Annotated in this window: 205 protein-coding genes, 4 tRNA genes and 2 pseudogenes (2 of these 211 running past the window's edge); 51 read left to right on the top strand and 160 right to left on the bottom strand. The window is 43.3% G+C overall.

From position 1 onward, the window contains the following. On the bottom strand, positions 1-1,060 hold the 5' portion of the coding sequence (locus tag BET10_RS09630; protein ID WP_070985335.1) for a TonB-dependent receptor plug domain-containing protein. 1,604 nt of this gene lie to the left of the window's left edge; only the first 1,060 of its 2,664 coding nucleotides appear in the window; its start codon is at positions 1,058-1,060; the stop codon falls past the left edge of the window. 379 nt (positions 1,061-1,439) lie between these two features. Next, a complete protein-coding gene (locus BET10_RS09625) occupies positions 1,440-4,517 on the bottom strand; it encodes an error-prone DNA polymerase (RefSeq protein ID WP_070985333.1) in 3,078 nt (1,025 codons plus the stop codon). Between the two features lie 245 nt (positions 4,518-4,762). Here BET10_RS09625 and BET10_RS09620 point away from each other — a divergent pair, with 245 nt between their 5' ends. From BET10_RS09620 to BET10_RS09605, 5 genes are all read left to right on the top strand, one after another. Further along, on the top strand, positions 4,763-7,291 hold the full coding sequence (locus BET10_RS09620) for a TonB-dependent receptor plug domain-containing protein (RefSeq protein ID WP_070985331.1): 2,529 nt from the start codon (positions 4,763-4,765) through the stop codon (positions 7,289-7,291). A gap of 337 nt (positions 7,292-7,628) precedes the next feature. Further along, positions 7,629-7,790 (top strand): hypothetical protein, encoded by a 162-nt coding sequence (locus BET10_RS21465; protein WP_170829129.1) that lies wholly within the window; start codon positions 7,629-7,631, stop codon positions 7,788-7,790. Between the two features lie 177 nt (positions 7,791-7,967). Next, positions 7,968-8,930: an ATP-grasp domain-containing protein gene (locus tag BET10_RS09615; RefSeq protein ID WP_070985330.1), complete on the top strand. Its 963-nt coding sequence runs from the start codon at positions 7,968-7,970 to the stop codon at positions 8,928-8,930. Positions 8,931-9,054: 124 nt separating this feature from the next. After that, on the top strand, positions 9,055-10,065 hold the full coding sequence (locus tag BET10_RS09610) for a hypothetical protein (RefSeq protein ID WP_070985329.1): 1,011 nt from the start codon (positions 9,055-9,057) through the stop codon (positions 10,063-10,065). Between the two features lie 19 nt (positions 10,066-10,084). Beyond that, positions 10,085-11,251: a hypothetical protein gene (locus BET10_RS09605; RefSeq protein WP_070985328.1), complete on the top strand. Its 1,167-nt coding sequence runs from the start codon at positions 10,085-10,087 to the stop codon at positions 11,249-11,251. Positions 11,252-11,413: 162 nt separating this feature from the next. Here BET10_RS09605 and BET10_RS09600 read toward each other — a convergent pair whose 3' ends face one another. From BET10_RS09600 to BET10_RS09590, 3 genes and pseudogenes are all read right to left on the bottom strand, one after another. Continuing rightward, on the bottom strand, positions 11,414-12,817 hold the full coding sequence (locus BET10_RS09600) for a Y-family DNA polymerase (protein ID WP_070985325.1): 1,404 nt from the start codon (positions 12,815-12,817) through the stop codon (positions 11,414-11,416). After that, positions 12,814-13,497, bottom strand: a complete 684-nt coding sequence (gene imuA / locus BET10_RS09595; RefSeq protein ID WP_070985323.1) for a translesion DNA synthesis-associated protein ImuA — start codon at positions 13,495-13,497, stop codon at positions 12,814-12,816. Before imuA ends, BET10_RS09600 begins: the two co-directional genes overlap by 4 nt. A gap of 241 nt (positions 13,498-13,738) precedes the next feature. Then, positions 13,739-14,095 (bottom strand): annotated as a pseudogene (locus BET10_RS09590) (succinate--CoA ligase subunit alpha); the annotation flags it as partial. A gap of 174 nt (positions 14,096-14,269) precedes the next feature. Here BET10_RS09590 and BET10_RS09585 point away from each other — a divergent pair. After that, the gene (locus BET10_RS09585) at positions 14,270-15,886 is read left to right on the top strand and encodes a hypothetical protein (protein WP_139158550.1); all 1,617 of its coding nucleotides are present in this window, start codon (positions 14,270-14,272) and stop codon (positions 15,884-15,886) included. A gap of 173 nt (positions 15,887-16,059) precedes the next feature. On the opposite strand, the gene sucD is transcribed toward BET10_RS09585, so the two are convergent. From sucD to sdhC, 8 genes are all read right to left on the bottom strand, one after another. Continuing rightward, positions 16,060-16,932: a succinate--CoA ligase subunit alpha gene (gene sucD / locus BET10_RS09580; protein ID WP_070985318.1), complete on the bottom strand. Its 873-nt coding sequence runs from the start codon at positions 16,930-16,932 to the stop codon at positions 16,060-16,062. After that, on the bottom strand, positions 16,932-18,098 hold the full coding sequence (gene sucC / locus BET10_RS09575) for an ADP-forming succinate--CoA ligase subunit beta (protein WP_070985316.1): 1,167 nt from the start codon (positions 18,096-18,098) through the stop codon (positions 16,932-16,934). Before sucC ends, sucD begins: the two co-directional genes overlap by 1 nt. 178 nt (positions 18,099-18,276) lie before the next feature. Next, positions 18,277-19,782: a 2-oxoglutarate dehydrogenase complex dihydrolipoyllysine-residue succinyltransferase gene (odhB, locus tag BET10_RS09570; RefSeq protein ID WP_070985314.1), complete on the bottom strand. Its 1,506-nt coding sequence runs from the start codon at positions 19,780-19,782 to the stop codon at positions 18,277-18,279. Between the two features lie 10 nt (positions 19,783-19,792). Continuing rightward, on the bottom strand, positions 19,793-22,606 hold the full coding sequence (locus tag BET10_RS09565; protein WP_070985311.1) for a 2-oxoglutarate dehydrogenase E1 component: 2,814 nt from the start codon (positions 22,604-22,606) through the stop codon (positions 19,793-19,795). A gap of 85 nt (positions 22,607-22,691) precedes the next feature. Beyond that, on the bottom strand, positions 22,692-23,411 hold the full coding sequence (locus BET10_RS09560; RefSeq protein ID WP_070985309.1) for a succinate dehydrogenase iron-sulfur subunit: 720 nt from the start codon (positions 23,409-23,411) through the stop codon (positions 22,692-22,694). Between the two features lie 10 nt (positions 23,412-23,421). Beyond that, entirely contained in the window at positions 23,422-25,194 is a 1,773-nt protein-coding gene (sdhA, locus tag BET10_RS09555; protein ID WP_070985306.1) for a succinate dehydrogenase flavoprotein subunit, read from the bottom strand. Next, positions 25,195-25,542 (bottom strand): succinate dehydrogenase, hydrophobic membrane anchor protein, encoded by a 348-nt coding sequence (gene sdhD, locus BET10_RS09550; RefSeq protein WP_070985304.1) that lies wholly within the window; start codon positions 25,540-25,542, stop codon positions 25,195-25,197. Further along, the gene (gene sdhC, locus BET10_RS09545; RefSeq protein ID WP_070985301.1) at positions 25,533-25,910 is read right to left on the bottom strand and encodes a succinate dehydrogenase, cytochrome b556 subunit; all 378 of its coding nucleotides are present in this window, start codon (positions 25,908-25,910) and stop codon (positions 25,533-25,535) included. Before sdhC ends, sdhD begins: the two co-directional genes overlap by 10 nt. A gap of 399 nt (positions 25,911-26,309) precedes the next feature. Here sdhC and BET10_RS09540 point away from each other — a divergent pair, with 399 nt between their 5' ends. From BET10_RS09540 to BET10_RS09530, 3 genes are all read left to right on the top strand, one after another. Then, positions 26,310-27,596: a citrate synthase gene (locus BET10_RS09540; RefSeq protein WP_070985300.1), complete on the top strand. Its 1,287-nt coding sequence runs from the start codon at positions 26,310-26,312 to the stop codon at positions 27,594-27,596. Positions 27,597-27,699: 103 nt separating this feature from the next. Then, positions 27,700-28,917 carry an aminotransferase class V-fold PLP-dependent enzyme gene (locus BET10_RS09535; protein WP_070985298.1) on the top strand — a complete coding sequence of 406 codons (1,218 nt, stop codon included), beginning with the start codon at positions 27,700-27,702 and terminating at the stop codon, positions 28,915-28,917. Positions 28,918-28,922: 5 nt separating this feature from the next. Then, the gene (locus BET10_RS09530; protein WP_070985296.1) at positions 28,923-29,330 is read left to right on the top strand and encodes a SufE family protein; all 408 of its coding nucleotides are present in this window, start codon (positions 28,923-28,925) and stop codon (positions 29,328-29,330) included. A gap of 35 nt (positions 29,331-29,365) precedes the next feature. Here BET10_RS09530 and BET10_RS09525 read toward each other — a convergent pair whose 3' ends face one another. The 7 genes from BET10_RS09525 to BET10_RS09495 all read right to left on the bottom strand — a co-directional run bounded on the left by BET10_RS09525 (position 29,366) and on the right by BET10_RS09495 (position 36,995). Continuing rightward, entirely contained in the window at positions 29,366-30,070 is a 705-nt protein-coding gene (locus BET10_RS09525; protein ID WP_217495733.1) for a substrate-binding periplasmic protein, read from the bottom strand. 167 nt (positions 30,071-30,237) lie between these two features. Next, on the bottom strand, positions 30,238-31,038 hold the full coding sequence (gene tcdA / locus BET10_RS09520; RefSeq protein WP_070985293.1) for a tRNA cyclic N6-threonylcarbamoyladenosine(37) synthase TcdA: 801 nt from the start codon (positions 31,036-31,038) through the stop codon (positions 30,238-30,240). 1 nt (position 31,039) lies between these two features. After that, complete coding sequence (locus BET10_RS09515; protein ID WP_070985291.1) at positions 31,040-31,705, bottom strand: TIGR01621 family pseudouridine synthase; 666 nt, start codon at positions 31,703-31,705, stop codon at positions 31,040-31,042. Between the two features lie 45 nt (positions 31,706-31,750). Then, a complete protein-coding gene (locus BET10_RS09510) occupies positions 31,751-31,948 on the bottom strand; it encodes a Trm112 family protein (protein WP_070985289.1) in 198 nt (65 codons plus the stop codon). Continuing rightward, positions 31,938-32,918: a tetraacyldisaccharide 4'-kinase gene (lpxK, locus tag BET10_RS09505; protein ID WP_070985287.1), complete on the bottom strand. Its 981-nt coding sequence runs from the start codon at positions 32,916-32,918 to the stop codon at positions 31,938-31,940. The genes BET10_RS09510 and lpxK overlap by 11 nt, the downstream gene beginning before the upstream one ends. 2 nt (positions 32,919-32,920) lie before the next feature. Then, the gene (gene msbA, locus BET10_RS09500; RefSeq protein WP_070985284.1) at positions 32,921-34,657 is read right to left on the bottom strand and encodes a lipid A export permease/ATP-binding protein MsbA; all 1,737 of its coding nucleotides are present in this window, start codon (positions 34,655-34,657) and stop codon (positions 32,921-32,923) included. 145 nt (positions 34,658-34,802) lie between these two features. Further along, positions 34,803-36,995, bottom strand: a complete 2,193-nt coding sequence (locus BET10_RS09495) for a DNA internalization-related competence protein ComEC/Rec2 (protein ID WP_338053297.1) — start codon at positions 36,993-36,995, stop codon at positions 34,803-34,805. 54 nt (positions 36,996-37,049) lie between these two features. On the opposite strand from BET10_RS09495, the gene BET10_RS09490 reads away from it, so the two are divergent. Next, a complete protein-coding gene (locus BET10_RS09490) occupies positions 37,050-37,556 on the top strand; it encodes a DUF2062 domain-containing protein (RefSeq protein WP_070985280.1) in 507 nt (168 codons plus the stop codon). A gap of 51 nt (positions 37,557-37,607) precedes the next feature. On the opposite strand, the gene BET10_RS09485 is transcribed toward BET10_RS09490, so the two are convergent. The 22 genes from BET10_RS09485 to BET10_RS09385 all read right to left on the bottom strand — a co-directional run bounded on the left by BET10_RS09485 (position 37,608) and on the right by BET10_RS09385 (position 66,591). Further along, positions 37,608-39,353, bottom strand: coding sequence for a DUF3466 family protein (locus tag BET10_RS09485; protein ID WP_070985279.1), 1,746 nt, complete (start codon positions 39,351-39,353; stop codon positions 37,608-37,610). An 11-nt stretch (positions 39,354-39,364) separates the two neighbouring features. Further along, positions 39,365-41,275 carry an ATP-binding cassette ATPase Uup gene (uup, locus tag BET10_RS09480; RefSeq protein WP_070985278.1) on the bottom strand — a complete coding sequence of 637 codons (1,911 nt, stop codon included), beginning with the start codon at positions 41,273-41,275 and terminating at the stop codon, positions 39,365-39,367. Position 41,276: 1 nt separating this feature from the next. Further along, complete coding sequence (locus BET10_RS09475; protein WP_070985276.1) at positions 41,277-41,507, bottom strand: glutaredoxin family protein; 231 nt, start codon at positions 41,505-41,507, stop codon at positions 41,277-41,279. Next, the gene (rlmKL, locus tag BET10_RS09470; RefSeq protein ID WP_070985274.1) at positions 41,500-43,611 is read right to left on the bottom strand and encodes a bifunctional 23S rRNA (guanine(2069)-N(7))-methyltransferase RlmK/23S rRNA (guanine(2445)-N(2))-methyltransferase RlmL; all 2,112 of its coding nucleotides are present in this window, start codon (positions 43,609-43,611) and stop codon (positions 41,500-41,502) included. The genes BET10_RS09475 and rlmKL overlap by 8 nt, the downstream gene beginning before the upstream one ends. Before the next feature lie 59 nt (positions 43,612-43,670). Further along, a complete protein-coding gene (locus BET10_RS09465; RefSeq protein ID WP_070985273.1) occupies positions 43,671-44,201 on the bottom strand; it encodes a cell division protein ZapC domain-containing protein in 531 nt (176 codons plus the stop codon). A gap of 122 nt (positions 44,202-44,323) precedes the next feature. Beyond that, positions 44,324-45,334: a quinone-dependent dihydroorotate dehydrogenase gene (gene pyrD, locus BET10_RS09460; RefSeq protein ID WP_070985272.1), complete on the bottom strand. Its 1,011-nt coding sequence runs from the start codon at positions 45,332-45,334 to the stop codon at positions 44,324-44,326. Between the two features lie 96 nt (positions 45,335-45,430). Continuing rightward, positions 45,431-50,269 carry an NAD-glutamate dehydrogenase gene (locus BET10_RS09455; protein ID WP_070985271.1) on the bottom strand — a complete coding sequence of 1,613 codons (4,839 nt, stop codon included), beginning with the start codon at positions 50,267-50,269 and terminating at the stop codon, positions 45,431-45,433. A gap of 201 nt (positions 50,270-50,470) precedes the next feature. Then, entirely contained in the window at positions 50,471-52,801 is a 2,331-nt protein-coding gene (locus BET10_RS09450; RefSeq protein ID WP_070985269.1) for an efflux RND transporter permease subunit, read from the bottom strand. Then, a complete protein-coding gene (locus tag BET10_RS09445; RefSeq protein WP_070985268.1) occupies positions 52,801-53,799 on the bottom strand; it encodes a WD40/YVTN/BNR-like repeat-containing protein in 999 nt (332 codons plus the stop codon). Before BET10_RS09445 ends, BET10_RS09450 begins: the two co-directional genes overlap by 1 nt. Positions 53,800-53,902: 103 nt before the next feature. Next, positions 53,903-55,270, bottom strand: coding sequence for a DUF1329 domain-containing protein (locus tag BET10_RS09440; protein ID WP_070985266.1), 1,368 nt, complete (start codon positions 55,268-55,270; stop codon positions 53,903-53,905). 11 nt (positions 55,271-55,281) lie between these two features. After that, on the bottom strand, positions 55,282-57,399 hold the full coding sequence (locus BET10_RS09435; protein ID WP_070985264.1) for a DUF1302 domain-containing protein: 2,118 nt from the start codon (positions 57,397-57,399) through the stop codon (positions 55,282-55,284). 237 nt (positions 57,400-57,636) lie between these two features. Next, entirely contained in the window at positions 57,637-57,858 is a 222-nt protein-coding gene (locus BET10_RS21140; protein ID WP_083330491.1) for a DUF2835 domain-containing protein, read from the bottom strand. Positions 57,859-57,866: 8 nt separating this feature from the next. Next, entirely contained in the window at positions 57,867-60,461 is a 2,595-nt protein-coding gene (gene pepN / locus BET10_RS09430) for an aminopeptidase N (protein ID WP_070985261.1), read from the bottom strand. A 44-nt stretch (positions 60,462-60,505) separates the two neighbouring features. Continuing rightward, the gene (nhaC, locus tag BET10_RS09425; RefSeq protein ID WP_070985259.1) at positions 60,506-61,963 is read right to left on the bottom strand and encodes a Na+/H+ antiporter NhaC; all 1,458 of its coding nucleotides are present in this window, start codon (positions 61,961-61,963) and stop codon (positions 60,506-60,508) included. Positions 61,964-62,142: 179 nt separating this feature from the next. Then, a complete protein-coding gene (prc, locus tag BET10_RS09420; RefSeq protein WP_070985257.1) occupies positions 62,143-64,173 on the bottom strand; it encodes a carboxy terminal-processing peptidase in 2,031 nt (676 codons plus the stop codon). A gap of 12 nt (positions 64,174-64,185) precedes the next feature. Beyond that, positions 64,186-64,836, bottom strand: a complete 651-nt coding sequence (gene proQ / locus BET10_RS09415) for an RNA chaperone ProQ (RefSeq protein ID WP_070985255.1) — start codon at positions 64,834-64,836, stop codon at positions 64,186-64,188. Positions 64,837-64,848: 12 nt separating this feature from the next. Then, entirely contained in the window at positions 64,849-65,130 is a 282-nt protein-coding gene (locus tag BET10_RS09410; protein ID WP_070985253.1) for a hypothetical protein, read from the bottom strand. Further along, entirely contained in the window at positions 65,127-65,588 is a 462-nt protein-coding gene (locus tag BET10_RS09405; RefSeq protein WP_070985251.1) for a GAF domain-containing protein, read from the bottom strand. Before BET10_RS09405 ends, BET10_RS09410 begins: the two co-directional genes overlap by 4 nt. A gap of 131 nt (positions 65,589-65,719) precedes the next feature. Continuing rightward, positions 65,720-66,091, bottom strand: a complete 372-nt coding sequence (locus BET10_RS09400) for a hypothetical protein (protein WP_070985249.1) — start codon at positions 66,089-66,091, stop codon at positions 65,720-65,722. A gap of 143 nt (positions 66,092-66,234) precedes the next feature. Next, positions 66,235-66,325, bottom strand: a tRNA-Ser gene (locus BET10_RS09395). A gap of 42 nt (positions 66,326-66,367) precedes the next feature. Beyond that, positions 66,368-66,458 (bottom strand) — tRNA-Ser (locus BET10_RS09390). 42 nt (positions 66,459-66,500) lie between these two features. Then, positions 66,501-66,591 (bottom strand) — tRNA-Ser (locus BET10_RS09385). A 238-nt stretch (positions 66,592-66,829) separates the two neighbouring features. Between BET10_RS09385 and BET10_RS09380 the strand changes: the two genes are divergently transcribed. The 5 genes from BET10_RS09380 to BET10_RS09360 are packed head-to-tail and all read left to right on the top strand — an operon-like array spanning position 66,830 to position 68,860. Continuing rightward, the gene (locus BET10_RS09380; protein WP_070985247.1) at positions 66,830-67,495 is read left to right on the top strand and encodes a Bax inhibitor-1/YccA family protein; all 666 of its coding nucleotides are present in this window, start codon (positions 66,830-66,832) and stop codon (positions 67,493-67,495) included. Between the two features lie 56 nt (positions 67,496-67,551). Further along, a complete protein-coding gene (gene tusD / locus BET10_RS09375) occupies positions 67,552-67,905 on the top strand; it encodes a sulfurtransferase complex subunit TusD (RefSeq protein WP_070985245.1) in 354 nt (117 codons plus the stop codon). After that, positions 67,902-68,258 carry a DsrE family protein gene (locus tag BET10_RS09370; RefSeq protein ID WP_070985244.1) on the top strand — a complete coding sequence of 119 codons (357 nt, stop codon included), beginning with the start codon at positions 67,902-67,904 and terminating at the stop codon, positions 68,256-68,258. Before tusD ends, BET10_RS09370 begins: the two co-directional genes overlap by 4 nt. Further along, positions 68,255-68,527: a hypothetical protein gene (locus BET10_RS09365; RefSeq protein WP_083330490.1), complete on the top strand. Its 273-nt coding sequence runs from the start codon at positions 68,255-68,257 to the stop codon at positions 68,525-68,527. The genes BET10_RS09370 and BET10_RS09365 overlap by 4 nt, the downstream gene beginning before the upstream one ends. Before the next feature lie 3 nt (positions 68,528-68,530). After that, positions 68,531-68,860, top strand: a complete 330-nt coding sequence (locus BET10_RS09360; protein ID WP_070985243.1) for a TusE/DsrC/DsvC family sulfur relay protein — start codon at positions 68,531-68,533, stop codon at positions 68,858-68,860. Positions 68,861-68,926: 66 nt separating this feature from the next. Here the strand turns inward: BET10_RS09360 and BET10_RS09355 are convergent, their stop codons facing one another. The 5 genes from BET10_RS09355 to trhO all read right to left on the bottom strand — a co-directional run bounded on the left by BET10_RS09355 (position 68,927) and on the right by trhO (position 72,949). After that, positions 68,927-69,577 carry a hypothetical protein gene (locus BET10_RS09355; protein ID WP_139158549.1) on the bottom strand — a complete coding sequence of 217 codons (651 nt, stop codon included), beginning with the start codon at positions 69,575-69,577 and terminating at the stop codon, positions 68,927-68,929. Between the two features lie 580 nt (positions 69,578-70,157). Then, complete coding sequence (locus BET10_RS09350; protein WP_070985241.1) at positions 70,158-70,775, bottom strand: BamJ family beta-barrel-assembly machinery protein; 618 nt, start codon at positions 70,773-70,775, stop codon at positions 70,158-70,160. A gap of 73 nt (positions 70,776-70,848) precedes the next feature. After that, positions 70,849-71,220: a hypothetical protein gene (locus tag BET10_RS09345; protein ID WP_070985240.1), complete on the bottom strand. Its 372-nt coding sequence runs from the start codon at positions 71,218-71,220 to the stop codon at positions 70,849-70,851. 52 nt (positions 71,221-71,272) lie between these two features. Continuing rightward, positions 71,273-71,363, bottom strand: a tRNA-Ser gene (locus BET10_RS09340). A gap of 599 nt (positions 71,364-71,962) precedes the next feature. After that, positions 71,963-72,949: an oxygen-dependent tRNA uridine(34) hydroxylase TrhO gene (gene trhO, locus BET10_RS09330; RefSeq protein WP_070985239.1), complete on the bottom strand. Its 987-nt coding sequence runs from the start codon at positions 72,947-72,949 to the stop codon at positions 71,963-71,965. Between the two features lie 222 nt (positions 72,950-73,171). Here trhO and BET10_RS09325 point away from each other — a divergent pair, with 222 nt between their 5' ends. The 3 genes from BET10_RS09325 (at position 73,172) to BET10_RS09315 (ending at position 76,768) form a co-directional block, all read left to right on the top strand. After that, positions 73,172-74,494 (top strand): DEAD/DEAH box helicase, encoded by a 1,323-nt coding sequence (locus BET10_RS09325; RefSeq protein ID WP_070985238.1) that lies wholly within the window; start codon positions 73,172-73,174, stop codon positions 74,492-74,494. Positions 74,495-74,496: 2 nt separating this feature from the next. After that, positions 74,497-75,324: a CvfB family protein gene (locus BET10_RS09320; protein ID WP_070985237.1), complete on the top strand. Its 828-nt coding sequence runs from the start codon at positions 74,497-74,499 to the stop codon at positions 75,322-75,324. Positions 75,325-75,466: 142 nt separating this feature from the next. Further along, positions 75,467-76,768, top strand: coding sequence for a hypothetical protein (locus BET10_RS09315; RefSeq protein WP_070985236.1), 1,302 nt, complete (start codon positions 75,467-75,469; stop codon positions 76,766-76,768). Positions 76,769-76,838: 70 nt separating this feature from the next. Here the strand turns inward: BET10_RS09315 and BET10_RS09310 are convergent, their stop codons facing one another. Further along, positions 76,839-78,791: a TonB-dependent receptor plug domain-containing protein gene (locus BET10_RS09310; protein WP_170829126.1), complete on the bottom strand. Its 1,953-nt coding sequence runs from the start codon at positions 78,789-78,791 to the stop codon at positions 76,839-76,841. A 269-nt stretch (positions 78,792-79,060) separates the two neighbouring features. On the opposite strand from BET10_RS09310, the gene BET10_RS09305 reads away from it, so the two are divergent. Next, complete coding sequence (locus BET10_RS09305; protein WP_070985234.1) at positions 79,061-79,834, top strand: hypothetical protein; 774 nt, start codon at positions 79,061-79,063, stop codon at positions 79,832-79,834. A 42-nt stretch (positions 79,835-79,876) separates the two neighbouring features. Here BET10_RS09305 and BET10_RS21135 read toward each other — a convergent pair whose 3' ends face one another. Continuing rightward, positions 79,877-80,107, bottom strand: coding sequence for a DUF1289 domain-containing protein (locus BET10_RS21135; RefSeq protein ID WP_083330488.1), 231 nt, complete (start codon positions 80,105-80,107; stop codon positions 79,877-79,879). A 349-nt stretch (positions 80,108-80,456) separates the two neighbouring features. Here BET10_RS21135 and BET10_RS09300 point away from each other — a divergent pair, with 349 nt between their 5' ends. Further along, positions 80,457-81,251 (top strand): DUF6973 domain-containing protein, encoded by a 795-nt coding sequence (locus BET10_RS09300; RefSeq protein WP_070985233.1) that lies wholly within the window; start codon positions 80,457-80,459, stop codon positions 81,249-81,251. A 27-nt stretch (positions 81,252-81,278) separates the two neighbouring features. Further along, positions 81,279-81,638, top strand: a complete 360-nt coding sequence (locus tag BET10_RS09295) for a hypothetical protein (protein WP_070985232.1) — start codon at positions 81,279-81,281, stop codon at positions 81,636-81,638. An 86-nt stretch (positions 81,639-81,724) separates the two neighbouring features. Here BET10_RS09295 and BET10_RS09290 read toward each other — a convergent pair whose 3' ends face one another. After that, complete coding sequence (locus tag BET10_RS09290; protein ID WP_070985231.1) at positions 81,725-81,955, bottom strand: DUF1289 domain-containing protein; 231 nt, start codon at positions 81,953-81,955, stop codon at positions 81,725-81,727. 185 nt (positions 81,956-82,140) lie between these two features. Between BET10_RS09290 and BET10_RS09285 the strand changes: the two genes are divergently transcribed. Next, the gene (locus BET10_RS09285) at positions 82,141-82,551 is read left to right on the top strand and encodes a hypothetical protein (protein WP_070985230.1); all 411 of its coding nucleotides are present in this window, start codon (positions 82,141-82,143) and stop codon (positions 82,549-82,551) included. Positions 82,552-82,632: 81 nt separating this feature from the next. Here BET10_RS09285 and serS read toward each other — a convergent pair whose 3' ends face one another. The 6 genes from serS to lrp all read right to left on the bottom strand — a co-directional run bounded on the left by serS (position 82,633) and on the right by lrp (position 89,403). Continuing rightward, a complete protein-coding gene (serS, locus tag BET10_RS09280) occupies positions 82,633-83,934 on the bottom strand; it encodes a serine--tRNA ligase (protein WP_070985229.1) in 1,302 nt (433 codons plus the stop codon). Between the two features lie 9 nt (positions 83,935-83,943). Beyond that, the gene (gene crcB / locus BET10_RS09275; RefSeq protein WP_070985228.1) at positions 83,944-84,324 is read right to left on the bottom strand and encodes a fluoride efflux transporter CrcB; all 381 of its coding nucleotides are present in this window, start codon (positions 84,322-84,324) and stop codon (positions 83,944-83,946) included. Beyond that, positions 84,317-85,657: a replication-associated recombination protein A gene (locus tag BET10_RS09270; RefSeq protein ID WP_070985227.1), complete on the bottom strand. Its 1,341-nt coding sequence runs from the start codon at positions 85,655-85,657 to the stop codon at positions 84,317-84,319. The genes crcB and BET10_RS09270 overlap by 8 nt, the downstream gene beginning before the upstream one ends. A gap of 5 nt (positions 85,658-85,662) precedes the next feature. Further along, positions 85,663-86,298 (bottom strand): outer membrane lipoprotein periplasmic chaperone LolA, encoded by a 636-nt coding sequence (gene lolA / locus BET10_RS09265; protein WP_070985226.1) that lies wholly within the window; start codon positions 86,296-86,298, stop codon positions 85,663-85,665. After that, positions 86,298-88,856, bottom strand: a complete 2,559-nt coding sequence (locus tag BET10_RS09260; RefSeq protein WP_070985225.1) for a DNA translocase FtsK — start codon at positions 88,854-88,856, stop codon at positions 86,298-86,300. Before BET10_RS09260 ends, lolA begins: the two co-directional genes overlap by 1 nt. A gap of 67 nt (positions 88,857-88,923) precedes the next feature. Next, entirely contained in the window at positions 88,924-89,403 is a 480-nt protein-coding gene (lrp, locus tag BET10_RS09255) for a leucine-responsive transcriptional regulator Lrp (protein ID WP_070985224.1), read from the bottom strand. Positions 89,404-89,545: 142 nt separating this feature from the next. Between lrp and ald the strand changes: the two genes are divergently transcribed. Continuing rightward, positions 89,546-90,667: an alanine dehydrogenase gene (gene ald, locus BET10_RS09250; protein ID WP_070985223.1), complete on the top strand. Its 1,122-nt coding sequence runs from the start codon at positions 89,546-89,548 to the stop codon at positions 90,665-90,667. A gap of 240 nt (positions 90,668-90,907) precedes the next feature. After that, a complete protein-coding gene (locus tag BET10_RS09245; protein WP_170829125.1) occupies positions 90,908-91,891 on the top strand; it encodes a Kelch repeat-containing protein in 984 nt (327 codons plus the stop codon). Here BET10_RS09245 and BET10_RS09240 read toward each other — a convergent pair. The 3 genes from BET10_RS09240 to BET10_RS09230 all read right to left on the bottom strand — a co-directional run bounded on the left by BET10_RS09240 (position 91,888) and on the right by BET10_RS09230 (position 97,271). Beyond that, positions 91,888-94,989 carry an efflux RND transporter permease subunit gene (locus BET10_RS09240; protein WP_070985219.1) on the bottom strand — a complete coding sequence of 1,034 codons (3,102 nt, stop codon included), beginning with the start codon at positions 94,987-94,989 and terminating at the stop codon, positions 91,888-91,890. The genes BET10_RS09245 and BET10_RS09240 overlap by 4 nt on opposite strands. Continuing rightward, positions 94,989-96,017, bottom strand: a complete 1,029-nt coding sequence (locus BET10_RS09235; RefSeq protein WP_070985217.1) for an efflux RND transporter periplasmic adaptor subunit — start codon at positions 96,015-96,017, stop codon at positions 94,989-94,991. Before BET10_RS09235 ends, BET10_RS09240 begins: the two co-directional genes overlap by 1 nt. Positions 96,018-96,296: 279 nt before the next feature. Further along, on the bottom strand, positions 96,297-97,271 hold the full coding sequence (locus tag BET10_RS09230; RefSeq protein ID WP_070985215.1) for a DUF4382 domain-containing protein: 975 nt from the start codon (positions 97,269-97,271) through the stop codon (positions 96,297-96,299). Positions 97,272-97,629: 358 nt separating this feature from the next. Between BET10_RS09230 and BET10_RS09225 the strand changes: the two genes are divergently transcribed. Further along, positions 97,630-99,498 (top strand): methyl-accepting chemotaxis protein, encoded by a 1,869-nt coding sequence (locus BET10_RS09225; RefSeq protein WP_070985212.1) that lies wholly within the window; start codon positions 97,630-97,632, stop codon positions 99,496-99,498. A 32-nt stretch (positions 99,499-99,530) separates the two neighbouring features. Here the strand turns inward: BET10_RS09225 and BET10_RS09220 are convergent, their stop codons facing one another. The 6 genes from BET10_RS09220 to BET10_RS09195 all read right to left on the bottom strand — a co-directional run bounded on the left by BET10_RS09220 (position 99,531) and on the right by BET10_RS09195 (position 104,816). Continuing rightward, a complete protein-coding gene (locus BET10_RS09220) occupies positions 99,531-99,899 on the bottom strand; it encodes a hypothetical protein (RefSeq protein WP_070985210.1) in 369 nt (122 codons plus the stop codon). A gap of 5 nt (positions 99,900-99,904) precedes the next feature. Then, entirely contained in the window at positions 99,905-100,753 is an 849-nt protein-coding gene (locus BET10_RS09215) for a PhzF family phenazine biosynthesis protein (protein WP_070985208.1), read from the bottom strand. Positions 100,754-100,796: 43 nt separating this feature from the next. Beyond that, positions 100,797-101,426 (bottom strand): uracil phosphoribosyltransferase, encoded by a 630-nt coding sequence (gene upp / locus BET10_RS09210; protein WP_070985205.1) that lies wholly within the window; start codon positions 101,424-101,426, stop codon positions 100,797-100,799. A 12-nt stretch (positions 101,427-101,438) separates the two neighbouring features. Next, positions 101,439-101,987, bottom strand: coding sequence for an NAD(P)H nitroreductase (locus tag BET10_RS09205; RefSeq protein WP_070985204.1), 549 nt, complete (start codon positions 101,985-101,987; stop codon positions 101,439-101,441). A gap of 85 nt (positions 101,988-102,072) precedes the next feature. After that, positions 102,073-102,771 carry an HvfX family Cu-binding RiPP maturation protein gene (locus BET10_RS09200; protein WP_070985202.1) on the bottom strand — a complete coding sequence of 233 codons (699 nt, stop codon included), beginning with the start codon at positions 102,769-102,771 and terminating at the stop codon, positions 102,073-102,075. 83 nt (positions 102,772-102,854) lie between these two features. Further along, entirely contained in the window at positions 102,855-104,816 is a 1,962-nt protein-coding gene (locus tag BET10_RS09195; protein WP_070985200.1) for an NADPH-dependent 2,4-dienoyl-CoA reductase, read from the bottom strand. A gap of 265 nt (positions 104,817-105,081) precedes the next feature. Between BET10_RS09195 and sppA the strand changes: the two genes are divergently transcribed. After that, positions 105,082-106,950: a signal peptide peptidase SppA gene (gene sppA, locus BET10_RS09190; protein WP_070985600.1), complete on the top strand. Its 1,869-nt coding sequence runs from the start codon at positions 105,082-105,084 to the stop codon at positions 106,948-106,950. 59 nt (positions 106,951-107,009) lie between these two features. Then, positions 107,010-108,020 (top strand): asparaginase, encoded by a 1,011-nt coding sequence (gene ansA, locus BET10_RS09185; RefSeq protein ID WP_070985199.1) that lies wholly within the window; start codon positions 107,010-107,012, stop codon positions 108,018-108,020. A gap of 47 nt (positions 108,021-108,067) precedes the next feature. On the opposite strand, the gene gndA is transcribed toward ansA, so the two are convergent. Continuing rightward, positions 108,068-109,441, bottom strand: coding sequence for an NADP-dependent phosphogluconate dehydrogenase (gndA, locus tag BET10_RS09180; protein WP_070985198.1), 1,374 nt, complete (start codon positions 109,439-109,441; stop codon positions 108,068-108,070). A gap of 463 nt (positions 109,442-109,904) precedes the next feature. On the opposite strand from gndA, the gene pyk reads away from it, so the two are divergent. Beyond that, positions 109,905-111,338, top strand: coding sequence for a pyruvate kinase (pyk, locus tag BET10_RS09175; RefSeq protein ID WP_070985196.1), 1,434 nt, complete (start codon positions 109,905-109,907; stop codon positions 111,336-111,338). Positions 111,339-111,554: 216 nt separating this feature from the next. On the opposite strand, the gene BET10_RS09170 is transcribed toward pyk, so the two are convergent. From BET10_RS09170 to BET10_RS09145, 6 genes are all read right to left on the bottom strand, one after another. Beyond that, positions 111,555-112,379 carry a LytR/AlgR family response regulator transcription factor gene (locus BET10_RS09170; protein ID WP_070985192.1) on the bottom strand — a complete coding sequence of 275 codons (825 nt, stop codon included), beginning with the start codon at positions 112,377-112,379 and terminating at the stop codon, positions 111,555-111,557. After that, positions 112,379-113,449 carry a sensor histidine kinase gene (locus BET10_RS09165; protein WP_070985191.1) on the bottom strand — a complete coding sequence of 357 codons (1,071 nt, stop codon included), beginning with the start codon at positions 113,447-113,449 and terminating at the stop codon, positions 112,379-112,381. Before BET10_RS09165 ends, BET10_RS09170 begins: the two co-directional genes overlap by 1 nt. 145 nt (positions 113,450-113,594) lie before the next feature. After that, positions 113,595-115,151 (bottom strand): SulP family inorganic anion transporter, encoded by a 1,557-nt coding sequence (locus BET10_RS09160; protein WP_070985189.1) that lies wholly within the window; start codon positions 115,149-115,151, stop codon positions 113,595-113,597. 122 nt (positions 115,152-115,273) lie between these two features. Then, positions 115,274-115,732 (bottom strand): Lrp/AsnC family transcriptional regulator, encoded by a 459-nt coding sequence (locus BET10_RS09155; RefSeq protein WP_070985187.1) that lies wholly within the window; start codon positions 115,730-115,732, stop codon positions 115,274-115,276. Between the two features lie 71 nt (positions 115,733-115,803). Continuing rightward, positions 115,804-116,445 carry an MBL fold metallo-hydrolase gene (locus BET10_RS09150; protein ID WP_070985184.1) on the bottom strand — a complete coding sequence of 214 codons (642 nt, stop codon included), beginning with the start codon at positions 116,443-116,445 and terminating at the stop codon, positions 115,804-115,806. A gap of 1 nt (position 116,446) precedes the next feature. Beyond that, entirely contained in the window at positions 116,447-118,237 is a 1,791-nt protein-coding gene (locus BET10_RS09145; RefSeq protein ID WP_070985182.1) for a M14 family metallopeptidase, read from the bottom strand. A 146-nt stretch (positions 118,238-118,383) separates the two neighbouring features. On the opposite strand from BET10_RS09145, the gene BET10_RS09140 reads away from it, so the two are divergent. Continuing rightward, positions 118,384-119,211: an SDR family oxidoreductase gene (locus BET10_RS09140; protein WP_070985180.1), complete on the top strand. Its 828-nt coding sequence runs from the start codon at positions 118,384-118,386 to the stop codon at positions 119,209-119,211. A 54-nt stretch (positions 119,212-119,265) separates the two neighbouring features. Here BET10_RS09140 and rplT read toward each other — a convergent pair whose 3' ends face one another. From rplT to thrS, 4 genes are all read right to left on the bottom strand, one after another. Then, entirely contained in the window at positions 119,266-119,625 is a 360-nt protein-coding gene (rplT, locus tag BET10_RS09135; protein ID WP_070985178.1) for a 50S ribosomal protein L20, read from the bottom strand. Between the two features lie 15 nt (positions 119,626-119,640). Next, a complete protein-coding gene (rpmI, locus tag BET10_RS09130) occupies positions 119,641-119,841 on the bottom strand; it encodes a 50S ribosomal protein L35 (protein ID WP_070985175.1) in 201 nt (66 codons plus the stop codon). A 182-nt stretch (positions 119,842-120,023) separates the two neighbouring features. After that, positions 120,024-120,584 carry a translation initiation factor IF-3 gene (gene infC / locus BET10_RS09125; RefSeq protein ID WP_083330511.1) on the bottom strand — a complete coding sequence of 187 codons (561 nt, stop codon included), beginning with the start codon at positions 120,582-120,584 and terminating at the stop codon, positions 120,024-120,026. A 59-nt stretch (positions 120,585-120,643) separates the two neighbouring features. Further along, complete coding sequence (gene thrS / locus BET10_RS09120; protein ID WP_070985172.1) at positions 120,644-122,554, bottom strand: threonine--tRNA ligase; 1,911 nt, start codon at positions 122,552-122,554, stop codon at positions 120,644-120,646. A gap of 254 nt (positions 122,555-122,808) precedes the next feature. On the opposite strand from thrS, the gene BET10_RS09115 reads away from it, so the two are divergent. Both BET10_RS09115 and BET10_RS09110 read left to right on the top strand, forming a co-directional pair. Beyond that, positions 122,809-123,813, top strand: a complete 1,005-nt coding sequence (locus tag BET10_RS09115) for an endonuclease/exonuclease/phosphatase family protein (protein ID WP_070985170.1) — start codon at positions 122,809-122,811, stop codon at positions 123,811-123,813. Between the two features lie 66 nt (positions 123,814-123,879). Beyond that, entirely contained in the window at positions 123,880-124,326 is a 447-nt protein-coding gene (locus BET10_RS09110) for a DUF3010 family protein (RefSeq protein WP_070985168.1), read from the top strand. 395 nt (positions 124,327-124,721) lie between these two features. Here BET10_RS09110 and BET10_RS21335 read toward each other — a convergent pair whose 3' ends face one another. The 5 genes from BET10_RS21335 to glnS all read right to left on the bottom strand — a co-directional run bounded on the left by BET10_RS21335 (position 124,722) and on the right by glnS (position 129,152). Beyond that, positions 124,722-124,901 (bottom strand): hypothetical protein, encoded by a 180-nt coding sequence (locus BET10_RS21335; protein WP_139158548.1) that lies wholly within the window; start codon positions 124,899-124,901, stop codon positions 124,722-124,724. Between the two features lie 34 nt (positions 124,902-124,935). Continuing rightward, a complete protein-coding gene (locus BET10_RS09100; RefSeq protein ID WP_070985166.1) occupies positions 124,936-125,178 on the bottom strand; it encodes a DUF2164 domain-containing protein in 243 nt (80 codons plus the stop codon). Then, entirely contained in the window at positions 125,168-125,476 is a 309-nt protein-coding gene (locus tag BET10_RS09095; RefSeq protein ID WP_070985164.1) for a hypothetical protein, read from the bottom strand. The genes BET10_RS09100 and BET10_RS09095 overlap by 11 nt, the downstream gene beginning before the upstream one ends. Before the next feature lie 99 nt (positions 125,477-125,575). After that, positions 125,576-127,426 (bottom strand): serine/threonine protein kinase, encoded by a 1,851-nt coding sequence (locus BET10_RS09090; RefSeq protein ID WP_070985161.1) that lies wholly within the window; start codon positions 127,424-127,426, stop codon positions 125,576-125,578. 61 nt (positions 127,427-127,487) lie between these two features. Next, positions 127,488-129,152 (bottom strand): glutamine--tRNA ligase, encoded by a 1,665-nt coding sequence (glnS, locus tag BET10_RS09085; protein ID WP_070985159.1) that lies wholly within the window; start codon positions 129,150-129,152, stop codon positions 127,488-127,490. A gap of 231 nt (positions 129,153-129,383) precedes the next feature. Here glnS and BET10_RS09080 point away from each other — a divergent pair, with 231 nt between their 5' ends. Further along, on the top strand, positions 129,384-130,457 hold the full coding sequence (locus BET10_RS09080; RefSeq protein ID WP_070985157.1) for a DUF3083 family protein: 1,074 nt from the start codon (positions 129,384-129,386) through the stop codon (positions 130,455-130,457). A 4-nt stretch (positions 130,458-130,461) separates the two neighbouring features. Here the strand turns inward: BET10_RS09080 and BET10_RS09075 are convergent, their stop codons facing one another. From BET10_RS09075 to yceD, 15 genes are all read right to left on the bottom strand, one after another. Next, on the bottom strand, positions 130,462-134,115 hold the full coding sequence (locus BET10_RS09075; protein WP_070985155.1) for a two-component regulator propeller domain-containing protein: 3,654 nt from the start codon (positions 134,113-134,115) through the stop codon (positions 130,462-130,464). Positions 134,116-134,216: 101 nt separating this feature from the next. Further along, positions 134,217-136,070 carry a metallophosphoesterase family protein gene (locus BET10_RS09070; RefSeq protein ID WP_070985152.1) on the bottom strand — a complete coding sequence of 618 codons (1,854 nt, stop codon included), beginning with the start codon at positions 136,068-136,070 and terminating at the stop codon, positions 134,217-134,219. Beyond that, a complete protein-coding gene (locus BET10_RS09065; protein ID WP_070985150.1) occupies positions 136,057-136,848 on the bottom strand; it encodes a TatD family hydrolase in 792 nt (263 codons plus the stop codon). The genes BET10_RS09070 and BET10_RS09065 overlap by 14 nt, the downstream gene beginning before the upstream one ends. 8 nt (positions 136,849-136,856) lie before the next feature. Next, complete coding sequence (locus BET10_RS09060; protein ID WP_070985148.1) at positions 136,857-137,183, bottom strand: PilZ domain-containing protein; 327 nt, start codon at positions 137,181-137,183, stop codon at positions 136,857-136,859. Between the two features lie 8 nt (positions 137,184-137,191). Beyond that, positions 137,192-138,091, bottom strand: a complete 900-nt coding sequence (gene holB / locus BET10_RS09055) for a DNA polymerase III subunit delta' (RefSeq protein ID WP_070985145.1) — start codon at positions 138,089-138,091, stop codon at positions 137,192-137,194. Beyond that, complete coding sequence (gene tmk / locus BET10_RS09050) at positions 138,091-138,720, bottom strand: dTMP kinase (RefSeq protein ID WP_070985143.1); 630 nt, start codon at positions 138,718-138,720, stop codon at positions 138,091-138,093. The genes holB and tmk overlap by 1 nt, the downstream gene beginning before the upstream one ends. Further along, positions 138,710-139,699, bottom strand: a complete 990-nt coding sequence (gene mltG, locus BET10_RS09045) for an endolytic transglycosylase MltG (RefSeq protein ID WP_070985141.1) — start codon at positions 139,697-139,699, stop codon at positions 138,710-138,712. The genes tmk and mltG overlap by 11 nt, the downstream gene beginning before the upstream one ends. Further along, positions 139,696-140,481, bottom strand: a complete 786-nt coding sequence (pabC, locus tag BET10_RS09040; protein ID WP_070985139.1) for an aminodeoxychorismate lyase — start codon at positions 140,479-140,481, stop codon at positions 139,696-139,698. The genes mltG and pabC overlap by 4 nt, the downstream gene beginning before the upstream one ends. Before the next feature lie 58 nt (positions 140,482-140,539). Next, positions 140,540-141,778 carry a beta-ketoacyl-ACP synthase II gene (gene fabF, locus BET10_RS09035; protein WP_070985137.1) on the bottom strand — a complete coding sequence of 413 codons (1,239 nt, stop codon included), beginning with the start codon at positions 141,776-141,778 and terminating at the stop codon, positions 140,540-140,542. Positions 141,779-141,862: 84 nt separating this feature from the next. Beyond that, positions 141,863-142,099, bottom strand: coding sequence for an acyl carrier protein (gene acpP / locus BET10_RS09030; RefSeq protein WP_070985135.1), 237 nt, complete (start codon positions 142,097-142,099; stop codon positions 141,863-141,865). 217 nt (positions 142,100-142,316) lie between these two features. After that, on the bottom strand, positions 142,317-143,063 hold the full coding sequence (gene fabG, locus BET10_RS09025) for a 3-oxoacyl-ACP reductase FabG (protein ID WP_070985133.1): 747 nt from the start codon (positions 143,061-143,063) through the stop codon (positions 142,317-142,319). 18 nt (positions 143,064-143,081) lie between these two features. Then, positions 143,082-144,008, bottom strand: a complete 927-nt coding sequence (gene fabD / locus BET10_RS09020) for an ACP S-malonyltransferase (RefSeq protein ID WP_070985132.1) — start codon at positions 144,006-144,008, stop codon at positions 143,082-143,084. A gap of 55 nt (positions 144,009-144,063) precedes the next feature. Continuing rightward, complete coding sequence (gene plsX / locus BET10_RS09015) at positions 144,064-145,116, bottom strand: phosphate acyltransferase PlsX (RefSeq protein WP_070985130.1); 1,053 nt, start codon at positions 145,114-145,116, stop codon at positions 144,064-144,066. 11 nt (positions 145,117-145,127) lie between these two features. After that, positions 145,128-145,298 (bottom strand): 50S ribosomal protein L32, encoded by a 171-nt coding sequence (rpmF, locus tag BET10_RS09010; protein ID WP_070985127.1) that lies wholly within the window; start codon positions 145,296-145,298, stop codon positions 145,128-145,130. Positions 145,299-145,308: 10 nt separating this feature from the next. Beyond that, entirely contained in the window at positions 145,309-145,833 is a 525-nt protein-coding gene (gene yceD / locus BET10_RS09005) for a 23S rRNA accumulation protein YceD (RefSeq protein ID WP_070985125.1), read from the bottom strand. 119 nt (positions 145,834-145,952) lie between these two features. Here yceD and BET10_RS09000 point away from each other — a divergent pair, with 119 nt between their 5' ends. Then, positions 145,953-146,552, top strand: coding sequence for a Maf family protein (locus tag BET10_RS09000; protein WP_070985123.1), 600 nt, complete (start codon positions 145,953-145,955; stop codon positions 146,550-146,552). Here the strand turns inward: BET10_RS09000 and BET10_RS08995 are convergent. Together BET10_RS08995 and rluC are read right to left on the bottom strand one after the other, a co-directional pair. Further along, positions 146,502-147,173, bottom strand: a complete 672-nt coding sequence (locus BET10_RS08995) for an HAD-IA family hydrolase (RefSeq protein WP_070985121.1) — start codon at positions 147,171-147,173, stop codon at positions 146,502-146,504. The genes BET10_RS09000 and BET10_RS08995 overlap by 51 nt on opposite strands. After that, positions 147,174-148,127, bottom strand: a complete 954-nt coding sequence (gene rluC / locus BET10_RS08990; RefSeq protein WP_070985119.1) for a 23S rRNA pseudouridine(955/2504/2580) synthase RluC — start codon at positions 148,125-148,127, stop codon at positions 147,174-147,176. Positions 148,128-148,635: 508 nt separating this feature from the next. On the opposite strand from rluC, the gene rne reads away from it, so the two are divergent. After that, entirely contained in the window at positions 148,636-151,971 is a 3,336-nt protein-coding gene (gene rne, locus BET10_RS08985; protein ID WP_070985117.1) for a ribonuclease E, read from the top strand. 414 nt (positions 151,972-152,385) lie between these two features. Next, the gene (locus tag BET10_RS08980; protein ID WP_070985115.1) at positions 152,386-155,559 is read left to right on the top strand and encodes a sialidase family protein; all 3,174 of its coding nucleotides are present in this window, start codon (positions 152,386-152,388) and stop codon (positions 155,557-155,559) included. An 81-nt stretch (positions 155,560-155,640) separates the two neighbouring features. Here BET10_RS08980 and BET10_RS08975 read toward each other — a convergent pair whose 3' ends face one another. Next, complete coding sequence (locus BET10_RS08975) at positions 155,641-157,002, bottom strand: transglycosylase SLT domain-containing protein (RefSeq protein WP_240503665.1); 1,362 nt, start codon at positions 157,000-157,002, stop codon at positions 155,641-155,643. Positions 157,003-157,089: 87 nt separating this feature from the next. Continuing rightward, complete coding sequence (locus BET10_RS08970; RefSeq protein WP_070985113.1) at positions 157,090-157,668, bottom strand: LPP20 family lipoprotein; 579 nt, start codon at positions 157,666-157,668, stop codon at positions 157,090-157,092. Between the two features lie 185 nt (positions 157,669-157,853). On the opposite strand from BET10_RS08970, the gene BET10_RS08965 reads away from it, so the two are divergent. The 3 genes from BET10_RS08965 to BET10_RS08955 are packed head-to-tail and all read left to right on the top strand — an operon-like array spanning position 157,854 to position 161,155. Then, complete coding sequence (locus BET10_RS08965; protein WP_070985112.1) at positions 157,854-159,563, top strand: COG3014 family protein; 1,710 nt, start codon at positions 157,854-157,856, stop codon at positions 159,561-159,563. A gap of 4 nt (positions 159,564-159,567) precedes the next feature. Beyond that, positions 159,568-160,182 (top strand): penicillin-binding protein activator LpoB, encoded by a 615-nt coding sequence (locus BET10_RS08960; protein WP_070985109.1) that lies wholly within the window; start codon positions 159,568-159,570, stop codon positions 160,180-160,182. Beyond that, the gene (locus BET10_RS08955) at positions 160,172-161,155 is read left to right on the top strand and encodes an LPP20 family lipoprotein (protein WP_070985107.1); all 984 of its coding nucleotides are present in this window, start codon (positions 160,172-160,174) and stop codon (positions 161,153-161,155) included. Before BET10_RS08960 ends, BET10_RS08955 begins: the two co-directional genes overlap by 11 nt. 396 nt (positions 161,156-161,551) lie before the next feature. Here BET10_RS08955 and BET10_RS08950 read toward each other — a convergent pair whose 3' ends face one another. Next, positions 161,552-162,526, bottom strand: coding sequence for a transposase (locus BET10_RS08950; protein ID WP_070985106.1), 975 nt, complete (start codon positions 162,524-162,526; stop codon positions 161,552-161,554). Positions 162,527-162,643: 117 nt separating this feature from the next. On the opposite strand from BET10_RS08950, the pseudogene BET10_RS08945 reads away from it, so the two are divergent. After that, a pseudogene (locus BET10_RS08945) lies at positions 162,644-163,045 on the top strand (DDE-type integrase/transposase/recombinase); the annotation flags it as partial. A gap of 156 nt (positions 163,046-163,201) precedes the next feature. Here the strand turns inward: BET10_RS08945 and yejK are convergent. Beyond that, complete coding sequence (yejK, locus tag BET10_RS08940) at positions 163,202-164,215, bottom strand: nucleoid-associated protein YejK (protein ID WP_070985104.1); 1,014 nt, start codon at positions 164,213-164,215, stop codon at positions 163,202-163,204. Between the two features lie 65 nt (positions 164,216-164,280). Here yejK and BET10_RS08935 point away from each other — a divergent pair, with 65 nt between their 5' ends. From BET10_RS08935 to BET10_RS08915, 5 genes are all read left to right on the top strand, one after another. Beyond that, positions 164,281-164,493, top strand: a complete 213-nt coding sequence (locus BET10_RS08935; protein ID WP_070985102.1) for a YejL family protein — start codon at positions 164,281-164,283, stop codon at positions 164,491-164,493. Between the two features lie 4 nt (positions 164,494-164,497). Next, the gene (locus BET10_RS08930; RefSeq protein ID WP_070985101.1) at positions 164,498-165,994 is read left to right on the top strand and encodes a DUF3413 domain-containing protein; all 1,497 of its coding nucleotides are present in this window, start codon (positions 164,498-164,500) and stop codon (positions 165,992-165,994) included. Positions 165,995-166,055: 61 nt separating this feature from the next. After that, positions 166,056-166,529: a hypothetical protein gene (locus BET10_RS08925; protein WP_070985099.1), complete on the top strand. Its 474-nt coding sequence runs from the start codon at positions 166,056-166,058 to the stop codon at positions 166,527-166,529. A gap of 60 nt (positions 166,530-166,589) precedes the next feature. After that, positions 166,590-168,320 (top strand): bifunctional isocitrate dehydrogenase kinase/phosphatase, encoded by a 1,731-nt coding sequence (gene aceK / locus BET10_RS08920; protein WP_070985094.1) that lies wholly within the window; start codon positions 166,590-166,592, stop codon positions 168,318-168,320. Between the two features lie 21 nt (positions 168,321-168,341). After that, positions 168,342-169,280 carry a LysR family transcriptional regulator gene (locus BET10_RS08915; RefSeq protein ID WP_070985089.1) on the top strand — a complete coding sequence of 313 codons (939 nt, stop codon included), beginning with the start codon at positions 168,342-168,344 and terminating at the stop codon, positions 169,278-169,280. 52 nt (positions 169,281-169,332) lie between these two features. On the opposite strand, the gene BET10_RS08910 is transcribed toward BET10_RS08915, so the two are convergent. Beyond that, on the bottom strand, positions 169,333-170,985 hold the full coding sequence (locus BET10_RS08910) for a hypothetical protein (RefSeq protein WP_070985087.1): 1,653 nt from the start codon (positions 170,983-170,985) through the stop codon (positions 169,333-169,335). A 317-nt stretch (positions 170,986-171,302) separates the two neighbouring features. Between BET10_RS08910 and BET10_RS08905 the strand changes: the two genes are divergently transcribed. Then, positions 171,303-172,748, top strand: coding sequence for a PD40 domain-containing protein (locus tag BET10_RS08905; protein WP_070985084.1), 1,446 nt, complete (start codon positions 171,303-171,305; stop codon positions 172,746-172,748). Positions 172,749-172,936: 188 nt separating this feature from the next. Here BET10_RS08905 and BET10_RS08900 read toward each other — a convergent pair whose 3' ends face one another. The 52 genes from BET10_RS08900 to BET10_RS08645 form a co-directional block, all read right to left on the bottom strand. Further along, positions 172,937-173,944 carry a phage late control D family protein gene (locus BET10_RS08900; protein ID WP_070985082.1) on the bottom strand — a complete coding sequence of 336 codons (1,008 nt, stop codon included), beginning with the start codon at positions 173,942-173,944 and terminating at the stop codon, positions 172,937-172,939. Between the two features lie 10 nt (positions 173,945-173,954). Further along, positions 173,955-174,170 (bottom strand): tail protein X, encoded by a 216-nt coding sequence (locus BET10_RS08895; RefSeq protein ID WP_070985079.1) that lies wholly within the window; start codon positions 174,168-174,170, stop codon positions 173,955-173,957. Between the two features lie 11 nt (positions 174,171-174,181). Further along, a complete protein-coding gene (locus BET10_RS08890; RefSeq protein ID WP_070985077.1) occupies positions 174,182-174,628 on the bottom strand; it encodes a phage tail protein in 447 nt (148 codons plus the stop codon). Further along, positions 174,628-177,891 carry a hypothetical protein gene (locus BET10_RS08885; protein WP_070985072.1) on the bottom strand — a complete coding sequence of 1,088 codons (3,264 nt, stop codon included), beginning with the start codon at positions 177,889-177,891 and terminating at the stop codon, positions 174,628-174,630. Before BET10_RS08885 ends, BET10_RS08890 begins: the two co-directional genes overlap by 1 nt. A gap of 290 nt (positions 177,892-178,181) precedes the next feature. Further along, a complete protein-coding gene (locus BET10_RS08880; protein WP_070985068.1) occupies positions 178,182-178,439 on the bottom strand; it encodes a phage tail assembly protein in 258 nt (85 codons plus the stop codon). 6 nt (positions 178,440-178,445) lie between these two features. Beyond that, complete coding sequence (locus BET10_RS08875; protein ID WP_083330482.1) at positions 178,446-178,955, bottom strand: phage major tail tube protein; 510 nt, start codon at positions 178,953-178,955, stop codon at positions 178,446-178,448. After that, positions 178,955-180,289 carry a phage tail sheath subtilisin-like domain-containing protein gene (locus BET10_RS08870; RefSeq protein WP_070985066.1) on the bottom strand — a complete coding sequence of 445 codons (1,335 nt, stop codon included), beginning with the start codon at positions 180,287-180,289 and terminating at the stop codon, positions 178,955-178,957. The genes BET10_RS08875 and BET10_RS08870 overlap by 1 nt, the downstream gene beginning before the upstream one ends. Positions 180,290-180,378: 89 nt before the next feature. Beyond that, positions 180,379-180,714: a GPW/gp25 family protein gene (locus BET10_RS08865; RefSeq protein WP_070985064.1), complete on the bottom strand. Its 336-nt coding sequence runs from the start codon at positions 180,712-180,714 to the stop codon at positions 180,379-180,381. Between the two features lie 17 nt (positions 180,715-180,731). Then, positions 180,732-181,031, bottom strand: coding sequence for a PAAR domain-containing protein (locus tag BET10_RS08860; RefSeq protein ID WP_070985062.1), 300 nt, complete (start codon positions 181,029-181,031; stop codon positions 180,732-180,734). A 3-nt stretch (positions 181,032-181,034) separates the two neighbouring features. Then, positions 181,035-181,715: a phage baseplate assembly protein V gene (locus BET10_RS08855; protein ID WP_070985061.1), complete on the bottom strand. Its 681-nt coding sequence runs from the start codon at positions 181,713-181,715 to the stop codon at positions 181,035-181,037. After that, positions 181,705-182,313, bottom strand: a complete 609-nt coding sequence (locus BET10_RS08850) for a hypothetical protein (RefSeq protein WP_070985060.1) — start codon at positions 182,311-182,313, stop codon at positions 181,705-181,707. The genes BET10_RS08855 and BET10_RS08850 overlap by 11 nt, the downstream gene beginning before the upstream one ends. A gap of 88 nt (positions 182,314-182,401) precedes the next feature. Then, complete coding sequence (locus BET10_RS08845) at positions 182,402-182,761, bottom strand: hypothetical protein (protein ID WP_070985059.1); 360 nt, start codon at positions 182,759-182,761, stop codon at positions 182,402-182,404. Positions 182,762-182,769: 8 nt separating this feature from the next. Next, complete coding sequence (locus BET10_RS08840) at positions 182,770-183,510, bottom strand: hypothetical protein (RefSeq protein WP_070985057.1); 741 nt, start codon at positions 183,508-183,510, stop codon at positions 182,770-182,772. A 13-nt stretch (positions 183,511-183,523) separates the two neighbouring features. Next, positions 183,524-184,084 (bottom strand): phage tail-collar fiber domain-containing protein, encoded by a 561-nt coding sequence (locus tag BET10_RS08835; RefSeq protein WP_070985056.1) that lies wholly within the window; start codon positions 184,082-184,084, stop codon positions 183,524-183,526. Beyond that, positions 184,084-185,025 carry a phage tail protein I gene (locus tag BET10_RS08830; protein ID WP_070985053.1) on the bottom strand — a complete coding sequence of 314 codons (942 nt, stop codon included), beginning with the start codon at positions 185,023-185,025 and terminating at the stop codon, positions 184,084-184,086. The genes BET10_RS08835 and BET10_RS08830 overlap by 1 nt, the downstream gene beginning before the upstream one ends. Beyond that, entirely contained in the window at positions 185,025-185,915 is an 891-nt protein-coding gene (locus BET10_RS08825) for a baseplate assembly protein (RefSeq protein WP_070985596.1), read from the bottom strand. Before BET10_RS08825 ends, BET10_RS08830 begins: the two co-directional genes overlap by 1 nt. 870 nt (positions 185,916-186,785) lie before the next feature. Beyond that, positions 186,786-187,310: a hypothetical protein gene (locus tag BET10_RS08820; protein WP_070985050.1), complete on the bottom strand. Its 525-nt coding sequence runs from the start codon at positions 187,308-187,310 to the stop codon at positions 186,786-186,788. A gap of 9 nt (positions 187,311-187,319) precedes the next feature. After that, positions 187,320-188,693, bottom strand: coding sequence for a hypothetical protein (locus tag BET10_RS08815; RefSeq protein WP_070985049.1), 1,374 nt, complete (start codon positions 188,691-188,693; stop codon positions 187,320-187,322). A gap of 9 nt (positions 188,694-188,702) precedes the next feature. Beyond that, entirely contained in the window at positions 188,703-189,020 is a 318-nt protein-coding gene (locus BET10_RS08810; RefSeq protein ID WP_070985047.1) for a hypothetical protein, read from the bottom strand. Positions 189,021-189,029: 9 nt separating this feature from the next. Beyond that, positions 189,030-190,268, bottom strand: coding sequence for a hypothetical protein (locus tag BET10_RS08805; protein WP_070985044.1), 1,239 nt, complete (start codon positions 190,266-190,268; stop codon positions 189,030-189,032). Beyond that, complete coding sequence (locus BET10_RS08800) at positions 190,268-192,259, bottom strand: DUF4815 domain-containing protein (RefSeq protein ID WP_070985042.1); 1,992 nt, start codon at positions 192,257-192,259, stop codon at positions 190,268-190,270. The genes BET10_RS08805 and BET10_RS08800 overlap by 1 nt, the downstream gene beginning before the upstream one ends. Positions 192,260-192,268: 9 nt before the next feature. Next, complete coding sequence (locus tag BET10_RS08795; RefSeq protein ID WP_070985039.1) at positions 192,269-192,751, bottom strand: hypothetical protein; 483 nt, start codon at positions 192,749-192,751, stop codon at positions 192,269-192,271. Positions 192,752-192,839: 88 nt separating this feature from the next. Next, on the bottom strand, positions 192,840-193,631 hold the full coding sequence (locus tag BET10_RS08790; RefSeq protein WP_070985037.1) for a DUF4376 domain-containing protein: 792 nt from the start codon (positions 193,629-193,631) through the stop codon (positions 192,840-192,842). A 10-nt stretch (positions 193,632-193,641) separates the two neighbouring features. Then, positions 193,642-197,058, bottom strand: coding sequence for a hypothetical protein (locus BET10_RS08785; RefSeq protein WP_070985035.1), 3,417 nt, complete (start codon positions 197,056-197,058; stop codon positions 193,642-193,644). 295 nt (positions 197,059-197,353) lie between these two features. Then, on the bottom strand, positions 197,354-200,686 hold the full coding sequence (locus BET10_RS08780) for a hypothetical protein (protein WP_070985032.1): 3,333 nt from the start codon (positions 200,684-200,686) through the stop codon (positions 197,354-197,356). Between the two features lie 9 nt (positions 200,687-200,695). Beyond that, complete coding sequence (locus BET10_RS08775; RefSeq protein WP_070985030.1) at positions 200,696-201,244, bottom strand: phage tail-collar fiber domain-containing protein; 549 nt, start codon at positions 201,242-201,244, stop codon at positions 200,696-200,698. Positions 201,245-201,341: 97 nt separating this feature from the next. Further along, positions 201,342-202,277, bottom strand: a complete 936-nt coding sequence (locus BET10_RS08770) for a phage tail protein (RefSeq protein ID WP_070985028.1) — start codon at positions 202,275-202,277, stop codon at positions 201,342-201,344. Between the two features lie 7 nt (positions 202,278-202,284). After that, positions 202,285-203,121, bottom strand: a complete 837-nt coding sequence (locus BET10_RS08765) for a baseplate assembly protein (RefSeq protein ID WP_070985026.1) — start codon at positions 203,119-203,121, stop codon at positions 202,285-202,287. A 43-nt stretch (positions 203,122-203,164) separates the two neighbouring features. Then, complete coding sequence (locus BET10_RS08760) at positions 203,165-203,656, bottom strand: hypothetical protein (protein ID WP_070985024.1); 492 nt, start codon at positions 203,654-203,656, stop codon at positions 203,165-203,167. Beyond that, entirely contained in the window at positions 203,653-204,060 is a 408-nt protein-coding gene (locus tag BET10_RS08755) for a hypothetical protein (RefSeq protein ID WP_070985022.1), read from the bottom strand. Before BET10_RS08755 ends, BET10_RS08760 begins: the two co-directional genes overlap by 4 nt. Continuing rightward, complete coding sequence (locus tag BET10_RS08750) at positions 204,057-204,488, bottom strand: hyaluronate lyase N-terminal domain-containing protein (RefSeq protein ID WP_070985021.1); 432 nt, start codon at positions 204,486-204,488, stop codon at positions 204,057-204,059. Before BET10_RS08750 ends, BET10_RS08755 begins: the two co-directional genes overlap by 4 nt. Next, positions 204,488-205,153: a hyaluronate lyase N-terminal domain-containing protein gene (locus BET10_RS08745; protein WP_070985019.1), complete on the bottom strand. Its 666-nt coding sequence runs from the start codon at positions 205,151-205,153 to the stop codon at positions 204,488-204,490. Before BET10_RS08745 ends, BET10_RS08750 begins: the two co-directional genes overlap by 1 nt. Continuing rightward, positions 205,153-205,698: a phage tail protein gene (locus tag BET10_RS08740; protein ID WP_083330479.1), complete on the bottom strand. Its 546-nt coding sequence runs from the start codon at positions 205,696-205,698 to the stop codon at positions 205,153-205,155. Before BET10_RS08740 ends, BET10_RS08745 begins: the two co-directional genes overlap by 1 nt. Continuing rightward, positions 205,649-206,320, bottom strand: a complete 672-nt coding sequence (locus tag BET10_RS08735) for a phage tail protein I (protein ID WP_070985014.1) — start codon at positions 206,318-206,320, stop codon at positions 205,649-205,651. Before BET10_RS08735 ends, BET10_RS08740 begins: the two co-directional genes overlap by 50 nt. After that, on the bottom strand, positions 206,317-207,222 hold the full coding sequence (locus BET10_RS08730) for a baseplate assembly protein (protein ID WP_070985012.1): 906 nt from the start codon (positions 207,220-207,222) through the stop codon (positions 206,317-206,319). Before BET10_RS08730 ends, BET10_RS08735 begins: the two co-directional genes overlap by 4 nt. Before the next feature lie 367 nt (positions 207,223-207,589). Continuing rightward, positions 207,590-210,550 carry a hypothetical protein gene (locus BET10_RS08725; protein ID WP_070985009.1) on the bottom strand — a complete coding sequence of 987 codons (2,961 nt, stop codon included), beginning with the start codon at positions 210,548-210,550 and terminating at the stop codon, positions 207,590-207,592. Next, positions 210,547-211,089: a phage tail-collar fiber domain-containing protein gene (locus tag BET10_RS08720; RefSeq protein ID WP_070985006.1), complete on the bottom strand. Its 543-nt coding sequence runs from the start codon at positions 211,087-211,089 to the stop codon at positions 210,547-210,549. Before BET10_RS08720 ends, BET10_RS08725 begins: the two co-directional genes overlap by 4 nt. After that, the gene (locus tag BET10_RS08715) at positions 211,086-211,913 is read right to left on the bottom strand and encodes a phage tail protein I (protein WP_070985004.1); all 828 of its coding nucleotides are present in this window, start codon (positions 211,911-211,913) and stop codon (positions 211,086-211,088) included. The genes BET10_RS08720 and BET10_RS08715 overlap by 4 nt, the downstream gene beginning before the upstream one ends. Next, positions 211,906-212,907: a baseplate assembly protein gene (locus BET10_RS08710; RefSeq protein ID WP_070985002.1), complete on the bottom strand. Its 1,002-nt coding sequence runs from the start codon at positions 212,905-212,907 to the stop codon at positions 211,906-211,908. The genes BET10_RS08715 and BET10_RS08710 overlap by 8 nt, the downstream gene beginning before the upstream one ends. A gap of 104 nt (positions 212,908-213,011) precedes the next feature. Then, positions 213,012-213,473 (bottom strand): hypothetical protein, encoded by a 462-nt coding sequence (locus BET10_RS08705; RefSeq protein WP_083330478.1) that lies wholly within the window; start codon positions 213,471-213,473, stop codon positions 213,012-213,014. Between the two features lie 11 nt (positions 213,474-213,484). Beyond that, a complete protein-coding gene (locus tag BET10_RS08700) occupies positions 213,485-214,258 on the bottom strand; it encodes a hypothetical protein (RefSeq protein ID WP_070985000.1) in 774 nt (257 codons plus the stop codon). 99 nt (positions 214,259-214,357) lie between these two features. Beyond that, positions 214,358-214,663, bottom strand: coding sequence for a hypothetical protein (locus BET10_RS08695; RefSeq protein WP_070984998.1), 306 nt, complete (start codon positions 214,661-214,663; stop codon positions 214,358-214,360). Between the two features lie 2 nt (positions 214,664-214,665). Next, positions 214,666-215,544 (bottom strand): hypothetical protein, encoded by an 879-nt coding sequence (locus BET10_RS08690; protein WP_070984996.1) that lies wholly within the window; start codon positions 215,542-215,544, stop codon positions 214,666-214,668. A 79-nt stretch (positions 215,545-215,623) separates the two neighbouring features. Then, complete coding sequence (locus tag BET10_RS08685; RefSeq protein ID WP_070984994.1) at positions 215,624-215,881, bottom strand: hypothetical protein; 258 nt, start codon at positions 215,879-215,881, stop codon at positions 215,624-215,626. A 38-nt stretch (positions 215,882-215,919) separates the two neighbouring features. Next, complete coding sequence (locus BET10_RS08680) at positions 215,920-216,444, bottom strand: phage tail-collar fiber domain-containing protein (protein WP_237124957.1); 525 nt, start codon at positions 216,442-216,444, stop codon at positions 215,920-215,922. A gap of 123 nt (positions 216,445-216,567) precedes the next feature. Beyond that, positions 216,568-217,473, bottom strand: a complete 906-nt coding sequence (locus BET10_RS08675; RefSeq protein WP_070984991.1) for a phage tail protein I — start codon at positions 217,471-217,473, stop codon at positions 216,568-216,570. Positions 217,474-217,482: 9 nt separating this feature from the next. Then, positions 217,483-218,307, bottom strand: a complete 825-nt coding sequence (locus BET10_RS08670) for a baseplate assembly protein (RefSeq protein WP_070984988.1) — start codon at positions 218,305-218,307, stop codon at positions 217,483-217,485. Between the two features lie 104 nt (positions 218,308-218,411). After that, positions 218,412-218,660: a hypothetical protein gene (locus BET10_RS08665; protein WP_070984986.1), complete on the bottom strand. Its 249-nt coding sequence runs from the start codon at positions 218,658-218,660 to the stop codon at positions 218,412-218,414. After that, the gene (locus BET10_RS08660; RefSeq protein WP_070984984.1) at positions 218,657-219,055 is read right to left on the bottom strand and encodes a 3TM-type holin; all 399 of its coding nucleotides are present in this window, start codon (positions 219,053-219,055) and stop codon (positions 218,657-218,659) included. The genes BET10_RS08665 and BET10_RS08660 overlap by 4 nt, the downstream gene beginning before the upstream one ends. Then, complete coding sequence (locus tag BET10_RS08655; RefSeq protein ID WP_070984982.1) at positions 219,055-219,471, bottom strand: glycoside hydrolase family protein; 417 nt, start codon at positions 219,469-219,471, stop codon at positions 219,055-219,057. Before BET10_RS08655 ends, BET10_RS08660 begins: the two co-directional genes overlap by 1 nt. 9 nt (positions 219,472-219,480) lie before the next feature. Beyond that, positions 219,481-219,852, bottom strand: a complete 372-nt coding sequence (locus BET10_RS08650) for a hypothetical protein (protein ID WP_070984980.1) — start codon at positions 219,850-219,852, stop codon at positions 219,481-219,483. Then, positions 219,830-220,105, bottom strand: coding sequence for a helix-turn-helix domain-containing protein (locus BET10_RS08645; RefSeq protein ID WP_070984978.1), 276 nt, complete (start codon positions 220,103-220,105; stop codon positions 219,830-219,832). Before BET10_RS08645 ends, BET10_RS08650 begins: the two co-directional genes overlap by 23 nt. 591 nt (positions 220,106-220,696) lie before the next feature. Between BET10_RS08645 and ettA the strand changes: the two genes are divergently transcribed. The 4 genes from ettA (at position 220,697) to BET10_RS08625 (ending at position 224,411) form a co-directional block, all read left to right on the top strand. Next, positions 220,697-222,361, top strand: a complete 1,665-nt coding sequence (gene ettA, locus BET10_RS08640) for an energy-dependent translational throttle protein EttA (RefSeq protein WP_070984974.1) — start codon at positions 220,697-220,699, stop codon at positions 222,359-222,361. A 97-nt stretch (positions 222,362-222,458) separates the two neighbouring features. Continuing rightward, the gene (locus BET10_RS08635; protein WP_070984972.1) at positions 222,459-222,824 is read left to right on the top strand and encodes a PilZ domain-containing protein; all 366 of its coding nucleotides are present in this window, start codon (positions 222,459-222,461) and stop codon (positions 222,822-222,824) included. 196 nt (positions 222,825-223,020) lie between these two features. Further along, entirely contained in the window at positions 223,021-223,434 is a 414-nt protein-coding gene (locus BET10_RS08630) for a hypothetical protein (protein WP_070984970.1), read from the top strand. A gap of 59 nt (positions 223,435-223,493) precedes the next feature. Next, positions 223,494-224,411 (top strand): M14 family metallopeptidase, encoded by a 918-nt coding sequence (locus BET10_RS08625; RefSeq protein WP_070984968.1) that lies wholly within the window; start codon positions 223,494-223,496, stop codon positions 224,409-224,411. Positions 224,412-224,470: 59 nt separating this feature from the next. Here the strand turns inward: BET10_RS08625 and BET10_RS08620 are convergent, their stop codons facing one another. Further along, a complete protein-coding gene (locus tag BET10_RS08620) occupies positions 224,471-224,884 on the bottom strand; it encodes a CBS domain-containing protein (RefSeq protein ID WP_240503664.1) in 414 nt (137 codons plus the stop codon). After that, complete coding sequence (locus tag BET10_RS21790) at positions 224,885-225,061, bottom strand: hypothetical protein (protein ID WP_240503663.1); 177 nt, start codon at positions 225,059-225,061, stop codon at positions 224,885-224,887. It abuts the gene before it with no gap. A gap of 392 nt (positions 225,062-225,453) precedes the next feature. Between BET10_RS21790 and BET10_RS08615 the strand changes: the two genes are divergently transcribed. Continuing rightward, positions 225,454-226,410 carry an FHA domain-containing protein gene (locus tag BET10_RS08615; protein WP_070984966.1) on the top strand — a complete coding sequence of 319 codons (957 nt, stop codon included), beginning with the start codon at positions 225,454-225,456 and terminating at the stop codon, positions 226,408-226,410. A 31-nt stretch (positions 226,411-226,441) separates the two neighbouring features. Here BET10_RS08615 and BET10_RS08610 read toward each other — a convergent pair whose 3' ends face one another. Further along, positions 226,442-226,951 (bottom strand): Mpo1 family 2-hydroxy fatty acid dioxygenase, encoded by a 510-nt coding sequence (locus BET10_RS08610; RefSeq protein ID WP_070984964.1) that lies wholly within the window; start codon positions 226,949-226,951, stop codon positions 226,442-226,444. A gap of 154 nt (positions 226,952-227,105) precedes the next feature. Between BET10_RS08610 and BET10_RS08605 the strand changes: the two genes are divergently transcribed. Next, the gene (locus tag BET10_RS08605; RefSeq protein ID WP_070984962.1) at positions 227,106-228,395 is read left to right on the top strand and encodes an amidohydrolase; all 1,290 of its coding nucleotides are present in this window, start codon (positions 227,106-227,108) and stop codon (positions 228,393-228,395) included. Between the two features lie 162 nt (positions 228,396-228,557). Here the strand turns inward: BET10_RS08605 and recD are convergent, their stop codons facing one another. Both recD and recB read right to left on the bottom strand, forming a co-directional pair. Further along, complete coding sequence (gene recD / locus BET10_RS08600; RefSeq protein WP_070984960.1) at positions 228,558-230,453, bottom strand: exodeoxyribonuclease V subunit alpha; 1,896 nt, start codon at positions 230,451-230,453, stop codon at positions 228,558-228,560. After that, positions 230,450-230,686, bottom strand: partial view of an exodeoxyribonuclease V subunit beta gene (gene recB / locus BET10_RS08595; RefSeq protein ID WP_070984959.1) — the 3' end only. The gene runs 3,312 nt beyond the window's last position; 237 of the gene's 3,549 nt are visible here — the last part of the coding sequence; its start codon lies off the right edge, out of view — the gene reads right to left on this strand; it ends in the stop codon at positions 230,450-230,452. Before recB ends, recD begins: the two co-directional genes overlap by 4 nt.

Raw genomic sequence — 230,686 nt, 5'->3', positions numbered from 1 at the left:
TGGGGCTGCCCGCACCTTGAATAAATGTAGAAGCATGTTGTGCTGCAAACTCTGCAAAACCTTCAACGCCGTCAGTGAGTTCCTGTACACCGTTATAGCTAAAGCTAACACGCTCCGTAGATGGGATTAGGGTCATGTGCGGTGCATAATCATAGCGGCAAATATCACCGATAATCATTTCTTCAGGACAGGTGTCATTGCCCCACACATCAGCAAAAATAGTTTGGCGAATTGGGGTGCCGTCATCCGCAGTACCAGTCACTGGCAGTCGTGCCCACTGCTCATCAGTCAGCATGCCTCTAACCACTTCTACACTGCCTGGAAAACCTGAAGAACTCAGAGAGTTATTACCGCCTCTAAAGCGCTGATCCGCAGTAGCTGTATAGTCTCTATCACCATAAAACACATCACCACGCTTGAAATAATCCAATGCAAAGTTGTGCTGGCCTTTATCAGTCGATGAGCCCCAAAGTAATGTGAAGTTCTGCTCTTCGCCACCGCCATCAGCGGTGTCTGATACTTTACCGGATAGTTCAAAGCCATCGATGTCATTACGCAAAATAATGTTGATAACCCCAGCTACGGCATCCGAACCATACGTTGCCGATGCACCATCTTTTAGAATATCAATGCGTTTTACGGAAGAGACTGGAATGGTATTTAAGTCAACGAATGATGTTTCGATATCTTTGGCGAATGGGCTCACAGCCACACGGCGACCATTAATTAAAACCAAGGTTGAAGACGCGCCTAAGCCTCTGAGCGCAACACTCGAACCACCGTTTGCTGTATCGTCACTTGAGTTGCCTTGCGTACTAAATGTACCCGCACCTGATACAGGTAACTTTTGTAGCGCACCGATGAGGTCTGTTGAGCCAGTCGCGGCTAGGTCGCCTGCTGAGATTGATTGAATTGGAGATGGACCTTCCATATCCGTACGTTTAATGTGAGAGCCGGTAACTTCGATGCGCTCAACTTTTTCTTCTGCTGCCACTGCCAATTGTGTTTGACCGAGTAACATGGCCGCTGACAATGCACTTAATGTGAATATTGGTTTCATTGTTTGCTTTTCCCTGTTGTAGTGTAAGTTATTGTTTTAATTAACCAGCATTGTTCTATCACATATTTACGCGGTGTACAATTCGACACTTTTCTAACATTTTCCTGCGTATAATTTCCGTTTTCGCAAGCAAAATTAAAAATAAAAATTTAAAATCAACAAGTTATTTACTACACCAAATGCTTTTCTAAATTTTTTTTAGACAGACAAATTAATGACCAATCTCATTTTTTTTACGACCAAAATGTTACATTTGATGTCTGGCACACAAAACTGGGCTAATAGCCACCTCAGCATTGAAAGTACACTGTCAATCATTTGCTCTCGGCAAGTCGTTTATTATTTAGTTTTTAAAAACAATAAAGTGAGACTTTATAGACTAATGAAATTGCCTAGAGTCACTTTTTAAATCCTGTAATAAATCACTGCGGTCAAGCAGCCGACCAGCGATAACATGAATTACTTCGCCACTGCGCTCTAACACCCCTTTTACCTCCAATATCTTGGCGCTCAGATAAGCCTGCTTCTGCGCCCGAGCAGTTGCTGACCACACTATCACGTTGATATTGCCAGTATCATCTTCCAATGTGAAAAATGTAACTCCTGCGGCGGTGCCCGGTGCTTGTTTTCCCGTCACTACGCCTACCACCGTGACAAGCTGTTGATCCGCTATACGGCTAAGTTGCGCCATACGTGTAAATCGCCCTAACCGCCCAGCTTCATCCAATAGTGTAATTGGGTGCTTATGTAGCGTCAGGCCCATTACCGCGTAATCCTCAAGCACATTATCCAGTTCACTTCCCTCACCCTGTGGTGCTAACACAAGCTCTTCGAAATAATCGCTATTGGCAAACAGGGGTAAGTCCATATCTTTATTCATCAACTGCCACCTTGCGCTATAGCGGCCACCAGAAAAACACGCCAGAGCATTGCTTGAAGCCAGTAGTTCCATACTATGTGAGTCCACCCCTGCTTTGCTTAATTGCTGAATATTTTGATAGCCCCCTACAGGGCGGCGCTTTAGCAGTATTGTGATCGCGTCTGTTTTCAACCCTTTTATCATTCTTAGCCCCAAACGAACTGCAAAACTGTGTTCATATTGAAGAACTTCATGATCATGATGAGAGGCATTGACACAAACAGGCAATATAACCACACCATGACGCCGTGCGTCCTGAGATAATTGCGATGCACTATAAAACCCCATTGGCAGGCTATTTAACAGTGCAGTATAGAAAAACGCCGGAAAGTAATATTTCAACCACGCTGAACTATAGGCCAATACAGCAAAAGAAGCCGAGTGACTCTCAGGAAAACCATATTCGCCAAAACCACAGATTTGGGCAAATATTTGCTCAGCATAGCGCTGTGAGTAACCCCTTTGCTGCATACCGCTTAGTAATTTATCTTTAAACTGTAACAGCTCTCCCGTTTTCTTCCATGAGGCCATTGCACGTCGCAACTTATCCGCTTCTCCGCCACTAAACCCTGCCGCAACCATAGCCAATTTAATAACCTGCTCTTGAAAAATAGGCACTCCTAAAGTACGAGATAGAACAGACTTCACATCATCAGAGGGGTAGCTTACAGGTTGCTCCCCTGCGCGGCGTTGCAAAAACGGATGTACCATACCTCCTTGGATTGGACCTGGGCGTACAATCGCAATTTGTATTACTAAATCGTAGTAACAGGCGGGTTTTAACCTCGGTAGCATGCTCATCTGGGCACGGGATTCGATTTGAAAAACGCCTACCGTATCGGCTTTTTGCAACATGCCGTAAACCTGAGGATCATCCCCTAAACGGGTAATATCTGCAATGCTCCAAGCATAGTCAAAGTGCCGCTCAATGGAGTCAAAACACTTTCTTATTGCACTCAACATACCCAGCGCTAAGATATCTACCTTCAATAAAGACAAACTTTCTAGATCGTCTTTATCCCATTGGATCACGGTACGCGCTTCCATGGCTGCATTTTCAACAGGCACCAGTTCATATAAAGGCCCTGATGAAATAACAAAGCCACCCACATGTTGAGAAAGGTGTCTGGGGAATCCCAAAATCTCATTCACCAATTCAATAAAAAGCTGCCCTTGATAAGAGTTTGCATCCAAGCCCAACTCATGCAATTGTGATTGCCAAGATACCAACCTGTCGCGGCGATTTACTTGCTTAATAAAGTAATCCAGCTGTGTGCTATCCATCGCTAAGGCCTTGCCAACGTCTCGCACAGCACTTTTAAACCGATAAGTGATCACCGTTGCAGCCAGTGCCGCCCGCTCCCGACCATATTTTTGATAAATATATTGGATCACTTCTTCACGGCGTTGATGTTCAAAGTCCACATCAATATCGGGTGGTTCGTTACGCTCTTGACTGATAAAACGCTCAAAAAGTACCGAGACCTGACGAGGGTCAACCGCTGTAATTTGCAAGCAGTAACACACCACTGAGTTAGCCGCAGAACCTCGGCCTTGGTATAAAATACCTTGTCGCTTAGCAAACATCACGACATCGTGAATGGTTAAAAAGAAATAGGGATAATTCAGCTGTTCAATCAATGTAAGCTCTTTTTCAATCAACGCTTCAATGTCATCGGGCACACCATCAACAAAGCGCAGCTGTTTACCCTCATTCACCAAGCATCGCAAATAGCTCATTGCAGTATGGCCTTGCGGCACCAACTCACTCGGGTATTCGTATCGCAAACGTCCCAAATCAAAAGTGCACCGTGCAGCAATGTCACACGCAGTATTTAACCACTGAGCGCTAAACAATTTGCTCAGTTTAACTTTGCTGCGCAGCGCTCGCTCGGTGTTTGATAGCAGCTTCTCGCCAAGTTCTTGTACCGCACAGTTGTGCCTAATCGCGGTGAGCGTATGCTGTAGTTTTTGCCGCTCACTAACATGCATCAGTACGCCACCACAGGCTGTTATTGTGATGGCATATTGCTTCGCAAGTTGCTTGCAGTGATTAATATAAGCTTTGTCGTTATGCTTGAGGTGGCGCTGCACACCCAGCCAGACCCGCTCTTGGTGATATTGCTTAAACCACGCCCCCCAGTGAATGTCTTGTTCATCAAAGGTGGGGAGCCAAATGATGAGACACTGCTTTATCGACATAATATCCCACAGGCTCAACTCATAACTTCCTTTATCACAACGCTTTCTCGCATTGCTTATCACGCGACATAACTCAGCATAAGCTTGGCGGTTCGGACTCAGTAGTACAAACTGTAATGATTGATATTGAAAAAAACTCCCAACTATCAGCTTAATAGTGAGCTTATTATCTTTTATAGTTCGATAGGCTCGTACCACTCCTGCCACGGAGCATTCGTCGCAAATAGCCAACGCATCATAGGCCAAAAAGTCGGCTTGCTTGATAAGCTCTTCTGGATGAGAAGCGCCTTGTAAAAACGAAAAGTTACTTTGACAAAATAGTTCGGCATAGCGCATAAACGACAAGAACAAAAAATACTGTACATAAACACAGTATTTAGTATTTAAGCGCAAAGATCAATGATCCTCAAGCACGGTACGATGAGCCTTCTATGGCTAAAATAGCCATGCTTAAAACCACAGAAAAAATTATTAAATATTTCTGATTTAAAAACAAAGTCATTGCACCGCATTTTTTTTTATGACACCGTGCTGTCGCAGCAAATTAATTAAGATAAATAATAATCAACAGAGTAGTAGTTATGACAGGACCTATTAAACTTTCTCCAGTGGCGCTTGCTTTATTTGCAAGCACCTGCGCGATGGCTCAACAAGCCAATGACGAAAACATTGAAACCATTTCCGTACTTGGTTCCAAAGTGTCAAACCGTACCGCCACCGAATCCACCTCCCCAATCGATATTTTAGATACTAAACAGCTCAATAAAGGCGGCTTTACCGAACTGGGCCAAAGCCTACAATCCATTGCGCCATCATTTAACTTTAGCCGAACGCAAGTCTCTGATGGCTCGGATCTATTCCGCCCTGCAACGCTACGCGGTTTACAACCAGATCAAACTTTAGTGTTGATCAACGGTAAACGCAGACACACCCAAGCAATATTTGGCCTGTCAGGCACCGTAGGTGCGGGTGCTGCAGGTACGGATATGAATTCTATCCCATTAATGGCGCTTAAAAATGTTGAAATTTTAAGGGATGGTGCCGCTGCACGTTATGGCTCAGATGCGATTGCGGGTGTTATCAACTTATCACTGAACGATAGCACTGGGGTGACCACTGGCTTCTTCCAAGGCGGTGCAACGGGTGAAGGTGATGGTGACACTTACTCATTCGGCCTAAACCGAGGTTTTGACATTGGTAAAGAAGGCGGATTTGTTAACGTCTCATTAGAATACCGAGACGGCGATGGTACTAACCGAGCACAGCGCGACACGGGCGGTTCATCAACAATCGCACCGGGTGAGTTATCAGATGAGGTGCGTTGGCGTCAGGGTAACTCAGACACCGAGTTTGTGTCTGTATTCTATAACGCCGCACTGCCTGTTGGCAGCAAAGAGCTTTACTCTTTTGCGGGATTCTCGAATCGCACCGCTTTTGGTAACGGCTTTTACCGTGATTTTAACCGCGCTGAAAGAAACGTCCCACAGGTTTACCCAGATGGTTTCTTGCCAAGAATCGACAATGAAGCGCAAGATATTTCTTTTGCCGTGGGTTTCAAAGGCGACATCAATCCTGATTGGACCTTTGATCTATCAAGCGTATATGGTGAAAACCAATACGATTACTCATCGTCAAATACTATTAATGCTTCATACGCTGCCCAATACTTAGCAGACAACCCAAATGCCTCGGCGCAAGATATTGCCGACAACGCGGGGCCTAAGGGTGGTTACTCGGGAGGCTTTAGATTTGACCAATGGACAACCAACTTAGATATCACTGGTATTATTGATAGATCGGGTGCCGAGCCGATTTACCTTTCTATTGGCGCTGAATACCGCAAAGAAAACTACGAAATTGTACCAGGTGAAGTTGCCTCATACGCCTGTGGCCTTGCCAATGCTGACCGCTCATTCCCATCGGTTATCGACCCTGAAGTCTTCGCAGACTGCGGTTTTCAAGCTTATCAAGGGCTTAGACCAGATGCAGCCAATAAAGCAGACCGTTCAAGCTATGCAGTATACGTTGAAGCTGAAACGCTGTTAAATGAAGACTGGTTAGTGAGCGCTGCGCTACGTTATGAAGACGTTTCAAACTCAAATGATGACACGATTTGGAAACTGGCAACTCGCTATGAAGTCACCGAAGACTTTGCTGTACGCGCGGCAGCATCAACAGGTTTCAGAGCCCCTTCGCTACAACAATCAGGTTATACGGCATTTACCACCACCTTAGGTGGCGACGGCTCATTGGCTACCTCTTACACCGCCACTGCAGGTTCAGCATTTCCGGCGGCGCTAGGCGTTGATGGCCTAAAACTTGAGTCATCAGATAACTACAACTTAGGCTTTGCCTGGGATGCCAGTAACGACTTATCTATTACCTTAGATTTTTATCAGATCAAAATCTATGACCGTATAAACCTAGGTAGCTTTATCGGTGTTGACAGCGAAGAGTTACAAAACTTCCCTGCGGCTAATGCGGCATTAGCTGCAACAGGTGCTGTACAGGGTAACTTCTTCTCTAACTCGCTGGATTCAACAACAACTGGGGTTGATTTCATCGCCTCTTACTCCATGGAACTGGCCAGTGGTGATTTAGACATTGCCTTTGCTGCCAACAAGAACAAAACAGATATTGACAAAGTAAACTCGCCTGTGGGGATCCCTGAGGGTATCGCGCTGGATGAACAACGTCGTTCTTTCTTAACTCATGGCCAACCACAAGAGCGCGCCACACTGACGTTCGATTATCAGCAAGATAAGTGGAGTTCATTACTTAGATTCAACTACTTTGGTGAAACTGAGGTGACCTACTTTGCAGGCAAACACATTGCACTGCCCGACTTCCTATCTCCTACTAACGACTGGCGAGATACCAGTGTGGTTGAATCAGCGGTGCTAGTTGATGTGAACATGGGCTACCAGCTCAATGACAACATTAACCTGTCTGTTGGTATCGACAACCTATTTGATGAAACCCCTGATGAGTTAGGCGAAGATGAAGTACTTAACTTTATCACCAATGGCGCGATGCGCTATCCACTTCGCGCATTGCCCTACGGCTTTGATGGCATGACCTACTACGCGAAAGTAAATTTTAGTTTTTAACTAACTACATTAAACGGTGAAGCTCACTTCACTGCTTGATAATAACAACTATCCAAACAGCTAAGCGCTTGCCGTTTAGCTGTTTTTTTATACTCTCCCATTATATTTATCTACTCACAATACCTCTATAACACCAATGTAAAATTAAGATTACTATTTTGTTGACTAAAGGTTAATTTGAGGCTTAAATTGATCTTAAAGCACGGCGCTGCGCTTTCAGACACTATGAACAGATGTATAGTGTTTATCGTTTTCGAACAGATGTTCACTTGTTCTAGCTTTGCAACATGCAAAGAGTGTCATTTCAACCATATTAGTTTTAATAAGGAATATTAAGATGACAGAGAAAACCACGCCTACTACTTTTGAACCCATCGATTCTGAAGAGCTACTCGCTCAAGTATCGGGTGGCAACTTAGCTCCTTCAAATACAGCAACCTTAACAGACAGCTGCGATAAAAGCGTCTGTGATACTGAATGGGATAACGGGCACCTCTAAGTGATTTGTTAACCCTATAAAGAATGGAATTGTATGACCGAGCACCATTTCTAGATTATACCGTTCCATTCTTGTTCTGGGCTTGCTCAGCGTAAAACCTTTAAAAGTAAGCCTACATCCTATGCCAGTAGTATTTATCGTACTGCTTTTTGATACTGATAATGAGCATAACACACTATGATCTTGATTCTTTCTCAGCTTATTGAACCCAATACTTCTGAAATTATAGATATTCTCAATTTTTATAATAAGCCTTGGTTTCGTTTAAATGGTGAAGATATTCCCACTAATATTCATTTTGAATATGATTTAAATAACGGTTCAAAAATAGAAGATGTATCAGGGGTAAACAGTATAAGTGTTGTAGAACTCGATAAAGTCACCTCTGTATGGGCACGCCGTCGAGGTGCAATTACACCTAGCAGCCAGTTACCTGAGAATCAACAAAGATTTATTGTTGATGAATGTTTAACCTTATATAAAGGGTTAGAAAGCCTCACCGAAGCGCAATGGATGAACAATCCATGGAGTGACGACAAGGCAAACAACCCGATTGTTCAATTGAGCACAGCGAAAAAAGTTGGACTAACCATTCCTAGCACCACCATTACACAGAGTAAAACCAGTGCTGATAAGTTCTATAGCGCTTGTAATGGCGATGTTATAACTAAAAGAATTATGAAAGCGCCCATTTCTCATTATGGGTTTTCTATGGTTTTTACCAGTGCTATCACTGATGAACACACTCAGGATTTTACTCACTTAGCGCTTTGCCCAACCCTACTGCAAGCTAGAGTAGATCGCCTGTTGGAACTGAGAATCACTGTGGTAGGCAATAAACTGTTTAGCGCTGCCACTGAAGTTGACTTACACAACCAATATAAAGTCGATATTAGAGAATCTGATTTACAGAAAGTCAATTATTTCCCCTATCAACTTCCAGAGGATATTCAACAAAGAATACTGAGCCTTATGGCCGATTTAGGCCTAGTATTTGGTGCTATCGATATGATATTAACCAGCAAAAATGAGTATGTATTTATTGAATTAAACCCTATTGGACAATGGGGTTGGGTAGAAAGTGCAACGGGCCTGAAAATCACCGAAGCCGTTGCCCATTGGCTGATGCAGGAGGATTAACATGCCATTTATATTATTATTTCAAACAAAGCCTATCTCCCATGTACATCCATTAACCTACTATGATTGTCTGTATGCAGGGAATATAGCGAAGAAACCATTCACATTTTAAAGGGGTATTACAATGAAAATAATAATAAACCCCGCTGTGACATGGTGTAAAGGATATAAAAAAGCCCTTCTGATGCACCTACATGACGAAAAAGTACAATCCGTTCCGCTGAGTGTTATAGAAGTTATTGAATATATCGCCACCTGTAAAAAGACCAACTATCAAGACATACTGATCCGATTTAGTGCACATGCTGATGTCGTAAAAAGTTACTTGGACTTTTTGCGTCATAATAAATGGTTATTAGAAGTCCCGTCCTTCGTGGCATATCAACCCATCAGTATTGAGCCAAGCCCCGTGTTAAAGATCAGGAACTTCTATATCGAAATCAGCGAGAATACTCGTTTAGACTGGTTTGAGAACATTGCTAAGTGGTTAAGAAAGCACAGGGCAACACATAGTTTAATTGTTAGTTTTGCCAACGATAGTAAACAAGCGTATGAAAACGCGTCCGATATATTCAATAGTGCTAAGCGTCACGGCTTTAACCAATGCGGTATTTTGCTTCCGAAACACCTTAAAAATGAAAATGTTTACTTTGGGATTCGCCATAATCTAGACTTCTTTTTAGCCCAGCCAAATAGTGACTACAAAACAGAAATTAATGGCGTTGAAGTTATTACACTTCCAAATGATATTGTTCATAAAGGCAGTCACTTACAATCAAACTTATATAGCTGTAGACATAACAAACTTGGTACCTATCGCGCAGATAATATTTTCATCAATAAAAATAAATATGTTTACCCTCACCCTTTTGATCTATATTTATTTGGTAAGGCAGAAAACAGTTTGGATTTAAGCAACGTTATTAATAGCCCTAAGACAAAATCCTATTTTTCTATGAGTAAAGATAAAATAGATAAATGCCGTATTTGCGAATATCGCCTAAGTTGTACAAACTCTTTGTGGAATAGGCAAGATAAGGATATTTTAAGTTCTGCACCAAACAATTGTACTTATGACCCTACAGAAGGGGTTTGGCACGACACCACTGTTACAAGCACAACTTGCAAATTATAATCATAAGAGAGCAAAAATAATGAACAGAGTCGTTTTACTACTTTTAATATTGTTTACCACCTTAGATGCTAACGCCATTAAGCTGCACCCTGAAGTAGTTGCGATTCAAAAAGATTTAGTTAACTTAGGTATGAAAAAGAACGTTGGTGAGGTGTTCGAACGTCATAAAAGTGTGCTTATTGAAAACGAGCTAGACACGCAATCTCGAGACTTAATTCATCAATTTATTGCTACCTATTTTTCTTTCATTGGCTTACACGAGCATGCTGAGCAACTGTACCAATTCGGTCAGGCTATTTCACAACAGCAGACTTTATATAACTTTACCGCCTACGATGCGCTTGATGAGATCACAACGCTTGCTAAGCAACGCAAATTACTGATGGTCAACGAGGCACATCATATTCCAAAGCACAGATGGCTTACCAAGGAGCTGCTGATACGCCTAAAAAACGAAGGCTATTCATATCTGGCACTTGAGGCTCTGGCTCAAAAAGACGAGCTGCGTATTAATAAACAAGGCTATGCTACCAATCAAAGCGGTATTTATCTGCGTGACCCAGCATTCTCTGAGTTGGTAAGTGTTGCTAAAGAGTTAGGTTATACTCTTGTCAGCTACGATAAGTATATGTATGACAGAGAAAAAGAAGGCGCTGAAAATATCATCAATAAGACGTTTGCGCTTGACCCCTATGCCAAAGTTATTGTTCATTGTGGTTATAGCCATATTGACGAGAAACACAAACTAGCAAGCATCTTGGCAGAGAAGCTAGATATCGACCCACTAACCATTGACCAAACAGCCCTATTATCCACCCACATTGCTGATGTACATCACTGGGCTCCCGTTGTCTTTAAATCTGAACAAGAACAATATTGGCAACCTGCAGAAAGCCACTTTGATATTGCCGTTTACTGGCCTAAGCAAACAAAAATTGCTAATAGACCCGCATGGTATATGGCCAATCATAAAAGCCAAAGGTTAGATGAGAAATGGTGTGACAACACCTTTCCATGCTATGTTGAGGTGGGTAAAAACATCGACAATACCGTCCCATTTGACAGATATTTATGGCTAAATCCTGCCAAGCCTGCGTATGTACGAGTACGCTATGGCGACTCTATTTTTGTTTATGGTAAAACCGGACATCTACTTAAACAAGTAAACACAGCGATTAGCAATTAAGAACATTTATAATCTGAAACTTTTATATAGAAGTGGTAATTATCACCTTTGCCAGTATTCATATATCAGTGATTCCTGCCCATCATTTCAGTCATATCTGAGTGTTAACACACAAAATGAATCATGTTTTAGCGGCTGCGCCCTGCTGTGCAGCCGCATTCACTAGCAGAACACTCCCTGTACAAACCATTGTTGTGATGGTTCTTTGAAAATCCATAACCACTTTCCAAGCTCGCTACGAGCAATATAGTAGTCACGAGTGACCGCTTGATTATCCCACCAGCCAGTACAGATCCGCTCGGGCCCAAAATAGATAGTCACCTTTTCTTGTAATGGAGCAACTTTGGGCAATAACATGCTGGGCCGCTGCAATCCTTTTATGCGCACGGGCTGTGTATGCGCATGTAAGGGCTCCACAAAGTGAAAGGCTCGTTCTGGCCTGTGATCTGAGTCAATTTCAACCCCCTGCACTGAACGTTTACCTAACTTGGCTTGTAGCTTTGCAATTAAAGTGGGCCGTGCTGATTTATCTTGCTGAATTTGAAACAAATCATTATTTACACATTGATTATCCACTAAATACTCAGCAGACAAAGTGATTGCCTGAATAGGCGCATCAAGCGACATATTAGAAAGCTTTAATTCAAGTAAAGAAAGCCATGTATGTGCACGGCTTTCTCCTACGGTAGAGCCAACCTGTATCGATACAGGCTCCGCATCTCGCAATTGCAACATCAATGATACTTGCTGAGCTAGCTTATTACGTTGTTGCAAAAACAATTCTAGTTGTTCAAGTAGTTTTGTAATCGGCTTTGTAAGCCATTGCAGATTTTCAAGCTCAAACAATAAGGTAAGGTGGCGGGAAAACTGCTCCTCTGGTACATAAAATATTAAAGGATATTTTAGTTGCCCTTGTAACTGGCCCACATAGTGTACCAGTTCAATCTCAAAACGTTTTGCCAGCTCACTCACCGGAATACACAATAATTGTGAAAGCTTAGTAATTCTAACTCGCCTTAGCTGCTCACAAATACGCTCAGACAAGTCTGTTTGCGATAAATTAAAATCATTCATACTGCTTTGCAATAAAGAAGCATCATCCGTTATGATGTCTGTTCCCCCCTTTGCAAGCAGCCTTGCGGCTTGCGCCGAATAGCCCGTCGCATAATGATAATCAAGGCCCAAATGTGATAAATGTGTTTGTATATGATGCCAATACGCAGACAACCCCTGATATAACGACAACATATTACTCACCTTAAGCAAAATACCATTCGGTGGAAACAGGCTAATATCGGCTGTAACGAGATACAGCCACTGCGTGACCTCTTGCAAACGCACCTCTTCCGCTTGCTCATCGTAAGCGATAACCTGTAATCGTTCAGATAAACTGGCTGCACTAGCTAAACCCATACCTACCGTGATGCCAGACTGTTTAGCTAATTTGCAAAGCTGTACCACTCTATTGCTATGGCCGTCCACAATCACCACAGGATCGGGGTTATCTGATAATGCCAAGCTATCCAGTTGTAGATGTTTAAAATGTAGGTATAGCCATAAAGTCATTTTGCGTACCGTATAGGCGTTGGGAAAACCGTTACATTACTTGCTTCCCCTTGTTCTGCGACTAACTGTGGCCAATAATCAGCCAAGCTAAGCATAAAGCTTTTCTGAGGCCAACCACCCCTTTGCTTTTTAATTTGCACAGCAATACCGTGTGAATGCCCCGTCAATTGCAAACACAACGCAACAGGTAATGAAAACTGTTGTACACATTTAGGTCTGTATAAAAACAATGTACACCCACCTTGCTCCGATGCGAGTTGTAATCGCTTAGCCTGCGCGATACTTAAAGCACTCTGCCACAATAGCACTACACTACAAGCGCTGCTCTTCAAACACTGTTCAGCAGCCCATAGCGCATCAACCTCTGCGTTGGTATTTATGAACATTAGTTGTTTGTGATCGAACCCTAAGTGATAGAAATGGTGTGCATTGACGCACCCCGGAGGATTGATGAATACAATTAGATGTTGATGCTGTTGTAAATAAGGCAGCCAAATCTGCAATTCACCAATACCGTTATCCGCCTGAACTTCAACCATTCCCCGCTTAGGTAAACCACCTTGCAGCTTAATATCTAACAACGAAATACCGGTGCTAACACGCTCTGGCAGCTGATGAGCCTGACTACTCCCCTGCCATACCCACTGTCGATGCTGTAATAGATCAATGATCTTGCTCATGTCACATAAAACAAATTACACTGTATATATAAACAGTATAATTATTCACAGGTAAACTTCAAGATCAAAATACGCACAGTATTGCGCCTTAAATCTATATCCAGTTTGTGTACAAGTTTTGTGAGTGAGCTTAACGAAAAGGAAGGTCTGCATGGATGATCGAAAGAGCAGAATAGAAAAACAAAAATGCCAGTCATAAAGACTGGCATTTGCTATTCACTTTAAAAAAGCTAGACGGTGATTACCAACCCGCTTTTTCTTTAAGTGCTGAACCGATATCAGCTAGTGAACGAACAGTCTTTACGCCTGCTTCTTCTAGTGCTGCAAACTTCTCGTCAGCAGTACCTTTACCGCCTGCGATGATAGCACCTGCGTGACCCATACGCTTACCTGCAGGTGCAGTTACACCAGCAATGTAAGATACTACAGGCTTAGTTACGTTGTGCTTGATGTACTCAGCAGCTTCTTCTTCAGCTGTACCACCGATCTCACCAATCATTACGATTGCTTCTGTTTGCGGATCGTTTTGGAACATCTCTAGTACGTCGATGAAGTTAGTACCAGGGATTGGGTCACCACCGATACCTACACAAGTAGACTACTTTTAAATCAGCAAACTTCGATAGATGCCCAAACACATCTAATCATGTGGTAACAAGCTCAAAGTTAATACCCAAAATAAAGGGTAAAAATTTACTCTAAAGCAACGATTTAGTATCTACAATTCCCACTTATAGGTATAATTCCTCGTTTAAATAAAATGGGTAATCAAATGAAACATAAAAAAGCTTCTACTATTTTCGCTATAACCATATTGATGGCCGGTTGTGGTGGAAGTGCAAGCAATAGCGATCTAAGCTCATTGGAGACACAAGCAGAGCAACAGACAACCAAAACTAATAAGCCACCCACAGTGAGCGAAGTTCTCGTCGATATAGATGCGGGTAGCAATACCACGATAGAGTTAATTGGCACAGATATCGATAACGAACCTTTGACTTATTCTCTAACCCAAAAATTTGATCACATTGATGCAAGTATAAATGCCAATTTACTTACTCTAAACGTACCATATGGTGTATATGGCGAACAATTAGCGAGCTATGTCGCAAACGATGGTAAAGATGACTCCAATAACGCTTTAATTAAAGTAAATGTATCAACATCACAAACCCAGCCTTTCAGCGTAATACGCGAACACAGTGATATCAGCGCAGTAAAGGCACTAAGCAATGATAAAATTATGGCTGTAGGCACTACAAACACCCATTCCCAGTTCATTGCAATATATAACGGAAATGGTGAACTTGAAAAAGCGCAAGATGCTCAACAGTATCTTTTTGATAAAAGATCCACTATACACGTGATAGAACAAGGCAATGGCTATGCTTTGCTTGCATATGATCGCTTTGAAACTGATGTGGCCATATTTGTACTTCTTGATGAACAACTTAATGAAATTAAAAGAGAAACCCTATCACTACCTTTCGGTTTAAATCGCCTTAATCGCCATTATTCTGTTACAAGCTTTGATAACCTCGGGTTTTATATGCTAGGAGGGGATCAACAGCTTTTATTTATAAGCTCAGAAGGGGAGCTAACCACAGGTAATTCTCCTCTAACTCCCATGGAAAATTATCTAGGTAAATTTACCATTCAGGATGCCAAAATAGTCGATGATAAGGTGCACTTAGTCGGTGCGACTCTGCGCTGTGGTAACGATTTAGCAATTTGTTCGTCTTTACATAAAAGAAATGCTTTTACTGCAACAGCAAACCTTGATGGCTCCGAGCTTAAACTCAGTATGTTGGCTCCAGACACCCCTATTGACTCTGCGTTACTACCTAATGGCGATATTGCGCTATTAAGCGAGATTAACCTGCAGTATTTTGACTCAGATAAAACACCACTTTGGCAACGCCGGATTGATATTGATATGCTGCCCTATATCGGCCAGTTGTCCATTGCAGGAAACGCCGATATAATGCTTTGGGTGTATAGCTCTCACACGAATCAGCATGGTTACTTTAGAGTGTCGAATACAAATGAGCTTCTTTGGGAACTTATTGAATCCGCAGATGTTAAAGAAGGCTTTATCACAGAACAAAATATGCTTGTAGATCAGTACGGAAATATGTTTATTAGTTATGTAGACCTATATCAAGGTAACATCAACTGGCAAGATGGTGATATGCATAATATCTATGTAGATTACAGTGGAAAAAAACAATGGCAGCACCAAGTCTCAGGCCTTACCGTTCACTCAGCTAACGTTGCCGAAACAAACACTGCACTTACTAGTAGCCAGCATTTTGTGACGCTTGGTTCACCAAGGGATATAGGCCTCAACGACTTCATCAGCATTGTAAAGCCTATCCAAGCTAAATAACAATGCGTAAGTCAGTGATACGTTTAAAAAGTGCGGTTGTACAGACGCATACCTAATCACACACTACAACGCTAAACCCAGACTATAAAAGTAGCATTTGACGACAGACGATGAATGCAAGATCAAAAAAGGCTCCCGAAGGAGCCTTTTAAATCAAATTGGTAATTACTAGATTACCAACCCGCTTTTTCTTTAAGTGCTGAACCGATATCAGCTAGTGAACGAACAGTCTTTACGCCTGCTTCTTCTAGTGCTGCAAACTTCTCGTCAGCAGTACCTTTACCGCCTGCGATGATAGCACCTGCGTGACCCATACGCTTACCTGCAGGTGCAGTTACACCAGCAATGTAAGATACTACAGGCTTAGTTACGTTGTGCTTGATGTACTCAGCAGCTTCTTCTTCAGCTGTACCACCGATCTCACCAATCATTACGATTGCTTCTGTTTGCGGATCGTTTTGGAACATCTCTAGTACGTCGATGAAGTTAGTACCAGGAATTGGGTCACCACCAATACCAACACAAGTAGACTGACCGAAACCAGCATCAGTCGTTTGCTTAACCGCTTCGTACGTTAACGTACCAGAGCGAGAAACGATACCTACTTTACCAGGCTTGTGGATGTGACCAGGCATGATACCAATCTTAGTTTCACCCGGAGTGATAACACCTGGGCAGTTAGGACCGATCATACGAACACCAGTTTGGTCTAGCTTAACTTTAACGTCAACCATATCCAGTGTTGGGATGCCTTCAGTGATACAAACGATAAGCTCGATACCAGCATCGATAGCTTCTAAGATCGCATCTTTACAAAAAGGTGCTGGAACGTAGATTACTGATGCAGTTGCGCCAGTTTCTTCTACAGCTTCACGTACTGTGTTGAATACAGGTAGACCTAGGTGAGTTTGACCGCCTTTACCAGGAGATACACCACCAACCATTTGCGTACCGTACTGGATAGCTTGCTCAGAGTGGAAAGTACCTTGACCGCCAGTGAAACCCTGACAGATTACTTTAGTATCTTTATTAATTAATACAGACATTATTTGCCCTCCGCAGCAGCAACAACTTTCTGTGCAGCATCTGTTAGTGATTCTGCAGCGATAATGTCAAGGTCTGAGTTAGCTAGAACTTCACGACCTAGTTCAGCATTAGTACCTTCTAAACGTACAACTACTGGTACTTGTACGCCAACTTCTTTAACTGCACCGATGATACCTTCAGCGATCATGTCACAACGTACGATACCACCGAAGATGTTAACTAGTACTGCTTTAACATTGTCATCAGAAAGGATGATCTTGAATGCTTCAGCTACACGCTCTTTAGTCGCGCCGCCACCTACGTCTAGGAAGTTAGCTGGCTTGCCACCGTGTAGGTTTACGATGTCCATAGTACCCATCGCAAGGCCAGCACCGTTAACCATACAACCTACATTACCGTCTAGAGCAACATAGTTAAGCTCGAAGCTTGCTGCGTGTGCTTCACGTGCATCTTCTTGTGAAGGATCGTGGAATTCACGGATCTTAGGCTGACGGAACAATGCATTACCGTCTACACCGATTTTACCGTCAAGACAGTGAAGGTTGCCTTGATCAGTGATTACTAGAGGGTTGATCTCTAGTAGTGCAAAATCGTGGTCGTTAAACATAGTTGCAAGACCCATGAAGATCTTAACGAACTGTTTAATCTGTGCTGGGTTTAGACCTAGTTTAAAGCCTAACTCACGACCTTGGTATGCCTGAGGGCCAACTAGTGGATCAATTTCAGCTTTATGAATTAGCTCTGGTGTTTCTTCTGCAACAGTTTCGATTTCAACACCACCTTCGGTAGATGCCATGAAAACTACTTTGCGAGTTGCACGGTCTACTACAGCACCTAGGTATAATTCGTTAGCGATGTCTGTGCAGCTTTCAACTAAGATTTTAGCTACTGGCTGACCTTTTTCGTCCGTTTGGTAAGTTACTAAGTTTTTACCTAACCAGTTTTCAGCGAATGCGCGAATTTCTTCTTTGCTGTCAGCAAGCTTTACACCGCCTGCTTTACCACGGCCACCGGCGTGTACTTGACATTTAACTACCCATTTGTCGCCGCCGATTTTAGCAGCTGCTTCTACCGCTTCTTGAGGTGTATCACAAGCGAAACCCTCAGATACTGGCAAACCATAGTCGGCAAATAGTTGTTTTGCCTGATACTCATGCAAATTCATGATGCTTTATCCAATTTCTTATACTAAAAAAGCTGAATATTTATGCAAATAATCAGCTATCCCAAATTGCGCTCCTAGTATAGATCCCAAGGCTTAGGATGAAAACCCTAGTTAGACCAAAGGCGCAAAAAAAAAGCTGTATGAAAGAACATACAGCTTAATATCTAATCAATTATGATTATACGTCTAGTAATAGACGTGTAGGATCTTCTAATAGCTCTTTAATTGTTACTAAGAAGCCTACAGATTCTTTACCATCGATCTGACGGTGGTCATAGCTCAGCGCCAAATACATCATAGGTAAGATTTCTACTTTACCATTAACTGCCATTGGGCGGTCTTGGATTTTGTGCATACCTAAGATTGAAGACTGAGGCAAATTAATGATTGGCGTCGAAAGTAGCGAACCAAATACACCACCGTTAGTGATAGTGAAGTTACCACCTGTCATATCATCAACTGTTAACTTACCATCACGGCCTTTGAGAGCCAGCTCACGAATACCTTTTTCGATTTCAGCAACTGATAGCTTGTCACAGTCACGTAGTACCGGTGTTACAAGACCACGTGGTGTTGATACAGCGATGCTGATATCGAAGTAGTTGTGATAAACAATATCATCACCATCAATTGACGCATTCACTTCAGGGAAACGCTTAAGTGCTTCAGTGACCGCTTTCACGTAGAAAGACATGAAGCCTAAACGAATACCGTGACGCTCTTCGAATACATCTTTGTACTGCTTACGAAGGTCCATGATAGGTTTCATGTTTACTTCGTTGAAAGTGGTCAACATTGCTGTTGAGTTCTTCGCTTCAAGTAGACGATTTGCAATTGTCTTACGCAGGCGAGTCATTGGTACACGTTTTTGTGTACGCTCACCCAATGGTGCAGCTGGTGCAGAAGCTTTTTCAGCAGCAGGTTTTGCCGCTGGCGCTTTTAAGAATGCATCAACATCTTCTTTAGTGATGCGACCACCCTTACCTGAACCTTTGATTTTTGAAGCATCTAAGCCTTTTTCAGCGATAAGACGACGTACTGATGGTGTTAACACATCAGAGTTCTCATCTGAAGAAGCTGGTGCAGACTCTGATTTAGACTCTGTTTTTTCACTTGAAGATGCAGCTGGAGCAGCACCGGCTTTAATCTTACCGATCACTTGCTCTCCAAGTACAGTGTCACCTTCTGCGTGTAGATGTTCACCCATTACACCATCTTCTGGTGCAACAACTTCTAATACTACTTTGTCAGTTTCAATATCAACCAGATTTTGATCGCGGCTTACCGCTTCACCTGGTTGAACATGCCAAGTTGCGATTGTAGCGTCTGCTACTGATTCTGGAAGTACAGGTACTTTAATGTCCACTTCTTTACCTTCTGCTGCTGGCGCCGATGATGACGCTGCTGGTTGTTCATTTGATTGAGCAGGCGCGCTGGCTTTCTCGTCAGCAGCACCTAAAATTGCGATAACTTGCTCACCAAGCACTGTCGCACCGTCTGTTTCCTTGATCTCAGTGACCACACCATCTTCAGGCGCTACAACTTCTAATACAACCTTGTCAGTTTCAATATCTACAAGGTTTTGGTCACGAGTTACTGTATCACCAACGCTAACGTGCCAAGTTGCTACAGTAGCGTCTGCAACTGACTCAGGAAGAACAGGAACCTTAATTTCGGTTGTCATCTCTTATCCCTTATTTCTTAATTGTTAATGCGTCAGCAACTAACGCGTTTTGTTCTTTGGTATGTGTTGACATGTAGCCACACGCTGGTGCTGCCGATGCTTTACGGCCAGCATATGTTAAATTCGCACCTGCTGGGATTGCATCCCAGAAATGGTGTTGCGAACAGTACCAAGCACCTTGGTTTTGTGGCTCTTCTTGACACCAAACAAAATCTTTCACGTGCTGGTAACGAGCCATAATCTCGTCCATCTCCTGATGTGGGAATGGATACAACTGCTCTACACGTACAATCGCAACATTATCCAGTTCTTGCTTACGTCGCTCTTGTAACAGCTCGTAATACACCTTACCACTACAGAACACTACGCGCTTAACATTAGCTGGATCGATATCATCGATTTCATCAATCATGTTATGGAATACACCATCCGCTAATTCTTCTAGTGAAGACACCGCTAACGGGTGGCGCAGTAATGACTTAGGCGTCATAACAATCAAAGGACGACGCAATGGACGAACCGATTGACGACGTAACATCGCATAAACTTGTGCAGGTGTTGAAGGCACACACACTTGCATATTATGGTCTGCACACAGTTGTAAGTAACGCTCTAAACGCGCTGAGCTGTGCTCTGGACCCTGACCTTCATAACCGTGAGGCAATAACATAGTTAGACCACACAAACGACCCCACTTTTGTTCACCTGAACTTAGGAATTGGTCAAACACAACCTGTGCACCGTTGGCGAAATCACCAAACTGTGCTTCCCAAAGTACCAGTGAAGTAGGTTCAGCCGTTGCGTAACCATATTCGAATGCTAATACCGCTTCTTCAGATAGTACTGAATCATAAACTTCGAATGAGCCTTGATTTTCACTCACGTTTTGAAGTGGTAGATAAGTCGACGCATCTTTTTGGTTATGAACTACAGCATGACGGTGGAAGAACGTACCACGACCAGAATCCTGGCCTGTCATACGAATATCTACACCTTCGTCAACTAACGTTGCATAAGCAAGTGTTTCTGCCATACCCCAGTCTAATTGCTTATCGCCTTTGGCCATGGCTTGACGATCGTCATAAATTTTCTTAACGCGAGACTGAGCTTTATGCTCTTCAGGGTAAGTGGAAACTTTTTCTGCTAATTGTGTTAGCTTTTCTACAGACAGTTTCGGATCGTACGCAACATCCCAATCATGGCCAACAAATTTAGACCAGTCAGATGAGTGTTTGGTATCAGGCTTAATTTCTTCAACCACACACACACCTTGATCTAAACCATTGCGATACATGTCGCTTAGTGCTTTTGCGTCATCTGTTGTGATAACGCCTTCAGACACTAATTGGTCTGCGTATAGCTGACGCGGTACAGGATGCTTTTTAATTTTCTGATACATCAACGGCTGTGTTGCATTAGGCTCATCAGCTTCGTTGTGACCGTGGCGGCGATAACACACTAAATCAATAACCACATCACGACGGAACTGGTTACGGAAATCTAGAGCGATTTGCGTCACAAAAGCAACGGCTTCAGGGTCATCAGAATTGACATGGAAGATAGGTGCCTGAACCATTTTAGCAATGTCTGTACAGTAATCTGTAGAACGCACATCTTCTTGTTTTGATGTAGTAAAGCCAACTTGGTTGTTTACTACGATACGAACTGTACCACCTACACCAAATGCTCGGGTTTGCGACAAGTTAAATGTTTCTTGTACAACACCTTGTCCTGCTATCGCAGAGTCACCGTGAATGGTGATTGGTAGTGCTTTAGAACCAGTCTTACACCCTAAGCGGTCAAGGCGTGCTCTCACTGAGCCCATAACTACTGGGTTAACGATCTCTAGGTGAGATGGGTTGAATGCCAACGCCATGTGGACGTCACCACCCTGCGTTGCAAAGTCAGACGAATAACCCATGTGATATTTTACATCACCAGAGCCTGCTAATTCGCCGTACTTACCAGCAAACTCGTCGAACAGTACCTGAGGATTTTTACCCAATACGTTAACTAGTACATTGAGACGACCACGGTGGGCCATACCAATAACGGCTTCTTGCTGACCACTTTCACCTGCACGATGAATTAGCTCTTTAAGCATAGGCACTAGCGCATCACCACCTTCGAGTGAGAAACGCTTAGCACCAGGGAATTTTGCCCCTAGGTACTTTTCTAAGCCATCTGCCGCTGTAAGGCCTTTCAAAATACGAAGCTTAGTTTCTTTGCTAAATTTAGGCTTTGAGAAGGTTGATTCTAGGCGCTGCTGTAACCAACGTTTTTCTTCTGTAGAAGTGATGTGCATATACTCAGCACCCACTGAACCACAATAGGTGGTTTTCAATGCTGAATATAAGTCTTTAAGCTTCATCGTCTCTTTGCCACAGGCGAAAGAGCCAACGTTGTATTCTTTTTCTAAATCCGCATCGGTTAACTCGTGGTAGTCAAGTTCTAAGTCACGAACTCGCTCACGTTTCCACAAACCAAGTGGGTCTAGATTAGCGTTTTGGTGGCCTCTAAACCTAAATGCGTTAATTAGTTGCAGTACGCGTACTTGTTTAGCATCACTTGTGCTGTCCGCTGCAACCACTACTTCTCTGTGTTTATTTTTTGCAAGATCAGCAAATTGCTGCCTTACTTGTGAATGCTTTACATCGACATCCACACCGTCAACTTTTGGAAGTTGATCAAACACTTCTCGCCACTCTTCTGGCACTGAAGTCGCATCATCAAGATACGCTTCATAAAGCTCTTCTACATAAGCTACGTTTCCGCCGTACAAATGCGAAGATTCTAGCCATGCCTTCATCACACCTTCGTGCATTTATTAGCCCTTTTCTTTAGCGCAGAAATTTAATTAATAACAAGATGGCATGCGTATGCATGCCATCTAAGGATTTAAATATGTATTAAACCGAACGATTTAACAACATAGATTTAATCTGACCAATGGCTTTAGTTGGATTCAAGCCCTTTGGACATACGCTAACACAGTTCATGATACCGTGACAGCGGAATACGCTGAACGCATCGTCAAGGTCAGCCAAACGCTCTTCAGTCGCTGTATCGCGGCTATCAGCCAAGAAACGATAGGCGTGTAGAAGACCGGCAGGACCGATGAACTTGTCTGGGTTCCACCAGAACGAAGGACATGACGTTGAACAACACGCACATAAAATACACTCGTACAAACCATCTAGCTCTTCACGTTCTTCAATTGTTTGAAGACGCTCTTCGCCACCCGTTGGCTTGTCATTGATAAGATAAGGTTTAACCTTCTCATACTGAGTGTAAAACTGGCTCATATCAATCACTAAGTCACGAATTACTGGAAGACCTGGTAATGGACGTAAAATGATTTTACCTTTGCCATTTTTCTGTAGTGCTGAAATTGGAGTAATACATGCTAAGCCATTTTTGCCATTCATGTTTACACCGTCAGAACCACATACACCTTCACGACACGAACGACGGAAAGATAAAGTTGGATCTTGCTCTTTAAGAAGTAAAAGCGCGTCCAACACCATCATGTCACGACCTTCTTCTACTTCAAGCTTGTAGTCCTGCATACGTGGCGCATTGTCCACATCAGGATTATAACGATAAACAGATAATTCTAAAGTTGCCATCGCTGTGCTCCTAGTAAGTACGTGCTTTAGGTGGGAATGCTTCACGAGTCTTAGGCGCGTAGTTAACTTCACGCTTGCTCATGCTTTCCGTTACTGGGTTATAAACCGTGTGGCATAACCAGTTTTCATCATCACGATCTGGGTAATCAAAACGTGAATGAGCGCCACGACTTTCCGTACGGAAGTTAGCTGCGACAGCTGTTGAATACGCAGTTTCCATGAGGTTATCAAGCTCTAGGCATTCGATACGCTGAGTGTTGAACTCAGTAGACTTATCATCAAGACGCGCATGCTGTAGACGCTCACGGATCTCTTTAAGCTGCTGTAGACCTTCTGCCATTGAGTCACCTTCACGGAATACCGAGAAGTTAAGCTGCATACACTGTTGTAGATCTTTTTTGATCTGAACAGGATCTTCACCCTGACCTTTTGCTGAAGTTTCCCAGCGATTGAAGCGTGCAAACGCGGCATCAACATCGTCACTAGACGCTTGCTTAGAAATTTGCGCATCAGCAAGGTATTGACCCAAGAAGTTACCAGCAGCACGACCGAATACAACTAAGTCTAGCAATGAGTTACCACCTAAGCGGTTTGCACCGTGTACAGATACACATGCAATCTCACCTACTGCGAATAAACCTTCTACCAGCTTGCCGTTACCATTTTCATCTACGCTCAATACTTGACCGTTAACGTTAGTTGGTACACCACCCATCATGTAGTGACAGGTTGGGATAACTGGAATTGGCTCTTTTGCAGGGTCAACGTGTGCAAATGTCTTAGACAGATCACAAACACCAGGCAGACGTAGATTCAACGTTTCTTCACCTAGGTGATCAAGCTTCAGCTTAATATGTGGACCCCAAGGACCGTCACAACCACGTCCTTCGCGGATTTCAGTCATCATTGAACGAGCAACAACGTCGCGTGATGCTAAATCTTTAGCATTTGGAGCATAACGTTCCATAAAGCGTTCGCCGTCTTTATTTAGAAGGTAACCACCCTCACCACGACAACCTTCAGTAACCAGCGTACCAGCACCAGCAATACCTGTTGGGTGGAACTGCCACATTTCCATATCTTGCATCGCAATGCCTGCGCGAGTCGCCATACCAACACCGTCACCAGTGTTAATGTGAGCGTTCGTCGTAGATGCGAAGATACGACCTGCACCACCCGTTGCTAATACAACAGCTTTAGATTTGAAGTAAGTTACTTCACCTGATTCGATATCAATGGCTGTACAACCAACTACATCACCATTGTCATTTTTTACCAAATCCAATGCATACCATTCAGAGAATACGTTAGTTTTGTTTTTAACGTTCTGCTGGTATAAGCAGTGAAGCAATGCATGACCTGTACGGTCCGCCGCAGCTGCTGTACGCGCCGCTTGTTCACCACCAAAATTCTTTGATTGACCACCGAAAGGACGCTGATAAACGCGACCGTTCTCGAAACGAGAAAATGGTAGACCCATATTTTCTAATTCGGTGATTGCTTCAGGACCAGTTTGACACATGTATTCGATGGCATCTTGGTCTCCGATAAAGTCAGAACCTTTTACCGTATCGTACATGTGCCATTCCCAGTTATCCTCGTGCGAGTTACCGAGCGCTACGGTAATACCACCTTGCGCTGATACTGTGTGAGAACGAGTTGGGAAAACCTTTGAAATCAAAGCACAAGTTTTACCAGATTCAGAAATCGCAAGCGCTGCACGCATACCAGCACCACCGGCACCGATTACTACAGCATCAAATTCACGAGTATTATATTTCACTTAAACACCCCACAGAACAAACAGACCAATTGCTACGTAAGCAAGAGCCATTAGGTTTAATACGAAGCCAAGTACTGAACGCATTGTTGAGCACTTCACATAGTCTGTTAATACCTGCCATAAGCCGATATGAGTGTGTACCATAATGCACACTAAAGTAACGATTGTCGCAGCTTTAACAGCTAGATTTGAAAACAAACCTTGCCACGCTTCAAATGTAAGTTCTGGTGTTAGAAGTAAATAACCAACAATAAATACTGCATATGCTGCAATTACTAATGCGGTTGTACGTAATGAAACGTAATCTTGTACGCCGTCACGCTTGAGAGTTGCTTGATTTAAGACCATATCCACACTCCTGCTAGAATTGCTACAACCACAGAAAGTGCAATTGCAATTTTAGCGCTGCTATTGCCCGACTCTAATTCTTCCCAATGACCCATGTCTTGGATCATATGACGAATACCACCAATAAGGTGATACGCCAATACGCTGACGGTGCCCCATGCAATGAACTTTGCAATAAAGCCACTAAATAGGCCCTTTACAAATTCAAACCCTTCAGGAGAAGAAAGAGACTCAGACCAAGCCCAAATGACAAAAGTCAAAGCGAAGAATAATGCCACACCAGTAACACGGTGTAGAATCGACGCTTTAGCCGTTGCCGGCATAGATATAGTCGTAAGATCTAGATTTACAGGTCTTTGCTTTTTCACAGTTACTTGCCCATCTTGCCCACAAAGGAGCTCATCTACTTGTTTTTATAAAATCCATTTGCGCGACATGCACAAATGGCACACTCTAAATAAACCTGTTTTTCCAAAAGACTCATCCGTTTTTCGTAAAAATAGGTTTACCCACAGACGATACGGTATAAAACCTTTGACAGTATATAAGGCCGTGAGTGCTTTTACAATTCTTGTTTAGATTGAGACGCTTGCGAATTAGCCAATGGTATAATATTTAAACTGGCTAGAATATTTATTATACATATTTGCATAATTCTCAGAAAAATTGACTTTCCACCCCAGTTTTACGTTAAAATGATCAGAATTTGCTTAACATTAGAATCACAACATAACAATCAGAATTGTTATTTCATAGGAGATAAATAGATGGCAGATAAGAAAGCCACAGTACATATTGAAGGTCACGATCCGATCGAGCTACCGATATACTCAGGCACAGCGGGCCAAGATGTAATTGATGTTCGTACCCTAGGTGCTCACGGCCATTTCACATATGATCCAGGTTTTATGTCTACCGGTTCGTGCGAGTCATCTATCACCTACATTGACGGCGGGAAAGGCGTATTGTTACACCGCGGCTACCCCATTGAACAGCTTGCTGACAACTCTAACTACATCGAACTTTGTTATCTTTTACTAAAAGGTGAGTTACCGACAGCTGAACAACACGCTGAATTTGCAGATGAGATCACACGCAACACCATGTTGCATGAGAAAATCGCAGTATTTTTCCAAGGCTTCCGCGTTGACTCGCACCCAATGGCAATGCTTTGTGGTGTAGTTGGTGCCTTGTCATCGTTCTATCACGATGATTTAGATATTTCAGATGCAGATCAACGTCACCGCAGCGCGGTTCGTTTAATTGCTAAGCTTCCGACAATTGCAGCTATGGCGTACAAATACAATGTAGGTCAGCCGTTCGTTTACCCTCGCAACGACCTTAGCTACGCAGAAAACTTCCTACACATGATGTTCTCTGTGCCTGCTGAAAAGTATGAAGTAAACCCAATCCTTGCTAAAGCAATGGACAAAATCTTCATGCTTCATGCTGACCACGAGCAAAACGCATCAACATCAACGGTACGTTTAGCGGGTTCTTCTGGCGCAAACCCATACGCTTGTATCGCTGCGGGTATCGCTTCACTTTGGGGCCCTGCTCACGGTGGTGCAAACGAAGCTTGCTTGAATATGTTAGAAGAAATTGGTTCGGTAGATCGCATCGACGAGTACGTTGCCAAGGCAAAAGACAAAAACGATCCATTCCGTCTAATGGGTTTCGGTCACCGTGTATATAAGAACTTTGACCCTCGTGCAACGGTAATGCGTGAAACTTGTCACGAAGTACTTAAAGAATTAAACATTCAAGACCCACTACTAGATGTTGCAATGAAGCTTGAGCAAATCGCTCTAGAAGACCCATACTTCATCGAGAAGAAGCTTTACCCTAACGTAGACTTCTATTCAGGCATCATCTTGAAAGCGATTGGTATTCCTACCAGCATGTTCACAGTTATTTTCGCGATGTCGCGCACTGTAGGTTGGATCTCTCACTGGGATGAAATGCTATCTCAGCCAGGGCACAAAATTGGTCGTCCTCGTCAGCTATACACTGGCTACACGAAGCGTGATTACACGCCTACATCAAAAAGATAATTCTGTAATTATCGGATTAAGGCCGCCATGTGCGGCCTTTTTTATTGGCATTAAATACAAAATCTATTTAAAATCGCCGCTCGATTTAGCTAAGGACCTTTGCATGAGTGATATCGCACAGCTGAGAAAAAACTTCCCAACTCTAACGCAGACCATCGAGGGTCATCCTTTAGTTTACTTAGACTCGGGCGCCACCAGCCAAAAGCCTCAGGCGGTGATCGACGCGATTAACCTATTTTATACTAAAAATAATGCGAACGTACACAGAGGTTTACACACACTCAGTGAAACCGCTACAACACAATACGAAAACGTAAGGGAAAAATTGGCGGACTTTCTTGATGTCAATGCAACAGAGTGTGTTTGGACCAGTGGTGCAACGCATGGTATTAATCTGGTAGCAGCAGGATTGACCTCACAACTAACCTCAAATGACGTCATTTTGATTAGTGCGCTTGAGCATCACGCAAACATCGTCCCATGGCAACAACTAGCAATACGTACAGGGGCAAGATTAGAAGTTATTCCAGTTGATGCACAAGGGGTCATAGACACAAATGTAGCAATCACTACAATACAAAAATGGCAGCCTAAAGTTTTTGCTTGTTCACATGCTTCTAATACCCTTGGCAATATTCAAGATGTAAAGCTTCTTGTTGCCAAAGCAAAGCAGGTAGGCGCGATTACCTTAGTAGACGGTGCACAAGCATTCCTCCATTTGCGTCCGAACTTACGCCAGTTAGATTGTGATTTTTATGTACTTTCTGCGCACAAAGCGCTAGGCCCAACGGGACTTGGGGTCTTATACGGCAAATATGAGCTGTTAAATGCATTACCTGTTTACCAAACAGGTGGCGAAATGATAGACACCGTTAGCTTTGCCAACACCACTTTTCGCCAAGCTCCCGCAAAGTTTGAGCCTGGTACACCTAACATTTCTGCGGTTTTAGGCTTCGGTGCAGCATTAGATTATTTGAATGCCATCGATTTTCAACAGATGCATCAATATGAACAAGCATTATTCGTATATTTAGTCGAACAATTATCCTCGATTGAAGGCGTTAGGCTATATGGCGACTTGGTTAATAACATTGGTACTGTGAGTTTTTCATACAAATCAGAGCATCACTATGATCTGGCGATGTTGCTTAACAGTTATGGCGTTGCCGTGAGAAGTGGCCATCATTGCACGCAACCACTTATGCAAGTACTCAACTTAGATGGCACCATACGGGTCAGTTTAGCTTTTTACAATAACAAAGACGATATTGATTGTTTTATCAGTGCATTACAAAATAGTATTGAACTGATCGAAGGATAAAATTTGTGACTTATCAAGAAATATATAACACACTCTCTAACACATCAGGCTGGCAACAAAGCTATCGTGAAATCATGTTGCTTGGTAAACAGCTTCCTGCTTTGCCTGAAGTTCTGAAAACAGAGCAAGCCAAAGTCACTGGCTGTGAAAGTAACGTGTGGTTACACATTGAATTGGACGAGCAGCAGCAAAACCTATTGTTAGTTGGCGATTCCGACACGCGTATTGTTAAGGGACTGCTTGCTATTGTACTGGCTATGTACAATGGAAAAACGCCTACAGAAGCGAAACAGATTGACGCTTATCAAGAGTTTGAGTCTCTGGGATTAATTAAACACCTCAGTCCATCCAGAGGCAATGGTATTAAAGCAATTGTAGACAAAATTCAGAAGCAAATTACGCAATTGACCTGAAGCGGCGCGTGTCAAACGCGCGTTTATTTTTAAATTTAAGGTGACCTTGCATACCAGTCTCTTTTTATACGACGCAGTGCTCCTGTGCTATCCAGTTGTTGAAATGCCTCTTTGTATCGCTGGATGAGCAAAGGATTGGATTTTTTATTAAAGGCAATCCCTATACTCACATTCAATTCTGTCAACTCTACGACTTTAACTAACGAAGCAGGATCTACGCTTTCGTTTTGTGCATGATTTCGTATCGAGTGTTCTGTGCCCATGATAAGCGCTACCCGTTCTCGTACTAACAACTTTAAGAGTTGTTCTTCATAACTGACAGGGACAAGATGTTTAAAGTAATGTGACTGTAGATATTGCGCAGTATTCGAGCCTCTGATCACCGCAGTTTCAAAGTACTTAAATGAATGAAGTGAACTGAGTGAATTACGTTCTTCGGGAAAGTGACTTTTAAGCCCCCATAGAAAAATAGTATCTCTAGGCACTTCACCAATCCATTCAAAATGCTGATCACGCGCCCTAGTATGCACAATTGAATAAATTAAAACGTTTGGCTCATGTAAAGCCGTTTCATAGGCCCTCGCCCAAGGCATAACTTCGATGTTGTAACTATCACCAGTCAAGGAAAACATCGCCTTGATGATCTCAGTCATGAAACCGCCTAATTCTCCGTTCTTTTTCTGCACCTGATAGGGTTCCAAATGTTCTGTCACTACTCTGATGTGCTCGGCTCTTGCCATCGACACAACCAGCATAGAATATACAATGAACAACATGAAGAAATATGGCATTTGCTTAGCGATGCAACATTGAAGAAAATAAGATCATAGCACACCGCTCATTGTTGTGTTTATTTGTGCAATTACCCCACCAAAAAATTAAAATCGACCTAGTGATTCCAACTTAATCACTCACAGGTTTGCTTCACTTTTTTGTCCAAATACTTACGGATAGCCCTTGATGCAGCGAAAAAACCAAATGTGCCTGTAACCATAGTCGCAGAGCCAAATCCGGTGGCACAGTCCATATTCTTGCTTCCATCGGCCTGCTGTTTAGCCATACAAACTTCACCGCTTTCAGTTGGGTAAACTAGTTGCTCTGTCGAGTACACACAATCAACACCAAACTTACGTTTTGGATTAGTAGAATAATTGTAGTTTTTTCTAAGTAGATATCTGACTTTAGCCAACAAGGGATCTTGAGTCGTCTTAGCCACATCGCCAAACTGGATCTGACTTGGGTCAGTTTGGCCCCCCGCACCACCTGTAGTGATGATGGGGAGCTTGCGGCGTTTACAGTGGGCGATGAGCGCGGCCTTTTCCTTTACCGCATCAATACAGTCAATAACATAATCAAAACCTACAATATGCTCAAAGATGTTATCTAGGGTGATAAAGTCATCAATCAATGAGACTTCACATGCGGGATTGATTTGCTTGAGCCGCTCGGCCATCGCCTCTATCTTTTGCTCACCTATCGTTGACGATAATGCATGAATTTGACGATTAACATTGGTCACGCAGATATCGTCGAGATCAACTAAGCAAATTTTACCAACTCCCGTTCGTGCCAGCGCTTCAGCGACCCAACTACCTACACCTCCTATGCCGACAACACAAAAGTTTGCCTGCGCCAGCCACTCACATTGTTGCTCTCCATATAAACGTTGGATACCGCCAAAACGCAACTGGGTCTGTTGATCAGTCATATTACCACTCTAACTGCCAAGGATTTTGCCATTTAGCAAAATCCACATGATTAATTAATTTTGAAAACTGCCCCATAGGTTGAGGCAATGCATAATAAGTTTTACTGTCACCTTGCCACATAAAACGTAAGGCATAAGCATGAAGGTACACCCTATCGCTCGGCATTGCACCATAAAGCTCATCACCCAAGATGGGGGCTGACAAGCTTTTTAGGGCGACTCTGAGCTGGTGTGTTTTACCTGTAAATGGCTTCAAAACACAAGCCCTTAAGCCACTTTCTAAGCTCATGCTATAAAAACGTGTCACAGCTGGGTTATCTGTAGATTTTAACAACTTATAAGCACCGCGTCTGGATTTGCTCATATCACCTTTAATCCAGCCTTGCTTTTTCTTTGGTTTATCAGTTATTAACGCCAGATAAGCCTTATCAACCGCCCTAGTTGCAAACAGCTCACTCAGTTTATTCGCTGCAGCACTTGATTTCGCTAAGATCAGTAAGCCAGATGTTACTTTATCCAAACGATGCACTGCATAGAGCTTAACATCAAGCTGTTGCTCAAGCTGAGCAACAAAGCCAATTCCACTCTCACTGTGAAAACTAACACCTGCTGCCTTAATTGCAACAACGTACTCAGGCTCATCAGCCAATAACTGAATGTCACACATAGCCATGTTAACGAAAGACAAAGTTAAGTTTTAAATAGAAAGTAATTATGAGTGCCACTTTTCAACTTCATCTGAACTCAATTCTCGCGCTTCGTTTTCAAGCAATACTGGGATGTCCTCTCGAATTGGATACGCAAGTTTAGCAGCGGTGCTGATCAGCTCGTTATTTTCTTTATCGTACTGTAGCTTTCCTTTGCAAACTGGGCAGGCAAGGATCTCTAAAAGTTTTCTGTCAAACGCCATGATAAATCTCTTTTTGTATTAGCAGTTGTTTTAATCTTGATTGCAATGCTTCGCTTGGCTTAGCATCTACCCGTAAATAGTACCAATTGTCTTTGCAAAAAGCCTGACATTTCACGGCATCTTTCTCGGTCATAAAAATGGTGCTGTCAGCATATTTGCTAAAATCTTCAAAACTGTACGCATGGTGGTCCCTAAAATGTACGCAGTCATTTAGCTCAATGCCGTATGCCTGCAAACTCGATTCAAAACGTTGAGGGTTACCAATTGCACTCACAGCAACCCCGCTATTTTGAAAGTCATCACACGGTTGCTTATTTTTTACGCTGTAGATACCTGAATTGTGTAACTGATAACTAAGCTTAGTCTGTCCGCCATTTTCTATCACAAGATCTACCTCAGATAAACGGCTCGGTAATTCTCTGAGCGGCCCTGCTGGTAACAAGCAACCATTTCCGAAACGACGCTGCGAATCAACAATACACAGCTCTAAGTCTCGGTGCATGCTATAGTGCTGTAAACCATCGTCCGAAACTATGACATCTACATCACAGTTTTGTTTAATATAGTCACAACTGGCTTGTCTATTTGCGCCAATTACAACTGGACAATGCAAGCGAGATGCGAGCAAAAAAGGTTCATCACCGGCCTCTTTCACCGTGCTTGCGTGACTAACCAAATACGGGTACTCGGATGCACAAGAACCATACCCTCGGCTGATCACCGCGACTTTTAAGCCCAGTTCTTGTAGGTAAGGTACCAACCATAACACAAATGGTGTTTTGCCATTGCCACCAATACCTATATTACCAACAATAATGATGGGAACATGAGCCCTAAATACCTGACTACGCCCAGACTTGAAGCGCCAACGACGATATGAGCTAATCAGCCAAAACAAGGCGCTCAAAGGCAATAAAAGATAGGTAAGCAGGCTTTTGGGTTTGTACCAACTACGTTCAATAACGTTCACATTTAAGCCCCGTGTTGCATTTTGCAAAGTGCTGCATAAATACCTTCAGACGCGAGCAATTGCTGATGCGTACCTTGTTCAACTATCTGGCCCTGTTCAAGCACATAGATGCGATCTGATTTCTCAATGGTAGATAGACGATGTGCAATCACAATTGAAGTTTTTCCCACCATCAACGAGTCCAATGCGTCTTGAATAAGACGTTCAGACTCTGTATCCAATGCAGAAGTGGCTTCATCTAAGATAAGAATAGGTGCATTTTTCACAATCGCGCGGGCAATAGCAATTCGCTGGCGCTGCCCGCCTGAAAGCATAACGCCATTTTCACCCACTAGCGTATTAAGTCCCTCTGGCAAAGACTCCACAAACTCCCAAACATGAGCCTGCTTGGCTACTTCGATTAACTGCGGCTCTGATAGTGGCGTATCTAAACCATATGTGATGTTATTGGCGATAGTATCGTTAAACAAAACAACCTGTTGAGATACCAAAGAGAACTGACGGCGTAACGCTTTGAGTGTATAGTCCTGAATCGGGCGCCCATCGAGTAAAATACTGCCCATTTCTATGTCGTAAAATCTTGGCAATAAGTTAGACAATGTTGATTTACCAGAGCCTGAGCGCCCAACTAAAGCTACTCGCTCACCAGGCTTGATATGCAAAGATAAGCCTCTGATAACTGGCTCTTTTTTTGTTGGATAGCAAAAAGTTACACCCTCAACCACAATTTCGCCTGTGCACGAGGGCAGATCTAGCGTGCCAGTATCTTTCTCAAGCTGTGTATCTAAGATTTCAAATATACTTTGCGCGGCCGCGATACCACGTTGTAATTCACCGTTCACATTTGCCAACTGCTTCAAGGGTCTTAGCATCATCATCATAGAAGAAAGCAACGCCACAAACGTACCCGATGTGATTGTATCTATCATCGATGGCATAGCTATAATTGCAAGGATCAATGCCATTGCACTGGCGGCGAGTATTTGAATGACAGAGACACTAAGTGCTCTGGTTGCGTCCATCTTAACGCGTTGCTGGCGATTGTGATTATTAACCTGAGCAAAACGCTCTATCTCTTTATTATGCCCCTCAAAACCGTGGATAACTTTATGCCCTGCAAGCATTTGCTCCGAGCCCCGAGTTACTTCTCCCATTGCATCTTGAATGTTCTTAGATATCTTACGAAAACGCTTTGAAACAACATTCACGATAAGTGCAACAATCGGAATAATAATTAAGAAAATAGAAGATAACTGCCAGCTAGCATCAAACATAACTACGAGTAAAAAGACGACAAACGCCCCTTCTCTTATCATCACTTGTAACGCACGAGTTATTGCTTGTTGAACCTGCTCGGTATCAAAAGTGATTTTTGAGATCATGTCACCATTGGAGTGTTGGTCATGAAATGACACAGGCAAAAACAACATATGTTCAAACAATTGCTGCCTAAGTTTTCTCACAACTTGAGAACCGACATAACTCAAACAGTATGACGCCATATAGTTGAAGATACCCCGCCCAAGCACCAAAGCGATTACCACCAGCGGTGCCCATGTGAGTACTTCAGTATTGCGCTGCGTCAGTCCGTCATCAATAAAAGGCTGCATCAATTTGATAAACAGAGCATCCATGGCGGCGTAGCCCAACATCCCTACGATGGAAAGTATAGCGACCGCTTTATAATCGAAGGTATACTTAAGTAGCCGTTTGTAGATCTGCTTGGCACTTTGCTGCATATGAACTCTCTGATATAAAAAAACCCGCCCATTGTACTTGCGCACCGTACAAAAACAAAATGGTATGTGGCTAAAATCAATTGTTTGACTTCAAAAGCATAGCCTTGTCGCTGTTTTGGTCAACATTCATCCGATTTACCGTGTGTTAGAGAAACCAATAAGGGTGTAATGTTCTCGCCGACTCTAAGTACAGGTTGGAATGACTAATTTGTACTCGAATATGTCCCTCAGTTGCAGTGTCTATCAGTTTAATCTTCTGCTTGTTATATCGCTCAACGACGGAAGCATGTGGGAGGTGCCACATGGAATAAAAACTTCTAGATAAAATCGCGATATTGGGCGAAACAGCCTGAATTAAGGCCCAACTTGAAGATGTTTTACTACCGTGATGCGGCACCAATAAAATGTCACTACGTAATTTTTCTCCATAGTGCTCTACTAGAGCGCGCTCAGCTGCGTGTTCAATATCACCGGGTAACAACACAGAAAATCGTCCATCTGTAATCCTTAGCACACACGAGTTGTTGTTATCACTATTCATTGTTTGCACGGGCCACAAAGATTCTATCGTCAGCTTATTGAACGTGATTGACTTAATATTGCAGTGCGAATGAGGGTCTAAATTATGAAATGCTTCCAAAGGCGCGTAGCCACTGTAGTCAATAAGCTCCTTAAGACCACCAATATGGTCTTGATCCGAATGACTCAAAATTACATGAGAAAGCCGTAGCTGGTGTTTTTGCAAATAAGGTTTTACAACACGTTCAAACAAGGAGAAACTATTAAAATATTTTGCACCTAAATCATATAACACTCCCTGACCGTGGTGTGACACCAAGACTGAGGTTCCGTGCCCCACGTCAAAAACATCTATTTGCCAAACAATATCAGGTTTCAGGGCACAGCTTAGGGCTCCTACAAGCACTGGGATAGCCCCAAGCCAGCGCCACAACACAAAGTGTACGCCCAATAACATAGACAGATAAAACGTAATTAAAAATGGCCAAGTAAAAGGTACAGTCTCCAACCAACCTGAATTGGCAAATAAATTTATGCATTGGGCCAGTAGCCAGTCAACCGTTAGATCAAAAAAGTGATACCAGGATATGTCGAGGTTAAGCCACAGAATAACAAGAACAAGTAACAGTGCAGGCAACATCAGAAAAGTCAGTAATGGAATAAAGATTAAATTGGTTAGTATTGCCCCCAAACTGACACCATAAAAATAAAAGCTACTTAATGGCGTAAGAATAACGCCAAGAAGCAACTGCAAAACCAGTAGCTTAAAAACAAAGCCACGAGACTTTAAGTGGTCATCAGTACTAGAATTGGCTATTACGAAAATCGCGTACACTGCGATAAATGAAAAATACAAGCCAGGATTTAATAATGAAAAAGGGTTCACAAATAGCACAATACAAAGCGCAAAAAGCAAACTTCGATAATTTGCCACACGCCAGGCATACACATAAGCGGCCACCAACACCGCCAACATTGTAAAAGCTCGCAATGCTGAGACACCAAAACCACTTAACAGCACATAGCAGCCTGCTCCAAACAAACCTGTTAGAGCATGAATACCATTAATATCCCATTGTTGTTTATTTACTTTGAAACAAAAGCCAACCGAAAAAACCAACAACTTGCTAGAGTAGAAAAATAGACCATATACGATCCCCACATGTAGCCCTGATATGGCTAACATGTGGCTCAACCCTAAGCGCTGCATAGTTTGCTTATCTTCATAAGAAATATGAGATTTGTCTCCACTGAGTAAGGTGTAATAAAGCCATCCTAGTTTAAAATGGCTAATTTTTTGCCATAGCCACCTTCGATATACCTCTGTGAAACCGAGTGAAGTTGCTTCACTTAACACTACCTCCGAGAGTCTCCCTTTAAACTGAACGTGACGAGTAAAGGCATACAACTCATTATTAAAGTTATCGAAGTTGCTGCGGCTTCTATATGGCTTTAACTTGGCGGAAGCGGAAAAAGACGCACCAATGAGCGAAGAGTGATGAGGCGAAGGTATAGAAACATTAGCTCTTACAATACGAAACTTAGCGATTCGATGATTTGAAATTTGAGTCAACTGCACTTGAAAGTAATCACGGCCGAGTTGTTTTTCGACAAAACCTCTTACATTAACTAACTGAGAATCTGTGGCTTTTACATCAATCTGTTTATAAAACAAACTGTAATGTACCTGAACTGCAAAAATAGCGAAAATAAACCCTAACAAAACTAACCAAAACGGCTTAAAATAACGGGCAACGAGCAAAAGAAACAAAACGCTGCAAAAAAACTGCCACCGTCCATAAAAAAATACGGTAAGCAAGCAGCCGGATGTAAACCCATACCCCAAGAGAACTGAAGTATATGGTTGCAAACTATGGCTAAGAAAACGATCCAACGCTTTTTACCTGATCACAATAAGATCAAACAGCAAAAGTCATTGAAAATTTTTGGTCGTTTATTACATGACGCCAATTTATGGCACTTAAATCGCCGCTCAGCTCGGGGGGCATTCTCCGTGGGGTTATTCTTTGCGTTCATCCCTGTTCCTTTTCAAATGGTTCTTGCGGCTGCATTCGCGATTCCATTTCGCGTAAATTTACCGCTTTCTGTGGCTTTGGTTTGGCTAACCAATCCATTAACGATGCCACCTATTTTCTATTGCTCTTATCTAGTTGGTGTACTCGCATTAGGCCAAGAAACCCAGCCTTTCCATTTCGAAGCAAGTTGGGAATGGCTATCACAAAGCCTATCTACCATTGGGCCTGCATTTATCGTTGGCTCTTTGATTTGCGCGAGCATCGCCTCTGTTATTGGCTATTTTGGTATTGATTATTTGTGGCGCCGCTCAGTTAACAGAGCCTGGTCATCAAGGCGCTCTTAACAACAAAGCATAGACAATAAAAAAGCCCTTTCGGGCTTTTTTATTGTGAGATTAAGATGAAGCTCTAGTCAGAGTCAGCTTACGTCGCCTTAACCATATAAGCGGTAACGCGAACAAACTTAAAGCCGACCAACTACCAGACTTACGCTCATAAGTTTCGGCCTCAGGAGGTGCACACTCCTCAACTTGCCCATCTGGATTTGGCGTCAATAGTACCGGCAGCGTCACTGTCTCATACTCAATTTCACCGTTGCTGTCTTTGGTGACGTTACCTAGCCTATCTCTTCGCTCTACCGTCTTAGTGGCAATCGCATAGATGTGGTTAGATTCAGTAATTTTTATCGCCTCGGCTATCGTATACGGATAGTTTTCGCCATTACTATCTTTACAGGGTAATAGGTCGTTTATATTGGTGACTTTTTCGTCACCTATTTTATAAATGAAGCCTTCTCTACGGCGGTTGCTACTATTCTTCTCTATTTCCGCTTGCCCGATGATGTAGCCCGCGTCGTTGATATCAGTCGCTACAGTTTTTGAACCTTTGAAAAAGTAAGGTAACTGCACATATTTGCTCTCATTTAAATCGTAGTAAAATGCATACTGGTCAAGGATAGAGCCCCGCACATTCTCTGCCATGTAACCAACAGCAATATTATTGTTGTTGATATCTGTTGCTTTACCTAATTCATACCAATTTTCTAATGTCTTAAATGGTTTGAACTCACCACCCTCAAAGTAGCCTGCTACACCATACGGATAGAGATCATCGCCCTCACGATATGGAGAGTAACCTACTGCCACACCTGATTTATTAACAGCCAAAGCAGCACTAACAAAAGCATCATTTTCATCATCTTTGGGTGTTAAGCCTAAACCTAAGTCTGTGGTACTTAATACTGAAAAGTTCTCATCTAACTTCCACTGAAATGCTCTTAGGTCATAAAATTGGCTAGACAATTGTCTCTGCCAAGCGCATACCGCGATTGGCTCGTCTTTTCCATCACAACTGTCATCGTAGTTTGTTTGGCGGTTCTCAGGAATGCCAACACTACTTTGACCCACAACTAAATAGCCACCGTCATCTAACTTTTTAATATCGGTCGCCATGCTGAACCCACCGTGCTCAGAAAACTCTGGCGCCAAGGTGATTTTTTCACCTTGTGTGGTGATCACAATACCTCTCGATGCCCAATCACGCACAAAGAATGTCTCAGCGTCAGACTCTCCCTCAGGCGTAAATGTTTCTTTAGAAAAAGGTGCAGAGCCCCATCCAACAATCACACCATCTTCACTAATTGCTGTTAAGTAGTTTGATACTGAGCGAGTTAAACCGTTGGTCGCTTGAGTTTCCACATCAAACAAAACTTGTTCTTGTGCAGACACAGCATCGATATGTAATGCTACACGGTCCTGAATTTTCTGATATTTTGCATTGTTGGTACGAGCGCTTAAAAAGTTCAACATGAAAGCGTTTGCATCTGCATTTGTTGCCGCAGCACCATTTTTAATATCATCTAGTGTAAAAGAAATCTCTTCATCAATCGCTTCAAAGCTTTCTTTTGTATTGTCATAGGCATTTTTGAGATCAACGTCTTCAAAGTCAATATACGATATATCAATCGGTAGGTTAAAATTACTCGATGCCGCACCGATGATTTCACCTTTATTGTTCACATCTGAAATAAATGTGTACTTCGCTCCCTCATAGCGAGGAAGCTCAGATAATGTATATGTTGCTCCAAGGGCTTGACCACTTAGGCCAGCTAAAATGCTTGCAGCTAAAACTGTGTGCTTCATTTTTATCCTTACTACTGATTCTGTAATGCTTCTAATTCTTCCCAACGCTCAAACGCGGCCTCAAGCTTCGACTCAAGCTCCGCCAATTCGTTCAACGCACCTTGTGTAGTTTGTGAGTCTTGTTTAAAAAAGTCCGGCGCATTGACAACTTCTTGCTGTTTTTCCAATGCTTGTTCGAGTTCTTCTACTTTACTTGGCAGCTGTTCCAATTCAAGTTTTAATTTGTAACTCAACTTAGTTGTTTTGTTACTGGCTTTTGTCTGCTTGACTTGTTTTTCAGCTTCTTGCTTATGCTGCTTTTCAAGCTCTTTGGCTTGCGCCTGACGGTGCTCAAGATACTGCTCGTAATCCGTATAGCCGCCCACAATATCAGTAATTTGCCCGCTGCCTTCAAAGGCCCACACTGAGTTACAGGTGTTATCAATAAATTCCCTATCATGGCTGACAATTAATATTGTGCCTTGATACTGATTGATAATATCTTCCAGCAGCTCCAATGTTTCGATATCTAAATCATTTGTTGGCTCATCCAAAACCAAAACATTTGATGGCTTTAAAAATAACTTAGCTAACAATAAACGGTTCTTCTCGCCCCCTGATAGCGCCTTTACTGGTGTTCTCGCTCTTGCTGGCGGGAATAAAAAGTCCTGTAAATAGCCTAATACGTGACGACTGCGGCCACCCATCATGACCTCTTGCTTACCCTCAGCAACGTTATCTTGTACGGTCGCTTCTTCATCAAGTTTTTCGCGGTATTGATCAAAGTATGCCACTTCAAGATTAACGCCCTGCTTAATTTTTCCTTGGTCTGCAGCTAACTGACCAAACAGTAACTTAAGCAAAGTTGTTTTACCAACACCGTTAGGGCCGACCAAACCGACCCTGTCACCGCGCATCACCAACGTAGAAAAGTCCTTTGCAATAACTTTGTCTTTAAAGGCATGATGAACATGCTGTGCTTCAAATACCAGTTTGCCTGAGCGTTCTGCAGTTTCGATGTTAAAGTCAGTTTTACCAACTTGTTCAACTCGTTGCTTGCGCTCGTTTCGTAATGCTTTCAGGGCTCTAACACGCCCTTCATTGCGGGTTCTGCGAGCTTTGATTCCTTGTCTGATCCAAGCTTCTTCTTCGGCGAGCTTTTTATCAAATAAGGCATTTTGTGTTTCTTCGACTTTTAAATCGTGTGCCTTTTGCTCTAAGTACTTTGCATAATTTCCTGGGTAGGAAACTAACTTGCCACGATCTAGATCTAGAATGCGTGTGGCCACAGCGCGTATAAATGCCCTATCATGCGATATAAATACAATCCCGCCTTTGAACTCTTTTAAAAACTGTTCAAGCCAGATAACACTGTTCATGTCTAAGTGGTTAGTAGGCTCATCAAGTAGCAGCAAATCCGGCTCACTGACTAACGCTTTGGCCAGAGCGACTTTTCGTAACCACCCACCAGATAACTTTTCAAGACGCATGTTTGGTGTCAATTCCAATTGACTCAAAACTAATTTAATACGGCTTTCAAAACGCCACGCATCGGCCGCTTCAATCTTGTTAGATAGCCTCTCTAACTTATTCAAAAGCGATGGAGATTGATCCGTTTGTAGTGCGTCACTTACGTGGTTAAACTCGATAAGAAGCTCAGCAATATCTGGTAGTCCATTCGCCACATAATCAAACACGGAGCCTTCAGCCCCTTTTGGTGGGTCTTGCTCTAAGCGCGACACCTTCAACTCACCGACGCGGTTAATTTCACCATCATCTAACAGCACTGCGCCGTCTAGTACCTTGAGTAAAGTTGATTTTCCCGCACCATTACGGCCAACAATACACACCCTTTCCCCGGCTTCGATGACGGCATCTGCATCATCTAGCAATGGGTGTGTGCCAAACGCTAATTGCGCTTTTGATATTCTGATTAAATCCATATTATTCTGCGAGTTGTTGAATTTGTTCAAGTTCGAACGGCCAATAAAGAGTCTGACCGTCACGTGTTCTTTTTATTACTGGGATTGAAGTTTGATAAGCTTCCATTAGCACAGTGTCATCAACGATATCAACGTGCTCAATATCACTTTCGTTTAAAATTTGTATTGCTAACTCATGGGCTTGTTCACATAAATGGCAGCCTTGCGTAAAATACAGAATATATTTAGCCATGAGTTATCAACCAACTGTTGTGTATTTGCTTATTTCTCTTAAAATCAGGTGATAGGGTCTGCTGTGAAATATTCTCCGCCTTTAAGCCCAACCCCATCAAGCCAACTTCATCCATTTTAAAACCACGTTTATTATTGGAAAAAATAAGGGTGCCTTTTGGACTTAAGATCTTTTTAACCCAAGTTAGTAGCTGAATGTGATCTCTTTGCACATCAAATACTTCTTTCATTCTCTTAGAGTTTGAAAAGGTAGGAGGATCTAAAAATATTAGATCGTACTGGCCCTGAGCGTGCTCTAACCATTTTAAACAATCGGCCTGTTCAAAACGGTAACGCGGATTTTTTAAATTATTCAAGGCAAAGTTTTCTTCAGCCCACTTTAAATACGTTTTCGACATATCTACAGTCGTAACTGATTTTGCACCACCTAAAGCAGCGTGTACTGATGCAGAGCCTGTATAAGAAAACAAGTTTAAGAAGCGCTTGTCTTTGGCATGTTGCTGGATATAGCGACGCGCGAGGCGATGATCCAAAAACAATCCAGTATCTAGATAGTCAAACAAGTTAATCTTAAATTTGGCTCCAAACTCTTCAACCGTGTCATAGCGATGTTGCTTATCCATCGCTGTATATTGAGACTCACCTTTTTGCTTTTTACGTACCTTTACCGCTATATCTTCTGGTGCAATACTCAGTTGCTCTGCCGTTAGGGTAATCACGTCTTGTAGGCGCTTTTGTGCAACCGCATCGTCTATTTCTTTAGGTGCAGCATATTCGAAGATCACCGCAGAATTATTGTATACATCTACAGCGACATTGTATTCAGGAATGTCTGCATCATAAACACGATACGCATTGATCTGCTCTTTTTTAAGCCAGCTCTTCAGTGCTTGTCTGTTCTTCTTTAAACGGTTAGCAAAGGCTTGAGAACCTTCGAAGTTGAGCCCTGTTTTTTGTTCATTTTGCGAGACTTGGCGTTCGTTCAATTCGTATAAATTTAACTCTACATCGATCGGACCATTTTTGAACTTGTAGCGCTTATCTCGTGACAGTTTAAGTAGTTTGAATAGACTGTCGTCAGTACCGAGTAAAGCCAAGCGCCAATCTTGGAAGTGCTTCTTAAAAGCAATTCCCATATTTCGGTATAAATTAACCAATTCCGCCATCGAACCTAAACGTTCCCCGTATGGCAAGTTGCTCAATATCACACCCGGACGCTTTGCAACCTTATTTAAGGCATTGGCATCCTTTACAGAAAATTTAATATACTCACCAACACCGGCGCGTTGCGCATTTTGCTGTGCAATATTGATGACTTTATCATCTAGATCTGATCCGATGATCCAAAGCGTGTTGTCTACTTCAGAAGCTTTTACCTGCGCCTTAATCTCATCGAACTTAGCTTTTCTAAAGCTTGGTAAGCGCTTAAAAGCAAACTCTCTATTGATGTTAGGATAGATATTATTCGCCATACAAGCCGCTTCAATTAGCAATGTACCTGAGCCACAGCATGGATCAAATAATGGCCGAGACGCATCATCTAACCAACCACTTCGTTTTACCAGCGCAGCGGCTAAATGTTCTCTAATCGGCGCTTTACCTTGGCGAGTACGATAACCTCTATCTGATAAGCGCGGACCTGAATAATCTATATACAGTGAACAACTTTGCCTGTTGAGTTTGGCAATAACACGAATGTTAGGCTCTGTTTTGTCGACATTTGGACGCTGTTCATATAAGTCATTAAAATAGTCTACGATACCATCTTTAATCACAAGACCCGAAAACTGCGTGTTTTTAAGTTCGTTATTGGTGCCATTAAATTCGATAGCAAAAGTCTGAGTGGGACCAAACCAATCTTGCCAAGCTTGAAATCGTGCAAACTTATACAACGCTGCTTTGTCTTTGATATCTTCACTTTCGTCGATCAATAACATCACGCGTGTGGCAAAACGCGTTGTTAAACAAAACTTTTGAGCTGCTAGATTATCAGCATTGAATCGAACTGAACCAACACTTTGCTTACCCAATTCAAGGCCTGCTTGTTGAATTTCTTCTGCTAAGAGATGTTCGATACCAATAGATGTGAGCGCGATAAATTGCAATGTACTAACCCTTTATATTCAATTACCCGCGAGTATAACATAGGTTAGAGATAGCTTGATCACGCCATTTGGGAAATTTTATTGCAACTTATCAATGGGTGGATGCGATTATTTAGAACTTTAATAGCTTGGAATTGTTCAAGCTCTAGGTTTTCATCTAAAGCAAACTGTGGACTCAAGCTGATGCACAAACAGGCCCCGTCTACTTGTTCAACAATGAAAAAGTCACCTTCTTGTTGAGTTGAGCGTAAACGCACAATGGCTTCGGTACAAGGCTGGTCACCTGTATATGACTCAAAAAACCAACTCTTTGCCTGTACTGGCAATAAATAAAATTTGGCAGCTGTGGCGTTTAAAGCAATTTGGCAACATTGCGGTTCGGACCAAATATTAAAGCTACGTAAGTAAGTAAAAACGTTTTGGTAATATGCAGCTTCGTTGATACTTAGATGTGGGTCTGAATAGGCGTCTTGAGTTAACTGACGCAAGCGAAAAGGGGTGCAGAGAATTAACTCTTCACCTAAATCTACAAGCAAACGATTTCTCTGGCGACAACTAACCCATTGCCACTCTTTAGATGCTTGCAAAATTGACCTCCTGCCTACTATTTGCTTTTATTGAATAGTACGCAGGAGTATAACGAAAAATTACAAACTGTAAAAATATTTATAAGAACAATTTGTTTACGATCATTTGGTTATATAACGGATCCTTATAACCCGTTAATGATCCTTTTTACCAATGCAGGGCCTTCATAAATAAAGCCTGTATAGACTTGCAGAAGTGAGGCACCTGCGTCAAGTTTTTCCTTCGCCGACTCGGCTGAATCTATCCCGCCCACACCAATAATAGGTAGCTTTCCTTCAGTGATACGCTTTAGTTCACTCACTACAAATGTTGATTTTTCTCTCACGGGACGCCCTGATAAACCACCCGCTTCTTGAGCATGCTGCTGACCTTGCACAGCCTCACGCTCTAGCGTAGTGTTGGTTGCAATGACCCCGTCTATACGGTTTTTTACTAAAGATTCAGCAATTTGCGCCACTTGAACAGCATCGATATCAGGCGCAATTTTCACAAGCATGGGGACAGATTTACTATGCTTGGCAATGAGATCCATTTGCTCGTTCTTCAAGCTTTGTAGTAAATCGTCCAACGCATCACCATATTGTAAATCGCGAAGCCCTGGAGTGTTTGGCGAAGAAATATTTACGGTAATATAAGAAGCATGTTCAAATACTTTACGCATACAGTGGATATAGTCATCCTTGCCCTGCTCATTTGGCGTATCTTTATTTTTACCAATATTGATCCCTAAGATCCCATCATATTTAGCCGCTTTTACATTAGCCACTAAATTATCAACACCTTTATTATTGAAACCCATGCGGTTAATTATGGCATGAGCTTGTGGCAATCTAAAAATTCGAGGTTTATCATTACCGGCTTGTGGTCGTGGGGTTACCGTACCAACTTCAATAAAGCCAAAGCCCATTTGCGAAAATGCATCTATACATTCAGCATTTTTATCTAAGCCAGCCGCAAGGCCAACTGGATTTTTAAATTCTAAACCAAGGAAGTTTACTGGTTTATCAGCAACAGATTGCGACCACGCCATACTAAGCGGTGTGTGTGCAAAACGGCGCAAATTATCTAATGCAAATTCGTGCGCCCACTCGGCATCACGGCTAAACATATAGCGACGCGCAATATCATAAAACATGAAAACTCCTTAAAGATCCTAAGTAACATACATCTGCAACAACAGGCAGATAAAAAAATACCCCAGCAAGGCCGGGGTATTTTAACGATTTAAAAATTATTTGGTAGTGTCACAGTTGTGGCTTAGTAACATCAGCTCACGTAGTGCCACCGAGAACTTAGCAAAGTCATGACTCTGTGAGGTCTTGAACTCCTGCAGCATTTGCTGCCAACGATGTAACAGTGCAGACTGGGATTCCATCCATTGTTCAATAAGTGCATTAACATCGTTTTGTTCGCCATCAAAGCTGTTCAACACAACCTCTGACAATGAACGCTGTTGCCAATCCAACTCCTCACGATATGATGCACGAGCAAGCGCTTGCCAGTGGTTAGACACAGGTTGTGCAGTAATTTGATCCAAGAACCAATGTAGGCCCATACTTGCACCAAGTTTAAAGTAGGTATGTGACACAACATCCACTTTGCGACCTGAATTATGTGCTACTTCTGCCAAATCCATCACTGAGAATAGGCTTGAAAGTGACACGATGCGCATTGCGATATCACTTGGTACGCCCTGCTCCTCAAGCTTCTTAGCATTATCAAGAATCGCAGCACTTTCGCTCTCAACCATGTAACTATGCAAGTTTTTGCTAACATCTTTGAACACTGGCGCAAAGAACTCGATAGTCTGTTCAATTGTCAGTGCTTTATTGCGATGGCGTAAGAACCAACGTGTCGCACGACGAACCGTGCGACGCAGCTGATACAACATTTCCGTTTGGACAGATGCTGGGATCTTGTTATCCAGTGCTGCAATCGCGCCCCAAGTGCTCTTCATTTCGAAGATTGCGCTGGCAATTGAGTAACATAATGCAATTTCACTATCAGTTGCACCTGTTTCTTCATTCATGCGAACCATGAAATTCAGACCCATATCGTTAACAATGTTGTTTGCTAACTTAGTGGCGATAATCTCTTTTCTTAGAGGGTGATTATCCATCGCTGCGTTAAACTTCTCACGCAGTGGTACTGGGAATGAATTCACCAATAATTGACGGTAGTAAGGGTTTTCCGAAACATCATCAACCACTAACGATTCTTTCAATACCATTTTCGAGTATGAAACAAGCACTGAAAGCTCAGGACGCGTAAGATCTTTACCTGCTGCCGCACGCTCTGCTAACTCTTCATCCGTAGGTAAGAACTCGATGGTACGGTCTAACTTGCCTTCTTTTTCTAGGGCATGAATAAAGCGAACTTTTTCTTTAAGTGTTGCAGGGCCCTTTGACTTAGTAATAGACAGAGTATGAGTTTGACGATAACAATCCGCCAATACCAGCTCTGACACTTCATCGGTCATTGAATAAAGTAATTCATTACGCTGCTTCTTGGTTAAGTCGCCCTCTGCAACCAAGCCATTTAGCAAGATCTTGATGTTAACTTCGTTATCTGAACAAGCCACACCACCCACGTTATCAATAAAGTCAGTATTGATACGGCCGCCTTTACTAGCAAACTCAATACGGCCAAGTTGTGTCGCACCTAAGTTACCACCTTCACCGAATATTTTCGCACCCAATTCAGCGCCATTGATACGTAACGCGTCGTTTGCGCGGTCGCCAACATCAGCATTGGTCTCTTTAGAGTGTTTAATGTAAGTACCGATACCACCGTTCCAAAGTAAATCAGATGGCATCATCAATACCGCTTTAATAAGTTCATTCGGGGTCATGCTGGCTTTTTTAGTGCCAAGCATTTTCTTCATCTCTGGCGTTAAAGTGATCGACTTCGCCGCTCGAGAGAAAATACCACCGCCCTCTGAAATTAAAGACTTATCGTAGTCTTCCCAAGATGAACGTGGCAACGCGAATAAACGCTCGCGCTCTTTGTAAGAGCTTGCTGCATCTGGATTTGGGTCGATGAAAATATGTAAGTGGTTAAACGCAGCCTGTAAACGAATATGTTTTGACAACAGCATACCGTTACCAAATACGTCACCGGCCATATCGCCAATACCAACAGCAGTGAAATCAGTAGTTTGGCAATCAATATCCATTTCACGGAAATGGCGTTTTACAGACTCCCAAGCACCTTTTGCGGTGATACCCATTTTCTTATGGTCGTAACCAATAGAGCCGCCTGAAGCAAATGCATCACCTAACCAGAAGTTATAATCTTCAGCAATACCGTTAGCAATATCAGAGAACGTTGCTGTCCCTTTGTCTGCTGCCACTACTAGATACGGGTCATCTTCATCATGGCGAACAACATTTAACGGTGGCACGATATCGCCGTGAACAATATTATCAGTGATATCTAATAAACCGCGAATAAAGATCTTGTAACATTCCTGACCTTCTTTGAAGAACGCTTCACGGTCTGTAGGTAGTTGTTTACATACAAAACCACCCTTCGAGCCAACTGGCACGATAACGGTGTTTTTAACTTGCTGTGCTTTAACTAAACCCAGTACCTCGGTACGGAAATCTTCACGTCTGTCTGACCAACGTAAGCCACCACGTGCAACTTTACCACCACGTAGGTGAACACCTTCAACGCGCGGTGAATAAACAAAGATTTCAAAGGCCGGTAGCGGCAATGGCATATCTGGAATGCCACTTGATTTGATCTTAAATGATACGTATGACTTGTTGCTGCCATCTTGCTCTTTTTGGAAGAAGTTGGTGCGCAGCGTTGCATTGATCATATCAACGTATAAACGAATGATTCGGTCATCATCTAGGTTTGCTACGTTTTCAAGCTCTGCGTAAATATCAGCAATCGTTTTATCGATTGTTTTTTGAGCTGCTGGCTTAGTTGGTGAAAACTTCTTAACGAATAAATCAACTATTTGAGCCGCGATGTGCGGATAATGGTCAAATGTACTTTCTATATAACTTTGTGAGAAAGTCACACCTATCTGACGCATGTATTTAGCATATGCTCTTAGAATTGACGCTTCACGACCAGTTAAACCACCTAGTAGTACCAAGCGATTAAAGCCGTCGTTTTCAAGGCGGTTATGCCACACGTTAGTCAAGGCAGCACGAAAACGTGCAGATACTTTGTTAAAGTCTGAAATACCTTTGCTATCTAACAGCATTGAGAAGTCCATGATCCAGTTAACTTGACCATCACTCGACTTAACCGCATAAGGCGTTTCACCAATTACGCGTAAGCCAAAGTTTTCAAGCATAGGCATAACATCAGATAAATGAATTGGTACATCTTTGTGGAACAAGCTCAGACGTACAATTTGTGAGTTTGCTTCTTCTTGAGGACGGTAGAACAACATGTCTAATTTGTTGTCCTCATCAAGCTGCTCTAGTTTTTCAATATCGACTACTGAAGCGCTTGGTAAAACTACATCTTTGTAGGCACCTGGGAATGCTGTTGAGTACTTCCTAAACAGCTCGTTACCACGCGCTTCGCCTGCGCTTTCAAGTAACGCATCATGCAATTTATCTTCCCACGTACGAGCGGCTTCAACTAAGTTATTTTCGATATCTTTCACGTTATATTCAATATTGTTGTCAGCTACGCGCACTGTGTAATGCGTACGTGCAAGCGTAGACTCAGAGAAATAAGTAGTGAATTCAACTTTTTCTTTTGATTGGAACGCATTGGCCAACAATTGTTGAGTTTCACGTCTAAGTGCTGTGTTGTAACGCTCTCTTGGAACGTAAACCATACAAGAGAAGAAACGACCATAAGTGTCTTTGCGCACAAATAAACGACACATGTTTCGTTCTTGAACTTGCAGTACACCAGTAGCCACTTCTAAAAGCTCAGACTCTCGAGCTTGTACAAGTTCGTCTCGTGGATAAGTTTCTAGAATATTAAGCACAGCTTTGTAGGCATGCGTTCCTTGTGCAAAATCACACATTTGCATGATTCGATCAATTTTGGTTCTTAATACAGGCACGTCTGCCGCGCTGTTATTGTAGAAGCTCGATGAGAATAAACCGATAAAGCGGTCTTCACCTACCACATTGCCTTTATCATCAAAGCGCTTAATGCCAACATAGTCAACATACGCTGGGCGATGTACACGAGAGAGCGAGTTTGTTTTTGTAAGGATAAGCAAATTATTGCTACGTGCTTCTTTACGTGCAACTTCAGGAAGTTCTGACAATAGTCGACCGTGATCATCAGATGACTTTTTCATCAAACCTAGACTCGTATCAGCAACATGCTTGAGTTCATAGTCACCCTGAACTGGACACAAATCATATTGGCGATAACCCATAAATGTAAAGTTATCTTGTGTCAGCCATTCTAAGAATTCTAGTGTTTCGGTTACTTCACTTTCTTCACATTGGAAATGACGCGTTGGAAGTTCTTTTATCACTGACTTTAACTTGTCACGAATAGGCAACCAGTCTTCAACCGCTAACGACACGTCTTGTAGAACAGATTCAAGCTCTTTGGTAAAAGACTCAATATCTTTTTTATCTGTTTGACGGTCTATTTCAATAAAGAACACAGTTTTTGTCGAACTCGACTCCTGTTCAGCCTTTAGGTTAGAAATAGCAGTGATTTTTCCGGCATCATCACGTTGGATCTTCAATGGGCAATGTAACAATAAGTGTGAAACGATATTTTCACGATTCATTGCCATGCGTACGGAGTCAACCAAGAAAGGCATATCTTTGGCAATGATCTCTACGATTGTGTGAGATGACTGCCAGCCATCTTTTGCAACTTCAGGGTTGAATACACGGATAACCGCATCATCTGAGTTGTTCTTCTCGAGAGAGTTCCAAAGACTAAGTGCAGCACCATACAGGTCACTATCGTTACGTTTAGCCAAGTCCTCTTTAGACATATTGCTGTACAAGGCTTTGGCAAATGTTTCAACGAGTGACACGTTCTCTGCATGAACTTTCTTGTGGATCAACTTACATACGTTATCTAGGATAACTGATGCTGGACCTTCATTTTGTGTCATATGTGTTCCTTAATCTATACCACCTTTGAACGGTAGATTATTTGTACAGCTGTTTATTAGCGTGGAGTCAGTTGAATTTTAACCTTTCTGACGCTAATAAACAGCCTTTTCGATGAAAACATTTTAAGCTTTTCAGCTATTTGCTCATCTATTCACAAAATATAGATATAAATGACCATTCATGGTGATTTAGGAGCACATTTATTCACGATTTTTTTTCTGGTCGGTCCAGAGTAAAGTGCCAATCGCGGGTAATAACAGTACTGCGCCGAGCATATTTACCAAAAACATGAACGTTAGCAGGATACCCATGTCAACTTGGAACTTAAGCGCGGAGAAGATCCAGGTACTCACACCTATGGCCAAAGTGATACCGGTGAACAAAACTGCGCTACCGCGTTCCGCTAATGCGTTACGATAAGCAATCGCCAGTGGTATACCTTGCTTCAACTGCCCCATCATTGATGACAAAATATAAATGCCGTAGTCAACACCAATACCCACACCAAGCGCTATCACAGGTAATGTAGATACCGTCAGGCCTATTTCCAATTTAACCATCAATGCCTGCGCCAACGTTGACACGATGTACAATGGCAAGACCACGGCAATCGTGGCTTTTACACTTCTAAAGCTTAACAAGCATAAAATAATGACTGCACCGTACACATAAATCATCATAGGCAATTGCGCCGCAGAGACAGATTCATTGGTTGCAGCCATCACGCCAATTGGCCCTGATGCCAGTTTGAATTTTACATTGTCTGTGTTTTCTTCTGTTGCAAATAACTTAATGTTAGAGATTACATGATCTATCGTTTCGGCTTTGTGATCATCCATAAAGATGATAATCGGCATGACAGAGCAGTCACCATTGAGTAATCCAGTGCTGGTCTCAACACGCGACGTTGCTTGCACCAAAGAGGCACTATTTCTAGGTAACATTTGCCACTTTTGGTTACCTTCGTTGTAACCCGCATTGACAGCTTGAGCAACTGAACTTAGCGATACTGCCGATTGCACGCCTGACAAGTTTTCCACGCGCCACTGAAAACGACTGATGCGCTCCATCGTGTCATGCTCGGTACATGCCGCTGGATAGGCCTCGACAATCACTTTTAATATATCTGACGAAATTGCGTAACGATCCGAGATCAAAAAGGTATCTTGGTTATAGCGCGCATCCTGATGTAACGCTGGCGCTCCAGCATGTAAATCACCTATACGCATATTTTGCGAATACCAATAACCAACCGCAAACAGCACAGCAGAGACCAGTAATATCACACGTGCCCACTTTTTGTCTGTTGTACACACCAGCGCTTCTCGTAACTTCGTAAATACCGCGTGAGAAGTAGAGTTGCCATCATCTAAGCGCTTGATTTTGCTAGAGCTCACGTAAGAGGCCAAAATTGGTAATAGCAATAAGTTAGTGAAGATAATCACCGCCACACCTAAACTGGCAGTAATTGCAAGCTCTCTGATAATGCCAATATCTATGGCGAGCAGCGTTAAAAAGCCGACTGTGTCAGACAGCAAGGCAATACCACCTGGGATCAACAGCGCTTTGAAACTTGCTTCAGCCGCAACTTTGCTTGAAACGCCCTCTGCGACTTTCTTACCAATGGAGTTGATCATCTGCACGCCATGGCTCACACCAATCGCAAACACCAAAAATGGCACCAAAATCGACATTGGATCGAGCCCAAAGCCAAGACTAGCAAGTAAACCCATCTGCCAGACAACTGCAATAATAGAACAAACTATTGGCAATAATGTCAGCTTGAAGCTCTTACAAAATAGCCAAACCATCACAAATGTGAACGCTATCGCTAGTGCAAAAAACAGCACTACACCTTTGGCACCATCTGCGATATCACCTGCCATTTTTGCAAAGCCGATGATATGAATACTGACTTTATCAGTGCTAAGCGGTTCGCGGATCTGCGACTCTAACTTTTTTGCAAACGCCAATGTGTCGAGCTTTTCTTGAGTTTGAGGGTCTATTTCCATAAGCTGCGCACTGACCATAGCACAGCTATAGTCGCTGGCTATCATGCGCCCTACTACATTGGCTTTCTCGATATTTTGTTTTACAACTGCAAGGCCTTGCTCTGTTGCTGAAAAATTAGCAGGAATGATTGGGCCACCAGCAAATCCATCCTCAACCACTTCGACAAACCTAGCGCTGGGTGAGAAAATCGAGTTAACCAACGGGCGATTAACACCGGGAATAAAATACAATTGATCATGCACAGCTTTCAATTGTGTGAAAAAGTCTGGGTTGAAAATATCTCCATCTTTGTCACAGACAGAGATTAAAATGCTATTAGCGCCACCAAATTGCTTTTCATGTTTTAGATACAACTGCATATATTCATGCTGCAGTGGAATATTTTTATTAAAAGACGCATCTAGCTGGATCTGAGTCGCTTTATACCCTAACAGTCCCGTCAGAATAGTAAACAGAAAAACAACGGCCAGACGATGACGGAACACTACATATTCCAATTTATTTAAAACGGCTTTCATTACTTCTTAGCCTCCCAAATTTTTAGCCCTTTCTCGGTGGCTAAAACTAACTTATTCTTAAATGTAACGGCTGATAGAATGGCATGTCCGCTGCTTAACTGTGATCGTTTGACCTGCCCGTTGTCATAGCTAAACAAGAAGCCGCTATTAGCAAGTAGATACAAGCTACCATTGAAGTTTACGATTGAATTAATTGTGGCTTTGACTGGCACGTCTATTTGACTAAATTCTAATTCTTCACTGTTGGCAATGAAAGCATTACCCCGTAAGCCCGCCACGACGACTTGCTCATTACCATACGGAGCCACTGAGAAAAATGATCCTGGGTAAAATTCATCTAATCTTTGCCAGCTTTTGCCCATATCTTCGCTATATGCCACCAACCCCATTTCACCAGCTAGATATAGGTGTCCTTCATGAATTAGTAAACGGTTAAAATGCGGTAGGATAAACTTGGTTTCTTCTTCGTAAGCTTGAGGGTCATCCTCTTTAAGGCCTTGTAAATACTCTTTATCATCAGGGTGAACAAAATCATCGATGAAACGCTTTTTCCAGCTCTGGCCACCATCGTTGGTTTGATAAAACATGCCATACGCACCAATTGCAAACCCCGTGTTTGCATCAACAAACTCTATATCTAAACAAGGTTTTTGTTGCTGTGGTAAATATTGTTGGATTTGCCAAGTTTGGCCATGATCACTGCTAAACAAAATACTGCTATCGTGGCCACATGCCCAAGATTTATCACTTCCTAACGATGTAACAGCTGTTAGCAGTGATTGCACAGGTACTTTAGCCTGCTGCCAAGTTTCGCCATCAGTACTGGTTACCACAGTACCGTGCTTACCTACAGCGATTAATGTTCCCTCGCTGTTCACAATATCAGTGAACAATGTACTTTGTGGATGTTGAACTTGTAGTGCTGGCTGAGGGGCGATTTGTGCATTGGCAACGCCACCAAACAGTATTAGCGCACTCGCTATCGTTGTTTTTAACATGCTGAAACTACTCAAATAAAGGTGACTGGTGACGAGAACTCGTCGGAAATACAGAATTGCTAGCGATCCAAAGACCGCTAGCAATAGTTGGCTGAGAACCAGATTAGCGTTTACCCTCACGGCGCAGCGCACTTTGTGTAAACTCGTTATCTTGGAATGACTGACTGAAATCGTACATCTGCTCTTCATTATCTAAACCAATCGCTAGGTAGCGACGTGAATTTAGATCGTAATATACGTCTAATGTACTCCAGTGCGTAGGTACTTCGTAATAATTAAGCCCATGCGCCATCGCTACACGATACATTTGATCACGGTTGTCATATAGGTCCGCAATGTGGATTTGCCAGCTATCTTCATCAATGTAGAAAACACGTTTTTTATAAATATGACGCGTTCCTTCTTTGAGGTTAGCCTCAACAACCCATACACGGTGTTTTTCGTATCTAACATGTTCCGGGTTTATGTGGCCTGGCTTTAAAATATCATCATACTTTAGCTTGTCACTGTGCAGCTTATAGCTGTTGTATGGAATATATAGTTCTTTCTTGCCTTTTAAAGTCCAGTCATAACGGTTTGGCGAACCATTAAACATATCGAAATCATCGGTAGTACGTAGGCTATCTGATGCAGTTCCTGGTGCATCGTATGCTACATTTGGTGCTCGACGAACTCGACGCTGTCCAGTGTTGTAAGTCCAAGCTTGGCGCGGAGTCAGGATTTGGTCCATTGTCTCATGAACAAGCAATGCAGTACCCGCTAATCGTGCAGGTTCTGTTACTTTTTGCTTGAACTTAAACAGTACGTTCGACTCTTTAAGTTCTTCAGGTGTCGCGTCTGTCGCTGAGTACTTAACCAATAACTTCTCATCAAAGCCTATCAAGTTATATGCACCAGATTCAGTTGGCATTGCTTGGCCACCAAAGCGCGCGATAGACAGGCCGCGATAGCGCAGCAAGTGGTTCCAGATAGCTTCTAAACCGTCTTTTGGAACCGGAAACGGAATACCAATCGCGGTATTTTTGATTCCGTTACCACCTTCAATAAGCTCCGCTGTAGAAGCGTACTTTTTAGTTGCGTCATAAACAAACTGAGGATACGAGGCACTACGGCGAGTTGGGTAGATGTTCATCTTGAACGTATCTGGATACGCTTCAAACATCGCAACTTGCCCTGGGCTCAAAAACTCTTTGTATTTATCTACATTTGACTTATCAATTGTAAAAAGAATTTTATCATCCGCGAACGGATCTGGATGGTGCATACCCGGCTTGTAGTTCGCTGGCGGCTTTGTAATACCACCGTCCCATGCTGGGATTGAACCATCTTTATTACCTGCTTTTTCAGCACCAATTGGCGTTAAATCAACACCTAAGCGTGCTACTTGTTCAGCCGACATTTTCGCCATCGCGCCTGTTGCCGATAGCATTGTTATCATTGTTGCGGCAATGAGTGTAGGTTTTCTAAACATACTGAAAGCCCTTAAATTGAATACTTGATGTTAAAAGAGACAAAATCACGGTCTGCGAATGTATTAGTGGCACCGCCACCCCAGAACGTGTTGTAGCCTACGTCAAACGACCACGCATTTTGATAGTTGAAATTCAAAGTCACACCTAACGATTTACGATCCTCGATAAATAGGAACATAGGATCAGGTGTAATACCGTTTACATCGTGCGAGAAAACAACTCTCGGTGAGAAGTTAACACCCGAAAACAGGTTGTTGTACTCTGCTTTAGCGATTAGTCGATAGCCCCACGCCGATGAAGTTGGGAATGGATTGACCTCAGGCCCGTTTGATACAGCTTGGTGCAATAAATCATAATCCTTGCCGGAAATACCTTCTATCGTACCGCTTCGACCCGTACCTGAGACGTTTAAACGAAGCTGATCATAAGTAGGCATCTCTTTGATGGTTACAGCACCCACTTCACCAACAACTGCCCAGCTATCTGCACCTAGTGATGGACCAAATAGGTGAGTTGCAGTAAATTGGCCCTGTAAGGTATCTCTTAAAATATACCCTTGCGCCACTTCACCTGGACCGACATACGCTACTGTATCGCCTTCACTCAGCTGAGATAAACCAGCAAAGTCGTCACGGCGTCCCGCTGCAGCTAGCTGTTCCACCATACCAGCATAAAGCAACTCTACGTCATCGATTTGAAGAGGCTCATCTTTACGAAATGCAAATTCGCCAGAAAATGCCGTTTCGCCTATCGCGGTATTGAAGCTTAAACCATAAAGTTTGATGTCTTCTGGATAAACAATTTGTGCTTGCGTGAAGGCGTTCAGATTGGTGATGTTATCTTCAGTAATTGTATTAGATGCAATATAAGCCAGATCTTGAGCAACACCTGCATTGGTAAAATCTGAGGCCTTACCAGAGATAAGTGGTCTGCGGCTATGATAATTGATGTAATACAATGCGAATTCAGTATCGTTTAGTTCCGGAGAGTAGATACCTAAGCGCAAGCCGTACTGTCCGCCGTCTTCTGGCTCAGTTATACCTGCGTTTCCTTTCCCCTTGAGGGCTACTTTTGTAGGATACGCCAAATACATCTGTGCTAGTAGCTTTTGTGCTGATTGACTAGTCGTCACACCTTCTTGAGTCACATCTAGACCCTGTGCAGTCAATGCGCCTAACCAAGTTGTTTGTAAGGCGTTAAGAGAGTCTGTTAAATGCTGCAAGTCAATATCAGGGTTAGACGTAAAACCTAACTGAACGTTTTGAGAAAATCCGTTCGCAGATGCAAAATCGTTGGTAGAAAAATAGCTTCCCGTCGCAGGCAGCCGTGTTTCATGCCAATCGTACTGGTAAAAACCTTCCAACGTAATATTTTCTGTTATGCCCAATGAGGCCCAAAGCATACCCACAGGGATAAATGCTTCTTTAACTTCTGAACCTGGCGCTTTTAAGCGATCGATATCCACTGGGTTTACGTTGATACCATGACTAATTAAGGTACTTTCACCCCAGTTTACTACCTGCTGACCCAAACGAACTGATAAGGGGTTTTTACCATCATTTAGATCAAAGTCAGCCCATACAAACGCATCTAATAGACGGAAGTCTGAACAAACTTGCTCTTTCGTTTCATCAAAAGCACATGGGTCAACTTTTGAACCTGACACAGGGTTGCTGTACGCAAAATCGCCGTCTTCCATCGCAAAGTCATAGAAATACATGAAGCGCGAGAAGAAACCATAGTTATCTTTACTAATCGCTAAGTCGTGTGTTCCTTTAACAAGTTGCGAAAAGGTCTCGCCTGAATCAAAATTTAAATTACCTGCGTCACCATTATTTGAATAAGCACCAGGGTTAGCCCAAACTTCACTTGAGCTATAGATGGTGTTCCCAGTCAAAGCGTTATAGCCAGACCAATCAAATCGAGGATGATTGCTCTTACCTATGTATTGAAAATCTCTATCTTCTACACGAATACTCTGTCCGTAAGAAAATGTTGAATCAAACGTGATGTCAAAATCACCGACTTGAAAGCTTGCAGCAAGTAAAGGTGCACTGCTCATCGACAAAGCAGCTGCACTAAGACCGAGCATGATTTTGTTTTTCACAAAAAGCGATCTTTTTATCATTATTTCTCCCCCTTCTGGCGGGTATTTTTTAATCAAGTTGTTGTTTTTTGTTGTCGTAACGATAGAAGCGAATTATAAAAATTACAAATGGAACGCGTTCAATCGGTGCTTATTTAGCGTTTAGGGCGCTATTTTACTCTTGGTAAGACGTCCTACCAGATAATTTATAACACGTAATTTAAGTTTATAACAAACCCATTTAACAAAAATACAATATGACAGTGTTAAATTTTCGGATTAAGCAATTTTTTCAAGTGAAACAAAGCCATTTTGGCCATCTAGACATAATCTAAACCGTCCTCTAATACCTAACGATGAAACAAACTTACGAATATGGACCGCAGGAAAGCGGATTGTTTTTCCGCCATCCTCGACTACTTGAAGATATTTATAATGCCCTTTGTAATATTCCATACATTCGTCATATGTCAGATACATTGAAAAAAAATACTCTTGCATTTTTAAGTTTAGCTCAACGCTTTCTCTACTTTTTCATATAAGTCATCACTTAAATCACTCATGGCAGCAAGACGTTGCAATTGAGATTTCATTAGTTGCTGACGTTTCGCATCAAATCGCTTCCATGACATAAATGGCGTTATCATACGTGATGCATTTTGCGGATTAATCGCATTGAGCTCTACTAACAGATCTCCCAATAGTTCGTAGCCCTTACCATCTACCCGGTGAAACTGTTCAGGGTTGTTTCTTGCGAAACTACCAACTAAAGCCCTCACCCTATTAGGGTTTCCTTTGTCAAAACATGGATGTGAGTATAAATCATAAATATGCTTAATCGCATCATCACCTTTTTGAGTCGCTTGCAACGCAAACCACTTGTCCATGACTAACAAATCATGCCGCCAATGCGAGTCAAACTCATTCATTGCAGCGGAAGAAGATGCCAACTGTGCACTAAGTGAAGCCTTCAAAGCTCCCAATACCAATGTCATATTGTCTGACGTTCTTTGCGATTCAAGCCATTCATGTACTTGTTCATCCGCACATTTTGCCAGATAGTACAGACAAGTGTTTTTCAAGGCGCGAGCTGATACAGCTTCGTGATCCAGTTCGCCATTTTCTACACATGCTGTGAATGTATCTTTTAACGTACTACGAAGGCCGCTGGCGATAGCCAGTTCAAATTCAGCGATACTCTCATTTAACGCTTCGACTGGCACTTGCTCAAATGCTGTTGCTAAAGTATCAAAGCTAGGTACTCTGATCAGCTCTGCCAAAAGTGCTAAATCGCCCTTACGCTCACGTAATAGCTTATCGAACGTTTCAATTAATGCGTAAGAAAGCCTGATCGGCTGACCTTGTTCAAATTGTGAAACAGCTTCCCTCATTTGCAATGTAAACGCTTGTTGTGCTGCCTCCCACCTAGCATAATCACTGCTTGCGTGTGCAATAATGTGAATGAGCTCTCCAAGTTGGTAATCATAATTGACAATAACGGGTGCAGAGAAGTCTTCAAGCAATACAGCCACTGGGCATTCGTTGATTTGCTCAAAAGTGATCGTTTGTTCCTCTTCAGTTAAATTAATAACCTTCGAGATGCGCTCACCATTGACAATAAGTGGCAATGCTTGCCCTTCTTTGTCCAACAGCTCAATCGCAAAAGGAATATGCAATGGGCTTTGTATCGGATCATGTTTGGCATTTTGCTGAGTGATAGTACACACATATTGGCTAAGTTCTGCGTCAAATGATGTGACAACTTTCAAGCTAGGCGTGCCAACTTGTTCGTACCACAGTTTAAACTGAGTTAAGTCAATTTTGCTGGCATCCTGCATCGCTGCTACAAAGTCATCGCAAGTAACCGCCTGACCGTCATGGCGCTCAAAATAAAGCTGCATACCTTTTTGGAAATTTTGCTCACCTAACAAGGTATGCATCATGCGGATAACTTCCGCACCTTTGTTATACACCGTAACTGTATAAAAGTTATTCATTTCAATAACTTTATTGGGTCTGATTGGGTGCGCCATGGGACCTGCATCTTCTGCAAATTGGTGCATTCTCATTGCCATTACCGCATCGATTCGGTTCAGACCTCGAGACCCAAGATCGCTGCTGAATTCTTGGTCTCTGAATACGGTTAGCCCCTCTTTTAATGAAAGCTGGAACCAATCTCGACAAGTGACACGATTACCTGTCCAGTTATGAAAGTACTCATGGCCAACGATAGACTCTATGGTGTGATAATCTCTGTCAGTGGCCGTTTGCTGATTTGCAAGCACACAAGCGCTGTTGAATACATTTAACCCCTTATTTTCCATCGCTCCCATATTGAAGAAGTCAACTGCGACTATCATATAGATATCAAGGTCATACTCTAGGTTAAAGCGCTCCTCATCCCACTTCATAGCATTTTTTAGCGATGCCATGGCATGAGGTGCCTTTGATAAGTTACCCTTATCCACAAACAGTACCAGCTCAACTTTACGGCCTGAGCGGGTGATGAACTCATCCTTCAGCTCGTCAAAGTCACCAGCTACAAGTGCAAATAAGTAACTAGGTTTTTTGAATGGGTCATGCCAAGTTGTGTAATGACGTCCCCCTTCCAGTGTGCCCTGCGCAACCTTATTGCCATTGGACAATAGTGATGGCATCGCCCGATCACCAATTACGGTCACTGTATATACGGTCAATACATCCGGACGGTCTAGAAAGTAGGTGATTTTGCGAAACCCTTCGGCCTCACATTGCGTGCAATACGCTCCACCAGACAAATAAAGCCCTTCTAAAGCAGTATTGGTCTGGGGTGAGATTTCAGTCACTATTTCTAACTCAAACTCATTTGGCAAACTACTCAGTGTGAGCGTAGTGCTTGTAGATTGATAGTCATCAAATGCTTTGCCATCAACTTTAAGAGAGACTAGCTTTAGATCAACACCATCTAGTGTAAGGCTGTTGTGTGCTTCTAGCGCGAGATATTTCGCCTTCGCCGTTACCATAGTCTGTGTTGGATGTAGGTCAAAGGTAAGCTCTAATTGTTCGACCTGATGGCTAGGTGCTTTGTAGTCTTTTAGATACTTAGCTTGAGGTTTGGTTTGCATAATATGTCCTCAAAAAAAAGCCCCGAGCTAACGGGGCGGCATGATTAAGCGCTCTGCTCTGTTTGTTCTGGCTTTATGCGTAGTATTTTAATACCAAGGTACGCATAAATGACCGCCAGCAAAGGATTTATTAAATTAAAGAATGCATATATTGCATAGTCAAATGGATTGATCAATAAAACACTTTGCATATATGCACCACAGGTATTCCATGGGATCAGCGGGCTTGTGATAGTGCCGCCATCTTCTAAAGTGCGTGATAAGTTAACTGGTTTCAAACCACGTTTTTCATATTCTTCTTTAAACATACGGCCAGGAACAACAATCGCAATGTACTGATCGGCGGCAATGACGTTTGTGCCGATACACGTTGCAACTGTTGAAGCAATCAATGAACCCGTGCTTTTGGCAACTTTTAAAATACTACGGACAAAAATCTCCAGTAGGCCTGTTTTCTCCATAATGGCACCAAACATTAATGCAGTCATAACCAACCAGGTCGTAGTTAACATGCTAGACATACCACCACCACTGAGTAGGTCGTCCATTTTAGTGTCACCTGTCGAGACAGTAAAGCCTTGATAAAATGTTGCCCAAACGAGCTTGAAGTAGCCAACCAACTCGCCTTGCGATGCATCAATTTGGCTTAGAATAAGATCTCCTTGAAATAGCATCGCCCATACCGCACCAACCACTGCTCCGATTGAAATCGCTGGAAATGCAGGCATTTTTTTAAAAGCCAGCCCAAGTAGTACCAGTAGAGGAACTAACATTACTGGGTTAATATTAAAATTGCCTTGTAAAATATCAACTATCTCTTCAATTCGACCTATATCGCTATTTACATCTGCACTGAAGCCCATAAAAGTAAATATGATCAACGCGATAACAAAGCTAGGTACTGTGGTCCAAAGCATGTGTTGGATATGTTCGAATAGATCACTGCCAGCGACCGCTGGGGCAAGGTTAGTTGTTTCAGAGAGTGGACTTAACTTATCACCAAAATACGCACCAGAAATAACAGCCCCTGCTGTTACGACCTGATCAAGTCCTAGACCCGTTGCAACTCCGAGCAATGCTACACCAATGGTTGCAGCTGTGGTCCAAGAACTACCAATGCTCATTGCTACAATGCCACAGATAAGGCAACTAGCGGCATAAAACCAACTTGGGTTGATGATTTGTAAGCCATAGTAGATAAGCGTTGGTACAGTTCCTGATAACAGCCATGTGCCAATCAAGGCACCTACCATAAGCAAGATCAAAATTGCCCCCAATGAAAGCGTGATCCCTTTGATCATCGCCTCTTCGAGGGTTTTCCATGTATAACCATTTTTCAAGCCGATTAGAGCTGCAGTAAAAGTTGCGAATAGTAACGCTATTTGGTTAGGACCAGATGATGAATTGTCACCATACAGATAAACAGCGGCACCAAGTAAACAGACTAAAACTGAAATGGGTAAAAACGCGTCAAAAAATGAGGGTTGTTTAGGTTGCTTCAAACTGAACTCTCCTATGCATGAGACTCATGCTTATTATTATTTTACGCACAACCTTAGGTCGTGATAATTACTATTAGTTGTTATTCATATATTAACTGGCGTGAATCATAGCAAATTCATCAGCGAAGTCGTAACAAAAAAGGCGCCTAAGCGCCTTTTAACTTCATGTTGGACAATACTTATACATCATTCTTAGCTAAACGGCCAAAGGAAATCAGGTCTTGAGTTATCAATGCTGCTTCCTCTAAATAGGGGTCAAGCTCCGAGATCACCTCTGGTAAGTCATCCAGCTTTTCAACCTGCTCTAAACCTAGCCTTTTCAAGCGTTCATTGTTACGGACCAAAGAACGTTGCTCTGCCTCATCTCTCTCTTTTAAACGTTCAGCCTCGACCAAAGAAATCTTCTTTTCTTCTTTTTGCTCGTTATAGCGAGCTATATCATCATAAACATATTTAAACTCAGGCTCACTTTTTACCCGTGCAACGTGTTTAGACTGAATGTACTCAACTACAGGCTGTAAGTTATCCAATGTATTATATCGTGCCTGCTTGATACTGTCCCAAGGTAAAGCATTGTCCTCTTGGCTTTCTCCCCACTCCTCAGGGTCAATCGCTGAAGGTAACAGAATGTCCGGCACTACGCCTTTATTTTGTGTGCTTCCACCATTTATTCGATAAAACTTAGCAATGGTGTAAGTTACACTGCCTAGCGCATTACTGAACAAATCATAATTTTTAGCTAACCCACGATGTTGCTGAACGGTTCCTTTGCCAAAAGTCTGTTCACCGATTACTACACCTCGTCCATAGTCTTGAATAGCCGCAGCAAAAATCTCTGACGCTGAGGCACTGTATCTATCTACCAATACAGTCATAGGGCCGTCGTAAAATGTAATGCCATCTCGGTCTTTTTGTTCCTCAACTCGGTTGTAAGCCGTGTGTATTTGAACAACTGGCCCCTGATCAATAAATAAACCTGTTAACTGAGTTGCTTCATACAATGAACCACCACCATTTTGGCGTAAATCAATGACAATGCCATCTACGTTTTGCTCTTTTAGTTTGGTGAGCTCTACTTTCACATCTTTAGATAGGTTATTGTAAAAGCTTGGAATTTCAATCACACCAATTTTACTGGTCAAGTCTGAGTATTTAGCCTCAAATATCTCTGATTTAGCTGCTCTATCTTCTAGACGAATCTTGTCACGAACTATTTCAACAACTTTAGGTGTACCATGTGTGTCTGAACCTTTAAGGTATTGCAGTCTGACTTTCGTCCCTTTCGGCCCTTTGATAAGGTCAACCACATCATCAAGACGCCAACCAATCACATCAACGAACTCTTCTTGGTCTTGGGCTACACCCACAATACGGTCATCCGGTTTAATTTTTTCAGATTTATCCGCTGGGCCGCCTGGAACTAAGGAACGAATAACTGTGTAATCTTCATCGTAACCAAGTACCGCACCTATTCCTTCAAGTTCAAGATCCATATCCATCTTGAACTGTTCTGCACGGCGTGGAGAAAGGTAAGATGTGTGAGCTTCAACGCTACGCGCGAAGGAATTCATAACCACTTGAAACACATCTTCGCTGTTGGTTTGTACTAATCGTTTCAAGGTATTGTTGTAACGCTTAGTGAGAATTTCTTTAATTTCTTTCCACTCTTTACCCGTCAGTTTTAAGCGTAGCGCATCAGATTTAACGCGTTGACGCCAATACTCGTCGAGTTCTGCTTTAGACTTAGCGAACTCAATATCTTCCCGGTCATAGAAAAATGCATCGGGTTTATCAAACTTCATTTCGCTATCGAGTAAAGAAATGGCAAACTGAAAGCGTTCAAAGCGACGCTTCATGCTCAGGTTAAACAACTCATAAGCAAAATCTAACTTGCCGCCTTTTATTGCGTCATCGAATTGCTTAGCGTATTTTTTAAACTGTTCAATGTCGCTTTGCAGGAATACTGATCGGTTATAATCTAGCGAATCTATATAACGGTCAAATATCTCTTCCGACAAAGCGTCATCAAAACTAAATCGCTTATAATGCTGTCGAGTAAAATAGTTGGTCACCCTTTTGCTTGCCGTTGTATGCTGAACTTCAGGTGCAAGCACCGGAATATCCTTCTCAGTGACGGTATTTGACGCTGCAAATGTAGCTCCAGATAATAACGCGGCGATAACAGAAATGAGACTCAACTTTTTACTCATACGCACAACTCCTTAAACGATGTATAGGCTATCTGCTTTAGTTTTAACTTGCATGCCTGTTACTAATTCAACATGAACTTCATCTTTGTTCACTTCAGTAATAGTTGCATTAACAAGTGCTTGGCCTAACTTAACTTTTACTTTGTTATTAACCTTGACCTCATTAGCTGGCAATGGTTCAACTTTACCTGAACTACGTTTTGCTTGTTGCGGTGCTGGCTTTTTGTTAACTCTAGCGTTTTTGTCACCCGAGCGAGGATGCGCTGGACCTTTCTTTTTGTAAGATTTTGTTTCACCATCCTGACGAGGACGTTGTGGTTTCTTGCGTTTAGCCATTTTAGCACGGCTTTCTTCAAGCGCTTTTTGAGCATGTTCAATATGCTCCTGCTCTACTTTTTCAGCATCGTTTCCATCAAGGTCGATACGAAATTCGTATTTGGTCACGGCTTCGAGATAACGCCAGTTCGAAGTATATTTACGCAGTGCTTGGCGTACCTGAGTTTTGCTCACTTTGTCTGAGCCCTCGATGCGCTCAGCGATATCTTTAAAGATACCAACCTTAAGTGGCTTTATGCCGTCTTTTTGTTTAAAACACTGAGGGAATTCTGAATATAGAAAATCCAGTACCTCATTAATATCTTTTAGCTTGTTTGTGGTTTCCATTTTTGAACCTATTTATGACATCTGTTCATCTAACGATGATTGGATATAGTGTGTTACCCAGTCTGTTAACTCTTCAAACTCAGCTTCTAATAAAGCCAAATCACCACGAAGATGTTCCCATATACCGTTTATCAAATTATCGATGATTTCACATTCGAGATCATCTGGTATTTGTTGCCAAGCAAAATGAATGAGCTCATTCAATGTCTCAGCAACATGTTCCTCTTCACCTTCCCAGTCTCCCACGTCGGCGTTAGAAAATAAGTAATCTTGTACGTTCAGTAGATCTTTCACGATAGCGTCAACTCAAAGCAACGAACCAAAGCTTGTAATCCATCCCTATCCGCTTCATCAAAACGTGCTAAGCTCGGGCTATCAATATCCAAAACGGCGAACACTTCACCGTTTTTGAATACTGGGATGACAATTTCCGAATTTGACGCCGCATCACATGCAATATGGCCATCGAACGCATGCACATCCTCAACCAGTTGAGTCTCTTTGGCATGGGCTGCGGTGCCACAGACACCTTTACCTACAGGAATGCGGATACACGCTGGATTCCCTTGAAATGGGCCTAAAACCAACTCATCAGGACTATCAACGAGGTAAAATCCAGCCCAGTTAATGTCTTCTAATGAAGTAAACAACAAGGCACTAAGATTAGCCATATTCGCGATAACATTTCTTTCACCGCTGATGAGCGCCTGCGCTTGTTTTACGAGTGACTGGTAAAAATCTTGCTTCTGCATTTAATAAATCACGGTTACAACATACAAAAGTCTAAGGTACTCTTTCGGGCAATTAAATGAAACCTTTTCTGGAGAAAAAGTATTAAATATCCGTAAATATAGTGCTACTTGGCTAAATATAGAGCAAGTGATTATGCAAAACGTCTTAGGCCATACAAAAACAGCCCTGCAGCCATAGTTGCCATGACTGAGTTAATGACAAACCCCGCACCATTCTGGGCCGCAAATAGATAGCTACAAATAGCCCCCCCAAGCATTCCCAATGTTAATATTGCACTATAGTGAACCTTGTTAATTCTGTAGAGTAACAAATAACCAGGCACTACAAACAAAGCCATGGATAGCCCAACGACATGAGCGTTTACAATCGCGCCAGTGAGTAAGCTTAAAAAAATGCTAAATCCTCCTTGGTTTGAAATTGTGAAGTACAAGCCCAGCACACAGCCAGTAAACAGTGGCGATAAAAATGAAAGTGCGACACTTTTAGCGAGTTGTTGTTTCATATTGAAGATAGCCTTAAGTCATACATCACATTTGAGCTTGACGCATATGTACATATATACAAGTGGACTTTGGTCTAATTTAGCGAATAGTAAGCAATAAAAAAGCCGCTGACTAATCAGCGGCTTGCTATTCATAAGAATAGTGGCGGAGAGATAGGGATTTGAACCCTAGATACGCTATTAACGTATGCCGGTTTTCAAGACCGGTGCTTTCAACCACTCAGCCATCTCTCCAAAAGCGGATATATAGCAATATTGCTATATAAAAAAATTTAGTGGCGGAGAGATAGGGATTTGAACCCTAGATACGCTATTAACGTATGCCGGTTTTCAAGACCGGTGCTTTCAACCACTCAGCCATCTCTCCAAAAGCGGATATATAGCAATATTGCTATATAAAAAAATTTAGTGGCGGAGAGATAGGGATTTGAACCCTAGATACGCTATTAACGTATGCCGGTTTTCAAGACCGGTGCTTTCAACCGCTCAGCCATCTCTCCGCAGCGGGGCGAATAATAGGGAATACTGTCGCCAATGTGAAGCTTTTTTTTCATAAAAACGTTTAAGTGCTCAAAAAACCTCACATTTGTTCAAATGTAGAACAACTCTATAGTGCAAACGGAACTTTTCTAGATTTCTACACTCTATTTGATCGACAATGTTTGCCGAACCATATAACTCTTGGTAATCTTAATCCAGTTTATTTATTGGAACATTTGTTCATTAAGGAGTTTAACCATGGCGTTCAATCACTCGTACGATACCGCTAAGCCGGTAATGTCGACCATTGAAACTAACAAGGTACTAAAGAACACATATTTTCTGCTTGCAATGACACTAGCATTTAGTGCAGTTACGGCAGGGATATCAATGACAATGGCGTTACCGCGCTTCACAGGGCTTGTTTGTTCTCTAATTGGTCTTGGCTTAATTTTCGTTATTCATAAGAAAGCTAATTCATCATCTGCAATTGGTTTAGTGTTTTTGTTCACCGGTATCATGGGCTTTGGCTTAGGGCCACTACTTAACCACTACGCTGCTATGCCAAACGGTGGAATGTTAATTACACAAGCGTTAGGCTCAACCGCGTTGATCTTCTTTGGCTTATCAGCATACGCTTTAACAACGAAAAAAGACTTTTCATTTATGGGCGGCTTTTTGACGGTTGGTTTAATCGTGGTTGTGATTTCAAGCTTAGTTAACTTGTTTATCGGTAGCAGTGTAGCTTTCATGGCATTAAACGCAGCAATCGTACTATTGATGTCAGGTTTCATTCTTTACGATACAAGCCGTATCGTAAATGGTGGTGAAACCAACTATGTACTTGCTACGGTTGGCTTATACCTAAATATCTACAACCTATTCACTTCACTGCTTGCTCTTTTAGGTGCAAGTGATGACTAACCAGTTAGTTCTGGTAAACTAAGCCCCTATTATGGGGCTTTTTTTATGGGCGTATTTTGAGCAAATTTGTATTATCCCTACATACTAGTGTTGCAGATCAGCATTGTTTGCAAAATCTTTCTCGCTTTGCACACGCCGCTTTGCAAAGTGGCCATCAGATTGACTGTATTTTTTTATATCAAGACGCCGTCAGTCACGCATCTGAACACTTGCAGCTTGCAAGCGATGAACTCGATGTCAAAAGTGTTTGGCAAACATTAGCTGAGCTTGGTATTCCACTAATGCTGTGTGTAACCGCTGCCGAAAAGCGAGCCATTGATATCAATAATACGGGTCTATTTAAAGTCGCAGGTTTGGCAGAGTTTGCCATGCTCAGCGCGAAGGCTGATAAGTGGGTGCAGTTTAAATGAAAAATGTACTCATAATTAGTCATAAAAGTCCTTTTGATGGCCTTTATATCCGTGATGCACTAGATACCACACTGATCTATGCCGCCATTGATCAAAATGTTTCGTGGCTACTCCTCGACAGTGCCCTACTTGCAATAAAAAGCACACAGTCAGCCGCTCATTTAGGGTTAAAAGACTTTTTCAAAACCATAAAAACCTTGGAAATATATGACGTTGAACAGGTGTATGTATGTGAGCTTGCAATGCAAAAGTACCAGCTTGATCAGCAGCAATTGAGCATTCCTGTCACGGTATTGAGTAAGTCACAGCAGCAAGCGTTACTGCAACAACAAGATATGGTCGTCAATTTATGAACATTAATACTGTACACATGCTTTCTAAGCCTTACTCATATTACAGTACAATACAATTAGATAAGCTGATTGCTAGTAATGATGCACTGTTACTCATTGGTGACGCCTGTTATGATCACGCTTCATACATGGGTTTATCAGATAAGTGCTACATGCTGGAAAGCTGTGCGACCGCTCGCGCGATAAGCGTCGATACTGGCATTAACTTAATCAGCGATATTGAGTGGGTAGCGCTTGTCGACAACGCGAAAAAATCAATTACTTGGTAATATATGCTGGAATTTAATAATCAAATCATCGAAACCGATAAGCAAGGCTATTTACTCGACCATACACAATGGTGCACGGAGCTGGCCCCTATCATCGCCGAACAAGAAGGGATCACACTAACGAATGCGCATTGGGAAGTGGTAAACTTTGTTCGAGACTTTTATGAGGAATATAATACCAGCCCTGCAATTCGCATGCTGGTCAAAGCAATGGCTAAAGCACTGGGCGAAGATAAAGGCAATAGCATGTATTTATACAAACTGTTTCCTAAAGGCCCAGCCAAGCAGGCCACCAAAATTGCTGGGTTGCCTAAGCCTGCGAGGTGTATTTAAACAATTGAGCTTCTATACAGCCACTATTTAAAAAGTGGCTGTATATTTATACAAGTCCGAAGTTCACTATTCAGCCGCAACACAACCTTTAGCTGGCTCATTGCTGCATATAACTCGCGTTACGGCCACGTTTCCACCTCTATAGATAGTGTCTCCAATGGTTACTTTCACTCCAGATGCGATCATGTGCTGTAAAATTCTTTGTAGTGCATCATCTGGGCCGCTAGCTCTATACCCTGAATAACTACCTTCTGATAATGTTATACCAGCATCGCGCCCCGTATATGAAACTGGCTCAAATGTTACCGACACTTTTCCATCAGAGCTAATGACTAAGCCTTTAAAAGTAAACTTATAGATAGTCCCGTCACTTGGAAACTTCACAATAATATCCATATTAACAGGTAGAGCCTTACCCACTGTTTCTTTACCAATAAGAACAATTGCGGATGTTACTGATCCCGCAATTGTGTTTGAAAAGTACTCGCTCAAAGCTTCTTTCACGGCATTTTTTTCATAGGGAGACTTTGCTACGGTATGAGCGCTTTTTATGTCTGAATAAGAACCCAAATATGGGCGAAGGTGGTCATAGTTCACTTGACCATTGCCTAAATCCAAAAAAATATTTCTTGCTTCTTTCGCGTGTTCCCATCCAGTCTTAACTGAGTTTTGAACTGCTGTTGGCCAATACATTAACAGACCTTCTTCACGCACCATTTCATACGCTTTAATCTTATTACCAGTAAAATCCAGTACGTGTACTATTCCGCCATTGGGCGCGTACTGTATGGCTTTATTTTGAATTTGCTGGTCTGAGCATGAATTACATACCGCGATTTTATTTGCAGCAGCACTTAATGAACTGAACAATAAGCTTGACGTTGAGAGTAATACGACTATCCCTCACAAAATGAACTTTCTCATAACATTTCCCTATATATAAAACGAAATGTTAATTAATATGCTTTAAAAACATTGCAATTATGTTTTTTTATAAATACTTAATCAAGTTAAAATTAAGCGGTTGTTTTACCTTTACGTACACGAACTCGCCTTGAGCTACAAAAAATAGCAGTACTGTATGTCCTTCTTGAGCTGTATTTTCAATTTAATTAACCTTACGATATCTTGGTAGGTTAAGTAATCGTCATGTAGTTTTTGGGATTATCAATAAACCATGTTTGGTGGTATCGCTAAAAAAGTAACATAAATCACTACCAAACATGCCACATCTAAAAACAAAAAACCCAGCACAGAGCTGGGTTCTAACATTAAACATTAGCTGTTTAGTGTACGATTACAATACGTCTAATAACTCAACATCAAATACAAGTGTTGAGAAAGGCGCGATTGCAGCACCTGCACCACGCTCACCGTATGCTAGCTCATGTGGAACGTATAGACGCCACTTTGAACCTGCAGGCATAAGCTGCAACGCTTCTGTCCAACCTTTAATAACACCGTTTACAGGGAATTCAGCTGGTTGACCACGATCATAAGAGCTGTCAAATACAGTCCCATTGATAAGTGTGCCGTGATAATGAACACGTACCTTTGAATCAGCAGCTGGCTTTGCGCCTTCACCTGTTGCGATAACTTCATACTGAAGACCTGACTCAGTAACCGTGATTTCAGCACGTTTTGCGTTTTCTTCTAAAAATGCAATGCCTTCAGCAGCGAGTACTTTCGCTTCTTCTTCACGACGAGCTTGGATTTCAGCATTGATTTTTTCAAATGCAGCTTGGATCTCTGGGATCTCAACACGGAACGCGTCTCCAGCGTATGCGTCTTTCATTCCCTCAAATACCGAATGCAAGTTAAGGCCTTCGAATGGATTCGCTTTTAGTTGCTCACCCATTTGTAAGCCAATACCATAGCTTGCTTTTTCAGCATCTGTATTAAATAAATCTGACATAAGTTAATTCACTTTTGTTTCTATTAAAAGACGGGGCGCAGTGTAACATAGCCAAGGATGAGTTTAAACGCGATCAAGTCGCATTATCCACATGTCGCTTTTTTACTTGCTGAATAACAAAAGTTGCAAACGGTAAACTCAACGTAAGCCCTATCGCCAACTCAACACTATAATCCACAAGACGATCCGTAAAATAAAACCCAAAGCCCACAACCCCAGTCAGGCTAATAACAATCGCACCTAACATTGGCCATAGCGTTTCATATTTTGTCACCAAGTGAGCGGCCAACAAATTAAATAAAAAGGTAAAGGCAAGAGTTTTTAGTAAGGTTGGATCTTGTTGACCGTCAATAGCCAAACGCAATGCCATCTCTAAACCACTTAGGTAAAAGAAGCCAAATACAATCCACAAACTAGCGTGTTTAACTACTACTGCTGCTGACATAAATGCCCTCCAAACGAAAAAAACCGCCGTTAAGGCGGTTTTGGGAATGAGGTGGCGGAGAGATAGGGATTTGAACCCTAGATACGCTATTAACGTATGCCGGTTTTCAAGACCGGTGCTTTCAACCACTCAGCCATCTCTCCGTTGTTGGCGCGCATATTAGTGGTTTTCGTAGCGACTGTAAAGGGGGAAAGATAATTTTTTGCTTATTTCAATAATATTGTTTAGGTCGTTTTGCTAACCAAGCACAAACTACGCACAAAATAACCAAAAAAACCAACACCAATACAGCTTTAAATGCCGATACCGCGAGTTCATTTAGAGGTAAAAAAATATCGGCCAATGATGGAACGCATGAAATTGCAGCCACCAAGAGTAAAACTTTGAATGCTCGAAAAAACTCAAACCGCTTGCTATAACTCATCCAAACAGTAATAAAAACACTTAATAGACTAGGCACAACAAAGGCTAAGTGTTGCTGCTTGGTCGATACAAGCACGTAGCCACTTAGCACACAGCCTACAACCCCCCATATGCACCAAACCCACCAGCTTTCGCGTTCTTTTAAAAATAAATTGCCCATGACCGCCATCTATTATTGTTGTTTGAGACACAATTAGCCTAACAAACTTTAGTATAAGAGCACAACCATACAAAAACTGAACATTTGCGCGCATAAACAACAAAAAAGCCTCAACATATGTTGAGGCTTTTTTTAGGTTTTGACCTATCCTAAATAACGTTAGGCGGTCTTTGCTCTTTGTGCTTGCTTTTGTGCCTGTTTGGCCTCTTTGCGCTGACGTAATACTTCTTGAGCTTCGTGACCTATGTGACCTTCGCCACGGGCTTGAGCCAGCTGCATTTGTTTTTGACGCTCAGCAAAACGAGCGCGTTGCTCATCCGTCAGTGATTCATGGCAGTGGTGACATGAAACACCTTCCATGTATTCTTCACGTTGCATTTCTTCTTCGGTGATAGGCATGCGACAAGCGTGACATTGCTCATATGAGCCTTTTTGTAAGTCGTGATCTACCGCAACACGATTGTCAAACACAAAGCATTCCCCTTCCCATAATGACTCTTCTTTTGGTACGTCTTCTAGGTACTTTAGGATTCCGCCTTCAAGGTGATATACTTCCTCAAAGCCCTGCTCTTTCATATATGCGGTTGATTTTTCACAGCGGATGCCGCCGGTACAGAACATCGCTACTTTTTTATGTTTGCTTGGGTCTAAGTTTTCCTTTGCCCATTGTGGGAATTCACGGAACGTTTTAGTGTTTGGGTCAATCGCGTGTTTAAATGTACCGATTTCGATTTCGTAATCATTACGCGTATCAACTACCACCACTTCAGGATCAGAGATCAGCTCATTCCACTGTTGAGGCTTAACATAACTACCAACAACCTTCAGAGGGTCAATACCTTGCACACCCATAGTAACAATTTCTTTTTTAAGCTTTACTTTGGTGCGATAGAAAGGGCATGTCTCATCGTATGACTCTTTATACACGATGTTGTCTAAACCCGGCTGCTTATCAAGCCATGCCAATAAAGTATCAATGCTTTCTCGTTTACCAGCAACGGTACCGTTAATACCTTCTGCAGCCAGTAGCAAAGTACCTCGTACTTCATTTTGCTCCATAACATTAAGCAATGGTTGACGAATTTGTTCAAAGTTAGGTAGTGACACGAACTTATACATGGCACAAACCACAAATGGTTTAGACATAGAATTTTCCTAATTTTCAGCTTTTACTTCGCTTCAAGCATTAAGCACAACGCATGAAACACACAAACCGGACCGTAAATCCGGCGCTAGAGCGCGTATTCTACGGATTTTTGTATTAATTGCAAAAACCCTTTACACAAACAACTTTATTGCTATCGGAGCTGTACATAGCTTTGCTATAATGTGCGGCTAATCATTAGTTAAGTTTTGGAGAAAAACGCTTTGCACTTTACCGAATTAGGCATTGAGGCCCGTCTGGAAAAACAACTTGCTCATCAGGGGATCACACAACCGACGACGATCCAAAGTCAAGCGGTACCCACAGCAATTGCTGGGCACGATGTATTTGCACAATCTAAAACGGGTTCAGGTAAAACTCTGGCTTTTTTATTGCCAGCCGTGCATCGCGTGATGAAACAAAAAGCACTGAGTAAACGCGACCCACGTGTTTTGATTATTGCCCCCACGCGAGAGCTGGCAACGCAAGTATTCAGCCAGTGTCGCTTATTGATTGCAGGCACAAGTATCAGCGTGGTCAAAGTACTCGGTGGTGAAAACTTCAATGATCAAATCAAAGCGCTACGAAAAGACCCACAAATCGTTATTGGCACACCTGGGCGTATAGCAGACCATTTGGAACAGCGTTCATTGCAACTAGGTGGCTTAGAGTTGCTAATTTTTGACGAAGCAGACCGCATGTTAGACTTAGGATTTGCAGATCAACTCAATAAAATAAACGATGAAGCGAATCACCGTTTACGTCAAACGCTATTGTTCTCAGCAACACTTGATCATGCGCAGGTCGAAGTAACATCGCGTAATTTGCTGCGCGCACCGAAAAAAATCATCCTAAGTGATGCACATCAACAACATGGTGACATCAAACAAACACTCTATTTTGCCGATCATTTAGATCACAAGGATGCTTTGTTGCAACATTTTGTGGCGCAGCCAGATGTTGGACAATGTATCATTTTCACCGCGACACGTTCAGATACGGTGCGCATTAGTGAACAGCTAAATGCGCAAGGTATTAAAGCCACAGCCTTGGCCGGGGATTTGGCGCAGAATAAACGATTAGACATCATGGACGCTTTCAGCCGTGGCCTGTTTAAAGTACTGGTAACGACCGATGTAGCCTCTCGCGGTCTTGACCTATTGAGCGTCACTCATGTTATTAATTTTGACTTGCCCAAGCTGGCTGAAGAATACGTGCACCGCATAGGCCGTACTGGTCGAGCTGGCTTTAAAGGCACTGCAATCTCTCTAGTGGGCCCGAAAGACTGGAACAGCTTTATTGCCATAAAGAATTATTTAAGCGATGAGCTTGAATTCGACAGCATTACAGGTCTTGAAGCGAAGTTTAAGGGCTTTAAACCTAAGAAGCCTAAAGTGACAAAAACCGTTGCTAAAAAGCCTGCTGCGAAAAGAGCACCTAAAAAAATCACCAAAGCTAAGCCCAAAATTAAAAAAGCCATCCCTGCACCATTTGATGTTGATGGCAACGCACCGCTGCGCCGTAAGCCAAGGCCAACTGAGGAATAATCATGTTAGGAAGTATTAATTCATTAATGATCAGCGAAGTGTGTGCTGAAGGTGCTTATCTCGATGGCAAAGAGTTAGGTGAGGTGTTCTTACCCGCACAAGAGTTAGAAGAACATTTGGAAGCAGGAGACAGCGTTCAAGTATTTATCTTCCAAGACGCACAAGGCCACCCCACTGCTACAACCAAAACACCAATAGCACAAGTGGGTCAATTCGCGCTACTTCGAGTCAAAGCTTTGTCTACAGTCGGTGCTTTTATGGACATAGGTATTGATAAGGACGTATTGGCACCATTTAACGAACAAAAGCCTAAAATGCGTGAGGGCCACAGCTACTTAGTCAGATTGTATTTGGACAATGCCAGCAAGCGTTTGTGTGCTTCGAGCAATTTAAATAAGTTTTTAAATAAAACGGAGCCAAATTACAGTAAGTTTGAGAAAGTTGACTTAATTGTCGCCGCTAAAACCGACCTCGGCTATAAGGTTATTATCAATGAGCAACACTTTGGTGTGGTGTTTTTTAATACCGTATTCAAACGCATGTTTATGGGCCAAAAACTTAAAGGCTACATCAAATCTGTGCGTGAAGACGGTAAAATTGATGTTGTTTTAGAAAAGCCTGGCATGGGTAAAGTAGTTGATTTAGGAGCGCAAATCTTACAGGCCCTAAACGATAATGGTGGATATTTGCCGTTAGGTGATAAATCAGACCCCGAGCAAATCAAAAAAACGTTTGCAACCAGTAAGGCTAATTATAAAAAAGCCATTGGTGGGTTGTTTAAGCAAGGTAAAATTAATATCGAAGCCAAGTCCATTTCATTGAAAAAGTAACAACACTGGGGAGCTAAACACTCCCCAGAAAAACCTTAAACAATTGTATAAAAAAGTTTTTTAATTTAATTCTTGTTCATCTCCAAATGACTATTGTCATTTCTTGTTTATTTGCATAGGATAAAAGGAAAAGGATTATTTTATGCAAAAAACCTCCCTACTACTGTGCCTTTCTTTTGTGTGTGCTTCTTCTCAAGCAGCAACTTTGTATCATCAAAGCAGTGAGTGTACGCACGATGCTAACCAAAAACCTGTCAACGTATATTCACTTTATACAGACATATCGGGTAAACCAGCAAAAACAATCGAGGAAGAAGCTAAGCTGCGTATGCTAGGAAAAATCCAAGCTAAAATGGCAGAAACTGGCAGTGATTATGTGATTAAGCATGTTTCTTTTCGATACGATGAAGATCAGTTTGTAAACTCCTATGTATCGATTCTCCCTGTTAAATCATGTGAGAATGGCATTGTAATCAATGAGAAGTATGCACACCGTTTGCATAGCAGGATTATCAATTTTGAAAGTAACCTGGCACTTGATACGACCACAACTCTTAAGTTTAGAAGCCAGCCACATGCCGTTAGCCCCCTTTCTATCAAAAACACTAACGTGACTCACAACATGCCTTTTGGTATTGCACTCGGTAGTCATTTTGACTCTGCTCAAAAAAACGTTGGTCGCTTTAGTGCATTATGGCCGGTAAATGACACCATCAAGATAGCTTTTCTTGGTAGAGATAACGCATTCATTTTTCAAAATGACAAATTAACTGGGTATCAATACAGCCGCTCTCTATTACCAATCGATTTACGCAACCGAGTTGAACTTATCTCTGAGCAACCCAGCTTTCATTTTGTTCATAACGATCAGAGTCAAACAGTACAAAAGTTTATTGATAGGCAACAGCAAGCTTCACTTGAAAAGTATTTCAATGAGGTTCAAAGCGTCAATATCAAAGTAAGTGATGATCTCATTCGCTCTCAACTTGAAGGACTAACGATTGGTGACAAACTTGAAAAGTCTGTGGTGGTGAATCAAATGCCATGCTTTACAGGGCAAACCAACATCGATGAATTTGTAAGCAAACACCACTCATCTTTATTAAAGCTAATAGGTTTCAATAATAAGGTATCGTATATTACCGGTTGTTCACAAAGTATTGAGCTACACCACTCAGGCAAAGTGAGTTCAATAGAACTATTTGAACCAATCAGCCAAACCAATGGAGCTTTGTATAACCTCAATAGCTTGTTGGCAACCATACAAAATTGGTCTTATTCAGACATTCACTACGGCGACAACCAAAGTGTGTTAAAACAGTTTAAAACTACCACTAAGGGTAATGGTGTCATTGAGGTAGACTCGCAAAACTGGTTTGGTATTTTCAACGTTTATGACCAAACCGTCGCCAGCGCAACTTTATACCCAAAGGCCATACGATAAATCGGGAAGGGACCTCAGTCCCTTCACCTTTCTCTATCAACCTACCTCACAGCCAACTTCTTGTTTTATTTTAAAAGTTATACCTCATTTGTAGGCGAACATTTCTGGGAGCTTGTAGATATTTAACCGGTGAAGTGCCACGAGCATTGCTATGGTAATAGTCTCTATCAAACAGGTTTTCAATATATAGTCCTATCGAATACCGCTGACTTTGCCTGAACACATGTAAATTTACGGTAGTCCAACTAGGTATTTGTTCCACCACTGTACCACCGCCTAAAAGTGCGTTTGCTTGCGTATTCACTTTTGACCAATGGTCGATAAAGCCCGCCACTCGCCAAGTCTTACTTAATCGATAAACCAACCCAACTTTTAATTTATGCGTAGGGATATCTAGAACCTCTGTTGTTTCACCCACTCTTGTCTTGTCAGGCTGTACAAATCGATAACTCACCTGACCTTGCCAATGGTTTGCCTGAAACTTTAGCTGATTTTCAAAGCCTGTTATTGCATGCTCTCCTGTCACCCTTGTTTGCCAAACCCCAAGTTCAGGGTCGAGTATCTTTTCATAAAAGTTTTCTGCTTTCATATGGTAAACAGCCGCAATGTTGGCAAATGTTATATCATTCCAGCTGAAGCTCTTGCTCCAGTTTAACTCACTCATCTTCATGGTTTGAGAGTCCAGTTCATCATCGACCACTAAGTCAAACTCAAAAATTGTTGGTGGCCTGAACGCTTCTCCATACGTGAATTTAAATGCCTCAGAAGAATCAGGCTGATATACAATACTTGCCCTAGGTAAATAGGCTGAGTTGGTAAAGTCTTGTTGGTTATGCCTAAGCCCTGCACTAATTTTTAAACTTTTACTCTGCCAATTAAAGGTTTTCGAATACTGTGCAAATAATGCATGCTTCTCGGATTTTTCTTTATCTTGTGCCCACTCAGGTGGCGTAAACAAAATGGTTTTCTCATCTGTTTTACGATATTTTATTTTTCGTCCTATGTGTGTTCGCCAACCATCGTACCCCACAATCCAGTCCGTTTGCTCATCAATCTGATACTGCCATTGCGTGTTAACCCGCACTCTGTCAGATGGTCCAATATCTTCCCTTTCGTTGTACTGAAATAAGTCTTCATAGGATTGCGCGTCATCAGGGACTTGCGTTGTAAGTCTATCCTTTTCTTTATACTCACGAAAATAGCTCACTTCAAAAAAACCACTGAGTCTTGGGTTTAGTTCGATGCGTTTGCCAAGGTAATAATTCTCATAGCCACGCCTAGAATCATCTCCGGTGACATAATCATAAGTGACCGCTTCAATGCCACTAACATTTTCCGAACGGCTAACATTCGCACCGACATAAAAATCTTGATAGTTCATCCGGCCATCAAGCGTATAGTTTCGTTCATCATTCCTGAAATTATCAGGATTAAGATCACGCAGAGCATCTTTGCTGCTGCGACTAAACTCGGTAGGATTCATCACGAAGGCTCTCAACTGTTCATAGTCCTGAGCGCTTTCAAAGTAACTCGCACTTAACGCCACTGATAGCTGATCATATTGATGATTCAGGAGTAAATGAGCATGCTTAGTATCAGCCTCTGCGGCGATTAGGCTCAGCTCATTTTCGTCTTGTCCCAACCGTGTTATGACATTGATCACTCCCTGAGTTGCATTGCCCCCATAAAGCGTAGAGTTTGGCCCCTGCAATACCTCCACTCGTTCAATCCTGCTCGCGGGAAAGTTGTTCATAATAAACGCTTCATTGGCTAGTAAATTTTGCACTTCTCTACCATCAATTAGCATTAAAGTGCCTGACATATTACCCGTAAATCCTCGCTGCCCTCCAGGTAGCCAACTCCATTGGTAGAAATAATCCATGTTTGGAATACTCGCCAATATTTCTTTTAAATCACGCCAGCCATAGTTCTCAATTTCATTTTTCCCGATAACATACACAGTTCCTGAAGAAGACAACCAGGGTTCACTTTTTCTAGCCGCAACCGTTACCTCTAATTGCAACAACTCTTCCACTGGGAGTGAAAATAAACCTTGCTGTTCATTTTTTTCACTAGCAATGACGGGGCAATGTATGAAGCAAAATATTAACGTAACTGCACATAGATAGTTCATATAACACTGAGCTAAGGAAGTATTGTTCAAAAGTATAGTACAAACCTGTCAACTCAAAAGGCAGCTCAGATATAGAAGCATAAATTAATGTGAGGAATTTTTAATACGCTACATTTAAAGAGCTCTATCAAAGCCATTTGCCATAAAAGGACATAATTATGCTAAAAATTATTGCCATGTGTTTAGGACTTATTTGCACATATACAGTCAACGCTGCAAACACCACAACCCAAGGCTCTCAAAGCAGCTATCAACCATCTCAACCGCTAGTTAAGTGCCCAACCGATGGCAATGCATACAATCGATTTGCACTGTGCGCAACAGCAACATGCTGGACACTAGATAGTGTCGCCTATTGTAAATGCGAGGTGCTAAATGAACAAAGTATCTCTTTATCATTTAATTATCAGGAAAATGGTCAAGATAAAAATGTGTGTGACTTACTACTGCAAGGAAAAGAGGATGAGTTTACTGTGAGTACCTACGCCACCCCAAGACAACTAGAAGCGGACTACAATCCAAAAGAAGAAAAATTGGGCCCACCTATGGGGTTTTATACTTGCTCAGGTCAAACAAGTGATGAAGCATATAGCGCGCAATGTGATGGTGGTATTTGCTTTAATAGCACCCAAGGAGAAAGCTTTCCTGGACTCGGGTACATTAAGGATAATGAGATTGTGTGTGCCTGTCCGCCCAGTCAAAATCCGACAAAGCGATTCCAAATCGCAGGTCCTTGGTCGTGTGAACCCGGTGCAAAAAATGAGAATAATGAGTGTTGTGATCAAGATTACTATAACCAGATGTGCTCGGTCTCTAGCGTATCAACAACTGGCACTAAATTAGCGGTCGGTGCACCTGCTGGCGGTGCAATGGCTTTTTCCAAGTTATTGGATGGCAGTGTTCCTAAACTCAATGCCTGTCGATTCAAATAGCGCTCTTTTTAAACAGTGATGAGATATCGCTTCATCACTGTTTTACCTCTTCACACATCGAGTATTGGTATATATTGGTGCCGCGATATGCTTTTTTCGCCGCTCGCTGCACTCTAATATCTTTAAACGCTGCACTGTATCCGCCTTACCCCACGCGAGAATTTCAGCTAACGTTCTGCCACACCCTAAACATACATCTTTGTCATTCAAACAGCAGCTCCTCACACAAGGCGACTCTACTGGTTGATTTTCACCATATGGATGTTTATTCATAACTTCGCCTCCTATATTAACTATATAAGAGATCGTTTGATTTAAAATCCCTGGCAGGGCTATTTTCCTTAAACTTTAGGCCCATGTCCCTGTAACACTCTATGCAAGTATCCCTACCGACCCGACGGTTAACTTCTAACAGTGAAGTCACTGCATTCGCTACTCATAGACACATCTCTAAGCAAATACAATTGACACTAAGTGCTACAAATCCACTCTCTAATAGTCATAAAAATCATTGGCAAAAACTTAAAGAAACAACAAATTAAAATAATTGACCAAAAACACCCCATTATTATAACATAAAACCCCAATATCGGTACCAAATGGAATATAACAAGGAATGAAAATGAAAAAACTAACAGTAATTACAATGAGTGTTGCACTTTCTCTTGGCGCTAACTACACATTTGCGAATGAAGAAAATTTATCCTCAGGCATCGAGCTGGGCAGTGCACTCCAGCAGAGCGATATAACTTCAATAATGGGTAACGCCAAGTATGCATCACTTCCGCACTCTCAATCTAAGGCGCTATTCTACGAATTTATTGAGCAAACAAAGCAGCAAAACCCACACCTTTCTGTTGAAGACATTGTATCTTTAATCGACAACATGCCAAACGGCTTTCAACAGGGGCAGATGCACGCTTTAAATCAAGGCTCTGTTAGCATTCAAGCTTCTTATGAAGTTATTCGTTCTCAATGGAACAGCTTAAATACCTATGAAAAAGCCTTGGTAGTTGCAAGCCCAGCGAACGCATACATAACCGATATAACAAAAGACAAAGCGTATACTTATACAAATAACGAATATGGCTTCAATGGTCTCGGCGATGAGTCCGATGCATTCAGACACGCTATTTGGAATGCCTTAATGAGCAAATACATCAGTGAGTTTTGGGCCTATCAGTTTGCTACTGCGCACGAGCAAAAGTCACAAGAAGAGCTAAATAAAGTAGCCAGAGATGGAAACTTAGAAAGTGAACACCAAAAAATGGACTTACACAATAACAAAGAAGGACGCGATTGTTGGCATTGGAATGACTCGATTGTATATACTTCAGATGATACATTGATAGAACGCGTACGCGATAAGGTTAAGTCAAATCAGAGAGTTACTGGTCAGCTATATTGGCTTAACTAACTCTCTAAGCAACCCGTGAGGTAAAAAATGAAAGTTACTCATTTAGTCAGTGTATTACTAATTTCTATGTCATTCATGGGTTGCCAACCTTCACCTGTCGGCGTGTCTGTTGTTATAAAAAATAGCACCGAACACAACGAGACTTTGCAGTTCTATACCGTGAACAGTGAGGTATTAGATACATTTTCTGTTGCAGCCAAAAGCACTAAAGAAATTTTTGTACCGGCAAAGCTGATTAACGATGCTATTGCGCAACAGGGCCACGCGGTTGGTGATTTAACTCTGAAATCTAATACATCTCAGTCTAGCCACCTCATATGTGGCTATATAGAGGTGGCTACTAACAAAGTATGTGGAAAAGCAAAGTTTCAGATCAATTTGGATTGAGATGGTAGCGTTCCCAAAACTCAATGCCTGTCGATTCAAATAGCTCTTTTTAAACAGTGGTGAGACATCGGCTTACCACTGTATTATTACCTCTTCACACATCGATTATTGGTGTATATTGGTGCCGCTATATTCTTTTTTCGCCGTTCGCAACGCTCCAATATCTTCAAACGCTGCACTGTATCCGCCTTATCCCATGCGAGGATCTCAGCCAACGTTCTTCCACAACCTAAGCATACATCTTTGTCATTCAAACAGCAGTTCCTAACACAAGGTGACTCTATTGGTTTATCTTCACCAGTTTGACGTTCAATCATGATTCAGCCTCCTATATTAACTATATAAAAGATCGTTTGATTTAAAACCTCTCGCCATGCCCATCACTCAATCCCATTACCAAAAACAAAACATTAACTTCACTTTATTTTTACAAATATGCTATAAAACATAATAGGTACACTATTTTGTACCTAATAATGTTCTAAAAATTTAAGGATAAAAAATGAAAAAGGTATTATTAGCTTCACTGCTCACATGCGGTGTGTTTTCTCTCCCATCATCAGCAAATAATGATGATGGCGTGCTCAAATACTCATACAGTTATGTCTACCTCAAATGCCAGTCAGACTCATGTAATGGAGCTGTAACTCGTTGGTATCCAATGAAAGTGTATTACAAACAGCTTGGTGGTATTCCTCCACACAATGAAGTTCGCGTTTACTGGAATAAGAATGTACCCGCTGATATCGCTGCGGGCCGCGACATCGCTCACACGTTAGGAGACTACTGCCCAGACGGCTCACGTATGACAGCAAAATGGTTTATTGGTAGTAATTTTAAACCTACTTCAGCCATTGCGACCGACTGCTCAGGACAAGAGCATATGTACTCTGTTCACGAGTTCCATTTCTAACAGACTATATTACAAGTCGCATATACAAAAACGCCCGTATGATTAACGGGCGTTTTTATAATTCTTTGATACAAAGTTAGGTTATTTAATAACTTCTAAACCGCCCATGTAAGGACGTAATACACTGGGTACTACAACACTGCCATCTGCTTGTTGGTAGTTCTCTAAGATAGCAACTAAAGTGCGCCCTACAGCCAACCCAGAGCCATTTAGTGTATGTAGTAGTTCAGGTTTTTTCTCACCCTGACGACGGAATCTAGCCTGCATACGACGGGCTTGGAAGTCCCACATATTTGAGCAAGAAGAAATTTCACGATACGTATTTTGAGCCGGTAACCACACCTCAAGGTCGTAAGTTTTTGTCGCGCCGAAGCCCATATCACCCGTACAAAGTACAACCTTGCGATAAGGTAGTTCTAGCGCTTGTAAGATTTGCTCAGCATGGCCTGTTAACTCTTCAAGCGCAGCCATTGAATCTTCTGGTTTAACCAGCTGAACAAGCTCAACTTTATCAAATTGGTGCTGGCGAATAAGTCCACGCGTATCACGACCATAACTGCCCGCTTCGCTTCTAAAACATGGTGTATGCGCGGTCATACGAATTGGTAGCTCTTTCTCATCGAAAATTTCGTCACGTGCACAGTTTGTTAGCGGTACCTCTGCTGTTGGAATTAAGCTAAAGCCGTCTTGCTCAACACCCTCGTCGCTCACCAAACCTTTTGTGTGGAACAAGTCTTCAGCAAACTTTGGTAATTGGCCCGTACCATAAAGACTGTCTTTATTAACCAAATACGGCACATACATTTCTGTATACCCGTTTTTGTCAGTGTGGGTGTCTAACATAAACTGTACAAGGGCACGGTGCATGCGCGCGATACCGCCACGCATCACGGTAAAACGTGAACCACTGAGCTTAACACCTGCTTCAAAGTCGAGTCCTTTGCCCAAAGCTTCTCCCAAATCAACATGATCTTTTACTTCAAAATCATATTGTTTAGGCTCACCCCACTTCAATATTTCAACATTGTCACTTTCATCATTACCTGCTGGCACGTCTTCAGCGGGTAAATTAGGCAAAGCCATTGCGATATCATTTAACTGCTCAAGAATACGGTCTTGTTCAGCTTTTGCTGCACTTAATTGATCGCCTAAGTTGGCAACTGCATCCATTAAAGGTTGAACGTCTTCACCTTTCGCTTTTGCTTGACCAATGGCTTTGGAACGGCTGTTACGCTCGCTTTGTAGTTCTTGAGTTTGAGTTTGTAGTGCTTTGCGCTTTTCTTCTAGCGCGGTAATTGCTTCAACATCCAGATCAAAGCCTCGCTTCGCTAAGCGTGCTGCTGCTTCTGCAATGTCTTGACGTAAGTATTTTGAATCTAACATTTGCTATATTTAACCTTTTTGCATGACCAAGCAAAGGCCCAACCAAGCCATAAAAATACACACAACCACGTTGAGTGTGACATTAAGAGCCATTTTCATAATCTGCCCTTGCTGCAATAGCAGCACTGAGTCCATTGAAAATGTAGAAAAAGTCGTTAATGCGCCTAAAAAGCCAATTCCTATTAAAGTCTTGGCTGGGCTAACGGAAATAATTTGTTTTTCTATTAAACCGAAAAGAACACCCATTAACAATGAACCGAGAATATTAACGGTCAATGTACCAAAAGGGAATCCCTTACCGAACAGTTTTAACATCATATCACTGATGAAGAACCGTAAACAGGCGCCAGCTGCCCCACCAAGTGCAATTGTTAGGTACATTTTAATCATTTTGATATCTTTTCATGTCACTTTGTAGGTTTTGCTGTTGCAGATACTCTAGTTTAGATTTGATTTGCTTTTCAAGACCACGGTCTGTTGGCTGATAATATTGCCTATCTTTTATTTGCTCTGGAAAGTAGTTTTCACCCGCAGCAAACGCGCCGCTTTCGTTATGGGCATAACGGTACTGTTCACCATAACCGAGCTCTTTCATCAAAGATGTTGGTGCATTTCTTAAGTGCAAGGGAACTTCAAAGTCGGGATCACTGGCCGCGTCTTGTTTGGCCTGATTAAACGCCGTATAAACTGCATTACTTTTTGCCGCGCTGGCTAAATAAATTGTGGCTTGAGCAATTGCTCGCTCCCCCTCACTTGGCCCAACTCGTTGGTAGATATCCCAAGCATTAAGGGCTACTTGCATCGCTCGAGGATCTGCGTTGCCTATGTCCTCTGTGGCGATGGCCAGTAGCCGTCTGGCGACATAAAGTGGGTCTCCTCCACCAGCCAATATCCGACAATACCAATACAAAGCGGCGTCTGGGCTGCTACCTCGAACAGACTTATGAAATGCGGAGATTAAATCGTAATAAATATCACCGCCTTTGTCGTATTTGGCCAAATGGCTAGGTAATACATGGGTCAGAACATCAGAATCAATTACCACGCGATTTTCATTTCGTTCAGCCAAATCAACGGCCTGTTCTAACAAATTCAGTGCCTTTCGTGCATCACCTGAGCTGGCTTTGGCTATGGCCACAAGGGCCTTTTCTGGGATATCAATGACAAGCTGTTTAAGCTGCTCATCAAACTCAATTGCCCTTGTGAGTACTTTAACAAGTTCATCTTCTGTTAGCGCTTTTAAGGTGTAGACCCGTGCGCGTGACAAAATAGCGTTATTTAGAGCAAAGCTTGGGTTTTCGGTGGTCGCCCCGATGAAGATAAAGGTGCCATCTTCAATATAAGGTAAAAAGGCATCTTGTTGAGACTTATTAAATCTGTGCACCTCATCAACAAATAACAAGGTTCTACGCCCTTGCGACAAGCGCCCTTTAGCCTCAAGTACGGCTTCACGTATTTCCTTTACACCTGAGGTTACGGCTGACAGTTGAGTTAGCTCGGCGCTGGCGTGATGAGCTATCACTTCAGCAAGTGTAGTTTTCCCAACCCCAGGAGGCCCCCAGACGATCAAACTGTGACAATGACCTGCGGCAATGGCTTTATAGAGTGGCTGCTCAGGGCTGAGAATATGTGACTGTCCAATATATTGCTCAAGACAAGTTGGCCGCATTCTAGCGGCCAAGGGTCTTACATCGGGTGCAAAATTAAAACCTAGGCTCGTCAAAACCGTTACTCGCCCTGAGTTTGATCATCAACCACCACCCCCTGCGGAACAGTGAAGCTAAACAAAGCACCTTCTAACTCCTTATTCAACTGCCCATCATGGAAGCTAAATGTTGAAGTTTGCCCTGACACATCTTTTACACTCACTGAATCTAAGCTCTGCTGATCAGAAAACTGCACTTCGAGCATTTCAACCTGAGACTCAACTCCCTCTCTGGGCTTTATTTGATATCCCACATCTGTGTGATTCACCTGATACTTAGCCCACTGCTCGTCTTCTCGTGTAGTCAAAAGTACAAATGGCGTTGTATCAACCAGTCCGGCAGAGCGCATCACCGTAACTTGCTCAGCAAACATATCGTAGTAATAAGCTTTTGTACCATCTGACACAAAAAGCGTTTCATCTGGCTGGATTTGCTGCCAGCGAATTTTCATTGGGTGAGCAAGTGCAATATTGCCGCTCCCTTGTTGTAATATGTTACCTTGTTCATCCAGTACTTGCTGAGCAAAGGACGCTTGAAAAGTATTGATATAATTCAATTTTTCCTTAAGCTCACTTGCAGCATCAGCCAAAACATTTGCACTAAAAGCTAAACCTAAAACAACTACAGCTGATTTGGTTAGGTACTTACTTAAAATCATTAATTTGCTCCACCTCTAGGTACCAGCACTTCTCGGGCACCGTTATGCCCTGGCGCACTGACAACACCAGATGCTTCCATTTGTTCTACTAAACGTGCAGCTCGGTTATAGCCAACACGTAATTTGCGTTGTACGCTTGATACAGAGACCTTACCGGACTCAATAACAAACCCAACCGCTTCGTCATAAAGTGGGTCCGACTCGTCATCCCCTCCTTCAGGCGCTTCTCCTGGTAGCAGTATGTCTTCTGCCGCATCGCCACACAAAATCTCTTCAATGTAGTTAGGCTTACCACGCGCTTTCCAATCACTCACTACCGCATGTACTTCATGATCATCTACAAACGCGCCATGCACTCGCACAGGAACACTTGTGCCTGGAGGTAAGTACAGCATATCACCCATACCCAATAGGTTTTCTGCGCCTTGTTGATCTAATATCGTTCTTGAGTCGATTTTACTGGATACCTGAAACGCCATACGAGTTGGGATATTGGCCTTGATCAAACCTGTAATAACATCAACCGAAGGACGCTGAGTGGCTAGCACTAAGTGGATACCCGCCGCACGCGCCTTTTGTGCAATACGCGCTATCAGCTCTTCCACTTTTTTGCCCACAATCATCATCATGTCAGCAAACTCGTCTATCACCACAACAATACTCGGTAACTTATCAAGCTCCTCTGGGCCCGTTGCCATGCCATCTGTGTCTTTAAACAACGGATCGAGTATCGGATGACCTGCTGCCTTAGCATCCAGCACTTTTTGATTGTACCCTTTTAGATTACGCACGCCCAGCGCTGACATTAACTTATAGCGACGCTCCATCTCGCCGACACACCAACGCAAAGCGTTCGATGCTTCTTTCATGTCAGTAACAACCTCACACAATAAATGGGGTATGCCTTCATAAACCGACAACTCAAGCATTTTAGGGTCAATCATAATCATTCGCACATCTTCAGGCGGTGACTTGTAGAGCAAGCTTAATATCATCACATTAACGCCCACTGACTTACCCGAGCCAGTTGTACCCGCAACTAATAGGTGTGGCATTTTTGCAAGGTCAGCAACCACCGGCTGGCCTGCAATATCTTTACCCAGCACCATGGTAAGCGGTGACGCGTTTTGTTCAAATTTAGGCGCATTGATAACCTCTGACAAGCGCACTATCTCACGATGTTTGTTTGGCAGCTCAAGACCGACATAGGTTTTACCTGGGATCACTTCAACAACACGAACGCTAACCGCAGACAACGAACGCGCTAAGTCTTTCGCAAGGCCGGTAATTTTCGCCACCTTAATACCTGGCGCTAGATCTAATTCAAAACGGGTAACAACTGGGCCTGGATATACACCCACCACACTTGCCTGAATATTAAAATCGAGTAATTTGACTTCAACTAGACGTGATACTGCGTCCAATTCCTCTTTTGAAATCGGATTTTTTTGCTTATCGGGTCTATCAAGCAAATCCAGTGAAGGTAGAGGGTCCATTGGTGGGCGCTCTTCGAGCAGTGCCTCAAATTTTTCTTTCGCTGTTGGCGGTGGCGTATAGCTAGATTGCGCTTGCTCTGGCTTATTCTGTTTCAGTGGCCTTGCAGGAGAAACGACCGTCGTTTGTTTTGGTTGAGGCTCAGCGGCGGACTCGTCCAGAGCATTCAGTGCAGATGCAGTGTCAAACCCTTCATCATCAATGGCTGAGAAATTAATCTCCTGCTCCAAAATATCATCTAGCTCGTCGAATACGTCTGGGCGTGATTGCGGTTGATTCTGATTCAGCTGTGTATCTGTAGCTGCTTTCTTCGCAAACAGCTTATCTTTTAAACTCAATAGCTTCGTTTTTTGTGCGGGTTCAGGTTGTTCATCCATATGAACATCAAAGTCATTATCTTCAGGTACGTTGTCTATTGCGGCATTAGCAATATTTGTTACATCTGGTTCTTGATGATTTTCACCGGATAAACGCGATTGGCGCTGCGCCAGCTTTCCTGATATCCAACGGAAAAACTGAACCACTTTTGCACCAAGGTAATCAACGAATTCAACCCAAGACACGCCTGTTAGCAATGTTAAACCAGCAAAGAAGAAACACAGGAGTAAAATAGATGTACCCGTAAAATTAAAGGCTGGCATCATAGCCCCAGCTACGACATCACCTACTACACCGCCAGATGAGACGCTAAATATATCATCAAAATTAATACTACTAATTGCACTGGCTGAGGTAACAAATAAGGTTAAGCCAATTACACGTAGCCCCAACGTCGTATAATCGAGCTGTAGAATTTTATGGGGCTTTTTGAACAGCAGATAACCGAGAACTTGAATGCCCGCAGGCACCAAAAAAGCAAGCCAACCTAGACTCACCAACAGAATGTCAGCGACCCAAGCTCCCGCTGAGCCAGTTATATTTTTAACCTGAACATATTCACTGGTTTGCGACCATGCAGGATCAGCTGGGTCAAAGCTAATCAAAGCACACAAAATGAAAATTGCTGTTGCTGTACTGATAATTAACCCAGTTTCAAGGAGGCGTTGTACACCATTTAGACGCATACTGGCGTTTTCCCCTATTTTTGTTCTTTTATTAACAATTTATTGTCACACCTTACCAAGAAATCGCTCATGGTGCATAGGGTTTTATCACCTCACCCTCTTCACCCTTAACTTCTTCCATCACCACATAGGTACGACTCTCACTGACATTGGGTAATTTCAACAGAATTTCTCCGAGTACGCCACGGTACTCAGACATATCTGTAACTCGAGTTTTAAGAAGGAAGTCGAAATTTCCCGAAACAAGATGGCATTCTATTATTTCATCATGCTGGCGCACAGCTTGATTGAAGCGGTCAAATACATCAGGTGAGTTCTTGTTTATGGTAATTTCAACGTAAACTAGCAGTCCTTGTCCAAGCTTAGCAGGATCCACTACCGCTTTATAACCTCGAATATAGCCTTCGCGTTCTAGTTTTTTTACCCGCTCTAAACACGGCGTCGCGCTCAAACCTATGCGCCGCGCGAGTTCTACATTAGAAATCCGACCATCTTTTTGTAATTCGACTAAAATTTTCCTGTCGATTCGATCTAATTGTTGATGCATTTAATATAGTTTTTTCTACTGTTTGGTGAGTTATATTAGTGTATATCACTACTGAAACAATGTAAAAAGGTAGGACACACTGGATATGCATATATATAATAGTCGAAAATTTTATCCCGTTCTATTTTAGAGGCGATTTATTATGATTATCGGTGTACCTAAAGAAATTAAAAACCACGAGTACCGCGTAGGTATGGTTCCTGCGAGTGTTCGTGAACTAATTAACCACGGCCACCAAGTTATCGTTGAAACCAATGCTGGTATCGGCATCGGTTTTACTGATGAAGATTATGTTGAAGTTGGCGCTACTGTATTAAATACAGCTGCAGAAGTATTTGCTCAAGCAGATATGATCGTAAAAGTAAAAGAGCCTCAAGCTGTTGAACGCGCAATGTTACGTGAAGGTCAAATCCTATTTACTTACCTTCACTTAGCACCAGATCTTCCACAAACAGAAGATCTAGTTAAGAGCAAGTCTATCTGTATCGCATACGAAACAGTTACTGATGCTCGTGGTGGTTTACCACTTCTAGCACCAATGTCAGAAGTTGCTGGACGTATGTCTATCCAAGCTGGCGCACAAGCGCTAGAGAAGTCTCGCGAAGGCCGTGGTATGTTGCTAGGTGGCGTGCCAGGTGTTGAACCTGCAAAAGTAGTTGTAATCGGCGGTGGTATGGTTGGCCGTAACGCAGCTCAAATGGCTGTAGGTTTAGGTGCTGACGTAACGATTCTTGACCGTAATATCGATGTTTTACGCTCACTTAACGCACAGTTTGGTAGCCAAGCTAAAGCTGTTTACTCAACAGCTGATGCGCTAGAGAAGCATGTACTAGAGGCTGACCTTGTAATAGGTGGCGTACTTATTCCAGGCGCTGCAGCTCCTAAGCTGGTTACTGCTGAGCACATCAAAGCGATGAAGCCAGGTGCAGCTATCGTTGACGTTGCTATCGACCAAGGTGGTTGTATTGCAACTTCTAAAGCAACTACACATGCTGAGCCAACATACATTGTTGATGACGTTGTTCACTACTGTGTTGCTAACATGCCAGGCGCTGTGCCACGTACTTCAACGTTTGCTTTAAATAATGCAACACTACCGTACATTATTAAGCTTGCAAACAAAGGCTATAAAGCTGCACTACTTGAAGACAAGCACTTTATGGATGGCTTGAACGTACTGAACGGTCAAATCACTTGTAAAGAAGTAGCTGAAGGCTTCAATATGGAATATGTTGACCCACGTACAGCACTTGAAAACGCTTAATTAAATAACGTGAAAAACCCACGCACTGCGTGGGTTTTTTTATGTCAGAAATTCATCCTTTACAAATAACATATCTTTTATTTACTTTCATTTACAAGGATGTGCAAAATTTATTGCCAACCGTCCTATATTTGATATGTTTTATGTGTTTATTTTTAAGGGACAAGCATGGATCGTCGGGCGTTTATTAACAAGTTGGCATGTCTAGGGCTTTTAGCAAGCACATCAATGGCGTCCGCTTTGACAACAAGACAAAAAGCTAATTGGGTGAATAAACCAAGTTTACCGAAGCGCTTACAAGAGATTTATCCCTGTTTGTACGAGAACCATATAGTTGTGGCAGGCGCCCTCGAACAAAGTGCTTCCGAACAAGCTACCATGGGGATTATGAACGCGTCACACAATTGCTACTTATTTGATCTTAGCAAACAAGCTTGGCGTTTAGGCCCTACCTTACCAGTGAAGCGACATCACCTAGGGTTAGTGAGCAGCCAACAAGGTATCATGGCCCTTGGTGGCTTTGCAGCCAGTAAAGCAGACCCCTGGCAAGTAAGAGGTGATACCTTTATCCTTTCTCACTTGGATAATCATTGGCATCAAGCCAAGCCTCTTCCTAACCCTCAGGCGGAGTCAGGATACGCAAATATCTCGGGAAATGTGCATGTGATCTCGGGTCGGGGTATCTCCAGCGGTAATTTAACGGATGTGGCGGACCATGTATTTTTTGATGGAACCCAGTGGCAAAGTGCCGCTCCTCTTCCACTAGCCAGAAACTCCGGCGCCTGTGTTGAGTTAGATAAAGGCTGTATCTTTATCGGCGGACGCATTCAAGATGAGCAACACAAAAATCAATCACGCGTCGACTTCTACGACCACCGAGCCGATAAATGGTTTGAGCTTGCCCCAACACCGAAGCCATGTTCTGGCATTGCAGCAGCTTTAACGGGTCATAAAATTTATGTATTTGGCGGTGAACAGTACCAATATACAATGAACCAATTCGGTAAACCTATGATGCATACCAAAACCTTTAACCATATCTGGCAATATGATTTTGCTCTAGACACATGGCAAACACTGCCACTGTCGATGACTAGCACCCGACACGGTTTAGGTGCTGTAGCCACCAAAGAAGGGATATACTTGGTAGGTGGAGCCGAACGCGCTGGCGGCGAAAATACCACCAACGCAGTTGAATTGCTTAAATTAGAGACTCTTTGTTAAATATCCTGTGCCTGCGCCAATTCATTTTGCAACCGCTTGGTTTCATCCGCTCTTGGTTTAGCAAATCGTGCTAAGCCTAAATAAATGACCGGAGTTAAGAATAAGGTGTAAAACACCGAAATTCCTAGCCCGCCAAATACAACCCAGCCTATCGCATTGCGTGCCTCAGCACCTGCTCCCACTGACAATATAAGTGGTAACGCCCCCAATAACGTTGAAAACAAAGTCATGGTGATCGGTCTAAAACGTACCATAGCTGCGCGCTGAATTGCAGTTCTTACGTCATGACCATGATCTCGTAACTGATCTGCAAACTCCACAAGCAATATCGCATTTTTAGCCAGTAAGCCTATCAACATCACGAGCCCTATTTGAGAGTAGATGTTTAAGCTTGTACCTGATAGTTCCAACGCAAGAATAGCCGCAGCAATGCCAAAGGGTACGGTTATCATAACCACAACTGCACTGTTCACACTTTCAAACTGCGCCGCTAAAACCAATAGCACTATTACAAAAGCAAGAACATAAGTAAGCATCACTTCATAAGCGGTTTCTTCAAAGGTCAATGCTTCTCCTTTGAACGCCAAATCAATCCCAGCTGGCAACTTTTCATGTGCCAATGAGCGCAATATCTCCACCGCCTCACTCATCGTCATCTCTGTCGGTAACTCTAAATCCATCTCAATCGCTCGTCGCTGCGCGAAACGCTCAAGCTCAGCTGCAACGCCTTCCTCACTTAACGTCGCAACACTGGCTAAAGGCACCAGCTTCCCATTACGACTGTTGACATAAAGGTTGGCTAAGTCCGCAGGTGTCTGTACCACGTAATTTTGCGCTTGGAGAATAATCGGTATTGATTGATCTCCCACGTTCAAATCAGCGACATCATCGCCGTTTATCGCCGCACGCAATGTTACTGCTATATCTGCAAGCTCCACCCCCAACTCCTCTGCTCTACGGCGATCGATATTCACTCGTAGTTGAGGTTGTGAAGGTTGATAGGAAATATCCGCTTTACTGAACTGGGGATAAGCACGCTCTAGCTCTGCGCTAAACAGCTCAGCCGCCCTAAAAATTTTCAAGTAATCATCACCTAACAGGGCCAGCTCAATGCCCCCGCCTTGACCACGCAAGTTGAGGCTGTTGGAACCAAACGGACGCGCTGGTGCACCTGGTATTTGACCAAGCGGTCCTCTTATTTTGTTAATGATCTGCTGTTGAGTAAACTCTCGTTCAGACCAGTCTTTAAGTGGTACGGTAATAAACACAATGTTGGGATCCCACTGCCCCACTACTGTGTATATCGACTCAATTTCTTGCTGCTCAACATACGGTAAGAGCACGTCTTCCATTGCTCTAGCCTGACGATCCATAAAGTTGAGTCCAACGCCATCTGGACCTCGCGCAAAAATACGAATATTCCCTCTATCTTCGTCGGGTAATAATTCACTTTCAATTTGAGTGTATAAGAGCCCAGAAGCTAACGCACTCACCATACATATCGATAAAGTTAACCAAGCATGGTTGAGCACCCAACTGATTAGATTGCCATAAATCACCACACACTTTTGTCCAAAACGACTTAGGATATTTGCCCTTTGCGAGCTTTTCCTTGGTAGACGAGAAGTCAACGCCGGCACTAAAGATAGAGCTACAAAGGAGGAAATGATGACCGCACCTGCCAATACTCCACCAAACTCTCTAAACAAACGCCCTGCTGTAGAGGGCAAGAACGCAATTGGCACAAAAACGGCTACCAATACGGCGGTTGTCGCAATCACCGCAAAAAACACCTCGCGCGTTCCCAATACCGCTGCCGCTCGACTCGCCAAACCTTGCGCTTTACGTCTTTGAATGTTTTCACTCACCACGATAGCATCATCCACTATTAATCCAGTAGCGAGTACGAGTGCTAGTAGAGTCAGTATATTTATGGAAAACCCCAGCAACCATATAATTGCCACAGACCCCATTAACGACATAGGAATAGCAATGGCTGGCACTATGGTAGCTCGCCAAGAGCCAATAAAAACCCACAGCGTGATCACCACCAGCATAATCGTAATTAATAAAGACTGAAGTACTTCATCAACTGATCCTCGAATAAACTGAGCATCATCTTGAGTCACTGTAATATTCAACTCTGGAAAGCGTAGCTTTTGCCTTTCGATAAACTTGAGCACTTCGTCAGAAATCTCAATGGTGTTTGAGCGCGCCTGACGAATCACCTCAACTCCTATGACCGGCTTACCATCTAACCTCACCATATTACGTGGATCTGCTGGACCAAAATAAACCGCCGCTACATCACCAATGCGTGTATCACCTTTGATAACCATTGAGCTAACTTGCTCAGCAGTCACAGATGTGGCGTCAGCCCTCACAATAAGTTGCTGATCGACTGACTTTAAACTACCTGCAGGCACGTCAAATGGTGCTTGCCTTAGCACCGATGCAACATCCGCAACAGATAGCCCATAACTGGTCAGTTTGATTGGTTCAAAGGCAACCCGTAATACGCGCTCTCGATCACCATTCAAACGAACATCAGCAACACCAGGAATCGTCAGAAACTGCGGCGCTAAATCACGTTCCACTCTTGCCGTGAGGGATTCCAAGTCGAGGCTATCACTACTGACTGTTAGACTGACTACCGCTTGGGCATTGTTGTCAGCCTTAATGATAGATACTCTTTCCACTTCTTCAGGTAGCTCTCGTTGAATTCGACTAACGGCTTCGCGGGTTTCATTCGCAGCATCTTCGATATTGGTCCCTGGGCGAAACTCCACCACTACTCGGCTAGAGTTTTCTTCACTTTGCGCTCTTATGGATTTAACCCCCGAAACACGCGCTGCGGCACCTTCTAATTTACTGGTTACTTCAGTATCAACTGTTTCAGGCGAGCCCCCAGGAAAAGACGCGGATACCGTTAGTCTAGGTCTATCTACATCTGGTAACTCTCTTACTTCAACACCGCCAAGCGCTGCAATACCCGCGATGATAATCAGTAGGTTCAGAACAACAATTAGAACAGGTCTGCGGATTGCCAACGACGGTAAATCAGAATGTATATTTGCTAAAAGTTGCTTACTCTCCATTAGTTTACCTTCGCCATTTGTGGGTTAACAGACTGCCCCTCGCGTAGTCGTTGAACTCCCTCAACAACTAACATTTGTTGCTCAGTAATGTCCCCATCCACCAATACATGGTTTTTTTGACGTTGAATGACCTGAACGTCAACGCGTTTTGCTATGCCTTGCTCAGCAATCCAAATATATGGTCCTGTGGGGCCCCACATTAATGCGGCTTCCTGTATGGCAGGATATCGTTTACCGATGTTCATTAGAGCAACTTTAAAACTCATACCGGGAATAAATTTATCGCGCGAATTGTCTATTGCAGCCTTGATACGGATGGTACGACTTGCGATGTCTATTCGCGAGTCTACATGGGCTATCTCGGCGTCGAGTTGGCTTTGGCTGTCATACCATGGGGACACGCGTACATGTGTACTCTCTTTAATTAGATCAATAGCCTGTTCTGGTGCATAAAAGTCAATATACAAAGTTGAACGATCATCTAGTGTTGTCAACCTGGTTTGGTTTGTTACCCAATCCCCCGCTTCAATATCTGTCAGTCCGACCACACCTGAAAAAGGTGCGACCACTTTGTGATCTGCTATATCATTTTGCGCTTGTGTTAGCGCAACCTCTGCAAGCGCTACTTTGGTCTGTGCATCATCTAGTGCGCTTTGTGTTGTTGCGCCATTTTTTATGCTGCTTTGCAGTCGAAGTAAATCGCGTTTTGCATTATCCAGCTGAATTTGTGCTTGTTTTGCTTGGGCCTGCTCCTTTCTATCATCAAGCTGAAATAGAATATCTCCCTTACTCACAATAGTGGCACTTTGAAAATTCACTTTTGTAACTCTATCTGCCACAGCAGGAAACAAAATTACAGAGCGATGCGCTTCACTGGTTCCAATCGCTTCAATCGTGTCTTGCGTTGCCACAAACTCGACTGGCGCTGTAATAACAGCGGTAGCAGGTCGTTTCTCATTCGCCTGCAGCGTATTTGACGCCACGACAATATAAAAAAATATAAACGCTAATAATGAGCGAGACTTCATGGTATTCCTTCGTTTAACTTTGCTTAATTGTGTCATTTGGATTTGAGCTTAGACCCATTACGAGGTTTGAACTACAAAGATTAATACGCAATGGCGCAATAACTTAGATCTATCTGCTGAACTTTATAACTGACATGAGATTAGCGTAACAATGATTTTTACACTACTTTACAAGCACTAACAGTAACTGAGTCTAAGAATGAACAAATGTAAAGAAAGCACCCAAAGGATATGATTTCCTTTGGGTTCTATATTGAAGCGAAGGGGTATATTAATTGCTTAAGAGGCGCTGTCGAATGTCACCGTGGTATCGGCATTCACCTCGATAGATTGTTGCTGATAAATTGAGAAGTCTGGGTCGTCAACTTCAGGATCGTCAACATGGCCTAAACAGCTGAATCCAATCTGGTAGTTTGCAGGTGTAATAAACCCAATAGTAAACTCATTGTCCGCGTCCAACGTCGCAGTCGCAATTGGAGAATTTACATCAACTGGGTCAGTCTCGAAAATATCACTCGGTTGTTCAGCTTGTTCGCTGTACAAGTAAACTACATGCTTGTACTCACCTTCAGCTGGCGCAAGTTCAGAATTATCGGCGATACATGCTTGCTTCAACGCCTCAGAAACAGAGCCAGAAACCGTAAACGTGGTCTGTGTATTCTCAAGACGAATTGTCGTTGGCTTTAAATACACCGTGGTACCATTTTGAGGCAGTACTAACGAACGGTTGAGATCAAACTCCAATACAAATGCGTTATCGCCTTCGTTGACAACCACATTATTAACTTGAATTTCACCCACCCCATCATTTCCTTTTCTTCTTACATCAAGTGCTACTTGCACGTCATTATTGTATGTAAGGTGCGATCCCAAAGACAGATTTTCCACGCTCGTACCGTTTACAATATTGGCTCGTAACCATTCATATTCACCAGCTTCTAGTTCTACATCTGCTAACAATGGAAAAACTTGATCGCCCGTGTAATTAAGTAGGTTAATTGAAATTGGATTTCCATCCTCATCCTTGGTTTCAAAGGTTTGCTGTGAATCGCCTTTTTTCATTACGATACCGTCAATCACAATGTTTACCGCACTGACATTGCTTACTGCAGCATCAGACACTCCCAGTGTCATGGTAGTTTTATCTGAAGGGGTCGGCTGTGGGGTATTCGAACCACTATCTGAGCTGCCACCACCACATGCAGCTAATGCTACTGTCGCCGCCAAGGGTAATAAAGCTCTAAGTTTTGTCATGGTAACCTCTGTAATTATTCTAAAAAACACAACTTGTTCTTAGAGTATAAAGGACCAATCTGAACACACCTTTAATCAGACTTTAGTACCACTTTTGACCACGTTAACGCTTCATTTTCTGTTAAATACGAGCATAATAACGAATTACTCCACCAGGACTAACCCTCGACACTGAGTAAGAGTAAGAGCCAATATACACGCATGCACAAAACGTAACAAAGTTATTACAGCAATGTGTAAACTATTGGGAGTTTGCTATTTAAAGTTTCACGATATCTGGTACATTAAACTGAAACTAACATTGCAAGTTTTTGTTAATGTTTTACATTTATATGATGTCGGGTGTTGGAGATGTGCCGTGAAGTTCAAACACAAAATTGTTATTGTATCCTCGTTAGTCCTGTTTCTAGCGCTCAGCGTTTTATCCTTTAAGCAGTACTTCTCAATTAAAGCGAATTTAGAACAACAAGTCAGCCACAATGTAAACGAAATAATCCAAGGGATCAGTAACACTGTAACGGCACAAATGCAGGGTAGTACTGACTTAGCGTCGCTAGCTACTTCACTGGTGGCTAGCACTGATTCGTTGCAAGACGCATACCCTATTTTGTCGCAGCCAAAACTCACCGAACAGTTTCTATTAATAGGTTATGGAGAAGAGAGCACCGGCAAATATGTTGCCAGTGATCCATCTTGGAACCCAGGGCCAACATGGGATCCTCGCAAGCGCCCTTGGTATACAGACGCTAAGAATGCCGGTGAGCTTATCGTAACGGCGCCCTATGCTGATTCAGTCAGTAAAGAGATCGTCGTTTCAATTGGCACCCCTGTATTTAAGCAAGGCCGTTTTCATGGCGCTTTATTCTACGATGTTAGCCTAGCGAAGCTTGGCAATATGATTAACTCGTTTAATCTCTTTAATGCAGGATTTGCATTTATGGTCAGTACTGACGGCACCATCATCTCTCACCCCGATGTCGCTCTCAATGGCGATAAAGCCAGTAAGTTTTTAGGCAATACCGCGTTCAGTCAAGAGCTCCAGCACATTACGTTAGACGGCAAAGAATACCTAATAGACTTTCAAAAAGTTGATGGCTTTGACTGGCTGGTTGGCGTTGCTTTAGAAAAGAACAAAGTCTTTTCAGCTGTCTCTGAGCTCACTCAAGACTCGGTACTATTCACTGCCCTATTCGTTATCATCAGTATCATCGTGTTATCTTTAGTGATCAACTTATTGCTTAAACCGCTAGCCGACATCAACGATGCAATGGCCAATATCGCCAAAGGCAATGCCGACTTGACCGTGCGCCTTAACACCAACAGTGACCCTGAATTCGCGTCACTTGCAGAAAACTTCAATTTATTCACAGCGCGCTTGCAACAACTCATTGCTGATATACAGGTTTTAGGACATGAGATTTTAGAAGATGCAAAGCAGACTTCCTCAGGTGCTAATCAATCAAGTAACGCAATTTCTAGGCAGCTTGAGTCACTTACCTCCTTAACCACCGCCACAGAACACATGTCTGAGACAGAGCAGCGAGTAGCAAATTCCGCGCAAGAAGCCGCTGAAGCGATTCAAAAGACGGATAGCGCAGCAGTTGAGGGGCAAAAAATTGTCACACAAACCACAGATACCATAGCGCATCTATCTGAACAAATTTCAACCGCCGTTGATGTGGTCAATGATCTCGAGGTCTCCACCAGCGGTATCGAACAAATACTGTCAGTTATCAATGGTATTGCTGAACAAACCAACCTGTTGGCTTTAAACGCAGCCATTGAAGCAGCGCGTGCCGGCGAATCAGGCCGTGGGTTTGCCGTTGTAGCGGATGAAGTACGTACGTTGGCACAGCGCACACAAGAAGCCACAACTGAGATTAAGTCCATGATTGACCAACTTCAAGCGGGCGCCGTAAACGCGGTGCAGGTTATGAAACAAAGTCAAAGCGTGGTTGAGAAAACGGTCGGCAAAGCGGATGAAACCAGTCACTCTTTGCAAGCAATTCGTGCCGCCATCGAACATATTGTACAACTTAACCTGCAAATTGCAGACATGTTGAATGAGCAGCGACAGGTAGTCAGCGAAGTCAATAACAATGCCATGGAAATAAGAAATATCTCGGATATGGTGTTTAATGAAGCAAAAACGGTGGATCATACTATGCAGAGCCAAGTTGAAAAAATCACCGAGCAAGAAAATATGCTTGAGCAGTTTAAAGTGTAATTGGGCTAAACGTGAGGGCGATCTCGCTCTCACTATTTATCCGAGTTAAATAAATGATCTAAGGTTAAAATACACACCGCAATCAACAAGCTCAACCCGCTTAATACCAGCAAGGGTTCACTGAACACCCCTACATACATTACATAGCCTAGAACGCCACAACCCATTTGCGAAATCAAAACGTGAGATAAACTAACATTTGGGTAACGCAGTGCAGCGACAGACATCACCAACAAAGAAATCAGTCCAATTAGCGCAGCTAGTAGGCTTATCAAAGCCGTGAAATTAGTATCTAGATCACGTAAATATACAAACACACTGATGAGGCTGACCCCAAACCAGCCGAAGCTAGCAGGCCAAATAAGTACTCTCAAAACATATTTGAGCAACACCACTTTCATTGACGTTAATCACTTAATGTAAAATCACCGACGTGGGTTACATAGCCACTGACGACAATATTCACAATGTCCTTGCCATCACACGTTAGCTCCACTTTAATCTCGCTAGGCCTATCCACAAACCGCCCTTGTTGGATGGAAATGTGTGGTTCAGTTGTCAGACCTTGCTGATATAGATACGCTGCAACTGGCCCTGCTGCACTGCCAGTTGCGATATCTTCAACACTACCCAAGTTGTCCCAAGTGCGGCCTTCGAAGTTGTTAACATCAATAAGGTATAAAAATTTTGCCTGATATTGCTCAAGCATCGATTCAAGCTTATTGGTACTAAATGAAACTTTGCTCAACCCATGTTCAATCGGCAAAATTAAATAAGGAAGGCCAGTACTGATCACCTGTACTGGCAAGTCCTGCGGCTGCAATTGTTCAATTCCTAAAGCCGCGTAAAAAGGTTCAGATTGCTTAGCGCTTAGAGTATTGATCAATTCCGGTGCACCTTGATGCATAGCCGCCAAGAAATGCTTACCCCGCCAACGACTAGTCAACTCAACAACCTTATGATTTAGCTCAATCGACCAAGTGTGTGTATCACTGGGTGTGCCAAACTGTTGATGTAAGTAATAGCTCAGTCCAATCAAAGGATGGCCTGCAAAGTCCAGTTCTTCCTCCATGGTAAAGATCCATGCGCGATAAGGTGTGACGTTAGTATCCACAAAAATTGACTCAAACTGGCGCATCTCTCTCGTCCATGCCTGCATTTGCCTTTTGCTAAGGCCCTGACAATCGTGAAATATCGCTAATCCATTGCCTTGCAATTTTTGTTTGCTAAATACATCAACTAATTTGCATTGCATCGTTGCTACCTTTAAAACTATGCTAACTTACTGCCTTCACCATTTACACGGTGCCGAATATCTTGTCTCCAGCGTCACCAAGGCCGGGAACAATATAACCATGCTCATTCAAATGACTATCTAATGCAGCCGTATATATTTCAATATCGGGGTGCGCATCCAGTGTTGCTTTGACTCCCTCAGGTGCTGCGACTAATACAATCGCTTTAATGTGTGTACACCCTGCCTTTTTAAGCATGTCGATGGTAGCTATCATGGAGCCTCCAGTTGCCAGCATAGGGTCAATAACAAGGCTTAGACGCTGATCTATTTTGCCCACCAGCTTTTCAAAATATGGTACGGGCTCAAGCGTTTCTTCATTGCGTTGCAAGCCAACAACACTGACTTTGGCCGACGGGATAAGCTCCATTACACCATCCATCATACCAAGGCCCGCTCGCAAAATGGGCACAACGGTAATTTTCTTACCTTGTAATTTACATACCTGAATATCGTTACCTTCCCAGCCCTTTATCGACTGTTCTTGCAAGGGCATATCTTTAGTCGCTTCATAGGTAAGCAGCGTGCCTATTTCACTTACCAGTTCACGAAAACTTTTTGTACTTATTCCATACTCTCTGAGTAACGCGAGTTTGTGTTGTACTAATGGATGCTCAATAACGTGTAATGACATAGCTATTAGCCCTTATAAATCACTAAAAAATGTTTCAGCTGTGTGGCGTACCGGTTTTGTACAGGCAACCGTAGGTGTACCCAAATAAAGGTAACCTACAATTTCATCCTGTTCGTTTAAACCTAGCAGAGATTTTACTTTTGGGCTTTGTGCAAAATAACCCGTTCTCCAAACTCCAGACAGATGCTGTGCAAAAGCGGCTTGCTGCATCGCAAAAACACTGCATGCTGCACTCTCAATCTGTTCAATTCTCGGCACCTTCGGGTGCTCTTGATAAGGGCTAACAGCAATAATGATCATAGGCGCTCGCTGCGGTAGCTCTTTGGCACGACTGATTGTGCGCTCGTCCTGATGCTCGCTGACCGCTGCTTGATGATAAATTTCGCCTAACCTTTCTCTACCTTCGTCCTGCACCACAATAAATTTCCAAGGGGCTAGACCACCATGATCTGGCACCTTCAACGCGGCTTTTTTGATAATCTCTAGTTGGGCTTGAGAGGGCCCTGGAAAAGATAAATTACTGTCTGATTGACGAGTAGTAAGTAGCTCAATGGCATCCATAACACCGTACCTTAATTGCGATATCTAGTTGCCAGTGAGAATACCATCGTCTGCCTCTATCATCTATCAATGATGTGATTTTTTGTTATTTTTCAAGGCAGTTGTTTTTTGCTTGCCGTTTAAGCCAGTAATCCATACTGACATACCTTCCACCACCACTAAAAATAAGACTCAGTAACATCGCAAAATAAATAGCAGCAAACTCAATGCCGTTGTTCAAGATAACCACATTTCCCTTTTCATACAGGTAATCCGGATATCCATGAGTTTCTATCAATGACTTAATTTTATCGAGGCGCTCACTCACCTCGGCGCTGTTTTCTAAGCTCTCTTTCGCAGCAGGTACGCCCAACCAGCTATACGCCAACGCAGCACTGGTTTGTGGGTTTGATGGTGCCACAGAAAACCAACCATTATCCCAATGCACCGTTGTGGCAGCAATGAACATGGTAAACAGTAATGGTATGGATACGACTCTCGTAAACAAGCCAATTAAAAGTAGCCAACCTCCCAGCAACTCACTCCACCCCGCCAAAAATGCGAGCAGATCAGGAAAAGGAAGCCCAAGACCCCACTGGTCATTACCAAACCAATTTACAACATTTTGATCTGCCAATAAGTTACTGGGAAAGCTGAATTGATCATTCGCTAAATTGAGCTTGCTATACCCTGCTACTATCATTACAGGTGCGAGTATCAGTCTGAATAGTAAAGCGGGAAGCCCGTTGAGTATTTGTGTTTTATCGAATAAATATTGATAGGTGTTGTGGAGTTTGCAAAGCATAAGCGGCCTTTCGAATAATCCATAATAAATATAGTTATTAGTCTAGACCGCTTTTGAGCTAGGTTTCTTGCAACAGAAACTTATTATATTAGCCGAGCCGCTTGTAACGCTTCAAATATGGCGCGTTTGGCGTCTATTGCACTGGCAAGTTTTGCCCCGCCTATCACATGGTGATTGTCTGGCAATGCTTCCTTATCGAATAGTTGATCATTGGAAACTTGACCTATACATGCAATGACCGTATCAACATCTAGCCACTTCTCTTCTCCGGCTTGCTTGATAAGCAACCCTTTATCAGAAAATGCCAGATATTCACATTCAGCAATTTGCTCAACTTGATGTTGCTTAGCAACTTGCCTGTGTATCCAACCCGTCGTTTTACCCAGATCACTACCAAAACGACCAGGACTACGTTTTAACATGTACAACTTACGGGGGTCTCTAAGCGGCTGAGCTTCACATTCAATGCCCCAGTGATGCTTAAATTCTTCAATAGATTGTTCACTTTTTTCTGCTAAAAACGCAACCATATCAAATCCGATACCACCTGCTCCCAATATCGCTATTTTTTCACCCAGTTCAACTTCTCTGCGGATCACCTCATCATATGCGAACACGCGCTTGTCGTCACTACACTCAATATTAGAAAGCCTAGGCCTAACACCTGTAGCAAACACCACATCATCAAACTGCTGGGACATCTCAGCCTGATATTCAGTGTTTAACTGCATTTCTACATTAAGACGCTTTAACTCTGATAGGTAATAAGCCAACGTTTTTTGGAAGTCTTCTTTGCCAGGGATGCGCATCGCAAGGTTGAATTGACCGCCTGGTTGAGCGTTTTTATCTATAAGTTTAACCTCATGCCCTTTGCTCGCTAGATAATAACTGGCAGATAGTCCAGCAGGTCCTGCGCCTACAACCAACACTCGTTTTTTGTTAGCAGCAGGTTGCAATGGGTAATCCAGTTCAAAGCCAGCTTGAGGATTCACCAAACACGTGGCCCGCTTACCTCTAAATACATGGTCCAAACAGCCTTGGTTACAGCCGATGCAAATATTAATCTGTTCACTTTGCTGTGCGGCATACTTGTTGAAAAACTCAGGATCAGCAAGTAGAGGCCTCGCCATTGAGATAAGGTCCGCTTCTTGGTTTTGCAAAATACTGTTAGCAATCTCGGGGGTATTGATCCTATTGACTGCAATAACAGGAATATCAACCACATCTTTTAGACGCTTCGAAGCTTCTTTAAATGCGCCTGGCGGAACCATACTCGCGATGGTTGGCACTCTCGCTTCATGCCAGCCAATTCCCGTGTTTAAAATATCCACACCCGCCGCCTCTAACGCCTTTGCTTGCAGGGTTACTTCCTCTGGTGTAGACCCATTTGGGATCAAATCCATCACCGATAATCTAAAAATGATGATGAAGTTATCTTTCACTGCACCACGCACAGCTTTAACAATTTCTACCGCCAAGCGCATACGATTTTCTAAAGTACCACCGTATTCATCGCCTCGTTTATTGGTGTGATTAGCCATAAACTCGTTGATCAGGTAGCCTTCTGAACCCATTATCTCTACACCATCGTAACCGGCTTTTTGAGCTAATTTAGCTGAATGAGCAAAATCTTTTATCGTGCTTTTGATCATGCCCTTTGACATTGCTTTTGGCTTATAAGGATTAATGGGCGCTTTAATGGCACTGGGTGCCACATTAAATGGATGATATGCATAGCGACCTGCATGTAGTAACTGCAGACAAATCTTTGCACCGTGCTTATGAACAGCTTGTGTGTACGCTTTATGTTTGATTACATCATATAAAGTGTTAAACGAGGACGATATTGGCGTCAATTTACCTCGCAAATTAGGACTATATCCTCCAGTGATTAATAATCCTGTGCCGCCTTTAGCACGTGCTTCGTAAAACGCACTTAAACGCTTACGGTTATGCCATCCTTCTTCTAGGCCTGTGTGCATCGACCCCATCACCAAGCGATTACGCAGCTCAGTGTGTTTTAATTCTAATTGTTTTTCTAACATTACTTGCCCCGACAAACTGGTCTAACCTGTGCAACATTAACAATTTTTTGTGATTTAGCAAGCATCGGTTAAAGTAAATTTTTTGTTTATAGGCTGATTATCTATGCTAACTTGCTCTTTCTAAGTATAAACAGCTCAGTTTTGGGCCTAAACAAAGTTGTTAAATACTTCGTTACGTTTTTGAGGTAACAACCAAATATAAACTGAGTTATGATGTTTACATATCATAATTAGCAGTTCGTTCTGATGAGGATTAGTTTTGAATCTGATTGGTAAATTTTTTAAAGCATTATGGCACGGCTTAAACTTTTCACGCCGTTTGGTCTTAAACATCATTTTTTTCATAATCATAGTCGCCGCTATTATCGCGATTTTTAGTGATAAGGAAGAAATCACAGTCTCTGAAAATAGTGTATTGAGGTTAAACTTAAATGGGTATCTGGTTGAAGAACTAACCTACATAGACCCGTTAGACGCAGCATTTCAAGATCTCAGTGAGTCCGGTGATGAGCCTCACGAAATTCTGCTTGATGATGTCTTAGAAGTCATTAACCGAGCCAAAAAAGATGATAGAATTCAGGTGCTTTGGCTTGACCTAGAGAACCTCTATGGTGGCCACCTTGATAAGCTAGAAGTCATAACTCAAGCGTTAGATGAGTTCAAGAACGCTGACAAGAAAGTAATCGCACATGGCTCATACTATTCACAAGCACAATATTATTTGGCCGCACATGCCGATACTATCTCACTTCACCCTTATGGTAGTGTAAAGATACGCGGTTTCTCCTCTTACCCGCTTTATTTCAAAGATGCATTAGACAAGCTGAAAGTCACTCAGCACATTTTCCGTGTTGGTACATACAAATCGGCCATTGAACCGTTAATTCGCAACGACATGTCTGACGCTGCAAAAGAAGCAAACCGTTTATGGCTTGGTGAATTGTGGCAACAATATAAACAAGAGATAGCTGATGCACGACCTTTCGGGTTAGATAATTTTGACGAAACGCTCGATGACTACGAGATGAAAATACAAGCTGTTAAGGGTGACTTCGCACAGTACGCATTGCACAACGGTTGGGTTGATGAGCTGAAAACTGATCAGCAACTACAGTCAGAACTGATTGAACTAGTTGGCTTAGATAAGCGCGGTAAAACGTTCAATCAAATTTCCTTCGATGAATATCTTGAAATGATCAAGCCGCCTGTGCAGTTTGAAAACCCAATAACTGAAAAGGTAGCCGTTATCGTTGCACGTGGTGCTATCGTGGACGGTAAACAAAAAGCTGGAAAAATTGGTGGCGACTCAACAGCTGCGCTACTTAAAAGAGCACGCTTAAATGACAAGGTAAAAGCTGTTGTGCTTCGCATAGATTCAGGCGGCGGCAGTATGTTTGCATCAGAAACCATTCGTAATGAAATTCTAGCGATAAAAGCGGCAGGTAAACCTGTGGTTGCTTCGATGGGCTCAGTAGCGGCGTCTGGTGGCTACTGGATTGCAGCGTCAACGAATGAAATTTGGGCTGCACCAAGTACAATCACAGGGTCTATTGGCGTGTTTGGGGCAATACTAACATTTGAGAACTCCTTAAAAGAGCTGGGCATTCACTCTGATGGGGTGGCAACAACTGAACTCAACGGTATGTCTATCGCCCGTGGAATTGATAAACAACTTGTAGATATTTACCAACTTAGCGTTGAGAACTCTTACGACAAGTTCATCTCACTGGTTGCGCAAGAACGTAATATGACCAAAGAAGCGGTTGATAAAGTTGCTCAAGGCCGCGTATGGACAGCAACACAAGCTAAAGAGTTCGGTCTTATTGATAATCTAGGTTATAAAAAGGATGCCATTGAGGCCGCAGCAAAGCTTGCAAACTTAGACTTCTATGAAGTGATAACAATTGAGCAAGAGTTATCTGAGAAAGAGCAGCTAATTCGTGAGTTCTTGGGTTCAGCTACGGTAAAATCAGCGCTTGCAGGGGTAGCCCCTGATGCGTCTGTAGCCAAATTAGCAAGTGGTTACCTATCACCTATCACATCTCAAGTTGAACAGAATCTTGACCTGCTCAATCAATTTAATGACCCCAATGGGACTTATGTACGCTGTTTAGTATGTGAAGTAAGCTTCTAAACTGCCAAAGTAAGTCAGCAATTGATATACTAAGCCCAGAATTTATTCTGGGCTTTTTTATGAAAAGAAAAAAAATATATATCGCTTACACTGGCGGTACTATAGGTATGAAACAATCTAGTCGTGGCTATATTCCTGCTGAAGGCTATTTGACGGAAACCGTAAAGAACAATGCAGAGTTCACCCGCGAAGAAATGCCCCTGTTTGATATCCATGAATATTGTCCGCTGATAGACTCATCAGACATGTCACCATTGCATTGGCAGATGATAGCCGACGATATTCAGGAAAAATATGAACAATACGATGGCTTTGTTGTTCTGCATGGTACAGATACCATGGCATATACAGCGTCAGCGCTATCTTTTATGTTTGAAAACCTGACCAAGCCCGTGATTGTAACGGGTTCACAGATCCCGCTGTCACAATTGCGCTCTGATGGCCAAGTCAATCTGCTAAACGCTATGTACTTGGCTGCCAATTACCCGATTGCCGAGGTCAGTTTATTTTTCAACAATAAGCTATTTCGTGGTAACCGAGCAACCAAAGCTCACGCAGATGGCTTTGACGCATTTGCCTCACCGAACCTTCAGCCGTTGGCACAGTCAGGTATTAATATTCAGCTCAAAGAAGGTAAATTGAGTCCCTATGTTGACCAAGCTTTACAGATCACGCCTGTTGTTCAACAACCGATTGGTATTTTATACCTGTATCCAGGGATCAGCATCGAAATCATAAACAGTGTTATCAATAGCAATATCAAGGCGCTGATCTTACTCAGCTTTGGAGTTGGCAATGCTCCCCAACAAGGTGAGTTCTTGGCTGCACTGAAAGCCGCCAGTGAACGTGGTGTCGTTATAATTAACCTCACGCAATGTATTCAAGGGCAAGTAAATATGGGTGGCTACGCAACAGGTAATGCGTTACTCAATAGCGGTGTACTCAGTGGCTATGATATGACACTTGAGGCTTGTATTGCAAAACTGCATTATTTGTTCAGCCAAAACCTAGAACTTGAAACAGTAAGGCATTTGATGCAAGACAACTTGCGTGGCGAACTCACTCGCTAAACAAAAAAGCCGGCTAAATACCGGCTTTTATCATTTATAGCATCGAATCAACGTACTTTCGATTCTAACTCTACTAGATCGGTTATATGGCATGTCTCACCACTATGAGTCTTGATACCGTGCTCACCAAAGTAGTCACGCTGAGCCTGAACTAGGTGACCGTTACTTGGTGTACTCAATGTTGCGATATACGTTTGTGTTGAAGACAACACAGGGAACGCCAAGCCACTGGCCATAGCTAACCCTGCTACGTTACGAAGCGCGGCAGATTCTTTTTCCAACGTATCTATAAATTCAACGCCTTGTGCAATATCATCTAAGTAGTCAGCTCGAATAATGCAACCAGCTCTCCAAGTTTGCAGCGTTTTAGCTAAGTCAACTTTCCATTGGTGTTCACGAGATGCGCCCTTAATAAGCGCCAGACCCTGGCGGTAACACAGCAAGCTTGCCATGTAAAACGCGTCTTTTAATTCATCAAGATCAACGTCAACTTTTATGGTTGCCTTTTTGGCATAAGTCATTTCTTTGGCCGCGTGTGTGTCTATAGTATTGGTGAGGTGTCTGGCTTGCACCGCGGCAACTAATGATGGTACCGCAATACCAAGCTCAAGTGCATTCTGTGCAGTCCACAGTCCAGTACCTTTTGCGCCAACTTTATTATCAATCAAATCAACCAAAGGCTCTGACTGTTCCGTTTCAAGGCTTAAAATATGGCTTGAGATAGATAATAAATAGCTGTTTAACGACCCTTGAGACCACTGTTCAAATATCGCTGCAACTTCCTTTGGTGAGCGCTCAGTCCCATGACGAAGCAGTTGATACACCTCAGCAATTAGCTGCATTAGCGCATATTCAATGCCATTGTGTACCATTTTTACGAAATGACCACTGGCCGATTGCCCGACGCGTGCAAAACAAGATTCGCCGTTGTAGCTCGCAGCCACTTTTTCAAACCATGGTTCAATACGCTCCCATCCGCCTTCTGAGCCACTGGCCATCATGGCTGGACCATGGCGCGCTCCTTCTGCACCGCCTGAGATACCCATAGTGGCAAACTCAAACTTATTCTGATATTTCAGCTTTCGTGTAATTCCGTCTTTATAATTACTGTTGCCACAGTCCACAATAATATCTTCTTTGGCGACCCCAGCCTCAATTAAATCAGTGCACACGCGATCAACTAACTCACCAGCTGGTACTAGTAATAAAATCGAACGAGGTGATTCTAGGCGTCGTACCATATCACCGAGATCTGAAACTATGTGTAAGCGCTCAGCTAAGCCCAAAGATTGAGCACAACTAATTAACTCAGCGCCCGCGTCAGGGTTTGTGTCATAGGCAACAAGTGTTAACCCCTTTTCGATAAGATTCAGCGCGAGGTTTTTACCCATCACACCCAAACCAACTAATGCAACTTGCATTTAGTTTCCTCCTCGGTAACTACAAATATAGTGAGTATATAAACTTCAAAAACATTATACCCTAGCCCCCTTTAGATGCTAAGGGCTAACTACTGCACAACACACTGTTGATCTCACCTATCAACACAGCAATAATCAGCGACAATCGACGGAAGTCGACTTATTATAATAACGTATTGCCAACGACTTTAGCCGTTTGCGGCATAAAAAACACTCATAAGTAAACTTTTTGGCAATAATATCAGTGATTGACCTACACTGACACCGGTGTCATAATGATGTCATACAGATCATATAATTTAATCTCGCTGTTAAAAAGAGTTTTGAGTTAAATCTTTCTAATTATCGCGGTTAATTTGCAGCAAATATGCTCATTATACAGACTTGTTTGCAAACAAGTGATCTTGTAACTGATTTGCACAAATAACATAACCCTATGGACATAGGCCTACAGGAGCTCCTGATGCTTAGACGCACAAAAATCGTAGCCACACTTGGACCGGCAACGGACAGAGATAACAATTTAGAAAAAATCATCCAAGCTGGTGCCAATGTGGTCAGACTGAATTTCTCCCATGGTGTTGCACAGGATCATAAAGATCGTGCACAGGCAGTACGTGACATAGCACAAAAGCTAGGTAAACACGTTGCTATATTAGCTGATTTACAAGGTCCAAAAATCCGCGTGTCTACCTTTAAAGAAGGTAAAGTCACATTAGACGTTGGCGCTAAATTCACGCTTGATGCAAAAATGGAGAAAGGCCAAGGTACTGTTGTATCGGTAGGTATTGACTACAAAGAGCTGCCACAGGATGTGAGTAAGGGTGACTTATTGTTGCTAAATGATGGCTTGATTCAGCTAGCAGTTGACAGTGTAGATGGTCACCTAGTCCATACTACTGTAACCGTAGGCGGTGTGTTATCAAATAACAAAGGTATTAATCGCCTAGGTGGTGGTCTAACTGCCCCAGCGTTTACAGAAAAAGATAAAGAAGACTTAATCACAGCTGCGGAAATCGGCGTGGACTATATTGCTGTATCTTTCCCTCGTAGTGGTGATGATATGCGTTATGTACGCTCTTTAGCTGAAAAGGCAGGTTCAAACGCGCAACTACTTGCTAAAATTGAACGCGCAGAAGCAGTAGAAACTCAAGAAGCCGTAGACGATATTATCTTAGCTTCAGATGCTGTCATGGTTGCGCGTGGCGACTTGGGTGTTGAAATTGGCGATGCAGCATTAGTGGGCAAGCAGAAGCTGATCATTCGACGTGCTCGCTCATTAAACCGTACCGTAGTCACTGCCACGCAAATGATGGAATCGATGATAGACAATCCGATGCCTACACGAGCAGAGGTTATGGACGTTGCCAACGCTGTATTAGACGGTACTGACGCAGTTATGCTCTCAGCTGAAACCGCTGCTGGTGATTACCCAGAAGAAACCGTAGCAACAATGGCTCGCGTGTGTCTTGGTGCTGAGTCTCAACCAGAAATACACGTCTCCAAACACCGTTTGGATAGCATGTTCTCCGATACATCTGAAACATTGGCTTTATCGGCTATGTATGCTGCCAACCATCTGGACTGTGTAAAGGCTATCGTTGCATTGACCGAATCTGGTAAAACAGCCAAGTTAATGTCACGTATCAGTTCTGGCTTACCCATTTACTCTCTATCTAGACATAAAAGTACATTGGGCCAGACTGCGCTTTATCGCGGTGTATATCCTGTATTCTTCGACTCAACAAAGTGCTCAGATCAAACCATGGTACGTGATGCGCTGAACACACTTGTTGAGGCCGGCTCTCTTGCAAAAGGCGATACCGTCATTCTGACACACGGTGATGCGATGGAAACGATTGGTGCTACCAACACCATGAAGATTGTCACCGTATAACTGGTATTTTTATTTGGGGCGGCTTTTAAGCTGCCCTATTTTTTAGAGCAAAAACCAGACTCACGCATAAATAAGAAAACAGCAAAACCATTCACATTCGCTAAATAAAATTAAAAGTCACAACTATCGCCGCCACCGAATAACACAGCGTTTTGACGAGTATAAATTACCAAATAGCGTACACAACTAAACGAATGTTTGCTCAAGTACCCTGTACTAGCTTGCCAACGCAGCCTTAACTTTATCTCGGTAACTGCGGCTCACTTTAAGTTCTTGTCCATTTTCTAGCACTAACAAATATTCGCCACTGCTTTGCGTCACCAGTTTGCTGATCTGCTTTGTGTTAACAATTGCCGAGCGATGAACGCGAACAAACAGAGCTGGATCGAGTTCTTGTTCTAACTCTTTCATCGTTTTACGTAAAATGTGCGTTTGACCGTCACTGCAATGCAAGCACATATAATCGCCCGCGGCATCAATCCACTGAATTGTTGCTGTCGACACGCGAATAATTTCGCCCTGCTCTTTTACAGCAAGTGACTCTGGGTATTTTTTATCGACTAATGTATCACCAGTTGCGAGCTTCTTTAAAATCTCTTCGCAGTTGTTTCCTGTAATACCTGCCACGAAGCTAGCCAGCTTTTTCTTATGCACGTTGTCTTGTTGTGTTTTTAAATAACTTTGCACTTTTTCCACCGCCTGTTTTAGTCTGTTGTCATCAACGGGTTTTAAAATGTAATCCAATGCATGAATCTCAAACGCTTGAACAGCGTATTGATCAAATGCTGTCACGAATACAATCGCAGGGAGTGGCTTTATACTCTCGCTCAATGCTCTTGCTACCTCGAAACCGTTCATGCCTGGCATTTGAATATCTAAGAAAACTAAATCTATATCTTGCGACTGACACACATCGATTGCTTGTTGCCCACCACTGCATAACTCTACGACTTCAATTTGCGAAAATGACTGTAAGCGCACTGCTAGGCCTTTTCTTGCCAAGGGCTCATCGTCGACAATTAATGCTTTTATTTTGCTCATTACTTCTTAGCCTTTTCAAAAGGAACACGAATATTCACTTTTAAACCATTTGGTTCATTATGTGACAACACAAATGAATAATTATTTTCGTAAAGTGTTTTTAGTCTATCGATGGTGTTTGCAATACCCACACCTTGGGCATTTTTAAGCTGTCCATTATCTAATTCGGCGCCGGGACCGTTGTCTCCTACCTCTAGCAACAGCTCATTGGCGAAAACTTGAGCTTTGATCTCTAGCTTACCGCCTTCTGCTAAATGGGCAATGGCATATTTAATAGAATTTTCGATAATGGGCTGTAGAATCAAACTCGGTACCATTGCTTGCTTTGCTTCTTCACTGACATCGATGTCAATTGACAGACGCTCATCAAAACGAACCTTCTCAATTTCAAGATACAACTGTAGAGCATGTAGCTCTTGTTCAAGCGCAACTTTCTTGATCGGATCGGTATTAAGGGTATAACGTAAAAAGTCGCTTAACCTTGCGACCATCAGGTTTGCATCCTTATTCTCTTCGACCAAAATCAAGGTAGAAATCGCATTGAGCGTGTTAAATAAAAAGTGAGGATTTAGCTGGTAACGTAGCATCTTCAATTGTGCTTCATGCGCCATAGTATTCGCTTTTAGCGCTTTTTGACGCTCACTTTGTAGCAACTGGTAATATTTAATACCGAAATACAGGCCACTCCAACACAGTACAATGTAAACTGAATCTAACCCCTGCTGAAGATAATAAAACCACTCTTCAGGACGGTAACCATGTCGATATATCTCCCAAAGATTAAACTTTTGAACAACCGCCCATAACGTGCCTGTTACGTAAGAAGCACCAAATACTACAAGTATCAACACCCATGGTGAGGCATTCCATATTTTGCGATACAAATATCGCAATGGTACTGTCATTAAACAGCCTGCATAAGCATTCAGCACGATAACAAACACGTAAATATCGCGCATTTCAAATACTTTTGAGCCTATATAGTTAACTAGTGCATAACCCAACCAGCCAGCTATTTGCAAAACCCAAAAAAAACGTTGTCGATTATCGACCAGTGCTTGCCATTTCAAAAGCTTATTAAACTCCTCGTATTCTGTTCTAATTATATCCCAGTGCTCTTGAAAGGATCACTGTAAATTGTCTTAGTTTTCTTACTGTCCAGCGCAAATAAAAAAGGCACCTAAGTGCCTTTTTTAATGATTTTCTATGCGTTCTTTATGCAAGTTTATCTGAGGCGACCTTATATTTAGGGTCTTCTATTACATTGACTTCGACAAGATCTCGCGCTTTTTCTAACAGTTGGCGGCAATCTTGACTCAAGTGTCTCAGATGAAGCTTCTTGCCAGCTTTGGTATAACGCTCAGCCAAGCTGTCAATCGCTTCAATTGCACTGTGGTCCGCAACGCGGCTGTACTTAAACTCAATAATAACGTCGGCAGGGTCACTGTTTACATCAAATAAATCAGCAAAATTCTTTACCGAGCCAAAGAACAGCGGTCCATGTAACTCATAAACCTTCGAGCCTTCTTCATCAATATAATTATTTGTGTAGATATGCTTCGCGTGCTCCCATGCAAATACCAAAGCAGAGACTATCACACCAACGCATACCGCAATGGCAAGGTCAGTGATCACCGTCACACCAGACACTAATACAATCACGAAAGCATCAGTTTTTGGTACACGCTTCATTAATCTAAAGCTTGACCACTCAAACGTTCCCAATACTACCATAAACATAACGCCAACAAGCGCTGCCAATGGGATCATCTCGATAAGACTCGCAGCAAATAAAATGAAACCTAAAAGCAGAACCGCTGCTGTAATACCCGACAGGCGACTACGCCCACCCGAGTTAATATTTATCATTGATTGACCAATCATGGCACAGCCGCCCATCGCTCCAAATACACCACAAGTCATATTCGCTGCGCCTTGACCAATACACTCTCGATTACTGTTACCACGTGTTTCGGTGATTTCATCTATTAATGTTAGAGTCAGTAACGACTCAATTAAACCAATTGCGGCGAGAACTAAGGCATAGGGGAAAATAATAGTAAATGTTTCCCAGTTAAAAGGCACCATTGGTATATGGAACTGCGGGAAACCGCCAGCAATGGTCGCATTCACATCCCCTGACATATCTTTGAGATAATCCAGCACGTTTCGTGCATCAAGGTCTAGGCCAATAACTAATCCAGTAACAACTAAAATAGCGGCAAGCGAAGAGGGGATAGCTGTGGTCACTTTAGGGAGAAAGTGAATAATAAACATCGTCAGCGCTACCAAGCCCAACATGATATACAGTTGAGAGCCTTGCATCCACTGCAGCTGACCTTGTGCATCAGAGACTTTAAACTGCCCTAGCTGCGCGAGGAAGATAACAATTGCTAGGCCGTTTACAAACCCCAACATAACAGGATGTGGTACCATTCGAATGAACTTTCCGAGCTTGAAGACCCCTGCCAGCACTTGCAGGATCCCCATCAGCAGTACCGTGGCAAACAGGTATTCGACACCATGCTCAACAACAAGACTCACCATAACAACGGCCAGAGCACCTGTCGCGCCTGAGATCATACCCGGACGACCGCCAAAGATTGACGTAATTAAACCAACAATAAACGCAGCGTATAAGCCAACGAGTGGATCAACTTGCGCAACAAAGGCAAATGCAACCGCTTCTGGAACTAGCGCAAGTGCGACAGTTAAACCAGATAAGATGTCATTTTTAGCAGAGCTTGGCGCCTTGCTGATTAAATTAAACATTCACATCCTCTTACAACATACAGAAAAGCGCTGGATTTTAACAAAACACAGCGCTTTTAACAAATTAGATTAAAATGTATCAAACTGACAGCAGTATCACGACACAATTACATTATATCTCGTTATAATGGTAATGCAGTCGTTCTTTTAACACACGTCATGGTCACATTTGAATGTACTTCTTGAACGTATTCAAGGTTGAGTAAATTGTCTCTCACAAACAACTCATACCCTTCTATACCACGAGAGATAATTCTTAGCATAAAGTCCATCGTGCCAGCCATGGTGTAACATTCTGTGACTTCATCATAGCTCATGATAAGCTTTTCAAACTCTGCTAGATTGTTGCGGCCATGGTTGGACAAGCGCACGTGTGCATATACCAGCATATCAAAACCAAGTTGTTTCTCATCCAATAGAGCAACTTTACCCTTGATATAGCCATCTTGTTCTAATTTGGCAATTCTTCGCCAACATGGTGATTGAGAAAGCCCAACTTTATCTGCTATTTCTGCCGTTGAAAGGCTCGCGTCTTGCTGTAATAGTGCCAAAATTTGGCGATCAACCTGATTTAATGACATTGTTTTTTCTTTAAATTTTAGTCAGTGGAAAAAATTATACATGCAGACAAGCAATTTGTCCGCCCCTATGATCACCCATACTGTCCACTCATAAATGGGTTATTATACTTTTCAAAGCCTATGGTGGTGTTTTCACCATGCCCTGATAACACCACGGTTTCTTCTGGCAAGGTAAACAACTGTTCCAGTATAGATTGCTTTAACTGGCTTGCATCACCTTTAGGAAAGTCAGTGCGACCCACTGACCCTTTAAACAACACGTCGCCTACAATAACTTTAGAAGAATCATTATGATAAAACACCACATGGCCTGGTGTGTGGCCTGGGCAGTGTCTTACTTCCAATTGCATTTTACCCACACTAACAGGCTCTTTGTGTGACAGCCAGCGATCAGGATAGAATGCAGCCTTTGGTGCAAAACCAAACATTTGCGACTGCATAGGAAGCGCATCGAACCAAAACTTCTCATCTAGGTGTGGACCTATAATTTCTAGACCCAGCGCTTTTTTTAGCTCATCAGCCGCTCCAACATGATCTAGATGTCCATGCGTGAGTAATATGCATTCAATATTAAGCTGACCATCATGAATACATTTGAGCAGCTTATCTGCGTCTCCACCTGGGTCAACAATAGCTGTTTTACTCGTTTCAGGGCATGTAATAAACCGCGCATTTTGCATAAATGGCGTTACTGGAACTGTTAATACTTGCACCTTATTTCCCCTTAAACGACATTAAAATAGGATATTTTAGATAAGCCTTATCATAAAATGGTGTCTTTGCATACAACCACTCCATGCGCGCATTGGGGTCATCTGCAAACGCTTTATCTTCGCGGATCTTTCTATCAAACTCTAAAGCTATCGCTGGGTTCTCTTTTAACATAGAACGAGCAAAAGGCTCTAATGCATAATTTTCAACATACTCTGTGCGTTGAAAAATAGTGTTAAACTCACCCCAGCTAAAAAATGAATCAGGTGCTTGAGGATGCAACAAATGTGTAGCAAGTTTACCTCTGATTTGGTCAGTGCTAACTTGATACCAACCTGCAAGTTTTGGAGCTTCTACTTTATCAAAACTAAAAGACGCTGATACCATAAACCGCCCTTCAAAAGGTGCTTTTGCAAACTCGTAACTGGTGACATTAGCGCTTACCAAAGAATCAACCGGTTCAGGCATTTCTTCGACTCTTGCGACTTTAATACCGTGAAGTTTTAACTTTTCTACAATTTCAGGGTATGCCGGAGGAATATAAAATGCGTCTGGCACGTCAATCTTAGTCACAACTTCCTTTTGCCAGTAAATAGGTAAGGCGTCGTACTGTATTTTCTCTCCGAGGTACTTTGCTTCAGTTTGTCCTGAAATAGCACTTTGGAAATGCTTATATTTGATCCCTTTAAACGAAATCGTGTCGGGTTGCTTAGCATACGCTCTTTTTACGACTAATTGCTGTGGCATATTATTTTGTTCTGCGGCGACGGCTTCGTTTAACTGCGTATGGTACTTTGACAACGCCGAGATAAGGCCATTGTACAATACGTAGGTCCCCAGTACCCGCTGTTTATAGGGTTTTAGAGAATGGTTCTCAACTAAAATAGTGGGAACGCCAGCTAAGTCTCCCCAACCATTGGAAAAACGTGGTGTAGCAACCCAACCAGCAATGCCCTTCTTAAAATCGCGCTTATCCATTGCAAATACCAATGGTCCCGGAATGTGGCCTTGCTTTTCTAGCGCCTTATCTATCACAGGCTTTATCTGGCTCTCAAGCACGCGCGCGATGGCTGGTGACTCACTGGCAAACTCGGGATTAAAGCCATAAGTAATATCGTATTGATAATCCGCACCATCAGTCACATGCACATCCAGGTAAAGCGCTGGCTGATACTCATCAATCACTTTTAAAATTGCTTGAACCTCTGGCGTATCGAGCTTAGTGTAATCACGATTCAAGTTCAGATTATTGGCGTTAGTGCGAAAGCCCATCTCTAGCGGACCACGCTGATTGATCCTATTGTACTTACTACGTCGCTCATGACCATCCACATTAAGGATTGGTACGAATAAGATATTTACTTGGCTCAATAAATCTCTACGCTTACCTAGTGCAATATCTCTGAGCATCATAAACGCAGCATCTTTACCATCAATTTCCCCAGCGTGAATACCCGCTTGGATCAGCAAAGTCGGCTTTTGATTATTTTTTAACATTGAAGCTGTAAAGTGGCTCTGCTCCGATGCGATCAGCATTTTTATTGCCCGCCCAGATTTGCTATAACCTATGTCAATTGCTTTAAATTGAGTTGGATTTGCCGCCACTAAACGCTCAACAAACGCCATTGTTTGTTGATAATCAGGCGAGTTCATGCCTTCACTAAGTTCAAAGTCAGTGGTTAAAGGACCTTTCATTTGCATCAATTGCTCGCTTTGCCCTTGCCAAGGCTCCAGCGGCGGCAAATGAGCATCTAATGACAAGCTTGCGGTCAACATGATCATGCTTGCTATCATTTTTATTTCTCAATTTTCAGCCTAGATAGCACAATTATATCAATATTTTAGTTAACATCTTACAATGTGCGGTGATTCAACAAAAATATGCAGCTAATAACATCTCGCTCACACAAATAGGCTTTATTTTTCTTAAGAAGATACTTATGACGACATCAATACTCATTACAGGGTGCTCAACAGGAATAGGCTACTATTGTGCTCATGCACTTCACAACGCTGGTTTTCATGTTATCGCCTCTTGCAGAAAACAAGAAGATGTATACAGGTTAACTCACGAAGGACTAACCTGCATTCAACTCGATTTGAATGATGAACAAAGCATAGCTAACGGCTTTGAACAGGCCTTGAAGTTATGTGACGGGAAGTTAGATGCCTTGTTTAATAATGGTGCTTATGGGCAACCAGGCGCGGTCGAAGACCTACCCACTAAAGTATTGAAACAACAGTTTGAAACAAACTTTTTTGCTTGGCACACCCTAACAAACCTCGCTATTAAGCATATGCGTTCACATGGCTCTGGTCGCATAATACATAATTCATCGGTGCTTGGCCTTGTGGCACTACCATTTAGAGGCGCCTATAATGCCAGCAAATTTGCCTTGGAAGGTCTAACCGATACCCTACGCATGGAGCTGATAGGCACCGATATTCAGATCAGTCTAATTGAGCCTGGCCCTATTGCCTCTAAGTTTAGAGAAAACGCAAAACAAGCATTTGTTGATAACATTAATATCGAAGATAGCCCCCATAGACAAGATTACTTAGCACAAATGGATAGACTCGCCGCACAACGTGCGCCACAGCCATTTACCCTTGAACCACAAGCCGTCTATAAAAAACTATTACATGCATTGACAGCAAAGAAAGCCAAGCCTAGATATTACGTGACCTTCCCAACCTACTTTATGGGTTATCTTAAACGTATTCTCAGCACTAGTTGGTTAGATAAAATACTTATCAAAAATCGTTAAGATCAAAAAAAGGAGCCAAAGGCTCCTTTTTCGGGAAATAAGCTTAGTTGCTTATTAAGCAGATAGACCGTCTTTTGCTTTAGCAACTAATGCTGCGAAAGCTACTTGGTCGTATACTGCGATATCAGCTAGGATCTTACGATCGATTTCAACAGATGACTTTTTAAGGCCATTGATGAAACGGCTGTAAGAAAGGCCGTTTTGACGTGCTGCAGCGTTGATACGTGCAATCCATAATTGACGGAAAGTACGTTTCTTCGCGCGACGGTCACGGTATGCGTATTGACCTGCTTTAGTTACTGCTTGGAAAGCTACGCGGTAAACACGTGAACGTGCTCCGTAGTAACCTTTAGCTTGCTTTAATACTTTTTTGTGACGTGCACGTGCGATAACACCGCGTTTAACTCTTGCCATTTCTGATATCCCCTATTAAGCGAATGGTAACATGCGGTCGATAAGACCAATGTCGTTTTTGTGAACCATAGACTTAGCACGTAAGTGTAGTTTACGCTTAGAAGACTTCTTAGTCAGAATGTGACGAAGGTGCGACTGTTTACGCTTATAACCGCCTGAAGCAGTCTTTTTGAAACGCTTAGCAGCGCCTCTGTGTGATTTTAGCTTATAAGCCATTGCAATAACTCCAAATGTATTGCTTTAAACAATGCAAGCAGGCGGATGTAAACACCACTTTAAAGGCCTAACTCACAACCAATTCCGGTGAAGACTCGCGCCTTTCTTTAAGACCGGTTAATGCAGGTGACCGTAAGGTACTTTAGACCTGCATTAAATTCGCGCGCATTATGCCGTGTTTATTACTTTTTAGCAATAGGCGACATCATCATAACCATCTGACGCCCTTCAACACGATTTGGGAATGATTCAACAACTGCTAAATCTTCTAAATCGGTTTTAACACGGTTTAGCAATTCGATACCAATTTCTTGGTGAGCCATTTCACGACCACGGAAGCGAATAGTGATTTTAGCTTTGTCACCCGCTTCTAAGAATTTTCTTAGGCTGCGTAACTTAACCTGATAATCACCCTCGTCCGTGCCAGGACGGAACTTGATCTCTTTAATTTGGATCTGCTTTTGCTTTTTCTTTTGTTCTTTTTGTAATTTTGCTTTTTCAAAAAGGAACTTACCGTAGTCCATTACCTTACAGACAGGAGGTTCAGCATTGGGACTAATCTCAACTAGATCCACACCTGCTTCATCAGCAATCGCTTGAGCTTCTTTTAACGACATAATGCTCGCTTCCTGACCTTCAACGCCAGATAAGCGAACTTCTTTCGCAGTTATTTCTTCATTGATACGATTTTTTTGAGCTGTAGTTTGCCCTTTTTTTCCGCCTCTAATGGTACGTTCCTCCAAGAAAATCAAAATATGTTGCGTGTGACAATCGTAGATGTTTGTGCCACACGCAGGTTGTATTACTGTCGATGTTTAATTTCTTCACTGAGTTTAGCGATAAAATCTTCGACTGAGAACTTGCCTAGGTCTTCACCCTTACGCGTTCTCACTGCTACTTCTTGTTGCTCAACTTCTTTGTCACCAACAACCAGTAGGTAAGGTATACGTTTTAAAGTATGCTCCCGAATTTTAAAGCCAATCTTCTCATTTCTCAAGTCAGCACAGGCTCTAATTCCAAGTTTATTTAACTTTTGTACGATTTCGTGCACATAATCTGCTTGTTTATCGGTAATATTCATAATTACCACTTGCTTAGGTGCTAACCAAGTTGGGAACAAACCAGCATACTCTTCGGTAAGAATACCAATGAAACGTTCGATTGAACCCAAGATTGCGCGGTGAATCATAACCGGTGTCTTACGTTCATTGTTTTCAGCAACATAAGTTGCCCCTAAACGACCTGGCAGAGCAAAATCTAGCTGCACAGTACCACACTGCCATGCACGCTCCAAACAATCATACAAAGTAAATTCGATCTTTGGACCGTAGAACGCACCTTCACCCGGTAAATATTCAAACTCAATGTTGTTCGTTTTAAGTGCTTCAGCAAGAGCAAGCTCCGCTTTATCCCACATTTCATCTTCACCGATGCGTTTTTCTGGACGCGTTGATAGCTTAACGACAATTTTCTCGAATCCGAACGTTTCGTATGTGTCGTAAACCATCTTAATACAAGCCGACACTTCATCCATGATTTGTTCATCAGTACAGAAAATATGAGCATCATCTTGAGTAAAGCCGCGTACGCGCATAAGGCCATGCAGTGCACCAGATGGTTCGTTACGGTGACAACAGCCAAACTCAGCCATACGCAATGGTAAATCACGGTATGACTTCAAACCTTGGTTAAAGATTTGTACGTGTCCTGGACAGTTCATCGGTTTAATCGCGTACTCGCGTTTTTCCGACTCAGTGGTGAACATTGCATCTGCGTACTTGTCCCAGTGACCTGATTTTTCCCATAACGCGCGGTCCATCATTAATGGGCCTTTAACTTCTTCGTAGTTATATTCACGTAACTTTTCACGTACGAAGTCTTCTAGCTCGCGGTAAATGCTCCAACCATCGTTGTGCCAAAACACCATACCCGGCGCTTCTTCTTGCCAGTGCCAAAGGTCTAACGCTTTACCAATTTTACGGTGATCACGTTTTTCTGCTTCTTCTAGACGCTTCAAATAGGCTTTTAACTGCTTTTTGTCAGCCCAAGCTGTACCGTAAATACGTTGCAGCATTTTGTTTTCTGAGTTACCGCGCCAGTACGCACCTGCCACTTTCATAATTTTAAAGTGTTGGCAGAACTTCATATTTGGCACGTGAGGACCACGACACATATCAACGTATTCTTCATGGTGATATAGGCCTGGTCTGTCATCTTTGTCGATATTCTCGTCTAAGATTTCGATCTTATAGGTTTCGCCACGCGCAGCGAATGTCTCGCGCGCTTCTTGCCAAGAAACAGTTTTCTTAATAACGTCATAATTCGTCTTCGCAAGTTCAAGCATGCGCTTTTCAATGGCATCTAGGTCTTCTTGCGTTAGAGAGTGCTCTAAATCAACATCGTAATAAAAGCCATTGTCGATCGTTGGACCAATCGCCATTTTTACGTCAGGGAATAATTGCTTAATAGCGTGACCGATTAAGTGCGCACAAGAGTGACGGATAATCTCTAAACCGTCTTCGTCTTTTGCTGTTATGATTTCTAACTGTGCGTCTTCATTGATAATATCGCACGCATCAACGCGCACACCATTCACTCTCCCAGCAATAGTTGCTTTAGCAAGGCCTGGGCCGATATCTTGAGCAACTTGTAATGTTGAAACTGGGTTTTCAAAGACACGCTGACTACCGTCAGGAAGGGTAATAATTGGCATGATAAATCCTATTTACAGTGGTGACACCTACAACGCATCACATGTATTAATAAATTAATTTTTAAAATGAGTGCCCAACAACGCTTTTACGAATAAGCATTGGCGCCGGCAGCGATTTAGCATACCGTGTGCTTGGGGACTTTCAAACCGACGAGTATTTTGACCGTGCGCGTGACGAAATTCAAGGGAAAGACTAAAATTGATTCAATAAATTGTTAAATTTATGCACCCTAACGTCCCTGTGTGAGTAAAACATGACCAAACCGACGCGATATTGCTTTGCCTCTTTAAACCTGTTGAATTTTGCAGCACCGCCATATTCGTTTTATCAGCTAAGTGAACACTATGATGAGACCCAATGGCAGTCTAAAACTCAATTCGTTACGGGGCTTATCGAGCACATTGATCCAACACTAATTGTATTTCAAGAAGTGTTTAGTATTGATGCACTTAAATCTCTGTGTGAAGATATGGGCTTACCCTACTTCGCAACGGTTGATACCCCTCAACTAGACGCAATCTACCCAAACGTACTGTTTAACCCTGTTGTGGCGATTGCCTCAAAACTTCCTTTTCAACAGGTTTGTGCCTTTGAGCCCTGTCCTGAACTGCTAGAGTACCTCAACAATCAACATCAGTTTCGCTTTAACCGCACGCCGGTGAAATGCTGTATTGAGATAGCAGGTTTTGGCCCTATCACCTGCTACGCCGTTCACTTTAAATCACAACGGGTTCACTCCATGGCACACATGGTTGACGGCTCGGAGCAAGACGATCCCTTACTGGCGCTGCTACACAAAACCGTAGGTACTATGCAGTCGCAAATTTCACGCTCACTCGAAGCCTCAATCGTGTATTACGACGCTTTGAAAACACAGCGTGAACAGCGCCATGCCACCTTAGTTATGGGTGATTTTAATGACAATCTGACAAGCCCAGCACTATCGTTTATGACTCAAACATTTCCACTACAAGTTAACACCCATAATCGCTTCGACAGCGTAGGTTTATTTGATAGTTTTTCTTTTGCAGATAATGCGCATAGTTTTACTCAAAAGCCCGCCAGCCATTATTACCAAGGTGAAGGCAACGTGTTAGATTATATCCTAGCCTCCCAGCAGTTTAACCCAAACAATGAAGCATCCGTGCTCAAATCCCTAACTTATCATAATTATGATGCCCACTTAGACCCTAAACGCGACGAGGAAGATATTCGCTACTCTGATCACAGTGCAATTGCCATTGAGATCATGTTGTAAGCTTTTGCTTTATCTGTGAGATTGCTATACTCCGTCGATAATTAATTTGATGATTGGAAATATACAATGAGAACATGTGGCGTTGAGATCACAGGCAGCGAAGTGCTGTTATGTCTGCTAACTAAAGAAGATGACGTATTTGATATACGTGATGTGCGCCAAACACGCTTTACCCTAGCTAATGTTGGACAAGAAACAGATCAAATGCGTAAGTTCCAGTTCGACTTTGCAAAATTAATGGCCGATTATCAAGTCGACTCTGTGGCAATTCGCCAGCGCGCGCCTAAAGGCAAATTTGCAGGCAGCGCCACTGGTTTTAAAATGGAAGCGACAATACAGCTTATTGAAGGTTTGGATGTGCGCTTACTTTCTCCTACTGAAATAAAAGAGCAGCTGAAACGCAATCCTTTGCCCATAGATTTTGAAGATACAGGCCTTAAAAAGTATCAGGAAAACGCCTTCGTTAATGCGTACGTATACATTATGAAAAAAACCTATCGCCCTGACGAATAAAGGTCAATACAATAATAAAAAATCCGACTCAGGTCGGATTTTTTATTGGGTAATGATTCACTGCAAATGCAAAGCATACTTTTATCAAAAACAACGCACATATCAATTTATACCACCAAAGCATATCTAAGCTACTAACTATCAGTAGGCCAACACACACCACCAGTAGAGCCAATGAGGGCTGCTTTGGGGTATCAAATAAAAGGTTTAAAAAACAGGCTGTCGCGATTACATATAGCCAAAAGGACAAAGATGGTAACAAAGGCTGCTCAAAAAGCAGCGCTACTGCCACTAGATGCAGATGAATTAAAATAAATACCCATCGGGCACGAAGATTGGACGCATAATATTGGTTTGTTCCACGAGTGAAATTCGCGGCACACCCTGCGGTGATATCAATGATTAACGCGCCACCACACAGATATTGCCACCAAGCATAGTGTTGTAGAGGTTTGCCATTGCATGAGTACAAAAATAGCTGTCGAACCGAACAAGGTAAACGCGCCTATCCCCAGCAAAGCCAATATGCTCTGCTGAGCTCCTAATACTTCGTGTAAGCATTTAGGCATATCCATACAATGGTGACTCCATTTTGGATGAAAAAGACTCTTAATACTTTTCTAACTCATAAAGCCTATCTGCCAGCACCTCAAAATGTTGTTCTAAATGTGATTTAGCATCGTCTATCGCTCGGTTATAAACTTGCTTGCCAATTTGTTCTATAAAAAAATCAACCAAAAACGCCGCGTCAAACTGCTCCAAGTCTAAATCAAGATTTTTGCGACAGTAATGCTGTGCCTGTAATACTAAGGCGTCATGTTGTTCACTAGTGAGATCAATTTTACGACTCATGCTCTGCCTCTACTTGATATAACTTGTCTGATACCGCTTTAAGATCCACATGGCTAATAAAGTCGTCGCTCAAGGTTAAAATCGCATTGAGATTATGCGTGAGCTTTTCGGTTTGCAGCTCGCCGGGCTTTAGCGCTGTATGTAATAGGTGTAGTGCCATATCGGCCAATAGCAGTCGTTGTTTCTGTGGCCATTCTTTATCGGTTTTACTGGCTGGGTGCTTAAGCACGGCTTGCTCAACTTCATCGTGAAGGCTCCAGCTCAGTGTTAAAATATCTTGTCGTTGTTGTTTATCCATATCCTTGACTCCTGAAAATTCACATGTCTGGTACTTTGAATAAAATAACGCGCCAGTGCAATGGCGAATAATTCAACTTACTAAATGTTTATAGGTAGATTAATGATTCAATGTGTCAGATTTTGGGTTTTTTGGGTAATAATGCTCACCTTGTTGCGCACATAAATTGAACTCACGGGTGTTCTTGTATGGCAATTTCATAAATCCGGCCACCCCTACATCTTCAATGCTCATCGCATATTGCATGATGCGGTTGAGTAACGCTTTAAATTGCGCTTCTTTGCTTGCATCCAAAAGCCGATAGTAATGGTGTATTTTGAGACGATTTTCTAACGATTCAAAGATGATACAACCAGTGTGATGAATTTGGTTTAATTCGAATACACACTTAATGATGCTCTTTGGCAACTGCAATTGCTCATCAGGGTCTTTACCATCTTCAAAGTAACTGTGAGGTCGAGTCAACTCGTTGCTAGATACATCCACAACCGAATAAGACAATTGAGGTAATTGATCAAAAATAAAGGCACCTGTTCCATCACGCTCTAGCTGAATGGTTTGCCTTGCATCAAACAAGCAACATTTGAACAAGCCTTTTTGGGTGATCCCCTGTGCCAGCATTACCGTGGCATTAATGGCATCCGTCAACGCTTTTTGTAATTCACTGTCGTGTAAAATTAAACTCGATTCGATATACAAAGAGTCTTGTTTCCAATGAAAGCTCAGCCCACCCACGACAGGGTACTTCGCCAAGCGACTGATTGACGCAAGAAACGCCTTCTCGATATCTCCCGTATCAAACAAAAACTCTTTATAGTACCTATCTAGTTGAGCGTCATTTACATCGTGGAGCTGCTGGTTATGATCAGCACGACGTAAAAACTCTTTCCGAGAGCTATACACTACTGTATCGGGTTGCTCATCGGTGTTGCTCACCCAAAATGGGATGTTGGCTTTTGGGTCTTTACGGGTCAAACGAGGTAAATATGCTCGCGCCATAGCTGGCATATTTCGCATAAAATAATCACCTGCTTGATCTCGAGTACGTTTGTCTTTGCTTAACATCGCATCGATCACTGCGGCAAACTCTTGGGGGAGGCCCAAGCTTTTAGCGGGAATAACCTGTGCACCAAAACGGCAAGATTGAGCACTAGCGAGCGCATAAATGGTTGATGCGACCCCTTGCTCGTCAAAGCGTGGGGATGATTGTGCCCCTGACATTTGTTCATCACCAATGAAGTAGACATCACCCATTCTAGCATTGGTACTGGCGACATCAGAGGACATCAAATCCATGATATTACTGGCTACAGGCTCGCCATGCTCATCTATTTGTGCATATACAGAGCTGCCCCAATCCACCAGCGAAAAATTCTTCGTCTTCTCATCCCAAACAATATTTGAGGGTTTAATGTCACCGTGGACAATCGGCTGAGGAGACATACCATTGCGATGTGCACGTAGGTCACGCAGTACATTGCGCAGCTTCAAAGCCAAAGCAACCAGTTCATCGGGGTAAAATCGACCGCGCTTGAGGGATATTTTTTCTAAATCTTCTCCCGGAGCACGTTCCATCATCAAGATACCTTGCTTTTTAACACGTTCAAAAGCAAAAAACTTCGGTACCATGGGGTTGTGGATCTGTGACAGCATGTAGGCTTCATCTTCAAGCCTGTCACGTACCGCTTGAGATAAAGTAATGCGAGAAAATTTGAATACCCACTTTTGGTTGTCGGGGCTAACCCCTGCAAACACAAACCCAAATGCACCAGAACCTATGATCTCAACATCACGATAACCGAGCATAGAGAGCTGTTTTTTACAAATATTCAGCCACTGACGATGCTTTTTTGCGTCATGATGCGACAACAAATAGATTGATTGTTGTTCGTTGATATAGAAATTATGGATAGACTTGGCGCTTTGCTTGACCGAGGTCGGGTGTTTCATAGTGGCTTTCACCTGACGAAAAAAGGCCGAATTACTCGGCCTTTTTTTAATAATGATTGACTTAGGCGTTTTCAATTTTCGCCCAAGAATCCCTTAAACCCACAGTTTGGTTGAATACCAACTCGCTCGCTTTGTTATCACGACTGTAATAACCCATGCGCTCAAATTGGAAACCCTGCTCTGCTTTAGCTTGGGCCAAAGATGGCTCTAACTTAGCTTGGTTGATAATAACCAATGACTCAGGGTTAAGTGTCTGTGTAAAGTCTTCTGCTGCAGCTGGGTTTGGTACACTAAACAAGCGATCGTATTGACGCACCTGAGCTTCAATGCAATGTGTTGCAGAAACCCAGTGGATAACTCCTTTAACCTTACGACCATCACTTGGGTTTTTGCCCAATGTGTCAGCGTCGTAGCTACAGTATAAAGTAGTAATGTTACCCTCTGCATCTTCATCAAAACGCTCGGCTTTAATCACATACGCGTTACGCAGACGTACTTCTTTACCTAACACTAAACGCTTAAACTTTTTATTTGCTTCAACTCGGAAGTCTTCACGTTCGATGTAAAGCTCCCTGGTGAATGGCAACTCACGGGTACCCATTGACTCATCATTTGGGTGGTTAGGTGCAACCAAATGCTCTACTTTGCCTTCTTCAAAGTTTTCAATTACCACTTTGATTGGATCTAATACCGCCATAGCACGTGGCGCATTCTCGTTGAGGTCATCACGAATACACGCTTCTAACATGCCCATTTCGACCATATTATCTTGCTTGGTAATACCGATACGCTTACAAAACTCACGGATAGATGCTGGCGTATAACCACGACGACGCAAACCTGCGATTGTAGGCATACGAGGATCATCCCAGCCTTCTACATGGCCGTTAACAACCAATTCGTTAAGCTTGCGCTTAGACATCACGGTGTATTCAAGATTTAAGCGTGAGAACTCAATCTGCTGCGGGTGACAGTCAATGCTAATATTGTCCAACACCCAGTCATATAAACGACGGTTGTCTTGGAACTCAAGCGTACATAATGAGTGAGTGATCCCCTCTAACGCATCAGAAATACAGTGCGTAAAGTCATACATCGGGTAAATACACCACTTATCACCTGTTTGGTGGTGATGCGCAAAACGAATGCGATAGATGATAGGGTCACGCAACACCATGAATGAGCTGGCCATATCAATTTTTGCACGCAACACACATTCACCTTCTTTGAATTCACCTTTGCGCATTTTCTCAAATAATGCGAGGTTCTCTTCAACTGGCGTGTCACGATATGGGCTGTTTTTACCAGGCTCGGTTAACGTACCACGGTACTCACGCGCTTGATCTGGTGAAAGAAAACAAACATAAGCCAGACCTTTCTCAATCAGCTCTACGGCATAACCATGTAATTGATCAAAATAGTTAGATGAGTAACAAATATCCCCATCCCACTTAAAGCCTAACCAGCTAACATCTTCCTGAATCGACTTTACGTAATTGATGTCTTCTTTTTCTGGGTTAGTATCATCAAAACGCAAATTACACAGACCTTTGTAGTCTTGTGCGATGCCAAAATTAAGGCAAATTGATTTAGCATGGCCAATATGTAAAAACCCATTTGGCTCAGGCGGGAAACGCGTGTGCGTTTGTTGATGCTTACCACTAGCCAAATCAGCATCAATGATTGTTCTAATAAAATTCGTTGGGCGATTTTCTATTTCCGCCATGGGCATGCATTCCTCTGAAATTTAGCACTGAATAACTTCGGCATTATTACAAAATCCACCGTGAACTTACAGCAAATCCTGCTTTAGATGTGAATAATTATTTTGCGATAGCACAAATTTTCAGCACAGACTTTAATATTTCATGACACTTTTTGTTCTATCGCAATAAAAAAGTCATAAAATCACTCTATAGTGATGCCATACAGTGATGTAATCCAAGGACAATTATATATGGCTTCAATGACACTTAATCGCGTCTATATTCCAACTAACGCGCGAAACAACCAGTATATACTCGCAGAGTTCAAACCAAGCGAAGAGTTTTATGATTGCTTTGATGACCTGCAAAGTTGTTATGAACGCTTGGCACGTCAACTTTTTGCGCTATGCGACGAATATGAGCTTCACAATGTACACTTTATTGCCAACGATAAACTACCCGTCGTGCGTTTTCATGAGGAGTCATATTGCCTGCAAACCCAAAAGCAGATGCTGTTTTTCTATAACCCTAAATATCATGAAGCCCATAAATCATATTGGGAAGAAGGTGTTAAAGCACGTAAGATCACCCTGCTATTCCTAGCTACTGGCAGTGATATTAGAGCTAATGCAGCTCACTTTCATGGCAAAGTAAAGCGTACACTGGAAGCACTATTAGAGACGTCAAAGAACATTGGCGAAAATGCTCTAAGGATCAGAGATCACCAACATTTAACTTATGATATTTTCGCTAAAGCAAAAGGTAACAAAGAAAGCTATGGCTACAAGTTAAGAAGTTTGTACCCTAGGTATCAGGCCAGAAACTGTTCACTACCTGATGAACATTCTGAGATGACCTATGCCACATTTAGTTTACCCGTCACTCGAGCACTTAAAACAGAGTACCAACACCTATTACGTCCCGGTGACTATAGTCAGTTTTATAAGCATATCGAAGATATTTTCCTTTCAGGCTGTGCAGACAAACAATTGTCATTGTGTGCTTTCGTTGCTGATGGCCGTTTGCCATTAGTACGTAACAGCCAGATAGATAAAACAAGCGAAAATAGTGAGCTTCAAAAACTCAGCTTTGATACAGAAAGTGACGAAGTACAAATTACATCGGTGTGGGATGGTGAAAAACTCGTTGATACCATGAATTTTGTTATCGTAGCCCATGCGTCCAACAAAAAAGACATGGGCTATGGCAGGTTTATGAACAGTGTGGAAAGTGTGATTCATTCCTTTGCCACTAAGTTACACATTAACCCTGCTAAACAAGATGTCAACGTGCGCTTCTTTCAACACATTAGTTATCAATTTTAACTAACTAGCCCTTGGTGCCAGTTTCCGATTCTACAAGCTCGTGAATTGGCACCTTTATTTTTACCTCGATCCCTTGTCCTAGTTCTGAAAAACAGCGGATCTCTCCTTTTAATAGTTGCGTGACCAAGTTATACACTATATGCATACCCAAGCCACAGCCCCCTTGGCTGCGCTTACTCGTTACAAATGGTTCAAAAACGGTTTTAAGCATGCTTGGTGACATGCCATTACCATTGTCCTGATAATTTATATACCAACCACCTTCAACAACCCCAAAGTCAATATGAACCGTGCCACTTGTGCGCTTCTCAAATCCATGGATCACCGAGTTATTCAACAAGTTTGTAAGAATTTGATACACAGCACCCGCATAGGTTTCGATTTCTATATCGTCACGACCGGTGACTTTTATTTCAATATCTTTTCCTTTTGTCAAAGGTTCCAAAGAGGTCAAAACATCTTGAATGTATGCTTTTAAATTGATTTGTCGACTCATTTCACTAGATTGGTCTACCGCAACCTGTTTAAAGTTGCTTATCAAGTTTTGCGCTCTATCTAAGTTTCTAAATATCAATTGATACCCTTGGGCCTGTTCGGTCAATGATTTACTGAGGTCCTTTTGGCTAAGCGTTTTGCTTTGCAGCTTTTTCTCAATTTTTTGCATGCTCTCTTCATTGTACGTCAATGCGGTTAATGCCACACCCAGCGGCGTATTTATTTCATGAGCAATGCCCGCCACTAAACTTCCTAAAGATGCCATTTTCTCACTTGCTATCAACTCATCTTGGGTATGTTTAAGCTCTAGCATAGCCTGTTCAAGCTTTTGGTTTTTCTTGTATAGTTCATCCGTTCGAACAGCAACTTTGATCTCTAGCTGTTCATTCAGGGCTTGTAGCGCATTTTGGTGTAGCTTTAATTCAGCTATGTCTTTAAGCGCCCCAGCAATACGTATTGCCTGCCCATTGCTATCACGCTTTACCACCTTACCTCTATCAAGTACCCAAGCCCAATGACCATCTAAATCTTTAACTCGAATGGCTATCTCATAGCTTTGTGCTTCACCATGTATACACAGCTCGACTTTATCTTGTAAATGCGGGCGGTCTTCTGGGTGTACGAACTGTCCTAAATCATCTAATGTCATGCGAGTCTGTGTGACACCGTAATCTACCCTTGGAGAAACGCTATGACGATATATGGTATGATCTGTTAAGTGCCAATCCCATAGCTCATCACCACTGGCCCATAATGACAGTTCAAGGCGCTGCTGTAAGTCTTGCATTTTTTTATTGGCCTGAATAATTTGCTGATAGCGACGCTGTCTGGCCTGAACAATCAGCAATATTACCAATAAGATACTCAGCCCATACGCGGCCTTTGAATAGGTGTTCCACCACCATGGGGCGCTAACCTTAATAACAAAACGGTGCGTAGGTGACTGGATATTAAACCGGTTCAATGTATAGGCTTCAACAGTATAATCTCCGGGTTCTAGACGCAGTAAATTTACTTGCCGCACGCCAGAGGCCAGTTTGAGCCATTTATCACTCAACCCCAATACGCGATAATAGAACTGTTGTTGCTCTGAACCATAATCGAGACTGGAGTATTGCAATGAAACAATATCCTCATCATGAGCCAGTTGCAGCTCTTTGGCCAACTCTGCGGAAGTATTCAAGTGCTCATCGACACTAGGCTGTAATGTTCTGCCCAACAACTCTATATTGCTCACAAGCAATGGTTTTTCACTTTTATCTACGCGAACTTTTTGTGGGTAGAACTGATTAAAGCCCTTTGCTCCACCAACAAACACACGCCCGTCTGGCGCTAGCCAAGCTGCGTTATAGTTGAACTCATTGTCTTGGATACCATCTATTGGAGAAAAGTTATGTATCTCAAAATTGACGGTGTGTATTTGGCTCAGCCCCCCACTACTGCCCACCCACATATGATCAAAACCATCATAAACCAGCGCCCATACAGCATTGTTCACCAAACCACTTTCTTGACCAATAGTACGTACCAGTTCAAAATCAGCGTTAACCAAAGATAGCCCCAATTCACTGGCAATCCAGACGTTACCATATTGGTCTTGCTCTAGCATAAACACCAAATCTGAGACTAACCCGTCTTGGGTGTTGATATTATCTAGTTGACCATCTTTAAACTTGAATAAGCCATTTCCGATAGATCCAAACCACAACGCACCATCAATATTTTTCATAGAAGAAACGTGAGTTGGCGCCTTAACGGTCGAAGAGAAATAAGGTTCAACCCTGTGCTCATGCTCCACGTACTTAAGCAAGCCAGACGTGCGCGAGCTAATCAAAATCTCGCCATTGTATTTTATCAAACTGTTAAAAGTGAGCTCGGGTCCATTACCAAAATCAGGCTTAAGGTGATTTACTTGACCGCCAGCTATGTCAAACCTGATCACGCCGTTGCCTCTTGTCGTCACCCACATTTGTCCATCGATAAAGGCAATTTGAGTAATGAAGTTCTTATCCAGTAGCGCTAAGGCAGGATATAACTTATGTGCCACAACAAATCCCTTGCCGTCAAATGCATATAGCCCACTAGAGGTAGCAAACCAAAGTCTATCCTGACTGTCTATCGCAAAGCTTCTAATGTCTGGGCTTAATAACGGTGCTTGCGGGTAATTAAACTGACTAACATGACCAAATGATTCACTCAGCTTACTAAAAAAATGTAGTCCTCTTGTTTCTGTACCTAACCAAAGGTCCTGATTTAAATCGCGCATCACGGTAATGACATTATTGTCCATAAGCCCGCCTGTTTGCAGAGGTCTTTTATACCAATGATTAATAAGCTGCCCTTGTCTATCGAGTAAATACAAGCCATTACTGCTGGCCACCAGCACTTCATCTCCACTTACAGAAACATTATGCAATGTCGCACTGTTGTCATTGGTAAAATTGCGAGACCAAAGTACCCTTTCATACAAAGTATCAAAGTAGATCAGTTGCTGCATTTTGCTGATAAGCACAATGCGCTGCGCCGAGAAGCTCATTTTTTCATATTCGCCACCAAGCAATAACTGTGTTTCACCTGAACCTTTTAAGAATTTCATTAAACCTTGATCGCTCAGATAGTAGTAACCATCAGTGCGCTCAATTACGTTGCGGATAAAGCGCCCTGGCAGCGCCACTTTGCTCGGCACGAGTGTGCCCTGATTAATTTGATAAACAACACCATCCTCGGAAGACACCACCACATTAGGTCCATTGCAATCAAGCGAAATAACCCTATCTGATGTGATATCTTCATGCTGCTCTGATAAAAATGACGTAAATGTTCCTTTGCCGCTATGATAGAGGCTCAGACCCGTTCGAGTCCCTATCCAAACCTTATCTGCACTAATACATATATCCGTTACAAAGCCACCTGCAAGGCTTTTAGGGTCTTGTTGCTTGGGTGAAAACTGTTTAAATTCATGGCCATCAAAGCGATTGAGGCCCGCTTGGGTGCCTATCCAAATATAGCCGAATTGATCTTGCGCCAATGCCGTGACCGTAACTTGACTAAGCCCACTGCTATAGTCGTAGTGGCGCATGATCTGAGCCGTATCCGTAAAGTGTGGTACCGCATGAGCGACATTAAGTAGCAGCGCGAAGCATAAACACCATTTGAAATGCATATGGTTCCGAATGAGAAGAGTTTTAATAAATATAGCAAAAAGTTATGCAGTGTGAGGTACGAAAAACATCACACTATTACTGGCGTCAGTCTCAACCGTGTTTACTCTAACGTGAACTCTCTAACCCTGCCGTCATTATGCAATAATTGATAACGAGCAAGTTTGCCTTGTTCAAGGGTGACTAAACTAATAGCGCTATCGGAGATAAGGTATGGCTGCTTAGCTGACTGTGTGAGTAAAGGGTGCTTATTCACCTCCATATGCCAGCGCTTAGTGAAGTAATTCAGCGGACTCCATGGAGCGTATAGAATTGAGTCTAGTTTATCCAAACATTTAATTAACGTTTTAGGGAATTCATTTTTTATCCCTGATGCCGTCAATTGCCATATTCTATTGTCATGTTTGCCAAACCGACTTTGTACAGAGAAACAGAATGAGTAGTGCACATCACCAGATAGAATGATGGTTTCTTTTGGGGTATCTGCGCGTCGAAATATTTCTAACAACTTTCTGGCCGATCCCTCATGTGCCATCCAGTTTTCAACGTCAACCAACAACGGCTGACCACAGAAATTAAAGATAGATTGTATAGCTTCGATGGATTTGACACCAAATACCGGTGCGGGTGACACCAAAATAACTTCTCGCTCATCCACCAAGGTATCTTCTAGCTCCATCAGCATTTCCCAATCTAACAAACCGCTTGGCTCATTAAAATTCTGCTCGTTTCGCCAGCGATGTGTTCGCGTATCAAGTACTACAACTTTGGGGATTGTATCTAAACAATAATGCCAGTTTCCAAACCGATTAAGGGCTTTATCCATGGCTTTAAAGTGCCACCGGTCGACGTGCAAACTTCGCTCAAACTCAGCACATAAGCTACCACTTTGTGCCATTGCATCATTGCCTAGTCCCTGAAACAGCCAGTAGCTCAATAAACCACTATTAATAATCCTACGACTGCTTTTGTGTGCGGCGATTGCCTGCTCCCATCTAGCTGTCAGGTTCCAGTCATCCGTTACATCATGATCGTCAAACATCATCAACGTGGGAATATTCGCAAACAAACGCTGTGCTTTTGGTAAATCTTCCACAAATTGCATGATGGCTTCATACTGCGATGCAAAAGATTTTTGGGATTTGTTATTGGTTCCCTGATACGTCAACTGACTATAATCAATCAGCTGCCAACTCGTGGCACTAAAGTTTAGTAAGTAGCAGGCAATAAACTCCTGAAAGTAAACCAAGTGATTACCCGCACTAAGGCTGGTAAAATGCGCTTCTCCCCTTTTAAACCAATAGCTAAAGCTAAATCTAGAACAATCTTGCCATGGCGTTTTTGGTAAAAAGTGTTGCCTGTTATATAACTGCTGCTGAATATCATCAGGCAGCTCAGTGATATGTGCTTCCTCTTTGTACAGCCCCAATATTGCGACCAGCTGGTTGATAGCCAATAGCATCGGACCAGCCACATCGTCAGCATAAATTTGATCGCCGGACATCAAAAGTAAGCTTGGTGTCGGTTTGCCTGCTTTTATATTTTGCTCAAACAAATCATCCGCGGCGGCTAATGAATCCCGACTGGGGTGATGTGGGTTACGACAAGAACCATGCAAGACTTGCTCAAGTTGCACAGGTACTACAAGCTGCGCAGAAGACTCTGATGTATAGCTAACAGCTTCGAGTGAATATATATCATTATCTAGTAACAACTGATAAGGCAATGGTGTATCAGCTTCAAATAGTCCTGATTTAGGCTTAACAATGAGCATTTTTAAAAAACAATACTCGCCTAGCCTGAAGGTTTTTTGTTCAGTAAGGCACTGATACCCTTCAACCTGTACGGTCACTTCATATTGTTTGCTGGTGACGATTTGCAAACAAATTGCGGCTTGCTCCGCACGCCTAAGCATTGGACCAAGCAAAACTTTGGGTAGTAACTTATCGTGTTGCATCCGAGCGCGACGCCAAACTAAATAATTTGTAGAAGTTATTGGTCGTCGCTTGTGCTAACTCTTTATAACTGATCCCTTTTAAATCAGCAACGTAATAAGCAACATCCTGTACATATGCGGGTTGATTGGTTTTTCCTCGGTGTGGTACGGGTGCCAAATAAGGAGAATCAGTTTCGATCAACAACCTATCCAGTGGGAGCTTTTTTACAACGTCCTTCAACTCAACGGCATTTTTAAATGTAACTATGCCAGATATTGAAATGTAGAAGCCCAAATCTAACGCCTGTTTTGCCATCTCCCAGTCTTCGGTAAAACAATGCAAAACGCCACCACAATTTTGAGCGTTATGTGACTTCATTAAGTTGATAGTATCGGCTTTAGCGTCACGTGTGTGAACGATCAGCGGTTTATTTAATTCATTGGCAACCTGGATATGACCAACAAAGCTATCTTGCTGGACCTTATGAGTATCTTGAGAGTAATAATAATCTAACCCCGTTTCACCGATAGCCACTACTTTGGGGTGTGTCGCCAAAGTGCTCAATCTTGCCTTATCCAATACGTCTTTCTGATCAAGTGGATGTACACCGCACGAGGCCGACACATCATCATACACAGAGATAACGTCAAGCATGCTGGGGAATTGATCCAAGGTGACACTCACACATAAAAAGTGCTCTACTTGTTTAGCACGCGCTGCGGCTAGGATCTCGGGTAATTGCTGGCCAAGCTTATCAAAATCAAGTCTATCTAAATGGCAATGTGAATCTACAATCATAACTACTCTTACATGGTGTAGGTGGGTTTATCAGAATTTAACGCTGTGCCCAGCTGCTTTATTATACGGTCATTTACTCGGTCAGGATCCTCAATAAAACTCACACCAGCACCGGGTGGATTGGAGTTTTGAGCGCCTTGCGGTGTGATCCAAACAACCTTACCAACAATCCGGTGCTCTTCTATTTCATCGGGCAAAGTAACACGTAACACTACATTTTGACCTAACTCAAAGCGTGCATTGCTCTTAACAAAAAGCCCGCCTTGTTTTAAGGTTGCCATATAGCATCGGTATAACTCATCTGGTTCTTGGAGATCTAAGAGCAATTCTTGCACTGGTTTTCCTATTCAATGATATTTTTTATTGTATTCATTAGCTTATTAAGTCCCAGCGATTGGTTTAAACCCAATATTTGACGCGTATCTGACATAAATTGATTGAGCGCCGCCTGCCCTTCGCTATAAGCCTGATACGAAAGCCCTTCTAACAGTTTTGCTTTTAGCTTTTGTTGCATAAATACACAAAATACTTCAAGCAATTCAGGGTGATCATTTAAAATGCCCTGTACCTGATTGAAATTATGACTTGCTTTGATATCACATGCAAATCTGTATAACAGATCAACTTTTTCAAACACCCCCTCATTGAACCACATCGCTATTTTTAAGGGTTGATGAGCAAAGTGTGTCAACCAAGGAAACACCTGCTCCTGTGGGAGAATATTCTGCAGCCACTGTTGTGCATGTTGGGGGTCTGTTACTGTGACTTGAACTTTGTTACAGCGGCTTAAAATGGTCGCTGAGAGCTGACTTAAATCATCACTTGTCAGCAATAAATATCGGCCAGTATTCGGCTCTTCAAGTGTTTTCAGTAATGCATTTGCCGCTGAGTGAGTCATTTTGTGGGCATTGGCAATAACGGCAACCTTACGCCCACCTTGCTGTGCCGAGTGGTGGACAAAATCAGCCAGCTCACGAATAGCATCCACAGAAATACTCTGCCCTTGAGGCGCGATACACAGCAAATCTGGATGGGTTTGAGCCGCAATCAACAAACAGCTTTTACACCTGCCACACGCTGTAAGCTGTTGATGTTGCTCACATAGAATTGCTTGAGCCAGCTGTTTGGCCAGCTCTTGCTTGCCTACCCCTGATGGGCCATGGAACAACTGGGCATGGTGAAAGCGCCCCTGCTGCTGGCTAAGCCTAAAATGCTGCCAAAGCCCTTCATGCCACTGGTACATTATCCGCGTACCTGCTGAAAAAACTGCTCCAATGCGCGAATAATATCGGCATGTACTTGTTCAATACTCTGGTTAGCGTTGATTGTCACACAGTGTTCATCTTCTTCAGCCAGCTGCAAATAACGCGCTCTGGTGCGCTCGAAAAAGCTTAAAGCCTCTAGCTCTATTCTGTCTAATTCACCTCTGCCTTTAGCCCTTGCCAACCCAACTTGTGGTGGAATATCCAAGTACAGTGTAAGGTTAGGCTTGAGCCCCTTTAATACGATATCGGCCAAAGAAGATAAGGTGCTTATTGGCAAGCCACGACCTCCACCTTGATATGCCTGAGAAGACATATCATGCCTATCTGCCAACACCCACTGACCTTTATCTAGTGCTGGACGAATGACATTATGTAACAGTTGTGCGCGCGCCGCATACATCATCAGCAGCTCCGATTCAGCAGCTACTTTTTCCACATGCTGCTGTTTGATAAGGTCTCTCAAAGACTCAGCTAAAGGCGTTCCTCCGGGTTCCCGTGTTTGCACAAAATCAACTTCATGCTGTCGCAAAAATTGTTGGCATATGGCCATAGCCGTTGACTTTCCGGCTCCTTCAAGGCCTTCTATTACAATAAATTTAGCTGTCATTATTACTCTTTAGAATATACTTTTGTACCGCTTGATTATGCTCGCGTAAACTTTTTGAAAACTGGTGTTGTCCATTACCTTTAGACACAAAATAGTAATACGGTGTCTGCTTAGGTTGAGTCGCCGCATAAATCGCTTCAGCTGAGGGCATTGCAATTGGGGTCGGCGGCAACCCTTTAATTCTATATGTATTGTACGGGGTATGCTCTTTTAGATGTCGACGTTTAATGTCTCCGTCAAACTCATCTCCCAAACCGTAAATCACCGTGGGGTCAGTTTGCAAACGCATATTGCGATTCAAACGATTAATAAACACCGATGCTATGGTTGCTCGTTCGGGTGCATGCCCTGTTTCTTTCTCAATAATAGATGCCAAGATCAATGCTTGATACGGCTCATTTAAAGGCAAAGCATCCATTCGCTGCTGCCACGCATGTTGCAATACCGATTGCATCTTCTCTTTTGCGCGGTTTAACACTGCGCTTGCAGACGTATAGGCTTCATAATGGTAGGTTTCAGGTAATAGCCACCCTTCTGGCGCACCATCAACCTGCATTGCTTCTATGAGCTTTTGCTCATCATTTGGATAAACAACATACGGGCTGCTTTTTAATTTCTTTAAAATGTTTTGGAACGTATCCCCCGCGATGATGGTAAAACTAAATTGCTTCTGTTCACCACGATGTATTTTGTTTACAGCCTGAAGAACCGTCATCCCGCTTAGTTCATATACACCCGCCTTTAAATGAAACAATTCCGGCACAAATTTAGAATAAACTTGATACTTAAAACACGATTCTACATAGCCCTTAGTTTGCCAGTCTTTGCACAAACGATTAAATCCAGTACCGGGAGTGACTTCATACAATTCAGTTGTTATTTTTAACGGCTCACTTTTGAGGCTCTGAACGCTGTAATAGATGTAAACGGATATTCCTAGCAGTGTTAGTAGGAGAAATAAGGATATTTTTTTTATCATAACACCCCAGACTCTAATTGAGATTTGAGCTTACGCGCAAGAGATAAATCAAATAACTGCTCGCCCAAGGAACGAACAAATATGCACCCCATCAAACTATTACACACGAACAGCGCATCCATTGCTTGTAAATCTTTGCGGCTCATATCTACCCTTTGAATATGGTTATTTCGTTCAAGATGCTGCAAATATACGCCTAAAATACCACAGTTATGCAATGTGGGCGTATACACTTTACCACCCCTCATAGCAATTAAATTACCAACGGACGCTTCAATAACATTACCACTGATGTCTTCCACCAATACATCATCACAATCATATTGCTGCGTTTCTTGTTTGATGAGCACTTGCTCCAAGCGATTTAAGGTTTTTAGTCCAGCAAGCAACGGCTGATGACCCAATTTGGTTTGTGCATACTGTAAACGAAGACCGCTATCGTGCAACGCTGGGTAATGGGCCGGATAAGGTGATGTTTGAACGATTACCGTGGGTGTTGCGTGCTCTGGTGGTAAATATCCTCTTCCTCCTTCGCCGCGAGTTACTACTATCTTAAGTACCCCTTGGGAGGTGCTGGCACATACATCCTTGCAGTATTTATCTAGACTTTGCCAGTCTAGTTGTGAAAAACCTAACCGTTGTTGACAGGTTCGCAATCGCTGCAAATGCAAGTCCCACAACAATATCTGGCCATGCTGAACATGCGCTGTGGTAAAGAAGCCATCGCCGTATAGTAGCCCTCGATCGTAACTGGATATTGATTTTTCTTGTTTTATTTCCATATCCTACCCACAAAAAAGCCCGGCGTAGCCAGGCTCTTTATTAGATGCCTACTTGGCATTATACCTTTTTAAATAGCAACGAGCCATTGGTTCCACCAAAACCAAACGAGTTACAAAGTGCATATTCAAGCTTTGCGTCTCGTGCTGTGTGAGGTACATAATCTAAATCACACCCTTCATCTGGATTATCCAAATTAATGGTAGGCGTGACTTGCTGATTCACAAGTGATAAGGCTGTAATAATAGACTCAACCGAACCCGCAGCTCCGAGTAAGTGTCCCATCATAGACTTAGATGAACTCACCATAACTTGTTGCGCAGCATCACCAAACACCGATTTCACTGCTTGCGTTTCAGCTTTGTCACCCGCATGTGTAGACGTACCGTGGGCATTAATATAGCCAACTTGTTGGGCATTAATACCCGCATCATTTAAGGCATTTTGCATCGCAAGCGCCGCGCCCGATCCGTCCTCCGGTGGAGAAGTCATATGGTAAGCATCACCACTCATACCAAAGCCTACCAGCTCTGCGTAGATTTTTGCACCGCGCGCTTTTGCGTGTTCGTACTCTTCAAGTACCATCACACCAGCACCATCCGCCAGCACAAAACCATCACGGTCTCTATCCCAAGGACGAGAGGCTGCTTGCGGATCGTCATTGCGAGATGACAAGGCGCGAGCCGCACAGAACCCACCCATACCTATCGGTGTAGATGCTTTCTCAGCGCCACCAGCTACCATAGCATCAGCATCGCCATACGCTATCATACGCGCAGCATGACCAATGTTATGCAAACCCGTTGTGCACGCCGTAACGATTGAAATATTTGGGCCACGCAAATTGTGCATAATTGAAAGATGACCAGAAATCATATTGATAATGGTCGACGGCACATAAAATGGTGATAATTTTCGTGGACCACTGTTTAACAGCTTAACGTGGTTTTCTTCAATCAGTGTTAAACCACCAATCCCAGAGCCTACGGCTACGCCGATGCGATGGGCATTGTCATCAGTCACTTCTAAGCCTGAGTCTTGAATTGCTTGCACACCCGCCGCGATACCATACTGGATAAACAAATCCATTTTTTTGGTTTCTTTTTTAGGCATATACAGGGTTGCATCAAAGTCGTTGACTAGGCCCGCAAATTTGGTTCCGAAAGATGATGTATCAAAGTGAGTGATGTTTTCGATGCCGCTACGGCCATCTAATAAGCCCTGCCAGGTTGACGCTACATCGTTACCCAGCGGCGTCAACATACCCAAGCCAGTTACTACGACTCGACGTTTAGCCACGGTTTCCTCCAAAAAAGGGATTATTATTTTATGAGGGGAATAAAAAAACTAAGGGCAGCGAATGCTGCCCTGAGTGTTCGCTAATTACTCAGCGTGAGCAGTAACGTAATCGATCGCTGCTTGAACAGTAGTGATTTTCTCTGCTTCTTCATCAGGGATCTCAGTATCGAACTCTTCTTCAAGAGCCATTACAAGTTCAACAGTATCTAGAGAGTCAGCACCTAAATCATCAACGAAAGACGCTTCTGATTTCACTTCTTCTTCTTTAACACCTAGTTGCTCGATAATGATTTTTTTTACGCGTTCTTGAATATCGCTCATTCTTCTTTCCTTTATTAAAACGCATTTGCGTTATTTTCAGATTGCGGCGTAGTTTACGGCGCATAATACTGTGATTCAAGGATTTGCTCAGAATTTTTTGTCTGGTCAAACCTCTTAGCTAATATTTTCTACTTTTATCGCTCATTTTAATAGCAATTTCAAGTATGTTTGCAGCAAGATCACAAAAAATTAAACTGACATGTGACCTGTACCGAATTTATACCATGTACATCGCGCCATTTACGTGCAATGTTTCGCCAGATACGTATGCAGCAGCATCTGATGCCAAATAACAAACCGCTGCAGCAATTTCTTCTGGCTGACCTAAACGTCCTGCCGGCACGTTTGCAAGCGTTGCCGCTTTTTGCTCATCTGTAAGCTCGTTGGTCATATCTGTTTGAATAAACCCAGGTGCGATGACATTAACAGTAATGCCACGAGAAGCGACTTCACGTGCTAGCGACTTAGAAAAACCAATTACGCCCGCTTTCGCTGCTGCATAGTTCGCTTGTCCAGCATTACCCATTGTGCCCACTACCGAACCAATATTGATGATACGGCCAGACTTTTTCTTCATCATTGGGCGTAATACAGCCTTTGACAAACGATAGATAGAGCTGAGGTTAGTGTCAATAATATCGTCCCACTCACTGTCTTTCATGCGCATCAATAAGTTATCACGAGTGATCCCAGCATTGTTAACCAGTACATCAACATCGCCTAAATCGGCTTTGATAGCGGCCAACGTCGTCGCGATTGAGTCTGCATCGGTTACATTCAGTGCATAGCCTTTACCATTAGCGCCAAGATAATCACTGATTTTTTCAGCACCAGACTCACTTGTTGCTGTACCTGCCACCTTAGCACCTTGTGCAACCAAAGCTTGCGCAACAGCCTTGCCTATGCCTCGGCTCGCACCAGTCACTAAAATGACCTTTCCTTCTAATGAAAATAGTTTACTCATGGTATTCGTCTTCTCTAATTATTTTGCTGCAGATATAGAGGCAATGTCGTTCACGGCACTGCATGCAACAGATTTATCAATACGTTTTGCTAATCCAGCTAACACTTTTCCTGGTCCAAACTCGTAAGCCTGAGTGATGCCTTGCTTTGCTAGTAGTTGTACAGTTTCGGTCCAACGTACAGGGCTGTATAACTGACGCACAAGTGCATCTTTAACTTCTTGTTCAGTTGTAGCAACAGCCACGTCTACATTGTTGATCACGTCGAATTTAGCTTTTGCAAAGTTTAAACCAGCCAAATCAGCTGCTAGCTTTTGTGCAGCTGGCTTCATCAATTCACAGTGAGAAGGCACGCTAACAGCAAGTGGCATTGCACGTTTAGCGCCAGCTTCTTTACACGCTTGCGAGGCGCGCTCAACGGCTTCTTTGTGGCCCGCAATCACAACTTGGCCAGGAGAATTATAATTAACTGGTGAAACAATTTGTTCGCCAGCGACTTCACCGCAAACGGCCTCGATCGCAGCATCATCTAGGCCGATAATCGCCGCCATTGAGCCAACCCCTGCAGGCACAGCTTCTTGCATGTACAAGCCACGATTCTCAACCAGCTTCACGGCTTTGGCAAGAGACACGACACCCGCACATACTAAAGCTGAGTATTCACCTAGACTGTGGCCTGCCATAACTACTTCTTGCTCTTGGTTTTCACTTAACCAATGGCGATAAATAGCCACACTTGCGGTTAATAACGCAGGTTGTGTACGGTGGGTTTGGTTTAGCTCTTCCTCTGGACCATTGGATACCAATGCAGCGAGGTCATAGCCTAATGCTTCTGAAGCCTCAGCGAATGTCTGTTTTACGATTTCTGAGGACTCTAATAATTCTGACAACATGCCAACGGCTTGTGAGCCTTGGCCTGGAAACAAAAGTGCAATTTTTTGTGACATATTGTGCTCTTCTAGATAATTATTACGCCACGTAAATTCGGTTACGACAAAACTGTTATTTGCCGAATGACGATGGCGGATGTTCTGATTTTGCTGCTATCTGCGCAAAAGTTGCTTGAATCTTTTCTGGAATGCGGCGTTCTACTTCTCTGGCGGCTTCCTCAATCGCAGCAAGAAATGCTTTATTCGAGGCATTTCCATGACTTTTCACTACAATACCCCGCAATCCTACCAGACTTGCGCCGTTATACTGGTCGGGGTTCACCCTTTTATATAGTTTTTTTATAACTGGGCGTAAAGCTAAAGCTAATATTCGGTACAAAACGTGCTTTTTAAGCGCTTTTGTAAACTTATGCATAATAAGTTTGGCAATCCCCTCGCAGGTTTTTAACGCTACATTGCCAACAAACCCCTCACATACAATCACATCCGCTTTGCCAGAAAACATGTCACTGCCCTCGCAATAGCCTTGATAATTAATATGTTCAGTGCTTTTCATCAATTTTGCTGCTTGCTTAATGCCCTCATGGCCCTTGATATCTTCTGAGCCGATATTGAGCAAACAAACTTTAGGACGTTCAATAGAGAGTGCCTGACCCGCTACGATGGACCCCATAATTCCAAATTGAAATAACGTTTCAGCATCGCAGTGAACGTTCGCACCAAGGTCTAGTAAGTATACTGGTTGCTTCTTTTCTGTTGGTACGGAAGAGATTAACGCTGGACGCTTAATGCCAGGCAACATTTTTAATACATAATGTGCCATAAAAAATAGCGCGCCAGTATTACCTGAGCTTACACAAGCTTGTGCTTGGCCTTCTTTAACAAGATCCAAGGCAATGCGCATGGAAGACGCTTTTTTATTTCGCAAAGCTAAAGCAGGTTCACAGCTATTGGTGACCACTTCTGGACAATGTTTGATGATCAAACGGGGGTGATTGAGCGAGTCGAGCTTACTTAAACCATCACTGATAACGACTTCGTTACCACAAAGCAGTAGCGTTAAGTTGGGGTGCTTATTAACAGCATTGACTGCTGCAGGGATAGATGAACGGGGGCCGTAATCGCCCCCCATCATATCTAACGCTATGGTTAGATGAGTCAGCATAAAGCAATCTCTTAGTTAGAAATTACTTTAACGCCTTTGTAGTAACCATCTGCAGTCACGTGGTGACGACGGTGAGTCTCACCTGAAACTTGATCTACAGTTAAAGCTGGTCCACTGATAGCATCGTGTGAACGACGCATGCCACGACGTGCGCGAGACTTTTTGCTTTTTTGTACTGCCATTAGCCTTCTCCTAAGAATCTTTCTTAAGTTGTTTTAAAATTTCAAATGGATTTGGTTTGCTCTCTTGCGATTCTATTTCTCCGAAGCTGGCAGGCTCGTCAGAATAGGCGCATGATGCTTCGTTGTGCATAGGAACAATTGGAATTGCTAAAATCAATTCGTCTTCTATAAGTTGACGAAGATTGATTTCACCTTCTTCATTTAGTTCCACCACATCGTAGCATTCGGGAAGATCATCCGACTCTGAACCTAATCCAACAGGAGAATAAGCAAAGTCTTGTACCAAATCCAACCCTAATTCATCATTACATCGCTGACAAATAACAGTAAGGTGTGCGCGAATAGTTCCGCTAACAACAACTAACCCTTGCTCATCATTTTTGCAATGAATGTTTACCGCTATTTCACCTGATTGATCTTGTACAACTTGCTCTAGACGAGAAAGTTCTTCAAGCTGAACAACTCCGTCATAACTTAAACGGCGCTGAGCGGCTCTACAAGGATCAAGGGTGATGGGAATTTTCACCTTTTGCATAGGGGCTGCATCATATAGATAGTTAGTGGCTTAGTCAAAATAAAAATCAAACTTTCCTTTGTTTTTCGCGTTATTGCGCCCTATCCTACCGGCATTGTTAAATTGACCCGTGAGTATTTATGAAAATACCCCTTATTCTAGCTTCAAGTTCTCCATTTAGGCAGTCGATTTTAAAAAAATTCAACTTACCTTTTGATTGCTTTTCACCCAACATTGATGAGTCACCACTTGAGGGTGAGTCAGCGGAGCAGTTAGTGCTGCGACTCAGTGAGCTAAAAGCTAAAAGTGCCCAACAGCATTTTGCAAAAGGCCTAGTCATTGGATCTGATCAAGTAGCACTCCACAAAACCAGCATCTTGGGTAAACCGCACAATAAAGAAAACGCTATCAAACAATTGTGTCGTTTTAGTGGCAACAAAGTTACATTTTTAACGGGTCTGTGCTTGTATGACATTGAGTCAGATACTGCAACAACCATCCTAGAGCCCTTTCATGTGCACTTCAAAGAGCTTACTGAAGCGCAAGTTTCAGCATATTGCGACGCAGAGCAACCCTATCAATGTGCTGGAAGTTTTAAGAGTGAAGGATTAGGGATCTGCTTATTTGAAAAGCTTGAAGGAGACGACCCCAATAGCTTAGTCGGTCTCCCTTTAATTCGTCTTAACCAGTTACTCGCAGAGCGCGGCTTCGACGTTTTGAGCTTGCAGCCTCATTGCTAACTGAGCATAGCCTTCACAAATAGCCAGTGCACAGCTTTGTTCAAGTTGCTCCACACTGGCTGCACCACAACTCATTGCAATGGCATCAATGCCACTGTTTTGAGCCATCTTCATATCGAGTAAAGAGTCACCTATCATAAGTGCATCTTCTGGCTCAATATCCAGCTCAGCTAAGATTTGCAGGATCATATCGGGGTCTGGCTTAGATTTAGCATCATCCGCGGTACGGGTTGTTACAAAGCAGTCGCCTAATCCTGATTTTGAGAGCATATTCTCAAGTCCAGAGCGGCCTTTTCCCGTCGCAACTGCCAGTAACACGCCTTGCGCTTTTAAACTGCGAATATATTCTTCAGCGCCTTCAAACAGTGGTGTATCGGTATTATCGCCATGTTTGTACTGGTGTTGATAAGCTTGAGCAAGCGCTGGCCAATGCGCTTGCTCGTGCGGAAATAGTGTGGCTACAGCCTTATCTAGTGATAAACCAATAATTGCTGCGGCCCTTTCATCACTGGGTATAGCAACACCCACGCTCTTTGCTGCGAGCTTCAACGTGTTGACGATTTTTGGCACGGAATCCATTACCGTTCCATCCCAATCGAAAATAACTAACTTATATTGCATTTACTCTTCCTTTAGGGTCTTCAAACAATTCGTTAGCGCCTTGTCCAGTGGCGCTTCAACGTGAACTGTAGTTTCTGTTTTAGGATGTAAAAAGCGTAAATCTTGGGCATGAAGAAACAATCTGTTTAAGCCACGCTCTCGCATTTTTGCATCAAACACCTGATCACCATACTTGTCATCACACGCGATTGGGTGACCTTTGCACTGAGTATGAACACGGATCTGATGTGTACGCCCCGTTACAGGTGACGCCTGTACTAAAGTACAGCCATTGAAACGTTCTAACACTCTAAAACGTGTGTGAGAAGGTTTACCTTGCTCTTCATCCACACGCACCACCCGCTCGCCTGATTGTAATGTATTTTTACGTAGCGGCTCGGTAACATTTTTGACCTTGGCAGCCCATTCGCCACAAACCAATGCCCAGTAGTTTTTTTCCATAGTTTTTTCACGCAACTGCTCGTGAAGTCCCTTTAATATGGAACGACGTTTTGAAATTAATAAACAGCCTGACGTATCTCTGTCCAAACGGTGAACTAATTCCAGACTTTTTTCATCTGGCCTGAGCACGCGCAATGCTTCTATTAAACCGTAACTTAGGCCACTCCCACCATGCACCGCCATTCCAGACGGTTTATTTATAACTATCAGATATTTATCTTCAAAGATGATAGCATCTTCCAACGCTGATATTTTATCTAAGTTACGTGGCACAAACTCTTCGCGTTCGGCGGTTTTAATTGGCGGAATACGTACCAGATCATCAATTTGCAGGCGGTACACCGGTTTGACGCGTTTTTTATTTACTCGTACTTCGCCTTTGCGCAAAATTTTATACACCGCACTCTTTGGCACCCCTTTTAAATGGGTAACCAAAAAGTTATCAATCCTTTGACCCTCTTGATCTTCGGTAATGGTAACGAAGCTAACTTTTAAACCGGACTTTTCTGACATTGCCTAATCACTGATTTGAGTAATAATTTAGTTGCTATCACGAGGGTATTAGTGGGATAATCGGCTCGCAATTTTGCGAAACCGCTTTTTTAATCGCAAAATACTAATCGTGAAGCACATCATGGGTGTCAGATCATACAGATTGAAGCTGGGATTTCCAAAGCTTTTGTCACACCCGAAAAAACACGTGCGTTTAACCCCTTACGGTGCGCGTAATAGATCGTAAGTGAGATTAAGCACGATTAAAAAACAGAAAAAGCAAGAAATAAATATATTTGTCTGATAGTTAGCAACGCCGAGCCATTTAGCCCGTGCGAAAACCAAATGCAAATGCATCGCCCAATACACAGCAGAGTTTGGCCAAATCCAAATCTGGTATTGCAAGGCAGGTTACTGTGAAATGTTCTTATTTTCCCCAGTCGTGAGACTGCATTAAAACCAATAGAACACTAAATTGGCTCCCGCTGAGACAGTCAGGCTCGACTAAATTTGAAAGTAGAGTAACAATATGAAACGTATGCTGATCAATGCCACGCAGCAAGAAGAAATGCGCGTAGCACTGGTTGACGGCCAAAGGCTATACGATCTTGATATCGAAAGCCCAGGTCACGAACAGAAAAAAGCCAATATATACAAGGGTAAAATTACCCGCATCGAACCCTCTTTAGAAGCCGCCTTCGTTGATTATGGTGCCGAGCGCCACGGTTTCCTTCCTCTTAAAGAAATTGCTAAAACATACTTCCCGAGTGGTTACACCTTCAATGGCCGTCCAAATATTAAGGATGTGATCAAAGAAGGCCAGGAAGTAATTGTTCAAGTTGATAAAGAAGAACGTGGTCAAAAAGGCGCTGCATTAACAACCTTTATCAGCGTAGCGGGTAGTTATTTGGTGTTGATGCCAAATAACCCTAGAGCGGGTGGTATTTCTCGCCGTATTGAGGGTGATGAACGTATTGAACTTAAAGAAGCGCTAAGCCGTTTAGAATTACCTAAAGGCATGGGGCTTATCGTGCGTACCGCTGGTGTAGGCAAATCGTACGAAGAACTTGAATACGACCTGAAAGCCTTGCTAGTGCACTGGCAAGCCATTCAAGAAGCTGCCAATAGTGGTAAAGCGCCATTCTTAATTCACCAAGAAAGTAATGTTATTTTCCGTGCTATTCGCGACTACCTACGTCGTGATATTGGTGAGATTCTTATCGATAAAGCTCGCGTATTTGAAGAAGCTAAAGCTCATATCGAGCGCTTTAGACCTGATTTTATGAATCGTGTTAAGCTTTATCAAAATGACGTGCCTCTATTCACACATTACCAAATTGAAAGCCAAATCGAATCGGCTTTCCAACGCGAAGTGCGATTACCTTCTGGTGGCTCAATCGTTATTGACCCAACTGAAGCGCTAACGTCTATCGATATCAACTCCTCTAAAGCTACCAAAGGTGGAGATATCGAAGAAACAGCACTCAATACCAACTTAGAGGCGGCAGACGAAATTGCACGTCAGTTGCGTTTACGTGACTTAGGTGGTTTGATTGTTATCGACTTTATCGATATGACCCCACCGCGCCACCAGCGAGAAGTTGAAAACCGTTTGAAAGATGCTGTTCGCCCTGACCGTGCGCGTGTACAAATTGGCAAAATTTCACGTTTTGGTTTGTTAGAAATGTCGCGACAGCGTTTGCGTCCAAGCCTAGGTGAAGCAAGCCAGCATTCATGCCCTCGCTGTAGTGGCCAAGGAACTATTCGTTCAAATGAGTCGATTGCCCTATCAATCTTACGTTTGATTGAAGAAGAAGCAATTAAAGACAACACCGCTCAAGTGAATGCCCAAGTACCTGTCACTGTTGGTGCTTTCCTCTTAAACGAAAAGCGCAAGTCAGTACACCGTATTGAAAAGCGTCACAATTGTGATGTGGTCATTATTCCAAATCAACATATGGAAACGCCACATTACGAAGTAATACGCCTGCGTAAGGATGAAACATCTCAGGCGGCAAGCTATGAGCAGATGACAGTACCAGAGCCTGAAGTGCTTGAAGTTTCTCGCGCTCCTTCGGCTGTTAGAGAAGAACCTGTACTTAAAGGTGTTGTGATGCCTACCGTTCCTGCACCGACACCAACAGCTGAAAAACCTGCAAAAGCGCCTGTAACTAAGTCAGAGCCTGGCCTGCTAGAGCGTATTGGTAATTGGTTGAAAGGCTTATTTAGCTCTGACACTGCGCCAGAGAAAGAAGTAGAACAGAAAAAGTCCTCCGAGCAAAAGCCTCGCCGTAGTAATGACAACCGTCGTCGCGGGCAAAATCGTCGCCGCAATAATGCGAAGAAAAGAGACGATCAACCACAAAGCGGTAATACACAGCAGGAAGCTCACAGCTCAGATAACCGTTCATCTACAGACAATCGTGAAAAAGGCGAAGGTCGTAATAAACGTCGCCGTCAAAACCAGCGCAAGCGTAATAATGATACAAATAAAGCTGAGACACAAAGCACGACTGAGTCACAAAAAACTGAGGTAGAAGCTAAAGAAACTAAGGTTAAGCCACGTCGTCAGCGTCGTAACTTACGCAAGAAAGTACGCTTAGACGATCAGGTTGATACGAGCACGACTTCAAAAGACGACTCAACTGTTGCAGCACAAGATGTACAAGCGGTGGAAAATGTCCCTACGCAAACAGCACCAAGTGAAGTTGAGCGCACTGAAGAAGCGTCAATGCCAGAGGTAGCGACTACATCTGCTGACAATGGCGCGCCACAAATGGTTAACGATCTAGATGCGCCAGCTGTAACCTCAGAGCCGACTGAGCAAGCGGCAACACCTGATGAAGAGTCGAAAGAAGAGGCACCAAGAACACGCTCTCGTCGCTCTCCTCGTCATCTTCGTGCTGCAGGTCAGCGTCGTCGTAAACCAGAAGGTGATAAAGAAGCCGAACCTGCGTTTATACCTGTTGCTGACCAAGCTGCGGCTGAGTATGAAGCTCAGTTAAAAGCTCAAGAGCAGCACCCTGAAGTAGCTATGACAGCTGAAACTGAGGTAGAAGCGCAACAACAAGCAGCTCAAGATGCGACAAATGCTGAAGCAAGTAACACTACTGATGAAGTTGCTTCACACGATGCAGACTCTCAGGAACCTAAAGTTGTCTCTGATACTGTTGAAGTAGATGTTGATACACAAACGGCTGAATCAGTGACTGAAGCGATTGATGAAGAGAAAGCCGCAGCACAGGTTGAACCATCAACTGAGTCTGTTGAAGTAGATGCTGAAACAAATGTTGAACCATCTGCTGAAGTTGATGCTGAAACAAATGTTGAACCATCTGCTGAAGTTGATGCACAAGTAAATGTAGAGACAACAACTGAAACGAATACTGTTGAAGGTGATGTAGATACAAGTGCAGAAACAACACTTGATGCTCATACTGTTACAGAGGCTGTTGAGACAAATGTTGAAACTCAAGCAACTGAGTTAGCTACAGATACTGCAGCGGAGCCGCAAACTCAAGACGTTGAACTTGATACGACTGAAACAGTACAGGCTGAGGCAGCAATCGTTAATGAAGAGCGAACAAAGCAAAGTCAGCACGATACAAGCCAAGAGAAGTCTCGTGTGCGCTATACCAACACAGCAAGCTCGCCAATGACAAAAGCCAGTAGTGTTGATGAAGCTATAGAGGTGATCACTCCGTCGGCTATGCCTCATGAGGCACGAGAAGTGGTGGCTAACTCTGGTTTATCTGCCGGTTCTAAAGCACCTACAGGTAAAGCTAGTGCAGCAATGGCCTCAACTATGGCTTTCACCACTGTAAGTGAACGCACCTCTGAAGCTCAAAAGAGCCATGCCGAATAGAAATATTCAACAATAAAAAAGGCCGCAACTGCGGCCTTTCCTTTATAAAATATATCCATAAACGATACTCTCACGCTGTTATTTATTTACTTTTTCCTTATCTAAGTACTACCGCTTTCTATTTGCGTAACCACAACAACGTGATTTGACTTTACATTTATTCACAGTGAAAAGCTCCGTTTACTCAATTGATTTATATTGATTTTTACTTACAATCTTTGAAAAAATCGACTCTAATACCCACTCGTCATTATTGCAAAAGTTCTAATACTTTATTATTTAGTGTAGAATTTCCTCAAAATGGAACTTTATGGAAAGTGCTTACATAATTGTACTTGAATCAATATTGATTGGTCCCTGAAGTCACAAAAACTCACCTTTATTATATTTATGGATATATAGGAATATATAACTATGTTTGATCATTTGAATACAAACAAAAATCTTGTTTGTGTTGCAGTGGCTATGTCACTGCTCAGCGCATGTGGTGGCGGAGACGCTGGCTCTGCAACTTCAACCCCGAATATTGATACGGATAAAGCCACAGAAATTGTTTATCCTCTGCAAGGGGTTGCAGTAAAGGGGCCATTACAATTTGCCGATGTCAAAATATATCAGTTCGACAAACATGCTCCTAATGGCCTTGGAAAGTTATTAGGCACTGCTGGCACCGATGAAACAGCGCAAATAAAAAATCTATCACTTAAAGGTGATGTAAAAGACTTTTTTGTCATCGAATACTCCGCCAACGAAAGCACTATAGATATCACTACAGGACAAAAGCCTATCTTTGGTGTATTACGTGGTATCTTCAGCGCAGAACAAATAAAAGCAAAGCAACCACTATACGCAACGCCTTTATCTACATTAGTTGTAAAACTGGCCCTTAGTAAAGCTATCGCTGGGTCAGCCACACCACAAGCTATTGTCAGTGCCGAAGCACAAATAAAATCTCTGTTCACATTTGGTTTGGATAAAGATATCAGCCTGCTCACCACTGCACCTTTACTAACAGATGCAACCGTAGCAAGCAATCTACAAAAAAATGCTTGGTATGTACGAACTATCAACGAGGTTAATGCCGCTTTAGTACACCAATTACGCCTAGCCATTGGTGATGAGCAACTCACGGTTGATCATTTACTCGATCAGCTGGTTTTAGACCTTCATGATGGTAAATTAGATGCGCAATCAGAAAGTGATGACCTCTCTTACAGCCCTGAACACATCGCAGTTTTACTCAGACCAATTCACACTTTAAATATACCAGGTACTGATTTACCACTAGTTTCTGAACTAAGTCGTGTGATGGCAGAGGAAACTGCTGTGACTGGCTACAGCACTGTGGATACTTCAGCTATGAGTAGTTCAGAGCTAGTACTACGTCATTCTAGTGTGTTAACGAATATCGATATTGATGGAGATGGCATTAGCAATATCGACGATTTAGACAATGACAATGATGGGATTAACGATGTCAATGATGCTGATGATGACAATGACGGCTATGACGACACACTAGACGCATTTCCATTAGACCCAACAGAATGGCTAGATACAGACTCAGATGGTATTGGTAATAATACTGATACTGATGATGATAATGACGGTGTTAATGATGAAGAAGACGCCTTCCCACTTAACAATTCCGAATGGTTAGATACGGATAGCGATGGCATTGGTAACAATTCAGATACTGATGATGACAACGATGGTTACGAAGATGCTGCTGACGCATTTCCTTTGAACGCATCTGAGTGGTTAGACACAGATGCCGATGGAACTGGCAATAATGCGGATACCGATGATGACAATGATGGCGTGTTAGACCTCTACGATGCTTTCCCATTAGACGACCAAGAATGGTTAGACACGGACGGTGATGGTACAGGCAATAACGCAGATACTGACGACGATAATGATGAAACGCCGGATACTGAAGATGCATTCCCTACAGATCCGAATGAACAAATCGACACTGACGGTGATGGTACAGGCAATAATGCCGATGCTGACGACGACAACGATGGTTTCAACGATGATCAAGATGCCTTTCCGTTAGACAATCAGGAGTGGGCGGATACTGATCTTGACGGTGTTGGTAACAACGCAGACACCGATGATGACAACGACGGTATTGCTGATGAGCTAGACCTATTCCCGCTAGACGCTTCTGAGTCGCGTGACTATGATGGTGATGGCATTGGTGATAACCAAGACCTTGATGATGACAATGATGGCACACCGGATACAGAAGATCACGTTCAACTAATTGGCGCACAAAGTAGCTATGTGACCGGTGAGGTTATCAACCTAAGAGTCAAAGGGTTAGGGAATAACTTTGAGGTATTATCAGCGCGCGATGGTTGGCATGTGCAATACTACACTTATGACCAAGCATCTCCTGATACATACATAACAAGATATACAGAGAACGGTTACTTCAACGGAAGATATGACTATGACACAATGGAATGGGTTGTCTCTTTCCCAGCACTTGAGTATTCGGGTAGCTTCCAAACAAGAGTGTCAGTATATTGTTCCAGAGCTGATAATATGTGTGGTGGGCAGTATAATTCTGACGGTTGGCAACAAATCGTATCCTATACCGTAGAGTGTGCATCTGGAGGTACTTGTGAATATGTGCCAGACCCAGAACCGGGCGTTAACATTTCAAACAGTGAAGAAACTTCCCAAGCAGCGTCATTTTTTACTCGTCGCAACGGTGACCTGATAGCGGTCTACACAGCTGGTTTAGCTGGCAGTCGCGCTGTCGTTAGCACTTCAACAGACAACGGACAAACTTGGCCTTTGAGTTCCTCGCCAACATCTTCAGCATCGCCATATTCGTCTAGTCGCGATGGTTTTTTATATGAAAACTCAGACAATGAACTGTTTTTGACCTCCCACTGTAATGGAAAATACGTGTGCATATTTAAGTATGCAGGTGTGGATACTTGGGATCTTTTTTCGGAGATAGACTTCTCTAATTACAGCACTTGTCGGACTAATGAAGGATGCATGATTCATTCATTCTCAGCTGAATCTATGATTCAAATGCCAAGTGGTAAATACATTCTAAGTTATACCGCAGCGCCTGGTGATGACTATCAGGAAAATAATGTGTTCATTAGAACGTCTTATGATCTGAGAAGTTGGACAGAGCCAACACAAGTAGGCGGATACCAAGGATACGATTCTAAAGTGAAGACAATATTACTACCAGATAACAGGGTACTAATGACTTACTATGCTAGTGAGCATCAATCTATTATTGTATCTATTTCTAGTGATGGGGAAAACTTTACCGAGATTCAGAGATTTTCAACGGGCTCCGTGTTTGATGTTTCATTAATTGAACACAACGGTGCTGTAAGGCTGTTTTACAAAACCACTTCCAGTACGCTGAATACCCGTAAATTTGCTCAAAACGACCAATTCTCAAGCGAAGTTAGTGTTAAATCTGTTGATTCGTTTCCACCGTTTGTGACTGAGCTTTCGGATGGAACACTTGGGATCATATATAGTAAAGATTTAAACGAGCAAAGAGATGTCTTTTATGAAAATATTGGTAGATTAGAAGACTAAACCTGACAGTAAAAAGCCGGGCAATTAGCCCGGCTTTTTAGTACACAACTAAGTGAAATTCGTGATTGTCACTTTAGCAACTTAAATCTCTTGATAAAGCGGTTCGCGTTCGAGAACACGCTTTAAATAGTGCTTTGTTTCACCGTAAGGCAAACCTTTTTCTAATGCTTCTAGCACTCTTGCTGGCGTCATGGAGTTAATGATGCGACTGGCGTTGCGAATATTACGTGAGCCATCACTGTTAAACACTCTAGCCACATTGCCCGCTCCAGTATTATATGCCGCTATCATGCAATATTTACGGCTTAACGGGTCGCTAATATGCTTTAAATAGCGTTTATCTAGTATATGAAGATATGCGGTCCCCGCTTCTATATTGTTACCTTCTATATAAAGATAAGAGCTGGGCATAGGCTCATCGCGGTTGTACAAGAAGCGGTTTACATCTACACCGGCACTGCTGGGCACAATTTGCATCAGTCCAAATGCAGGAATGGCTGATTTCGCTAGCGGATTAAAGTGGCTTTCTGTATGCATAACAGAAAAAACGAGGCTAGGCGCAATATCAAACCTCTCACTTTGCTTTGCCACAGCGTCAACATAGTTTTTAGCCCTCGCCGGACGCTTAGCGTGTTCAGTTAACTTAAATGTAAACTCACTCACTTTTTCTTTCGGTGGGGAAGATTTTGCAAATTCTCTAATGTGTGAAACTAAACGCTCGACGCGCTTCGTCTGCAAACGCTCTAGTTGTTGGCGCTTCTGTTTTAGCAACTTTTTCGTTTTTTCTTGTTGTTCAGGATCAGAAGGTAGCGCAAGCTTGTCATCCAACTGGCGTTCAACAACCTGTAGTTGTTGCTCAGTTTGTTGCTTGATCTGTTGTTTTGCCTGCAGTAAAGATTTAACTTTGAGGTTATTGTCTACGTCATATTCAGCCACAGGCTTAAAGTCTGCTTGTTGTATCTGAGCGATAAAGTCTTGGAAAAATACCTCTAGAACAGCGTTGTCGACAGAAGGTAAAAGCTGTTGAAACTCTCGGTACGCATCCTCTGAGTTAAGTTTTTGCGCCTCAGAATGGCGAACACTGATAGTGAGCGTGTTATTTTCAAAATCAATATTTAATCGCGCATTATTTTCTTGATTGTATTGAACAAACCGCGCTTGCTCAGAAATTTGCGCCTCTCCCCAACTCGATATCAGCTCATTTCTAAACTTATCGTATTCCCAAAAGTGTTGTTCAACATACCTATCAAACTCTTGTAAGTGGTCTAATTTGAATTGCTCAAATTCATCCTTGGCTGTTGTTTGTTGATAGCTGCTTTGCCACTGTGACATCGCCTCATTCAATTCACTGAATAGAATCGATTGGGCTGCAAGCGCTTGCCCGCTGGCCATCGCCAATGTGAGACAACTCAAAGCGCCAAGCATCTGTTTTTTATTCACCATTGCTGCTCCTTTTATAGCAATAATGACCGACTAGTGAGACACACAAGCCTTAAGCTAAGTTACAGTTGCGTGTCTCACAAATATAACTTAATTAGTTAGTCGTTCGATCTCTTTCTCTAAGTCTTGTTCAGCTTTAAATGCTTTGAACTCTTGATACAAAAACTGTTCGTCTCGAGGGTCTATCGAAGGCTTTGCAGATTTGATCAAGTCTTTAAACAGCGTCTTGGTCAATTCAGGTGACAAGGTTGTTAATGCACAAAAGTAATCTTTTCCTGATATATCCACAACATCAGCTTTGACTACGCGCGAACCGTTCAGGGTTTGTTTGGTTAGTTGTTTTGATACTGAACTGAACGTGCTACCTACCGTCATAGCATCATTCGCGTCGGTACGATTAGCAAAGGTTTTATCCAAGCCCTCGATACGCACTTCAATTTGTTGCGCCAACGCCAAGCGCGCATTTGCGACGGCCATTTTTTGATCGACTGAAATATTACCAGAATATTTAATACAATCCGCGGCTGCTATACCATTCTCAACAACTGGGTTAAGCACCCAATCAGGAATGTTCACTCTTGAACTTGATGCGCTGTCGTTTTTGGTAGAACTACAGGCTGTTAGCATCCCTGCAAGTACAAGCGTAGTGATCATTGGTTTAATTTTCATTTTTGTTCCTTTTGGCCTGAAGTATTTATTATTCTCTAATCTAGCAAACAATCATGCACCGAACAGTAATAAATTGTAAAAACGATTTTTAACAATTTATTGCTTTTCAAATGCTTTGTGTTTATTTAAGTTAATTGCAGTAGTTATTCAAATCGTCTCTTTTCGACTGAACATAGGATGTGTCATTGAGTGCCCGCATAAAAAAAATTACAACATTGTGTATCGTTTATCTCCACACTGTATTACTTAGTGCATGTAATATTACGCAGTTTAATCAGCCCTCACCCGCTCAACTTGCTCAGCAAGGGAACTTTATACAGGCTAAACAAAACGTTACCCAAAATTATAATAAAACTGGGAACGATAGACTACTGTATCACCTTGAAATGGCGAGTCTACTCCAGTTAGAGAAAAACTACCTTGAAAGTAACGAACAGCTCGCAGTTGCGCTGACGCTAATAGAGTCGTTTTACACGCAAAGTGTTACCGAGCTGGCATTGGTACAGTTTAGTGGCCCAACCTACTCCACCTATAAAGGTAAAGCCTATTATCTACCGCAAATTCATATTATGAAAGCCCTCAACTATAATGCACTGGCAAAACTTCATCCTAGTGACTCTGGGCATTATTACGACGCAGCACTCGTTGAAATGCGTCAACTCGACGTTTTTTTAAGCCAACTCAAAGCGCAAACTGGTGGCTATGATGTAAAGCAAGACGATAACTTCCTATCAAAAAAAGTTTATCAGCTGCTCAAGCCCATTTTTGCACCTAGCGATTTACTTGAAAACATTGATTATAAAGATGATGCATTTGCTCATTTTCTCAGTGGCGTATTATTTGAACAAAGCGGTGAATGGGATGCAGCTCGTCTGCAATATGAACGAGCAATGTTTATGTACGAAAACGGCTTTTCACAGCAATATAAATTGCCTGAGCAAATAGCAGAGCAAACCCGTTTAGGGTTAATCCGCGTTATGCGCAGAGCTGGCGGCTATGATAGTCAATTGCAAGCACTCAAACCAACAAGTGAGCATGAAGCGGCCTCTGCTGCAAATGTAACACTGCTACAAAATATTGGTATTGCACCAAAAAGGAAGCAGCTCAACTTGCTGCTGCGTGCGGACACTGAGTCAAAAGCACTGGTGATGACACCCATCCTGCTTGGCAATCATAAAGAACGACAGGCACAAATGCGTTGGTTCCAGATGCTTCATGCAGACACCAGCATATTTGATATGATGCAAAACTATATCTTGGGTGATGTGGGTGATGTTGCAATGGGCGCGCTCACTAAACGTTTACCTCTGGGGCCATTATGGGAAGATGCAGTAAAACTAGGTGTTGTTGACGCACTTCAATTTGGCGCCCGAATCTCCGTCACCTATCTTGAGCCACTTGATAATCAAGTAACACATAGTGAAGTCTGGTTAAATGGCCAACCGCTCACCACCTTACTCCCCTATCACTCTGTGAGCTTATTGACATTGCAAGATGCGCTAAAACAGGCCAATACCGAAATCCATGCTGCGCTAAGCCGAGAAATACTCAAAGCCTTGTCTGCTAGAAAGGCATTACACAAAGTCGGGTTTGAACAAAATGATCTGTTTGGGAACCTAGCAAAGCTGACCTCCTCAGTCGTGAATGCGGTTACGGCCTCAGCGGATACAAGGCAGTGGCAAACCTTACCAGCGGAGATACGCGTCGCACAACTATCGCTCCCCACTGGTGAACACGACATAACAATTAAAACTTATTTGCGCTCTGGGCATATTATTGAGCAAAGTGAACATATCACTGCCAATGACGCCATGAGCCTTTGGCATACTCGCACTTTTATGAAGGCACAAAGCGAGCAAGCCTCACTCACCAACTCAACTTTGAACATGGAATAATGGTATGAAATACAATCGCAAGCTACTTAAATTAGTCCCTTTTGCGGTAATCTCGACACTTGCACTGAGTGCCTGTCAAAGCACCAAAGTACAGCGTATAGATGCTAATCAAGAAGTGGCGCTATCAGATAAATGGAATGGTAAAGACTCTCAGCTTGTTTCCGAGGCAATGATCAGCGACATGTTGAGCTTCCCGTGGGTTAATGATCACCTCAAAAAAGAAGGAACTCGCCCTGCTATCATCATTCAGTCTATTCGCAACAAATCACACCAGCATATCGCCGTGGATACGTTCTTGAACGATTTGAAACGTGCAATTTTGCGCTCTGGCCAAGCTGACTTCGTTGCCAATAAGGAGATCAGGCAGGAAATTAGAGATGAGCGTAAAGATCAAGAACTTAACGCTAGTCTAGAAACACAAAATGAAATGGGACAAGAGCAAGGCGCTGACTATGCGTTATCCGGTACTATCAACTCTTTTGTAGATCAACAAGGCGGCACACGCGTTACATTTTATCAGGTTGACCTGCGTCTGATTGATATGACCAGTAATCGTGAGGTTTGGAATGGCCAAAAGAAAATACAAAAACTGCAAGAGCGATCAGGCTATGGTTTCTAGACTAACAAGCATATTATGCATTAGCACATTGATGCTAAGCGGATGCCAAACAACGGCCACGCAGCCCACTGAGGTTGCTCAGCCACAATGGTTAACCAGTACACCAAGCTCTGATTATTTGATTTATGGAGTTGGCATTGCTGACAGTGTCGGTGACAAGCAAAATGCTAAGCTTGCCGCTCAGGAGTCTGCTCGACTTGCACTAGCTAAGCAACTCAATGTCACCATTGCTGCCCACACCACGGTTGCACAATCAGCAACCGAAAAGTCGATGCAATATCACGTCGATGAGCTGATCAGTAGCAAAGTTCCAAATATCTTACTACAAGGCGTGAAGATAGAAGACGAGTTTTGGCAAAACAATACTGCCTATGCATTAGCTTCATTTAATCGTACTGAAGCGGTTATGCAAACAGAGTTAAGCATTCATGCGCTTGATGAAGAAATTATGCAGATTTCACTCTCTAAACAAAGCAAGTCACAACGCCTAAAACAGGCAATCAGTTTACGTACTCTGGCCGTAAAAAGGCAAAAACTGAACGACTATTTACAGATGTTGCAAAGCCCTAAGCTCCCACTGTCCAACGACGTACTATCGCAATTATCACTTAGCGAGCATGTACTCAACACACTGAGCTTTAGCATTGTTGCAGACTCCTCAGAGCATAATAATATTCGCGATATGATGGCCAGTTCACTGTCGAGCAATGGTATTCAAATCAGTAAGAATAACGCTGATTTTGAGCTCGCTTTTCGTGTTAATTGGCAGGAGGTATTCAAATCCGGCACCCATTACAGCATCGCCGAAAGTTTTATGGTGGTAAAAGAACAAGGTATGGAAAAGGCCCACTTCAATGACAAAGTGAAAGCCGCGTCTTCTTATGCGCAAACAGCCAAGCACAACGCCATGCAAAAGTTAGCTGATAAGCTGTCACAACAACTTGCGCAGTTTATCGTCGATGGCGGTGTATAATTTAGTCGCAGCTAAAAAAGCTTAATTTGATTAGGTCTTAGCTTGATCTGTCAGAGCCGACGAGTAGGACCTAATCAAATCTGACTGTCTCATTTGTGCCATAAACTGACCTTCAAGCGTAACTCGTTTTTGCCCCATTGTGAGTTAACGTTAATATACTAAAGGGCAGTTTTGAGCATTAATACGTGGACAGCCTCTTTAAAAATAGCCCCTCTAAATCTAGCAAAACAATTCGCCGACGTCACTTCCATATATTATCAAACTATGTACCTTTAAAAGACTATTTAAAATGTCTCATATGGGCTACTAGGTATTTATTCCTGTAGTTTGCCCACGACTACCCCTACCCTTTCTTTTTTGCATCTGAGCACATTATTTATGTGGAGTAATTGTCGATTAGGTCAGTAACGCTTTGCTATTGTTGATGCTTCGCCGTCGCTTCAAAGTAGCGCGCTCACAATACATATCTAGTGCTCTTTCTTTACCTATAGCACCTTTAAACACCTGTTCAAATTGGGTGGTCAGTTTTAGCCAATTCTCTACTTTGATATTTAATCTCTCTAAGATTGGCGCTTGATGTTGTGCTATGTAACCTCGCTTGTCTGTACGAATACATTTCCCTGTGAGTTCAACAAGCTCTAAGTAGCTTTTAAGCTCAAAAGGTAAACCCTTTGGCATGTGTTTTCTTGGGTTGCCCGCAAATCGCGCCAGTTGTTTTGGTTGTTTACCCACTTTGGCATGTTCACAGCGTTGTTTAATACTGGTATGGTTTGATTCTTCTGGTGTTTTAGCTATCTTCGCCCGAATCGGGTTTAAGTCCACATAGGCCATACAAGTCATCAAAGCTGCTTCATCGAGTAAAGCCTGCGATTTAAAGCGCCCTTCCCAAAATCTACCTGTACAATTATCTTCTCGATTTGCCTGGCGTGCTATGCCTTCATTCAACACCCGCATAAACCAGCTAATACTCGATAAACGATTGCGATATTCTTTTATCTCTTTGTTCAAGAAGAACCGCTGCCCTTCGTCTAAACGCTCTCCTTGCAGATATTTATGGCTTAGAATTGAACCTTTAAACAGCTTATGCCAACGTATAAGTACCGCCCTATCACTCAATCTCTGTGCCTTTTTATCATCCACATACAATACAACATGGGTATGATTGCTCATCACTGCATACGCGCAGACATCAATACAAAATACTTGCGTTAAAAACAGTAAGCGTTCTTCTACCCACCCCCTTCGATGCTCATATGATTTACCCGTAAACTTATCTTCTCCGCACAAAAATGCACGGCGAACACACCGTGAAACACAATGATAATATCTAGTATCCGACAAACTGATTTGTCGCTTCCTTGCTAATCCCATCGTTCACTCCTTGAACTTTGAATTTGATCTGAATTTTGAAGAAACTAAAGCTTAGACAAACCACCCCAACATTCAAGTTGGGGTGGGTGTCCACGATTTAACATTCACGATTTAACATCAGCTCGACCGGACAGTGAACTAACGAAAAAAGCTTTAAGAATGGCTTATGAAAGCCGAGGTAACCCAAAGCGAGTGCTATTCCATAGTGATCAGGGCTGTCATTATACGAGCAAGAGCTTTCGTCAGTTACTCTGGCGTTATGGCATGAAGCAAAGTCTTTCACGCAGAGGAAACTGTTGGGATAATGCGCCAATGGAGCGCTTTTTTAGAAGTTTTAAAACAGAATGGATGCCTAGAGTGGGATATCGAAGTATGGCTGAGGCATCGGGAGCAATTTCGCAATATATAGTGGGTTATTACAATCGGTATCGACCTCACAAACACAATAATGGTTGCTCACCGATTATGAAAGAAAAGCAATACTGGGAAACTTATAACGAGGTGGCCAAAAAGTATTGACCACTACAGTCCACGATTTACGCGACGCGATTTAACGCGCGGGGGTGGGTGTCCACGATTTATCTCCACGATTTATCAGCAACATTGTAAGCGCAGATATGAATTACGACACTTAATGCCGCAGTTTATAACCTGCGGCAATATCCACCTAGAAGCTTACTCATTTTCTTCATAAAAACGTTGTAACTGATCTTTTAGATTCGGTGGGATCCCTTTAATAGTTAAAGTATCGTTGCGCGCATCATAGACAACTCTTTCACCTAAATGCTTACGCTCAAACCCCACGCTTACGCCACCCCCTAGGCCAGAAAACTTCACCATAGTGCTAACGGTTTTCTTGTCTACGGGGAAAGATTCTGCAAGATCGTAACCTTGCTCTTTATAGAAATCGTCAAACGGTGCATCAGAGGATTTAGACAGCGTTTCAGATAAAGATTCGATGTTGGCATCTTCCCCAGAAGCAACACAATCATTACAGTAGTCGAATACTTCCTTACGTAAGGTGTCCTTTTCCTGCTTATTGAATTGTTGCTCACTTAGGTAATCTTCCACCGCGTCAAGCATCACTTGTGATTGTTGTTTTGGGTCAATCCCTTCTTCACAGCCTAAAAAGTCTAAGAAAAAGTCTGCGACTTTACGTCCTGCTCTGCCCTTTATGAACGAGATGTAGCGTGCATCATCAGGTTGTGTATCCCACGCCGTCAAGTCAATCCTAGCCGCCAGCTGCATACGAGAAATATCTAAATGTCGAGATGCTGACAAATCAAGCTCGGAAGTAATTGAATAATGTTCTTTGATATTGATTAATGCAATGAGTACATAATCTGTCGCCACATATTGGTATTGACAAAACACCAAATAGCCAACTTCATTAAACGCGTATTTATTCAGTTCTTCTTTTAAAACCTCTGTTGCTTGCTGCGTAAAGTGCCAAAACCCCAGTTCATTGTTACGATAACTCTGCATTGCAGCAGACACTTGACTGTTTTTTTCACCGCTGAATGCGCAATACCCTTTGCCTGGTTTGCCATTGTAAGCATGATGTAACTGTTCAATGAACACATTAACTTTATCGTTAATTTGCATTTCATCTTCACGTAAGTGGATCTGCGTATCTTCATCGTGCTTGTCGACATAATGTACAACTAGCTTATTCACCTCTATGCTCATGTTTGTTTTTCACGCCTCTGGTGTTAAAATGAAAAAATTATAACTCTTTAATATTGAACCAACTGATGCCTATCCAATCTAAATATTCCAACGAACAAGTTGAACAAATTGTTGACCAGCTAATTGATGTGCTCACTCAAGCGCAGGCACCGGTTGATTTGAGTCTTATGTGTTTAGGAAATTCTATCACGCATATTTTAAAAGAGCATGTGCCTGAAGCGAAAAGACAAACAGTTGCGGATAACTTCTCTAAAGCGCTCGTACAATCGGTAAAATAACTGGATGAATTTAACCCCTCAAAGCCCGTTTTCGTCTAAAGCTAGCCAACTTCTTAGTTGGGGGCACTGGTTTACCTTTGCAAACATCGGCTTAGTCTTACTGATCAGTATCAGTTACTTACTTGCAGATAAGCCACCCACGTCAGCGTTGGGCGGCTTTTACATGTTGATTACTTGGCTAAGTCATACCAGCTTTATCACGTTTTGCGCCTTTGTTTTGACCATATTTCCTTTGAGTCTTGTATTTCCGTATCCAAGGCATATAAGGGGGATGGCCGCACTACTGGCAACATGTGGGATCTCAACTCTCTCTCTTGATGCTTTTGTATACTTTCAACTTGGCTATCACTTAAACATTCAAGCACTACCAGAGATCTTATCTTTGCTTTGGGGAAAGTTTAGTGTTTCACCAATACTCGTTTCTGTTTTAGCTGTGGGCTTTATTTTAGCAGTATTTGTTTTTGAGTTGCTGGCAGGCAATCGTGCATGGCGACATCTAGCTGAGCTAAAACAATATAGATTTCCAAAATATGCTACCGCCATTTTAGTAAGCTGTTTTGCAACCAGTCACAGTATCCATATATGGGCTGATGCTAATGCCTATTTTGATGTCACCAAACAAGATAATATTCTGCCATTGTCTTATCCGACAACGGCAAAAACACTATTAGCTCGCCATGACCTATTAGATATCAAGCAATACGAACAAGCGCGAGACATCAGCTTAACAAATGCACAAAGCCAATTTGCATTTAATAGGCCACTACCGAAATGCCTGCCACAAAATGAAATACCAGCTACAGTGGTGGTATTTGAACAGCACGCTGCATTAACCGCGTTTGCTAACAAATATCAGCTACAACCAACAGCTCAATTATTACAACCCTCTGACCATAATGACGCAATTTTTAACCTTGTGTACGGGTTGCCTGCATACTATAAATCGGCGATGTCACAAAACGAGCAACCACCTTGGAGTTCTGAGGGTCAGCTTGTCAGTGTCAGTGGGTTAAGTTTTATCGATGATATAGACGTTAAAGAAGCACCTATAAAAATTATCAGTGCTAATCAACTTAATACCGATAAAAATATTGAGGGCCCAGTTATTGCGTTTTCTCTAGCGCCTCACAGTACCGATATTGTCTACAACGGTATGTTTTACAGCAACTATTTTGATGCTGTAGATCAGCCTACTTTTAAGCAATTACACGACATCATGTATACGCTTGTTGCAAGTCACTTAGGCTGCCCTCAGCTTGCCACCAGCACTATGTTGGGTAGAGATCTCAAGCACTCGATCAGTAATGAGGGAGTCAACTATACGCAAGGTGTGCTGGTTGCTTTTCGTAAAGACCGCATAACACTTGTTAGCCAAGACGGCAGCTATAAAAATGTTTCTGGTACTGAGGGTTTTGCGATTGATCAAAAGTTGGATATTCCATTTTTAATCAATAATATCAAAGTGTTGAAGAAGTTTTCATCACAGAAACATACGCCATAATTTGCCATTTCCTAATGTTTGTCTATCTTTGTGTTAGGAGAATTTAACAAAAGGAAAAACTATGATACGTAGTATATTTGTTCTGGCATTATTACTTTCCCTTCCTAGCCAAGCTAAAACAATCGTTAACTATTACAAATGCGTTACTGAGAGAGGGACTGTTTACAGTCAGTTTCCTTGTGCTGGTAACGCCACTCAACATACGCTTACCAACGTAGATCCTAAATCGGGTATGACTTCCGAGCAACATTACAAAACGCTCAATAATCTTGAAAAGCAACAGATCATCCGCAATCTAAAAAATGAATTAAGAGCGAAAAAACACGAAGCCGCTATTTTAACTCGTGAACGAGATCAAGACACACGTAATCAACAGCTTCGGGTTAATCGCATTATGGATGACAAAGAACGCAAAGAAACACTTGATGACATCAAACGCCAACTTAAAGCCATCAACAAGGTCTATCACAAACAGGCCAAAAAGCTAAACAAGCAAATCGCTCAATTAGAAAGAAAACTTAAACGTTACGAATAAGTGACACAAGTGCTAAAAAAAGCTAACCTAGCAAGAGGTCTTACCACTTGAGGTATTAGCGTGCACTCTTTTACTATTGCAGAGCTGATTTTGGCGGGATTTACCGAGCATTATCAGCGCTTTCAAAGCATCACAAAACAGACTGGGCTAGCATTTTCACAACAAGACTGGTCGAGAATTCAGCAAATTAGTAAATCTAGAATTAGCCATTACGATGAGCGTGTTGAAGAAACTGTAGAACGTTTAAAAACATCACTTCCCTGTACGAAACTCGATGAGTCCCTTTGGTATCAAATTAAAAAAGATTACTTAGAGTTACTTAGCTTCCACCCCCAAGCGGAGTTGGCCGAGACCTTTTACAACTCCGTTTTTTGTCGCCTGTTTCACAGGCGCTATTTTAATAACGACTTTATTTTTGTTGAAACCACTTTAAAAGATGCACCTGCTCTGCCTGTTGAAGCAGAGTATCGCAGCTATTTTCCCGTTGTATCAGGGCTAAAACCGACCATACAGCGGATCATAAAACAGATTGACTTTAAGTGTAATTTTCAAAATTTAAACCGAGATATCAAACTATTAATGAAGGCCTTTATGCGTCAGGCGCCGGATACACACCACCGAAGCCATATGATGCGTTTTGATATACTGCAAGCGCCATTTTACCGTAATAAAGGGGCCTATATTATTGGCCGAGTGGTTTCCAAAAGTGGTATCCAACCTTTTATCATCTCGGTACTTCACCATGAAAAAGGCGGGCTATACATAGATGCGCTGCTGACTAATTCATCGCAAATGAGGGTGATTTTTGGCTTTGCTCGAGCCTATTTCATGGTAGAAACTCATGCCCCCTCCGCCTTGGTTAGATTTTTAAACCAACTCATGCCTAATAAGACTCCCGCTGAGCTTTACAATGCCATTGGTTTTCATAAACAAGGTAAAACCGAGTTCTACAGGGAGTTTTTGGATCATTTAAAAAATAGCCAAGACCAATTTACTCTCGCACCAGGTACACCAGGCATGGTAATGATGGTATTTACGCTCGAAAACTTTCCCTATGTATTCAAGGTGATTAAAGATAAGTTCTCTGAGAGTAAACCTTTTGGGCGAGACACGGTACTGGCGCGTTATCACTTGGTTAAAAACCATGACCGTGTTGGCAGAATGGCTGATACAATCGAATACTCTAACGTGGTTATCCCTAAATCTCGTATCGCCCCTGAGTTGTTAACGCAACTGCGTAGCACCATCTCAGAGAGCTTGTTAGAGGAAGGTGATATGTTGATTATCAAGCACTTGTATATTGAACGACGTATGACCCCCCTCAATCTGTACTTGCACAATGCAAGTGACGAACAAACTGAAGTTGTCATGAGGGACTATGGAAATGCTATCAAAGAAATGCTCCAAGCCAATATTTTTCCAGGCGATATGCTGTTAAAAAATTTCGGTGTCAGTAAACATTTGCGCGTAATTTTTTATGATTATGATGAGGTTCAGTATCTCACTGATATGAACTTTAGGGATATGCCAAAAACTGACTTATCCGACCTATATTCGGGTATTGATGAGCACTCCGCGGCACCACAAGATGTATTTCCAGAGCAACTGTGTACATTTGTTCTCACAAACCCTACACTCAGGGCCATATTTGAAAAAGCTCACCCAGAGCTTTTATCAGCAAGTTACTGGCAACAAGCACAGCTAGATGTTAAAAATAAGGTTGTAAAACATATATTTCCTTATCCACAAGAGCAGCGCTTTATCCACAAGAGCAGCGCTTTATCCACTTAGATAAAACCATAAAGGAACGCCGTGAACATTAGTAAAATTGACCTTAACCTCTTAGTCTACCTAGATACGTTACTGCGTGAGTGCAACGTTACTCGCGCTGCAAACCAGTTAAGTATCACTCAGCCTGCAATGAGTAATGGACTAAAACGGCTACGTAATTTATTCAATGATCCGATTTTAGTTCGCACTAGCGAAGGAATGGTTCCCACAGAACGAGCGCTTGAACTGCAACCCGTCATACGCGGTATTTTAATGACGTTGGAGGAAACGCTCGCACCAAATAGGGAATTTGTCGCCAGTCAAAGTAATCGTGTCTTTCGCATCATGGCCAGTGACTACGCAGCCAGTACCTTGGCTCCTAAGTTACTAAATAAACTTCATGAGGAAGCGCCAGATACCACCCTAGATATTCTCACACCAAGTGATGTTACCTTTCATGATGTAGAAAATGGCAAGGTTGATATGGCGATTAACCGTTTTGAAAATTTACCGCAATCGTTTCACCACAAGCAAATTTGGAAGGATAGTTTTTGTTGTTTAATTAAATCCGATAACCCTATCATCGACAACTTTAATCTGGACGCATATTTGAAAGCTCGTCATATTTGGGTGAGTAAAACCGGTTTTGGTGTGGGTGTGGGTATGGACCCTGCGGATGTACAAAAACTTGGTTGGGTTGATGAGGCGCTCGCACATTTTGGCAAACATCGTAATATTGCAACGTTTACTCGTAACTATCATGTTGCTATACATTTAGCAAAAGAACAGAACTTGGTCGCCACTTTACCTTCAAAAGCAGCGAACATCTACAAAGATGACCCTGCAATAGCGATTTTAGAACCGCCTTTCCCTATTCCACCGTTTGAGCTAGATATGATCTGGAGCCCACTGTTACACCGTGACGCCAGCCATATTTGGTTAAGACAGAAAATTGCAGAAGTAGCGCAAGAACTTAAGTAGTTAATCTGCTCTAATGCTGGTGTGGTGCTGACTACACCACACCAAAAAGCAGCTACTCTTCAGCAGGCCAGCCAAATGGAATGACCGGAACACTCAAACCTCTGGCCGCAATCGCCTCTGGTACAGTCATTGTTGAATCAGTTGGTGTCCATAAATCATTACTAAACGCGAGCGTACTGTCTTCTAATGCTGTATCTCCAAGCGTGCCACTGGCGTCTATATCAAACAAAAACGTACCTAAGCCATCATAGTCACAACTTACCGTTGGCGCGTATTCTATATTGGCGCGATGATCAGTTCCTAAATACACATTCAAAGTGGAGTCAAACTCAAAAAACTGCCTTTGCGTTTTACTGACCAAAGTATGATCAGCGCCTGGGCCCGCCCAATTACAAATAAACCCAGATATCGTGCCATCGGTGTCGTCAATTGATGTACCATAACCAAAGTGTGACTCGCCGTTATCGAGGCTTGCATCGTTAAAACCAATATTAAACACTCTGCTATGACTATCTCCAGCACCGGCCTGCCACACATGGGCATAATCACCTGCTAAGGTAGTTAGGTCAAAGTCAGCACCATAAATTGAAAAGTTCTCGCTCCAGCCATCAGGGTTCGATACCGCATTATAAATATTATCAACATCAACAATATTATTGCTATTGAACACGTTGGCTACACTGTGACCACATAAGGTCCCACTGCGTGCTTGCAGCACTATGTTGTCGCCATTTCTTTGATAGGCGATTGACCCCGCTAGTGTTCTCTCATTTTGCGAGCAATTCATGCCGGGAAATTCAATGCCTGATACGCCGACCTCTCCCTCTACGGTATATCGTAAATACCCCTCATACTGCTCAGCATCAGCGCTTGGTACATGTGTCATATCGAGCGTAATGGCATACACATCACTACCCACTTGATAGCTCAACTCTACTTGATATAGCCATTGCGTGGTTGTTTGCTCAATACTCGCATTGCTAAAGGTGACATCGGTAATACCGGCATCATTCATTAACCCAGTTACATCGAGCGTGCTACCTACCGCAGGAAGGCTGCTACCATCGGCGGTGGCAACAGCAACCATACTGGCCAACGTCATCAATGACATAGTCGTTTGTGATTCAATGCCCTCCAATAAGGCATTCGTTTGCGCTACAGCACAGGCATCGCCACTGTCATCAGAGACTAACCAAAGGCCTAAATCTCCACTGGGTAAGCTTCCGCTTGCGCTACTTGGGCTGGGCGCATCTGGGTGACCACTGTACATGACTACCGGGCCGAAACAACTGGCGTTGTGGCCAGTTACATAAAAAGCGCCCACATCAAATGTGTCACTAATTGAAGTATCGCCCTTTAGAATTGCATCAATCAGCTCTGTGGCAGAAAAATAACTCGGTACAGTAGATATACTTGTATCGTACATGCCAAAAGCTTTTTGCTGCCCCTCTGCACGTCTAGAAAATGGCGAGGTTGTCATAAACTTTGCAGGAAACACAACCGCCAGTTGCGGGTTTTCAGGGTCTGGCTCAGGATCTGGATCTGGTTCAGGATTTGGCTCAGGGTCTGGTTCAGGGTCTGGGGTTGGGTCCGGGGTGTCACTATTATTATCGGGCACTTGCGGCTGCGGTGTAGTGGTTGAGTCGTCAGATGAACAGGCAACGCATAGCCAGCTGACGAAAAGGCAGAGCAATAGTTTTTTCATGTGGTAACCCCTTTGCAACAGAGTCTTATAGGCTTAGCAAAAGCCTCATGTAAGTGCAAAGTAAAATTTAGAGATTTACACGGTAGCGCTGCAGCTTGAAATTCAACCTTTCATCTATGTTATTATTATTGTTGCTTATATTTTATTCATCATAAAAAATAGTCTATCTAATTGGCAAAAAAGTATCCTCACAATTGGGCTGTTCAGGTCACGTAAGCCACATTGTTTGAAAGAAGTTATCGTGTTTCAAGGTCTTCATCAACATCGTCCTATTTAGCTCGCTACTAACATGTACTGTGTTTAGAGGAACAACAACTATGAAAATCATTGTCGGGGGACTGACCGCCTTATGTGTCGCTCTTTCTGCGAACGCTGAACTCATCACGTCACTATCCAGCACAAAAAGTGAATATAATCTCAATTTTCACCCCAAATTTGGACGTGTTCTATTAGCACGCTCAGACCGAGATTTTGAGAATGCCAAAGTTTGGGAATACCAGCACCAAGACAACAGTTATACCACCCCAAGGAAGATAAACCTTGGCCCCACTGAATTTAAATACTCAGATCCCATGTATGTGCCAAACAGCCACAAAATTTATTTCATTTCAGACAAACCTATGCAAAATAAGGGCAATAGCAGAGACTACAATATTTGGCATGCGACGTTAATGAATGGGCAAGCTACTGAAGTCACTCCTTTGAACACACATATTAATTCCAAAGACGATGAATTCGGCCCAGAGCTACATCAAGGAAGATTGTATTTCTCCAGACGGCATGATCGTCACTATGCACTTATGTCAGACAGAAAAACACACCAAGATGTGACTCTGTGGGATGCTATCCCGAGACAGGATGATATTGAGATGCGCAGTGACTTGACCTTTTCACCGGACGCAAAGGTAGCGGTATTTTGGCAAATATCAAAAACGTCACCACAAGCAGATATTTATGCCAGCCGATTGATATCGGGGCAATGGAGCTCTCCTATCAAGCTATTAGCAGGTGTCAATTCTCAGTTTCATGAGATCAGCCCACAGTTCTCTCCCGATGGGAAATGGTTATACTTCAGTAGTGAACGTCCAGAACCTGGTTTCGCGCTGTTTAATATTCACAGAGTCAGTACCGAGCAGGCATTTCCAAAGCAGTGGTACAATGCGCACTTTGCACCTAAAAAGTTAAATCTTTTAGCTGATGTAAATACTTTAAAAGCCATTACTGAATTTACTTACACGCTCACACTACACAGAAAAGATAACACCACTAAACAACATGTGCGGGTTAATTACCAACCGTTTCGCCTAAAGATCCTAAGAGATAACACTCAATATGACTTAGGTAATAAAACAGGTATAAAAACTGACCTACATACCCAGCGAAAAGTTAAAATGAGCGAGCAAGAAATTGCCAAAGAACTGAGGTCATTACGACTTAATTTTTTAGATTTATTCAAAAAAGACGATACACGCTTATATAGACAGTATAATGAAACTTCACCACATCAATATATTTATCGGGTTGAGTCCTCTGGCATCGCCCCATTTAGTATTCTAGTTGACCAACACAAACAAAAAATATTGCGGCTCTTTTACGATAACTCCAATATTGGTATTGAGTCAGATTATAAGAAAATAGATGGGATATGGTGGCCTCATGCTTTTTCATTCCATGTAGATAATGAAAAAGTAGCCACAGGCGTATTTTCTGATATGTGTATCGCTTTCATTAATGACAATAAAGATAAATGCGAAAGTATATAGACTTGATTTATTAGGAAGGAGGCCAGAGCCTGCACGTAGTGTACAGGGTGGCCTTAGTTGGAGAAAGGAATCGTTGGTAGGATTTTAGAAGGGGGTTACACATACGAGCCGCGCAAAAAGCGAGCAGTTCGCAGTGTTTAATTTTTGTTTTTGAAGTTGCTGCTGCTTATGATCAGCAAGGCATTGTGTTAAGCCAGTTGCTCACAAACCAAATGCGAGCGAAAACCTTGCTTATTAATACAATGCTCAACTTCACTGACAAACCAGCTGCCATCTAAGTCGCTTTTAGTATTGGTTATTTTGACAACGGCACCGGCAACAATTTGCGCATTACCAATGCAAGAGATGTGAATACTGGTGCTGGCGCGTTTTAGGCGGTTATGTTTGGCTTTAGCATAGCGTGTTGCGGTAGCTTCATCTGGGTATACATAAGGTAATACAACACTTGGACCGTCACTACCTACCTTCACAGGCACCTTTAGTGCGGTGTCAATGTCGTAATAAAAAGCTGTCACATCGCCTACCTTTCGACAGGCGTCTTTGTCATAGCGCCAGAGCAAGATGTCGCTCGTGTGGAGTTCAACTTCTTTTAAGGCTTGACCGGATAACGAGCGTCCAGTACCTCTGGCCATGAAAATCAGTTTGTCATGGGAGATTTTTAAGATGGCATCAAATTGCTCTGCAAGCGACGTTAATAACTGAGCATCACTTTCATTTTGTTCAATATGTGGTAGCTCAATATTGGTAAAGGCATCACCCACTTTGGCCTCAAGACCATATTCGCCAGCAATATCGGATACCAGTTCACCCAATTTTTTGGGCTTTTTAGGATCCTCAGGCCAGGAACGTTGTTTCGGAGCTTTCAGTGTAGTGTGCCACAACAGTTTGTTGCCAAATAATTCCAATGAACGTACAGGACCTGACAGGCTGAATTCTCCCACTTCAAACTTTCCAAGTGGGTGTAAAGTCGCACTTTTGTCTTCATTACCCTCTTTATAGCCCATCGCTATTTCAACAATGTCGGTCGGCTTGGGCTGCTGAATTGGCGCGACTTCCAAGTTGTCAAAGCGTACATAGCAACTATCACTCACCAAACCGGTTTTCAGCTTGACTGTGACGTTAACAACACGGTCGATCAGGCGCTGAGCGACCTCTTTTCCATTAGTTTTAATGGAAAACTGAGGTTGAATATCCATGATTAACTCCTCAGTCCCAAATGTTGATAATGTTCTGTTGCACTGGTTTTTCAATTACTTCAGGAAGAAATATCGCGATGTTCTCTGGGTAAATAGCACCCAACTCAGCCAAACCATGGTTCGCTTCAAGCACCATTTCAACCATCGTGCTGCTGCGGCCATAGTGGTGCCAGCAGATATTGTCTAAGCAATCACCATCACGTGTAATATAAGTTACCCCGCTCATTGCTCTTCTCCTTATTTGGTATTGCCGTCGTAACGCTCTAAGGTCATTTGAAATTGGATCTCTCTAGGAATACCATCATTGAGAAACAGTGAACGCTCTTCATTGATGGATTTAATAATCCACTTCCCTAAAATCCTGCCAACGGAGGCATCTGACTTACCATTAACTTTGACATAACCAAGTGTCAGCGGCTTGCCCTTCGCCGCTTCTGCTCTCATATTATCAACCTGACTCAATCCATCTTTGACAAGTTGAGGATAAATCGTGCCATCAAGTGTGATAGTTTGTGCCCCCACCCCAACAAACTGCTGGACTGGGCTGTTACCTTCCGTTTGAGAATCTTGGTTCTTCCAACGATACTCCGTTGCGTAAGATAATTTGCTAAACGCCGCACTGCTCACAGAAAACTTGTAGTCTCCCAGCTGCATCATGTGCGACGCGTGACTTACTTTAGCCATTAAGCTACCTCATCAATATATCGCAAGCGCATATCACGCTGTGCTTGCTGTTGTTTTTCCTCAAGAACCAGCTTGATTTGTTCAGCAATATCCAATGCCGACATCTCAGGCGTTGCATTAACTGTAATATTGGCATTAACGGTAACGCTGCTATTAACATGCTGTGCGGATGATTTGTCGCTGCCCGCTGTTTGTGCAAGCGTATTCAGCTCACTTGGATTAGTCACCAAAGCATCTGCTTTTTGCTCATCAAGTGACTGTGCTGAAGATGATTTGTGACCTGCCTGCTGCTGTTGTGCCTTAGCACCGGATGAGCTATCACTCGCCAAGGCTTTAAACGAGTCACCTTGCTCATAACTTGGGTCATTAGCCGCACCACCTAAAGACGCATCTACATTGGCGATATTTAAAGACTGGGTTGTTGCATTGCCCTGTTGCGTGGCATTGTTTTCATCAACCGAGTCTTCCAAAGAGCTGCCAAACCAGTCGCCTAAGAAGCCCCCTAACGACTCACCACCAAACGAACCAATTGCTCCGCCTATCGCGCCACCTATCAGCGTGCCAACACCTGGGATGATTGAGCCAATCGCCGCCCCTGCCGCAGCACCTGCAAGCGCGCCCCCAGCGCCACCTGCTGCCGTACCTATCTGCTTAGACTTTTCTCGTTTACTGAGACTGTCATCCGCCAAAGTACCACCAATATCCGCCGCACTCATAATGGTTCTAAGTGGGCCGGTAAATCGGCCTAGCGTTTTGGCGAGCGGGTTTTTCATGAGCCCTTTGAAGAAGCCACTCATTTTAGGTTTTGCACGTGAGCTGCTGCCAAAGGTTGGGTCATTTGCGGCTATGCCTTTACCCAGTTTTGCAGCGTTCACAGATTTAGGTTTGTTAGTCGCAGCACCTTGTTTAGGGCTATCTTTACGACCGCCATCCAATACCTTTAACGCAGGTTTTGCTTGCTTGCCTTTGCGCTTATTAGGCTGACCCTTATCCGTGTCATCCTGAGCATCCTTCACCCATGGTTGAGTGTTGCTACGCGGTTGCGATTGACGGCTTTTCGCCCCTCTTCGCTTAGCTTTTTTACCCTTCTTATTACGTCGTTTATTGCGCTTTTTCTGCTGGTCTTTCTCTTGTTCAGGCGCCTCATCAAGCGCATCTTCTGGTTCTGCAAATTCAAAGAAGTCTGACGCTGCATCCCCGATGGAAGACAAATCACCATTGAGAATGCCTTTGAAGTCTAACTTGCCTATTGCCGATGAGTGTTCTTCAAATGCCGCAGCAGCATCGTTGAAACCAAACGACTTAAGTAGATCAGGACCAGCCTTGACCATGGACTGTAGATCACCATCCATAATCCCCTTGATGTCTAGCTGCTTTAAGCCCGGCATCGCGGTTTGTAACGCGTTGGCAGGACCCTCAAGGTTCATCGCCTTGAGTAAATTGGGGCCTGCATCCAATACCGAAGATAAATCTCCCGATGCGATGCCTTGTAAGTCCAATTGCTTTAAGAGCGGCATGGCGGTTTGTAACGCGTTGGCAGGACCCTCAAGGTTCATCGCCTTGAGTAAATCGGGGCCTGCATCCAATACCGTTGATAAATCTCCCGATGCGATGCCTTGTAAGTCCAATTGCTTTAAGAGCGGCATGGCGGTTTGTAACGCGTTGGCAGGCCCCTCTAGGTTTATCGCCTTGAGTAAATTGGGGCCTGCATCCAATACCGTTGATAAATCTCCCGAAGCAATACCTTGTAAATCCAATTGCTTTAAGCCCGGCATCGCGGTTTGTAGCGCGTTGGCAGGACCCTCTAGGTTCATCGCCTTGAGTAAATCAGGGCCTGCATCCAATACCGTAGATAAATCTCCCGAGGCAATACCTTGTAAGTCCAATTGCTTTAAGCCCGGCATCGCGGTTTGTAGCGCGTTGGCAGGACCCTCTAGGTTCATCGCCTTGAGTAAATCGGGGCCTGCATCCAATACCGTAGATAAATCTCCCGAAGCAATGCCTTGTAAGTCCAATTGCTTTAAGCCCGGCATCGCGGTTTGTAGCGCGTTGGCTGGACCCTCAAGATTTATCGCCTTGAGTAAATCAGGGCCTGCATCCAATATCGAAGATAAATCTCCCGATGCGATGCCTTGTAAATTTAACTGCTTCAGCGCAGGCATGGCCTGAGTCATCGCCTTTGCAGCGCCTTCAAGATTAACCGCTTTTAAAAGTTGTGGCGCAATATCTACAATCGAAGCCAGATCGCCTTCAACAGCGCTTTGCACATTTAGCTGACCCACATCAGGCAGGTTTATAGGTGCTCGCTTTTTTGAATCTGAATTTTGTGCCTGTTCTGAAGCATGCCTTTTAGTCGCACGCTGTTTTTTGTCAAACGCTTTGTCGCTCGTTGCAGCGCGGGCTTTAGACTTTTTGTTCTTTTTAAGAGTCGGGTTGGCTGGTGTTTTGGCTATCAACTTATTCGCTGAAGGCGGTTGCGATTGAAGCTTGTCTAACGGTTGCTTTTTGTAGTTTGCCTTTTGCTGCTTTGGCGCTTTTTTACCAGCGTACGCCGTGTTGTTCGTAACATTCTTTACGTTCTGTGTGCTAACGCCTTTTACCTTTAAATTAGCAACAGTATTTAGCAACTCTCGTATCGCATTGCTTACGCCAACTTCAACACTGTTTGGCAACTCACTAGTAAGCGCCTCGATTGAATTAGTCACAGCACCAATTGACCAGTCAAGCGATGTTAGGCTGTCATCCAAAGATTCTACATCGATTGCATTGAGCAAGCCTTGAGTGCTGGACTGCACAGATACTAGGCTTTCACTCATGACACTTTGCGCGTCTAGCTGGCGCAGTGATGAGTCTTCAATCGTAAGCAAACTCTTATCAACGCCAGCACTATCTGGTGCTGACGTTGAAGCAGCTGGCGCAGAACCACTGGCTATTTCTAAGCTCTGGCTCGTTTGCATTTGCAAACTGCTATTGAGGTCCAACAAATGGCTTCGCAAATCAGCAAAGTGACTTGCCATCAGTTCATTCACATTGAATTTGGCAAGCAAACTCAGTAATGCTTCAAGTGGTTTAGTGTCAAATGCCAAAGCGTGTGATTGCAGCTGTTGCATCACCTGTCCAAGTAATTCGGCACTAACGCTAATATCTTCATATGGCTGAATTTTTGGCAGCTTATTTTTCACTTTATTGTCAGCAGTTCCCTGCACAGTAGATGCACCCTGTTGTGTGGTGCGATTTTGATCAGAAGGATCCACAAATGTCATAGCAATACCTGAGAATACATAGAAGTGAGCGATGTGCCTGTGATAACGCTGCGTTGATGACCAAAGGAGGGTTGGCGGTGCAGTGACAGGCGTGGTGTTTGTGTTTTGTACAGCAAATAACACTCAACAATGTTATTTGCTGTACAAAAAAGGCAGGGGTTACCCTGCCTCTGTGGATTGTTTGTAATCAACGGCTGCCTCGAACCATTCGCATAGCTCAGGTTCGGTCAGCGCGTTTAACTCGTTTAAGCCCCACCCAGTATATTTAGCGAGGGCAATAACCATGGCTTTTAAGCGCTTGGGCGGGATACGAGAAAAGCCTGTAGCTTTTCTCGCAACTTGACAAAGTCGCTCCAATCAAGCTCTTCAATCACGTCTGGAGAAACTTCACACAAATTTGAGAAGTAGCGAATTTCGCTCTCTGATTCACTCAAATCTGTTTTGTCCACCATTAAACGATCACGTACTTTTGGTCGTCTCATCGTTAGTTCTGCATACTCATGCGCATCGACCGTGACTGGGAAGTTCAGTTTAATGATATCTGTCATAACTTATTATGCTCCAATTGCAGCACGTAGCAGTGCCATTTGATCTTTACCGTTGATAATACGAGTGTCGTTCTGTAGGTCGATGTCATAGATAACATCCTGACCAATTTCTAACTTGTATTTTTGAACAGCGTACTGAAGCGTTAACTTCGCTTCTTCACCGTCTTTCCAGTTACCCATGTCAACTTCTTTAAAGAATCCTTCAAGCGTTACTTTAACTGGAACCGGCTCTTCGCCTTGTGCTTGAATCGCACCACGTGCTGTTAGTGGTGTAGTTTTACCACTCCAGTCACCTAGTAGCTTCATCATGTCAGCGTTGTACTCAAGCAGTGTTACTGAGCCTTCAAGCTTTTCTAGCTGGCCTACATCAAGCTCGATTGGCGCTTGGAAACCTGAAGTGACTTCACGTGTTTTCACCGTTACTTTTGGTAACGTGATTTCGTCAGCGATGCCTAGGTAACCTTTACCATCAACGAATAGCTTGAATTTTTTTAAGATTTTAGGAGACATTGCCATTATACGATTTCCTCTAGGTAGTTGTTGGTAAGAATGCTCTTGAAGGTGATATGCTCAGCCGGTGTTGGTGGTGTAAAGTCGAAGCTAAAGTAAACTTTACCTGCCTGAATGTTTTCAGGTGTGTTCAAGTCTGCATCAGCCCAGATTTGACCGCCGATAATCGCACCCTGCGCTTTTAAGCTATCAAGGTAAGACTGTACGCTTTGCGTCACATCTTCGATGTAAGTTTTAGTGATGTTGCGGTCTACTGCCCACATGTGAGCACGTAGTAGTGAGTCGTTGATCATGTCCGCTGTACGAACCACTGATAGGAATGCCCATTTAGGGTCATCAGAACATGTGCGGTTACCCCATAGCTTAAAGCCATTTTGACGGATAATTGTCGCAACTTCGTTTTCGTTCAGTAAGTTAGCGCGAGCGTTTGGATCACCTAGCTGGAAGTCAATTGGACGTTCTGTCGCAACGATACCATTCATGTTGGTATTACTTGGGCTCCACCAGAAGCCACGGTCGTTGTCTGATTTTGCAATCATACCGGCAACACGTGAACTGGCAGGCTCAACTACTGATTGACCGTCACGGAATACTCTAACCGCTGGGTCAACTACAAATACACGGCGAGAGCCGAAGTCTTTACGGTATGCTTTAGCAGCATTGTCATCTGTGCTTGGGCCGTCAGCGATGATCACTGCGCGTAAACGCTCTGCGATACCCACCATGTCAGTAACAACAGGGTTTTTCTCTGTACCATTTTTCTGATGCGTATAACCTGGTGCAATTAGAATACGTGGCGCTACGCCAACTACCGACTCAGCACCTAGGAATGCTTGCATACCTGTGTATGCGCCTTCGCTATCAACACCGCCAATAATGTTGTTAGTCACAGTCGCTTCGTCACCATCAGCAACACGTACCACGATAACCACCGCACCAACTTGGTCAAAAATACCGTCAATCGCAGGCACTAGTGAACCCTTAAGGCCATACTCAACGTCAGTAACTGTTTTCTCAACTTTTGCTTTAATTGCAGCAAGCTCATCTGCCGTTGGTGCCACGCCGTCGTTTGCTGCTGTGTGAGCAGCCACAGCATCCGCTTCTGCTTCTGAGCGCAATGTCGCTAGGCGCGCTGCGAAATCAGCGTTGTCTGGGCTTACTAATTTGGCTGCTTCTGCACGCTTACCTGCAATTAATACAGGTGTATTAAGTGGAAACGCTTCTTCGTCAGCGAAAGGCGCTGTACCGACTAAGCCAATTACTGAGCTTTTTACTGTTTTGATTGGACGAGTGCCTGATTGCGCCTCGATCACCTCTACACCATGTAGAAATTGTGACATATGATTCTCCTTCAAGGGTATGTCAGTTAGAAACAAAAAAACCACGCAAAGCGTGGTTTTAAGATTTAAAAAAATTTGTGTTTGTGTTGTTACACCTGTATGCCTTCAATGATTACTGGCTCGCCATTAATTAGATACAAGCCATTAATATCTATGGACAATTTTCCGCTGCCTGCTGGGTGCACGGCAACCGATTCAAGACGAAAGCGCGGTTCCCACTTTTCTAGTCCCTCTGAAATAGCCAGAGTGATATCCCCCACCAAAGAACTAGAAAATGGACTGTCGAGTAAATCGAATAAACCACACCCATAATCACGCCGCATGACGCGACTACCAAGTGGTGTTGTGACTATGTCTCGAATACTTTGTTTTAAATGCTCAACCCCAGATAAGGGGCGACCAGTTTGTGCGTTCATACCTATCATTTTGTAACCTTTTTGCGTTAACCACCCACGGTAAAACTCGCCACACCCAGCGCGATTGTACCGCCGCAGCTGGTAGAGTCGCCAAGACGAGCAACCGCTTTGCCCGCGATGGTAAAGCTCCCCGCGCCCGCTGAGACCGTTGCGCCAACATGTTTTACTTTGGGGTCTGCACCTAAGTTATGCGTGCTGATTGAATCGCCCTGACGCAGTACAGGTTTTCCCGCCACTGTAAAGCTGGTTTGTGAGGCACTGATAGTGCCAGGTAAAAAACCAGCATGTAGGTCAGTTATGTGTGCATCGACGGAGATTGCTGGCATACCTTACTCCTGAGCACTGATTGTGCTGCCGTTAAGCTTCAACGTACCTGATGCCTTAACCTTAAGATCACCACCGGTTGCTTCAACTGCAACGGTTTTACCCTTTAGGCTCAGGTTGTCAGCGGCCGTAACTGAGATGTTCTTATCGCCATTGACTGTGGCATCGCCAGCGACATTAATAGTGGCGTTGTTGCCCACTGTGATATTTAAGTCGTTATCACATTCTAGAATAATGTCTTTGGCAGACTTAAGTTTGATAACAGCCGAATCTTGCTTCACATCTATCAGGTATTGGTGCGTTTTACGGTTATATTCCACCAAAGAACCATCCTGATATTTGGTGCGCTGTACATCCACACGCTCTTCCTTGCCCACATCATTGGCCACGCTTTCAAGGTTATGGCCATTTTGATACAAGCTGCCAAGCACCACGCCTTGCGCTAAGTCACCGCATGGTGCCAATACAACAACCTGCTCCCCCACTTCCGGGGCCTGCCACGTCATATCGTTAAATGCTTGATTGGTAAGCCAAGGCAACCACGTTGTGAGCCAGTCACCGATTTTTACGCGTACTTTGGCCGTTTCGTAATCCACCTCATTCACAGTGCCAAGTGAGATAAGCTTAGCCAAACGGCTTTGCATATCAGACTGTGCTAGATTACTTTGCAAAGGATTAGCCAGCATTTTCAACCTCCGCGATGACCACTTCACCTTCAGCATTGACAGTAGCCACGTGGCGGTGTTCACCGCCTTGCGGCCCTAAATATACATCGGTGATCACAGGACCAGGCGCTTCTTCAGGTGGTTCATACTGATAGTAGAACTCCCAAATCAGCTTGGCTTTACCTATCATGGTTTCGCTTTGCTTGGTGAATGCAAACTCTGCGTCTTTAGCAACAAAATGCTGCCAAGGAACGGGCACACCGTCTGCCTGCATCAGTGCTTCACTGCTATCTATCACCCCGTCTAAACGAGTCAGTAGCGCGATGCTATCGGCATCTTCGGCTTCGATATCTAGTTGCAACTTTAACACTCGTCTGTCGAGTGGATTAGGGCTTAAGTTCTTATTCGACGTAGGCCCATAGGTAACACCTGAGGTGCTTCCAGTACTTTGCAACTCACTGGCTTGACGTTCTGATACCAGTGTGACACACAGCTGCGCCACCTGCGTTAAGTCTGGATAAGGCATTGTCGGTTTTATTAATCCAACCTGTGCCACACCTTGTAATCCAGAGCTCAGGTACTCAAGCACCTTTTCAACTAGGGTACTGCGATGATTCATAGTGATTCTCTGATAAAAAGCTCAGCACTCCCCAAAAAGAGAGGCTGTGTGATTAATGGCGGACGATGTGCCCGAAGAAGGTTAAGGCTTACTTTGCAGACTTGGACAGTACTTCACTGACCCCCATGGCACGACCTTCAATCTCTTGTAGTACATTTTCCATACCCTTTTGTTGGTAAGGAAACGTCAGTGAGCCTTCATCTACTTTCGTAGTAATGTGACCAACTAGACTGTTTGCTTGTGTTGCTGCACTTTTTACTTCTTCCAGTGAAGTTGCTGATGCAAGTTTGGTGGTCAGTTTTGCAAATTCCACTAATAGAATGTGGCATGTGTCTGACACAGTGCCTAATAGCGACTCGTGATCAGCGACGTTGATTTTAATTTTTCCACGCGTGACTTGCTTTTCTAGCTCTAGCAAAGTTTCTGGTGATAAAGGTTGATATTCCATAGCGCCCCCTAAGCGTCAATTCCAGGATAATTAACTACACGGTCAATTGAGAAATAGCTGTTTCCGCCAAATTCAAGAATATTCTGAGGCTCAACACCTTCCGCTCTTTTATCTGGTACCACGTAGTTTTTGAACCTAACAAATAGTTGACTATACGGATGCAGTCCTGCGATCTTAATAGCATTAGTGTCATATACTCTGGCACAGCTCGACCAACTCCCAACATTATGCACCGTAAGGTTTCTGGCAGCTATTTCTTGATCTATTTGTTCACTTGTGGCTTCTGAATTTGCAACAATAAACTCAATGTAAGTGACTGACCAATCATTTACGTATTTCTCTGGCGACTCGTAATATCCAGGATAGCTGCGATATGCATTGATTGTATGTACTTTCGTTAATGCGAGTGGCCTTGGGTAAATATGGTAACCTTTATTGGTAACGGGTACTTTTTGCCATTTAGTTTGCGTTTCATCTTGAGGGTCAATTTCAGGTGCAAGCGATGCTTTCGAGTGCTGAATACGATCATAGTAACTTATAACCTGATTTGCATGACTATTCCCAAGCTCCAATATGGCTTTATCAATGTCTTGATTTGCTTGTGTAACCGCTGAATCCACCTCACTCATCTTGGCACTAACGGTACTATTAATTTGCCCAATTTGGTTTTGCACAGTTTGGGTCAAACTATCGGCAGCGGTTACCACATCGGTTAAGCGCTGCGTCATGGTTTTATCTTGTTCTGACATAATCACTCCTAAGTTATTGAGCTTGCTCTAAAGCCACTAAACGCAGCTCTTGTTCGATTTGACGTTGCATGGTGTTAAGCTGTACCAACGCCATATCGGCAAGCTCTCTGTCCACGATGATATTGAGGTTATCTACGCCCACTTTGACTTCCACACTGTCTGATGGAATTTGTGCCAGTGACAAGGTTAGCCACTGCAACACTTTTACATCTGGGGTGCGATAACCTAAAGTGGTGTTTTCCTGAGAGTAAACACCAAGCAAAATGAGTTCGGGCTCACCTTCACCGCTATAATCAGGTGACTCAATGAACACCCCAATTTCGCGAATTGCGTATTCCAAAGGCGCATCGAATTTAGCGGCGATTTTTAAGCTGCTGCTTTCACCGTCGCTGTAGTCCGTATCAACAATGGCTACCCGCTCTTTTTCGCCTTTAAGTGCGGTTTGTGTTTTACTGGGCGTATAAGCTGCATCACCAAAGGCCATGTGACTGATTTTGCCTTTGAATCCACGCTGCGTCGCACTGAGCAAGGCATCAAGACCTGCTTGCGTAAACTGCAAGGTTAGTGCTGACATTAGGTCGCTCCTTGTAAGGTTAAATGGTTAAATTGAATGCGCGTTACAAGCGCCGAAATCCCTTGAGAAATTGCTGCTGAATTGGGCGCTATCCCCAACCAATTGGCCCGATGTTCACATCCTGCCACACCACTTTTTCCTGCCAATGCCGCAGCTGCTTTTCCATAAGTTTGTTCAGGAGTAATACCGCAAAGTTGCCCTAGTAGGTCTATGCTCCCAACACCTGTTTTGCTTGCCAGTGTGCTGGCTATTGAGGCAGCACAAGCCTCAGGTGTAACCCCTTGAAACTGAGCCTGCTTATCAACACCTGCAACACCATTTTTGCTCGCTATAAGTGCACCTGTGTTAACGCTAATGCTATCTGGGTGAACGCCTGTAAACGCCCCATCCTTGCTGGCGAGTCCAATCCCTGCACCACTAAACAACCCAGTTCCAAATGATTCTTTTAAAGCAATGCCAAGTTGAACTTCAACATGCACAGCGGCGCGCTTTGCCGTATCAACAATGCGCTTTACCTGCTCCAACATGGCTTTGGTGAGCAGTCCCTGCTCATTGGTATCCAAGTTCTGGTTCACCAACGCATGCACTATCACCGTGCCGCGCTTGGCTCCCTCACTTTGCCACCACTCTTGAATTTGTGTTTCAATCCCTAAGCTATCCAATGCTTTTTTGAGCGCATAAGGTGTAGCCTTATAACGGTGTACTTCAAACGCATCAGCGATGACTTGGCGTTTATTTTTCTCACTCCACGCGTCATTCCAGTCATCCACCGACAGCGACCAAGCTAACCAAGGTAGTAGCTGTGCTGGGCATTTTTGTGGATGCCAAATATCATGGAGTAACTGAGTTTTATCTGGATAGGTCAATAACTGAGTTAAAGCCTGTAATAGTTGACTGGCACTGCTTGGCAATAACTTTGGCAAGTTGTCAAAATTGTCCATTACTCCCCCTCAATAACCGTCGAACTCACCGTGATCCCCGTACACACCGCCACCTCATTGGCAGCAATATGAATGTCTGCATTGGGGTGTATGATGCGACCGCTTTCAACACCTGGCTGATTAAGCGCTGCAAACAGTCCCATCTGGCTAATATCTCTACCCAACAAACTTTGCTGAGTGAGGTATTGGCTCAGTGCCGCTTTAACAGTCTGTTCAACAACGGATGCCGCAGGACCTGGCGCAATTTCGAGAGCGACATCAAGCGTGAATGGCTTAACTGTGGGGCCTGTTATGGTTAGCCTGTCACCGAGCGGTCTGACTTTAGAAGCATGCTTGCTTATACTGCCATCCGCATCTAACCCGAAGTGATTACGTAGCGTGTTGAGCAACTCATCTGATGGCTCGCCATTTTGTTCATGGCTTAAAATGGTTAGGTGAATATCACAAGGTTCGGGGCTCGTTACATAAACATCCTTGACTCTTGCATCCGCTGAGAGAGCATGAAACTGATAGGCTTGTTTGCTCCCTGCGGTGTTTAATCCCTCAAATACCATTTGTATGCGGCGTTTAAACCGCTCATCCGTTTCACTGTCTTGGCGCGCTAAGTTGTAGCGTGCGGCGATTGCATCTAGGTCATTACCTGTGGCACTGGCCAACATATTACCTTTGATGGCGTCATTGAGTTTGCCGTCAAACAATAGCTGTTGATAGGCCATCATTTCTAACATGACTTGCATTGGCTCAGACTCGAAGCTTAGTGCTTCCGCATACTGAGGGTAATGGGATAATAGCCGCTCTTTGAGCTGTGACAGCGTTTGTTCAAAATCCAGCTCGGTAATGGTGTCAGGTAATGGCACCTTGGACATATCTAATAAATTAAAAACGCGCATAAAGTACCTCTGAGGCCCATAAAAAAAGCCTGCACCGAAGTGCAGGCCAATTTGCTTGGATAATGGAGCTTGTTGCAACCAAACGCTATATTGAAGCATTTGGTTAATCATTCAGTGTATGTGTATCTTACTGATTTTTATGATTTAAAACAGGTCAATGCTGCCCTATGATAATGATTTAGACTAAGGCACTCACCGAGCGTTTTAACACTTTTTCACACGTGCTTATTTACCACCGTATGGGTTTAGGTAAGCACCTATCAAAAAAGTTTCATATCACGTTCATTTTTGTTTTAAAGCAAACAACCCATGATTGATATGTGTGTGTAACATATAAAACTTTACCCATAAAAAAAGCCTGCTCAAATAAGCAGGCTTTTAATGCAAAATGGGTCTGTGTTTGCTAAGTAACGAATCACTCTTGATTGAGTTGATTAATCAGCATAGGTGTATCTTACCGATTTTTCGGACTTAAAACAGGTCAATGCTGTCCTGTTGTTAAGGTTTAGACTTAGGCACTCATCAAGCGCCTTAAAACATCTAACATAATGCTTCTTTACCTTCTAAAGGTTTAGCGAAACAGTTGAGAGAGGCTTTTATATGATTCAACCAAAGCAGCCCATTCTTTTGTTGGGCCGCAATGTTAAATAGCTAGAGACTGCATTATAGCAGCCGCTAGCTATGTAACATGTAATAAAAAAGCCTGCTCAAATGAGCAGGCTTTTAGGGCAAGTTGGGACTGTGTTTGCCAAGTAACGACTCACTCTTAACTGAGTTGATTAATCAGCATAGGTGTATCTTACTGATTTTTTTGACTTAAAACAGGTCAATGCTGTCCGGTTCTAAAAATCAGTATCACATTCACCCAAGCTAACTGGCAGCTTGCGTCGCTCGCACTACATAAAATGTAATATGGCTGATGCTAAACCGTGGCTCCATAAACTCTTCATTTAATAGCGCAGGGAATACTTCAAAGCGACCAGACGTAGGAAAGTTAAAAGCCGCACTAAACTGACCACCACTTACTTCAATTGGAAAATAAATTCGACGACCATCATCACGCAACACAGGCAACAAAAATGATTCATCGGAAATGTCCAATTGACCGCTCAAGGTAACATTTTGCCCCTCCTCCACGGTAATTTTTATCGCCTGTCGTGATATAAGATCACTGGGCACTTTAATTGCCCCTGCAACAGATTGCAGTTGAACGTCGACTAATGCCGGCTGTTGCGACTGTTCTGCGAGTGCCTTTTGCTGTTGCTCAGCTTGATATTGTGAATACCAAAGCTGTGCTTGTTCTTTGGACTCCCAGCGCTGTCCAGATTCTGGGTGAGTGAGTAAATAAGTGCCATTTAATTTTATGGCTTGTTTTTGATTACACCAGTTAAACATCATAGCTCCTTAAGCAAAATAAACGCGTGACAATGAATCGGATTTTAGGTTGCTCCCACTGTAATAAAACTGAAAGTACTGATACACCAGTAAAGCATTATGAATGGGTGAGTAGGCGATAAATTGTGGATGACCGTGTCCGTGATATCCGGCGGTTGTACCAGCGCTATTACTTGGAGACACAGACTCCAACGTTGCCCGAATAACACTCCCAAGCGCGGGCAAGTGAACCCTACCTTTAAAGCTCCTAGTAATAGCATAATTTGCTGATTGCCCACTAACCACACCTTCGTTATAACGAACCAAGTTCTGCTGTGTAATGACGGGCATATCATGATATTCGTTATTGTGAACCGCCAGCTCTTTTCGATTAGGTGGCCTTGTCACAGGTAACGCAGAAAGCGTTGTACTATAACCTGTTTGCGCATTAATTAATTGCTGGACACTTGTGGGTGTGATGGTTTGCGTATGCAGTGGAAATAAACCATTACTGATGGCCCAGCTCTCAAATGCGCTTTCACTGACAAAGGTTTGTGCAACCTTTTGTACCCAGTTCACCCCATCAAACTCATGTAAGATGCCCGCATCTACCGAATATAACTTTTTGCTGTCTTTGTCTTGATATAGCTTAAAATAGTCTAGTTCTTGTAGCGACTCAACGGTAAAACTCCCCGCCTTGTAAGTTGTTAACTGGTTAGAACTGGCTGTATAGCTAAACAAGGTGGTGTTGTTATCTGGTAATACAAACATGCCTATTTGCGCAGTACCATCCGATGGCACTAGCGCAGGGATCCTTGTAGCTTTTGCGACATCCCCATTGGCGTCAATTGTTACAATCGCGGCTGGGTTAGAACTGCCCACTCGAGTCCCCGCGTCGTAATACACACTGAAGGTACCAGCATCATAATTCGCCATGCTAAGCACATGACATGCTCCGTAAGCTTGGTTACCACTGGCGATTTCTGCTGCGGTATTATCGTAGTAATCCAGCCTAAACTCTGGTTCACCAAGACGGTATGTGGGGTCTATCAGCCTATCTGGTAAATTACTTAAGCTTTGCTCAACATTGGCCACAAGGTTTGCAGTAATTTCATTAAACTTGGCCTCAAGGCCCGGTAGCAAGCTCAAATGCGCACTTTGCTCAAGCAGTTTAGCTTGTAGTTCTTTAACCAAGTCACTGGCATTATTAATCGTATCCGTCGCGTCATCCAAATGCTCTTCTGCCACCGCCACTAGGGCGGCCTCTAAATTAGCGCTGCTAGAGAGCTTTTGAATGGCATTGCTGACTAAGGTTTGCTCTTCTGCGCTGAGCTTTTCATTGCTGCGCATTTTGGTCACTAAATGGTCGACCATTTCCTGAATGGCGTTATTGATGGTTGCCATAATGTCCTCTTAGAGTGGGTATAAAGACTCACCTAGTAGGTGATTGATTTTTTGCTTGCGGTGAAGTTCTGAGTGTTCAGCGCGCTGCTCACTCATAGTCTGTATGATTGCCGCCAAAGCCTCGGCGCTATCGCTTTTGTGTTGCTCAAACTTTTGCTGCTGTGTGCCTAAAGCCTGTTGTTGCGATGTGATGGCCTGTAGTTGCTCAGCCATATCCTCATCAATTTTGACAATGGCGCTTATCAGCCTTAAAACATCCTGTTCGAGTAAATTGCTTTGATGTGGCAGCGGGTAGGCGCGGTGGGGCGTATTAATTTCAACTGTCATCTTCGCTCCTTAGGTTGAAAATGCGCGTAGATTCTTAACTCGAGGGCGGTTGGCCGTTGTGCCACTGAGTAGCAGCTTAACCCGAGTGCCTTTTGAGTCAGGGTCCTGATCTGAGGGCACTGCAAAGCTATGCACATAATCATACTGTTGCCAGCCGTCACCACTGCTGTGCTGCACACTCAAAGGCACACTCAACCAACTCCCGTCATCCTGTTCAAGTTGTACTTCGATGCTTGCACCTTCTTGTAGTACCGCTTCAAAGCTCACAGTAAAACGGCCACCCACGCGGTAACTAATCTGACGACTGATATAATCAGCACTGTGTTTGACCTCACCAACCGCACACTGACTCCCCGCAAACAACACTGGGCTAAGCGTGCTTGACCCCGATAATGTCGCGCTCACGTTAACACTGCCGTTAAACTTCTTGGCGAGGCGCTGTGGCGTCCACTCTTGAATATTTTGCAAGGTGAAGTTATCGCCGCTTTGAGTACCCGTACCAATGATGTCAAAGCTCACTGATGTATCTGAACTCGGTCTTTGCACAACAGCAAGCGCCATTAAGTCGGAGGCTTGAGTGACAGGAAAGTCACCCAAATCAACGATACGCTGTGTGCTGGTAAACTTGGCGGCCTTAAGATTAAAAGTCAGGTCTTTTTCCTGATGTGGCGTCCAAGTGCTGGCATTACTTGATGACAACAACACACCCACTTGATATGGCTGGCTGGTTACCCAACCGTGTTGTTGGTCAAATTTTCCAAGCTCAGCGATGGCCACTTCATGTGCGGCTCCATCGGTGAGTACCACAATGGCGTATTCTTGCCCCGCCTGTAACAAAACTGGCGAAAAGCTAAATAACGTCGCCTCGGTCAATGAGATCTCACTACTTTCAACAGCGCTTTGGGCCAGTACCGTTTGCGTTGGAATACCTTGTACCACCTCACGGATTTGTACCTGTACCGACTCATCACCCTTAGCGGTAAAAAACAGCTCAACCGCGGCAATATAGCGGCTTTGCACTAAGGTGAAGGTTTGTGCCAGAGGGTCAAAACGTCGGGTAGTAATGGTCGTGACCTGCGCCAACGTTTCTGTGCGGATCTGACCACTGCCGGTGTAACTGGCCGCGCCCATTGAGCCACCTTTACCTTGAAAAACAACCGATTTCACCCCCGCAGGTATCTGTACTTCGCTTTGGGGGGGAATTGTAAAACGCCCCGTGAGGCGACCATTTGCATCAGCTTGAATCATTAGATTTCCTCCGCACTTAGTGCAATGCCATCAAACAGTACAGATTCAAGCACTTCCCCTGGACCAAAGCCTGAGATAGAAAACTGTACTGTTCGCGGTCGTAAAAATTCTGCTTGCTGGGTTCGCACCCCGACTCTTTGCGTTTCAACACGAGTATTAATGCTACGAATTCGACCACCGCCGCGAGTAAAGCGTCGAGTAATTGGGCTACTCCAGCGGACATTGGTGACTGTCCAGTGATCCACATTTGGCGACAGAGTAACTTGCGCGGGAGCAGGTTCAAACGCTTGATAAGGGTTAACTTTCATCTGACCCGTGCGCTTGGGCTGTGTTAGCACATCCTCAAGTTCATAGGGCAGTAGCTCGGGTTGATTGGCGTTCAGCGTACTAACTACTGCCTCTACCGGCAGTGTTAGCTCACCATCAATGATAGCGGCACTTTGCTCTCGCCCTTGGTCTCGTAAATCATCATCTAAGAAAGGGTCTACAAACACGCCATATTTACTGGCAGGGTCTTGGCTGTTGGCGTCATTGCGTAGTCGTTCAATTGCAAGCAGCTGGTACAAGTCACCTATCTGCCTTTGCATGTTTTGTAAGTCCAACATGCTCAAAGAATGAATGGCAACCGACTCCACTCGCGGCACCGATTCGCCCCAGTATTGATAAACGTACGCCAAGGGTAAATGTTGCTCGGGCACATGAGGTGGCTCAGGATACTCAAGTACAGAGGCCCCTTTGATGCGTTTAACCTGCCCTTGTGTATTTAAAACTATCAAATCAATGCGTGGGGAATATCGTAGATAGTCAACACGAATTTGATCGGGTAGCACTTCATTGCCATTTTCAATAAAGGACTTATCAATGCTGTAGTGGGTACTGTTGAATGTGACTGGAACACTGGTGCCATAGGTGTATGTAACCTGATAGCTACTCCCTACCGGTGGACGTTCACCATTGAGCTTCCAAACAATGTGATTGCCTTCAAACTCGTAGTCATCATGCTCCACATAAGTTTTACCCTGATAAGAAATCAGCTCTACGGTATCAACACTGGTGTTTGGAAAACTATCTTGTAACTGATCGCTACGCGTAAGCATTGCCACTTTACGCACCACCGCATAGACACGTTCAATATCTTTAACTGGTGGATAATCAAACTTAATTGGCGAGCTGGCATCTTGTGTATCACTCAACTCAGCCTTTTCAGTCTTGATGCTTTGTACATCAGGGTCAAATGGAAATACAACAGGTATCGCCGCCGCGTAACTTAACTCATAACCTGCAATATGCGCTTTACCCGCTTGTAAGCTAAAGTGCTGCTTACTTGCTTCGGTTTTAATGTAGTGTAGGCCTAACCCTTCTACCACATAGTTGCCGCCATTTGACTCTCTATCATAGCGCGCCAACGCACGTGTGATCGAATCTTGTTCTGGTGGCGCTTCTTTGATAACCAGCACCCCCTGATTAATTTGATACACAGGGTAGAACTCTGTACTCGTACTTTGCGTCTGTGTTAGCAAGCCCCAACGCGCACTCACTTTTAGCCGTGCAGCACCCGCTTCATTATAGTTTTGCGATAGCATTGGGGAGTTACCACCCGCGGGGTCTCGCAGCTCACCATCCGTAAGTTCGGTGATTACCTCACTATCTAGCAACACGCCAATGATGGCATCACCACTGGTGTCAAAGTCAAATGATCGCTCTGGTAACTGACGTACCGCACCGCGAATGTATACCGACGCCGCCGCAACACGTGCCTGCTGAGCTTCAATTCTCACCCCGCCACCTGCGACAATATCACCATCTTTAAGCAATGCATCCGCCACGCCTTTTACTTGGTGACTAACCTGACATTGCACATCATTCAACTCACGGCTTTGTAGTCCTTTGCCAGCGCGAAATAGTATTTGCTCGTATTGTTTCGAGGCATCGAATGTCTGATAAACATCTGGATGCTCTGTAACAATTTGATTGTATATATGTTCTTGCATAATGCTCCCTTAGAAGCTTATTACAAATTCAAAAGACTCGCGCACCCCTTGGTCTCGATAGATCGCAGGGCGGTGCTCTAACAGCAGCAGAGTGCCTTTTTGTTCAATGTCTTCTGGCTGAAAATATAATTGCCCTGAGGGAGTGCTTGCTTTAGGCTTAGTGCCTACCATCAAACCCAGTTCACGGATGGATTTTGATAGGCCATCGTTAAAGTCATAATTAAACTGGCAATATAAGTGTGGGGTTGGGCCCGCCACAATTTTGTAACGGCCATTGGGTACTTGTATTTCACCCTGTTCATCCGCGTCACAGTAAAGCACGCGTGTGGCTTTACGATAACCAAGAATTGAGGTGAGTTCAGTACTGGAACTTGGCTCAGACGGCAGCTGTGTATCCCACTCAATTGCGCCTTGTCCCCAGGCTAAATAAATAGATTTTTGCTTGATAGCATTGGCCAGTTCTATGCGCCCAGCGCGGGTTAATATAGCCACCCTATACTCCTATAAATGTTATAAATCAGTCGGTAACAAACACAAAAAAACCCGCCGAAGCGGGTTTGTCATCGTGGTTTTATATGCGTTATTCGCCAATCCACAGCGCTGTTTGTTGCTCTGATGCAAGTTTGCATGCACTAAATAGCTGCGCTTTGCTAACTTGGACAACCTCGTTGTTTGCCAACACCCATGATGTGCTGTCTTCATCTGCCATCACCAATAGCATGCGTGCCATACGCTGTTGACTCAGCTCATCGGCATCAAATACTAGGCCGTCAACCTCAACCGTTTGCTCTGCAAGTAATGCGCTGCGTGAGTTTTTAAAACGCGCTCGCTGTACCTTAGCAATTTGTTCTGCTGAGTGTGCTTCTGTTGCTGGGTAAAAGCGCGTTACACAGGCTTCATCATCATACTCGGTGCGAGCAGGTGCTTGCTCTGTGCTCAGCGCTAAGTCTACTTCCACATACTCTTTTCGGTAGCACGCACGACGACGAGACATATCTATTTGTGGCGCCTCTGGCAGCTCTGGCACGTCCATCACCTCGCCTTCGCTACCCTCATCTAGACTGGCATTGTGTGCTAGTGCTTGTTGACGCTTTTCTTGCGCCTCAACCACATCCAGCTCCCATTGCTGATAAGCCGCTGTATAAGCTGCTTGTTCCTGCTCGATGGCTAGTTGCAACGCCTGTTCGACCTGCTCCTCGGGATGACGAAGAGCAATTTTAGTCAGTACATCTTCATAGCTCACTTGTGGCAGTTCGAAAGTTGCCTCAACCTCAAAAGCAGCGTCGCTTGATGATACTTGCTGCTCTGTTTGTTGATTTTCAGACACAGTTGCCTCGACCGCTGTTGCAGTCAGATCGTTTGTTTGTTCCATTAAATTGTCCTTAGTGGCTGGCGATACCCAGCGGAAGTTGTGTGTGATGGCAAAACACTTTAACCGTGTTGCCGTTTAAATCTGTTTTGATGTTTTCACCGTCGATAATTGGGATGGTTTGGTCGTCACCCCAGTCAAAGCTATCGGTGAAAAACTTAAATGAATACTCCGTATTGGTTTGATATTTAAAACCAACTTCGTCAATTGACCAATCTGCATCATTGAAAGGTACAGCGGTTGCAGTGCTGTGTATTCGTTTTAGTAACTTACCTTTGAGTGGGCCATCAATCACACGATAAACACCATATTCTGTTTTCGGTTCTGTTGAGCTTTCAGACATGTCTACGACTTGCTGTTTATGATATTTCAATTCAACACCGTTAAACTGCAAGTACAGCAGACCATCTTTTTCAACAAGGGTGCTTAAGGTTTTAATTGCACTGGATGGCTCTTCTTGACTGTCTAGACTAAGCGGCACATGCCTTGGCTCATCACCAGCTCTGTTGGTCCAAGTAAGTTTGCTTGACGGATAGTGTTTGCCTATTTTGGTCACTACAAGCTCTTCTTGAAAGTGTGGACTATCCGCCCTTGTACCAACGGTGTTATTCAAGCTATGTTGTAGGCGATTACCATAGTCGATACGATGGGCTTGTGTTGCATAAACATTACCTACATCACCTATCACGGGCTTTAAGCTTTGCGCCTGCGTGTTATTGGCAAATACTTGATAGCTAAGTAATGCGACAATATCAGGGTTCCAACTGCCTGAACTGGTATTTTTAACACTGTCAAAGCCAACATTTGAGTTAGTCCAGCTTGCCCCTAAGTCACGCGTATAAGTGGCATTTAATGTACTGCCTACCATTTTGCGGTTGAGCGGGTATCCATATGAGTCATCAGGTAACTTTGGTAACCACTTGCCCACGACTCCGTCTGGGAAGGTTGCCGCAATACGTTCGGGATGACCGACTATGTCTACCCATGGGAGTGAGTCGAACTGTGCGGGCTTACGCCTCAACACACCTATATGCAGGACATCACCTACTGAAAATAGCGCATTAAACTGTGAGACTTTATTCTCTGTGGAGTAGATGTAACACGTTGTTTGACTACCACCTGAGTAAGGCCAATGTACGTAGCTTATTTTAGGATTTGGCAAATGAGGAATATACAACGCAGCCCCACTTTGGTTGTAAACATAATATCCAATATTAGTTTTATCTGATAAATACTCATTGATTGGTGAACTGCCCGCATCAATTGCAAATTCTATAGAGCCACCAGCATTGGCGGCATTGTATGATGCACGGGCTGCGAGCGTTACCCCATATTTATGTTCAAAATAGGTGAATGGAACACTCTCTTTTCCTCTGAACGTACCCGCCACCGCTTTACTAAGCGCCTCTTCTCGTAGTTGATTTATATCCAACTTATTGGCATTTAAGCGTAAGTCTTCCACTTGACCTGCGTATATAGCGTCATAAAAAACATATTGATCTACTCGTCCACTGTGGCTTGATCCAGTAGCAATATTTGCCCAGCCACAATTTGGTCCAATATTGCCGCCACCGTTATTTGCGGTCACATCAAAACAGTCAAATGTTGAGCTGATTTCAGTTAAAGCGTTATGTGTCTCAAACCAATGGTAATAATATCCACCTGAAATTCGACGCTTGCCCGTCCCCATCGGGTTGTAAGTTGGATGATAAGCGCCTTGGTTTAAACGTTGTACCAACGCTATTGGCACAGCAAAACATTTACCTAGTGCGATCCCTCTTTCACGCCAAAACGTTTCGCCCGCGCCTACCGAGTCTAGCCCATAGATAGGGTCATTAGTTCTAAACGACGTGTTCATATTAGACTCATTACGGTATTCAGAAAATGTATCTGATTTTGCACCTCGGGCAACAACATGCTCACCAGCAGAGGCCTCATACCCAAATAAATTGCCGGGCTTATTTTGCGCTTGGCACGATGACCATTGGTCGCCTAGCCCTTCTACTACTCGGATCCTATATCTCACCTGACAATAGGCCTTAGTCTCTGGGTCGTAGTAAATATTGTGCTCAGGATTTTTTAAAAACTTTAAACGGTTGGCCGCTGACAATGTGGACCATTTAACGCCAAACCCTTTGGTATTTTGGTCCCACTGGCCAAACGCTGAGTAGCCTTGTGCAACAAGGTTATTTAACAGCGGGACATCTTGATAGGTACTTGCGCCAAACTGTACGTTGCCAAGGGGGTACACCACATCTTTGTCTGAGATTTTTTCATGCCATGACTCAAGAAACACCAAGTCTTTGCGAGAGGTGATGACCTGCTCAGTTACCTTGCTCACTGATACGTGCGAGTAGCTCGCAAAGCCGTTATCACCTGCATATAAAACAATATAATAGTTGCCGCCCTCAGAACCCGTTGTAAACTCCACATCAAAACGACCCGAGTCGCCAGTGGCATGTTCAACAAAGTTTATCTTTTCAGAGCCTGTACTATTTTGGATAAAGTTAATACCTGACACACCGCCGCTACGTTGATACTGTGCTAAATAATAAGTTGCTCTATACGTAGTATTTGGCTCTAAAACAAAGTCTTGTTTTGCATAGTTAACTTTGTCTTCACCACCGGTGCCATCATCAATAACCGTTAGTTTGCCATTAGCAATGCTAGCCGTGCCACGAGAGGGGCTAGAAAGCATATGCCAAGGTTTATTCTCCTGTGCTGTTACGGGTAAATCGTAAGCGACACTAAATGCGGCTTGTTTGATTACACCACCAAAAGCCTCTGCTGCACTGGCATGCTGCGTTACTTGACCCGTGGCTGAGTCATAGGTTTTAGTGCCATCAGGAGCTGGTGGGAATCGTATATCACACCAGTTGGTGTTTCTCGCAACGTAATCTAAGCGTAACTCTACACCATCGACTACTGCGATGGGGTACTTGGTTGTGGACTCTCCTTGCCCCGTAGAGCTAGAGTTAATACCCATGTGTAACACCCCATTGGTTTGTTCCCACATTCCCTGGTTTACCACTCGATGTGCCCCCGCACTTGCCCAGTGTTGGCCCCACTCTACAAACCCACTCCCTGCAAACTGTTGTTTGCGTAATTTACGCAGCGCATCAAATTGCGCTTTGCTCATCACCTCTGGGTGTGGATTAATTTTTTGTGCTTCACCTATCAAGCTTGGCAGTGTATCCACCTGATAGCTCTGCCCGTTAAAGTCTTTTAAGGTGACTTTACCGGTTTTGGTTTGCCAGTCATTGATGGCTTGGTGATTACTTTTAATGAGTTCATGGGTTTGATTAATGTCGACCTTGACCTGATCAATTTCATTGATACTGTCGGTGACATCTGATGCCAGTTTTAAACTGGCATCAGTTTGCTCAGCGGCAGCTTGCTGCAACTGAGCGATTTGTGCTTCGATTGTCATTTTCCTTTCCTTTACATAAGCTTATGAGTATTAACTCAAAGCTCATGTATCCAACGAGTAAGTTAGAAGGCTGAGTGTGGCTTCCAACAGACCACGTTCAGCCATTGAACTAAAGCACGAGCGTGCTTTAGTGTGGCTTGCAAACAAAGTATGTTTAACTTTGCCCACAATAACGACACTTTAACCAGAATTAGCCAAGAATATCGGTCAAGTTTGACCTGTAGACAGATAGACTGACCCATCGTCATTTAAAGTGCTGTTGTTACGCGTTGATTGAAAAGAAAAAGCCACCTAATTAGTGGCTAGCAATCCCCAGTGGTAACAGGGTGTGATGGCAAAATACCTTCACTGTGTTGCCGTTGAGATCAGTTTTAACATTCTCGTTGTCTATGATCGGAATACTCTGGTCATCACCCCAATTTGTGGTGGTGACTTTGCGATAATACACTAACCCCGTCGCGACCGAGACCATATTGCCATGCTGGTCAGCCACTAAATCACCAGCTTGTAGGTAACTGTCATAACTTGAAGACCCGAAGTTTCGTACCTTTTGATACACGCCTTGCATATGGCTTGTCGCTATCTTGATGTAAGCTTTGTCATCAACAAGGTTCACTTTATCGCTGCCTAAAACTAACGTGGGCTCGATGTTATCCAATTGCAGTTGAGCACCGTGAAGCTGCATATACAGTAATCCTCTGTAATTGGTGATGGTTGGCAGTACTTTACAGGCATACGCGCCTTTTTCACCGCCAAGCGCTGGTGGCACGAGATGCTGTGGAAATTCATCCTTTATCAACTTGTCATCAAGCAAGTTTTTAGCGTTGAGCGGAACATAGGTATTGCTGGTATAGGCCACTGTTGTGGCAATACTGGCTGTTAATGACTGCTGTAATCGAGCGCCAAAATTACTACGTGCATCATTACCAAGCCAAACATCCCCTACTGTTCCTAACACCGGTGAATTAACAGCTGGCGTAGTAAAGCCTGCATCAGCACAATAATAAATAAGTTGAACGCGCGCGGCCTCTGCAGGAGACACATAAGCATTCTTCGTACTGTTAATCGCTAAACTGCCCGAGTTCCAACTGCTACCATCATCCAGTGACATTGCCCACGTTAGGGGTTGGCTGGCTTTTCGATTAAGCTTGAAGTCTTGGCTACCACCATTTGGTAACTGTGGGATCCACTGACCAATCACACCATCAGGGAAAGTCGATGCAATACGCTCAGGGTAGCCGATAATATCTACCCAAGGGAGAGAGTCGAATTCTGCACTTGGCATCTCTAATTGTGTATCATACGACCATATCATAGTCAGCAGTGTGCCATTGGGCACATCTTGCTCTGTACGAATATATAACAAGTCATCTGGCGAATACTTGTTAATAATTGGCAATAGCTGCTGAGTATCATGACGGTAAATATATCCAGCGCCGCAGTGGTAAGAACCCGTTAGCGCAGATGCTACTGGTGCAGGGCTTGGCCTTTTTCCGAATTTTGCGATTAAGTTCTCAGTATTCAGATGTGCCGAGCCATTTTCGCCTAGCCAGTAGCCTGTGTTGTTAAAGAAGCCGCCTGATTTAACAAAAGTATACGTTCGAGTAAAGGGCAGCTTTTCTTTTCCGCGTAATGTCCCTGCAACCGCTTTACGCATCGCTTCGTCACGCAGCTGATTAATATCCAACTTATTGGCGTTTAAGCGTAAGTCTTCAACTTGGCCAGCATAGATAGCGTCGTAGAACTTGTACTGATCTCTACGTCCTGAATTAGCATCACTACCCGCGATAGAACCAAACTTTTTCCAACTACCGTGGGCAGGCGCACCAGCCATGTGGTTCGGATTTCCATAATCCAACGTGAAACACTCTAAAGGAGACGTAGGCTCTATATTTGCAAACTTGGGGTTATACCAACGCGTTATACCCCAGCCATCTGGACGCGTAAAATTACCACAACCCATAGGATTGTAAGCTGGATGATAAGCCCCCTGATTTAAGCGTTGCACTAGCGCAATTGGCGTAGCAAAACACAGGCCTTCATGGCCTGAGTTCACATCTTTCACATTCTGCGCTGCAACCGCGCCATAAAGTCCAACATCCTGATGCTCCATCGGATAACGTGCAGTAGAGAACGTACCATTAGCGAACAGCGGATAACCCATTCGCCAATCGCTCGCTGTTTCAACTCTCATTCCTTGAGGTCTAATGTGCTCTCTTGGCGAAAAATCTAAGTAGCCAGACCCTTGCGTCGCCGTAGGTCCGTACCAATTATCGCCATGCCCTTCAATGACACGAATACGATACCGCACCTGAATATAGGCTTTGGCTTCTGGGTCGTAGTAAATATTATGCTCAGGATTTTTTAAAAACTTAATGCGATTAGCATCAGAGAGTGTTGACCATTTAACCCCATAGCCTTTGGTACTGCTATCCCATTGGCCGAACGCCGAATAACCTTGAGCAACAAGCGTATTGGCAAGAGTAATGCCCTCGTAGGCGCTAGCGCCATACTGTACATTGCCCAGCGGATACACCACATCCTTATCGGCAATTTTTTCATGCCATGACTCTAAAAACACCAAGTCTTTGCGTGAGGTGATCACCTGCTCTGTGGCTGGTTTTATAGATATTGAACGCAGATCTGCATACTTTCCATCAGATGCTAGCTCAAAGCGACAAGGGTAAAAGTAAACAGAATCGTAGATAAACTTAACTCTATTATGCGTGTTGGCTCTTAGTTTATGCTTTACCCCACTAATATAAATTGCCGCATCTGGATGCGTTATGTCACCAGTAACAACTTCAACAATATACTCTTTACCTTCTTCCATCGTATGAGTAATACCTAACTGGTTGTTTGCTTGACCATTTCCGATACATCGACAAATTGAGTTGCTTACTTCTATGTGCATACCATTAGCAGTGCTATAGCCTTCCGCACCATTTCTAAAGTCACCATTCGTTACTACCCCTTCGAATGCTTCCGCTGCGCTTGCATGTTGGGTGACTTTACCCGTTGATGAGTCATAGGTTTTAGTGCCATCGGGTGCGGGTGGAAACTTGGTACTTGCAATGCCATATGGATAATCAACCGATTGTAACTCATGTGATACTCCATCCACCACAACTTTAGGGAACGGGGTTGACGATTTATCTTGCCCTACCCAGCCACTCGCTTTCCCTGAACGGCCTAGGTTAAGTTGGTTTTCATATGCCCACATACCATCATTGATGGCGTTTGCAGCGGCATCGCCAAACCCCCATTCCACAAACCCTGAGCCTGCATATTGCTGCTTACGTATTTCACGCAGCGCATCAAACTGAGCCTTAGTCATCACCTGTGGGTGTGGGTTTATTTTTTGCGACTCATTAATAAGGCTTGGGAGTGTATCTACTTGATAACTTTGCCCGTTTAAGTCTTTGAGGGTAACTTTACCGGTTTTGGTTTGCCAATCATTAATGGCCTGATGATTGCCTTTAATCAACGCATGCGTTGCCGCCATATCCTGGGCGACCGTGTCGATTTCAGTTAAGCCTGCACTAATATCTTGGGTAAGTTTAGAGTATTCGGCGGTTTGTTCAGCCACCAGCTTATTAATATCGGCAATTTGTGCTTCTAGAGTCATATTTATTCCTTACAGGCCAGCTTTTCGAAGGCGTAAATTGAGCAGCATGTTTTGATGTGCTTGTTGAATGAGGTTTTTACTTTGTAGGGTTTGTGCGTAGGTCATGGTGAGTAACTCTTGGGTTAAAAACACATTGGCGTTATTAATTCCCACCGAGCAGGTCACATTTTGGCTAGGCAGTGCCGACACATTGAGCGTAAATACTTCAAGCCACGCCGCATCGGCGGCCTTAAAGTTCAACTGCTCGTCGGGCACGCTGTAAACCGCCACTAAGGTGGTATCTGACCAAATACCCACTTCTTTGACCGGATATTCACTCGGGCCATCAAACAGTGCACTAAAGCGCAGTTGGGTATTATTTAAAATCTCTGCGCCGCCAATAAGCACTCTTTGTTGCTCGTTGCGCAGCGCAGTTTGGGTGGCACTGGGGGTGTAGCTTTGGTCACCCGCTGATACATGGGTAATTGCCATGCTAATGCCCTGTTGCGAGGCGCTGAGTAATTTACTCAGACCTTGCTCAGTCCACACTACAGGGGTAAATGTGGTTGGGTTGCTCATAGTTTATTCCAAAAAAGATTGGCAACTTATTAGTTGCAAGATGACAAAGGTAAGAAAACGTCAGCTAACCTAGGTGCAGATGGGTTATCTGACGAAATTAACTGGATGACGTGGCATTGAGGTTTAAGCGACCGATGTTCAAGCGACCCGTACTTGCACCAGAAAAACCAAGCGATGACACATTCAACTCGCGTACGTGATTAATCTGTACACTACAAAGTTGCTGAGATTGCCACTTTGCATTTTGCCAACGGTCATGCCAAGGACCGAGCCATACTCGCTGCGCAAGCGTGCGCTGATAGGCGTGAATACGACCGTGCACCACAACACTCGGCAACTCAGAAGGTTCGCTGGTGGTTAAGCAGTAACGACCACTTTCAAGCTTGTCGAGATGCTCACTGATTTGACTACGTGTACGTTGATGGCCAAACTCCAACTGTTCGGGGCTGGCATCTACCGTAACCTGCTGGGTACGACCAAAACTGGCCTTAACCAGTTGGTTTTCCTTATGAGTAAAGACCACACCAGAATAATCACTGAGAATATGACCAAAGCCGCACCTTGGCCCAGACAATGTCTGGTTGCGAATATCATAGTCATGATAAACACGCGTCAACTGGCTGCGAGCAGGGGAAGACAACTGTGCCAGCTTGACGACTTTAGCCAAGCGTTCGTCACCGGGGATGTCACCACTGTCTATTTGATAGGTGTAATAATGTAGCCCCGCTGGTGTGTTTTCTATTTGCGCGTTATTGAGTTCCAGCCAACCAAGCGCGGTGGTTAAGCTTTTCGGTGTACCACGAATACGTTGCCATGCGATACCATCTTTGAGGGTCTGCCTTAGGTCTTGGCTGTAAGGCAAAATGCTTTCAAGGCCATACTCCCACACTAACCACATGAGCTGCGCATCATGCGGATGCGCCTTGTTGCTGGTCAGCTGTGCAATGGCTTCATGGTACTCATCGGCCGAGAACTGACTTTGTAAGCCTTTAAGTTGCAGTGGGCTATGATTGGGGGGTAACAGTTGTTGCATCACTACCTCATGAGCGTAATGTGAGCGTGATATTTCCCGGCACAGCACACTGGGCATGGCTCATTTTTTGTAAACCAGAAGGGCTTTGAATATCAACATGTCGCACCCCTTTTTTGTGCAACTGAGCCGCCACCCAGCTGGGTGCTAAATCCCATTGCAGATGGGCCTGCTGTTGCCACGCTTCACGCAGTGCACTTTCTAATTCATCAAACACCGACTGCGACGTATCATCTTGTAGATAAATATCTGCGGTGATGTCTATTTCGACCAAGTGCGCAAGATTGACCTCTAGTTTGTCGGTGAGCATTTTTACCCCATCATCCGTAACGGCTGTGGTGACTTTTTCGAGTGTCGCTTCAGCGTTACTCGGCGCTTTTGCCAGCACAGTGATGATCACCTCACCGTTACCTGGGCTAAACACCGACACATCGCTAATATCACTCGGTGCCGCATTAATCGCATGATTGCGATAGTGCTCAGCACTGCCTGCGGTGCTAGAGGCTATGGTGTTGTTACGAATGCGCGTGCGGTAATCATCATCTAGCTCGCCTGCAATGCGCTCAACGCCGTAAAAAGCGCCGAGGTGTTCAAGATCAGCGCTTTTTGCAAACGCCAACAAATTGGATTGCGCCGCTTCATTTATTCGCTGACGCAGCAGTAATTCTTGATAGCTCTCTACCTGCAACCAGACATTTAGAGGGTCACTTTCAAGCTCAAGCGCCTGAGAAAATTCAGGCGCAAGAGAGATAAAGCGCGCCTTACGCGCTTGGTAAATATCTTCAAAAGAGAGTGATTCAATGATGTTGGGTTCAGGGAGTTTGCTTAAATCGATATGAGTGGTCATCGATTAGACTCCTAAGGGTTATCGAGTATTGAAATACCTGCGCTTAGCTGGTTTGCTCGGGCATGTATGCATCAAACTCTAAAGCAGAGAAAGCAAGCCTAAATGGCGCACCAATGCGCTCTAGGCCCGCATTTAAACGCGATGGTGTGATTAAGTAGTTACCGCTGAGTTCAAAGCAGCCTTGCATGGTAAACACACCGTCCACAATCTCTGCCACAAAACGAATATCATCAATAGGTTGCTCGGCATTGATCACTCGCTCCACCATCACCATAAGCTGAGTGTCTGCTAATTCACTGACGTTTGCTCTGAGTATGAAACGCTCTCCTTTTGGTAGCCACCATATGTTACCGACGAGCGCAGCTTGCCCACACTCTACTGTTACATTGCTTAAAGTGACCACAAGATTTTTTGGCTGAGGGTTATACAAGGTTTTTTCGAAAATATTTCCTGCTTCATTGACATTCAACTGATAACACGACGGTGCAGGCTCTGATATCCTCTGTCCCTCTATCGTTTCATATATATAAGTCATTCTGTTCTCCATGCTTCCCACCTGAATTGCTCTGTGTCGCGGGAGCTGACCTCTGATTTTTTAAACCCTTTAACCCGAATTGATTTGTAAAAGTGCAAAGGGAGGATTGCGTCAAAATCATCGTCTTTCAAATACCTAGCTTCTCCCCTATTTTGTTCAAATGTCGCCAGAAGGCTTTTATCATCAACTATGATTTCGGTAATATGTATCCAGCCCTTCCAACCGAATTTGGTTATCACCCCCTGTGTATCTAGATACTCGAACAGCACAACTTCGCTCTCTCCAACTTCTATTTGAGACTGCGCCAACGTAGAGGAGATGCTATTGTTCGAATTTATACCATAGTTTGCTGTCAACAACTCAACAGGGCGCGGATTAGAGGCTTCTTTGTCTGTCAATATCATAAAATTTCCCACTCTGAATTAACGTAGATTGCGGTGCGGTTAATAATTAACGAGGTGTGATATTCCGTACCCGTTTCACCGTCTTTGCGTAGACTTTTTCCAGCTGGCGCAATAATCTTTGCTTTATTATTGGCATTTAAATTAGCGCTGGTTAACACATTGAACTGAATCTGAGAGCCTTCGGGTACGTTGTCTGGCAGATGCAACTTACAACCCGCATTAAACATGTATTTGCCACCGATGGCCGCTTGTGTGTCAGTGCTGATAACCTTATAACGACCCATAGAGAGTGGTTGCCCACCAAGCGTTTGCCCATCACCAATAAACAACTGCTCGGTTTCTGGCGACCAACCCGGTTCACCGTTGGCGAGAACGGTTTGTAACCGTTCTGCCTCCGGACCGCGTCTAAATTGAATCTTACGACCCATTAAAACGTTCCTCCGTCAATGTCGCCGCCTTCAACCGCTAGACCTAGTGAATTAACCCAATCTTTTACCCATGCCGTGTTGGCAATATGGGTGCTGTCGTCTGATAACGCACGAGTGGGTGCTTTTGGATTACCTGTAAAATTAGGTGAGGTAAATAGCTGCGCTTTTGATTCATTGGTAACGTTACTTAAGCCCACATCGCTTTTGTTAATTGTTACCGCGCCTGTTTTACCGTTAACAGACAGCACGTTATCGGTTGGCGTTCTTAACAAAATCCAGTTCGATAGTACATTGGCAGGTGTAGCTTTAAGCACGTAAGACTTGCTTTCATCGGTACGAATAGCCAAGTCACCCGGCTGTGCGGTTAGCGCTAACATAGCTGCTTGGTTTGCCACTTCAAATGGTTGGCCAATTGCTAGGCTTGGCAATACGCCTTCAGGAATTTTACCGCTACCATCAAGGGTTAATACTTGATTCGCACCTGTACCTGCATCTTTATAAATGGCACTACCAAGGGTGCCAAAAATATCAATACCGCCTGGCGTTTGACCATCACCTACAAACAGCTTTTTGCTATCTGTTAACCAAATCGGTTCTCCACTGGCTGGGGTTACATTGGTTCTGTTGGCTGCTGGGCCGCGTCTAAATTGTAATTTGTTTGCCATTATAAAGTGCCTCCATCTAGGCTAGTTGTATTAGGATAAGAATCTGAAAAAGCACCACCATCAAGCGACAGTAGGCCCATAAATTTGTTGATCTCGTTACTCACGTGTTCTTGCGTGGCATACACCATAGAGGGGTCAACTTTTAAATTTACTGCACTGGCTTGCACCACATCGATCACCGCTTTAATACCGAGTTCTGCGCTAGCATTGTCGGCAATATTGGGTTTGTACGTTTCTGGGTATTTAACAATGGCAAACGCCACATCATCTTCGGTATAAAAAGCAGCTTCTCTTACATAAAAGCCACCTTCGGTTGAGGGGACTACCCCTACAATTTCTAGCATTGAAGGGCTTTCATCTAGAGTTTTTGAGCTGTTGATAAGCCCTCTAAAACGTTCACTGGAAAGCCCTTGTGCATCGGGCAGAATTAGGCCATCGCCCACAGCAAATTTGGTTAAATTGATTTTTTGGCCCGTGCCAATTGCGTTGGCAACTTTAGCTCGACCAGCTGGGGTCAGCATGGTCCAGTATTGAGGCTGAGACATAACTACTCCGAGGATATACTTTGATTTGGTAAAATGATTGGTTAGCAAGCGCAACACACAATGATGACTCACTGGTTATTTCGCTGGCGTAGTATGGATACACTGTAGCGGTGATGCCTGATGTGGCAGCGCTGGCAAAGCCCAACTCTGTCTCACCGAGCAAGCTCACCGATAAGTCAAACTGAACACTTTTACGCTTAGTTTGTACAATCGTGGTATAGATTTGCTCTATAACCTTGTTGTCTATCCCTTTATCTGTGACCGATACGTCAATAGAAAACGTGCCTGGTTCGGCCTGCGGCTGCTTTTCAAACCATTCATATATCTTGGTTTGAAAACCGAATGGCTGTAACCCTTTTGTTATCGCAAAGCGTGTGCCTAAATACTTGTGCTGCTCGTAGCTTTGCGAAATGACTTGACGCTTAGTGTTATCGCTCCACTGCTCATCCCACTGCTCGACACCTTGGCTCCAAGCAAGCCAAGGTAATAATGGCTCTGGGCAAGTTTCAGGGCTCCACAACGTTGCAACCACATCAGCCCCAGTGTTGACAGGCGCAAACAGTGCGTTAGATACAGATTGAATATCCGACTGAAGTGCACTGCCGTTGTGCAGCTCGCTCATGACGACCCCCCGAAACTGATCTCATCAATTCCATTTTGACACCAAGCCACTTCATCGTCTGCTACGAGAATATTGTCTTGTGGTGAAATCAGCTCTACCTCTTCGACTCCGGCTTGGTGTAACACCGCAAATAGCGCAGAACGCTTAATATGTTGACCCAAGCCACTGCGTTCAGCGAGATACTGTTTTGTTTTATCAATCACTTGCTGTTTTACTTGCGCATGTCCTGGGCCTAACTCCAGCTTGACATGGGCTTGTAAGTTAAACGCCTTGACGTTAGCGGGCACAATTTCTACTCTATCGCCAATAGGGCGTATTTTTTGTGCTTCGAGTATTTCAGACACTGAGCTTTGGTCGCCCGATTTTAAACCAAAGGTGTACTCAAGCTTATTGATCAACTCAACCGAAGGCTGACCACTGGGTGACTCATTACTCAAAATAGTCAGAATAATATGACAGGGTGAAGGGCTAGTAACATGGACGTCCTTCACTCTAGGGTCAGCTGTGAGCGTGTGATAAATATAGCTTTTTTCAGTACCTGCGGTATTGAGGCTATGAAACGCTAACTGTACCCGCTCACGTAACCGCTGATCGCTTTCACCCGCTAAGCGAGCAACCTGATAACGGCTCGCAATGTGGTCCAAATCACTACCCGTGGCGCTACTAAGCATGGTGGATTTAGCTGCATCATTAACGCGCGCGCGCAGTAACATGGCCTGATAGGCATAACTATTGAGTAACTGAGTCAACGGCTCAGATTCGAGGCCTAATACCTGCTCAAGCTCGGGGTTACGCGCAATTAAATCTTGTTTTAGCGTGCTCAACAGCTGCTCATAATCTACTTTTTCCAGCACATCAGGTGGTGGTAATTTAGATAAATCAATAAGTTGGGATTTTGACATAAGCCTTCTTAGATAACGGATATAATAGAGAACAAAAACGAGGCGCGTGAAGATGGGCGCGATAAGCCTTTCGGATTTTGGCAAGTATGAAGTACGTCAATCTGTGCAAAAATGGCATAGTTTGGTATTTGCAAAAAACACCCGTGCCAACAAACAGATCAAAAAAATGGGCATAAGGCGTTAACCTTATGCCCACTTCACGGGAAAGACTACTTTTTCAAATTTAGCGAAATAGTAGCAAGTATTTTGAAAAGAAAACGGTCAAGTTTGACCGTTTTATAGTCGGTAGGAAAATAATCAGCGATGATCACTTGACCGATTGGAATAGCCTGATCATCGTCCCCCCTGAATATGAGCTTGCCAACACTTAGTTGCTGGCGATACCGATAGGGAACAAGGTGTGATGACAAAATGCACTGACACTATTGCCATTAAAGTCAGTTTTAACATTTTCACCATCTAACAGTGTAATGCGCTTGTCATCACCCCAGGAGGTCGGTTCATACGGGATTAAATATTCGTTTCTATCCAATCCTTTAACACCGACCCTGCCATTGGGCTGTTTGACCCAGATGTCCGCATTCCAATTGACTGTTGATGATGTGTTGCAATACCAATATTGGCCATCCATTGCACTGGTCCCTGCATTATTTTTAACAAAGTAGACCGACCCTTTGACCATATCCATGGTGAGGTTTGTGCTATTAATTTCAATCGGCTCGACGCTATCAAGTTTAAGTTCGCTGCCGTTAAATTGTAGATAGTACAAACCATTCTTTGCGGTTAATGAATATAAGGCTTTACAACCGGCATTATCTAGCGTACCACCTAAGTGGGGTAATACCTCGTGTTCTGGCGCTTCATCACGCACTAACATACCCGCAAGTAAGTTTACTTTCGTTACCGGTACAAATGCGTTGGTGGTATAGCTAATTGAGGTGGGAACTTTGCCAGTTAGGCTCGTTTGCAAATATGCACCAAAAGACGCCCTTGCATCATTACCACACCATACTTTACCCGAGAGCGACTCGATTTTGCCCAGCGCAGCTGATACCGTTGAGTCTGCTTTAGAGTCATAAAAGTACAGCGCAACATTATCTTGCGCAAACACCGTCGGGTGCGAAATGGTATTGCTTTGCGCGACCAAGTTCATGGCATTGGTGCTGGTCTCCCACTGCTCACCGTTATAAAAAGTCACTAAATCATTGTCGCCGCTAATGGCTTTTCGATTTAAAGCAAAGCGTTCGCCACTGCCATCTGGTACATGATTCGGATTCCATTGGCCTATCACCCCTTGCGGAAACAGCTCGACTACCTTGTCGGGATCGCCGATAATATCAACATAAGGCAGTGATTCAAACTCACAACCTTGGTAATCAGTGGGGACGATAATCTGTGCCTTTATGGTGCTCGCGCGACCAGTATCAATCCAATTTGCGTTACCATTGTTGGGGTTGATGAGCGCAATATGTGTACGACTGTTCAGTAAACATGCCCTATCGACCTTCACCCAAGTGTCAAGCGGATGACCTCCAGCATAACTGCCCAAATCTGTGTCACCATAGTCCAAGAATTTAATCAGTACGGTTGGTATGTCAAACTTTTGCGTGTCGGCATAGCTAAAGTATTTAGCTCTGTTGAACAAAGGCAAGTTCTTGGTGAGTGGATTAGGGTTAACATTATTGTTAACGTCGATATAAATCGTCATTTCTGAGTCATGACAAAAGTCTGTATTAATCAACGTATAAGGCACGCATCCCTTGCCGCGCAGGGCGCCTGTCACCGCCTTAGACATGGTGTCTTCCATCAGTCGCATAGGCTCGAGTTTATTCGCATCAAGACGCAAGTCTTCCACCAAACCGGCATAAATTGTGTCGTGATATTTATAACGGCTAGGTCGCCCTGTTTGACCTGAAGTCACAGATGCATAGTTAACATGTCGACCAATGCGTGATGCACTAGGTAATTCAAAGCATCCTGCCCTGCTTGGGTAATAGTTCGCAGGCAGCGTATTCCAGTGGTAGTTTGCCACGTTAGTTTGTGTGAACTGCGCCGTTCCCATTGGATTAAATACTGGGTGATACGCCCCCTGATTCAAGCGTTGCACCAATGCGATTGGCACAGCCATTGGCTTAGTGCCACTGTGGCTTGATACGCCCATCGTTTGGCCTTCACCTTCGGCAATCCCTAAGTCATCGCTGCTCAGCAACGTTTGATTGTGACTTTTCTTCACAAAAACAGTCTTGGATACGGTCGCACTGCTACCTTGTACATAGGCAATCCGCTTGCGGCCCGCTAATGCCCATTCTGTGGTAACTTCCGGCACTGCGGGGCGAACATCATTCCAATGATCTGAATAGCCTTCCACCACTCGGATACGATAGCGCACTTGGATCAAAGCATTTGCGTGAGGGTCGTAATAAATATTGTGCTCGGGCTGTGCCAAAAATACCGTTTTTTGCTCGTCACTCAAGGATGACCATTTGGCACCGTTGCCCTGTGTTGCCGTATCCCATTCACCAAACGCGCTATAGCTCTGCGCAACTTTATTATTACTCAGCGTGATCCCGTTATAATTTCCTATACCGTACTGGACGTTACCCAAGGGATAAACGATATCTTTGTCGCTAATGTCTTCATGCCAGGTTTCCAAAAACACTAGATCTTTACGCGTCGTCACCACTTTGTTGGTGCTGGTTTCTGCCATAAAAGCATCTTCTGACGTGTCATGCTGTGTCACCGTACCTGTGGCCGTGTCGTAAGTTTTGGTGCCATCAGGAGCGGAAGGAAATCTAATATGGTTTTGTGTTGATGAATGCGCAACCCTAGAGACATGGTGAAGCACATTGCTCACCAAAACTTTAGGGTATAAAGCGCTTGACGTACCATCATGAGAGTTTGACGCAGCTTCCCCCATCAACAGCGTATTAACGCAGTTCGGCGAAATATATTGCCAAATTCCGATATTGACGTTTTCTGTTGCTGTGCCTCGGTTATGCCTGCCCCACTCTACAAAACCACTGCCCGCGTATTGTTGCGCACGTTGTTCTCGCAGCGCTTCAAACTGCACCTTTGACATGGCAGGCATCCACGGTTTGATGGCAGCATCCATTCGGTTTTCAATCTCAGCATTCACCTGTGCGGCATCCGCTTTAACCTTATTGAGCACTGTGGTTGTTGCCGATGACATATCGATTTTGGCATCACTCACCGCCTGTTCAATACGAGTGACTTGTGTTTGCACCGCTTGTGTCAACGCATTACTTTTGGTGGCAAGTTCCGCATTGGTGGCATTAAGCGCCTGAATTTGTTGTTCTATGGTGCTCATGATAACACTCCTTTTTGCGCAAGTTCGTTGTATAAGTTAACAATAGTGAGGTTGGTTTCTAGCTGAGAGATCAGCATGTTGGTTTGTACTTGAGTCATGTGCAAAAACACATCGTCGTAATACAAGCGTAAATCCCCCTCATGAGTCACCGTGATGGCATCATGAGGCGCTGCGCTGAGTAGCAAGTCAAAGCCCTGCACCACCGTTGCCAAAGGGGTGAGATAAAACAGCACATTGGTAGGATGTGACCAAACAGCAAATAACGTCCCGTCAGAGAGAAAAAAACCAACCTCTTTAACGCTGTAACTGGTATCACTAGTGAATTTACCTGACACGCGAAATTGACCATTTTTGAAGTCAACCGCATCTCCTGTTGGCACCCTGTCTCGTTCATTTTTTAGTTGCGTTTGAGTGCGTTCAGGCGTGTAGCCTTGGTCGCCAATGGCAATATGACTCAAATGCACGCTTAAGCCTTTTTCTTTGGCATTTACAGCGGCATTTAAGCCTGCCTGAGTAATAATAGGTTGGTAGGTACTCATGTAAGTTCCATGGTTAATGTTTGAAATGTTGTACAACCCGACGTGCTAGCGATTCGCATATCGGGAGCGTTTAGCTGTGTGTCACAAAGCGCTCTCAAGGTGTGGTGTTCAATATGTAGATGGTTGGTCACACACTGTGCAGATACAGAAACGGGTTCAAAAACGTCATCTACGTGTTGTCTTAATGACTGCGATGACAGCTGGATATGATTGGTGGTCGTGCTTGCGCTAATCTTGCAGCTTTCAAATTGTCCGTCGGCACATTGTTGTAAAGCGCTTTTGTGTATTTGACTTGTTTGCCCAACACATGAAATATACAGCTGATTTTGTTGTATATTTCCTATTTGAAAATCAATCTGTGTTCGTGCTGGTTTATTTGCCGACACTGCTTGCCATAACTGCGCCTGAAGCTTTGGGGTAATAAAACTCCCCCCTTGCACATTAAGGTTATTTTTGGCTAGCGCCAGTATCGTGGCGGTATGGGGCACGCCACCTGTTTGCCACCACTCTTGCAGCTCAATGTCCGCATCTAACGACAACAGTGCATGCTTCAATGAGCCAACCGTGCCTTTAACTCTATGATTAGGAACACTTTGGGCAATAACTTGCCTTTGAATGTGTTCAGGCCAGGCGCTGTCCCATGCATCTACACTCAACCCATCAGCAAGCCATGGCAAAAAATGAGCAGGACATTGCCAAGGGTTCCATAGGTGTTGCAGCGGCACTGGAACATTTTCTACACGAGCACCGGCAGCTGAAAGCGAATGCTCAAATGAAGAGCTGTTTACAGGCAGAAGTGGGTCATGCCTTTGAGTATCAGACATCACGCTGCGCCTCAACACCGATTTCTATACTTTGGCAATGTGCCACTTCTTTATCAGCAACGAAAATGTCTGCACTTGGGCTTTGCAGCTCAACACGCTGAACGCCCGCACCATGTAACACGGCATACAGCCCTGAAAGTGAAATATCATGGCCAAATTTCTGGCGCTGCTTCAACCAATTCTCACACTCGGCATATACCGCCTGGTAAACATCATCACTATTAAAACCAGGGTAAAGGTGTAGCTTAGCCTTGATGGTAAAGGTCTTTATTGCAGGCTTTAGCAAATTAATTCTATCGGTCAATGGACGAACATCATCTTGATTTAAAGCCGCCAAAACCGTCGCTAATACCTGCTCAGAAGGTGTACCATCGGTTTCATCACTTAGTAACGTGATGGCAACATCACCGGGCACTGGTTGTTCAAGTCCTGCATCATAGGTGTTTTGTAATAGCATAGTACCTGCTGGCAGACTGCCCACCAGCTCATCAGGTGGAAGCTGCATAACAAACTCTGGCGCTTCAATGAATACATCCTGGATGTGGCTGGATGCTTTGAAACAATGATAAGCGTATGCCCCAGTAGGACCCGCTGTACTAAATCCCTCTAATGCCAGTTTAATTCGAGTGCGAAACCTCTCATCGCTCTCTTTTATCAGCTTGCCTTCTGCTTCATCTGTGGGTTGACTTGCTAAAACAGCTCTAGTCACCCCAAAACGTTGCCCCAAAAAATCAAGCTCTTCACCACTGGCTTTGGCGAGTAAAACAGCTTCAGCACCTTCATTTATACGCTGCCTGATTAACAACTCACGATAAGCAAAAGTCTCAATAAGCTTAATGACGGGATCACTTACATAATTAAGTTGCGCATCTGGAAAACGCTGTTGATAGTCTTCAACAATCGCGCGCTTTATGTCTTCAAAGCTTAGGGGTTCTATCAGGTCTGGGGTGGGAAATTGGCTTAAGTCAATAGCACTAAAATTGGTCAGACTCATACAAACTCCAAATGTTTTAGGAAGCAAACCTACTCAAAGTAAGTAAATATGCACAATGCAAAACGGGAGGACATAGCCTCCCGTTTTACTGCCACTTTTTGATGTTAGCTTTGCTTTAATATTTGGCTTACGCCTTGTGCTCTTGTGCAAATTTCATCCATCACTTGAGCTTGCCCTTTCACCTGATAAGGAAACTCTAAGCTGCCATCTGTGACTTGCTGCTCAATGCTGCCAATCGCTGCCTTTAAAGACTCTGTCGAGGCGCGCATTTCAGCAAGACTTTGCGCTTGGCTTAGCTTGTTAATAAAGCCACTGAGTTCATTGAGCAAAATATGTGTGGTATCCGAGGTGGTGCCAAGTATAGAAGCGTTGTCAGCGACTTGTTGGTTGATTGATTGACGTGAAGTTTGGCGAGAAAGCTCTGCTTGCTCAGCCTCACTCAACTGCACTTCAAATATAGCTGACTCACCAAATTGTTCTAACACAAGTTGTGCTGTTATATGCTCTGGGGTGTTTGCATTATAAAACTGATCTACTTGTTGATTATTTACGATTAATTTAGCCATGGTTACTCTCCTTAGTCATATGCATTTTGATCGGCGTCGCCTAGGTATGGGAATTGGCCCCATTGCCCTGTGGACAGATCTACATCGCCGGTTACGACCGCCGGCAATGCGACTTGAATAATGCCTGTTTCGGTTTCTGGTTTGCCTTCCCCTCCCTCAACGTATGGGTGACAGTGAGAGTAGTGGTTGCGAGTGGACGACACACCATAATTTAAGCCACATAACTTAGCAGGTTCCCCTGCTTTTAGACCATGACACCAGAACTTGCTAGGCACTAGCCCTTTAACATGTTTTACGACAGCGGCAATCGTCGTGTATGAAGAAAAACGGAAGTATTGATACATTAAATAGGAAAATACATGGCTGTTATCACCTCTCCTATTGGGATAGTATTCCAGCTCCCAAATTTTAAAACTGTTCGCAAAGTACTTGTGATCTGAATTAATCGCCTGTAAGAACTCACGGGCAAGTGCAGAACGCTGCTCGGGTTCAACGCCTGTGGTGACCGTTTCAATCACTTTGGCACTTTTAACAAAGCCACCGCTCCAGTATTTAGGAAATGTTCCCTCATCATTAGGAATAAGCGCTTGGTTTTTAGTAAGCCTAAAGTGAGATTGTTTATCTCTGGCTGAATTGATGTAGTTATTTACTTGATTAATATAGCCGTCAACCTTGGTTTTGGACTGCTCCACTTTGGCATCTATATCAACAATTTTGTTATCTACTACTGTGGTGAGGTCATTAGATGCCTCGATTAATTTGGCAATATCTTGTTCTAAAGCCATTTTTGTTCTCCAACTAATGGACTTGCCATACTGCTAAACTGGCAGGGTTAAAATAAAAAAACCCGCTTAAAAGCGGGTTTTATGTGGTTTAAAATAGAGTTATGCAGGCTTAGCGTAGGTCTCTTTAATGGCATTTCGCTTTGCCAACCATGCATCTTTGGCAGTAACAGCTTCTGGTGAAGTCTCACCAAACTCTGTCACTGCTGCCATATAGTCAAAAAATAGGTAGTCACTTTCTTGGCTATATTGTGTGCGCCTTAATGCTTGTATTTCTTGCTCATCAAAAATAAGCTCATAGTCATCCGCGGCTACTTCAGCTTGCTTTGCGACATGCTCTGCATGAACCGCATCTTTAACGCCACCTGCAAAAATTGTTTGCGTTGAAATTTGTTTTAATACCGCCATGATTATGCTCCCTCTTCATTTGCAGGACCGGTGTGAGAATATGGATGACCAACGCTATCGGCCCAAATGAAGTTGTCACCATGATCACCGGTGCCAACATATGGCAGCGCAACCGCTACTTTCATTTTTCCAATACCGCCGAAAAATGGCTGGTGGCATCCGCCCCAACCTTGGCGAACAGCATGTTTATACTGCCATCCTTTACCCGCATCATTGGCACCAGCGGTAATATTCGCAGAACGGTTACTTGACGGATGAAAAGTTAGGCGGCCAGAATGTTCTAGAACGTTCACCCAACAGCTCGCCTGAGTCAGGAATTCACCTCTGCCCCATCCAGTAAACGTTGGGCACCCCTGATTTAGCAGATATAATCGGCCATAATTTTCGTCCGTAGCCATCCCTTGTGTTATTTCCACATCGAAAAGCAGGACTCTGAAATCACTACCATAGTAGGTTTCACTATCAGAGCGAAAATCGCCTAACGCGCGATGGAACCCAGCATTTGGGCTTAGGCCGTAATCAGCAAGCATCTTATTAGTGAGCTTGGTTACAGTAGAGTTTCCTTGTGAACCGTTATAGTAGAAACAGCTCCAAGGCGCACCGTGAGATTGCATAACATCAACCGCGGTACCTTCTGGATGGTCTGCATTAATTTTGGAAAAAAGTTTGGTATCTGACAGGTTATTTGGCGCAAGTGGCAACGCTTTTTGAAAACTCGCAATTTTCGCATCCACCGCTTGCTCTTTTGCAGACAGCTTGCTGTCTATCTCCTGTGATTTTTGATTCAGCGTGGTCGTGATCTGTGAAATCTTGCCATCTACCGTTTCGGTTAATCGATCGGTTGAATCTATCAACCGGCCAATATCTTGCTCTAAAGCCATGAAATTTCCTTGTAATATTTTCAAATACAAAAAACCCACTAGGTGGGTTTACTTGTTGAATAATCAACTCTTTGCAATATCAATAGTCAGGTTTAGGATATCTCGATTGAACAGCCTTTCTTGCACCTAGCCATGACTCTTTCGCTTGAAGAGAAAGCGCGTGATGCTCTCCATATTGCGCACAAGTCGCTAAATATTTAAATGCTAACCCATCCGCTTCTCGCTGGTAGGCGTTGTTGCGAGCATCTTTGCATAAAGCGTGCTGATGCTGTGCTTTGGCATCATTTAATGTTTGTACGGCTTGCTTTGCCAAGGTAGACGTGTGCTTACATGTCATGTTCAATTCCTATTCTCTTACTATTTGATATTTATTATTTAAAGTACACCCGCATCCATCAAAGCAAATTTTTGCTTGAGATGACGAGCCATGTTGCCGATTTGCGCTGCCCCTAATTTGGCAAGCTCAGGGGCTATCAGAATGTTGAGATTGACCCCTTGGTCAATCACGGTGATCGATTCTGCTGGCACTCCCGTTAACACCAAGTCAAAGGCCAGCAATAAGTCAACTTCGGCTGATTTATAAGCTATCGGCTTGTCTGGGCTAGAATAGACGGCAAACAAGGTGCCATCTTCTAGATAAAAGCCGACTTCGTTGACCCAAAAGTTGTGACTGGTGTCGTCAATCACACTCATATGAATTTGCGAATTGCCTTTGTATTCACCGCTGGCAACTGAAATGCGGTGTACTTCTGATTGCAACGCGCTGCGGCTTTGGTCTGGGGTATAATTCCCCGTCCCTAAACCGATTTTGCTAATTTTGGCCTGAAAGCCATTTTTGTCTGAATTAAACACCGCCTCCAATCCGGCGGTGGTAATCGTTGGCCGTAAGATTGTGCTCACTGCACTTACTCCTTTTACGATAGAAATAAAGCAGTTACACGGCATGCCGAGTGGTAAATTACACCTGTCTTTTCGTGCCGCTAGGCAATGTGTATGCGTTAACCAAATGCGTATAGCCGCTAACTACTCAGTTGGATGTAAATAAAAGCGCCCAACGCTCATGCGTCGGTTATTAAAATGACAACCCGCCGCAAGGCCTGACTGTAAGTAATAACAACCAGCCGGAAGCTTTTGCGGGCTTTGCATATAGAATCGCGCAACGCTGTGGCGCTGATTATTAAAATGGACTGCTGCACCTATGATGCTTTGTGTGCGACCTTCAACCGCTTGAGTAAATCCATGTTGGCGATTCAACCCAAAGCGCCTTTGGCTTGCCACTGTTAAGCCCGCGGTTATTTCGCTAGGCGCAGCTTTTACCGGTACGGTATCGTAGTTAAACCGCCCTACCTGCAAGGCACTGCTGGTTGAAGCAACGGCTAGAGCGCTATTCATTTTTACGCCAACCAAAAAGTCAAAGTGGGCGCGTTGGGGCTTGGTATGGTTTGTTACTCGATAAATATCATCATACAACTGCTTCGATAACGTAATGGTTTGACTGGTGTATGCCTGTTCGTTGGCCCACGCAATAAAGGTGAATGTATTCGGCTCTTTGCTGTGTATCGGCACTAACACCGCATCGTCAACATCTTCAAACCATTCAAAAAACTCCATCACAACACCCAGTGATGCTAAGGCGCGTTTTACCGCCCCCACCGTGCCTTTATGTTTGTGAATCGTTACTGAGTTTTGAATAAGCGTACGTTTTGCTTCTGTAGGCCATTGCTCATCCCATTCATCAACCGATAAGCTCCAAGCAAGCCAAGGTAGCAGCGATTCAGGGCAAGTCTCTGGATCCCAGTGTTTTGCCACATAATCAGGAATTGATTTACCAGTTCTAAAGTGACTAGCACGCTCATGTGCTTGCTCAAACCCGCTGGCGTTTGGCGGCAGTAGAGACTGAAACTCATCAACCGTTTGTGTTTTTGACATCAATCACTCCTACAAGTATTCAATGTTGATTGAATCTGCAATGGCGGCTTCGTCAATCTGGCATGTTATGTCATCATCCGGCGTTAACAGCTTCACCTTACGCACGCCAGCTTGATGTAGCATATCGATGATCCCCGACTGGGGGACTTCTTGCCCCAATTTATAGTGCTCGAAAATAAAGGCTTTTAACTTGCTTTTGACTTGTTCATCTACCTGCGCCTTATCAGCGATTTCGTTGAGGTAAACTTGGGCTTTGATCTGGTATTTCTTGGGCACTACTTGGTGCACCTTGACCAAGTCTGTCAGCGGCCTAATATCTTCATCATTTAGATGAGCCCTAACTTGACTGATCACATCGATGGGATCAGCACCTTGTTGAGGAAGTACCTTTACATCAACCACACCTGGTTGGCTCGAATACACGTAAACATCTTTTACGCCTTGCGTTGCAGCCATCGTTTGGTACTCGTATGCCCCCATAGTGCCTGCCATGCTATGGCTTTCTAACGACAAAGGAATACGAGCACGATATCGCTCATCACTTTCATTTTCAGAGCGTTGTACGCCAAACAGTACGCCCAGATGGTCAAGATCTTTGCCTTGCGCATAAGCCACCATCACCGAGCGTGCAGCGTCGTTGATACGTTGGCGCAACAGCAGTTCTCTGGTTGCGGCAATTTCCAGCAATTTAGTCGCTGGATCTGACTCAAGTTGTGTGTACTCGGGTATTGCCTCTACCAGCGCGTTTTGCATTTGCTGATAAATAGTTTCAAATTCTAAGCTTTCAATCACATCTGGCACCGCCAAGCGTGATAGCTCAATTGCATTGTTCACAGATTACTCCTTAATGGAAAACTCGGTGCCGTGTGCTTTATTGCGCACACTCATGTGAGAAGAGTTACGGGGTGATGTTTAGTGGTGAAACACCAAGTTGATACTTAGTCTTGGCGCAGGTTGCTACCAAGTAAGGTATCGAGCTTCTTATCTATTGAATCTAATCGCTTTTCAATTCGTTTTTGGTCTTCATTGCGGATCTGCTTTAAATGAGACAGCTCTTGCGTGTTAGTGGTAATACGCTTGTCTAAATCTCCCAGATAAAGAATTCCTGATACCAACAATGTAACCGTGGTAATAATATGGGCTAAATTGAGTTCCTTTTTCATTTGCCAATGCTCTGGTTGACTCACTTGGCAACTCCCTTCACTTTTTCAAACGTTCTCAGCCCAGCCAAACCCAACATACCTAAAGTCAACTCCAGCATCACCTCTAAAGGTAATTGCGGCGCCCCCACATCAGGCCAAAGCCATTGTAATATTGGATTAATGACGAATGAAAACAAAAAGCCAAAGCCACATACCCATAATAAGAAGGGCCTAGCACCTGCAACAAAAACACTTCGGTGCGATGCACTTAGTGCGTTGATCTTTGCTTGTACTTGAGCTGATTTGGCGACTAATCGCGCTTTAAGTAAATCTTGTTTAAGCACTTCTTCTTCGCTGGTAAACAGCTCATCGAGGATGTTTCCGACCGTCTGAATAGGGTCTTGCGTCGCACTGCCAAATAGTTTCGCCAAAAACCCCATTATTGCCACTCCCCTGTCAGCATTTGCTTAGCAAGTTCGTTGGCTCTATTTGGCACCTGATTTGCCCAACGACTATTTAGCATCTCAAGTGCTGCTTGCTCAAAGTTACCCCGCTCAACATGCGTAAGCATTTTCTTAAAACCCATTAATCCATTTAGGCCTAAGTTAAATGCCATGTTAATCAGTACAGCCATACGCGCTTCATTGCACTTGCTCACATCAATACGACGCTTTACGCCCGCTCTGGCCTCTTGTACATCATGGGCTAATAACTGTTCGGCTTCTTCCTCACCGACACCGTTATCATCGAGATTACGACCATACCCTATGGTCAGTTTGCCTCCTGTACAATAATAAGGGTACTGCTTGTACCCTTCGTGCTTTTTGATCTGTTCGACCGTGATCATCAGCGACATAGTTACCCCTTATACACTATTAAGGTTGGTCGAGAATTCGACCAACAAACTGCGCTCAGCTTTGACTAACCAAAACTCTGCTGAACGTTTTGAGTCAAAGCCAACTAACTTTGCAGCATCAGCCAATGTGCCAGACATTAAGTAGCGCGCGCGAATGGCACGTATACATTCAGGCCTCATTGCTGCTATTAGCTGGGTAATTAACTCAATTTCTTGCGGTACTGACATCGCGTCAGCCCCCATCGCACCGCCCGTTGGTCGACCTGATGAATCACTCATCGAGCTGCGCTTAAAACCTTTGCCATATTCTCTGGATTGCCAAAACTTTCCCCAACGTTTCAAAGCACTTCGAACTTGTTTAATCGTTATGTGTGTCGTCATGATTTATTTTTCCTATAACTTCTAAAATATCAAGTAAATACACGTCTTCAACTAGGCTGATAACGTCGTTCCATTTGGGGTCAAACTCACGGTTCTCCCAACGCCTTAATGTGCGTTCTTCAATACCATAGCTCGCCGCAGATTCCGCTTGGGTATAGCCACGTAATTGGCGTGCAAAGCGCAAGATTTCTCCGCCACGAGGGGTTTTTCTGGTTGTAAAGATTCTTGCAGGCTTGGAAGGTGATTGATTCATTACTGTACTGTTCCCTTTAATTTCTTAATTAACTAAATCATCGCTGGTGGTGTGTGACTGCGGCTGCTTAAACAACCATCGAGTACATGCAACGAGACCGTACAATTGAGCGGTAGCCAAACTTCAGTAAATAATGTCTTTTTTCTTGGTACGTTCCCTAGGTACCAACTAAACAAAGTTTACTATTGGCTAATTACCAACTCTTTGGAGCATTGAATTACGAAAATGATTCACAAAGTTTGCTAAACATAAATTGCTGATATTCTCGCCTGAGTTTTGTTTTGCTCTGTTTGGTATTTATTTACAATCTGTCTAAAAAATTGTTCTCAATGTAAGCTAATCTTACCGTTTTCTTGCCCCTAAAACAGGTCAAATATGACCTATTATTATAAAGTTACGCCTTATCCCTCCTCGCTTTAATTACTGACTGAAAAACATACAACTAATACACATTTGTAAAATAATAATGTTGTCTTAGGTTTGCTCTTTGCAGTTCATACCTTTGGCAGAGTAATTGAGCTAAAACATTGCTCCAACGCTTTGCATTCACTAAAATAACGCCAAACAATACAATCAAATAATTGGAACCTCATGGCTCAATATATTTATACAATGTCAAGGGTGAGCAAAGTTGTGCCACCTAAAAGAACCATCTTAAAAGACATTTCTTTATGCTTTTTTCCAGGCGCTAAGATTGGTGTTCTTGGTTTAAACGGCGCGGGTAAGTCGACCCTACTGCGTATCATGGCTGGTATCGACAAAGAGTTTGAGGGCGAAGCTCGTCCACAACCTGGTACCAAAATAGGTTACCTGCCACAAGAACCTGTACTAGATGAAAGCAAGACGGTACGTGAAACCGTTGAAGAAGCAGTCAGCGAAGTTAAAAATGCGCTTGCCCGACTGGATGAAGTGTATGCTGAATATGCAATGGAAGATGCAGACTTTGACGCCTTAGCCAAAGAGCAAGGCCAGCTAGAAGCGATTATTCAAACACACGATGGTCACAATATTGATAATGTACTAGAGCGTGCCGCTGATGCTCTTCGTTTACCTGAATGGGACGCCAAAATAGAGCACTTATCAGGGGGGGAACGTCGTCGTGTTGCAATTTGTCGCCTATTACTAGAAAAACCTGACATGCTGCTACTTGACGAGCCAACCAACCACTTGGATGCCGAATCTGTAGCTTGGCTAGAGCGCTTCTTACATGATTATGAAGGCACAGTAGTAGCGATTACCCACGACCGTTACTTCTTAGACAACGTTGCAGGCTGGATATTAGAACTTGACCGCGGCCATGGGATCCCTTGGGAAGGTAACTACTCTTCTTGGCTAGAGCAAAAAGATGCGCGCTTGAAGCAAGAAGAAAAGTCAGAAAAAGCACGTCAAAAATCAATTGAGAAAGAGTTGGAATGGGTTCGCTCGAACCCGAAAGGTCGCCAAGCTAAATCTAAAGCGCGTATGGCTCAGTTCACTGAGATGCAGCAATCTGATTACCAAAAACGTAATGAAACTAATGAGCTATTCATTCCACCTGGTCCGCGCTTAGGTGATAAGGTGATTGAAGTAAGTCACCTTAATAAACGCTTTGGCGACCGTGTACTCATAGATGATTTAAGCTTTACTGTGCCTAAGGGTGCCATTGTTGGAATCATCGGTGCCAACGGTGCCGGTAAGTCAACGCTATTCAAAATGCTAAGTGGTCAAGAGCAACCAACTGCGGGTGAAATCACAGTTGGTGATACCGTAGAGCTGGCAACCGTTGACCAGTTCCGTGACGATATGGGTGAAAATAACACGGTTTTCCAAGAAATTGCTGATGGTCAGGATGTCTTGAAAATTGGTAACTTTGAGATACCGAGCCGCGCATACGTTGGGCGCTTTAACTTCAAAGGTAATGATCAACAAAAGTTCGTTAAAGAACTCTCTGGTGGTGAGCGCAACCGTTTACATCTAGCTAAACTATTAAAAGCAGGTGGTAACGTTATCCTACTAGATGAACCAACCAACGACCTTGACGTAGAAACGCTACGTGCTTTGGAGAATGCTATTTTAGAGTTCCCAGGCTGCGTAATGTGTATTTCTCACGACCGCTGGTTCCTAGACCGTATTGCGACGCATATTCTTGATTACCGTGATGAAGGCCAAGTTAACTTCTTCGACGGCAATTACACAGAATATGAAGAATGGTTGAAAAAGACCTATGGCGCAGAAGCGGCTGAGCCAAAGCGGATCAAATATAAAAAGATAGGCTAACCTTGCCTTTAAGCCCCGATAACTCGGGGCTTTTTAATTTGGTATTGGTTGCAATATGCAACTATGCTTATCTTAAACATGCCATTTTGGAGTTGTGATGGAAGAGCGTAGAAAATTTACCCGAGTGCTATTTTCAACACCCGCGCTGTTGATGACTGCCAGTGGCGACTATCATTGCCAATTACTTGATTTGTCATTTAAAGGGGCGCTAGTAACGCTACCACAAGGCTATGTACCTCTCAAAGACGAATTAGCCAGTATTAAGGTATCTCTGCCGGACAGTGACATTGTGATTTCTATGGAAGTCGAAGTTCGACATGTTGAACATGATCATTTAGGCCTACATTGCAGTCAAATTGACCTAGACAGCGTCACTCATCTAAAACGTTTGATACAGCTGAACGTTGGAGACGAGCATATTCTCCACCGAGAGCTATCACAATTAATACACCTGCCTGAATAGCAGCTTTGGTTCTCTGAGGACAAGCACAGCTGTATCCAAATCAATTACACACTTGATGCGTCAGAGCCTTTGACCGCTACTTTCTCAGTAAAAAGGATGGCAAATTTTACTGCCTCCATATTTCATCCATTTTGTTTCATTAATCTAAACGAACTTAACAACAACCTATCAGTAAAATAAAATGGTAAATCGAACAATGAGAGAACTAAGGCTACAAGTAAACGTGACCTTCTATACAACGGTGGCTATTATGGTGATGAGTCTACTAACGATCTCACTGTTCATCACCAAAGGTCACAGCGACAGCGTACTTAAAGGCGCTATGCTCATGTCTTTTATCCTGATTGGCGCAATTAACTTAAACCTAATAATGACGCTTTTAGGAAAGCGCCAGGCTAGTATGTGCAACAACGGCCTATTTTATACATCAGCTTTTGGTCGCCACGTTTACATTCCGGTAGAAGGGATCACCCACATTCGTGTACGTAAGTTTTGTGGTATCAAATTGACTAAAGTATCCACCATTGATGGTGACGTGCATTTCTTAACCATGCAGTTTTCTAACACGCAAGAAGACAAACTTAGAGAGTTTGGTTATCTAGCGCAGTAGTTTGCGATTGCACCACAAAGCACTTAGGATTGGGTTTTGTTCTCTTATTTGAGGCTCTTATGTCAAAACCCTATCCTATCGGGGAGGCCAATAAACCTTGGCAAGCATCCCACAAGCAACAATGGCTCTCTCAACAGCAAATAAAACGTAGTTACACAAACGATGTTGTTACGCAAATTCAGCAATTCGCCGATTCATTCACTATCATCGAATACGGGATGTTGGAATATGCTCAGCACACTTATCCATTATTCGCCATAAAAACCAAAGACTGGCAAGATCATAAGCCAACGATATTAGTTACAGGTGGCGTACACGGCTATGAAACGAGTGGCGTGCATGGCGCTTTGGCGTTTGTAAGAGACAGTGCCAAACCATATGAAACACACTTCAATATCATTGTTCTCCCCTGTATTAGTCCATGGGGTTATGAAACCATTAACCGCTGGAACCCTGATGCGATAGACCCAAATCGCTCATTCTATAAAAATTCACCAGCCAACGAGTCTCGGCTTGCAATGGATTTCGTTCAAGCTCACAACCATAACATGCTTTGTCACGTTGATTTGCATGAAACAACCGATACAGACAATAGTGAATTTAGACCAGCGCTCGCTGCCAGAGATGGTATAGAGAATCACAACTGGAATATCCCAGATGGATTCTATTTAGTTGGACACACGCAAAAGCCACAGCCTGACTTTCAAAAAGCCGTTATTACAAATGTGGCTAAAGTTACCCAAATCGCGCCAGCCGATGAAGCAGGCAAGCTGATAGGCGTGCCCCTTGAACAATTTGGTGTCATTAATTACGATGGTACAGCGCTTGGCCTGTGTATGGGGATGACTGATGCTCCCTATGTGACAACTACAGAAGTCTACCCGGATGGCGCTGCGGCAACACCGCAAAACTGCATTGACGGTCAAGTTGCAGCCGTCAAAGGCGCACTTGACTACCTGATTGAACACAACGCATAGCAAATACTTGTAAAATCGGTGCGCTGAATAGTCAGCGTCACCGTTTATTTTTGAGTAAATTACGCCGACATTTCTTCATGCTCGTGAATAATGGTGAAGATTTCTTTAAAAGAGTGCGCTTTTTGAAAGATATTGACGGGTATGTGTAGCGACTTAGCAATATCGCTGGCGGATATCATTCCACGAAGCCCTCCATCACCGCCAACTAACAATACATGCTGCTGCCCTATTTCTTTGAGTGTTTCGAGAATGTCTTCTATTTTTGCCTCTTCAATGTCGCTGTATGGCAACGCGTGTAAATCCGCTTTACTTGTCATCACATCTTCCACACACAAGTCGCTTCTTGATTGACTTCGCTTTTGGGCAATACTGCGCACGTTTCTCCCCGTCAAATCCCGAGAATTAACAACGCCCAAAAACGTCTCATCATGATCAATAACCAACTTAGAACGAACGTGACCATTAATCATCATTTACAATGCATGGTCAATATCAACGTCCTTTAAGATCACTTTAGGCGCTCTACGAGTAAAATCTGTCACCACTTTCAAGGCACTGGCGTTCAGTGTTAAACGTTCACAATCGAAGTAATCACAGAAGTTATAGACTCCCGCTAATTTTACCGTATTCATTTTTCTGAACTCGCCCATTTTACCCTCGTAAATGACAAGTCAAATAGTGTTTTAAAATATGGCTCACTCTGCAATAATGCGCAATGCGGGATTAAGGTGCGTATGTAATACCGTGTAATTGGCGAGCTAGTCTAAATTCTCTAAACTACTTAATGTAAAGATTAAAATAGATGTTTAGCCAATAATTTTAACTCTCTCAAAGTAACTGACGTTGATTTTTTCTCACATTGGTTTGAAGTTGTACCTGGAATTAACACCCTATCACTTGAACCCGTTGAACTACCCAAAATTCAAGTTAAAGGGACTTTAGTATTGGTAAATGACGCAGTTAAAATTAAGTAGGAATCTGAAACTTTTAAACTTGTGTCGTGCTTAAAGACAACAGTAAATGGTAATGTAAGGACATATTCATGGCTTATCTTATTGATGAACATAAACTCACAAAAGTATATTTGAAAAGCTATCATACGATCGGCCGTTATAAATTTAATGTCGATACGCTGATTGATCAGCCGGGCGTTTCACGCCATCACGCCATCATTGAACTTGCCCAAGGCAAATGGCTCATTAGAGACGTGAGCACTAACGGAATTTGGCTCAACGATAAAAAGATTGATAAAAACCTGCCGTATCAACTATGCGAAAATGATAAGCTAGACTTCGCAGCCCCGGGGCAAAATTCATTTGTTGTTGGCAACCTAAACGCAGAATGCCAGTATTTGGTATCTCAGTCAGATAACCAACAGGTCATTGAAGTTTCAGACCAATTACTACTTCCTGACGAAGAGAACCCAACCCACATTATCTATTATGATAAAATGCTTAATTATTGGTTTTTAGAGGATCTTAATACCAATGATCGTCAGGCACTTATTGACGGTGGGCTGGTCAGTGTTTTTAACAATCAGTGGGTATTCTATTCCGCAGGTGCGGCCCCTATGACCAAGCATTTAGACAGTCAACCCATTGTAAAACCATGCGGCTTATCCTTCTCTGTCAGCCAAGATGAAGAAGCCACTCAACTGTCTGTTACGCTCAACGGAAATATGATTGATTTAGGCGTTCGTAGCCATCATTATTTGTTACTGTTATTGGCCCGACTTCGTATTCAAGACAAAGACGAAGGCATAGAGCTAGATCAACAGGGCTGGATTTACCGCGAAGATTTAATTAAAGCGCTAGGCGTACAAATGAACCACATGAACATTATGGTTCACCGTGCGCGTAAGCAGTTGACCGACGCAGGTGGAGAAGACTTTCCAGAGCTTGGTTACTTGATTGAAACAAATAATGGCAAACTAAGGCTCAACAGCCAAGATATTACCATTATCAAAGGTCATAAACTTGAGACTCGTATGTCTTTGTAATACATATAAATAGACTGGGTAAAAACCCAGTCTATCGATACGGGCCCGCTTGCGCAATGATTGTTTGTTCGAGTGATTTACACAGCCCCAGCAAGAATAATACTTCAACAACTACAAATAGTGGCCCCGTCACCAAGCCCATTATGTCATCCACAAATGCAGGTTTTTTACCTTCATAGTAATGACCAACAAACTGAACTACCCAGCCAACGAAAAACACCGCAACACCACCCAAATAATACCATGTATGATCTAGCGGCCAATTTAGATAGACAGCTTTCGCGCCAGTGTACACCAGCGCAAGCAACAGTGACATCAAAGCGCCCAAGCGAAAATCCAAGCGCAGGTAATAAATGCTCAAGATCACCGCAGTGACCAAGGCGGGTGTAAAAATTGTGGTGTTTATCTGAATGATTGGGATATACAACAACCAAGCAACAGCAAAAACAATCAGCGGAATACCGAAGAAGTGAGTGGCAATATTGCGCCTATCTCGATGATATTTTGCATAGGAAACTAATTGTTGTTGTAAAGTTTGCATCATGTCCACCAGATTAAAGTATTTACTTTAATCTGTTAAACCACACTGTATAAATTTTGTCAATATTGAGCTTTATCTCAAAGCAATAGCATAACTAAGCTCAGTGAGTTAGGCTGGAAAAATATAATAAAAATTAATAAGAAGGACGTCTTTCATGCGTATACTCCCCGTCTTGGCTACATGTTTGAGCCTACCTCTGAGTTTCGCGGGTTCCGCCAAGCCAGATACCAGCATCGAGCTTGATGCAATTAATCAGCAGGTTATCGAGTGGCGTAGGCATCTCCACCAATACCCAGAGCTGAGTAACAGAGAATTTAAAACCGCAAAGTATATCGCTGAGCATTTACAAGAACTCGGCCTTGAGGTCGAAACCGGTATAGCGCACACAGGCGTAGTTGCTAAGTTGGTTGGGGGTAAACCTGGGCCCCTAGTTGCCTTGCGTGCAGATATGGATGCATTACCCGTGACCGAGCAGGTTGATCTTCCCTTTGCTTCTAAGCAAACTGCACAGTACCGAGGCCAAGAAGTCGGCGTCATGCACGCCTGTGGTCATGATACCCATGTGGCCATGTTGATGGGCGCAGCTGCGGTATTAAAGCAACAGCAAGCACAGCTTGCAGGTTCGGTGCTGTTTGTCTTTCAGCCGGCCGAAGAAGGCGCACCTGATGGCGAAGAAGGCGGTGCTGAATTGATGCTCAAAGAAGGTTTGTTTACAAAGCAAAAACCTGAAGCCATTTTTGGCCTACACTCTACCAGCCATTTAAAAGTCGGCCAGATTGGTTATCGCAGTGGCCCAATGATGGCCAGTGAGGACTCCTTTGCCATTACCGTTAAAGGGAAGCAAACTCATGGCTCTAGGCCTTGGAATGGAGTTGACCCCATTGTAACCGCAGCGCAAATCATTATGTCTACACAAACGATTGCATCGCGACAAGTTGACGTCACCAAGGCCCCTTCGGTACTGTCTTTTGGTGCAATTAATGGGGGGATACGCTCAAACATTATCCCAAATGAAGTTGAGTTAATTGGCACGATTAGAAGCTTTGACCAAGCGATGCGTGCAGATATCAAAACGCGCTTGCAAAGCACCGCATCACTGGTTGCTCAGTCAGCAGGCGCTGAGGCTGTCACCCATATTGACGCCGGTTATCCTGTTACGATTAACAACCCCGAGCTCACAAAAATGATGCGACCAACGCTTGAAAAAGTGGTTGGCAAGGATAATCTCATCGAACTGGACTTGATCACCGGAGCTGAAGATTTTTCATATTATGCACTTCAGACCCCTGGCTTATTTTTAATGCTTGGTGTAACACCCAAAGATAAACCGCTGAGCGAAGCCGCAAGTAACCATTCACCCAACTTTTATGTTGACGAAAGTGCTTTGGCGGTAGGTGTATCAACACTCACAAGCTTAGTAACAGACTATATGAAGAAACACTGATTATTATACGAAAAAGCCGCCACAAGTTACTTATGGCGGCGTGCTGACCACTGGGCAGTGGAGTACTTAGGGAAGGTAAGTATTTGCCACAGGTTCAAAGAGCAAAACTTACCTTAAAAACTATAGAATACTTTACAAAAAATTCAACACTGAATCAACTTGTTAATTTTTCATTAACCTTTCTCGTAAACCGGAACATCGGGATACCGATCTCGCCATAGCATTGAGCAACACTTGTTCTTGTGCAACTAATTCAAAGTATTGCTTCGCTCTGGTTATTCCTGTGTAGAGCAATTGTCTATTAATACCTACAGACGATCGCTGTATAGGCGGTAAGATCATTGCCGTATTTGCAAACTCCGAGCCTTGAGACTTATGAATAGTCATCGCGTAAACATTCTCGTGCCTAGGTAAGCGCGCGGGGTAAAATGAACGCAAATTCCCCTGTTCATCAATAAATGTTGCCTTAAGCTGCATGTGCTCATCCTTCAGCAAAATACCTATATCGCCGTTAAATAACTTAAGCTGATAGTCATTCTCTACAACCATAATAGGTTGCCCTGCATAGTGGCGAGCAAACGGCTGAATAAGCCCTCTGGCATGAAGCACCTGCTCTATGCGCTTGTTAAGTTGCTCAACACCATACGGACCCTCTCTTAACGCAGCCAATAATTGATATTGTAAAAATGCCTGATGAATATCTTGTGCTGCTGCACCACCTTGCATGAGCGTTAAATAATGGCTGTAATGTTGGGCTGCCCGAGAGATCAAATCTTGGTACTGCTCATTGTTTAAAGGGTGTATGGCAATGTCTTCAAAGCCTTTTTGCAAAGTCTGGGTCAAAAGTTTGCGATCATTAGTATTGACGGCCAACGCGAGTTGACCAATACCACTTTGGCTGTCAAAGCGGTGACTATGCTGCAAAAATGCCACATTGTCACTGAGTGCAAAGTCACTTTCCTGCCCTAACAACTTTGGTTGTTGAGCAAAGCATAGGCGATTTAAACTGTCACACAATGCTTGGCTGTAATGGGGTAATACGCCCATTCTCAGCTCCTGACACAAATCACTAAGTACACTGCCCGTATCCACCGACGCAAGTTGATCTTTATCACCTAACATAATCAGTCGCGCATGCGCTGGCAGCGCCTCAACCAGCTTGGCGAGCAAGGACAAGTCGACCATGGAGGCTTCGTCTATGATCAGCAGATCTAAATGCAAAGGATTGTGCTGGTTGTGACGATATTGATTGCTTTGCGGGATCACACCTAACAAACGATGAATGGTTTGCGCTTGTTCTGGTATCAGCTCACTCAATTGTGACTCAAGTCCAAGTTTTACCTTTGCCCCAAGTATCGACTCGCTAAGGCGCGCCGCAGCTTTGCCCGTAGGTGCCACCAGCTTTATGGTTAATGGAGCCTTGATATAAAGGGACTGCAAAATAGCCAGCAGCTTAGTGACTGTAGTGGTTTTTCCTGTTCCGGGCCCGCCTGTGAGCACACAAAACCTTCTGGTTGCCGCCATCGCACAGGCCACTTTTTGCCAATCAATCGTGTCGTTACTGTTATCTGGAAAGTATTCACCAAGTAACCTAATCAGATGATTTTCATCGATCACTAGTGGCTGTTTCTGCATGGCTATAAAACGCTCAGCCAAGAGCGCTTCATAGTTTGCCAAACGTGACAAATACAATTTCTGTGCAAATAATGTGAGCGGCTTATCAACACCTACAGCCTGATGTTGCGCAAGCTTCTGCCAGATTTTGTGGTGTACTTGTTCTTGCCATGGCGCCGCATTACCTAGCTGGTAATGCGCTTGCATAGCAAACGGGTCCTGCCAATCTATATCATCAAACGCTAAACAGCTATGTTGTAGCTGTTCCGCCCTAAGTAGCAGCAAAATAAGATAAAACACATCGTCGATAGTTTGCTTGTTCAACAACTTTGCAAGCGCCACATCGGCGTAACGAACCCTTGACTCTTGCAATAGCAAGTTAATAAATGCATCGTGGTCAAAATCATGGCGTGTTGCATCTTCGAATAAGTCTAACTGGCTCATAACACGCTACCTCGTGTGAATAATGCGTCGAGCTTTAACAACTGTTCGAGCGTTAACTGATTAAAATACACCCCTGCCCCGTCTGGTAGTGCACGCAAAAACAGGTAATACACGCCGCCCAAGTGCTTATTGGGATCATAATCATTCAATCGCTGCGATAGCAGCCGATGTAGCGCAACAGAGTAGATCATATATTGCAAATGATACTGGTGCGCACCCATTGCCAGTTGCAA

This window comes from Pseudoalteromonas amylolytica, assembly GCF_001854605.1.
In the GTDB taxonomy this organism is placed as follows: Bacteria; Pseudomonadota; Gammaproteobacteria; order Enterobacterales; family Alteromonadaceae; genus Pseudoalteromonas; species Pseudoalteromonas amylolytica.
Note: the sequence above shows the minus strand (reverse complement) of the source record. Positions and strands in the feature narration are given on the sequence as shown.

Coding starts and splice junctions, on each gene's coding strand:
- BET10_RS09625 (WP_070985333.1), bottom strand. CDS start 4,517: ATGCGCTATGCCGAACTATTTTGTCAAAGTAACTTTTCGTTTTTACAA.
- BET10_RS09620 (WP_070985331.1), top strand. CDS start 4,763: ATGACAGGACCTATTAAACTTTCTCCAGTGGCGCTTGCTTTATTTGCA.
- BET10_RS21465 (WP_170829129.1), top strand. CDS start 7,629: ATGACAGAGAAAACCACGCCTACTACTTTTGAACCCATCGATTCTGAA.
- BET10_RS09615 (WP_070985330.1), top strand. CDS start 7,968: ATGATCTTGATTCTTTCTCAGCTTATTGAACCCAATACTTCTGAAATT.
- BET10_RS09610 (WP_070985329.1), top strand. CDS start 9,055: ATGAAAATAATAATAAACCCCGCTGTGACATGGTGTAAAGGATATAAA.
- BET10_RS09605 (WP_070985328.1), top strand. CDS start 10,085: ATGAACAGAGTCGTTTTACTACTTTTAATATTGTTTACCACCTTAGAT.
- BET10_RS09600 (WP_070985325.1), bottom strand. CDS start 12,817: ATGACTTTATGGCTATACCTACATTTTAAACATCTACAACTGGATAGC.
- imuA (WP_070985323.1), bottom strand. CDS start 13,497: ATGAGCAAGATCATTGATCTATTACAGCATCGACAGTGGGTATGGCAG.
- BET10_RS09585 (WP_139158550.1), top strand. CDS start 14,270: ATGAAACATAAAAAAGCTTCTACTATTTTCGCTATAACCATATTGATG.
- sucD (WP_070985318.1), bottom strand. CDS start 16,932: ATGTCTGTATTAATTAATAAAGATACTAAAGTAATCTGTCAGGGTTTC.
- sucC (WP_070985316.1), bottom strand. CDS start 18,098: ATGAATTTGCATGAGTATCAGGCAAAACAACTATTTGCCGACTATGGT.
- odhB (WP_070985314.1), bottom strand. CDS start 19,782: ATGACAACCGAAATTAAGGTTCCTGTTCTTCCTGAGTCAGTTGCAGAC.
- BET10_RS09565 (WP_070985311.1), bottom strand. CDS start 22,606: ATGCACGAAGGTGTGATGAAGGCATGGCTAGAATCTTCGCATTTGTAC.
- BET10_RS09560 (WP_070985309.1), bottom strand. CDS start 23,411: ATGGCAACTTTAGAATTATCTGTTTATCGTTATAATCCTGATGTGGAC.
- sdhD (WP_070985304.1), bottom strand. CDS start 25,542: ATGGTCTTAAATCAAGCAACTCTCAAGCGTGACGGCGTACAAGATTAC.
- BET10_RS09540 (WP_070985300.1), top strand. CDS start 26,310: ATGGCAGATAAGAAAGCCACAGTACATATTGAAGGTCACGATCCGATC.
- BET10_RS09535 (WP_070985298.1), top strand. CDS start 27,700: ATGAGTGATATCGCACAGCTGAGAAAAAACTTCCCAACTCTAACGCAG.
- BET10_RS09525 (WP_217495733.1), bottom strand. CDS start 30,070: ATGGCAAGAGCCGAGCACATCAGAGTAGTGACAGAACATTTGGAACCC.
- tcdA (WP_070985293.1), bottom strand. CDS start 31,038: ATGACTGATCAACAGACCCAGTTGCGTTTTGGCGGTATCCAACGTTTA.
- BET10_RS09515 (WP_070985291.1), bottom strand. CDS start 31,705: ATGTGTGACATTCAGTTATTGGCTGATGAGCCTGAGTACGTTGTTGCA.
- BET10_RS09510 (WP_070985289.1), bottom strand. CDS start 31,948: ATGGCGTTTGACAGAAAACTTTTAGAGATCCTTGCCTGCCCAGTTTGC.
- msbA (WP_070985284.1), bottom strand. CDS start 34,657: ATGCAGCAAAGTGCCAAGCAGATCTACAAACGGCTACTTAAGTATACC.
- BET10_RS09490 (WP_070985280.1), top strand. CDS start 37,050: ATGGCTAAGAAAACGATCCAACGCTTTTTACCTGATCACAATAAGATC.
- BET10_RS09485 (WP_070985279.1), bottom strand. CDS start 39,353: ATGAAGCACACAGTTTTAGCTGCAAGCATTTTAGCTGGCCTAAGTGGT.
- uup (WP_070985278.1), bottom strand. CDS start 41,275: ATGGATTTAATCAGAATATCAAAAGCGCAATTAGCGTTTGGCACACAC.
- BET10_RS09475 (WP_070985276.1), bottom strand. CDS start 41,507: ATGGCTAAATATATTCTGTATTTTACGCAAGGCTGCCATTTATGTGAA.
- pyrD (WP_070985272.1), bottom strand. CDS start 45,334: ATGTTTTATGATATTGCGCGTCGCTATATGTTTAGCCGTGATGCCGAG.
- BET10_RS09455 (WP_070985271.1), bottom strand. CDS start 50,269: ATGACACAAAATGAAGGTCCAGCATCAGTTATCCTAGATAACGTATGT.
- BET10_RS09450 (WP_070985269.1), bottom strand. CDS start 52,801: ATGAAAGCCGTTTTAAATAAATTGGAATATGTAGTGTTCCGTCATCGT.
- BET10_RS09445 (WP_070985268.1), bottom strand. CDS start 53,799: ATGTTAAAAACAACGATAGCGAGTGCGCTAATACTGTTTGGTGGCGTT.
- BET10_RS09440 (WP_070985266.1), bottom strand. CDS start 55,270: ATGTTTAGAAAACCTACACTCATTGCCGCAACAATGATAACAATGCTA.
- BET10_RS09435 (WP_070985264.1), bottom strand. CDS start 57,399: ATGATAAAAAGATCGCTTTTTGTGAAAAACAAAATCATGCTCGGTCTT.
- BET10_RS21140 (WP_083330491.1), bottom strand. CDS start 57,858: ATGCAAGAGTATTTTTTTTCAATGTATCTGACATATGACGAATGTATG.
- pepN (WP_070985261.1), bottom strand. CDS start 60,461: ATGCAAACCAAACCTCAAGCTAAGTATCTAAAAGACTACAAAGCACCT.
- prc (WP_070985257.1), bottom strand. CDS start 64,173: ATGAGTAAAAAGTTGAGTCTCATTTCTGTTATCGCCGCGTTATTATCT.
- proQ (WP_070985255.1), bottom strand. CDS start 64,836: ATGGAAACCACAAACAAGCTAAAAGATATTAATGAGGTACTGGATTTT.
- BET10_RS09405 (WP_070985251.1), bottom strand. CDS start 65,588: ATGCAGAAGCAAGATTTTTACCAGTCACTCGTAAAACAAGCGCAGGCG.
- BET10_RS09400 (WP_070985249.1), bottom strand. CDS start 66,091: ATGAAACAACAACTCGCTAAAAGTGTCGCACTTTCATTTTTATCGCCA.
- BET10_RS09380 (WP_070985247.1), top strand. CDS start 66,830: ATGGCGTTCAATCACTCGTACGATACCGCTAAGCCGGTAATGTCGACC.
- BET10_RS09370 (WP_070985244.1), top strand. CDS start 67,902: ATGAAAAATGTACTCATAATTAGTCATAAAAGTCCTTTTGATGGCCTT.
- BET10_RS09365 (WP_083330490.1), top strand. CDS start 68,255: ATGAACATTAATACTGTACACATGCTTTCTAAGCCTTACTCATATTAC.
- BET10_RS09360 (WP_070985243.1), top strand. CDS start 68,531: ATGCTGGAATTTAATAATCAAATCATCGAAACCGATAAGCAAGGCTAT.
- BET10_RS09355 (WP_139158549.1), bottom strand. CDS start 69,577: ATGGTGCGTGAAGAAGGTCTGTTAATGTATTGGCCAACAGCAGTTCAA.
- BET10_RS09350 (WP_070985241.1), bottom strand. CDS start 70,775: ATGTCAGATTTATTTAATACAGATGCTGAAAAAGCAAGCTATGGTATT.
- BET10_RS09345 (WP_070985240.1), bottom strand. CDS start 71,220: ATGTCAGCAGCAGTAGTAGTTAAACACGCTAGTTTGTGGATTGTATTT.
- trhO (WP_070985239.1), bottom strand. CDS start 72,949: ATGTCTAAACCATTTGTGGTTTGTGCCATGTATAAGTTCGTGTCACTA.
- BET10_RS09320 (WP_070985237.1), top strand. CDS start 74,497: ATGTTAGGAAGTATTAATTCATTAATGATCAGCGAAGTGTGTGCTGAA.
- BET10_RS09315 (WP_070985236.1), top strand. CDS start 75,467: ATGCAAAAAACCTCCCTACTACTGTGCCTTTCTTTTGTGTGTGCTTCT.
- BET10_RS09305 (WP_070985234.1), top strand. CDS start 79,061: ATGCTAAAAATTATTGCCATGTGTTTAGGACTTATTTGCACATATACA.
- BET10_RS21135 (WP_083330488.1), bottom strand. CDS start 80,107: ATGAATAAACATCCATATGGTGAAAATCAACCAGTAGAGTCGCCTTGT.
- BET10_RS09300 (WP_070985233.1), top strand. CDS start 80,457: ATGAAAAAACTAACAGTAATTACAATGAGTGTTGCACTTTCTCTTGGC.
- BET10_RS09295 (WP_070985232.1), top strand. CDS start 81,279: ATGAAAGTTACTCATTTAGTCAGTGTATTACTAATTTCTATGTCATTC.
- BET10_RS09290 (WP_070985231.1), bottom strand. CDS start 81,955: ATGATTGAACGTCAAACTGGTGAAGATAAACCAATAGAGTCACCTTGT.
- BET10_RS09285 (WP_070985230.1), top strand. CDS start 82,141: ATGAAAAAGGTATTATTAGCTTCACTGCTCACATGCGGTGTGTTTTCT.
- serS (WP_070985229.1), bottom strand. CDS start 83,934: ATGTTAGATTCAAAATACTTACGTCAAGACATTGCAGAAGCAGCAGCA.
- crcB (WP_070985228.1), bottom strand. CDS start 84,324: ATGATTAAAATGTACCTAACAATTGCACTTGGTGGGGCAGCTGGCGCC.
- lolA (WP_070985226.1), bottom strand. CDS start 86,298: ATGATTTTAAGTAAGTACCTAACCAAATCAGCTGTAGTTGTTTTAGGT.
- BET10_RS09260 (WP_070985225.1), bottom strand. CDS start 88,856: ATGCGTCTAAATGGTGTACAACGCCTCCTTGAAACTGGGTTAATTATC.
- lrp (WP_070985224.1), bottom strand. CDS start 89,403: ATGCATCAACAATTAGATCGAATCGACAGGAAAATTTTAGTCGAATTA.
- ald (WP_070985223.1), top strand. CDS start 89,546: ATGATTATCGGTGTACCTAAAGAAATTAAAAACCACGAGTACCGCGTA.
- BET10_RS09240 (WP_070985219.1), bottom strand. CDS start 94,989: ATGGAGAGTAAGCAACTTTTAGCAAATATACATTCTGATTTACCGTCG.
- BET10_RS09235 (WP_070985217.1), bottom strand. CDS start 96,017: ATGAAGTCTCGCTCATTATTAGCGTTTATATTTTTTTATATTGTCGTG.
- BET10_RS09230 (WP_070985215.1), bottom strand. CDS start 97,271: ATGACAAAACTTAGAGCTTTATTACCCTTGGCGGCGACAGTAGCATTA.
- BET10_RS09220 (WP_070985210.1), bottom strand. CDS start 99,899: ATGAAAGTGGTGTTGCTCAAATATGTTTTGAGAGTACTTATTTGGCCT.
- BET10_RS09215 (WP_070985208.1), bottom strand. CDS start 100,753: ATGCAATGCAAATTAGTTGATGTATTTAGCAAACAAAAATTGCAAGGC.
- upp (WP_070985205.1), bottom strand. CDS start 101,426: ATGTCATTACACGTTATTGAGCATCCATTAGTACAACACAAACTCGCG.
- BET10_RS09205 (WP_070985204.1), bottom strand. CDS start 101,987: ATGGATGCCATTGAGCTACTTACTACTCGTCAATCAGACAGTAATTTA.
- BET10_RS09200 (WP_070985202.1), bottom strand. CDS start 102,771: ATGCTTTGCAAACTCCACAACACCTATCAATATTTATTCGATAAAACA.
- BET10_RS09195 (WP_070985200.1), bottom strand. CDS start 104,816: ATGTTAGAAAAACAATTAGAATTAAAACACACTGAGCTGCGTAATCGC.
- ansA (WP_070985199.1), top strand. CDS start 107,010: ATGAAAAGAAAAAAAATATATATCGCTTACACTGGCGGTACTATAGGT.
- gndA (WP_070985198.1), bottom strand. CDS start 109,441: ATGCAAGTTGCATTAGTTGGTTTGGGTGTGATGGGTAAAAACCTCGCG.
- pyk (WP_070985196.1), top strand. CDS start 109,905: ATGCTTAGACGCACAAAAATCGTAGCCACACTTGGACCGGCAACGGAC.
- BET10_RS09170 (WP_070985192.1), bottom strand. CDS start 112,379: ATGAGCAAAATAAAAGCATTAATTGTCGACGATGAGCCCTTGGCAAGA.
- BET10_RS09160 (WP_070985189.1), bottom strand. CDS start 115,151: ATGTTTAATTTAATCAGCAAGGCGCCAAGCTCTGCTAAAAATGACATC.
- BET10_RS09155 (WP_070985187.1), bottom strand. CDS start 115,732: ATGTCATTAAATCAGGTTGATCGCCAAATTTTGGCACTATTACAGCAA.
- BET10_RS09145 (WP_070985182.1), bottom strand. CDS start 118,237: ATGATAGCAAGCATGATCATGTTGACCGCAAGCTTGTCATTAGATGCT.
- BET10_RS09140 (WP_070985180.1), top strand. CDS start 118,384: ATGACGACATCAATACTCATTACAGGGTGCTCAACAGGAATAGGCTAC.
- rplT (WP_070985178.1), bottom strand. CDS start 119,625: ATGGCAAGAGTTAAACGCGGTGTTATCGCACGTGCACGTCACAAAAAA.
- rpmI (WP_070985175.1), bottom strand. CDS start 119,841: ATGGCTTATAAGCTAAAATCACACAGAGGCGCTGCTAAGCGTTTCAAA.
- thrS (WP_070985172.1), bottom strand. CDS start 122,554: ATGCCAATTATTACCCTTCCTGACGGTAGTCAGCGTGTCTTTGAAAAC.
- BET10_RS09115 (WP_070985170.1), top strand. CDS start 122,809: ATGACCAAACCGACGCGATATTGCTTTGCCTCTTTAAACCTGTTGAAT.
- BET10_RS09110 (WP_070985168.1), top strand. CDS start 123,880: ATGAGAACATGTGGCGTTGAGATCACAGGCAGCGAAGTGCTGTTATGT.
- BET10_RS21335 (WP_139158548.1), bottom strand. CDS start 124,901: ATGGATATGCCTAAATGCTTACACGAAGTATTAGGAGCTCAGCAGAGC.
- BET10_RS09100 (WP_070985166.1), bottom strand. CDS start 125,178: ATGAGTCGTAAAATTGATCTCACTAGTGAACAACATGACGCCTTAGTA.
- BET10_RS09095 (WP_070985164.1), bottom strand. CDS start 125,476: ATGGATAAACAACAACGACAAGATATTTTAACACTGAGCTGGAGCCTT.
- BET10_RS09090 (WP_070985161.1), bottom strand. CDS start 127,426: ATGAAACACCCGACCTCGGTCAAGCAAAGCGCCAAGTCTATCCATAAT.
- glnS (WP_070985159.1), bottom strand. CDS start 129,152: ATGGCGGAAATAGAAAATCGCCCAACGAATTTTATTAGAACAATCATT.
- BET10_RS09080 (WP_070985157.1), top strand. CDS start 129,384: ATGGCTTCAATGACACTTAATCGCGTCTATATTCCAACTAACGCGCGA.
- BET10_RS09075 (WP_070985155.1), bottom strand. CDS start 134,115: ATGCATTTCAAATGGTGTTTATGCTTCGCGCTGCTACTTAATGTCGCT.
- BET10_RS09070 (WP_070985152.1), bottom strand. CDS start 136,070: ATGCAACACGATAAGTTACTACCCAAAGTTTTGCTTGGTCCAATGCTT.
- BET10_RS09065 (WP_070985150.1), bottom strand. CDS start 136,848: ATGATTGTAGATTCACATTGCCATTTAGATAGACTTGATTTTGATAAG.
- holB (WP_070985145.1), bottom strand. CDS start 138,091: ATGTACCAGTGGCATGAAGGGCTTTGGCAGCATTTTAGGCTTAGCCAG.
- tmk (WP_070985143.1), bottom strand. CDS start 138,720: ATGACAGCTAAATTTATTGTAATAGAAGGCCTTGAAGGAGCCGGAAAG.
- mltG (WP_070985141.1), bottom strand. CDS start 139,699: ATGATAAAAAAAATATCCTTATTTCTCCTACTAACACTGCTAGGAATA.
- pabC (WP_070985139.1), bottom strand. CDS start 140,481: ATGGAAATAAAACAAGAAAAATCAATATCCAGTTACGATCGAGGGCTA.
- acpP (WP_070985135.1), bottom strand. CDS start 142,099: ATGAGCGATATTCAAGAACGCGTAAAAAAAATCATTATCGAGCAACTA.
- fabG (WP_070985133.1), bottom strand. CDS start 143,063: ATGAGTAAACTATTTTCATTAGAAGGAAAGGTCATTTTAGTGACTGGT.
- fabD (WP_070985132.1), bottom strand. CDS start 144,008: ATGTCACAAAAAATTGCACTTTTGTTTCCAGGCCAAGGCTCACAAGCC.
- plsX (WP_070985130.1), bottom strand. CDS start 145,116: ATGCTGACTCATCTAACCATAGCGTTAGATATGATGGGGGGCGATTAC.
- rpmF (WP_070985127.1), bottom strand. CDS start 145,298: ATGGCAGTACAAAAAAGCAAAAAGTCTCGCGCACGTCGTGGCATGCGT.
- yceD (WP_070985125.1), bottom strand. CDS start 145,833: ATGCAAAAGGTGAAAATTCCCATCACCCTTGATCCTTGTAGAGCCGCT.
- BET10_RS09000 (WP_070985123.1), top strand. CDS start 145,953: ATGAAAATACCCCTTATTCTAGCTTCAAGTTCTCCATTTAGGCAGTCG.
- BET10_RS08995 (WP_070985121.1), bottom strand. CDS start 147,173: ATGCAATATAAGTTAGTTATTTTCGATTGGGATGGAACGGTAATGGAT.
- rluC (WP_070985119.1), bottom strand. CDS start 148,127: ATGTCAGAAAAGTCCGGTTTAAAAGTTAGCTTCGTTACCATTACCGAA.
- rne (WP_070985117.1), top strand. CDS start 148,636: ATGAAACGTATGCTGATCAATGCCACGCAGCAAGAAGAAATGCGCGTA.
- BET10_RS08980 (WP_070985115.1), top strand. CDS start 152,386: ATGTTTGATCATTTGAATACAAACAAAAATCTTGTTTGTGTTGCAGTG.
- BET10_RS08975 (WP_240503665.1), bottom strand. CDS start 157,002: ATGGTGAATAAAAAACAGATGCTTGGCGCTTTGAGTTGTCTCACATTG.
- BET10_RS08970 (WP_070985113.1), bottom strand. CDS start 157,668: ATGAAAATTAAACCAATGATCACTACGCTTGTACTTGCAGGGATGCTA.
- BET10_RS08960 (WP_070985109.1), top strand. CDS start 159,568: ATGAAATACAATCGCAAGCTACTTAAATTAGTCCCTTTTGCGGTAATC.
- BET10_RS08955 (WP_070985107.1), top strand. CDS start 160,172: ATGGTTTCTAGACTAACAAGCATATTATGCATTAGCACATTGATGCTA.
- BET10_RS08950 (WP_070985106.1), bottom strand. CDS start 162,526: ATGGGATTAGCAAGGAAGCGACAAATCAGTTTGTCGGATACTAGATAT.
- yejK (WP_070985104.1), bottom strand. CDS start 164,215: ATGAGCATAGAGGTGAATAAGCTAGTTGTACATTATGTCGACAAGCAC.
- BET10_RS08935 (WP_070985102.1), top strand. CDS start 164,281: ATGCCTATCCAATCTAAATATTCCAACGAACAAGTTGAACAAATTGTT.
- BET10_RS08930 (WP_070985101.1), top strand. CDS start 164,498: ATGAATTTAACCCCTCAAAGCCCGTTTTCGTCTAAAGCTAGCCAACTT.
- BET10_RS08925 (WP_070985099.1), top strand. CDS start 166,056: ATGATACGTAGTATATTTGTTCTGGCATTATTACTTTCCCTTCCTAGC.
- BET10_RS08910 (WP_070985087.1), bottom strand. CDS start 170,985: ATGAAAAAACTATTGCTCTGCCTTTTCGTCAGCTGGCTATGCGTTGCC.
- BET10_RS08905 (WP_070985084.1), top strand. CDS start 171,303: ATGAAAATCATTGTCGGGGGACTGACCGCCTTATGTGTCGCTCTTTCT.
- BET10_RS08900 (WP_070985082.1), bottom strand. CDS start 173,944: ATGGATATTCAACCTCAGTTTTCCATTAAAACTAATGGAAAAGAGGTC.
- BET10_RS08895 (WP_070985079.1), bottom strand. CDS start 174,170: ATGAGCGGGGTAACTTATATTACACGTGATGGTGATTGCTTAGACAAT.
- BET10_RS08890 (WP_070985077.1), bottom strand. CDS start 174,628: ATGGCTAAAGTAAGTCACGCGTCGCACATGATGCAGCTGGGAGACTAC.
- BET10_RS08885 (WP_070985072.1), bottom strand. CDS start 177,891: ATGACATTTGTGGATCCTTCTGATCAAAATCGCACCACACAACAGGGT.
- BET10_RS08880 (WP_070985068.1), bottom strand. CDS start 178,439: ATGACAGATATCATTAAACTGAACTTCCCAGTCACGGTCGATGCGCAT.
- BET10_RS08875 (WP_083330482.1), bottom strand. CDS start 178,955: ATGGCAATGTCTCCTAAAATCTTAAAAAAATTCAAGCTATTCGTTGAT.
- BET10_RS08870 (WP_070985066.1), bottom strand. CDS start 180,289: ATGTCACAATTTCTACATGGTGTAGAGGTGATCGAGGCGCAATCAGGC.
- BET10_RS08865 (WP_070985064.1), bottom strand. CDS start 180,714: ATGATAGGTATGAACGCACAAACTGGTCGCCCCTTATCTGGGGTTGAG.
- BET10_RS08860 (WP_070985062.1), bottom strand. CDS start 181,031: ATGCCAGCAATCTCCGTCGATGCACACATAACTGACCTACATGCTGGT.
- BET10_RS08855 (WP_070985061.1), bottom strand. CDS start 181,715: ATGCTGGCTAATCCTTTGCAAAGTAATCTAGCACAGTCTGATATGCAA.
- BET10_RS08850 (WP_070985060.1), bottom strand. CDS start 182,313: ATGAATCATCGCAGTACCCTAGTTGAAAAGGTGCTTGAGTACCTGAGC.
- BET10_RS08845 (WP_070985059.1), bottom strand. CDS start 182,761: ATGGAATATCAACCTTTATCACCAGAAACTTTGCTAGAGCTAGAAAAG.
- BET10_RS08840 (WP_070985057.1), bottom strand. CDS start 183,510: ATGTCAGAACAAGATAAAACCATGACGCAGCGCTTAACCGATGTGGTA.
- BET10_RS08835 (WP_070985056.1), bottom strand. CDS start 184,084: ATGTCAGCACTAACCTTGCAGTTTACGCAAGCAGGTCTTGATGCCTTG.
- BET10_RS08830 (WP_070985053.1), bottom strand. CDS start 185,025: ATGGACAATTTTGACAACTTGCCAAAGTTATTGCCAAGCAGTGCCAGT.
- BET10_RS08825 (WP_070985596.1), bottom strand. CDS start 185,915: ATGCGCGTTTTTAATTTATTAGATATGTCCAAGGTGCCATTACCTGAC.
- BET10_RS08820 (WP_070985050.1), bottom strand. CDS start 187,310: ATGTTTAACTGGTGTAATCAAAAACAAGCCATAAAATTAAATGGCACT.
- BET10_RS08815 (WP_070985049.1), bottom strand. CDS start 188,693: ATGGCAACCATCAATAACGCCATTCAGGAAATGGTCGACCATTTAGTG.
- BET10_RS08810 (WP_070985047.1), bottom strand. CDS start 189,020: ATGACAGTTGAAATTAATACGCCCCACCGCGCCTACCCGCTGCCACAT.
- BET10_RS08805 (WP_070985044.1), bottom strand. CDS start 190,268: ATGATTCAAGCTGATGCAAATGGTCGCCTCACGGGGCGTTTTACAATT.
- BET10_RS08800 (WP_070985042.1), bottom strand. CDS start 192,259: ATGCAAGAACATATATACAATCAAATTGTTACAGAGCATCCAGATGTT.
- BET10_RS08790 (WP_070985037.1), bottom strand. CDS start 193,631: ATGGAACAAACAAACGATCTGACTGCAACAGCGGTCGAGGCAACTGTG.
- BET10_RS08785 (WP_070985035.1), bottom strand. CDS start 197,058: ATGACAATCGAAGCACAAATCGCTCAGTTGCAGCAAGCTGCCGCTGAG.
- BET10_RS08780 (WP_070985032.1), bottom strand. CDS start 200,686: ATGACTCTAGAAGCACAAATTGCCGATATTAATAAGCTGGTGGCTGAA.
- BET10_RS08775 (WP_070985030.1), bottom strand. CDS start 201,244: ATGAGCAACCCAACCACATTTACCCCTGTAGTGTGGACTGAGCAAGGT.
- BET10_RS08770 (WP_070985028.1), bottom strand. CDS start 202,277: ATGCAACAACTGTTACCCCCCAATCATAGCCCACTGCAACTTAAAGGC.
- BET10_RS08765 (WP_070985026.1), bottom strand. CDS start 203,121: ATGACCACTCATATCGATTTAAGCAAACTCCCTGAACCCAACATCATT.
- BET10_RS08760 (WP_070985024.1), bottom strand. CDS start 203,656: ATGACTTATATATATGAAACGATAGAGGGACAGAGGATATCAGAGCCT.
- BET10_RS08755 (WP_070985022.1), bottom strand. CDS start 204,060: ATGATATTGACAGACAAAGAAGCCTCTAATCCGCGCCCTGTTGAGTTG.
- BET10_RS08750 (WP_070985021.1), bottom strand. CDS start 204,488: ATGGGTCGTAAGATTCAATTTAGACGCGGTCCGGAGGCAGAACGGTTA.
- BET10_RS08745 (WP_070985019.1), bottom strand. CDS start 205,153: ATGGCAAACAAATTACAATTTAGACGCGGCCCAGCAGCCAACAGAACC.
- BET10_RS08740 (WP_083330479.1), bottom strand. CDS start 205,698: ATGTCTCAGCCTCAATACTGGACCATGCTGACCCCAGCTGGTCGAGCT.
- BET10_RS08735 (WP_070985014.1), bottom strand. CDS start 206,320: ATGAGCGAGCTGCACAACGGCAGTGCACTTCAGTCGGATATTCAATCT.
- BET10_RS08730 (WP_070985012.1), bottom strand. CDS start 207,222: ATGTCAAAATCCCAACTTATTGATTTATCTAAATTACCACCACCTGAT.
- BET10_RS08725 (WP_070985009.1), bottom strand. CDS start 210,550: ATGAGCACCATAGAACAACAAATTCAGGCGCTTAATGCCACCAATGCG.
- BET10_RS08720 (WP_070985006.1), bottom strand. CDS start 211,089: ATGAGTACCTACCAACCTATTATTACTCAGGCAGGCTTAAATGCCGCT.
- BET10_RS08715 (WP_070985004.1), bottom strand. CDS start 211,913: ATGTCTGATACTCAAAGGCATGACCCACTTCTGCCTGTAAACAGCTCT.
- BET10_RS08710 (WP_070985002.1), bottom strand. CDS start 212,907: ATGAGTCTGACCAATTTTAGTGCTATTGACTTAAGCCAATTTCCCACC.
- BET10_RS08705 (WP_083330478.1), bottom strand. CDS start 213,473: ATGGCTAAATTAATCGTAAATAATCAACAAGTAGATCAGTTTTATAAT.
- BET10_RS08700 (WP_070985000.1), bottom strand. CDS start 214,258: ATGGCTTTAGAACAAGATATTGCCAAATTAATCGAGGCATCTAATGAC.
- BET10_RS08695 (WP_070984998.1), bottom strand. CDS start 214,663: ATGGCGGTATTAAAACAAATTTCAACGCAAACAATTTTTGCAGGTGGC.
- BET10_RS08690 (WP_070984996.1), bottom strand. CDS start 215,544: ATGGCTTTAGAGCAAGATATTGGCCGGTTGATAGATTCAACCGATCGA.
- BET10_RS08685 (WP_070984994.1), bottom strand. CDS start 215,881: ATGACATGTAAGCACACGTCTACCTTGGCAAAGCAAGCCGTACAAACA.
- BET10_RS08675 (WP_070984991.1), bottom strand. CDS start 217,473: ATGTCAAAAACACAAACGGTTGATGAGTTTCAGTCTCTACTGCCGCCA.
- BET10_RS08660 (WP_070984984.1), bottom strand. CDS start 219,055: ATGGGGTTTTTGGCGAAACTATTTGGCAGTGCGACGCAAGACCCTATT.
- BET10_RS08655 (WP_070984982.1), bottom strand. CDS start 219,471: ATGTCGCTGATGATCACGGTCGAACAGATCAAAAAGCACGAAGGGTAC.
- BET10_RS08650 (WP_070984980.1), bottom strand. CDS start 219,852: ATGACGACACACATAACGATTAAACAAGTTCGAAGTGCTTTGAAACGT.
- BET10_RS08645 (WP_070984978.1), bottom strand. CDS start 220,105: ATGAATCAATCACCTTCCAAGCCTGCAAGAATCTTTACAACCAGAAAA.
- ettA (WP_070984974.1), top strand. CDS start 220,697: ATGGCTCAATATATTTATACAATGTCAAGGGTGAGCAAAGTTGTGCCA.
- BET10_RS08635 (WP_070984972.1), top strand. CDS start 222,459: ATGGAAGAGCGTAGAAAATTTACCCGAGTGCTATTTTCAACACCCGCG.
- BET10_RS08630 (WP_070984970.1), top strand. CDS start 223,021: ATGAGAGAACTAAGGCTACAAGTAAACGTGACCTTCTATACAACGGTG.
- BET10_RS08625 (WP_070984968.1), top strand. CDS start 223,494: ATGTCAAAACCCTATCCTATCGGGGAGGCCAATAAACCTTGGCAAGCA.
- BET10_RS08620 (WP_240503664.1), bottom strand. CDS start 224,884: ATGATGATTAATGGTCACGTTCGTTCTAAGTTGGTTATTGATCATGAT.
- BET10_RS21790 (WP_240503663.1), bottom strand. CDS start 225,061: ATGGGCGAGTTCAGAAAAATGAATACGGTAAAATTAGCGGGAGTCTAT.
- BET10_RS08615 (WP_070984966.1), top strand. CDS start 225,454: ATGGCTTATCTTATTGATGAACATAAACTCACAAAAGTATATTTGAAA.
- BET10_RS08610 (WP_070984964.1), bottom strand. CDS start 226,951: ATGCAAACTTTACAACAACAATTAGTTTCCTATGCAAAATATCATCGA.
- BET10_RS08605 (WP_070984962.1), top strand. CDS start 227,106: ATGCGTATACTCCCCGTCTTGGCTACATGTTTGAGCCTACCTCTGAGT.
- recD (WP_070984960.1), bottom strand. CDS start 230,453: ATGAGCCAGTTAGACTTATTCGAAGATGCAACACGCCATGATTTTGAC.